The 230,686-nt window shown below is 67.4% G+C and carries 160 protein-coding genes and 5 tRNA genes (2 of these 165 running past the window's edge); 60 read left to right on the forward strand and 105 right to left on the reverse strand.

Features of this window, described 5'->3' with window-relative positions:
* The 3 genes from H4O13_05805 to H4O13_05815 form a co-directional block, all read right to left on the reverse strand.
* A protein-coding gene (locus H4O13_05805; GenBank protein ID MBE5314903.1) for a hypothetical protein crosses the window boundary here: on the reverse strand, window positions 1–118 show its 5' end (the start). 4,748 nt of this gene lie to the left of the window's left edge; the window shows 118 of its 4,866 coding nt (coding positions 1–118); its start codon is at window positions 116–118; its stop codon lies beyond the left edge, outside the window.
* Between the two features lie 300 nt (window positions 119–418).
* Window positions 419–760, reverse strand: a complete 342-nt coding sequence (locus H4O13_05810) for a hypothetical protein (GenBank protein ID MBE5314904.1) — start codon at window positions 758–760, stop codon at window positions 419–421.
* On the reverse strand, window positions 757–2,565 hold the full coding sequence (locus H4O13_05815) for a right-handed parallel beta-helix repeat-containing protein (protein ID MBE5314905.1): 1,809 nt from the start codon (window positions 2,563–2,565) through the stop codon (window positions 757–759). The genes H4O13_05810 and H4O13_05815 overlap by 4 nt, the downstream gene beginning before the upstream one ends.
* Window positions 2,566–2,588: 23 nt before the next feature.
* Between H4O13_05815 and H4O13_05820 the strand changes: the two genes are divergently transcribed.
* Window positions 2,589–3,703 (forward strand): IS3 family transposase gene (locus H4O13_05820; GenBank protein MBE5314906.1). Its coding sequence is split into 2 segments (ribosomal slippage): window positions 2,589–2,841 and window positions 2,841–3,703, totalling 1,116 coding nucleotides; the frame shifts between segments, so codons are not numbered across the junction.
* Here the strand turns inward: H4O13_05820 and H4O13_05825 are convergent.
* Window positions 3,604–4,185: a hypothetical protein gene (locus H4O13_05825; protein MBE5314907.1), complete on the reverse strand. Its 582-nt coding sequence runs from the start codon at window positions 4,183–4,185 to the stop codon at window positions 3,604–3,606. The two genes, H4O13_05820 and H4O13_05825, sit on opposite strands and share 100 nt — an antisense overlap.
* A 448-nt stretch (window positions 4,186–4,633) precedes the next feature.
* Here H4O13_05825 and H4O13_05830 point away from each other — a divergent pair, with 448 nt between their 5' ends.
* From H4O13_05830 to H4O13_05850, 5 genes are all read left to right on the forward strand, one after another.
* Complete coding sequence (locus H4O13_05830; GenBank protein ID MBE5314908.1) at window positions 4,634–5,599, forward strand: threonylcarbamoyl-AMP synthase; 966 nt, start codon at window positions 4,634–4,636, stop codon at window positions 5,597–5,599.
* Between the two features lie 420 nt (window positions 5,600–6,019).
* Window positions 6,020–9,298 carry a glycosyl hydrolase gene (locus tag H4O13_05835; protein ID MBE5314909.1) on the forward strand — a complete coding sequence of 1,093 codons (3,279 nt, stop codon included), beginning with the start codon at window positions 6,020–6,022 and terminating at the stop codon, window positions 9,296–9,298.
* Window positions 9,299–9,832: 534 nt separating this feature from the next.
* Window positions 9,833–12,871 (forward strand): glycosyl hydrolase, encoded by a 3,039-nt coding sequence (locus tag H4O13_05840; protein ID MBE5314910.1) that lies wholly within the window; start codon window positions 9,833–9,835, stop codon window positions 12,869–12,871.
* Between the two features lie 159 nt (window positions 12,872–13,030).
* Window positions 13,031–14,917, forward strand: coding sequence for an ATP-binding protein (locus H4O13_05845; GenBank protein MBE5314911.1), 1,887 nt, complete (start codon window positions 13,031–13,033; stop codon window positions 14,915–14,917).
* 203 nt (window positions 14,918–15,120) lie between these two features.
* Window positions 15,121–17,427 carry a hypothetical protein gene (locus H4O13_05850; GenBank protein ID MBE5314912.1) on the forward strand — a complete coding sequence of 769 codons (2,307 nt, stop codon included), beginning with the start codon at window positions 15,121–15,123 and terminating at the stop codon, window positions 17,425–17,427.
* Window positions 17,428–17,681: 254 nt separating this feature from the next.
* Here the strand turns inward: H4O13_05850 and H4O13_05855 are convergent, their stop codons facing one another.
* From H4O13_05855 to H4O13_05865, 3 genes are all read right to left on the reverse strand, one after another.
* Window positions 17,682–17,894 (reverse strand): hypothetical protein, encoded by a 213-nt coding sequence (locus H4O13_05855; protein ID MBE5314913.1) that lies wholly within the window; start codon window positions 17,892–17,894, stop codon window positions 17,682–17,684.
* A 21-nt stretch (window positions 17,895–17,915) separates the two neighbouring features.
* Window positions 17,916–19,385, reverse strand: coding sequence for a CSLREA domain-containing protein (locus H4O13_05860; protein ID MBE5314914.1), 1,470 nt, complete (start codon window positions 19,383–19,385; stop codon window positions 17,916–17,918).
* 508 nt (window positions 19,386–19,893) lie between these two features.
* Window positions 19,894–20,538: a hypothetical protein gene (locus H4O13_05865; GenBank protein MBE5314915.1), complete on the reverse strand. Its 645-nt coding sequence runs from the start codon at window positions 20,536–20,538 to the stop codon at window positions 19,894–19,896.
* Window positions 20,539–21,003: 465 nt separating this feature from the next.
* Between H4O13_05865 and H4O13_05870 the strand changes: the two genes are divergently transcribed.
* Window positions 21,004–21,375 carry a hypothetical protein gene (locus tag H4O13_05870; GenBank protein ID MBE5314916.1) on the forward strand — a complete coding sequence of 124 codons (372 nt, stop codon included), beginning with the start codon at window positions 21,004–21,006 and terminating at the stop codon, window positions 21,373–21,375.
* A 73-nt stretch (window positions 21,376–21,448) separates the two neighbouring features.
* Here the strand turns inward: H4O13_05870 and H4O13_05875 are convergent, their stop codons facing one another.
* From H4O13_05875 to H4O13_05905, 7 genes are all read right to left on the reverse strand, one after another.
* A complete protein-coding gene (locus tag H4O13_05875) occupies window positions 21,449–21,652 on the reverse strand; it encodes a hypothetical protein (protein MBE5314917.1) in 204 nt (67 codons plus the stop codon).
* A 147-nt stretch (window positions 21,653–21,799) separates the two neighbouring features.
* Window positions 21,800–22,321, reverse strand: coding sequence for a glycine zipper 2TM domain-containing protein (locus H4O13_05880; protein MBE5314918.1), 522 nt, complete (start codon window positions 22,319–22,321; stop codon window positions 21,800–21,802).
* A gap of 150 nt (window positions 22,322–22,471) precedes the next feature.
* On the reverse strand, window positions 22,472–23,167 hold the full coding sequence (locus H4O13_05885; protein MBE5314919.1) for a hypothetical protein: 696 nt from the start codon (window positions 23,165–23,167) through the stop codon (window positions 22,472–22,474).
* Window positions 23,164–23,964 carry a class D sortase gene (locus H4O13_05890; protein MBE5314920.1) on the reverse strand — a complete coding sequence of 267 codons (801 nt, stop codon included), beginning with the start codon at window positions 23,962–23,964 and terminating at the stop codon, window positions 23,164–23,166. The genes H4O13_05885 and H4O13_05890 overlap by 4 nt, the downstream gene beginning before the upstream one ends.
* A gap of 456 nt (window positions 23,965–24,420) precedes the next feature.
* Window positions 24,421–26,616 carry an RCC1 repeat-containing protein gene (locus H4O13_05895; protein MBE5314921.1) on the reverse strand — a complete coding sequence of 732 codons (2,196 nt, stop codon included), beginning with the start codon at window positions 26,614–26,616 and terminating at the stop codon, window positions 24,421–24,423.
* Window positions 26,617–27,033: 417 nt separating this feature from the next.
* Entirely contained in the window at window positions 27,034–29,574 is a 2,541-nt protein-coding gene (locus tag H4O13_05900; protein MBE5314922.1) for a polynucleotide kinase-phosphatase, read from the reverse strand.
* Window positions 29,571–30,962 carry a 3' terminal RNA ribose 2'-O-methyltransferase Hen1 gene (locus tag H4O13_05905; protein ID MBE5314923.1) on the reverse strand — a complete coding sequence of 464 codons (1,392 nt, stop codon included), beginning with the start codon at window positions 30,960–30,962 and terminating at the stop codon, window positions 29,571–29,573. The genes H4O13_05900 and H4O13_05905 overlap by 4 nt, the downstream gene beginning before the upstream one ends.
* 609 nt (window positions 30,963–31,571) lie before the next feature.
* Between H4O13_05905 and H4O13_05910 the strand changes: the two genes are divergently transcribed.
* Window positions 31,572–32,375, forward strand: coding sequence for a trypsin-like serine protease (locus tag H4O13_05910; protein ID MBE5314924.1), 804 nt, complete (start codon window positions 31,572–31,574; stop codon window positions 32,373–32,375).
* A gap of 293 nt (window positions 32,376–32,668) precedes the next feature.
* On the opposite strand, the gene H4O13_05915 is transcribed toward H4O13_05910, so the two are convergent.
* On the reverse strand, window positions 32,669–35,176 hold the full coding sequence (locus tag H4O13_05915; GenBank protein ID MBE5314925.1) for a PQQ-dependent sugar dehydrogenase: 2,508 nt from the start codon (window positions 35,174–35,176) through the stop codon (window positions 32,669–32,671).
* 158 nt (window positions 35,177–35,334) lie between these two features.
* Window positions 35,335–36,066: an SDR family oxidoreductase gene (locus tag H4O13_05920; protein ID MBE5314926.1), complete on the reverse strand. Its 732-nt coding sequence runs from the start codon at window positions 36,064–36,066 to the stop codon at window positions 35,335–35,337.
* A 163-nt stretch (window positions 36,067–36,229) separates the two neighbouring features.
* On the opposite strand from H4O13_05920, the gene H4O13_05925 reads away from it, so the two are divergent.
* On the forward strand, window positions 36,230–37,156 hold the full coding sequence (locus H4O13_05925) for an AraC family transcriptional regulator (protein MBE5314927.1): 927 nt from the start codon (window positions 36,230–36,232) through the stop codon (window positions 37,154–37,156).
* 289 nt (window positions 37,157–37,445) lie between these two features.
* On the opposite strand, the gene map is transcribed toward H4O13_05925, so the two are convergent.
* The 3 genes from map to H4O13_05940 all read right to left on the reverse strand — a co-directional run bounded on the left by map (window position 37,446) and on the right by H4O13_05940 (window position 38,942).
* The gene (map, locus tag H4O13_05930) at window positions 37,446–38,213 is read right to left on the reverse strand and encodes a type I methionyl aminopeptidase (protein MBE5314928.1); all 768 of its coding nucleotides are present in this window, start codon (window positions 38,211–38,213) and stop codon (window positions 37,446–37,448) included.
* Window positions 38,210–38,422, reverse strand: a complete 213-nt coding sequence (locus H4O13_05935; GenBank protein ID MBE5314929.1) for a ParD-like family protein — start codon at window positions 38,420–38,422, stop codon at window positions 38,210–38,212. The genes map and H4O13_05935 overlap by 4 nt, the downstream gene beginning before the upstream one ends.
* Before the next feature lie 124 nt (window positions 38,423–38,546).
* The gene (locus tag H4O13_05940; protein MBE5314930.1) at window positions 38,547–38,942 is read right to left on the reverse strand and encodes a RidA family protein; all 396 of its coding nucleotides are present in this window, start codon (window positions 38,940–38,942) and stop codon (window positions 38,547–38,549) included.
* A 124-nt stretch (window positions 38,943–39,066) separates the two neighbouring features.
* Here H4O13_05940 and H4O13_05945 point away from each other — a divergent pair, with 124 nt between their 5' ends.
* From H4O13_05945 to H4O13_05955, 3 genes are all read left to right on the forward strand, one after another.
* Complete coding sequence (locus H4O13_05945; GenBank protein MBE5314931.1) at window positions 39,067–40,026, forward strand: LysR family transcriptional regulator; 960 nt, start codon at window positions 39,067–39,069, stop codon at window positions 40,024–40,026.
* A 448-nt stretch (window positions 40,027–40,474) separates the two neighbouring features.
* Window positions 40,475–41,206 carry a transporter substrate-binding domain-containing protein gene (locus H4O13_05950; GenBank protein ID MBE5314932.1) on the forward strand — a complete coding sequence of 244 codons (732 nt, stop codon included), beginning with the start codon at window positions 40,475–40,477 and terminating at the stop codon, window positions 41,204–41,206.
* Between the two features lie 566 nt (window positions 41,207–41,772).
* Window positions 41,773–43,944 (forward strand): hypothetical protein, encoded by a 2,172-nt coding sequence (locus tag H4O13_05955; protein MBE5314933.1) that lies wholly within the window; start codon window positions 41,773–41,775, stop codon window positions 43,942–43,944.
* An 81-nt stretch (window positions 43,945–44,025) separates the two neighbouring features.
* On the opposite strand, the gene H4O13_05960 is transcribed toward H4O13_05955, so the two are convergent.
* Window positions 44,026–44,763 carry a putative DNA-binding domain-containing protein gene (locus H4O13_05960; protein MBE5314934.1) on the reverse strand — a complete coding sequence of 246 codons (738 nt, stop codon included), beginning with the start codon at window positions 44,761–44,763 and terminating at the stop codon, window positions 44,026–44,028.
* Window positions 44,760–45,689 carry a DUF692 domain-containing protein gene (locus tag H4O13_05965; protein ID MBE5314935.1) on the reverse strand — a complete coding sequence of 310 codons (930 nt, stop codon included), beginning with the start codon at window positions 45,687–45,689 and terminating at the stop codon, window positions 44,760–44,762. Before H4O13_05965 ends, H4O13_05960 begins: the two co-directional genes overlap by 4 nt.
* Window positions 45,690–45,994: 305 nt before the next feature.
* On the opposite strand from H4O13_05965, the gene H4O13_05970 reads away from it, so the two are divergent.
* The gene (locus H4O13_05970; GenBank protein MBE5314936.1) at window positions 45,995–47,338 is read left to right on the forward strand and encodes a hypothetical protein; all 1,344 of its coding nucleotides are present in this window, start codon (window positions 45,995–45,997) and stop codon (window positions 47,336–47,338) included.
* Window positions 47,339–47,459: 121 nt separating this feature from the next.
* Here the strand turns inward: H4O13_05970 and H4O13_05975 are convergent, their stop codons facing one another.
* The 6 genes from H4O13_05975 to H4O13_06000 all read right to left on the reverse strand — a co-directional run bounded on the left by H4O13_05975 (window position 47,460) and on the right by H4O13_06000 (window position 60,927).
* Window positions 47,460–48,329 carry a class I SAM-dependent methyltransferase gene (locus H4O13_05975; protein ID MBE5314937.1) on the reverse strand — a complete coding sequence of 290 codons (870 nt, stop codon included), beginning with the start codon at window positions 48,327–48,329 and terminating at the stop codon, window positions 47,460–47,462.
* 93 nt (window positions 48,330–48,422) lie between these two features.
* Window positions 48,423–52,853 (reverse strand): glycosyltransferase, encoded by a 4,431-nt coding sequence (locus tag H4O13_05980; protein ID MBE5314938.1) that lies wholly within the window; start codon window positions 52,851–52,853, stop codon window positions 48,423–48,425.
* Window positions 52,850–54,055, reverse strand: a complete 1,206-nt coding sequence (locus H4O13_05985; protein ID MBE5314939.1) for an acyltransferase — start codon at window positions 54,053–54,055, stop codon at window positions 52,850–52,852. Before H4O13_05985 ends, H4O13_05980 begins: the two co-directional genes overlap by 4 nt.
* Window positions 54,056–54,391: 336 nt before the next feature.
* Window positions 54,392–55,423 carry a glucokinase gene (locus H4O13_05990; protein ID MBE5314940.1) on the reverse strand — a complete coding sequence of 344 codons (1,032 nt, stop codon included), beginning with the start codon at window positions 55,421–55,423 and terminating at the stop codon, window positions 54,392–54,394.
* Window positions 55,424–55,427: 4 nt separating this feature from the next.
* The gene (locus tag H4O13_05995) at window positions 55,428–57,848 is read right to left on the reverse strand and encodes a family 20 glycosylhydrolase (GenBank protein MBE5314941.1); all 2,421 of its coding nucleotides are present in this window, start codon (window positions 57,846–57,848) and stop codon (window positions 55,428–55,430) included.
* Window positions 57,849–58,155: 307 nt separating this feature from the next.
* Window positions 58,156–60,927: a TonB-dependent receptor gene (locus H4O13_06000; protein ID MBE5314942.1), complete on the reverse strand. Its 2,772-nt coding sequence runs from the start codon at window positions 60,925–60,927 to the stop codon at window positions 58,156–58,158.
* A 428-nt stretch (window positions 60,928–61,355) separates the two neighbouring features.
* Between H4O13_06000 and H4O13_06005 the strand changes: the two genes are divergently transcribed.
* Window positions 61,356–62,702, forward strand: coding sequence for a sugar MFS transporter (locus H4O13_06005; GenBank protein MBE5314943.1), 1,347 nt, complete (start codon window positions 61,356–61,358; stop codon window positions 62,700–62,702).
* A 429-nt stretch (window positions 62,703–63,131) separates the two neighbouring features.
* On the forward strand, window positions 63,132–64,172 hold the full coding sequence (locus tag H4O13_06010) for a LacI family DNA-binding transcriptional regulator (GenBank protein ID MBE5314944.1): 1,041 nt from the start codon (window positions 63,132–63,134) through the stop codon (window positions 64,170–64,172).
* 92 nt (window positions 64,173–64,264) lie between these two features.
* Here the strand turns inward: H4O13_06010 and H4O13_06015 are convergent, their stop codons facing one another.
* The gene (locus H4O13_06015) at window positions 64,265–65,707 is read right to left on the reverse strand and encodes a lytic polysaccharide monooxygenase (GenBank protein ID MBE5314945.1); all 1,443 of its coding nucleotides are present in this window, start codon (window positions 65,705–65,707) and stop codon (window positions 64,265–64,267) included.
* 123 nt (window positions 65,708–65,830) lie between these two features.
* Window positions 65,831–68,164: a fibronectin type III domain-containing protein gene (locus tag H4O13_06020; GenBank protein MBE5314946.1), complete on the reverse strand. Its 2,334-nt coding sequence runs from the start codon at window positions 68,162–68,164 to the stop codon at window positions 65,831–65,833.
* A 413-nt stretch (window positions 68,165–68,577) separates the two neighbouring features.
* Between H4O13_06020 and H4O13_06025 the strand changes: the two genes are divergently transcribed.
* Together H4O13_06025 and nagA are read left to right on the forward strand one after the other, a co-directional pair.
* On the forward strand, window positions 68,578–69,600 hold the full coding sequence (locus H4O13_06025; GenBank protein ID MBE5314947.1) for an SIS domain-containing protein: 1,023 nt from the start codon (window positions 68,578–68,580) through the stop codon (window positions 69,598–69,600).
* 9 nt (window positions 69,601–69,609) lie between these two features.
* The gene (gene nagA, locus H4O13_06030; GenBank protein ID MBE5314948.1) at window positions 69,610–70,752 is read left to right on the forward strand and encodes an N-acetylglucosamine-6-phosphate deacetylase; all 1,143 of its coding nucleotides are present in this window, start codon (window positions 69,610–69,612) and stop codon (window positions 70,750–70,752) included.
* Between the two features lie 485 nt (window positions 70,753–71,237).
* Here nagA and H4O13_06035 read toward each other — a convergent pair.
* The 4 genes from H4O13_06035 to H4O13_06050 all read right to left on the reverse strand — a co-directional run bounded on the left by H4O13_06035 (window position 71,238) and on the right by H4O13_06050 (window position 72,908).
* Window positions 71,238–71,313: transfer RNA gene (locus H4O13_06035), tRNA-Glu, on the reverse strand.
* Window positions 71,314–71,321: 8 nt separating this feature from the next.
* Window positions 71,322–71,397, reverse strand: a tRNA-Ala gene (locus H4O13_06040).
* A gap of 22 nt (window positions 71,398–71,419) precedes the next feature.
* Complete coding sequence (locus H4O13_06045) at window positions 71,420–71,965, reverse strand: DUF1249 domain-containing protein (protein MBE5314949.1); 546 nt, start codon at window positions 71,963–71,965, stop codon at window positions 71,420–71,422.
* Window positions 71,966–72,086: 121 nt separating this feature from the next.
* Window positions 72,087–72,908, reverse strand: a complete 822-nt coding sequence (locus H4O13_06050) for a kinase/pyrophosphorylase (GenBank protein ID MBE5314950.1) — start codon at window positions 72,906–72,908, stop codon at window positions 72,087–72,089.
* A 149-nt stretch (window positions 72,909–73,057) separates the two neighbouring features.
* Here H4O13_06050 and ppsA point away from each other — a divergent pair, with 149 nt between their 5' ends.
* Complete coding sequence (gene ppsA, locus H4O13_06055) at window positions 73,058–75,430, forward strand: phosphoenolpyruvate synthase (GenBank protein ID MBE5314951.1); 2,373 nt, start codon at window positions 73,058–73,060, stop codon at window positions 75,428–75,430.
* Between the two features lie 240 nt (window positions 75,431–75,670).
* Here ppsA and H4O13_06060 read toward each other — a convergent pair whose 3' ends face one another.
* The 7 genes from H4O13_06060 to H4O13_06090 form a co-directional block, all read right to left on the reverse strand.
* On the reverse strand, window positions 75,671–76,438 hold the full coding sequence (locus tag H4O13_06060) for an FprA family A-type flavoprotein (protein MBE5314952.1): 768 nt from the start codon (window positions 76,436–76,438) through the stop codon (window positions 75,671–75,673).
* Window positions 76,439–76,547: 109 nt separating this feature from the next.
* Window positions 76,548–77,624 (reverse strand): alanine racemase, encoded by a 1,077-nt coding sequence (gene alr, locus H4O13_06065; protein ID MBE5314953.1) that lies wholly within the window; start codon window positions 77,622–77,624, stop codon window positions 76,548–76,550.
* Window positions 77,621–79,033, reverse strand: a complete 1,413-nt coding sequence (locus H4O13_06070) for a replicative DNA helicase (protein ID MBE5314954.1) — start codon at window positions 79,031–79,033, stop codon at window positions 77,621–77,623. Before H4O13_06070 ends, alr begins: the two co-directional genes overlap by 4 nt.
* Window positions 79,034–79,250: 217 nt before the next feature.
* Window positions 79,251–79,700 (reverse strand): 50S ribosomal protein L9, encoded by a 450-nt coding sequence (gene rplI / locus H4O13_06075; GenBank protein MBE5314955.1) that lies wholly within the window; start codon window positions 79,698–79,700, stop codon window positions 79,251–79,253.
* A 105-nt stretch (window positions 79,701–79,805) separates the two neighbouring features.
* Complete coding sequence (gene rpsR / locus H4O13_06080) at window positions 79,806–80,030, reverse strand: 30S ribosomal protein S18 (protein MBE5314956.1); 225 nt, start codon at window positions 80,028–80,030, stop codon at window positions 79,806–79,808.
* A 20-nt stretch (window positions 80,031–80,050) separates the two neighbouring features.
* On the reverse strand, window positions 80,051–80,455 hold the full coding sequence (gene rpsF / locus H4O13_06085) for a 30S ribosomal protein S6 (GenBank protein MBE5314957.1): 405 nt from the start codon (window positions 80,453–80,455) through the stop codon (window positions 80,051–80,053).
* Window positions 80,456–80,621: 166 nt separating this feature from the next.
* Window positions 80,622–80,951, reverse strand: coding sequence for an iron-sulfur cluster assembly accessory protein (locus H4O13_06090; protein ID MBE5314958.1), 330 nt, complete (start codon window positions 80,949–80,951; stop codon window positions 80,622–80,624).
* A gap of 122 nt (window positions 80,952–81,073) precedes the next feature.
* On the opposite strand from H4O13_06090, the gene asnS reads away from it, so the two are divergent.
* From asnS to H4O13_06105, 3 genes are read left to right on the forward strand one after another with little or no spacing between them, the layout of a single operon-like run.
* Complete coding sequence (gene asnS / locus H4O13_06095; GenBank protein ID MBE5314959.1) at window positions 81,074–82,474, forward strand: asparagine--tRNA ligase; 1,401 nt, start codon at window positions 81,074–81,076, stop codon at window positions 82,472–82,474.
* 9 nt (window positions 82,475–82,483) lie between these two features.
* Entirely contained in the window at window positions 82,484–82,771 is a 288-nt protein-coding gene (locus H4O13_06100) for a hypothetical protein (GenBank protein ID MBE5314960.1), read from the forward strand.
* 12 nt (window positions 82,772–82,783) lie between these two features.
* Window positions 82,784–83,098, forward strand: a complete 315-nt coding sequence (locus tag H4O13_06105) for a hypothetical protein (GenBank protein MBE5314961.1) — start codon at window positions 82,784–82,786, stop codon at window positions 83,096–83,098.
* A gap of 316 nt (window positions 83,099–83,414) precedes the next feature.
* On the opposite strand, the gene H4O13_06110 is transcribed toward H4O13_06105, so the two are convergent.
* Complete coding sequence (locus tag H4O13_06110; GenBank protein MBE5314962.1) at window positions 83,415–85,115, reverse strand: SUMF1/EgtB/PvdO family nonheme iron enzyme; 1,701 nt, start codon at window positions 85,113–85,115, stop codon at window positions 83,415–83,417.
* 375 nt (window positions 85,116–85,490) lie between these two features.
* Here H4O13_06110 and rnd point away from each other — a divergent pair, with 375 nt between their 5' ends.
* The 4 genes from rnd (at window position 85,491) to H4O13_06130 (ending at window position 91,748) form a co-directional block, all read left to right on the forward strand.
* Window positions 85,491–86,594, forward strand: coding sequence for a ribonuclease D (gene rnd / locus H4O13_06115; GenBank protein ID MBE5314963.1), 1,104 nt, complete (start codon window positions 85,491–85,493; stop codon window positions 86,592–86,594).
* Between the two features lie 75 nt (window positions 86,595–86,669).
* Window positions 86,670–86,745 (forward strand) — tRNA-Ala (locus H4O13_06120).
* Window positions 86,746–87,517: 772 nt separating this feature from the next.
* A complete protein-coding gene (locus H4O13_06125) occupies window positions 87,518–89,614 on the forward strand; it encodes a hypothetical protein (GenBank protein ID MBE5314964.1) in 2,097 nt (698 codons plus the stop codon).
* 61 nt (window positions 89,615–89,675) lie between these two features.
* A complete protein-coding gene (locus tag H4O13_06130; protein MBE5314965.1) occupies window positions 89,676–91,748 on the forward strand; it encodes a tetratricopeptide repeat protein in 2,073 nt (690 codons plus the stop codon).
* A gap of 43 nt (window positions 91,749–91,791) precedes the next feature.
* On the opposite strand, the gene H4O13_06135 is transcribed toward H4O13_06130, so the two are convergent.
* Window positions 91,792–92,244, reverse strand: coding sequence for a hypothetical protein (locus tag H4O13_06135; GenBank protein MBE5314966.1), 453 nt, complete (start codon window positions 92,242–92,244; stop codon window positions 91,792–91,794).
* 306 nt (window positions 92,245–92,550) lie between these two features.
* On the opposite strand from H4O13_06135, the gene H4O13_06140 reads away from it, so the two are divergent.
* Window positions 92,551–94,605, forward strand: a complete 2,055-nt coding sequence (locus H4O13_06140; protein MBE5314967.1) for a S8 family peptidase — start codon at window positions 92,551–92,553, stop codon at window positions 94,603–94,605.
* A 391-nt stretch (window positions 94,606–94,996) separates the two neighbouring features.
* Here H4O13_06140 and H4O13_06145 read toward each other — a convergent pair.
* Window positions 94,997–95,073, reverse strand: a tRNA-Arg gene (locus tag H4O13_06145).
* A gap of 142 nt (window positions 95,074–95,215) precedes the next feature.
* Between H4O13_06145 and H4O13_06150 the strand changes: the two genes are divergently transcribed.
* From H4O13_06150 to H4O13_06165, 4 genes are all read left to right on the forward strand, one after another.
* Window positions 95,216–96,751, forward strand: coding sequence for an aldehyde dehydrogenase family protein (locus H4O13_06150; protein MBE5314968.1), 1,536 nt, complete (start codon window positions 95,216–95,218; stop codon window positions 96,749–96,751).
* Between the two features lie 338 nt (window positions 96,752–97,089).
* Entirely contained in the window at window positions 97,090–98,136 is a 1,047-nt protein-coding gene (locus H4O13_06155) for a quinone-dependent dihydroorotate dehydrogenase (protein ID MBE5314969.1), read from the forward strand.
* Complete coding sequence (murB, locus tag H4O13_06160; protein ID MBE5314970.1) at window positions 98,133–99,191, forward strand: UDP-N-acetylmuramate dehydrogenase; 1,059 nt, start codon at window positions 98,133–98,135, stop codon at window positions 99,189–99,191. The genes H4O13_06155 and murB overlap by 4 nt, the downstream gene beginning before the upstream one ends.
* A complete protein-coding gene (locus H4O13_06165) occupies window positions 99,188–100,108 on the forward strand; it encodes a DMT family transporter (GenBank protein MBE5314971.1) in 921 nt (306 codons plus the stop codon). The genes murB and H4O13_06165 overlap by 4 nt, the downstream gene beginning before the upstream one ends.
* Before the next feature lie 190 nt (window positions 100,109–100,298).
* On the opposite strand, the gene H4O13_06170 is transcribed toward H4O13_06165, so the two are convergent.
* Window positions 100,299–101,144: a hypothetical protein gene (locus H4O13_06170; GenBank protein ID MBE5314972.1), complete on the reverse strand. Its 846-nt coding sequence runs from the start codon at window positions 101,142–101,144 to the stop codon at window positions 100,299–100,301.
* A gap of 194 nt (window positions 101,145–101,338) precedes the next feature.
* Here H4O13_06170 and H4O13_06175 point away from each other — a divergent pair, with 194 nt between their 5' ends.
* Window positions 101,339–101,623: a polyhydroxyalkanoic acid system family protein gene (locus tag H4O13_06175; GenBank protein ID MBE5314973.1), complete on the forward strand. Its 285-nt coding sequence runs from the start codon at window positions 101,339–101,341 to the stop codon at window positions 101,621–101,623.
* 284 nt (window positions 101,624–101,907) lie between these two features.
* Here the strand turns inward: H4O13_06175 and H4O13_06180 are convergent, their stop codons facing one another.
* Window positions 101,908–102,495 (reverse strand): hypothetical protein, encoded by a 588-nt coding sequence (locus H4O13_06180; GenBank protein ID MBE5314974.1) that lies wholly within the window; start codon window positions 102,493–102,495, stop codon window positions 101,908–101,910.
* Window positions 102,496–102,726: 231 nt separating this feature from the next.
* Between H4O13_06180 and H4O13_06185 the strand changes: the two genes are divergently transcribed.
* The gene (locus H4O13_06185) at window positions 102,727–103,830 is read left to right on the forward strand and encodes a Glu/Leu/Phe/Val dehydrogenase (GenBank protein MBE5314975.1); all 1,104 of its coding nucleotides are present in this window, start codon (window positions 102,727–102,729) and stop codon (window positions 103,828–103,830) included.
* A 133-nt stretch (window positions 103,831–103,963) separates the two neighbouring features.
* A complete protein-coding gene (locus H4O13_06190; protein ID MBE5314976.1) occupies window positions 103,964–105,121 on the forward strand; it encodes an isovaleryl-CoA dehydrogenase in 1,158 nt (385 codons plus the stop codon).
* A gap of 214 nt (window positions 105,122–105,335) precedes the next feature.
* On the opposite strand, the gene H4O13_06195 is transcribed toward H4O13_06190, so the two are convergent.
* The 3 genes from H4O13_06195 to H4O13_06205 form a co-directional block, all read right to left on the reverse strand.
* Window positions 105,336–105,983, reverse strand: a complete 648-nt coding sequence (locus H4O13_06195; protein MBE5314977.1) for an outer membrane lipoprotein carrier protein LolA — start codon at window positions 105,981–105,983, stop codon at window positions 105,336–105,338.
* Between the two features lie 74 nt (window positions 105,984–106,057).
* Window positions 106,058–106,354 carry a hypothetical protein gene (locus tag H4O13_06200; GenBank protein ID MBE5314978.1) on the reverse strand — a complete coding sequence of 99 codons (297 nt, stop codon included), beginning with the start codon at window positions 106,352–106,354 and terminating at the stop codon, window positions 106,058–106,060.
* A gap of 301 nt (window positions 106,355–106,655) precedes the next feature.
* A complete protein-coding gene (locus tag H4O13_06205) occupies window positions 106,656–109,187 on the reverse strand; it encodes a DNA translocase FtsK 4TM domain-containing protein (GenBank protein ID MBE5314979.1) in 2,532 nt (843 codons plus the stop codon).
* On the opposite strand from H4O13_06205, the gene trxB reads away from it, so the two are divergent.
* The 4 genes from trxB to infA all read left to right on the forward strand — a co-directional run bounded on the left by trxB (window position 109,186) and on the right by infA (window position 112,460).
* Window positions 109,186–110,151 (forward strand): thioredoxin-disulfide reductase, encoded by a 966-nt coding sequence (gene trxB / locus H4O13_06210; GenBank protein ID MBE5314980.1) that lies wholly within the window; start codon window positions 109,186–109,188, stop codon window positions 110,149–110,151. The genes H4O13_06205 and trxB overlap by 2 nt on opposite strands.
* 113 nt (window positions 110,152–110,264) lie before the next feature.
* Complete coding sequence (locus H4O13_06215; GenBank protein MBE5314981.1) at window positions 110,265–111,401, forward strand: N-acetyltransferase; 1,137 nt, start codon at window positions 110,265–110,267, stop codon at window positions 111,399–111,401.
* Window positions 111,398–112,132 carry a leucyl/phenylalanyl-tRNA--protein transferase gene (locus H4O13_06220; protein ID MBE5314982.1) on the forward strand — a complete coding sequence of 245 codons (735 nt, stop codon included), beginning with the start codon at window positions 111,398–111,400 and terminating at the stop codon, window positions 112,130–112,132. Before H4O13_06215 ends, H4O13_06220 begins: the two co-directional genes overlap by 4 nt.
* Window positions 112,133–112,241: 109 nt before the next feature.
* Window positions 112,242–112,460, forward strand: a complete 219-nt coding sequence (gene infA, locus H4O13_06225; protein ID MBE5314983.1) for a translation initiation factor IF-1 — start codon at window positions 112,242–112,244, stop codon at window positions 112,458–112,460.
* Window positions 112,461–112,597: 137 nt separating this feature from the next.
* Here infA and H4O13_06230 read toward each other — a convergent pair whose 3' ends face one another.
* From H4O13_06230 to clpS, 4 genes are all read right to left on the reverse strand, one after another.
* Window positions 112,598–114,640 carry a hypothetical protein gene (locus H4O13_06230; protein MBE5314984.1) on the reverse strand — a complete coding sequence of 681 codons (2,043 nt, stop codon included), beginning with the start codon at window positions 114,638–114,640 and terminating at the stop codon, window positions 112,598–112,600.
* Window positions 114,641–114,758: 118 nt separating this feature from the next.
* Window positions 114,759–116,612 carry a hypothetical protein gene (locus tag H4O13_06235; protein MBE5314985.1) on the reverse strand — a complete coding sequence of 618 codons (1,854 nt, stop codon included), beginning with the start codon at window positions 116,610–116,612 and terminating at the stop codon, window positions 114,759–114,761.
* A 163-nt stretch (window positions 116,613–116,775) separates the two neighbouring features.
* Window positions 116,776–119,049 (reverse strand): ATP-dependent Clp protease ATP-binding subunit ClpA, encoded by a 2,274-nt coding sequence (gene clpA, locus H4O13_06240; GenBank protein MBE5314986.1) that lies wholly within the window; start codon window positions 119,047–119,049, stop codon window positions 116,776–116,778.
* A gap of 79 nt (window positions 119,050–119,128) precedes the next feature.
* Window positions 119,129–119,461, reverse strand: coding sequence for an ATP-dependent Clp protease adapter ClpS (gene clpS / locus H4O13_06245; protein ID MBE5314987.1), 333 nt, complete (start codon window positions 119,459–119,461; stop codon window positions 119,129–119,131).
* A gap of 214 nt (window positions 119,462–119,675) precedes the next feature.
* On the opposite strand from clpS, the gene H4O13_06250 reads away from it, so the two are divergent.
* The 3 genes from H4O13_06250 to hflD are packed head-to-tail and all read left to right on the forward strand — an operon-like array spanning window position 119,676 to window position 121,864.
* Entirely contained in the window at window positions 119,676–120,137 is a 462-nt protein-coding gene (locus H4O13_06250) for an NUDIX hydrolase (protein MBE5314988.1), read from the forward strand.
* 6 nt (window positions 120,138–120,143) lie between these two features.
* A complete protein-coding gene (mnmA, locus tag H4O13_06255) occupies window positions 120,144–121,262 on the forward strand; it encodes a tRNA 2-thiouridine(34) synthase MnmA (protein ID MBE5314989.1) in 1,119 nt (372 codons plus the stop codon).
* Entirely contained in the window at window positions 121,259–121,864 is a 606-nt protein-coding gene (gene hflD / locus H4O13_06260; GenBank protein ID MBE5314990.1) for a high frequency lysogenization protein HflD, read from the forward strand. Before mnmA ends, hflD begins: the two co-directional genes overlap by 4 nt.
* Window positions 121,865–122,016: 152 nt before the next feature.
* Here the strand turns inward: hflD and H4O13_06265 are convergent, their stop codons facing one another.
* The 5 genes from H4O13_06265 to mrcB all read right to left on the reverse strand — a co-directional run bounded on the left by H4O13_06265 (window position 122,017) and on the right by mrcB (window position 128,309).
* Window positions 122,017–122,451 carry a DUF1801 domain-containing protein gene (locus tag H4O13_06265; GenBank protein MBE5314991.1) on the reverse strand — a complete coding sequence of 145 codons (435 nt, stop codon included), beginning with the start codon at window positions 122,449–122,451 and terminating at the stop codon, window positions 122,017–122,019.
* A gap of 137 nt (window positions 122,452–122,588) precedes the next feature.
* Window positions 122,589–123,287, reverse strand: coding sequence for a tRNA (adenosine(37)-N6)-threonylcarbamoyltransferase complex dimerization subunit type 1 TsaB (gene tsaB, locus H4O13_06270; protein ID MBE5314992.1), 699 nt, complete (start codon window positions 123,285–123,287; stop codon window positions 122,589–122,591).
* 101 nt (window positions 123,288–123,388) lie between these two features.
* Entirely contained in the window at window positions 123,389–125,398 is a 2,010-nt protein-coding gene (locus H4O13_06275; protein MBE5314993.1) for an ATP-dependent DNA helicase, read from the reverse strand.
* Window positions 125,399–125,469: 71 nt separating this feature from the next.
* Window positions 125,470–125,985, reverse strand: a complete 516-nt coding sequence (locus tag H4O13_06280) for a hypothetical protein (protein MBE5314994.1) — start codon at window positions 125,983–125,985, stop codon at window positions 125,470–125,472.
* Window positions 125,982–128,309 (reverse strand): penicillin-binding protein 1B, encoded by a 2,328-nt coding sequence (mrcB, locus tag H4O13_06285; protein MBE5314995.1) that lies wholly within the window; start codon window positions 128,307–128,309, stop codon window positions 125,982–125,984. The genes H4O13_06280 and mrcB overlap by 4 nt, the downstream gene beginning before the upstream one ends.
* A gap of 247 nt (window positions 128,310–128,556) precedes the next feature.
* Here mrcB and H4O13_06290 point away from each other — a divergent pair, with 247 nt between their 5' ends.
* Complete coding sequence (locus H4O13_06290; protein ID MBE5314996.1) at window positions 128,557–133,038, forward strand: glycosyltransferase; 4,482 nt, start codon at window positions 128,557–128,559, stop codon at window positions 133,036–133,038.
* A gap of 276 nt (window positions 133,039–133,314) precedes the next feature.
* Here H4O13_06290 and H4O13_06295 read toward each other — a convergent pair whose 3' ends face one another.
* From H4O13_06295 to ssb, 7 genes are all read right to left on the reverse strand, one after another.
* Window positions 133,315–137,175, reverse strand: a complete 3,861-nt coding sequence (locus tag H4O13_06295) for a TIGR02099 family protein (protein ID MBE5314997.1) — start codon at window positions 137,173–137,175, stop codon at window positions 133,315–133,317.
* Entirely contained in the window at window positions 137,172–138,659 is a 1,488-nt protein-coding gene (rng, locus tag H4O13_06300; protein MBE5314998.1) for a ribonuclease G, read from the reverse strand. Before rng ends, H4O13_06295 begins: the two co-directional genes overlap by 4 nt.
* A 140-nt stretch (window positions 138,660–138,799) precedes the next feature.
* A complete protein-coding gene (locus tag H4O13_06305; protein ID MBE5314999.1) occupies window positions 138,800–140,005 on the reverse strand; it encodes a response regulator in 1,206 nt (401 codons plus the stop codon).
* An 11-nt stretch (window positions 140,006–140,016) separates the two neighbouring features.
* Window positions 140,017–141,150 carry an HDOD domain-containing protein gene (locus H4O13_06310; protein ID MBE5315000.1) on the reverse strand — a complete coding sequence of 378 codons (1,134 nt, stop codon included), beginning with the start codon at window positions 141,148–141,150 and terminating at the stop codon, window positions 140,017–140,019.
* Window positions 141,150–142,415, reverse strand: coding sequence for a PAS domain-containing protein (locus tag H4O13_06315; protein ID MBE5315001.1), 1,266 nt, complete (start codon window positions 142,413–142,415; stop codon window positions 141,150–141,152). Before H4O13_06315 ends, H4O13_06310 begins: the two co-directional genes overlap by 1 nt.
* Window positions 142,416–142,720: 305 nt before the next feature.
* Complete coding sequence (locus H4O13_06320) at window positions 142,721–143,752, reverse strand: DUF475 domain-containing protein (GenBank protein MBE5315002.1); 1,032 nt, start codon at window positions 143,750–143,752, stop codon at window positions 142,721–142,723.
* Between the two features lie 286 nt (window positions 143,753–144,038).
* A complete protein-coding gene (gene ssb, locus H4O13_06325) occupies window positions 144,039–144,545 on the reverse strand; it encodes a single-stranded DNA-binding protein (protein ID MBE5315003.1) in 507 nt (168 codons plus the stop codon).
* Window positions 144,546–144,748: 203 nt separating this feature from the next.
* Between ssb and H4O13_06330 the strand changes: the two genes are divergently transcribed.
* Entirely contained in the window at window positions 144,749–145,756 is a 1,008-nt protein-coding gene (locus H4O13_06330) for a polyprenyl synthetase family protein (protein MBE5315004.1), read from the forward strand.
* 194 nt (window positions 145,757–145,950) lie between these two features.
* On the opposite strand, the gene H4O13_06335 is transcribed toward H4O13_06330, so the two are convergent.
* Window positions 145,951–146,721, reverse strand: a complete 771-nt coding sequence (locus H4O13_06335; GenBank protein MBE5315005.1) for a dienelactone hydrolase family protein — start codon at window positions 146,719–146,721, stop codon at window positions 145,951–145,953.
* Window positions 146,722–146,951: 230 nt separating this feature from the next.
* On the opposite strand from H4O13_06335, the gene H4O13_06340 reads away from it, so the two are divergent.
* Entirely contained in the window at window positions 146,952–147,458 is a 507-nt protein-coding gene (locus H4O13_06340) for a GNAT family N-acetyltransferase (GenBank protein MBE5315006.1), read from the forward strand.
* A 48-nt stretch (window positions 147,459–147,506) separates the two neighbouring features.
* On the opposite strand, the gene H4O13_06345 is transcribed toward H4O13_06340, so the two are convergent.
* Window positions 147,507–148,673 carry an alpha/beta fold hydrolase gene (locus tag H4O13_06345; protein ID MBE5315007.1) on the reverse strand — a complete coding sequence of 389 codons (1,167 nt, stop codon included), beginning with the start codon at window positions 148,671–148,673 and terminating at the stop codon, window positions 147,507–147,509.
* 344 nt (window positions 148,674–149,017) lie between these two features.
* On the opposite strand from H4O13_06345, the gene H4O13_06350 reads away from it, so the two are divergent.
* Window positions 149,018–152,230, forward strand: a complete 3,213-nt coding sequence (locus H4O13_06350) for a DUF2135 domain-containing protein (protein MBE5315008.1) — start codon at window positions 149,018–149,020, stop codon at window positions 152,228–152,230.
* Between the two features lie 45 nt (window positions 152,231–152,275).
* On the opposite strand, the gene H4O13_06355 is transcribed toward H4O13_06350, so the two are convergent.
* Window positions 152,276–152,656 carry a glutaredoxin gene (locus H4O13_06355; protein ID MBE5315009.1) on the reverse strand — a complete coding sequence of 127 codons (381 nt, stop codon included), beginning with the start codon at window positions 152,654–152,656 and terminating at the stop codon, window positions 152,276–152,278.
* Window positions 152,657–152,796: 140 nt separating this feature from the next.
* Here H4O13_06355 and greB point away from each other — a divergent pair, with 140 nt between their 5' ends.
* Window positions 152,797–153,306 carry a transcription elongation factor GreB gene (greB, locus tag H4O13_06360; protein ID MBE5315010.1) on the forward strand — a complete coding sequence of 170 codons (510 nt, stop codon included), beginning with the start codon at window positions 152,797–152,799 and terminating at the stop codon, window positions 153,304–153,306.
* Window positions 153,307–153,406: 100 nt separating this feature from the next.
* Here the strand turns inward: greB and H4O13_06365 are convergent, their stop codons facing one another.
* Window positions 153,407–157,990 carry a putative Ig domain-containing protein gene (locus H4O13_06365; protein MBE5315011.1) on the reverse strand — a complete coding sequence of 1,528 codons (4,584 nt, stop codon included), beginning with the start codon at window positions 157,988–157,990 and terminating at the stop codon, window positions 153,407–153,409.
* A 463-nt stretch (window positions 157,991–158,453) separates the two neighbouring features.
* Between H4O13_06365 and H4O13_06370 the strand changes: the two genes are divergently transcribed.
* The 4 genes from H4O13_06370 to H4O13_06385 all read left to right on the forward strand — a co-directional run bounded on the left by H4O13_06370 (window position 158,454) and on the right by H4O13_06385 (window position 160,752).
* A complete protein-coding gene (locus tag H4O13_06370) occupies window positions 158,454–159,002 on the forward strand; it encodes a phage tail protein (protein MBE5315012.1) in 549 nt (182 codons plus the stop codon).
* A 69-nt stretch (window positions 159,003–159,071) separates the two neighbouring features.
* Window positions 159,072–159,608, forward strand: a complete 537-nt coding sequence (locus H4O13_06375) for a phage tail protein (GenBank protein ID MBE5315013.1) — start codon at window positions 159,072–159,074, stop codon at window positions 159,606–159,608.
* A 76-nt stretch (window positions 159,609–159,684) separates the two neighbouring features.
* Window positions 159,685–160,212, forward strand: a complete 528-nt coding sequence (locus tag H4O13_06380) for a phage tail protein (protein ID MBE5315014.1) — start codon at window positions 159,685–159,687, stop codon at window positions 160,210–160,212.
* Between the two features lie 9 nt (window positions 160,213–160,221).
* The gene (locus tag H4O13_06385) at window positions 160,222–160,752 is read left to right on the forward strand and encodes a GNAT family N-acetyltransferase (protein MBE5315015.1); all 531 of its coding nucleotides are present in this window, start codon (window positions 160,222–160,224) and stop codon (window positions 160,750–160,752) included.
* 226 nt (window positions 160,753–160,978) lie between these two features.
* Here the strand turns inward: H4O13_06385 and H4O13_06390 are convergent, their stop codons facing one another.
* The 21 genes from H4O13_06390 to serC form a co-directional block, all read right to left on the reverse strand.
* Window positions 160,979–161,269 carry a hypothetical protein gene (locus H4O13_06390; protein ID MBE5315016.1) on the reverse strand — a complete coding sequence of 97 codons (291 nt, stop codon included), beginning with the start codon at window positions 161,267–161,269 and terminating at the stop codon, window positions 160,979–160,981.
* 17 nt (window positions 161,270–161,286) lie between these two features.
* Window positions 161,287–161,703, reverse strand: coding sequence for a hypothetical protein (locus tag H4O13_06395; GenBank protein ID MBE5315017.1), 417 nt, complete (start codon window positions 161,701–161,703; stop codon window positions 161,287–161,289).
* Between the two features lie 324 nt (window positions 161,704–162,027).
* Entirely contained in the window at window positions 162,028–164,316 is a 2,289-nt protein-coding gene (locus tag H4O13_06400; GenBank protein MBE5315018.1) for a hypothetical protein, read from the reverse strand.
* A gap of 55 nt (window positions 164,317–164,371) precedes the next feature.
* Complete coding sequence (locus tag H4O13_06405; GenBank protein ID MBE5315019.1) at window positions 164,372–166,591, reverse strand: hypothetical protein; 2,220 nt, start codon at window positions 166,589–166,591, stop codon at window positions 164,372–164,374.
* 227 nt (window positions 166,592–166,818) lie between these two features.
* Window positions 166,819–167,139: a phosphotyrosine protein phosphatase gene (locus tag H4O13_06410; protein ID MBE5315020.1), complete on the reverse strand. Its 321-nt coding sequence runs from the start codon at window positions 167,137–167,139 to the stop codon at window positions 166,819–166,821.
* Complete coding sequence (locus H4O13_06415) at window positions 167,136–167,600, reverse strand: hypothetical protein (GenBank protein MBE5315021.1); 465 nt, start codon at window positions 167,598–167,600, stop codon at window positions 167,136–167,138. Before H4O13_06415 ends, H4O13_06410 begins: the two co-directional genes overlap by 4 nt.
* 112 nt (window positions 167,601–167,712) lie before the next feature.
* On the reverse strand, window positions 167,713–168,555 hold the full coding sequence (locus tag H4O13_06420) for a DUF3025 domain-containing protein (GenBank protein ID MBE5315022.1): 843 nt from the start codon (window positions 168,553–168,555) through the stop codon (window positions 167,713–167,715).
* 4 nt (window positions 168,556–168,559) lie between these two features.
* On the reverse strand, window positions 168,560–169,906 hold the full coding sequence (gene rimO, locus H4O13_06425) for a 30S ribosomal protein S12 methylthiotransferase RimO (GenBank protein MBE5315023.1): 1,347 nt from the start codon (window positions 169,904–169,906) through the stop codon (window positions 168,560–168,562).
* Window positions 169,907–170,186: 280 nt separating this feature from the next.
* Window positions 170,187–172,577, reverse strand: coding sequence for a hypothetical protein (locus tag H4O13_06430; protein ID MBE5315024.1), 2,391 nt, complete (start codon window positions 172,575–172,577; stop codon window positions 170,187–170,189).
* Window positions 172,578–172,766: 189 nt separating this feature from the next.
* Window positions 172,767–173,675, reverse strand: a complete 909-nt coding sequence (gene galU, locus H4O13_06435) for a UTP--glucose-1-phosphate uridylyltransferase GalU (protein ID MBE5315025.1) — start codon at window positions 173,673–173,675, stop codon at window positions 172,767–172,769.
* 24 nt (window positions 173,676–173,699) lie between these two features.
* On the reverse strand, window positions 173,700–175,586 hold the full coding sequence (locus H4O13_06440; protein MBE5315026.1) for a polysaccharide biosynthesis protein: 1,887 nt from the start codon (window positions 175,584–175,586) through the stop codon (window positions 173,700–173,702).
* Window positions 175,580–176,563 (reverse strand): lipopolysaccharide biosynthesis protein, encoded by a 984-nt coding sequence (locus H4O13_06445; GenBank protein MBE5315027.1) that lies wholly within the window; start codon window positions 176,561–176,563, stop codon window positions 175,580–175,582. The genes H4O13_06440 and H4O13_06445 overlap by 7 nt, the downstream gene beginning before the upstream one ends.
* Window positions 176,564–176,598: 35 nt before the next feature.
* Window positions 176,599–177,771: a lipopolysaccharide assembly protein LapB gene (gene lapB / locus H4O13_06450; GenBank protein MBE5315028.1), complete on the reverse strand. Its 1,173-nt coding sequence runs from the start codon at window positions 177,769–177,771 to the stop codon at window positions 176,599–176,601.
* Entirely contained in the window at window positions 177,768–178,043 is a 276-nt protein-coding gene (locus tag H4O13_06455; GenBank protein MBE5315029.1) for a DUF1049 domain-containing protein, read from the reverse strand. Before H4O13_06455 ends, lapB begins: the two co-directional genes overlap by 4 nt.
* A 277-nt stretch (window positions 178,044–178,320) precedes the next feature.
* Complete coding sequence (locus H4O13_06460) at window positions 178,321–178,614, reverse strand: integration host factor subunit beta (protein MBE5315030.1); 294 nt, start codon at window positions 178,612–178,614, stop codon at window positions 178,321–178,323.
* Window positions 178,615–178,811: 197 nt separating this feature from the next.
* Complete coding sequence (gene rpsA, locus H4O13_06465) at window positions 178,812–180,485, reverse strand: 30S ribosomal protein S1 (protein MBE5315031.1); 1,674 nt, start codon at window positions 180,483–180,485, stop codon at window positions 178,812–178,814.
* 212 nt (window positions 180,486–180,697) lie between these two features.
* Window positions 180,698–181,378, reverse strand: a complete 681-nt coding sequence (locus tag H4O13_06470; protein MBE5315032.1) for a (d)CMP kinase — start codon at window positions 181,376–181,378, stop codon at window positions 180,698–180,700.
* 42 nt (window positions 181,379–181,420) lie between these two features.
* Window positions 181,421–182,725, reverse strand: coding sequence for a 3-phosphoshikimate 1-carboxyvinyltransferase (gene aroA, locus H4O13_06475; GenBank protein MBE5315033.1), 1,305 nt, complete (start codon window positions 182,723–182,725; stop codon window positions 181,421–181,423).
* Between the two features lie 14 nt (window positions 182,726–182,739).
* Entirely contained in the window at window positions 182,740–183,942 is a 1,203-nt protein-coding gene (gene pheA / locus H4O13_06480) for a prephenate dehydratase (protein ID MBE5315034.1), read from the reverse strand.
* On the reverse strand, window positions 183,942–185,102 hold the full coding sequence (locus H4O13_06485; protein ID MBE5315035.1) for a phosphoglycerate dehydrogenase: 1,161 nt from the start codon (window positions 185,100–185,102) through the stop codon (window positions 183,942–183,944). Before H4O13_06485 ends, pheA begins: the two co-directional genes overlap by 1 nt.
* 179 nt (window positions 185,103–185,281) lie before the next feature.
* Window positions 185,282–186,367 (reverse strand): 3-phosphoserine/phosphohydroxythreonine transaminase, encoded by a 1,086-nt coding sequence (gene serC, locus H4O13_06490; GenBank protein MBE5315036.1) that lies wholly within the window; start codon window positions 186,365–186,367, stop codon window positions 185,282–185,284.
* Window positions 186,368–186,607: 240 nt separating this feature from the next.
* Here serC and H4O13_06495 point away from each other — a divergent pair, with 240 nt between their 5' ends.
* Window positions 186,608–187,504, forward strand: a complete 897-nt coding sequence (locus H4O13_06495; GenBank protein ID MBE5315037.1) for a GGDEF domain-containing protein — start codon at window positions 186,608–186,610, stop codon at window positions 187,502–187,504.
* Between the two features lie 151 nt (window positions 187,505–187,655).
* On the opposite strand, the gene ispG is transcribed toward H4O13_06495, so the two are convergent.
* Entirely contained in the window at window positions 187,656–188,879 is a 1,224-nt protein-coding gene (gene ispG, locus H4O13_06500) for a flavodoxin-dependent (E)-4-hydroxy-3-methylbut-2-enyl-diphosphate synthase (protein ID MBE5315038.1), read from the reverse strand.
* The gene (locus tag H4O13_06505; GenBank protein MBE5315039.1) at window positions 188,880–190,565 is read right to left on the reverse strand and encodes a hypothetical protein; all 1,686 of its coding nucleotides are present in this window, start codon (window positions 190,563–190,565) and stop codon (window positions 188,880–188,882) included.
* Between H4O13_06505 and H4O13_06510 the strand changes: the two genes are divergently transcribed.
* The 4 genes from H4O13_06510 to H4O13_06525 are packed head-to-tail and all read left to right on the forward strand — an operon-like array spanning window position 190,564 to window position 194,435.
* Window positions 190,564–192,276, forward strand: coding sequence for an exodeoxyribonuclease VII large subunit (locus tag H4O13_06510; GenBank protein MBE5315040.1), 1,713 nt, complete (start codon window positions 190,564–190,566; stop codon window positions 192,274–192,276). The genes H4O13_06505 and H4O13_06510 overlap by 2 nt on opposite strands.
* A gap of 1 nt (window position 192,277) precedes the next feature.
* Window positions 192,278–192,889: an RNA polymerase sigma factor gene (locus H4O13_06515; protein ID MBE5315041.1), complete on the forward strand. Its 612-nt coding sequence runs from the start codon at window positions 192,278–192,280 to the stop codon at window positions 192,887–192,889.
* Entirely contained in the window at window positions 192,886–193,827 is a 942-nt protein-coding gene (locus H4O13_06520) for a hypothetical protein (protein MBE5315042.1), read from the forward strand. The genes H4O13_06515 and H4O13_06520 overlap by 4 nt, the downstream gene beginning before the upstream one ends.
* 11 nt (window positions 193,828–193,838) lie before the next feature.
* Window positions 193,839–194,435 (forward strand): YigZ family protein, encoded by a 597-nt coding sequence (locus tag H4O13_06525; protein ID MBE5315043.1) that lies wholly within the window; start codon window positions 193,839–193,841, stop codon window positions 194,433–194,435.
* A 58-nt stretch (window positions 194,436–194,493) separates the two neighbouring features.
* On the opposite strand, the gene truB is transcribed toward H4O13_06525, so the two are convergent.
* The 6 genes from truB to H4O13_06555 form a co-directional block, all read right to left on the reverse strand.
* Window positions 194,494–195,414, reverse strand: coding sequence for a tRNA pseudouridine(55) synthase TruB (truB, locus tag H4O13_06530; protein ID MBE5315044.1), 921 nt, complete (start codon window positions 195,412–195,414; stop codon window positions 194,494–194,496).
* A gap of 6 nt (window positions 195,415–195,420) precedes the next feature.
* Window positions 195,421–195,762: a 30S ribosome-binding factor RbfA gene (rbfA, locus tag H4O13_06535; GenBank protein ID MBE5315045.1), complete on the reverse strand. Its 342-nt coding sequence runs from the start codon at window positions 195,760–195,762 to the stop codon at window positions 195,421–195,423.
* A 154-nt stretch (window positions 195,763–195,916) separates the two neighbouring features.
* Entirely contained in the window at window positions 195,917–198,715 is a 2,799-nt protein-coding gene (infB, locus tag H4O13_06540) for a translation initiation factor IF-2 (protein MBE5315046.1), read from the reverse strand.
* Between the two features lie 110 nt (window positions 198,716–198,825).
* Window positions 198,826–200,313 (reverse strand): transcription termination/antitermination protein NusA, encoded by a 1,488-nt coding sequence (gene nusA, locus H4O13_06545; protein ID MBE5315047.1) that lies wholly within the window; start codon window positions 200,311–200,313, stop codon window positions 198,826–198,828.
* A 72-nt stretch (window positions 200,314–200,385) separates the two neighbouring features.
* Entirely contained in the window at window positions 200,386–200,955 is a 570-nt protein-coding gene (gene rimP, locus H4O13_06550; GenBank protein ID MBE5315048.1) for a ribosome maturation factor RimP, read from the reverse strand.
* 187 nt (window positions 200,956–201,142) lie between these two features.
* Window positions 201,143–201,219: transfer RNA gene (locus tag H4O13_06555), tRNA-Met, on the reverse strand.
* A gap of 471 nt (window positions 201,220–201,690) precedes the next feature.
* Between H4O13_06555 and H4O13_06560 the strand changes: the two genes are divergently transcribed.
* Together H4O13_06560 and H4O13_06565 are read left to right on the forward strand one after the other, a co-directional pair.
* Complete coding sequence (locus H4O13_06560) at window positions 201,691–202,308, forward strand: sigma-70 family RNA polymerase sigma factor (protein ID MBE5315049.1); 618 nt, start codon at window positions 201,691–201,693, stop codon at window positions 202,306–202,308.
* The gene (locus tag H4O13_06565) at window positions 202,298–205,036 is read left to right on the forward strand and encodes a serine/threonine protein kinase (protein MBE5315050.1); all 2,739 of its coding nucleotides are present in this window, start codon (window positions 202,298–202,300) and stop codon (window positions 205,034–205,036) included. Before H4O13_06560 ends, H4O13_06565 begins: the two co-directional genes overlap by 11 nt.
* 76 nt (window positions 205,037–205,112) lie before the next feature.
* On the opposite strand, the gene H4O13_06570 is transcribed toward H4O13_06565, so the two are convergent.
* The 4 genes from H4O13_06570 to H4O13_06585 form a co-directional block, all read right to left on the reverse strand.
* The gene (locus H4O13_06570; GenBank protein ID MBE5315051.1) at window positions 205,113–213,212 is read right to left on the reverse strand and encodes a PD40 domain-containing protein; all 8,100 of its coding nucleotides are present in this window, start codon (window positions 213,210–213,212) and stop codon (window positions 205,113–205,115) included.
* On the reverse strand, window positions 213,209–213,829 hold the full coding sequence (locus H4O13_06575) for a hypothetical protein (protein ID MBE5315052.1): 621 nt from the start codon (window positions 213,827–213,829) through the stop codon (window positions 213,209–213,211). The genes H4O13_06570 and H4O13_06575 overlap by 4 nt, the downstream gene beginning before the upstream one ends.
* A gap of 165 nt (window positions 213,830–213,994) precedes the next feature.
* Complete coding sequence (locus tag H4O13_06580; protein MBE5315053.1) at window positions 213,995–214,405, reverse strand: DUF2784 domain-containing protein; 411 nt, start codon at window positions 214,403–214,405, stop codon at window positions 213,995–213,997.
* A 5-nt stretch (window positions 214,406–214,410) separates the two neighbouring features.
* On the reverse strand, window positions 214,411–215,796 hold the full coding sequence (locus H4O13_06585) for a formimidoylglutamate deiminase (protein ID MBE5315054.1): 1,386 nt from the start codon (window positions 215,794–215,796) through the stop codon (window positions 214,411–214,413).
* A gap of 140 nt (window positions 215,797–215,936) precedes the next feature.
* Here H4O13_06585 and H4O13_06590 point away from each other — a divergent pair, with 140 nt between their 5' ends.
* From H4O13_06590 to H4O13_06605, 4 genes are all read left to right on the forward strand, one after another.
* Window positions 215,937–217,673, forward strand: coding sequence for a VWA domain-containing protein (locus H4O13_06590; protein ID MBE5315055.1), 1,737 nt, complete (start codon window positions 215,937–215,939; stop codon window positions 217,671–217,673).
* 196 nt (window positions 217,674–217,869) lie between these two features.
* A complete protein-coding gene (locus H4O13_06595) occupies window positions 217,870–218,679 on the forward strand; it encodes a hypothetical protein (GenBank protein ID MBE5315056.1) in 810 nt (269 codons plus the stop codon).
* Complete coding sequence (locus H4O13_06600; protein MBE5315057.1) at window positions 218,657–221,821, forward strand: CHAT domain-containing protein; 3,165 nt, start codon at window positions 218,657–218,659, stop codon at window positions 221,819–221,821. The genes H4O13_06595 and H4O13_06600 overlap by 23 nt, the downstream gene beginning before the upstream one ends.
* Before the next feature lie 265 nt (window positions 221,822–222,086).
* A complete protein-coding gene (locus tag H4O13_06605; protein ID MBE5315058.1) occupies window positions 222,087–224,231 on the forward strand; it encodes a hypothetical protein in 2,145 nt (714 codons plus the stop codon).
* Between the two features lie 114 nt (window positions 224,232–224,345).
* Here H4O13_06605 and H4O13_06610 read toward each other — a convergent pair whose 3' ends face one another.
* The 4 genes from H4O13_06610 to H4O13_06625 all read right to left on the reverse strand — a co-directional run.
* Window positions 224,346–225,266, reverse strand: coding sequence for a M14 family metallocarboxypeptidase (locus H4O13_06610; GenBank protein ID MBE5315059.1), 921 nt, complete (start codon window positions 225,264–225,266; stop codon window positions 224,346–224,348).
* 97 nt (window positions 225,267–225,363) lie between these two features.
* The gene (locus H4O13_06615; protein ID MBE5315060.1) at window positions 225,364–226,497 is read right to left on the reverse strand and encodes a phospholipase A; all 1,134 of its coding nucleotides are present in this window, start codon (window positions 226,495–226,497) and stop codon (window positions 225,364–225,366) included.
* Window positions 226,498–226,758: 261 nt separating this feature from the next.
* Window positions 226,759–228,951, reverse strand: a complete 2,193-nt coding sequence (gene katG, locus H4O13_06620; protein ID MBE5315061.1) for a catalase/peroxidase HPI — start codon at window positions 228,949–228,951, stop codon at window positions 226,759–226,761.
* Between the two features lie 347 nt (window positions 228,952–229,298).
* Window positions 229,299–230,686: the 3' portion of a hypothetical protein gene (locus H4O13_06625; protein ID MBE5315062.1), read on the reverse strand. 118 nt of this gene lie beyond the right edge of the window; 1,388 of the gene's 1,506 nt are visible here — the last part of the coding sequence; its start codon lies off the right edge, out of view; its stop codon occupies window positions 229,299–229,301.

Here is a 230,686-nt window from a genome sequence, read left to right on the forward strand (position 1 = left end):
AGAGTGCTCTCAAGCGAACAAGCTTGCTTTCGTCGGCGGCAGCGAGATCGAGCGTGAGACGGGCGACGTCGTCGAGAGCGGCGGATTTTGCTTCGGGCTTTGCGGGGGGTCTGGCCATGATTTCCTCGCGAACGAAGGAGCCGTTGCGGCGCAGGCAATCGCCCACGCCGGGGCGGGAGGCAAGCGGAGGATCGCGGCGAAGCTCGCTTGCCGGCCTGGATCTCGCACCCTGTGCGGTCGGATGGCGCTGGATCCGTGGGAGAACAACTTGGGAATCGTCTGATGCTGCTAAGCGCCACGCACCGCCATCTAGTGCCAGAGCACGCAGCGGTTCCGCGTGTGTCAGCTCCACAGAGCTCGACGCAGGGCGACTGTCTCAGCGAACAAGCTCCGCCTTTGTCAGATTCTTCGCCGCTCGTCAGACATCACATGCGGCGCGCATCGAGCGGCGGAAAGCTTCGCAGCCGAAACGTTGCGAGCGCGGGGTAGGGAAGGGGCGCAACCGACCAAGGTTGATCGCGCGCATCGGCTGCAGGCTGATCGCATCGGCGGCGTAGCGGGTGGTTCGGCCATCGATGGCACTGCGGCGAGTCATCGTGTTCCGGGCGACGTGAGGCCTGACACCCGCGGCCCTACCGCCAGCGGCGAAGTCCGCCGTGTCGCATCCCTTGCGGGCGAAAAGCGGCAGGCGGCTGCGGCCGCACGCCGAACCCAGCGCGTGCTGACAGGCGATCGAGCGCTCGTACCACGACTCGATCACTCGAACCCGTCGGAGAACAGCCGCCCCTCGAACGAAATGCAGCCGGATACTTCGGAGGTGCTGCGCGGTTGGCTGTCGGTGTCGCTGCTGGTCATGCGGGTGGCGGTCGCGGCAATCAGGCGTGGGCTTGCGAAGAAGTCGGGATCACCCGGCGCAGCAATAATGCCGCTGTAACTGGCGTTGCCGTCAAAGCTCGCGGTGCCGTTGCTGATCGTGGCAAACGTGGCACCCAGCCAGGTCTGCGGTGAGCCGCTGCCGAAGATGATCGGCAGCGGACAATCGATCACCGCGTAGAAGTCGATGCGGTAGGTGCCATTGCTGGAGCTCAGGCTGCCGCTGGCGATGCCCACAGCCTGGCTGGCGGCGCCCTGACCGATCGCGCTGGCTACGGTCGGGCGGTTCTGGCGGAGGTTGCCCGAACCCGCCGGCACCGGGCCTGAGTTGTTGGTGTTCTGGCTGGCGCCGTCGTCGGACAGGTCGATCGGCTGCTCACCGTTGTCGGTAATGGTGTTTCGCAGCACCGCGATGCGCACCGCATCGCCGGTGATCACCACGCCATCGTCGCCATTGAAGCGGATCTGGTTTTCGTCGACCACCGCATCGGCGGCAGCGTCGTCGAAGCGGACGCCGTCCTCCGCATTGCCGAAGGTGCTGCCGCAGCTCAGCGGCGTACACAGTGCGTTGATGCCGATGCGATTGTTGCTGATCCCGGTGCCGCGCGCGTTGCTGCCGGCGACAAGGATGCCGTGGCGAGTGTTGTTGCTGATGGTGTTGCCGGTGACCGCGGTGAAGCGGCCGGCGATGACGATGCCATCGCGGTTGGCTTCGGTGCTCGCGCTGCCGCCGGGACCGACGCCGATGTAGTTGTTGACGATGTTGGCATTGCGCGCGCCGCCGCCGACGCGGATCGCAGCGTCGGTGCTGTCGGAGAACACGTTGCGCTCAGCTGGATCGGGCCCGCCGATGTCGACGCCTGCCGCTGCGCTGCCGAGCAGCGAGCCCACCTGCACGCCATTGACGCTGGGCAGCAGCGTGACCAGGTTCGAGGCTGGTCCGATCTGCCCGCCGAACTGCGAGCCCACCAGGCGATGACCATTGCCGCCGGTGAGATTCAATGCGATGAAAGTGAAACCGCCGAAGCCGAGCCCGTCGATGGTGACCGCCACTGTGTCATCGGTGTCGGTGGAGATTCCGTTGAACACGCTGCCTTGGCCGTTCAGACCAATGCAGCGCACCGCGTTGTTCGCGGTGGGAGCGGTGTTGCGTGCCGATCCGGGCTGGGTATAGCCATCGATCACCACTGGGCCGGTGATCGTCGGCAGCGGCGTGGCGAGATTGATGATGCGCGGGCCGCAGGTGCTGCCGATGCCGAAGTGGATGCGATTCAAGTTCGATGACACCTTGGCGTCTGAAATCGCCTGCCGCAATGATCCGGCGCCGCTGTCGTTGGTATTGGTGACGGTGATTGTGGTTGCGGTGGTGCCCACCGAGGATTCGAAGGCGCCTCGATCCGGCAGCGTGCCGAACCAGCGCACGTTGCCAGTGTGATCGCTACCGGTCTGCGCGCTGCCGATGGGCGTGCCGGTGTTGATGGCGGGCGAGGTGTTCTGCAGGCGGTAGTTCTGCGCTGCAGCGTTGACAAACAGCGGATCGGCCGTGCTGTTGCCAACCGGCGCCACGGCCAGCGGATCGCCCTGGATCGTGGTGATCGTGTTGTTGATGAGGGTCAGGTTGACCTCTGGATTGCCGGCGCTGTCGTAAGCTCCCCGGTACTGCGGACACAGGTTTCTAGAACTTTCTGGCAAGGTTTCCCAGCCAGGAGGTTCAGATGCGCAAGTCAAAGTTCAGCGAGACGCAGATCGTCTCGATCCTCAAGCAGGCCGATGCGGGTATGCCGGTCAAGGACGTTTGCCGGCAGGCCGGGATCAGTGTGGCGACGTACTACCAGTGGAAGTCGAAGTTCGGTGGCATGGAAGCCTCGGAGCTCAAGCGCGTGCGCGAGCTCGAGGAGGAAAACAGCCGCCTCAAGCGCCTGTACGCCGACCTCGCGCTGGAGAACTCGGCGATGAAGGACCTGATCGCAAAAAAGTTGTAGCGCCGGCGCAGAAGCGCGAGGCGGTGCGTTTCCTCTCGGAAGCCCATCGCCTGCCGCTGCGTCGGTCCTGCGCCTGCATCGGGCTGTCGCGCTCGGCCTGGTACGCCCCGCCACTGGACTGGACGGTGCGCGATGCCGAACTGATCGCAGCGCTTTCAGAGGCTGTGCGCGAGCGGCCGAGCCGAGGTTTCTGGAAGTGCTCGGACCTGCTGCGGCGCCGGCGTCCCGACTGGAATCCCAAGCGCATCTATCGCGTGTACAAGGCCATGAAGCTCAATCTGCGCCGCCCCGCCAAGCGTCGTCTGCCCAAACGCGAGCGCGTACCGCTGTATGTGCCGCGACTGCCCGACAGCGTGTGGTCGGCGGACTTCATGAGCGACGCGCTCGCCTGCGGCCGACGCTTCCGCACCTTCAACGTGATCGACGACTTCAACCGCGAGGCGCTGCACATCGAGGTCGACACCTCGATCAACGCGCAGCGCCTGATCGGCGTCTTCGAGCGCCTGCAGCGCGAGCGTGGGCTGCCGCAGGTGCTGCGCACCGACAACGGCCCTGAGTTTCTCGGCGAAGCATTCGTGGCTTGGGCGAAGTCCCAAGGTATGGCCATCCAGTACATCCAGCCCGGCAAGCCCAATCAAAACGCCTACATCGAGCGCTTCAACCGGACATTCCGCGAGGAGGTCCTGGACCCGCACCTGTTCTCTCGCTTGGACGACGTCCGCGAGGCGGCGTGGTGGTGGATGCTCGACTACAACGAGGAACGACCCCATGACGCCCTCGACGGGATGACACCCGCCGAGCGCAAAGCCCAAGCAACCGAAGGTTCTAGGAATTCCTTGTCCGCTTGACGGGAGAGCTTACGCTGGATACGGACTTTCCCGATTTGATCGAACCACACGCGGTCGATATCGGCGCTGTAGTTGCCTTCGGTCAGCCCCTCGAGAATCGGCTGCAAGAAGTCCATGTTTCGAAACGTCAGCCGATCGATCGCGATATCCGCCGAGTCTTGTGACGTCATCAGGTCCACTTGACGACCGGGAGCCGTGATCACAGTCAGGGAAGGATCAGCACTGCGCGCCGTGCAGCCGCTGTTGTAGCCACCGCGCAGTCTGATCGTGTTGTTGCGCGTTTCGCACGACGCGATCGGGTTCCGGTCCAGGCACGTCTGCGTCACGTCATAGGTACCCGTGACCAGACGGATCTCGACCTCCTCGTTGGCAGCGATCTGCGCCGCCGCCTCGAGCTGTGCCACGGTGCTGACGCAGCGGACCTGTTGCGCCGTTGCCGCGTGCGCGATGCAAAGCAGGGCGATACCGATGATGGAACGCATGCGAACGCCTTCTGATCAGGTGCTTGCCAACAGGAATGCCGTCGCGCGCCCAAAGCGAACATGCGCGTTGGATTCATGCGGAATTCCATCGAAGGGTCTGCGGCGCCTCGGAACCTGATGGCCTGTCAGAAAATGCGTATAATGTATATTATGTCCAACATGCAGATCAGGGGCATGACCCTCGCCAAGTCATGCGCACACGAAAAGCTCTACCGAACTCGTGGCGCTGATTTCCCCGGTCCTCTTGCATGGCGAGCGATCGCGGCCTTGTCCGGAATCGCCTTGCGCACGGTCTCGGGCTGGCGCCCGACGGACGTTCGGCCGCCGGGGTCGGAAGCCACACTGCACTTGGCGTGTGCACGCCAGCCTCTGCCACGCGAGATTCGGCCGGAACTGCGAGAGCCAGGCGCTACACTCTGCGCCCCCTGAAGCCGCCCCCCAGGATTCGATGAGCCGCACCTTGCCTGCCACCCCCGACGCCATTGCCGAAGCTGCCGCTGTGCTTCGCTCGGGCGGGCTTGTGGCGATGCCGACAGAGACCGTTTACGGCCTCGGCGCGCGCGCGCTCGATTCCGACGCCATCAAACGCATCTACGCCGCCAAGCAACGGCCGGCCACAAGCCCTCTGATCGCGCACGTGGACTCGATTGAGCAGGCGCGCAGCCTGCTGCTTGCGTGGCCGACAAGCGCACAGCGTCTGGCTGAAGCCTTCTGGCCCGGTCCGCTGACCCTGGTCTTGCCCAAGGCTGCGCATGTGCCGGATGCCTTGAGCGGCGGCGGTCCGCGTTTGGGTGTGCGACTGCCGGCACATCCCATGGCATTGGCGCTGATTCGAGCGCTGGGTGAGCCGATCGCGGCGCCCAGCGCCAACCGCTTCATGCAGCTTTCGCCGACGCGTGCCGAGCACGTGGAGCGCGGACTTGGCGATGCGGTCGACTTGATCCTCGACGGTGGTGACTGCGCTTACGGCATCGAGTCCACGGTCGTGCGTCTCGATCCGGATGGCGCCACCCTGCTCCGCCCCGGCGCCATTCCCGCTGCTCTCATCGAGCAAGTTCTGGGCGCTGCCCTGCGACGCGCCGTACCGGCCGATACCGCGCCCGGCATCGCGCAGGACTCGCCCGGTCTGCATCAACGCCACTATGCGCCGCGCACGCCGCTTTTCCTGTGGCAGCCCGGTCAGGCGCTACCGCCTGGACGGGGCGCCCTGCTGGCGCTGTCATCTGTGGATATTGAAGCCGCGCAACGAGTCCAGATGCCCAACGACGCTGCTGCCTACGCCCAGCGTCTGTATGCGGAGCTGCATGCGCTCGACGGTGCACAACTCGACTGGATCGCCGTGCAGGCCCCGCCCTCGGATGCCGCGTGGGCAGCAGTACACGACCGCCTGCAACGCGCCACCCACATCGACTGAATCGGCACCCGGCCTGGCAACCTGTCGACCGACAACCCTGGCGCAGCGCGCGTTCTTCGTAGGTTGGCGCCGAGCGCAGCGAGGCCCAAGGTCGGGCGATCGGGATCGCCGCACGCACGAGCGCATTGCATGCGGTGGTCAACTCGGCGGCCCCCGAACCTCGCTCGCGTCGTCCAGTTCTCGCGGTGGTGGGCCGCGCTTCGCTTGGCCCAACCTACAAGAGCACTGCACGCCTTGGACAGTGCGGCTCTGGATTGGATCGCGGTTGAAGCACCCCCAGCAGATGCCTCCTGGGCCGCCGTGCACGACCGTCTGCTGCGCGCCACCTACGTCGACTTAAGGGCCCTACCTGCCCTTCGACACTTGAGCCCGATCACGCGGCCGGTACGCTCGTGGTTCGCTTCGAACCGGGACCCATGCATGATCCGCCACGCTTTGTGCCTGCTGCTCGTTGTCTGCCCTGCCCTTGCTGCGACTGCCAAGGACACGCCTTCCACGCCGATGTCGGCGCCGACCTTCAAGGGTCTTGCACTGCGCGGCGTCGGCCCCGCGCTGATGTCCGGGCGCATCGCCCACATCGAGTTCGAGCCCGGTGACCCTGCGACCTGGTATGTCGCGGTGGGCTCGGGCGGCGTGTGGAAGACGGTCAACGCCGGCACCACCTGGACGCCGATTTTCGACGCGCAGGCCTCGTACTCCATCGGCACGCTGGCGATCGACCCCTCGAACACCTCGGTGCTCTACGTCGGCACCGGCGAAGACGTCGGCGGCCGCCATGTGGGCTACGGCGACGGCGTGTATCGCAGCCGCGACGGCGGCGCCAACTGGGAGAACATCGGGCTCAAGGGCTCCGAGCACATCGCCCGGATTCTGGTGCATCCGAAAGCGCCGGACACCCTGTTCGTGGCCGCGCAGGGGCCGCTGTGGAATCAGGGCGGCGAACGCGGCTTCTACCGCACCGAGGACGGCGGCAAGACCTGGCAGCGCACGCTGGGCGACGATGCCTGGACCGGCGTGACCGACATCGTCATGGACCCGCGCAACCCAGACCGGATCTACGCCGCCACCTGGCAGCGCCACCGCAGCGTGGCCGCCTACATGGGCGGCGGGCCGAACTCCGGCCTGCACCGCTCGGAAGACGGCGGCAAGACCTGGACGAAACTGGCACAGGGCCTGCCCGACGGCAGCATGGGCAAAATCGGGCTGGCGATCTCGCCGCACGAGCCCGACACCGTCTATGCCGCGATCGAACTCGACCGCCGCACCGGCGGCATCTGGCGCAGCACCGATCGCGGCGCCACCTGGGAGAAGCGCTCCGATACCGTTTCCAGCGGCACCGGCCCGCACTACTACCAGGAGCTCTACGCCAGCCCGCACCACTCGGGCCGCATCTACCTGATGAGCAACACGACCATGATCTCGCACGACGGCGGCGCGACCTTTGTGCCGCTGAACAACGAGCACAAGCACGTCGACGACCACGCCATCGCCTTCCGCCCCGACGACCCCGACTACGTGATGATCGGCTCGGACGGCGGCCTGTACGAATCCTTCGACGACACCAAGACCTGGCGCTACATCGCCAACCTGCCGGTGACGCAGTTCTACAAGGTCGCGGTCGACGACGACCAGCCCTTCTACAACATCTACGGCGGCACCCAGGACAACAACACCCAGGGCGGGCCCTCGCGCACCGACACCATCCACGGCATCCGCAACTCCGACTGGTTCATCACCCTGTTCGGCGATGGCCACCAGCCAGCGACCGAGCCCGGCAACCCCGACATCGTCTATTCGCACTGGCAGCAGGGCAATCTCGCGCGCTACGACCGCAAGGTCGGTGAGCTGGTCTACATCCAGCCGCAGCCCGGCCCGAACGACCCGCCGGAGCGCTTCAACTGGGACGCGCCGATCCTCGTCAGCCCGCACGCGCCGACGCGGCTGTACCACGCCTCGCAGCGCGTCTGGCGTTCGGACAACCGCGGCGACACCTGGACGCCGATCTCCGGCGACCTCACCCGCAACGAAGACCGCCTGCGTCTGCCGCTGATGGGCCGCCAGCAGAGCTGGGACGCCGCCTGGGACATGTACGCCATGTCCTACTTCAACAGCATCACCTCGCTGTCGGAATCGCCGAAGCAGGCCGGCCTGCTGTATGTCGGCACGGACGACGGCCTGATCCAGATCTCCGAGAACGGCGGTGAAAGCTGGCGCGGGATCGAAGTCAGCAAGCTGCCCGGCGTGCCGGCCCGCGCCTTCGTCAACGACATCAAGGCCGACCTGCACGACGCCGACACGGTGTACGTCGCCCTCGACAACCACAAGGAAGGCGACTTCAAGCCCTACCTGCTGAAGAGCAGCGACCGCGGCCGCAGCTGGCGCTCGATCAGCGGCGACCTGCCGGAACGCCATCTGGTGTGGCGCGTGGTGCAGGATCACATCAAGCCCGAGCTGCTGTTCGCTGCCACCGAATTCGGCCTGTTCTTCAGCCCGGATGCCGGCACGCGCTGGATCGAGCTGGAGGGCGGCGTGCCGACGATTTCGTTCCGCGACCTCGCGATCCAGAAGCGCGAGAACGATCTGGTCGGCGCCACCTTCGGCCGCGGCTTCTTCGTACTCGACGACTACTCGCCGCTGCGCCAGGTCGACGACGCCCTGCTGCAGCGCGAAGCCGCCCTGTTCGCCCCGCGCCGGGCCTGGTGGTACATCGAGCGCACCCCGCTGGGCTTCGGTGAAAAGGCCACGCAGGGCCACGCCTTCTACACCGCACCCAACCCTGCTTTCGGCGCCACCTTCACCTATTACCTGCGCGATGGCCTGACCTCCCGCACGAAGAAACGCCAGGAACAGGAGAAGCCGCTGATCGCCAAGGGCGAAGACACGCCCTTCCCCGGCTGGCCCGCGATCGAAGCCGAACAGCAGGAAGCCGACCCCGCCATCCTGCTCACCGTGCGCGACGATCAAGGCCAGGTCGTACGGCGCATCGCCAATGCCCCCACGGCCAAGGGCTTCCACCGCGTCACCTGGGACCTGCGCACCCCGCCCACGCAGGCGATCGGTGCACAGGGTGACTACTTCTCGCCGGATGCGACGGGCCACCTCGTCGCGCCGGGCACCTACACCGCCGAGCTGTCGCAGCGCGTCGATGGCGTGGTGACTCCGCTGGCCGGCCCGGTCGAAGTGCAGGTCGAGCGCATGACCCAAGGCAGCCTGCCCGGCGCGGAGCCGGCCGCGGTGGTCGCCTTCTGGGCGCGCATCGACGGCCTGCAGCGCAAGGCGACCGCGCTGTCGCTCGCCCTGCCCAGCCTGCAGCAACACATGACTCTGCTGGCCCAAGCGCTGGAGCGCACGCGCTCGGCGCCGAGCACGCTGGACGCCGAGTTCGATGCGCTGCGCAAGCAGGTGTACGCAATCAATCGCGCGGTGAACGGTGTGCCCGAAGCCGCAGAAGCGGTGGGCCACCTGCGCGCGCCGGGCCTGAACGAGCGCCTGTTCGTCGCCCAGATGGGCACACAGCTCTCCACCTACGGGCCAACGCCTAGTCACGAGCAGAGCCTGGCTTTGGCGGAGCAGGCGTACGCGGAAATCCGCACCGACTGGGTCGACCTCACCGAACGCCGCCTGCCCGCGTTCGAGCGCGCTTTGGTCGAAGCGGGAGCGCCGTGGGTACCGGGGATGCCGCTGTCGATTCTGGAGTGAGCAGCCCGCTTCTGAGCCCCTCTCGCTCGGAGGGAAGGGATGCGTTCCGGTTTAGCCCCTCTCCCCTTGAGGGAGAGGGGTTGGGGAGAGGGGGAGAAACCTCGCCGCAAGCGTTCCACCCCTCTCCCCCAGCCCCTCTCCCTCAAGGGGAGAGGGGAGCAAACGCTTGGCTCCGGCTCATCGGGCATCAACGGTAGAGGGGAGCAAAGCTCGCCCAGCCCTACGACATCGCCCGCTTGTAAGCCCCTCTCCCCCGGAGGGAGAGGGGTTGGGGAGAGGGGGACAACTCTCGCCGGAAGCCTTCTACCCCTCTCCCCCGACCCCGCCTTCGCTTCGCTCGGGCTCACCGGGCCTCAAGCGCCCACCGGGCGCTTGAAGGCGGCCCGCTTCGCCCCACAAGGGGAGAGGGGAGCGACGCCATGCGTCGTGGTCAGAAGACCAGCACTTGCCACACGCCCCCCCATCTGCGAAACACCACACCACCCTGCCCCGCACCGCCACCCTGCCCTCGCACCGCCGCCCGGAGACCCATCGATGCGCACTGCCCCCTGGATCGGACCCCTGCTGCTGCTCTGCCTCGCCGCACCCACGCACGCAGCACGGCCCACTCCCGGCGCGCCCAGCACGCCCGAGCAGCGCGAAGCCGCGTGGCAGCAACATCAGCAGATGCAGGACGCATCGATCTTCAAAGGCCTGAGCTGGCGCAGCATCGGCCCCACCGGGCAAGGCGGGCGCGTGGTGGATCTGGCTTCGGTGCCCGGCCAGCCCTACACCTTCTACGTGGCCTATGCGACCGGCGGCGTGTGGAAGACCACCAACAACGGCGGCAGCTTCGAGCCCCTCACCGATCAGCTGCCGAACACCGTGATCGGCGCGATCGCAGTCGACCCGTCCAAGCCCGAAACCCTGTGGATCGGCGCCGGCGAGCCCAATGCCGCGCGCTCCAACTACGGCGGCCACGGCGTGTTCGTCAGCCACGACGGCGGCAAGAGCTTCGCGCGCAAGGGCCTCACTGGCACCGACCGCATTGCCGAAATCCTCGTCGACCCGCGCGACAGCCAGCGCGTGATCGTGGCCGCTGCCGGCAAGCTCTACACGCCCGGCGGCCAGCGCGGCATTTTCCTGAGCGAAGACGGCGGCGACAGCTGGACGCAGGTGCTGAAACCGAACGACGACTGGACCGGCGCCAGCGACCTCGTCATCGACCCCACCCGCCCCGACGTGCTCTACGCCGCGCTGTGGACCCGCACGCGCACGCCGTGGCAGTTCACTGAAAGCGGCGATGGCTCGGGCATCTACAAATCCGAAGACGGCGGCCGCAGCTGGCGCGAGCTTGCCGGTGGCCTGCCGCAGGATGTTGGTGTGGGCCGCATTGGCCTCGCCATCGCCGCCAGCCAGCCCGACAACGTCTACGCCAGCATCGACCACTGGGCCGAACTGCCCGAAGCCCTGCGCGACCTAGGCGACCGCCCGCTCTCACCGCAGCGCCTGCGCGCGATGAGCAAAGACGAATTCCTCAAGCAGGACCCCGAAGAAATCGAGCGCTTCATCCGCGGCGCCGACCTGCCGGTCGAGCTCGATGCCGCGTCCCTGCTCGCACAAGTGCGCGACGGCTCCATCACCCTCGAACAACTGCTCAGCCGCCTCGAAGACGGCAACGCCGCCCTGTTCGACAACCCCGCCTGGGGCCACACCGTCTGGCGCAGCGACGACGGCGGCGCGAGCTGGCGCCGCACGCACGACGAACCCATCCGCGAAGTCACCTACACCTACGGCTACTACTTCGGCGAGATCGCGGTTGACCCCAGCGACGCCGAGCGCGTTTACACCATGGGCGTGCCGCTGATCGTCTCCTCTGACGGAGGCAAGACCTGGTCCGGCTACACCAACCACCCCAGCGTGCACGTCGACTACCAGGCGATGTGGATCGACCCCAACTTCCCGCAGCGCATCGTGGTGGGCAACGACGGCGGGCTGGACGTGAGCTATGACGCCGGCATCACCTGGCGCCGCCTCGATGCCCAACCGCTCGGCCAGTTCTACACCATCTACGCCGACATGGCCGAGCCCTACAACGTCTACGGCGGCATGCAGGACAACGGCACCTGGAAAGGCAGCAGCCGCACGCGCTGGGAGCTGGGCGAAGACTGGTCGCCGATCAACGGCGGCGACGGCATGTGGGTGGCGGTGGACGATGAATCCGGCGACACCTACACCGGCTACCAGTTCGGCTACTACACCCGCATCGACAGCGCCGGCAAACGCCACGAGGTGCGCCCGCGCGCAGCGCTCAACGAGCCCCTGCTGCGCTACAACTGGAGCACGCCGGTGATCCTCTCGCCGCACGACGCGCGCACCGTCTACATGGCCAGCAACCGCCTGTACCGCAGCTTCGACCGCGGCCGCAGCTGGGCCGCCATCAGCCCCGACATGACGAGCTCGAAAGAGCGCGGCAACGTGCCCTTCGCCACCATCACCAGCCTGTCCGAATCGCCCCTGCACTTCGGCCGCCTGGGCGTAGGCACCGACGACGGCCACGTGCACGTCAGCACCGACGGCGGCGTGCGCTGGCAGCAGGTGGATGCCGCCCTGCCCGCCGACCGCTGGGTGAGCCGCATCGAACTCTCGCGCCACAGCAGCGAGCGCATCTACCTCAGCTTGAACGGCTACCGGCAAGACGACGACCGCGTCTACCTGTACCGCAGCGACGACTTCGGCGCGAGCTGGCAGTCGATTGCCGAGGGCCTACCCGCCGAGCCCGTCAACGTGATCCGCGAGGACACCGTCAACCAGGATCTGCTCTATGTCGGCACCGACCGCGGCGTGTACGCCAGCCTGGACCGCGGCCGCAGCTGGCAGGCGCTGGACGGCGGCCTGCCCAACGTGCCGGTGCACGACCTGTTCGTACACCCGCGCGACCGCGAACTGATCGCCGGCACCCACGGCCGCAGCGCCTGGATCGTCGACGTGCTGCCGGTGCAGCAGCTCAGCAGTGAGGTGCGCAACAGCGCCGTGCACCTGTTCCACATCGACGACCTCAAGGCCTCACGCGACTGGCGCCGCCGCCCCGACCCCTGGTTCGACCGCCCGGAACACCTGCCCGAACTCACCGGCACCTACTGGGCCAAAGCCGCCGGCCCCGTGCGCTTCCGCCTGCTGGATGAGAAAGACCGCCCGCTCGCCACCTTCGAGCGTGAGGCGCAGGTAGGCCTGAACAGCTTCAGCTGGAACCTGGCCCTGGACGCCGAACTCACCCTCGCCGCCGAAAAGCAGGCCCTGCGAGCCCTGGACGCCGACAAGCGCGATGAGCGGAAGCACCAGCCCTATGCGGAATCCCAGCGCCTGGGGCATCGGCTGTATCCGGTGCCGGGCAAGTACACGCTGGAGATTGCCCATGCCAACACGACCAGCCGCAGTGGGTTCGAGATCAAGCCGCCGAAACCGCAGGACCCGCGCTGGACGCCGGCTTACAAGCTGCGCGGCGACGATGGGGAGGGGCGGCATCAGGATGAAGAGCGGCCGCATCCGCGGGCTTGGGCGCGGGGGCGGGGGTTTGCTATGCCGGGGAAGTAGGGGCTGACTGATTCCTGTTCGCCATAGCGCGTTGCTCGACGATGCGCATTCTTGGAGGCTGTGCGAACGCCCAAGCTTTGCAATACCTCATGCCACGACTGGATTCTCGATACGGCACCTTTTGCTGAGCTCTCGAACTCAAGGCGCGGAGAAATAGAATTGAAACTAAAGTCGGTGACCGTGGAGAACTTTCGGTGCTACAAGGCGCCAACCCAGATAACCTTCGACGAATTCACTACACTCGTCGGGCGGAACGATGCAGGCAAGTCGTCACTACTCGAAGCCTTGGACGTGTTCTTCAATGACAAGTCGCTCGACAAAAACGACGCTGCCAAGGGCGGCGACGCCAAAGCTGTGACCATTACGTGCGTGTTCTCCGAACTTCCCAGCGAAGTAATCCTTGACGAAAGCGCCCCAACAAGCTTGGCTGATGAGCATCTCCTCAATACGGAAGGCGATCTCGAGCTTACAAAGATTTTTAACTGCTCTGTCGATAAACCGAAGCTGACAGCTCTGCGCCTAGCGACCGTACACCCCAGCACACCGAAGGCCAAAGATCTTATGGCACTCAGGATCGATCAGCTTAAGGTCCGGGCGGAAGAAGTGGGAGTTGACATGAAGGCGGTCAACAAGACAGTGAAGCGAGATCTCCGCTCAGCCATTCGCGCAAAACTCGGCGAGCTCGAACTAACCAACTGCGACCTCAACATCAACGGCGACGGATCCGAGGAGAAAACCAACCTTGTTAAGGTATGGGAAGGCTTAAAAGCGGCGCTGCCGCTCTACGCACTATTCAAGAGCGACCGACAGAGCTCGGACCAGGACGCTGAAGCGCAGGACCCGCTGAAGCTTGCAATCAGGGAAGCTCTCACCGAGAAGGCTGCGGAGCTTGAAGCGGTCATGATTTTCATAGAGCAAGAGGTCAAAAAAGTCGCGGATCTCACCCTAAGTAAACTTAATGAAATGGATCCCGCTGTAGCGGCCACCTTGAACCCGAAGTTCGATAAGCCGAACTGGTCAACGCTTATCAAAGCTAGCATCACTGGCGACGACGAAATCCCATTAAACAAGAGGGGAAGTGGCGTACGACGACTAATTCTCATCAACTTCTTTCGGGCGAGAGCTGAGCGGGCAATGCGAGAGAAGTCTGCGTCATCCACTATTTATGCTGTCGAGGAACCGGAGACGAGCCAACACCCTCACAACCAGCGCTTGCTGATGCGGGCGCTTCAGCAACTTGCTGTTGGCGACGACCAAGTAATCATCACCACGCACACCCCTACTCTCGCGCGCGCACTTCCGAGCTCAAGTCTCAGATACCTAAGCAAGTCCAGAGATGGAAGACGGACCATCACTAGAGGCGGATCGGATCAAGTTAATGCCGAAATAGCGGAAAGCCTAGGGGTGTTGGCAGATCACACTGTAAAGGTCTTTATCGTCGTAGAGGGTGTTCATGACGTAACGTTTCTCAAGAGTCTTTGCAGAATGTTCCGCTCACATGGCGAACCTACTATTGACCTCGAGGCACTGGAATTGAGCGGCGAATTCGTGTTTGTGCCCTCTGGCGGTGCGGGAAATCTGGCGCTTTGGTCCTCTCGCTTGCACGCGCTGAACCGGCCGGAGTTCCACTTGTACGATCGCGATGCCCCCTCCGGCGCGCTCGCTAAGCATCAATCCAAAGTAGACGAAGTGAACCTTCGCAGAGGGTGCAAGGCAGTATCAACGTCAAAAAATGAGATGGAGAACTTTGTCCATCATGATGCCATCAATTTGTGTGCGCAAGACCTTGAAATTGATGTCAACCTCACTTCTCCATATGGACCTGACGACGATGTTCCTCAATTGCTCAGTGCGGAGCTCAATGTTCACGCTCCCCCAAATGCAAAGTGGGGGCACAACAAAGTGAAGTCATGGCTTGCGAGCACAGTGGTCTCGACAATGAACCCCAGAATGCTTGCTGAGGTTGATCCCGACGGAGAAATGCGCAGCTGGATCGCTTGCATTGAAAAGATGATCGTTGCCACAACAGCTGAAGGACCCACCTGAAGGGGCGAGGTGTATTGCTATTGTCAGTAGCCTCCTAATCTTGAGGCACTCTCGCGCCAACCGAGTCGCGATGCCTAACAAGCCAGGTGAATGGTTGACTTCGCATTGAGAAATTCAAATGTCTTCCGGTCGATGTCGGTGCTAAAAGATCACACTGACTTCCTTCGGCTTTCAGGTGGTGTCACCCGCAGGATGGCGAGATAATGAATTCAATCAATCCCTGCAGCGATTCTTCGGGCCCTGAAGCTCAGGCACCGCAAGCCTACTTGGCTCTCCATACTCTCGGGTGGAAGGCATTTCAGGATCTTTGCGCTCAAGTTTGTGAAGTCGTTCTTGGTAGAACTGTAGTCATCTACCGCGAGGCGCAGGACGGTGGACAAGACGCCACGTTTACGAGCAATCCGAGATCAATCACTAGCGAGACTGAATCGGCGACTATTCAATGCAAGTTCAGCGGCGACCCTGGACGAAAATTACGCCCGAGTGATATTGCCGGTGAAAGACTGCACATCAAGAGTTTGGTTTCAAGGGGATTAGCCTCATCCTACTACTTTATGACGAACATGAGTGTAGATGCTCCAGTCGCAGCTGACATCCGCAAAGAGCTCTCCCTGCTTGGCGTGAGAGATAGCCAAGTGTTCGGTCGTGAGTGGTTGACCCTAAAGATTCGTGAAAGCGCGAAGCTGCGAGCATTGGTTCCAAGGATCTATGGACTGGGTGACCTCTCGATGATCCTCGATGAGCGGCGTGCGCAACAGACGGGCGCGCTGCTTGGCCATCTGATGCCATCCCTGAGGACATACGTACCCACGACCGCTCACAGACAAGCAGTCCGCATACTCTCTGAAACAGGAATCGTGCTTTTGGTAGGGCCTCCTGCATCAGGCAAGTCGATGATTGCAGCTATTCTGGCTACCACCGCACTCGGTGGCGAGGGCCATCAAACGTTTCAACTAGATGGCCCTGGCGAACTAACCGAGTTCTGGAATCCGAGCGAGTCTGGGCGCTTCTACTGGATTGATGATGCTTTCGGCCCGAATCAGCTGCGAAGTGACTATGTTGATTACTGGATCGCAGCAATGAACAAGGTGAAAACAGCCTTGAACGCAGGCAACCGCTTTGTGTTAACTTCCCGGTTGCACATTTGGCGAGAGGCGAAACTAAAGTTGGGGATTAGAAACCACCAAAAGTTGGCTGACGAAAGTGCAGTTGTCAACGTTGGCGCCCTGAGTCCGGATGAACGAGCGCAGATTCTATACAACCATATCAAGGTCGGAAATCAGCCAAGAGCGCAGAAGTCTCGATTCAAGCCGCATTTGGCAGAGATTGCTAGCTCGTCGGACCTACTTCCCGAAATCGCCCGTCGCTTGGGCGATCCGAGTTACACAAGCGGAGTTCGCGCATTGCCCTCGGATTTGACCAAGTTTGTGTCCGCTCCAAAGGAGTTTCTAAAGGAAACTCTGCGCGAGTTGACCGATGCGCAACGCGCTGCGCTTACTGTGATTTTCCTTTTTCGATCAAAATTGCCAGCACACATCGGTTCGGACAGTCGCATCTCACTGGTCTGTGATAAGTACGGAGTTCGCCATGGCGACGTTAACGAGGCACTTTCCCAACTCGACGGAAGCTTCATTCTTCAAAAGCCCGATGGCAATTTCCGAATTTGGACCTTTGCTCATCCCACAATTGCGGACGCACTTGCGGACATCCTCAGGGATAGGCCTGACCTGCTACAACTCTACATCCAAGGCGCTCGCGTGGAGGTCCTGTTGAGCGAGGCCGTCTGCGATGGCGCGGCTGTCGTTCAGGACGCGATAGTGATTCCCGAATCAAGCAATGACTTGCTAGTTGTGCGGATTGTTGAGATGGCGGATGAGGTCCGTCTAAACAAAGTACTGTTTTCTTTTCTGGCGCTCAGAGCTAGCGACGCTGTTCTACGCCAAGTTTTTTCCGCCAACCCGAGCATCATTCGTCGCAAGTCTGAAAGCGCATGGCGCATCCGTGCCGATGGGCGCGTCAGGACTTTCGCACGACTGCACAAGTTAGGCCTTCTTCCAGAGGATCTGCGCGAAGACGTTTCCCGTCAATTGGAAGATGCGCTTCTACACCATCAGGATGCATCGTTGCTTGATTACGAGGATTTGCTTGCTCTACTGACGCCGTATCAGTTGCTCGGACTTTCCACAAGAATATACGAGGATCTCGTCGACGAGATGCCCGACCGCATCAACAGCATAGAGCACGATGCGGATCTGAACCTTCAGCCAAGCGAGAACTTCGATCAGATCAAGGAATACGTTGAGAGTATTGCCTCCGTTTTCTCAGATTCGAACTTGATCGTTGACGCAATCTCGACTATTCAGGATGACTTAGCTGATGCGATTGGGAGAGTCGCTGAACGACAGGAACGTGAGTTTCAATCAGGAACATGGGTTGGAGACGACATCGCACCTAGGGCAGTCGTCGCACCGGTAGGAGGAAGGTCCATGTTTTCGGATGTGGATTTCTGAATCCTGACGTGAATCCGTGACCCGGCCGTGCAAAAGAAGGGGGTCAGGTTCACTTCCAAAAGAAGGGGGTCAGGTTCACTTCCAGAGGGTGCTGCAAAGGGTGCTGGGTCAGGCCTAGCTTTGTTGCGCCTCGCGCCTGATGCCACGGCTGCGCCGACTCGATAGTGCTTTGCTAGACCCCAAGCGGAAATCCGGGGGCTTGTTTTGCCACATGTCCCTTGCCCCAGATCCCCGCGAACGAAGGATGCCCCGACTCAAGGCATCAGATCCACCGGCTCGCTCTCCAACGCCAGCACGCCGAATACGCACTCGTGCACCCGGCACGGCGGTTCACGCTCGACGAAGCGGTGCAGGGCCTCGTGGGCAAGCATGTGTTCGCACAGGGCCATAGCACGCTTCGGCGCCAGCCCGCGCTGGCGCGGGCGGTCGAGGTTTGCGGGTTCGGTATCGGTGGGCCCGTAGAGGATGCGCTGGGCTCACCCCGCGCATCATCGATGCACAGGGGAGCTGGCCGGAGCCTCAAACCCGTTCCCGAACAAGATCAGAGCGGGCAGCTCGATCGCGCCGATATCGCAGCCATCGACGCGATCGGGCTGGGGCTGTTGGACGGGGCGGCTGGCACCGGCTTGATCGAAGTTCAGCCCGGCGCAATCGCCGCTGTCGATCAGCGGCCCGTCCTCAAGCGGCAGGTAGAAGCGACGGCCGCGTGCGTCGGTTTGTGCGGGGGCGATTCCGCTGGATGCGAGCTGCAGATCGTTGGGATGCGCGAGGCTGCAGCTGTCCCCCTGGAGCAGCGCGTTGCCGCCTCGACTCGCGAGACCGACGGCGGCGGCGAGCACACAGGCCGTGCCGTCCTCGGGAGCGCCTCGCGCCATCAGATTCGACCACAGCGAGACCGAGCAGCGACCACTGATGGTGCATTCGCTGGCGTCCACCACCGCACCGCCCGCACTGCTGTTACCGACGAATGTGGAGCTCTTCACGCTCAGCGCGGTGTCCACGGTGCTGGCCAGCATGAAGACACCGCCTTGATTGGCGCGGTTCTGGGCGAAGCTCGAAGACTCGATGTTCACTTCAGCCCCACTGAGGAACACGACAGCGCCTCTATTCGCGGAATGACCCGTAAAGCTGCTGCGACGCACCGTGAGCGACCCAACGGAGTGCCAGATGGCCCCGCCATCGCCGCTCGAACCCGCGGCATTCGAGACGAACACGCTGTCCTCGATCAGCGCCGACGAGTCTTCCAAAGCCAATGCGCCGCCTTGGGCGATGGACTGCCCGGCGGCGTTGTTGCCAGTGAAGCGGGTTCGACGCACCGTCAGCACGGTGCCCGAGGTGCAGATCGCTGCTCCGTCGCCCGCCCTCGGATTGCCCCCTGGAGCGCCAACAGCGCTCAGGTTGCCGTCGAACTCGGAGTCTTCGATCAACGCACTGCCGAAGAAGTTGAAGGTCAGCAATCCTCCGCCGCACTTGCTGACGTCCGACACCGCGAGGCCGTTGCGAACCAAGCTGACGCGTCGCAAAGCGATCTGCCGGGCGAAGGAACGAATGCCGCCACCACCAAAGGTATCGGCCGCGGGCGCCACCCCCAGGAACAGCTGCAGATCCTCAATGCTCACGGTGACGCCTTGAACGTTCACGTCGAAGATCCGATCCGTGGCGTTCGAAGTGATCTGGGTCGCACGGATCCCGGCGCCGCGGATGTTCAGGGAGCTGCGGATGTCCAGATCTCCGGTCAGATTGCTTTCCTCCTGCGCCCCCGTTCGGCTTAGCAGGTAAAGGCCTGAGGGCACCAGGATCAGATCCACGCCGCTACCGGAGCCACATTCACCGGCCAGCACAAAGGGTGAAGCGTCGTTGTTCGCACTGGTGATGGCCTCGCGCAGCGAGCACAGCCCATCTGCGGCGTAGGCATCGGCCGTGGTGGAGACGTTGATGGTCGCTGCGTGTGCCGACATCCCCAACATAGACGCCAGCGCCGCAATCCATAGGGCGGCGACGGCACCACCGGCGCGTGTTGGACCTGTTACCTGACTGCACATACGCAAGCCTCCGAAGAATGTCACCTCTCCTCAATCGCAAAAAGCAGCGAATCTCACGCATGCCCGACAGCAATCAGCGACAAAGGGGGCCCGGGCAATCCGAGGGCAAATCTTGCGCTGCCACGTGCGCCCTGCCCGACGGACACACTGTGCGCCTCCTCAACGCCGCGGATCCACAGGCTCGCTCGCCAGCGCGTCGGACACGCATCGTGCACCCGGTACAGCGGTTCGCGCTCGACGAAGCGCTGCAGGGCCTCGTGCCCGGAAAAGCCACGCCCCGCAGCGGTACCGTGAGCACTCCCCGGTTCTGCTCCCGCTCTTCGTGGTTCGATCACGCGCAGCCGGAATCGCCTTCGCCGACAGTGCGCCCACGCGGAGCACCGGGGCTGCCATCGAAAACGGACGGCACCGACTGCTGCGATACCTACTCCGCGGAAGTCACCGGCTTACCGTGAACGAACCGCGGTGTCGGTACACCCGTGCCGCTCATGTCGCCCGGGTCAAAGACATAGCGGCCGTCGGCGTAGGTCAGAAAGACGTGGTAGCTGGCGAGGTTCGATTCGTAGCGACACATGACACGGCACGGATGCCGCATCGTCGGGTCGCCGTTGCGCTGGTCGGTCAGCATGCCTTCGCCGTCGTCGATCTCACCGGTGATATCCAGCCCGTCGATGCCGGTGATCGCGCGTAGCGCTGATTCGGCTTCCTTGATCGGCGCACACGCGGGGGCGGCGCCGCCGAGGTCGACCACCTTCCAGTCGCTGCCGTCGACCTGCACCAGTGCGTCGGCATGGAAGCCCGCACTCGTGGTGGCACCGAGGCAGATCCAGTGGTCGCGCCAGACACCGCCGCGATCTGCGTCGAATGCCGGCATGCAGCCGAGCGCTTCCGTGATTTTCCACGCGGGGCTTGCGGCGCTTCCCCCTGCGGCAGCCGCACGCGCCTGCCAGAACGCGTCAATCGCGGCCTGGAGTTGCGCAGCATCCGGATTGGGTGCGGCGGCCATGGCAGGCCCGGCACAGACGGCCAGGAGCAGAAGCAACGCGCGCTTGCGAGGCTTGAAGTTCATGTCGGAAAGGGATGCATGCGAGAGGTCGGCAGTAAAGCGTGCCGCCTGCCGAATGGCAAACGCGTGGGGCGAGCGGGCGGCAATCTGGGGTCAGCGGGAATCCCGTGTCAGGTGTCGTCTTGCCACATGCGCCCTGCCCGACCGTGAGCTCACCGAACGGCCCCCTTCGCGTCGAAGAGCCACCGACTCGCGCTTCAGGGCCAGCCCCCCAAACATGCGGAGGTTTGCAGGCTAGGTGTGTTTCGGCGCACTGAGGAAACGCAGGCGGGATGCTGAGCAGAGGGCGCGGTTGAGCGTGCGCGCTCGGGCACTTCAAGCCCACCGAAGACTCGCGCTGGCCCAGCCAAGCAGCGACGATGGCGCAACGTTCGCAGCCATCACCCACTGCTGCCGCCAGCGGACAGCTTCGAACCTGGATCTCCGGCATTCTTCCTTGCTGCAGCTCTCACCCAAGACTCGACTTGCATGAACCCTCACTGGGCATCGCCTGTTCTCATCGCGCTGTCCTTCATTGCCTTTGGCGTGCTGGAGGGGCTTACCTGGGGCGATCGCGCCGCCGAGTTTGTGCTTCCCTTTGCCCACGGCGTGCTGCTCGCGTTTCTGCTCTTCTGGTGGGCTTCGGCGGACGCGACCCAGCATGGCGCCCGGCTGTCGACCGGCACGATCGTCTGCATCGTGGTGTTCGGCCTGCTGTGGGTTCCGTTCTACCTCGCGAACACGCGCCCGGCCCGCGCCTGGTTTCGTTGGCTATCCAAAGGCCTTCTTCTTCTGGCGCTGTGTTTCGGCAGCTATCTCGGGGTGCTGTCACTCTTCGACGGCGTAGGCGCTTACAGCTGAAGCGCCAGAGGGCGATTCGCTCATGGCGATCGGGCCGCGCGCATGGTTTCGTCCTCGCAACGACAACCTCTCCTCATGGCCGCGGAGCTACCGACTCGCTGTCCAGCGCCAGCACGCCGAACACGCACTTGTGCACCCGGTAGAGCGGCTTGCGCGCGGTGAATCGGTGCAGGGCCTCGCGGACCAGCATGAATTCGGAAAAGCCCGGCGCAGGTCCAGCAAAGTAGCGAAAGCCCGGGCTCAGCCACCTGCTGTCAGCCAGTGTGGGCACCTTCATCAGCCACGAGGCGCCAAGTCAGCTTTGCAGCGCAATCGGCGGAAACAAATGAGCTGGACCGCACCATCTGCCGCTGCGTGGGTGATGCCTGTAACGACGGCCGGCCTGCACAAAGAACGGCCGTCGGCGGGGTGACTGCCCGATTGTTCAGTCAATGGCATAGAGCTGCTGCTGGCGAAGGTCCACGCGGTCGCCTACGCGCAAACCACGGAGCTCACGCTGGGTGACCTGAGCCCACTGCCCGGTATCCATCCGCACTTCGAAGCGGTAGACGCGGCGCTCATCGCCACGCCGGAGCTCGACTTGATGGCCGGCGACACCGCCAATCACGGCGCCAGCCACGGTCGCAGCTTGGCGGCCACTGCCGGAACCGACCTGGTTGCCGACCACGCCGCCCAGGATGGCGCCGAGTACAGCACCGCCGCCGCTGGGGCGATCCTGCTCCCAGTCCTCATGGATGGATTCCACGGTGCCGCAGCTATCGCAGCGGCGCGCGCCATAGCGGTCGTCGTGACGACGTCCGTCATCGTTGCGCGCGTAGTCGCGTTGCTCTCCGGCATAGCCCCGTTGTGAGCCATAACCACTGCCTTGGCGCTCATAGCCGACACAGGCGGACAGCAGCAAGGCGATGCCTGCGAGCAGCAGGGTTCTGCGAAGAAGGTCGTACATGCGTGTGTACTCCAGACTGCAGCGTGGTGGGGAACGCGGCCGCCGAGCCCGCCCAGCGGTCGACCCGCGGCAGCGCCTGTGCCCGCGCGCCAGCACGGGCACAGGCCAACCGCTTGCAGCGCGGGATCAGGCGTGCGCGCGAGCGCGGGATCAGCCCTTTCGCGCGCGCAGTCGACGACGCAGCGCCAGCGCCGAGCCGCCGAACAGCGACAGCACCGAACCCAGTGCGAACAGCGGCAGCGGGCCTGCGGTATCGGGCAGGCGCGTCATGGATGGGCTGGCGGGGTCCACCTGGGCCAGACGAGGTTCCGGTTCAGCGGGTGGCGCGGGCTCCATCTCCTGCGCGGGCTCGTAGCGGACCAGGCTGGCATAGCGGTCCACCGGCTCGCTGGTGTCCATGGCGAAGCCGGTCGCGCCTTCGGGCACATACAGGTTCAGCCGCTGGTCGGCGCGCAGGTCGCGGAACTCGGTCTTGCGCCCGGACAGGGTGACCTGCTGGCCGGGCTTGGGCATCAGCGTGACGTTGCCCAGCGAGCGGTCGCGCAGATCCGTGAACTCGGTGGTGAACGAGCCATCCTCGTTATTGCGCACGAAATCGCCTTCGAAGCGCGCCCATTTCTTGCCATCGACCATCACCACCTCGCGACAGCCGCTGGCGATGCGCGGATAGGTCGAAACCAGTTGGGTGTGCCAGATCACCTGCGAGCAATCGCTGGTGTCGGTGCTGGGGGTGGGCAGCTTGCTGGTGTCCATTTGAGGTGCTGCCAGCGCGCCGCCGGTGAGCAGGAGCCCACTGACAGCGAACGCGGGCAGGCCGAGGCGTGGCTTGAGATTGGCGGTGTTCATGGTGTGGTGCTCCTGGCGTGGATCTGCAACAAAGCCCCGTCCGCACGTGTGTCGATGACGACACTCGGGTCCGGGGGAATCCGCTCGGCGCGCACGATGAAGCGCTGCGGTGCGCTGCCGACAAAAAAGAAGGGGTAGCAGGTGATGAGGGTCAACGCAGCCGTGTCGATCGCAGCCAGGGGGCTGATATCCGTGGGCTCGACGATCGATAGCGCACTGACCCGATAGCGCTCGCTGCCGCGAGCCAGATCAAGCTCCACCAGATCGCCTAGGGCGACCGTCTGCAGCACGCGGAAATAGCCGTCGCGATGCGCCGCAATGGCACTATTGCCGACAGCGCCGGGCGCCACGGTGCCGGCCACATGCGCGGCGCCGCGATTGAGATTGCGTTCGTTGAGTTCGGCATAGACCGGCACTTCCAGACCCAGCCGCGCGATCCTCAGCAGGGCCAGAGGCTGCGGTGGCGGAATTCGCTCGGCGGCCAGGCCGGTGCCAACAGCTTCCGCGATGGCCTGATCTGCGAGCACAGTCGCGGCGGTCTCGGTCTCAGCGGCATGCAGGGCGATCCTGCCCTCTGACCACAGCGACTGATCCGGCACGGAAGGCGGCAGCGCAAGGCGGGGCGCGGCGGTGGCGGATGAGGGCTCAGGCGATGCCGCAGGCGCGAAGCGATGAAACTCGGCCACCGCCTGCGTGCGTTCCCACTCGCCCAAGCCACGCGGGCCGAGATAGGCCAGACCCAGCGCCAAGCCGGCCGACCAGCAACCGATCTCCAGCGCATGCGGCAGCCGGTTCACGGGCAGCCCATGCCGGCTGCCGACACGGTCGGTACGGGTTCTGACGTATCTGGGATTGAAGCGCACATGGCCAGCACCCGCTGCGGCGCGACCTTCACGCCTGTTGCGGAGCAGCTTGGTCGCGACAGCCCCGTCCGTCGGTGCGCTATCGCACCTCCGTCATCCGCGCACGACTCACGGGGTCATGCGCGCGAGCGGACGCTCCCAGGCCTTGGGCTGCCCACGGCAACGGCGCCGGTGGTGGCGGTTGGCGGTGCGGGCGAGTTCCGCAGCGGGCCTTCTCCAGCGTCGCCGCGCCCTGGTAGGCCAGCACGTCGCAGGGCGCGAGTCGCAGGTCGGCGATTCTGTTCACTGGCCAGCAGAGGGGATCTGGCCGGTGGCGCGCAGTCTTGTTGTCGCCTCCACTTTTCGCCCTAGCGCGGCAATCCCGTCGGCGTAACGGTGATTCGATCGTGCTCACGGCTCGTTTTCAAACCCGTTGAAGAACACGAAGTCGGACATCAGCACATCGCCAGGCAGCCCGTAGTTGCGGCCGCCGATGCCCAGCTGGCCGTTCTGATGAGATCCCCAGCACTTGACTCCGCCGCCACTGGTGAGGGCACAGGTGTGGTCGCTGCCTGAGGCGATGGCGTTGACGCCGCTGCTGAGTGCGCTGACGTCCACTGCAGTCAAGCGATCTATGGTGGTGCCGTCACCGAGCTGGCCGTTGCGGTTGTAGCCCCAACACTTCACCCCGCCGCCGGTGGTGAGGGCACAAGTGTGGTCACTGCCCGCGGCGACGGCACTGACGCCGCTGCTCAGTCCGCTGACGTCCACTGCGGTCAAGCGATCAGTGGTGGTGCCGTCACCCAGCCGGCCGCTGAAGTTGTGGCCCCAGCACTTGACCCCGCCGCCCGTGGTGAGGGCGCAGCTGTGGATGCCGCCCGCGGCGATGGCGATGACCCCGCTGCCCAGCCCGCTGACGTCCACCGCAGTCAAGCCGTTGGTGGTGCTGCCGTCCCCGAGCTGGCCGTAGAAGTTGCTGCCCCAGCACTTGACCCCGCCGCCCGTGGTGAGGGCGCAGCTGTGGATGCCGCCCGCGGCGATGGCGCTGACCCCGTTGCCCAGCCCGCTGACGTCCACCGCTGTCAAGCGATTCGTGACGGTGCCGTCCCCGAGCTGTCCAGTGACGTTATCGCCCCAGCACTTGACCCCGCCGCCGGTGGTTAGGGCGCAGGTGTGCCTGTCTCCCGCGGCGATGGCGCTGACCCCGCTGCCAAGTCCGCTGACGTCCACCGCGGTCCAGTGATCTGTGGATGTGCCGTCGCCGAGCCGACCGAAAAGGTTACTGCCCCAGCACTTGACCCCGCCGCCCGTGGTGAGGGCGCAGGTGTGGATGCCGCCCACGGCGATGGCTATGACCCCGCTGCCGAGGCCGTTGACGTCTACCGCAGCCCGTCGAGCGGTGTCGGTGCCGTCACCGAGCTGACCGTAGTTGTTGCTGCCCCAGCACTTGACCCCGCCGCCGGTGGTGAGAGCGCAGGAGTGCCTGTCTCCCGCGGCGGTGGAGTTGACCCCGCTACCCAGCCCGCTGGCATCCACCGCAGTCGAGCGAACAGCGGTGGTGTCGTCACCGAGCTGACCGTAGAAGTTGTCGCCCCAGCACTTGACTCCGCCGCTCGTGGTGAGAGCGCAGGTGTGGAACTGGCCTGCGGCGATGGCGTTGACACCGCTGCTCAGCCCACTGACGTCCACCGCAGTCAAGCGATCCGAGGTAGTGCCGTCACCGAGCTGGCCGCGGAAGTTTGAGCCCCAGCACTTGACCCCGCCGCCCGTGATGAGGACACAGGTGTGGGATCGGCCCGCGGCGATGGCGCTGACCCCACTTTCCAACCCGCTGACGTCCACCGGAGTGAGGCTCTGGACGGCGAAGCCGTTTCGGCCCCAGCACTTGACCGCGCCGCCGGTGGTGAGGGCGCAGGTGTGGGTTTCGCCCGCGGCGATGGCGCTGACCCCGCTGCTCAGTCCGCTGACGTCCACCGCAGTCGAACGACTAGTGGTGGTGCCGTCACCGAGCCGACCATCCATATTCAAGCCCCAGCACTTGACCCCGCCACCCGTGGTGAGGGCGCAGGTGTGGAATTGTCCCGCGGCGATGGCGATGACCCCACTGCCCAGTCCAATCACGTCCACTGCAGTCAAACGACTGGTAGTGATGGAGCCGTCACCGATCTGACCGAACACGTTGTTGCCCCAGCACTTCACCCCACCGTCGGTGGTGAGGGCGCAGGTGTGGGAGCTGCCCGCGGCAATGGCGCTGACACCGCTGCTCAGCCCACTCACGTCCACCGCAGTCAAGCGATCCGAGGTAGTGCCGTCACCGAGCTGGCCGCGGAAGTTTGAGCCCCAGCACTTGACCCCGCCGCCAGTGGTGAGGCCGCAGCTATAGCCGAAGCCCGCGGTGATCGCACTGACCCCACTGCTCAGACCGCTGACGTCCACTGCAGTCAGGCGATCCACGATGGTGCCGTCGCCAAGCTGACCGCCGAAGTTTGCGCCCCAGCACTTCACTCCGCCGCCAGTGGTGAGACCACAGTTGTGGCCACCGCCCGCGGCGATCTTGAGGATGTCGTTCAGCGGTGTCTGGGCTTGCGCCGAAGGGAAGCAAGCCATCAACCCCAGGAGAAGAAGCAGCGCGAGCACGCCTCGCCCGCTGCTGTGATGCTGCAATCTGCCTAAAGGCCCGCACAGCGATGACGTTGCCAAGACATAAATGTTCAAGACGACTCCAAAGTCATTGTTTCGGGAGCGTTGCCGGTGAGGGCCGTCGCGCCGGGGAAGAATTCTTGAATGATGCCGAATGAAGGGAATGGTCTATCGGCGCATCCAACTACATGCGCCCCGCATTCCAAATGCAATGAGGCAATTCGAAACCCTCGGCCACCATTGCACCAAGCGCGCCTACGGGGACAACCCTAAAGTTCTCGCGCGCCTCCCCAAAAGAGAGTCTTGAGTTCTGAAGTCCAGGGTCGGGTGGGGTTTCGCCAGACCTACCCTGCCCCACCCGCCGCCGACGCCACTCGCCTCTCCTCAAAGCCGCGGGTCCACAGGCTCGCTCTCCAGCGCCAGCACGCCGAACACGCATTCGTGCACCCGGTACAGCGGTTCGCGCTCCACGAAGCGGTGCAGGGCCTCGTGGCCCAGCATGAACTCGCGCAGGGCCAGCGCACGCTTGGGCGTCAGCCCGCGCTGGCGCAGGCGGTCGAGGTTGGCGGGTTCCGTGTAGGTCGGCCCGTAGATGATGCGCAGGTACTCGCGGCCGCGGCATTTGATGGCCGGCTGCAGCAGACCCTTCTTGCCCTGGACCAGGCCGTCGAGCGGTTTGATGACCATGCCCTCGCTTTGCGCTGAGGTGATCTCGTGCCACCAGGCGATGGCGGCCGCCTCGCTCTCGGGCTGGCTCAGGTCGACGAAGCGGCGCTGGGTGACGCGGAAGAGACCGGCATCGGCGGCGCACAGGCGGTCGATCAGGTCGAGGTGCCAGCGGTGGCCCTGCTCAAGCGTCGCCGCGCCCTCGTAGGCCAGCACGTGGAAGGGCGCGAGACGCAGGTCGGCGATGCTGTTCACTGGCCAGCAGTAGCGGCGGTATTCGGCCACGTAGCGACCCACGGCGTCGCTGCGCTGGGCCAGCGTCGCGGGCAGTGCGCCGAGGTCGATGCCTCGCGCGGCGGCTTGATCCGCCCACGCGGAGGATGCGCGCAGCGCCTGCGTGGCGGCGGTGCCGGTGGGCGCGTATTGCTGGCGCAGCAGATCGCCAGCCTTCGCTGACCAGGGCAGCAGCTCGGCATCGAGCGCGATCCAGTCGGTGGCGAGTCCGTCCCACAGGCCGCTGGCCTGCATGGCGCGATCGAGCTTGTCGAGCAGCGCCTCTTCCATGCCGCCGTCGGCAAAGAATCGGCGGCCGGTGCGCGTGTAGATCACGCCACGGCCATCGCCGCGGATGCCGAAGCGGCGTGCGGCGACGTCTTCGTCGCGGCACAGCACGACGACGGCGCGTGAGCCCATGTGCTTTTCCTGGCAGACCAGCTGGCTGACGCCCTCGCTGCGGTAGTAGTCGAAGGCTTCGCGCGGGCGCTCCAGCAGCTCGCCTTCGGCGGCTGCGGCCGGCGGCGACATCGTGGGCGGCAGGTAGACCAGCCAGCGCGGGTCTACGGCGAAGCGGCTCATCACTTCGAGCGCGGCGCGTGCGTTCTCCTCACGGATGGTCACGCTGCGGCCGAGGCGCGGCTTGAGGATGCGCTTGCCCAGCACGTCCTCGACGTCGAGTACGCTGGCGTCGCGCGTCGGGGCCGCGGGCGGGGCCAGTGGTTTGATCGGTTCGTAGTAGGTGCGCGCGGCCGGCACGCTGACCAGCTCGCGCTCCGGGTAGCGCAGCGCGGTGAGCTTGCCGCCGAACACGCAGCCGGTATCGACGCAGATCGTGCGGTTCACCCATTCGGCCTCGGGCACCGGCGTGTGGCCGTAGACGACCATGGCCTGGCCGCGGTATTCGCTGGCCCAGTCGAAGCGCACCGGCAGACCGTACTCGTCGGTCTCGCCGGTGGTCTCGCCGTACAGCGCGAAGTCGCGCACGGCGCCGGAGGCGCGGCCCTGCAGCTTCTCTTTCATGCCCGCATGGGCGACGACCAACTTGCCGTCATCCAGCACCAGATGGCTGACCAGCGAGTAGATCCAATCGCCGGCAGCCTTGCGGAACTCGTCGGGCTCGGATTCGAGCTGCTGCAGCGTTTCGGCAAGGCCGTGGGTGATCTTGACGTCGCGGCCGCGCAGCTTCTTCATCAGCTTGACGTCGTGGTTGCCGGGCACGCACAGGGCGCTGCCGTTGGCGACCATGGCCATCACCAGACGCAGCACGCCGGGTGAGTCCGGCCCGCGGTCGACCAGATCACCGACGAAGATCGCGCGGCGCCCCTGGGGCGGAGTGACTTCGGGGGCTTCGCGGGGGCCAGCCACGCTGTAGCCCAGGGCGCGCAGCAGCTGCACGCATTCGTCCAGGCAGCCGTGCACGTCGCCGATGATGTCGAAAGGGCCGTGCTGGTCGCGCTTGTCGTTCCAGGCCTTCTCGCGGGTGATCTGCACCTCGGCGACGGCCTCGACGCTGCGCAGCACCGCGGCGACCTTGAAGCCTTCCTTCTCCAGGCCGCGCAGGGAGCGATGCAAGCTCTGCGTCTGCGAGCGCACCACGTGCGGGCCGAAGTCGCGATCGGGGCGGGCCTCGTTGCGCTCGTGCAGCAGGCGCTCGGGCAGGTCGAACACGATGGCCGAGGCCAGCACATGGTGCTCGCGCGCCAAGGCCACCAGGCGCTTGCGGTCTTCCGGCCGCACATTGGTGGCGTCGACTACGGTGAGCTTGCCGGCGGCCAGCCGCTTGCCCGCGATGTAGTAGAGAACGTCGAACGCGTCCTGGGTGGCGGCCTGGTCGTTCTCGTCGTCGGACACGAGCGCGCGGCAGTAGTCCGAGGAGATCACCTCCGTCGGCTTGAAGTGGGTGCGCGCAAAGGTCGACTTGCCGGAGCCGGAGGCACCGATCAGCGCGACCAGGGCGAGTTCGGGAATGCGGACAGTGCTCATCGGCTGAACACTCCCATCTGGGTCGGCGGCCCAAACTCAGGGTCGACATCGCCGATCGGCAGGAATTCGACGGTGTAGCCGTGGCGCTCGCAGACGCCGTGTGCCCAGTGCTGGAACTCGGCGCGCGTCCATTCGAAGCGGTGGTCGCGGTGGCGCATCGCGCCCGCAGGCAGATTGGCAAAACGCACGTTGTACTCGACGTTCGGGGTGGTGACGATCACCAGGCCCGGAGCGGCGTACTCGAACAGGGTGCGCTCGAAAGCCGTGAGGCGATTGGCGTCGATGTGTTCGATCACTTCGATGGCACAGGCGGCATCGAAGCCGGCCATGCGCGCATCGCGGTAGGTCAGGCTGCCCTGCAGCAGCTCGATGCGGGCGCGCTGCAAGGGCGCCAGCCGATCGAACTTGAGGCGCTCGGCCGCGCGTTCGAGGCAGAGCGCGGACACATCCATGCCGAGAATCCTGCGGAACTGGCGCTGCGCCAGCAGCCGCGCCAGCAGGCGGCCTTCGCCGCAGCCGACATCCAGCACGGTGGCCGCGCCGCTGCGCAGCAGCACGTCCTCCACCGCGGCCATGCGGCGATCGTTGAGACTGAGCGCACGCTCCAGCTGCTGCTCGCCGGCCTCTTTCTCGCGCTCGCCGGATTCGACGTCTTCCTCCGGCGCAGTGAGCAGCTGGCCCAGGGCCTCGCGCACCAGCGAGCGCTGGCGCTTGAGATAGTTCGACAGAATCCAGTCGCGCTCGGGATGCGAAGCCAGCCAGTCGCCGCCCTTCGCCAGCAGCTTCTGCACCTCGTCACTGCCCACGAAGTAGTGCTTGTCGCCATCCAGCGCGGGCAGCAGCACGTAGAGGTGCTGCAGCAGCTCGGACAGACGCAGCTGCCCGCTGAGTTTCAAGCGGAAATAGCGGCTTTCGCCCCAGTCGGCGAAGCGCTCATCGAGTGGCAGCGCTTCAATGTCGACTTGGTAGCCCAGTGGCTCGAAGCAGGCGCGCAGCTTGGCCGCACCTGCACGGCAGCGCAGCACAGGAACCTCGGCCTCCAGCGGAATCGCAGTCGCCGCAAGCTCCGCACGCGCCTTGCTGCTGCCCGCCATGCCGCTGGAAAACACCTGCGCGATCGCGACCGCCAGAAACGACGAGGCGGAATACGGGCGGTCGTTGACGTACTGGGTCAGCGGCCCGTCGCCCTCGCCGCGCCCACGCACCAGCCCCACCGGGTCGACATCGACCACCAGCGCGACCGAGCAGCGCTCCGGCGAGGCCTCGGGATAGAAGACATGGGCGGTGCCGAAGGACAGCGCGAACGTCTGATGACGCTCGGGGTTCTTCGAGAGCAGATAGCCGAGATCGGTGGCCGGCGGATGGGTGGTGCTTATGAGCAATTGCATCGAAGGAGGCCAGAGAAGCGAGGGAACGCGGGAACGCGGGAACGCGGGAACGCGGGAACGCGGGAACGCGGGAACGAATAATGCTGCAGGGCCCGGGGAACTGCCATGGGCGCCACGGGCGTTGGATGCGTTACCCGGAAGAGCGCCGTTTGCGGCGAAGGCAAAGGCTGCGGTCGCCTGCGAGCAGGCTCCTACAACAACGCGCTTCGGTGCCTCCTGCGGGGAGTCATCCGAGGCTTCGCTCCGCTGCGGTGTTGGGCCGCGCTGCGCTTGGAGCCAACCCGCGTGAGGCTGCCGAGGGTGCGTGGTGCGCGATGATGCGCGGTGGTCACGATGTAGCCGTTGGGCTCGTGAACAGCGTGCGGATGCCAAGCGCAGCAAACAGCCCATCCTGATCCCCCAGCGCGGCCAGCCCAGCGCCTGCCTTGCGCCCACCTTGTGATCGCGGAAACCTGCAAGCGGATGCAGCAGCGCATGCGCGTGCAGAAAGGCATAGCGCGCGGCGAGCAGGCAGTGGCGGACGGAAGGGTGGCCATCCATGCCCAGGCGAAGTCGCGACTGGCACGCTTGCTACTCTCACGACCTTGACTCTGCCGGTGTCACACCTCCATGCGCCCGATTGCCCTGCTGCTGCTTCTCGCAACGACCTCCGCCCACGCCATCGTCATCCGCGACGACGTGCGCGATCAGCAGTACCGAATCGCAGCCTCCGACTTCCCTGCCCTTGTCGACCTGCCGATGGAAGCCCACGGCGTGCTGATCGCGCCGCAGTGGGTGGTGACCGTGGCGCACGCGGTGAGCCCCGCGCTGGACTGCGTGGAGATCGGCGGCGAGCAGCGTGCGGTGCGGCGCGTGGTGATCCATCCCGGCTACCGGCGGCCGCCGCAAGCGATGGTTGACGCGGCGCTGGCGTCCGGCGACTGGGCTGCATTCTTCGAGTTCATGGCAGGCACCGACGACATCGCGCTGATCGAGCTCGCCGAGCCGGTGCAGGACATCGCACCGGTCGCGCTCTACAGCGACCCGGCGCTGGGCGCGACGGTGCGAATCCTGGGCCGCGGTGCCACCGGGACGGGCGCGCAGGGCCATGACCTGCAGGCGTCACGGCGCACTGAACTGCGTCAGGGCTACAACGTGATAGACCTGGACCAAGGCCGCTGGCTCGCCTACACCTTCGACGCTCCGCCTGCGGCACTGCCTCTGGAAGCCAGCATGGGCAGCGGCGACAGCGGTGGGCCGCTGCTGATTGCCGTCGGCGATGCTTGGCAGCTGGCGGGCCTTGCGGCCTGGAAACGCGCCGTGGTCGAGGGCACCGAGATTCGGCAGGGCAAGTACGGCGAGTCCAGCATCGGCGTGCGGCTGCAGCACTATGCGGCGTGGATTCAGCAGACGATGACGGACGGTGTGGAGTAGTTCGTACTGCGGAGCCGGAGGTGGGGCACGCGTGCGCGCGACGTGGGTCCGTGGGCGGTGCTTGAAGCGAACCAGTTCGCGATGCGGGCCCTGATGCAGCGCGAAGGCTGCGGTCGCGTGCGAGCAGGCTCCTACAACCGCATACATCGAGGGTCACTGAGCGGTGCGCCTTGATGCTTACGCAGCAACGTGCCCCAACGGCCCCAGCTGTGCTTCGACGGCAGCTTCGGTCCGCAGTCGCACGATCAACCGCGTCTCGCCGCTGCGCTGCAGGCCGACTGCGCTCCAGCCTGCTAGCCCTCGAAGCCGTTGCCGAAGATCCGATCCGGATTGCTCAAGCGCAGTATCCAGTCGCGGAACAGGGCCTGCTGGGCGGCCGGCATCGGGTCGCCGGGGCGCATGCCGGTGCCGCTCTGCGGGTCGATGCAGTTGATCTTCTCGAACAGGAAGCTGCGCCAGGGCTCGCCGCGCTGCACGCGCAGCACGCCGGGCGCACGATCGCTCAGCGCGTCGACCAGGGCGTTGAAGCTGTTGGCGGCCGTGAGGTCGAGGCCGCCGCTGTTGGTGGCGCCCGGCGCGTGGCAGCCGATGCAGGCGGCGTCGAAGATCGGCTGGATCTGGCTTGCGTAGTTCACCTGCGGCGCGCTCGGAATGCCGCTCAGGTTCAGGCACTCGCGCCCGCCGTTCCACTGGCCGACAGTGAGATCCAGGTTCAACAGCGCACCGGCAGCCACCGTGCGGTCGAAGCGCGGGTTGGCGTAGGCGCCAACGCCGGTATCAGCGGCGGCATCCAGCTGCAGGCTGCCGCTGCCATCGCTGCGCAAGGGCAAGTGGTACCAGCCCAGCGCATCGCTGACCACCCGATGTGCCACGCCGGTCGCGGCCTGGCCGGAGGCCGGCAGGTAGTCACGGCCGTTGGGCAGCGCATAGGGCACGCCGGAACGACGTAGGCCGACATCCACTGCCAGGGGCGCGCCGCGCGTATCGCGCACGCGCCCGGCGACGGCGGTGTTGGACAGCCAGGCGTCCATGGTGATGGTCTGCGTGCCAGCGCCGGCCGGCAGCACGAATCCGCGTCGAATCGGCTGCACGCCGTCACCGGTCGGCTCGCCGGCGCTGATGACCAGGGCATTGCCGCTGAGATCCAGCTGCAGCTGCGCGGACACTACGCCGCCCGCTGCCACCGTCACCACATTGCTGCCACCCGAGTGCGGCGCCGGTGTAATGCCGTCGTCCTGATACAGCCGCAGCTCGCTGGCGACCGCCAAGGGTGCTGCGGACAGGGTGCGGGCGTCGCGCAGGGTGCCGCTGATCTGCAGATTGACGCGGCGGTTGACCACCACCGCGCGCTCCGCACTGGCCTGCTGGCCAGCCGCATTGCTCACGCTGAGCCGCGCGGTGTAGCGCCCGGGCGCGGCATAAACGTAGCTCGGCGAGGCCGCCGTCGAGCTGCCGCCGTCGCCGAAGGACCAGGTGCGCTGGGTAATGCTGCTGCCCGGCGCGCTCGATTGATCGGTGAACTGCAGGCTGAGCGGCGCAAGGCCCGCTGGTGGGCTCGGCGTGGTGGCGAAGGCTGCGGTCGGCGGTGTGCTGGCGTTGAAGCGCAAGCGCCGCAGCGGATCGTTGCCGCCGGTTGAGGGACCCTGCCCGCTCGATGCGTAGTACAGGTGCCCGTCGGGGCCGAAGCGCAGGGTCACCGCCGAGCCGTTGAAGAAGGCGCCGTCGTTGTCCAGGGTCTGCAGGGTGTCGAGATTGGCGCCGGTCAGTTGGCCCCGGCGAATGGCGGCGCCATAGCGCGCGAAGTAGAGGACATCGGTGCCGAAGGGGCCGCCGTCGGCGATCTCAATGCCGACCAGCGAGGGATTGATCGTCAGCATCACCTTGTGGTTCGGGTCCTTCGGCGCGATGAAGGGTCCACCGTCGTTGACATCGCCCGGCCCGTTGCAGGCTCCGGCGTCGCCGCAGGGCCCCCAGCCGCCGTTCGAGCCCCGCCGCACGCGCGAGATGCGATCGACGCCATCGCCGTTCTCGGAGACATACAGCACGTCGGCATCGGGCCGCCCGCGGTGGAAGGTGAAGCGGAAGGGATTGCGGAAGCCCACGGCCCAGACGCGCGAGGCGACGCTGTTGGGATTGCCGTCGAAGTAGGGGTTGCTCGGCAGTCCGCGCCCGTTGCCGGCATCGACCTTGAGCAGCTTGCCTTCGTAGCGATCCGGACACTGCGTGACCGGCACCTGTGTCAAGCCTCCCCGGCTCAGGCAAGTCATGCGATCCGAGCGCACGCCGTCGTCGCCCAGGGCGATGTAAATCGCGGTCGGGTCGGCGGGCGAGAAGTGGATGTCACCGCCCTTGTGGATGTTGCTGGCGCGCGGCAGGCCCGACAGCAGCACGGTCGCCGACCCGGCCTCAACGGCCGAGAACGCAGCGTTCGCTCGCAGACGCACCAGCCGCTGATCGCTGGCCGTGGTGTAGAACACGTACAGATAGCGCGTGTTGGCGTAGTCCGGATCGATGGTAATGCCGAGCAGCCCGGCCTCCTGAGCGGTCGACACCTCGCTGACAAAATCCGCGAACACGACGGGCGACGCAAAGCCGCCGCTGCCGTTTGCGGCGGCGCGAACGATGCGGCCCTGTTTCTCGATGAGGTAGCTCGCGCCGAGATGATCGAAGGCGATGCCGGTCTTGCCGTTGAGAGGGCTGTGCAGGGTTTCGCTGATGAAGGCTGCGGGCGGCTGCTGGGCCGCGGCGGTGGCGCTGCACAAGGAAAGCGCAAATGCCGCCGACAATCGAAAATGATGCATGGCCTTCTCCAGAGCATGAACGCGCCATTCTCTTCCCCAACAGGGGCGCCCACCAAGTGGCGGTGGTCGAGGCTGCATCAGCCGCACATGCCCTGCTCCCGGCTGCGTCCTTGGGTCGTGCTGCGCCTACACGTCGCTCCGAACACAGACGGCCCACCTCAGAACGCATGCCCCGCGCTGCGCACCGTGCGGATCAGCAGCTCGTTGACGTCGACATCCTCGGGCTGCGAGATCGCGTAAAGCACGGCATTGGCGATGGCGCGATTGTCGAGCGCAATGCCGCGCAACTGCTTCACCGCGCTTGCCGTGCTGTCGACGCTGATGTCGTGGCCCAGCTCGGACTCGGTGACACCGGGCGAGATCAAGGTCACGCGGATCCGGTCCATCTCCTGGCGAAGACCTTCGGTGATCGCGCGCACCGCGTACTTGCTGGCGCAGTACACGCCGAACTGCGCGCCGACGGCATGCGCGCCGGTGGATGCTGTATTGATGATATGCCCGCTGCCCTGCGCCTCCATGATCGGCAGCACCGCGGCGATTCCGTTCAGTACGCCGCGGATGTTGACGTCGATGATGCGGTCCCATTCGTCGGTCTTCAGCGCATTCATCGGCGACACCGGCATGACGCCGGCATTGTTGAAGATCACGTCGACGCGGCCGAAGCGCTCCTGCGCAAACGCCACGAACGCTTTGACGTCCTCGCGCTGGGTCACGTCCAGCGCGCGGTACTCGGCGATGTCGCCCGCCCAGCGGATCTCGGCGGCGATCTGCGCGAGGCGCTCGGTGCGCCGCGCGCCCAGCACCACGCGATGGCCCTGCCTTGCTAGCACGCGGGCGGTGGCTTCGCCGATGCCGCTGCTGGCGCCCGTGATGAGGATGACCTTGGACATGTCGCTTTCTCCGTGTGTTCGGCGGCTGCCGGGGTGGGAAAAAGTCTGCTGGCCGAGCACATCGGGCTCGATACCCGAAGGTCCGCGACGATTGCCTGATCGTCCAGATTCCTTCATCACAGCGTTGAGGCGGCGCTTGCTGCGGGCGTATCGTGCCCAGCCCATGGACATTCCCTTCGACGCTTTGGCCGAAGCCCGGCAGCGCGAGATCGGCGAGCTGGTTCTCCGCTTCTCCAGCGGCGAGGGCATGCACGCCTCGGCCGTCGCCGGCCTGCACTGCATCCGCCTGTCCGCCCCATACGCGCCGCTGCCGACGGTCTATCGGCCTTCGTTCTGTGTGATCGTGCAGGGCGCGAAGCAGGTGCTGCTGGAGGAGGAGGTCTACCGCTACGCGCCCTCGCAGTTTCTGGCGGTGTCGGTCGACCTGCCCCTGGTGGGACAGGTGCTGGAGGCCAGTGCGGATGCGCCCTATCTGTGCGTGGCGATCGACATCGATGCTCGCCAGATCGCGGAGCTGGTCGAACAGGGCGGACCGATCGGGCCGGCGCCACGCGACACGCCGCGTGGACTCTTCGTCGGCGAGCTGGATGAGGCCACGCAGGACACCGTGCTAAGGCTAGCGCGCCTGCTCGCCACGCCGCGCGAGATTCCAGTGCTGGCGCCGCTGCTGATGCGCGAGTTTCATTTTCGAGTGCTGAGTGGCCCCTTCGGTGCATCCATCGCGCAGATGGCCATGGCCGGCAGCCATACGCACAGAATCGCGCAGGTCATCCAGCACATCCGCAGCCAGCTCGCAGCGCCGCTCCGCATCGAGGAACTCGCCTCACTGGCGCACATGAGCCGCTCGGCCTTCCATCAGCAGTTCAAGGCCGTCACCGCGATGAGCCCGCTGCAGTACCAGAAGCGCCTGCGCCTGACCGAAGCCCGCCAGATCCTGCTGGCAGAACAGACCGACGCCGCCAGCGCGGCCTATCGGGTGGGCTACCAGAGCGCGTCGCAGTTCAGCCGCGAGTACGCACGCATGTTCGGCGCCCCGCCGATCCGCGACGTGGCCTGCCTGCGTGACTCGGAGGCTGCCATCACAAGGTAGAGCCTCTCGAGAAGCAGAACACGTGCGACCCCTCTGATCGTCGCCCCCGCGAAGGCGGGAGCCCAGTGTCGCTTGCCGCAGTCGCACGAGTCCTGGATCCCCGCATTCGCGGGGATGACGAATCAAGGTTTCTTCAAGATCACCGGGGCCGCCGCGCGGGGCTGAGAAGCTCTCGAGAGACAGACCGTCTCCCCGCACACAGCTGACACCGGCAGCGGCCGTCTGGAGCTGATGTGCACGGCTGTAGGCGAATCCCCAATCCCGAATCCCCAATCCCGGCTCTTCGATCTCAATGCGGCGCCGTCTCGCCCGGACGCAGGGTCAGCACGCGCACGCCGCGATCGGTCACCGCCACGGTGTGCTCGAACTGCGCGGACAGCAGCCCATCACGCGTGACGACGGTCCAGCCGTCTGCTTCGGTTTCCACGGCGCGCCGGCCCTGATTGAGCATGGGCTCGATGGTGAACACCATGCCCTCGCGCAGGACCAGGCCGGTGCGCGGCTTTCCCCAGTGCAGCACTTGCGGCTGCTCGTGCATCTCACGACCGATGCCGTGGCCGCAGTAGTCGCGGACGATCGAATAGCCATGTCTGCGGGCGTGTCGCTCGATGGCGTGACCCACGTCGCCGAGCCGGGCGCCAGGGCGTACCGCCTGGATGCCCTTCCACATCGCCTCGTAGGTGGCCTGCACGAGACGCAGCGCCGGCTGTGAGGGCGCGCCCAGCACATAGGTCTTGCTGGAGTCGGCGATGTAGCCGTTTTTCTCCAGAGTGATGTCGAAGTTGACGATATCGCCGTCCTGCAACACATCGTTCGCCGACGGCACGCCATGGCAGACCACATGGTTGCGCGAGGCGTTGAGCGCATAGGCATAGCCGTGCTGGCCCTTGCTGGCCGGCCGCGCCTTGAGCACGTGGACGATGAAGTCATCGACGCGATCATTGACCTGCAGAGTCGACATTCCGATCAGGTCTAGGCCATCAAGAAACTCGAACACCTGCGCCAGCAGCCGCCCCGACTCCGCGAGCAGGGCGATTTCTTCGGGCCGCTTGGTCACGCGCGCGCCATTCGCATCGGCTGTGACTTGACCCCGGCGGACCTCAGTTCTGCCGCGACGATCGCGTTGAAGCTCTGGGTCGGATTGAGTTCGCAGAGCATGCCGATGCGGATCCAGAATGCCGCCTGCGCGTTGATGGAGCGGCACGAAACCGCGCTGGCCTTGCGCAGCTGGTCGTGCAGCTCGTCGTCGATGTTCACGATGCCCATGGGACTGCCATATACGAAACGTATACGACGTATATCCTCAGAACCTGGCGTGACTCGAGCCGCACCACGATGCGAACAGAGCAACCGGCCACACCCGCGCGTGAGCATCGCCGCTTGGGCAGCCTCAGCTCGGAATGCGGGCAATCACCTTGATCTCGAAGTCGAAGCCGGCCAGCCAGGTGACGCCGATGGCGGTCCAGTTCGGATAGGGCGCCTGCGGAAACACCTCGCTCTTCACCGCGAGCACGGTCGCCAACTGCCGGTCGGGATCGGTGTGGAAGCTGGTGACGTCGACGATGTCGTCCAGCGCGCAGCCGCCGGCATTGAGGGTGGCCTCAAGGTTGGCGAAGGCGAGCCTCACCTGCGCCTCGAAGTCGGGTTCGACGCTGCCGTCGCTGCGGCTGCCAACCTGGCCCGAGACGAACAGCAGGTCGCCGGAGCGGATCGCGGCGGAATAGCCGTGCGCGGCATACAGCGCATGGCGGTTCTCAGGAAACACGGCGTTGCGAACGGCGTTCATTGACGGAACTCACAGGCGGAAGACGCGGCCACTCTAGGTGAGGTAGAGCGCGTCGATAAGCGCATCGCCAGCGACTTCAGTGTTTGTAGAATCCAAACAAACCCGCCAGCATCTGGAACCTCGCATGGACCGTTTCGAGGCGCTGCAGGCCTTCGTGCGTGTGGTCGAGACGCGCAGCTTCACGCGGGCCGCGCAGACCTTGCAGACCAGCAAGGCGCGCATCACCCAGCTCGTTCAGCAGCTTGAGTCGCACCTGCGGGTGAAGCTGCTCCATCGCAGCACGCGAAGGGTCAGCGCCACCGAAGACGGTGCGGCGTTCTACCTGCGCGCGCAGCGACTGCTGGCCGAACTTGAGGATGCCGAAACCAGTCTGTCCGCCGCCTCAGTCGCGCCGCGAGGGCGCCTGCGCGTGGACGTGCCCGCGCCGCTGGCGAGTCTGGTGCTGCTGCCGGCGCTGGCCGAGTTCCAGGCTCGCCATCCCGAGGTCCAGCTCGATCTCGGCGTCAGTGACCGCAAGGTTGATCTGGTCGACGAGAACGTCGACTGCGTGATCCGCGGCGGCACGCCGGCCGAGCCCGCACTGCGTGTGCGCGCTCTGGCGAATCTCGCTATGGGCCTGTACGCCGCACCGGCCTACCTGGCGCGTACTGGCCTTCCCCGCACCCCGGCGGCACTGCGCGATGAGGCGCATGACCTTATCGGCTACCGCGGCTCGCGGGTGGGCCCGGCGCTCGTACACGCACTGCGTCGCGGCGAGACCTGTCACGAGATTCGGGGCCGCCAGCGGGTCGTGGTCGACGACGGTAATGCCCTGCTGGCGGCGGGCATCGCCGGCTTGGGCGTGCTGTGCCTGCCTACGTACATGGCAAGCATGCCGCTGGCACGCGGTGAGCTTGTCCGATGTCTCGAGGACTGGCAGATCGAGCCGATGCCCCTCTACCTCGCCTATCCGGACAGCCGCCACGTCAGCCGCAAGCTGCGCGTGTTCATCGACTGGGTGGTCGAGCTGATCGCGCGACAGCCGGCCGGATTCCTTCCTCCCGGCGTTCGACCGCGGCACGAGCAGGCCACACGCATCGTCTGAGACCCCAGCGCGCCTGTGGCTGCTCCAGATGCAAGCGCGCTGCGCCCGACACGCCCAACTCGTCGTGCGCCACCCGATGCAGCGACACGCGCTCCAGCCCGACACGCAGCGCGCCCTTGCAGATGAAGCGCTGGCCGAAGCCCGGACGAAACCGGCCCTGGAACGTCGGCCGCGATTCTTGTCCGGAGCGCACGGCGCGAGCCGGGATTCGCATAGAGCTATGACCGCGCGCCCGCCCCGTGTGGCGAACGCGCCGGTCGAGGCCGCGACCGCTGAGGGCACGCGCTGGCCGCGGAATTCTGGCCCCACCGACGCATCGCAGGCAGCCGCCTCTGATACGCTCGATTCGATCATGACCCGCCCTTCCCTGCGAACGCCTCGGAGCCCTTCTGGCACGCGCCACCTCCCGGCTTGTGCGGTCCTGGCTCTGCTGTGCCTGGGGGCTGCCGTGGCTGCCAACGCCCAGCCGCCGCCCCTGCGGCTGGCCGCCGCGAGCAGCAGCAGCAGCGACGAAACCGAGCAGCTGCCCTGCAACAAGGTCTATCTGCAGCTGGCCCAAGAAGCCCTGCGGCGCGCGCGCGTCGATTTCACCTGCGAGGCGCTGCCGTGGCGGCGCGCACAGATGATGGTGCGCTTGGGCGAACAGGACGCGATGGTCACCTTGGCCACCCCTGAGCGCGCCGAGTACAGCGTTGCGATCGAAGACACCCTGTACCACCTGCCCCTGCACGCGTTCACCAGCGCCACGCACCCGCAACGCGAGGCGCTTGCCCGGCTTCGTCGGATCAGCGAGCTTAAGTCCTGGCAGGTGCTCAGCTATCTCGGCGACGGCTGGACGCAGTCGCACCTGGAGCCCGCGGGCGTATCGGTGGCGTGGTCGCGCGATCTCGCCACCGTGCTGAATCAACTGGCCGTGCAGCGGGGGGATCTCACGATCGCCGCCGAGGTCGAGGCCATGCCAGTGATCAACGCGCTTGGGCTGGCCGATCAGCTGGTGCTGCTGCCCAACGTGTTCGACACCCTGGAATTCAAGTTCCTGATGAGCAAGCAGTCGCCCCACTTGGACAAGCTGCCGGCGATCGCGGCTGCCATCCGCAGCATGCGCGAGGACGGCACGATCGATCGGCTCAGTCGGCAAGCGGACACTAAGGCGCAGGCGCCGCAGCCCGCGGTCGAGTGAGCGCAGGTCGGACCGACGGTCCTGCGCTGAGACCCGAGCAGATCGAAGTCGCCCCGCTCGGCGCGCCGCGCAGGCCGCCATGGCCCAGTCGCGTCACAGGCAGAGCGTGGCACGCAGCCGGCAATCCGACCACACCAGGCGCGCATCCCTTCGCGCTCCCCGCTTCTCGCCCCTCGTTCCTAATCTCTCCGTTCCTCTTTTCTCGCTCCGCGCGCTGCGCTCCACAGGAGTTTGGGAACAATGCGGGAAGGATTCGTTCGCCCGGCATTGTGTGATCTTCATCACGACGCATAGCCTCCCAACAGGCGGGATCAAGGGCGACGCAGCCGCCTCGACCCCGTCTCCAACGACGCTGAAGACAGGCAATTTCGCCACACACAGCGAGGACCTCTGCGCCCGATCGCTGGGCTTCGCAGCGGCTCAAGGCCCAACGCGCTGCTGAGCAAGGCCGGTGGGTTGAGAGTTCGGCGGGGCGCGGCACGCGAGGGGGCGGGTGCCAAGGCCGGATTCGCGAAGACGAAGCCCAGGCCCCCTACCCCACCCTTGAACGGAACCCGAGATCGCCCATGAGCACGCCAACCCCCGCCGCCACGCCCTGCAATCTCGACGACCTGCAGCAGGTCCTGTCCTGTTTGCACGCCCACCTCAATGCCATCTGCGCGGTCGAGTTCTACACGATTCCTCTGTACCTCACCGCCACCTACTCGTTCTCGGTGGCGGCCGGAAACTCCAGCTATCAGTTCACGCCCAGCGACAACTGCGACGGCTCCAGCAACCCGCAGACGCTGTTCTGGTGGATGCAGCAGAAGTCGCTGTCGGTTGCAGTGCAGGAGATGTACCACCTGCAGTGCGCATCGAACATCGCCAACGCCGCAGGCTTTCACCCGAGCCTCGATCCGTCGGCCTTTGACTGGAACGGGCCCATCCCTCACCTGTCGAGCGTCAAGGGCGTCGGGCTCAACAGCCTGCCCGAGGTGCTCGATGTGCTGATCGGCATCGAGACGCCGAACGGCGGCACCTTTCCGCCGCCGAACATCGAAGTCGAGTACGACTCGATCTCGGCGCTGTATCACGCGACCCTGACCCTGCTCGACATCGTGGTTGCAGCCGAGTCGCTGCTGCCGCTGCAGCCCGGACCGGTGCTGGGCGGCGGATCGCCGCAGGCACCGCTGGTTGCACCGGACCAGATGAGCTATCTGACCTTCCAGAGCCGCTACAGGTACACCGTCGTCAAGTGCGCCGACGACATCGCGCACCTGGCCAATGCCGTGAGCTTCCAGGGCGAAGGTTCCGGCGTGGTGGCTGACTTCGCTGCCAGCTTCCCCAACCTGGCCAAGATGCTGCAGGCCGGCGACGACGGCAGCAACGGCCAGGTGCCAACGCAGTACCAACCGTCCAAGGGCAGCCGCTTCGCGCGCTGGGATTGCGTGAGCCACTACGACCGCTTTGTCGCGCTCAAGGCGATGATCGCGAGCAACCGCGACTATGCGAACGCGGCCGGCCAGCTGCCGGCGGGGCGCAGCGTGTTCAACGCCATCGGCACGCCCGATCCCGATCGCCCGGCCTGGGTCGCAAGTGCCGCCGCGCTTCAGAACTGCATAAATCTCGCGTACTCGCGCACCTTGGACGTCATCAACCAAGGCATGGTGGCCGGCGGTGGCCTGGATCCGTCGAATCCGGGCAGCCGCTACACGTTCACGCAGGTCATGACCTCGTTCAAGTACCTGATCCCGCAGCTGTGGCAATGGGGTCAGGTGCCGACGTTCAGCTACGTGGCCGGCGTCACCGACGCGCAGCTGCAGGCGGCCTTCGACACTGCGGATCCACTCTGTCTGTATCACTGGGACGCGGTGACCCAGCAGATTCGCGAGCAGCAGCCCGACGATGTCAACGTGTGCCAGGGCCTCAACAGTTGCCAGGGCCTGGGCTGGGGTGGTTTGGGCACACAGGCCGGCGACGGCGCCTGCGCCTCTGCCGACATCCACACCTGCAGCGGCGGCAATAGCTGCAAGCACAAGGGCGCCTGCGGCTTCGTCGCCACCGACAGCAGCGGCAAGCCGTATCCCTGCGATGACCTGTGGGTGCCTGGCTGGAACGCCTGCAAGGGCCAGGGCGGTTGCCAAGTGCCGATCTCCACGCAGCAGAAGTTCAGCGGCAGCTTGCCGCCCAGCTGCACGGGGCGCGCGGTCAAGGCGGGCGACAGCGTCTGGGACGAGGCGCGCAAGCTGCTGCAGAAGAACGGCGTCGACGTGACCCGCAGCGTGCAGGCCACCCAGGCCTGGCAAGGCACGGGTGTCCACGTCACCCAGGGCCAGCCACTCAGCGTGTCCTTCCGCAGCGGGCTGTGGTCAGCCGATCCGAAGACCAACGGCGGACGGCCGTACGACGCCAAGGGCTGCCCGGGCCTGCTCGTGCCTGCGGATCAGACCGGCTATCCGATCGTTGGCGTCGCGATGGGCGCCCTGGTCGGCCGCATCGGCGGGGGCGCACCCTTCCTGATCGGCGATGGCATCCGCTTGGCTTCCGCGCCCGCGGATGGCCTGCTGGAGCTGTGCATCAACGACGACATCCACCACCTCTACGGCGCGGGTCTGGCGGACAACAGCGGCAGCGTGTCGGTGGAGATCACCACCTCGATCACCCAGCCGCTGCCGCAGCCGCAGTCGAAGCAGGTGCCCGGTGGCGTCAACTACGACGGCCTCGCGCGCCGCGAGGCACTGACGCCGACCTCGACCTGAGCGCCTGCGGGCGCTGCGCACGCGGTCCCGGCGACGGGCCCGCGTGCGCACAGGTCCATGGGTCTGCGACGCCGATGCAGATCAGCGCTCGCCGCCGACCAGCAAGCCGCGCCGTCGCTGTCGCTGCAGCCACAGCGCGAGACCGTCGACGCCGACCCCGGCGCGAACCTCGGCAAGGCCGGCGGCAAGCCCGTCGTCGCGGATGCGCACGAACACCGCATGTTCGGCCGCGTTCAGCGGCTCCACGACCACGCGATACGCCACCCGCGTCAGCGCCAGATGCGTCGTGCGGGCCGCCATCGGCACGACGGCCGTGCCGGCCTGATGTTGACGCAGGCAGTCGTGCACGGGATGGCTCAAGGTCAGCAGCCGCAGGCCGCGCGCCATCGCGAGTTCGGCGCTTTCGCGCCCTTCATCGCCGGGGCCGTCGTACACCTCGCAGAGCGCGCGCTCGAACGCGGCCAGCGCGACCAGGAAGTCAGCCCAGTCGTCGACATCGCTTTCGCTGCGGGCCGGCCGGGTGGCGGCGAGGTGCGCGGCGAAGCCTGCGCCGAACGCCTGCAGCGTGTGGCTGCGAGAGGGATGCGCGGTGATGTACTCGATTGCGAAGCCGTCGAACAGCCGCTCGCCCAGAACCGCCCGCACCAGCGGGAACGAGGCGCGCATGCATTCCAGCAGCCGCATCCGGTACCCGCCGGCGTAGATCGCCATGCGCGCCTGCGGCGAGAGTGCGCCGCCCTGCACGGTCGCATCCGCATCCTGCGCGCCACCGGCCAGAATGGCCTGCCACAGCCAGGCCTGGTGCTGGGCCAGGCTCATGCCGAGCTAGCCTCGTAGCCGACCAGGAAGCCCACCGGATTGGACACGCCAGCCTCGCCGGCATGTGCCGCGCAGGGCTCAGGCAGCACATCGCGTTCGATCACCGCCCGCGCGCGTTCGGCTTCCTCCTGCAGCACCGGAAACGGTGGAATGTCCTCGTCCCACTCCACCAGCGTGGGCACCGCGCCGTAGCGCCGGATCGCCTCTCGAAACAGCTGCCACACCGACGTGGGAGTCGGGCCGATGTGGGTGTCGATGCAGTGCGTACCGTGGTCGGTGTGACCCGCGACATGGATCTGGCCGATGCGCGTGGCCGGCAAGGCGTCGAGATAGGCCAGCGGATCCCAGCCGTGGTTGCGGCTGCACACGTGGACATTGTTCACATCAAGCAGGATTCCGCAGTCCGCGCGCTCGGCCAGCTCAGCCAGAAACGCCCACTCCGGCAGGGTCGACGCGCGAAAGCTCAGGTAACTGCTTGGGTTCTCCAGCAGCAGGCGCCGGCCCAGCGCATCCTGGACCTGCTTCGCACGATCGACCACATGCGCCAGCGTCTGCGGTGTGTAGGGCAAAGGCAGCAGGTCGTGGCTGTTGTGGCCGCCGACGCTGGTCCAGCACAGATGATCGGACACCCAGGGCGCGCGCAGGCCGTCGGCGAGCTGTCGCAGGCGCAGCAGATAGCGCTCATCGAGCGGTTCGCTGGAGCCGATCGACAGCGACACGCCGTGCGGCACGATCGGGTAGTGCCGGGCGATCTGGCGCAAAGCCTCGGCGGGCCAGCCCTGGCTGTCCATGAAGTTCTCGGAAATCACTTCGAACCAGTCAATGGCCGGGCGCTGTTCGATGACATGGCGAAAATGGCGAGCACGCAAGCCCACGCCACACCCGAGGGACGGCGTGAGCGCGTCCGGTCTGCGATCTCCACTCATGGCATCCCCCCACTTCATGCGCGAGCTGCGGCAGATCTCGCCTTCGCTGCAGGGCCGCCTGGCTGGATCCTGCCGTGTCCGCCGCAGTCGCAGTCTGCGCGGCAGCCGAGGTCGTCACAAGCCTCGCTGCGGCCTGGTTTTTCGTTGCAATTCGATCGCATCACCGTCAGCATGTCGCGCGCTTTTGGCATTGGGCACGGCCTTTCTGCCTGCCTTGCGCTTGGCGCGTTATGGCACTCAGCACCCGGGCGCATTCATCGCCCCGGACGCTGCGTCACTCTGAGATTGTTCGAGGAACTTGAACCATGGATTTTTCTACTGGACAGAAGATTTTTTCGGTCGTTGTGCTCGGGCTTCATGCTTCTTCGCTGGTGCCTCGTCTGGCCAACGATGTCGCGGCTCCCGGAGATGCGTTCAGCTCGGTCAGCTTCGACAGCTTCATGGCGGGGGGCGCGGAGGGCTCGGACGCTCCAGCGGCTTTGGCGGCTGTTCCCAAGTCGACCGCAGGCCGGGATCCAACCGGTGGCGGCGGCGACCCCTCGGGCTGCGGTGGCGATCCTTCGGGAGGCGGTTGTCTACCGCCCTCCATTGGCGTGGCCGCGCAATTGGTTGTGTGGGAAGACGCTCAAGCCGAGCTGCCGATCGTCGTCAGCGATCCGGACACGCCCTCGAATCAGCTGTTGGTTTCGGCCACGACCTTGGATGAGGCCACCATCAGCCAGCAAAGTCTGATCAATGGGCTCAGCGGCCAGGGCAGTCAGCGCGTGCTGCGCGTTCGCCCCCAGGCCAACGTGTTCGGTGGAACACCGATTGCGGTACGGGCATCCGACGGCCGCAACTTGACTTCGCGATTCGTCTGGGTCGAGGTGCTGCCCGTCAACGATCCGCCCAGCGCTGAGTACCAGACGCATCCATGGCATCCGCGAGGGACTGTCGGCCCGATCGAACGCAGCGCGTACGCCTACAACCTGAGTGCGGGTCCGACGAATGAAGCCTTTCAGTTCGTTGAGTTCGAGATTCTTGATGTGCGCGACCCGCGTGGCGTTCTCAGCCAGTCGCCGCAGCTGCTCTTCTCGGGCGCCCTTCGATACGGCCTGAGCGGAAACGCGGGCTCTGCACAGGTGAGGCTGCGGCCCCGAGACTCGGGAGGCAACGAGCGTGGCGGTCAACCGTTCGGGCGCACCCACACGCTGCGGATTCTGGCCGGTCGCGGCACCGACGTTTCGGTTTCGATCGAGCGCCTCGCGCCCCTCGGTCCCCTGCTTTCGCGCGTGCCCGGTGAACCGATCCAGGCCAGCTATCGGGTCAACTTGACCAACCACGGGCCCGATGTGGCCAAGCAAGTCGAGCTGGCCGTGCCGGTGCCGGCAGGCTTCAGCCAGATCAACTGGAACTGCCAGGCCGGGGTGAATGCCGCTTGCACGCCCAGCAGCGGTGCCGGCGCTATTCAGGTGCAGAGCAGCCTGGCGGTTGGGGCCAGCATCAGCGTGGAGATGCAAGGGCTCATCGATCCCGGGCTGCAGTTCCTGGAGCTGCGCGCCGCGGCCGCTGCCACCGATGGCTCGGAGCCGATGAACACCAGCGACGACAGCGGAACGCTGATCGATCCAGTCGGCCCGGACTCTTTGCATCGCAGCGGCTTCGAGTAGAACCTACGAAGACCCATCGGGGGCCTTGCGCCCCCGATGCGGCTTGCTCTTGAACGGCGGTGCAGCAGCCTCGGGCCGCCGCCGTTCGCGTCGACGCTCGGGTGGGCCGGATCGCTGCCTGTCAGGGCTTGCGGAAGTACACCGCTTCGGCGTCGATCTCGCTCAGTTCAACCCGGATGCCGTGCTCAGCGAGGTAGTCGTCCACCGCGGCGCGACACGGTGGCAGGATCAGGTAGTCGTCGATGATCACGAATCCGCCGGGGCTGAGCTTCGGATACAAGGCCCGCAGTGCGTCGCGGGTGGAGACGTAGAGATCCGCATCCAGCCTCAGCACCGCCAGCGGACCTAGCGGAGCACGCGGCAGGCTTTCGCTGAAGAAGCCTTCGATGAAGCCGACCTGCTCGTCCAGCAGACCGTAGCGTTCGAACAGCTCGGCGACCTCGTTACGCGACACTGCGAGGAAAGGCAGCACGCTGGCATCCATCTGGAACCCGCCATCCGCCGGATGCTCGGAGTTGGGCAGGCCTGCGAACGAATCCGCGACCCACACCCGGCGGTCGTCCACTGCATGCGCGGCGAGCACACCGCGCATCAGGATGCAGGCTCCGCCTCGCCATACCCCGGCCTCCAGCAGATCACCGGGAATCCCTTCGCGCAGCACGGTTTCGATGGCGGCCTGCAGCTGATCCAAGCGCGCCCGCCCCACCAGGGTGTGCGCGAACTCACTGTGGTTTCGCAGGCTGGGATCGGGGCCGATGCTGCCGTCTCGGCGGCGGCCCTCCAGCTGCACCGTGGTGCCCACCGCGCGCGCGCCGCGCAAAGCGCCCAACCAGCTGGTGTTGCGTCGTACCGCGGTGAACTCGCTGAGCGGCATGACGCGATCGTGCGCCGCGCAGCTGACCGCGTACATCAGCTGAGCCTCGGATTCGAGGTTGAGCGTGTTCAGAAGCGAGGATTTCAGAAGTTCGAGATAGCGATCAGCAAGAGTCATGTCGAGTGGAGATCTGAGGTTTCGGGGCCGCTGCCTGGAAGAGTGTGCTGCAGGCCTGGTGCAGAGCGCACGGCGTCGCGAGCCCAGTGCGAGTCAAGTCAGGCCAAGCGCTCTGCGCCAGGGGTCGAGGGTGACCTGCGGAGACGCGCGTCGGGAGTAGGCAGCCAGGGCGTGCGCCAAGTCGCGGCGACGCGCGGGCTCCGCCGCAAGCAGACGCAGCGCCGCCAGCCAGGCCTCGGCGCTGTGTGAGTCCACCTGCAGCGACGGGGTGTCGATGTAGGGCCCAACGCGACTGGCGATCACCGGGACGTCGAGCCATCCGTACTCGATCAGCTTGAGCGGGCTCTTGCAGCGGTTGAACGGGTGGTCGACCAGCGGTGCCAGGGCGATGTCCAGCTGCAGTGCGTGCAGCGCGGCGGGGTAGCGGTCGAAGTCGACCATGGGCAGCGCCGCTGCGCCTTTGGGCGCGATCCCCATGAACACCCACTCGAACTCATCGCCGGTGGCCTCCATGATTTCACCAAGCACGGCCAGATCCGCAGCATGCTGCGGCCCGCCGGCCCAGCCCACGCGCAGGCGACGCTTGGACGAGGTCGGGACGCTGCGCTGCGCAGTCGGCGCCCAGCGTTCGGGCTCCAGCGCGTGGCCAATGCAGAAGTGCTCCGCCGCCGGCAGTGGCAGCGCCTGCGCCAAGGCTTCAGTGGTGTAGACGACGGCGTCGCAGGCACGCGCAATACGCTGCAGACGCTGCTCAAGATCGCCTGGAAGCTGACTTCGCAGCGGATTGTCCTGCGGAAGATCGGTCCACAGATCGTCGATGATCAGCACCCGCCGTGCGCGCAGCTGCTGCGCACACGCCTCAAGCCAGCAGACCTGGGGCTCGTCCAGATAGGGCGGCAGCAGCATGAGATCGGGATCGATCGCCGCAAGCGCTTCCAGCTCGGGCAAGCCGTGGGACTGCACTTCATGCAGCCACGGCCGCTGCACATGACCGGCTCGCTGCAGCGCGCGGAGTGGCGCTTCGATCCGCAGCTTCGACACCGCCCACTGGTTGCGCATCAGGCCCAGAGCGCGCGGCGTAGCACTTTCGCCATAGGCCCAGGCGCGCGCCTGCGCAGGCACTTCGCCGGTCACCGCATTGAGGGTCGCACCGATCTGACGCAATCGTCGGCTGCGATCTTTGCGCGGCTTCGGTGCCACCCCCATGCGAGTGGCCGGCAGGCGCGCCATGACACCGGGCAGGACGCGCCGATCAAGCGCCGCATGTACCGCGATCGCGTCCGCAGCGTCATCCGAGTGCGCCAGCTCGCTGGCAAGCCCCGACCGGCTCAGCAGTACATCGGCGAACAGCGCTTCAACGGGCAGCAGCCAGGGCACCGCGGCCGTGGGGGCGAACGAACATCCCGCGGAGGACCCTGCCAGCGGCTGCCAGCTGCCGCCGCCGGCCTCGACGAAACCGAGCGGCAGGCTGCGTCCTTCAGCATCAAGGAGTGCCGGGGCGACCACATCGGCACCGCTGTGCTCAAGCCAGAACAGCAGGGTGTGGATGAGATCCTGCGCCAGCTCGAAGCCGGCCGGCAGCCACAGCGCAGGCGAAGCCGCGTGGGAGTCGCATTCGCCGCCCTGCCCTCGCTTCCATTGTCCGTCGGTGCAGACCAGTCGGCCGGCTGGCCTGCCATCGCGGATCACTTCGATGACACGCCCCTGCGAGGTCGGCCTGGCGAGCTCAGCCTCGAGAGCCGCCCAGGGGCCGTTCAGCAGGCTTCGCGACTGCGCCACCAGGTTCGCGTCCCAACGCTGGAACAAGGCCAGCGGCTTCTGCAGCCAGCGAAAGCGCGCGGGAATCCGCTGCATCAGCTCGGGCAGAGTGCGCGCGGGCAGCGCCTCCCAACGCAACAGGGCTGCTGCGCTGAAGACACAGGCAGCACCGAGTTCGCCGCTGCGCGCAAGCACGCCAGGATCCACCAGTGTTCGGCGCAGTCGCGCATAGCCGCGGCCGTGCTCATCGCTGATCAGCGCATCGAAGAGCACCACGTCGGCACAGTCTGGCCGCAGTTCCTGCAGCAGGCGCAGAAGCGCCGGATGAAAGCGGTCGCCATCGGCCAGGACAACCAGCCAGTGCAGGGTCGACAGGATCTGGGTCGAGATCGCCGATGCCGGCTCGATCACATCCACGCCATGCGCGGCAAGGCTCTCGAAGAAGCCCGCATCCACACGCGCTGCGGACGCGGCGGCGGGCAGTCGCAGTACGCCGATCCTGCCCGCTGCCGTTGCGCTGGTCGTGGCGTGCGGAAACGGCGGAATCTCGAATCCGACAGCTTCGGCAAACGCAGGCTCGGCAAGCGGCTGCGGCATGGCGCGGCCGCCCGGTCGCTGGCGCGATGGGCCCAGTTCGAGCAACCCGCGGTACAGCGCGCGATAGTCCTCGACGCAGCTCTGAAGCGCCGGCACTCGTGCAGGCGACAGTGCATGCTGGCGCGCTTCGACCAGCAGCTGTGGACACGCATGCAGCTGGCGGAGACGGCGTTCCCAGGCATCGACATCGCCGCGTGGTTCAAGCCAGCCTGACTGGCTTCCACGAATCCGCTGCGCCAAGGCTCCCGCATCACTGGCCAGCACCGGAACGCCTCGCTGCCAGGCCTCCGAAAGGGTCAGCGAGAAGGTTTCGTCGTAGCGGCTGGGAATCAGGCAAAGATCGATCTGGGAATAGATCGCGTCCAGCTGGGAGTGCTCGTACGTGCCGCAGAGTCGGACACGATCTGCCAGGGGATGCTCCTGCAGTCGACGCTGTGCACCGTACACGCGGAACTCGATGCGGAGATCCTTCAAGCGCTCGCCCAATTCCAGAACGAGGCCAGCGCCCTTGACGAAGTCGTCGCCGCCGAAGTAACCGACCACCTGTAGCGGGCGTACGGTGCCGAGACGTTGCTCGTCGGGAACCGCAGAGGCGGGCGGGCTACCGTGGGGAATCACCTTGACTGGCTCGGCACGTGCGCCGTAAGCATCGATCAGTCGTTGCTTGAGGTATTCCGACGGAACGATCACGGCGTCCGCTGTCGACAGCGTGTGCGCCAGCAAGGCTCCGCGCGCTGACGCATAACCGTGCGCCAAGGGGCGCCCGTGACGACTTCGATGCGACCCTTGCCGACACGCTCCGCAGCGCGAATCGTCAACGCTGATCGGCCGGCCACAGGGATCGCTCCCACCGTGTTCGACCTGGCTGTAGTTTGCGCACAGCGCGTAGAGATCGTGCCAGCTCAGCACGCAGCGTACCCCGAAGCGCCCGATCAGCTCGGGCAGCAGCAGTGAGCCGAAGTCGAGCAGATGGTGAACGTGCACCAGCGCCGGCTGCAGACTCTGCAGCAAGCGCGCGAGCAGGCCTTCCACGCGCGGGTTGCCCAGGTCTGCCGGATGCGAGATCAGGAAATGCTCGGCCTCGATCACCGCGCGGTTGATGACAATGCAGAACAGGCGACCGCGCCAATGCCAGCTGATCTCAGCGCCGCCCGCATCGGCCTCACCGGGCGCCAAGAGCACGTGCTGGAACTCGTCGTGGCTGGCTTCAATCAAGGCGTGCGTGAAGCGCTCGGTGCCACCGATGCCATCGAGTCGGTGCATCAGGTGCAGTACGCGTGGACGCGCGTCGGGCTGCAACAGGCCGCCCGGCTTACCCACCAGCGGATTGGCCCGCCAATATCGACGCACCTCCTGGTTGTAGCCGCGCCAGCGTTGCTCAAGCAGCTGTGTATGCAGCTCACGACGCAGCTGCGCTGCGCGCGGACCGAAGCTGGCACCGCCGTCATGCCAGACGTACGCGTCGTCAGCAGCGATGATCTGAAACCCCGCGGCACGGGCGCGCAGCGAGTAGTCGTTCTCCTCGCCATAGCCGGGTGAGTAGGCGGGGTCGAAGCCGCCGATGCGGTCGATCAGCGCGCGCGCAATCAGCATCGCCGAGCCCACTGCGGTGGGCGGGAACGGGCGATGCCAGCTGCGGGCTGCGAAATCGGCGCGTGCGTCGTCGGGAGGCTCGGCGGCGCAGGGCAGACTGAGCAAGGTGGCGTGATCGGACAGCGGACAGGCGATCCCCACCTTGGGAACGCCCAAGGCAGCCTGCAGTGCTGCCAGCGCACCGGGTACGACCCGGGTATCGCTGTTCAGCACGAGCACATCACGCGAGGTGAGTTCGAACGCGCGGTTGAGCGTCAACACCAGGCCAAGATTGTGCGGGTTGTGCAGCAGGCGGATGCGTGGATCGCCCTCCGCCAGCGCATTGAGCGCCGGTGCCACATCGGCGTCAGGGCTCGCGTCGTTGATCAGCCAGAGCAGGTCGCCATCGATCAGTTCGGGCAGCAGGCTCTGCACGCAGGCCAGGCTGGCCTGCAGGGCGTTGTAGATGGGCACCACGACATCGATCGCATGGCTGCGCTGCCGTCGTGCAGGCGGCGCGTAGGCGGGCAGCAGATCCAGCTGCTGGTTCCACCAGCGTCGCAGAAACTCGGAGAGCTCGGTCTCGCCTGCATTCATCGCCCATCGCGTCCTGCAGCCTCTTGCGGGTAAACCTGCAGGGCGGACGGGTCGAGTCGAGACCGTCCCTTCGCGCGCATCAGCGTGCGCGCGGCAGCGTAAAGCGGCTGGTCGATCCAATGCGCGTAGAGGACGCTCAAGCCGATGATCCCGAGGCTGACGAGCAGGTAGCCGCTGATCACCATCCGCTGCTCGACCAGCCATGCGTGCAGACCTGAAGTCACCACCCAGAGCAGGCCCAGGGTGTGCAGCAGATAGATCGCGAAGGTCGCTTCCCCGAGGGGGCGGGCCAGCACCGGAAAGGCGCAGCGCCCGCGCTGATCCAAGCTCAGCGCGCAGAGCAGCAGCGCGATGATGGCCGGCAAGGCAAGCACCACGCGCTGCGGTGTCCACACGCCCGAGATCAGCTCGCCCTGAAAATGCACAAGATTCGCCCAGCCGAATACAAGCAGCCCGCCTCCTGCGAGAGCGGCAAAGAGCCAAGGCGAGGCCAGACGCCGGCCGCGCAGCGATCGGGCCAGCCACGCGCCGATCAGGAACTGCAGGAGGTACGGCGTCAGGTACAGCGTTGCGGCAACGGGTCGCTGCAGCAAGCCAGGCAGCGCGAATGCATCGCTCGCCCATGCCCACACGGTAGCGAGCAGGCTGAGCCAGATGCCCAGTGGCAAGACCCACCGTCGATGCCAAAGGCCCAGTGCCGCGAGCAGGGTGAGCAGCAGGTAGAAGTAGATCTCGTAGATCAGGGTCCAGGCCACCGGCAGCATCAAAGTGTCCGGTAGCAGCGCGGTGGTATCGGCCCAGGGCGCAGGCAGCAGACTGAAGCTCAGCACGAGGTTCTTGTCTTCGACCCGCTCGGGGAAGTAGACGAAGTAAAGAAGCAGCGCCAAGCCAACGAACGGCCAGTAGCCGGAATACACGCGCGCAATCCGTCGGCGCAGAAACTCCCAGGCGGGTGCCGCCCCGCGCAACTCAGCGCTGAGCTGCCACATCAGAAAACCGCTGATCAAGAAGAACACATCAACCCCGAGGATGGCGACGCTGCGCAGGGCTTCGAAGCCTGCATCGAGGCGACCGCCGGAGCTGCTCAAGCCCATGGCGATGTGCGGCATCAAGTGCTCATAGAACACGGCGCAGGCCGCGGCAAAGCGCAGCAGATGCAGGTTGAGGAGCTGCGGATCGGCCTGGAGATGCCTGGGGTCCATGGGACCTAGACCCTGCTCGACTGCCATGCGCCCTCCCGAGCAATCAGGGCAAGTCCGGCTTGAGCGATGTGGTGGGTCATAAGGTCACGCGGAAATGTAGGGGCAGGTCAAAGCAAAGTTTCGAATCGATACCGGCAGCTCAGCTCGGCCTCACCAGTATGCAACGAAACACGCCTTCAACCCCTGCCGCGCAGCCTGGGGGCAAGCAAAGGCGTCCGCTCGAACCCGGCAGGAGGTCCGTGCTGCCGATGCCGGGGCCGAGGGAAATCCTGGCGGCTGCATCGGGCCCCGCTGCCTGCGCGAGAAAGCCTTCGCGATGCCTGCGCCGGCCGCTGCTCAGCCCGAGGCCGGCTGCTCCAGATACCACCGTGCGGCGCCCAGCACGCCGAGCTCGCCGTGCTCTACGAGGTGCACGGGAACGCGCTCCAGCTGGGCGCGCATTGCGCCTTTGTCAAGGAAGTGCTCGCGAAAGCCCTGACGCAGCAGCCCCGGACGCAGATGCGGCAGCACGCCGCCGGCGAGACGGACGCCGCCCAGAGCGCCGGTGCTCAGAACGAGGTTGGCGCAGACGCTGCCAAGCTCGGCGCAGAACAGCTCGACGGCATCCTGCGCGCGTGGGTGCTCAGCGCTCGCGGCGCTGACCGCGGCGGGCGTATCGAGCGAGGCTGCTTCGCCGTGCAGAGCGCACAGACCGCGGTAGATGCGCAGCAGGCCGGGGCCGGACAGGAAGTGCTCGATGTTGACCTGATGCTGTTCACGCCGAAAGCGGCTGAACAACTCCAGGCCCAGGGCGCTGCTGGGGGCGAAGCCCGCCTGCCCGGCTTCGGTGGCCAGAACACGCAGGCGGCTGGCCGTGGGTACGCACAGGGCCGCGCCAAAGCCGGTGCCAGCGCCGAGTACCAGCAGCGGAGCCTCGCCGGCGGTTGGGCCATGCGCGGCCAGCACGGCCTCCATGGCCGCGGGCTGCAAGCGCGCAACGGCGATGGCGACGGCCTCGAAGTCGTTGACGAAACGGACTTCGCGCAGGCCCGTGTCGGACTCGATCTGATCGAGATCGACCGACCACGGCAGGTTGGCGTGCACCAGCCGACGGTCCAGCACGTAGCCGGCGCAGGCGATGGTCGCCTGCTGGGGCGGCTCGCTGCCGCGCAGGTTGGCCGGCAGTTCGTGCAGGAACTGGCCGAGCAAGGCGCCGAGGTCGGAGTGCTCGGCGCAGGTGAAGCGGCGGAAGCCATGCAGGCGAGGTGCTGCGCCTTCAACGGTTTCCACGAGGGCGACGCGCGCATGGGTGCCGCCGACGTCGGCAGCGATGAAGTGCGTCGCCAAGGCGCCGGCGCATGCGGCGCGGGCCAGGGGGTGATCCAGCATGGGCTCAATTCTCCTTGTCAGGTGCTGCGGCGGACAGCAGCTCCGCCTGCTGCAGCACCCACATCTGCGGTCGCGTGTCGCCGGTAAAGCGCAAACACAGCGCATCGACCGTGTCAGTCGCCGCCGCGCTGGCCGGCGCTGCGTCGATCGTGAGTTCCAGTTCGATGAAGCCTGCGGCTTCGGTATCGGCCGGCAGCGGCGCTTCGGCCAGCAGCTTGCCATCGCAGCCATTCTCCACGCGCAGCTCGCCGTGCGCTGTGCGCGCCGGCAGAAAGCGGCGCAAGGCTTCCTCTTTATGCAGCTGGAAGTTGTAGGGAATGCGGCCGGCGCGAACGCGCAGACGCGGGCTCTCGGCAAGCGGCGGCTGCACCCAGATCCAGCGCGGATTGAAGATCTCGACGTCGAAGCGCGCGCGCGCTTCGCCGCCGTCGGGATCGGGCGTGTCGTCCTCCAGACGCAGCACCAGCCCACCCGTGGTCGGGGCCAGCTGGCGGCTGGTGCGGACGCGCGCGTCACGGGCAACGAGATCACGCCGCGTGACGGGGCCGACGGGCGTGCTACCGACCCACGGCTGCGCGGCCAGCTGTGTGGGCAGCTGCACGGGAATGGGCCCGGCGTAGGCCGGCGAGTCCGCGCGCGGGGCGCTGCCATCCAAGGTGTAGTGCAGACGCACACCCTCCAGCGCGCTGGACAGGGTCAGCTCGAACAGCTCCGGGCCCTGCCCTGCGACGGGGCGCGGCGCGCGCAGCTCCACCAGTACTTCAAACGGCGTCCGCGCGGCCTGGATGTCGAGGGCGGCATAGGCGTGTTCCAGGGCGCGCAGGCGCAGCAGGAAGTCGGCGAAGTCGCGCGTGCCGGCGCTGCTCCAGCCGCGCTCGGCCAGGGCCGCGACGCGCGGAAACGCCGCGTGCTGAACGCGCGCATAGAGCCGCAGGTGCTCGGTCCAGACGTTCGCCTGCAGACCCAGGATGTGCGCATGGTGCTCGGCCTCAAGGCCGGCAGGAATCGGTTCGTAGGCGTAGACCCGAGCGAGCGGAATGGCGCTGGGCCGGCCCGGCACTTCGTTCTCGGAGGTCGACTGCAGGAAGTCGAAGTAGAGATCGGTGCTCGGACTCATCACCGCATCGTGGCCGCGCCGCGCCGCCGCGAGGCCGCCGTCGACCCCGCGCCAGGACATCACGATCGTGTCTTCAGGCAGCTCGCCGTCCAGGATTTCGTCCCAACCGATCAGACGACGCTGACGCTCGCTCAGGAACGCGCGCATGCGTGCGATCAGCCAGGCCTGCAGGGCGGTTTCGCTTTCCACGCCGAGTTCGCGCATGCGCGCCTGCACGGTCGCCGACTGCTGCCACTGATCCTTGACGGCCTCGTCGCCGCCGATGTGGACGTAGCCACCGGGGAAAAGTTCGACCACCTCTTCGAGCACATCCTCCAGCACGCGCAGGGTGGGCTCTTCGACATTGAACAGCACGCGGTGCACGCCCCAGTCGGAGGACACCGGCGGCGCGGGATCCATCAGACCCAATTCGGGATAGGCGGCCACCGCGGCCTGCGCGTGCCCGGGCATGTCGATCTCCGGCATGATTTCGATGTGCCGCGCCTGCGCATAGGCCACCAGTTCGCGGATCTGTTCCTGGCTGTAGTAGGCGCAGTAGGGCTTGGGCGCGCCGTCGGGCCCCTGCCCGGCTTGACCTGCAGGCACACGGCAGCCGCCCACTTCAGCCAGACGCGGGTGACGCTTGATTTCGATGCGCCAGCCCTGGTCGTCGGTGAGATGCCAATGCAGCACATTGAGCTTGTGCAGGGCCATGGCATCGATCAGATGCTTGATCTCTTCCACCGACTGCGCGTGCCGCGCCGAGTCGAGCATCAAGCCCCGCCAGCCAAAGCGGGGCGCATCGTCAATGCGCAGCTGCGGCAGCTGCAGCGCGCCGTCGGCATCGATCTGCAGCAGCAGCGCGAGTGAGGTGGCGCCATGGAACAGGCCCGAGGCCGTACTGGCCACCAGCTCCGCACGCTGCGCATCGATATCCAGCCGATAGGCCTCGGCGGGCAGATCGGCCGCTTGATCGAAGCGGACCACCAGCACGGCCTCATCGAGGCGTTCGGTGCGCGCAGGCGTAAAGCCATGCAGGCGCTCGGCGAGTTGCTCGATGCGCTCGGCGGCGGCCTCGGCCGCGCTGCCGCCGTCGACATGCAGTCGCGCGCCTGCCGGCAGCTGCAAGCTCCCACTGCGCGCTTGCCACTGCGCCGGCGCTGGAATCAGCGCGGGCGCTTGAATGGGTGTCGTCGCTGTGGTCGGCGTCGGTGGGGACGTCGGCGGCTCAGCGCTGCTGCAGGCAACGAGCAGAGGGAGCACGGTGGCGCCCAACACGAGATGGGCGAAGGCGCAGAAGCGGGTCGGAGATCGGTAGGTCGGGTGCATGGGCGAATCTCTCGGCACCCTCAGCCCTCGGGCCGAACGCGGTGCGTTGCGAAAAATGGCCCGGGCGAACCCGGGCCCAAGACCCCGAGGGGATCGGGGCGCTGCAGCAGGTGGAGCGCTGGAGGGAGGCCGGCTGCAGAACAGGGCGCACTGCGCCGCCGAGCGAGTAATCGGGCGATGCGGACCCAGGCTCCGCGGTTCGTCGCCGATGAAGGCCGACGCCTCGCGGGCCAGTCCAATCCGCAGCGCGGAGTCGGCAGGCTGCCCTGCGGCAGCCTGCCTTCGCCCACGCAGGCGCGGATCGCGCTCAGAAGCTGAGCCGCAGGTTGAGATAGTACTGTCGACCGTTCTTCAGGAAGGCGCGCGGCTGATCCGGCGACGCGGCGTAGTACTTCAGCGTCGGGTCGTTCAGATTGAGGCCGTCCAGGCTCAGGCTCAGCGTGTCGTTGATCGTGTAGCCGAACGAGGCCGACACGTTGCCCACGGCATCCTGGCTGAAGGCGCTGGCGCGATCGAGGCCGCTGTAGAACTCCGAGCGGTAGTTGTAGTTCAGGCGAACGTTGAAGCGCTCGTTCTCGAAGTAGCCGCCGACGTTGTAGGTGTTCTTCGAGGTGCCCACCAGCTCACCGCCGCCCTTCTCCTCGCCGTCCGCATAGGTGAAGTTGGCGAAGATGCCGAAGCTCTCAGCGATGGGCTGCTGCCAGGCCAGCTCCAGTCCCTTGACGGTGCCGCTGCTGTTGACCGGAATGGTCAAGTCGTAAGGCACGAGAATGCCGCTGGGATTCTGCTGATTGAAACTCAGGAACGACTGCCGCACGCGTCCCTGGGTGATGTAGCTGGTCAGGTCCATGTAGTACACGGCCGCACTCAGCATGGCGCGCGGCGCGAAGTACCACTCGTAGGCGAGGTCAAGATTGTTGGAACGCACTGGATCCAGGAAGGGATTGCTTCCGCTGCCGCCGCCCACGGCATTCGGAGCATTGAGATTGGCCGGCGGGCTCAGGTTGATCGGGCCGGCCAGCGCCGAATAGTCCGGCCGTGCCATCGTGCGCGAGGCCGCCAGGCGCAGCACGCTGTCCTCGCCGATATCGAAGCGCAGGTTGGCGCTGGGCAGCAGGTCGTTGTAGCGCTTGGTGTACAGGGTCGGCAGATAGGGGCCGAAGGCCGAGGTGGTGATGGCGCCCGGCGTCTGCGCGCTCACGCCGACATTGACCAGCGATTCGCTGGTGGTTCGCACGTAGCGCAGGCCGACGTCGCCGCTCCAGCTGGCGCCACCAAAGTCGATCTGTACGTAGGCGGCCTTGCTGTCTTCCTTGAGCCCGTAGTCGCCCTGCCAGAAGGCGCGGCTGACCGAATTGCGCGTTGTGAAGCGTCGATTGAACTCCGCCAGCTGCTCGGGCGAGTACTGCCAGATCGCGCGCGGAAAGTTGCCACCGATGCCGTTCGCGTAGTCCCGCGGATACAGCGTGAACCCCTGCGGAAAATTGGCCGGGTTGAAGGGTGAAGTCGAGGGGTCCGGGCAATTGAAAGTTGCCGGATTCCAGTTGAAGGCGTCGCCGTTCGAGCAGGCCGGGCCTTGACCGATCGCGCCAAACGCGCTGCGCTCGGAGTCGTTCCAGCGCAGGCCGAACTGCAGCTGACGCAGGGTATCGCTGGCGAACACGAAGTCGCCGTCAACCTGCGCCCAGGTCGACTCATCGCGCACGTTGACGTTCTGCGCGCCGAAGATCCAGTCGAGCGGCGTGTTTCGTGGCGAACTGATGTCCCAGTTGCGCAGCGACCAGTCGGCGGCGCCGTTGAGGCCATTCAAACGATAGCTGGCGCCGCTGCCGATGCCCATGTCCCACTCGGCGACGTCCTGCGTTGGAGTCTTGCCGCGTCCTTTCGATTGACCCAGCTTGCCCTCCAGACTCAGCGCGTCGCTGGCACGGAAGGCCGCGTTCAGATTGAGGAAGCGACTGGACGAGCCCGAACCCGGTCGCGAGATCTGATCGTAGACGCCATAGATGTTGCCCGGAACCGGATCGAAGTCCGCCTGCACGAGGGTGCCATTGCGAACGACATAGCCCGCTCTCGGCGCCTGACCGGTTCCTCGCGCCAGCGTGCGGGTGTTCCAGAGCAGCAGATTGCGGTTGTAGTTGTCCGCATCCAGCTTCGAGGTGAAGGCCGTTAGATCGAAGGAGAGATCCTCATTGGGCCGCAGGTCCAAGGTCACCAGGCCGCCTGTGCGCTTTCGCTCCTGCTCGAACAGCGCCGAGCCGATCAGCGCGGGATACCAGACGCCGGAAAGATCCGGGTTGCTCTGCGCGATGGCGCTGCCCGGTGCGATCTGCTCATAGCCCAGCATCTCCTGCCCATCACGCCGCAGCTGCCGCTCTTCCGAGAACCCCTGGACCATCACACCGAAGCTGCCCTGCGGGTTCTTCCAGTTGAGCAGGGCCGACAGCTGCGGCGAGGTCTTGCCGGGCAGGTCGGCGTAGACGCCGCCCAGTGAAGCGTCGAAGCTCAGGTCCTTGCTGAAGTCCAGCGGCCTGCGCGTGCGGATGTCGATCTGGCCCACCACGCCGCCTTCCAGCTGGCTGGCCTGAGCGGTCTTGTAGACCACGATCTCGCCAACCAGCTCGGAGGGCAGCAGGGAGTAGCTCACGCTGCGGCCGACGCTGCCGGTCTGGTTCAGCACGAACCAGTCGCCGGATGACACCAGGTGTCCGTTGATCAGGGTCTGGGTCAGGCTGGGGCTGGTGCCGCGCATGCTGACGCGGTCGTTCTCGTCGAAGCCGCCCTCGGTCGCGCTGGCCGAGCTGATGTTGACGCCCGGCACGCGCTGCAGGCTGTCGGCGATGTTCTTGTCGGGCATCTTGCCGATGTCCTCGGCGCTGACGACCTCAACCAGCGACTCGGCCTGGCGCTTGCTGTCCAGCGAGCGCTGCAGGCTGCCGCGGATGCCGGTCACTTCGATCGCATCGAGCTCGGTGGCGTCGTCGCGCGCGTCGCCACTGGATTCCTGGGCGTTTACGGCCGTGGACATGACCAGCGCGCTGGCGATGCTCAACGCGAGGATGGTTCTGCGTGTGCTCATTGATCTGCTCCCACTCGTGGGTGTCGCGCGTACCGGGTAGCGCCGACCTGCGGTCGCCCCTGCGCCTTGGATGAATGACGGTTGTGCCGTCGACACTCTTGGACGCCTCGCGCAAGCGACCGTGGCTGCATGCCAGCGGCCATGCCCTACGGGCAGCCCTCCCCTCGCCTGGTCATGCCCCGTTCCCCCGGTTGCTGCCAGACGCCGGGCGAGTCTGGAGAACGGATGACGACGTTGTCAACACCCTGTCCACAATCCCCACGCCTCCCAGCGAAAGGGAAGATGCCGAGCCCCCATTGGGCCGGGAGAAGGCGCCCTATGCCCTTGCTGCTGGCGGCTTGTGCCCCGCCTTGATCGGCGCTGCACACAGGCATCGACAACGGTGACATCGTTAGGCATGATCGCCCCGCCGACCCTTGGGGCGCCGCATGGCGGAAGGGGCCGGCGTCGCCAGATACGGGAGGGTTCACGGCGTGAATACGGGACAGACGGGCGCGAGCTACGGCAGCGCCATGGTGATCATCGGCACCTTGTTTTTCATTTTCGGTTTTGTCACCTGGTTGAACGGACCGCTGATCGAGTTCGTCAAGCTGGCTTTCGACCTGGACGCCGACTGGAAGGCTTTCATGGTCACCTTCGCCTTCTACATCGCCTACTTCGTGCTCGCGCTGCCGGCCAGCTCGATCCTGAAGCGCACCGGCATGAAGCGCGGCATGGCGCTGGGGCTGCTTGTGATGGCAATCGGCAGCGTCGTCTTCGGGCATTTCGCCACCGCCCGCGACTATCCGGCCGCGCTGGCCGGCCTGTTCACCATCGGCTCGGGTCTGGCCCTGCTGCAGACCGCGGTCAACCCCTACATCAGCATCATCGGCCCGCTGGAAAGCGCGGCCAGCCGCATCAGCATCATGGGCATCTGCAACAAGCTGGCGGGGGTGCTGGCGCCGATCGTGCTGGGCGCCGTGGCCCTGCAGGGCCTGGGCGAGGTGCAAGCGCAGCTCGCGGCCGGCCCCTCGCCGGCAGATCGCGATGCCCTGCTGAACGCGTTCGCCGCGCAGATCTACTGGCCCTACATGGCGATGGCCGCCCTGCTCGGCCTGCTCTCGCTCGGGATTCTGTATTCCCCCCTGCCCGATCTGCAGGCAGCGACAGCCAATGCCGCGGACGGCGGCAGCCAGCGCGGGTTAAGCGGCTATCCGCACCTGTGGCTCGGTGCGCTGTGTCTGTTCCTGTATGTCGGTGTGGAGGTGCTGGCCGGCGACGCGATCGGCACCTATGGCCGCGCCCACGGCATTCCCGCTGACCAGGCCAAGTACTTCACCTCTCTGACTCTCGGCGCCATGCTGTTCGGCTATGTGATCGGCGTGTTCGCGATTCCGCGGCTGATCAGCCAGGAGCGCGCGCTTGCCGTATCCGCGGTGCTCGGCGTGCTTTTCAGCGTGGCTGCGCTGCTGACGGAGGGCTATGCGTCGGTGCTCTGTGTTGCCCTGCTCGGCCTCGCCAACGCGCTCATGTGGCCGGCGATCTTCCCGCTGGCGATCCGCGGACTGGGCGCCTTGACCGAACGCGGCTCAGCCATCCTGATCATGGGCATCGCCGGCGGCGCGCTGATCCCCAGCGCCTATGCCTATCTCAAGGACAGCTACGACTTCCAGTGGGTGTTCGTGGCCATCACCGTGCCCTGCTACCTCTACATCCTGTTCTACGCGCTGGCGGGCTGTCGCGTCGGACTGGCGCGCGTGCCGCCGGGGGCAGTGACCCTGGGCAAGGCGACGTGACTTGAAATCCGAAGGCGAAGCGGACGACGTATCGCCAGCAGGACTGCAGAGGTCGCAGCGCCTGCCGTGTCGACTGGCGGCACGTGGCCGCTCGCGAGGCAGAGCTTCGATGTGATTCGGCGGCCGCGCTGGCACATCCCGCCGCCGGCCGCGCATACCCTCTGCTAGCATCGCGGGGCACAGAGCAACGCTGCAGCATCCGGCGCTGCCGCGCGCCATGGAGGGCGCGCTCGTAGATCAAGCACGCGATGCTTGATCGCGCCTGACCGAGCGCAGCGGCGCCCTCGCCTCGCTGCCGCCGGCCGAGCCCAGACAGGTGCCGGACTCGTGACCGCTGATCAAGTCAGGATGCGCTTGGTCGGCATTGCCCTGAATCTCGCCTCGCCCCGCGGCCCCATCGCGCGAGGCGTATCGCATGGAAGGACCGGATTGCGCATCGCCACCATCAAGGACGTCGCCGCCAAGGCGGGCGTCTCCGTCAAGACCGTCTCCCGCGTCATCAACCGCGAGGCCTCGGTGCAGCCGAGCACGCGTCAGCGCGTGGAAGCCGCCATCGAAGCCCTGCGCTACCGCCCCGATGTGTCGGCACGCAGCCTGCGCGGCATGCGCTCCTACGCGATGGGCGTGGTCTACGACAACCCCAATCCCTACTACGTCATCGCGATCCAGAACGGGCTGCTCGCGGTCTGCCGCGAGTTCGGCTACGCCCTGCAGATTCATCCCTGCGATTCGTCGTCCCCCACGCTCGCCGAAGAGCTTCTGCAGATCGTCCGCCAGAACCGCTTGGCCGGCCTGGTGCTGGCGCCGCCGATGTCCGAGCGCGAACCGCTGATCCGCTTTCTGGCGGAGTCGAAGGTGCCGTTCGTGAGGCTGATCTCGGGAAGCAGCGATCCCCTGGACGGCTACCTCAGCGTCTACGTTGACGACCGCAGCGCCGCCCGCGAGATCACCACCCACCTGATCCAGCTGGGTCATCAGCGCATCGGCTTCATCTGGGGCGGACAGCAGCACCGCTCCAGCCCCGAGCGCTACCAGGGCTACGAAGAAGCCCTGCACGATTACGGCGTGGCGCTCGATCCCGAACTGGTCGTGCAGGGCGACTACAGCTTCGACGAAGGCTTTCGGGCCGCGCGCCGGCTGCTGGCGCTGCCGAATCCGCCAACGGCTATTTTCGGTTCGAACGATGAGATCGCCGCCGGTGTGCTGGCGGCCGCGCGATCGATCGGGGTCAACGTCCCCTTCGACCTGTCCATCGCCGGTTTCGAGGACAGCCCGTTCTCCAAGCAGTCGTGGCCGGCGCTGACCACCGCGCGGCAGGACACCCAGGACATCGCGCGAACGGCCGGTCGCATGTTGATTGAAGAGGTCGACCGGGAGGAAGGCTCGCCGCCGCCTCGCAACTGCGGCTTCGTGCCCCGCCTCGTCGCGCGCGGCTCGACCACGCCGGTGCGGCCGGGTCGCGAGAGCTGAACCGCCTGCGCGTGCCAGGCACGCGTTGCTCGTCGCGACGAAAGCAGGCGGACGGGGCATACGCCCCGCCCCCTGCGCGCTACATCGACCCGCTATTGGCGCGTCCAGGCGTCCTGCCAGGCCCAGCCTGTCCCTGGCGCGTAGGCCGTGCCGGCCACATTGCACCAGCCGCCGTTCGGAAAGGGCCTGCAGCGATAGCGCAAGCCGTCCGACCCCAGCACCACGGTCTGGCCCGGCCGATAGCTGCCGATCCCCTGCGGGTACACGTAGTCGTAGCCGCTGCCGCCGGCAGGCGCGTGGCTGATCGCCAGCGTGGTCTCGGCGCTGGCAACTCCGTTGGAGGCTCTCAATTGCACCCGCAGCGTCTGTGCCGCCGCTGGATTGGCCAGCTCCAGCGTGGTGCTGACGCCCGCGCTGCTCGAAAGCCGGCCGGTGCCCTCCAACAGGCGCCACTCGAAGCTCAGCGGTCGGCCGCCCGGATCGCTGGAGTCCGCTGCCGAAAGCTGGACGGTGCTGGCGCCCACCACCTGTGTAGCGCTGGCGCTGATTCGCGGCAGCGGCGGCAGCACGCCCGTGTCGGGCAAGCGAATATCGATCTGGTGGCTGAGAGTGAGCGCACGCCTCGCGTAGACGCGGTTGGCGCTGGCGCCGCGCTGCGGCAGCACCTCGCCATCGGCTTGCAGCAGACCAATGCGCGCATCGCTGGAGCGGGCGTTGACGGTCTGGGCGAAGTGGAACGGCCAGTCTTCAGCCGCACCCTGCCCTGCAGCCACGGTGTGTTCGATCCTGCCCGCATCACCGCCGCTGCTGTTGAACAGCCGCAGGCTGACCACGCTGCGCTCGGGTAGTGCGTTCTGCGCGACCACGGCCCCCAGTTCGGCCCAGGTGGTGTTGATGCCGCCGGTGAACTGCACGTCGACGCAGGTGTAGAAGGCCTCTGGACTGTCGGCGCGCTGCCACACGTTGAAGATGACATGCCGTCCATTGCGCTGCGGCAGCGGGCAGTCGAGCCGATAGACGTTGCCGGCCGAGAGCGGCACGTTGCCGAGCCGGCAGAACTCCTCGAGATCGTCCCAGCGCAGCGGGCGCGCACCGTCCCAGCCGTTGCGGGTGATGTAGAAGATCCAGTCGCGGGTCGAGTGAGCAGCGGGCGCGCGGAACTCGAAGCGGAAGCGCCCGCTGGCATCTGGCGCGATCGGATGAGCTCGCCAGTCACGCACCACGTCGAGCCCCTGGAACATCGCGTTGTTGCCGCTGCAAAGCGTGCCGTCCGGCACCACCGCCCGGTGGTTGCCCGCGGCATTGGCCTGGTTGACGCCGTTCCAGTTGTACAGGGCCTGCGTGCCGAACTGCTGCACGTGTGCGCGGCAGGCCGGATCGCTGGGGCTCTCGATGTTGCCTTGGGCGCAGTGGTACACGCGACTGGGCGGTACCGACATCGAGCCGTGCGCCTGCGCCGGGTCCGAGCTTGACGCAAGCGCGCCGAACCCGATCAGCGCCATCGCTCGCGCGGAAGTCGAACAGAGTCTGGTCATGGGGAACTCCTGGCGCGGCCGGGCCGCGCCGGTCGTGCGAGGCGTGCTGCAGGAAGCCTTGCACGCTCCCGCGAAAAGAAACCCCTGCCGCGCCGCGCGCGGCAGGGGTGAGGGTGGAAACGACTACGGGCGCAGGCCTTCGTGCATGGCGCGCGCCAGGCTGCCCTCGGCGTCGTCGCCGGACAGCTCCCAGAAGAAGGCGCCGCCCAGACCCATCTGACGGGCGTAGCCCATCTTGTCGCGGATCAGCTGCGGGTCGTCGAAGCTCCAGAAGGTGCTGCCGTTGAAGATCCAGTGGGCGCCGGCCTGGCTGTCGCGGAAGCTCGGCCAGTTGAGGGTCTTCAGCACCTTGTAGTCTTCAATGCCGGCTTCGTATGTCCCCGTCGCTGCGCGACCGTTCTGGTACAGCCCGTTGTTGACGTTGGGAACCCCTGTCCAGCCGCGACCGTAGAAGCCGATGCCGATGTGCAGCTTGCTGGCCGGCACGCCGCGCTGGATGAAGGCGTTCAGTGCATCGTCGGTGTTGTAGAGCAACCGGTCGCCGGTGTTGGGCTCGTTGGTCGGGCGGAACAGCGCGGAGTGGTGATTGGTGCGCGGTTCCCAGGCGCCGTTGAAGTCGTAGGTCATCACCAGGATGGCGTCCAGGTACTGGTGATACTGACCCGGGTCGGTCACGCGGATCTTGTCGATGCCGGCGCCGACAGCCACGGTCAGCTCCAAGCCCGGGCGCACGGCATCCAGCTGGCGACGGAACTCGGCGAGCAGCGCGGTGAAGTTCTCGCGGTCTTCCGGCCGTCCGCAGGCCAGCCCGCACGCCACGGGATACTCCCAGTCGATGTCGATGCCGTCGAACACGCCGGCCGCCGCGCCAACGCCACCCGCACCATCCACCACCGGCAGGTTGCCGCGGATGTAGGCATCGATGCACGAGCGCACGAAGGCAACGCGGTTCTCCGGCCGTGCGGCGTCGGAGAAGCCGCGCGACCAGGTCCAACCGCCGAGCGAGATCAGCACCTTGATGTTGGGGTAGCGCTGCTTCAGCTCACGCAGCTGGTTCCAGTTGCCGCGCAGCGGCTGGTCCCAGGTGTCGCCAACGCCATCGACGCTCTGCGCGGCGGTGAACGATCGGCCGTAGTCCGCCCAGGCATCCCCGCCCGCGCCGGTGTTGCCGTCCGCGGGCTGATTCACCCCGACTTCGCAGCGGTTGTTGCGCACGTTGCCGAAGGCGTAGTTGATGTGGGTGATGCGATCGGCCGTGCCGCTGGTGACGATGTTGCGCACGAGGTAATTGCGTGCATAGATCCCCCACTGCGCGAAGTAGGCGGTGACGCGCTGGCCGCCGGCGACTGCGGGCCGCGTACGGACACTCAAGGCGGCGCTCTGGGCCGATGCACCCGCGGAAGTGAAGGCGGCCACCGTGAAGCTGTACGCGGTATCCGGACTCAGCCCACCCACGGTGTGCGTACTTCCGGAAACGGTCGCCACCAGACTGCCGCCGCGATAGACGCGGTACTGCACGCTGCAGTTTGCAGGCGGGCTGACCGCGTTCCAGCTCAGACTGATGCTGTTGCTGGTCTGCACTGGCGAAGCAAGGCCCGCCGGCACGCCCGGCGCGGCGGCGCACTGCGCACCAGCCTGCGTGCGCACGCTCAGGCTGCTGGACAAGGCCGAGAGGTTGCCTGCAGCGTCGCGCGCGCGGACCTGATAGCTGTACGCGGTGTCGGCGCTGAGGCCGGTGTCGCTGTAGCTGGTGGCCGTGGGCTGCCCCACTCGGCTGCCGTTTCGCCAGACCTCATAGCCAGCGACTCCGCTGCCGCCGGCGTTGTCGGTGGACGCGCTCCAGGTCAGCGCGATGCTGCTGGCGGTCTGACTGGGCGAGCTGAGCCCGGCGGGCACCGAGGGGGCGATGGTGTCGCCGGCGGCAGTGACGGTGATGGCGACCGCGGCAGAGGTGCTGCGTGCACCGCGGTCATCCTGCGCGACGGCGGACAGGCTGTAGCTGCCCGTCGCCGCATTGCTCCAGGTCGCGCTGTAGGGCGCAGTGCTGTCCACGCCCAGCGACACACTGCCGCGGAAGAACTCGACCGAGGCGATCTGTCCGTCCACATCGCTGGCGTTGGCCGACACCGTGATCGAAGCGCCTGCGCTGAAGCTGGCGCCACTGGCAGGGCTGGTGAGGCTGACCGTCGGCGGCTGATTGCCACCACCGGTGGAACACGTGCCGAGGTCGCGGTACCAGCCGCAACTTGGGCAGTGCGTGGGTGGAGCGTTCCAGATGGCGATGGCCGCCTCATAGAGGCGGCCTTCATAGACCAGCTTCTGGCCGGGCTGATAGATGGTGCTTGCCTGCCAGGCGGCTACGCCTTCGCAGCTCACCGTTTGGGCCTGTGCCAGCGAAATGCTGGACAGCAGGAGGGCGGACCCGGCAATGGCCAGGCCTTGCAGCTTCGCGCGCATGTGTGTGTCTCCCCGAATGGATTGCGATTGCCGCTGGCTCCCGAAGGATGGGAGCGCAGGCGGTGTCATGAACCCTCTAGGGCGCCTTGATGTGGAGTGCGGTCCCTGCCTCGACGGCAGCACCCCGGCGCCCGCCGCAACCCCCTTCGTTGCGGCATGACAACGATATCTTCAAAGGACATATCTATCGTGATCTGCATCACAATGCGTGACTTTGGTTGCGACGCAGCACGATCGCCACGCTGCGCAAGCGAACGCCCCTCGCAGATGGTCGAGAACGGATCCTGAGGCGAACCCATCGCGCAAAGAAGACCACGTTAGAGACCTTTTCCTGACTATGTAGAGACCAATGTCCACTCTGGTATTGCCGTGCTAGGCTTGCCCGCGCCCAGTCACCGCGGAGTGCAAGCGCAATGAGTGCCCAGACCCTGATGCACCAAGAAGCGGCCGAGTCCGCTTTCGCCGTTGCCCGGATGTTCGAGCGCAACGAACCGGATGTCTTACGATGGTCATCTGACCTTCGAGACCGCCCGCCGTCGGTCGTGCTGACCGCTGCGCGCGGCAGTTCCGATCACGCCGCCACCTACGCGCGCCACTTGTTCGAAACGCGCACCAGAACCCTGACCAGCTCGGCCTCGCCCTCGGTCAATTCGGTGTACGCGGCAGAAGTGCGCTTGCGCGACGCGCTGATGCTGGCCATCAGCCAGTCAGGTCGCAGCCCCGACCTTCTCGCGCAAGTGGAAGCCGCGCGCCGCGGCGGTGCCGAGGTTGCTGCGCTGGTGAACGATGTCCAATCCCCCTTGGCTGCGCTGGCAGATCGCGTTCTGCCGCTGCATGCCGGGCCCGAACGAAGCGTGGCGGCCACGAAGAGCTTCATCTGCGCGATGGCCTCGGCCCTGCAGCTCACAGCGCACTGGAGCGCCGATCGCGCTCTGCTCGATGGCTTGAGGCGCCTGCCCGAGCAGCTCGAGATCTCCTTTGGGCTGGACTGGTCAGCCCTGGTCGAGGCCCTGGCAGAGTCGAACAACCTGTTCGTGCTGGGTCGCGGACCGGGTCTCGCCGTGGCCCAGGAGGCCGCGCTGAAGCTCAAGGAGACCTGCGCCCTGCATGCCGAGGCCTACAGCGCCGCAGAAGTGCGTCACGGCCCCATGACCCTGGTGGGGCCCGGGTTTCCCGTTCTGGTGTTTACCCAGGACGACGCCAGCCGATCCGCTACGCTTGCGCTGGCGCAGGAATTCGCCGAGCGCGGCGCGCGCGTGTTCTGCACCGATCCGCTGGGGCCCGGCGCCCTGCCGGTGCTGTCCGGAGCGCATGCGCTTAGCGCGCCGATCCTGCAGATCTGCAGCTTCTACCGCGCAGCCAACGCCTTGGCTCTGGCGCGTGGACGCGATCCGGATCGCCCGCCCCACCTCAGGAAAGTCACCGAGACCGTGTAGGAAGCCGTCATGGATCAATGCATTCGCGCTGCCCGCGTGCTGACCAGCACAGGCTGGCAGGACGACGCCGCCGTGCTTGTCGAAAGCGGGCGCATCTGCTGGATCGGCCCCGCCGCGCAGGCCCCCGCCGCCGCGGAAGAGATCGAACTGACCGACGGCGTGCTGGCGCCGGGCTTCATCGATCTGCAGGTCAACGGCGGCGGCGGAGTGCTGCTCAACGATGACTGCAGCGCTGCGGCCATGCGTCGCATCGCCGCAGCGCATCGTCGCTTCGGCACGACGGCGCTCCTGCCGACGCTCATCAGCGACACGCCGCAGGCGATGCATGCGGCGCTGGCGGCGGCGCGCGAAGCCATCGCTGAGCGCGTCCCCGGCGTGCTCGGACTCCACCTGGAGGGCCCCTTCCTGTCGCCCGAAAGACGCGGCGTGCATCGCGCTGAGCACTTCCGGCCGATCGGCACGCAGGAGCGCGCCGCTCTGCTTTCGCATGGCCTACCGAACCTGCTGCTGACGCTCGCGCCCGAAGCGGTCGAGCCGCAGCTATTGGGCGAACTGCGCGCAGCGGGAGTTCACCTGTCGGCCGGCCATAGCGCTGCCAGCTACGAGCAGGCGCGAATCGCGTTCGAGGCCGGCGTTGAAGGAGTCACCCACCTGTTCAACGCGATGTCGCCGCTGTCGGCGCGCGCGCCCGGCCTGCTGGGCGCGGCGCTGTTGGATGCCAACGTATGGGCAGGCCTGATTGTCGACGGCCACCATCTGCATGCGGCCAGCCTTCGGCTTGCGCTGCACTGCAAGCCGGGGCGCTGCTTTCTGGTCAGCGATGCGATGTCGCCGCTGGGCACGTCGATGCAGGAATTCGTGCTCGACGGCCGCCGCGTACAGGTGCGCAACGGCCGTCTGGAAACCGAAGACGGCACCTTGGCGGGCGCATGTATCGATCTGGGCACCGCCGTGCGTGTCTGCCTCGCGCAGACCGGCGCTGCACTCGAAGAGGTGCTGCGGATGGCCTCCACCTACCCCGCCGATTTCCTGGGCCTGCGCGAGCGCGGTCGCATTGAGGTGGGCGCATGGGCTGACTTTGTTCACCTCTCGCCCGATCTTTCCGCAAGATCGACGTGGGTTGAAGGACAGCGGGAGACATGCGCGATCTGAGGCAGCGCTCAAGAACTCTGCGCTGCCGCGCGCGAGAGAGCATGCGCTCGCGGGCCAAGCCTTGGATGGCATTGATCCATGCTGCCCCACGACGAAGCGCAGCGAGCAGCTTCGGGCTGCAGCGTCGGGCTGCGTACCTCGTTGCGACAGCGGCCCATGCCAGGCGCGCAAGGCGCTCGCCACTCGGACGCGAGACGCCGCGCTGCATAGCGAAGCGAGCTGCGCGGGCGCCGCGCCTTGAAACCAAGGCGTAGACGCAAGCTACGGCGCCAGTGGACCACCCAGATCGCGGACTCAGGCGAAGGCTCACGCGGCGACTTCCGAGCCCTGCCGCTCACTCAGCGAGCACCGCCTCGACACAGGACGACGCAAGGCATTCCATCAACATCGCAGGGCAGTTTGGCAACAGCGATTGGACTCGCCGCCCCGTGAAGCGCGCAAACGAAAAGGGCCGCATCTTTCGATGCGGCCCTTCGCGTGCCTTATGGCGTCCCCACGGGGATTCGAACCCCGGTCGCCTCCGTGAAAGGGAGGTGTCCTAGGCCTCTAGACGATGGGGACTAGGAAGGTGGTGGAGCCAGCCGGGATCGAACCGGCGACCTCTACAATGCCATTGTAGCGCTCTCCCAGCTGAGCTATGGCCCCACGTGCTGGAAAGACGCGCATCTTAGGGAGCGAAACCGATATCGTCAAGCGGTTCGCGCGAACTTTTTTGCGTAGCCTCGCCTTCATTCGCTCCATTTGCGATGGAGCCCATCACCGCACGAAGGGTGAAGCGCGAGTGGCCCCGTTCTTCGAGGTACTCCAACCAGCGCCCCAGGAAACTGTTCATGCGCATACGCGCATCGACCAGCTCGCGCGCCACGCTGCGCAGACCGAGCAGATCCTCCCAGCGCTGGCTCACTTCGCAGTGGGTCACTTCAGCCAAACGGGCGTCGGTGTAGATGCGGACCATGGCCGACGGATCGCGGTGGCTGCTGATCGGATCCACAAGCCCATAGGTGAGACGGAGCTCGAGCGTGTAGCTGTGGCGCTCGATGACTTCGAGGTGCAGTTCAATGCCGTCACTGGCGAGAGAGCGGTACTGGCCAGGCGCAAGATCGAGCAAAGGAAACAGCCGCACCAGCCGCCAGTAGTTGTCGGCGTAGCGATCCATCAGCTGGCCCAGGCGATTGGGCAGCGCGGTGACGGGAAGAACGGAGAGTCTGGACATGCGCGCGAGCCTAACACGCAGCCTGAGACGCACTGCGTGACTGCAACAGCTGGCGTGGACCGGCTGCCGCCACGGACGTCCAGAGGCAGCCGCAGTAGGCGGATGGTTTTTTCACATGCTCTCAGTACAGCTGGCGCTCGATACCGAGCGTCGACATCAGCTTGCTGGCGATCTCTTCAATCGAGGTGTGGGTGGTGCTGAGCACCGGCAGATTCTCCTGCCGGAACAGCGCCTCGGCCTGGGCGACTTCGCTGCGGCAGGTGTCGATCTTCGCGTAGCGGCTGCCGGGTCGACGCGCCTCGCGCACCTGTCGCAGGCGTTCGGGGTCGATGGTCAGCGCGAACAGTTTCTTGCGATAGAGCCGAAGGCGTTTGGGCAGCTCCCTGCCCTCCAGGTCTTCTTCAGTCAGCGGGTAGTTCGCCGCCTTCACTCCGAAGTGCAGGGCCAGATAGAGACAGGTCGGCGTCTTGCCCGAGCGCGAAACGCCCACCAGGATCACGTCCGCATCGTCGTAGTGCACGTCGATGCCGTCATCGTGAGTCAGCGCGTAGTTGGTGGCGTTGATGCGCGCCTCGTAGGCGTTGTAGTCGACCACCGCATGCGCCTTGTTGACGCGCGGCTGACGGGGCTGTGCCAGTTCGGTTTCCAGGGGGCTGATGAAAGGCCGGAACACGTCGAGGATCAGCGCGCCGCTCTCGGCGATGATGTCGGTCAGCGTGCCATCGACCACGGTGTTGACCACGATCGGCCGTTGACCGCACTGCTGACCACGCTGGCGGATCCGCTCAGCGGCCTGCTGGGCCTTGTCGTACGTATCAACGAAAGGGATGCGCTGGGTGTCGAAGCTGACGCCTTCAAACTGGGTGAGCAGCGCGTGGCCGATGGTCTCGGCGGTGATGCCGGTGCCGTCCGAGATGAAGAACACCGGGCGCTGCGAGCTCATCTGCTATCTCCTTGGTTTCTAATGTTTTTGCCGGACTGGACTGGAATTGGCCTTGTGCCTTCCCGGTGCGCCCAGCATCATACGCGGCCTCGGCTGCCGCACTGCAGCAATCGAAGCAGTTCACACTTTCCCTCGAAGGAGCCTTTCCCTTGAACGCGCACGTGCTGTGGCTGCATGAGCTTCGCCTCTCCGACCTCGCCCAGGTGGGCGGCAAGAACGCCTCGCTCGGCGAGATGATCGGCCACCTGAGCGGCTTGGGGGTCTCGGTTCCGGGGGGCTTCGCCACGACTGCATCGGCCTTCCAGGAATTCATCCACGATAACCAGCTGGCCGAGCGCATCCAGGCCAAGCTGGCCTCGTTCGATGTCGAAGATGTTGATGCGCTCGCGGCAGCCGGCCACGAGATTCGCGGCTGGGTGATCGACGCGCCGCTGCCGAAGGCGCTGGATGCGGAAATCCGCACGGCCTACGCGCGTCTGTGCGACGAGGCTGGCGCCAGGGACGTTTCGGTGGCCGTGCGCTCATCCGCGACCGCTGAAGACCTGCCCGATGCGAGTTTCGCGGGGCAGCAGGAAACTTTCCTCAACGTGGTTGGCGTCGATGCCGTCGTGCACCGGGTCAAGGAGGTCTTCGCCAGCCTCTACAACGACCGCGCCATTGCCTATCGCGTGCACCACGGCTTCAAGCATGAGGACGTGTTTCTGTCCGCCGGCGTGCAGCTCATGGTGCGTTCGGACATCGGCGCCTCGGGCGTGCTGTTCACCCTGGACACCGAGAGCGGCTTCCGCGACGCGGTGTTTGTCACCTCCAGCTATGGCCTCGGCGAGATGGTGGTGCAGGGCGCGGTGAACCCCGACGAGTTCTACGTCTACAAGCCCACCCTGCGCGCCGGCAAACCGGCCGTGCTGCGTCGTCAGATCGGCGCCAAGCAGCAGCGCATGGTGTACTCGGACCAGCCCGGCGAGCGCGTGCGCATCGAGGCCACGCCCGATGCGCTGCGCCGCAGCTTCTCGATCACCGATGCCGACGTCGAAGAGCTGTCGCGGCAGGCGCTCACCATCGAGCAGCACTACGGCCGTCCGATGGACATCGAGTGGGCCAAGGACGGCAACACCGGCAAGCTCTACATCGTGCAGGCGCGCCCCGAAACGGTGAAGTCGCGCGCGCGCGCCACCCAGATCGAACGGTTCCATCTGTCGGGCAAGGCCGACGTGTTGGCACAGGGCCGCGCCATCGGCCACAAGATCGGCAGCGGCGTGGCCAAAGTGATCCGCTCGCTCAAGGACATGAACCGCGTCGAGCCGGGTGACGTGCTCGTCGCCGACATGACCGACCCCGACTGGGAGCCGGTGATGAAGCGCGCGTCGGCGATCGTGACCAACCGCGGGGGCCGCACCTGCCACGCCGCGATCATTGCGCGCGAGCTGGGCGTGCCGGCGGTGGTCGGCTGTGGCGACGCGCTGGACCGCATCCCCGATGGCGCGCGCGTCACCGTCAGCTGCGCCGAGGGCGACACCGGCCTGATCTACGCGGGCGAGCTGGCCTTCGAGCGCATCGTCACCGATCTGGAGAACATGCCCCCTGCCCCGCTCAAGATCATGATGAACGTGGGCAACCCCGAGCGCGCTTTCGATTTCGCCCAGCTGCCGCATCAGGGCATTGGTCTCGCGCGTCTTGAATTCGTCATCGCCCGCCAGATCGGCGTGCATCCGAAAGCGCTGCTGGAATACGCCAAGCAGCCGGCCGACATCAAGGCCAAGATCGACGAACTGTCGGCCGGCTACGCCGACCCGGTGAGCTTCTACGTCGAGCGCCTGGCCGAAGGCATCGCCACGCTGACCGCAGCGTTCGCGCCGCACGCAGTCATCGTGCGCCTGTCGGACTTCAAGTCGAACGAGTACGCGAACCTGATCGGCGGCGCGCAGTACGAACCGCACGAGGAGAACCCGATGATCGGCTTCCGCGGCGCCAGCCGCTATGTCGATCCGAGCTTCCGCGATTGCTTCGCTCTTGAGTGCCGGGCGATGAAGAAAGTCCGCGACGAAATGGGCCTGACCAATGCCTGGGTCATGATTCCCTTCGTGCGTACGCTGGAAGAGGGCCGCAAGGTGATCGAGGTGCTGGCCGAGAACGGCCTCAAGCGCGGCGAAAATGGGCTCAAAATCATCATGATGTGCGAGCTGCCCTCGAACGCCCTGATGGCGGAGGAGTTCCTGGAGCTGTTCGACGGCTTCTCGATCGGTTCCAACGACCTGACCCAGTTGACCCTGGGCCTGGACCGCGACTCCGGCATCGTCGCCCACCTGTTCGACGAGCGCGATCCGGCGGTGAAGAAGCTGCTGTCGATGGCCATCCGCACGGCGCGCGCCAAGGGCAAGTACATCGGCATCTGCGGCCAGGGCCCCTCGGATCACCCGGATCTCGCCGAGTGGCTGCTGGATGAGGGCATCGAGTCGGTGTCGCTGAATCCGGACACCGTGGTCGACACCTGGCTGCGGTTGGCGAAGCATAAGGGCGCCTGAAGGCGCCCTTGGGATTGGTTGGAAGCCGGGATTGGGGATTGGGGATTCGAAGCAGCGCGCCGCTTCGTCCCATCCCCGCCACATCTGATCGATCCGGCCTCGGAGGGTCTGCGCATGCAGGCGCTCCGGGGTTGGGGATTTGCCCGCGCCATTGCTTGAGAAAGCCAGGGCTCGCATCGATCAGGCTCGCCGCAGCCTGCTCTTTCGAATCCCGAATCCCGAATCCCCCAATCCCGGCCGTCAAACCCGATAATTCGTCGGCCCCAGCAGATCGATGCCGCACTCGAGCTGTTCCAACCAGCTCAGGAAGTCGCCAATCGCCTGCCCCTTCATGGGCAGGCCGTGCTGCGGCACGATCATGGCGGGTTCGAGCTTGCGCACCATGCCGGCCCACAGCCGGCAGACACGGTTGCCTGCCATGTAGCGACGATGGAAGCCCTCCATTCGGCCGACCATGGCGTTGAAGTCCTCGTAGGCGGCGTAGGCCGTGCCGGACGACACCATCGAAGACCCGACGTCACCCGAGAACAGGATCCGGCTCACCGGATCCCAGAAGCTCAGGTTGCCCACCGAATGCAGGAAGTGCGCGGGCAGCGCGCGCAAGTGGGCACTGCCCATCGGGATGTCCATGCCTTCGTCCGGCACGAGCAGATAGCGGTCGCCACCCGCGCCCTTCTGGTAATGCGGAACGCTGTGCGGGATGAAGCGGCCCCACAGCTTCGAACAGACGATGGTGCAGTCGCTGTACATCAGCCAGCGGTCGACCGAGCCGATGATGTCCGGATCCTGATGGCTGGCGAGGATGTAGGTCAGATCGCGGGTCTGCACATAGCGCGACATCGCGAGGTTGAGCGGGGTGTAGAGCAAGGCGCCGCCCGGATCGATCAGCGCCGAGTGGCCGCCGTGCACAACCAGGAACTGATTGGCCTGCACGCCGTCATCGCCGCGCACCAGATCCGCAAAAACGATGCACTTGTGCTCGGGCGTGCTGAACAGTTCAACGGCCATGGCGGAGACTCCCAAGTCGAATGCACGGGAGTCTAGGTGGGCGGAACCGAAGCGACTTGATTCCGCGCAAGCCGGCGCGGCTCAGTGGCCGGGTCAGCGCGATCTGGCGCTATTCCTCGAGAAAGCGCACGCGCCGGGTGATACCGCAGGCCAGCTCATAGCCCAGTGTGCCGGCGCTGCTCGCCACGGTCTCGATGGCGAGCCCCCTGCCCCAGGCCTCGACGGGCGAGCCGACCTTGGCCTGCGGCAACGCCGTAATGTCGACGGCGATCAGGTCCATCGAAACGCGTCCGACGGTGGGCACCTGCACGCCTTCGACCAGCACCGGGCTGCCGGAGCCGGCGTGGCGCGGATAGCCATCGCCGTAGCCTATCGCTGCGATCCCGATCCGCATGGGGTTTGCAGCGACGAAGGTGCCGCCGTAGCCCACCGCGGCGCCCGCCTCAATCTGCTTGACCGAGATGAGGCGCGTCGACAGCGTCATCGCGGGTCGTAGCCCGAGATCCGCGCCCGACTGACCCTCCACCGCGGAGAGCCCGTAGAGCGCGCCGCCGGGACGCACCCAATGCCGGTGCGCCTCGGGCCAGCCCAGAACGCCCGCGGAGTTGGCCAGAGAGTGCTCGCCAGGCAGGCCCGCGGTTGCGGCGTCGAAGCGGTCGATCTGCTCGCGCGTCGCCGGGCAATCGAACTCGTCAGAGCGCGCGAAGTGGGTCATCAGCACGAGCTCAGGATCGACGCAGGGCAGCGCGCGCAGGGCGGCGTGGATGTGCTTCGCATCCTCGGCAGGAAAGCCGAGGCGATGCATGCCCGTGTCGAGCTTCAGCCAGACCCGCAGCGGTGCGCCGCCCGCATCGCTGCGGAGCAGCTCAAGCTGGCTGCTGTGATGGATAACGGCGTCGACCTGCAGCCGGCGCAGCAGCGCCAGATCATCCGGTTCGTCCGGGCCCGACAGCAGCACGATGCGCTGCGAGAGGCCCGCAGCACGAAGGCGCTCGGCGTCAGAGAGTGCCGCCACGCCGAAAGCGTCCGCGCCCTGCAGAGCGCGCGCGACGCGCTCCAGCCCGTGGCCATAGCCATCGGCCTTGACCACAGCCATCACCTTGCTGTCCGGCGCCCGGCGCCGGATCAGCTGCAGGTTGTGGCGCAGGGCGTCGGTGTGGATGGTGGCCGAGGTGGCCCGGCTCACTCGAAGCTCCCCGCAAAGCCTCCGGAGGCCAGATTGTCGAAGCGGGTGTACTTGCCGTGGAAGGCCAGCTTGACCGTGCCGGTGGGGCCGTGGCGGTGCTTGCCGATGATGATCTCGGCCACCCCCTTTTCGCCGGACTCGGGGTGGTAGTACTCGTCGCGGTAGATGAAGACGATCATGTCGGCGTCCTGCTCGATGGCGCCCGACTCGCGCAGGTCGGCCATCACGGGGCGCTTGTCGGTGCGGCTTTCCAGCGAGCGGTTCAACTGCGAGAGCGCGATCACGGGCACGTTCAGCTCCTTGGCGAGAGCTTTCAGGCTGCGCGAGATTTCTGAAATTTCGGTGGCGCGGTTCTCGCGATTGCCCGGCACCTGCATCAGCTGCAGGTAGTCGATGACGATGAGCCCGAGGCCGTGCTCGCGCGCCAGTCGGCGGCAGCGCGCGCGAAGCTCGGTCGGCGACAGCGCAGGCGTGTCGTCGATGAAGATCTTGGCTTCGGACAGCATGGTGATCGCGTGCGTCACCCGGCTCCAGTCCTCGTCTTCGAGCTGGCCGGTACGCAGCGATTGCTGATTGACCCGGCCGAGCGACGAGATCAGACGGAAGGCCAGCTGCGAGGCCGACATTTCCATCGAAAACACCGCGGCCGGCTTCTTGGTCTTCAGCGCGGCGTACTCGGCGACGTTGAGCGCGAACGAGGTTTTTCCCATCGCTGGACGTGCCGCCAGGATGATCAGGTCGGACGGCTGCAGACCGGCGGTGTGCTCGTCGAAATCGATGAAGCCGCTGGGCAGACCGGTGATTTTGCCCTGGTTCTGGTAGCGCTCCTGCAGCAGGCGGAAGGCGTCCTTGACCGCCGAGCGCATGCTCTGGAAGCCCTGACGCCCGCGGCTGCCGGCCTCGGCGATACGGAACACCTGTTGTTCCGCCACCTCCAGAAGCTCGCGTGCGGGGCGGCCAGCGGGCTGATAGCCGTCATTGGCGATGTTGGTGCCGATGTCGATCAGCTGCCGCAGCACGGACTTCTCGCGCACGATCTCGGCATAGGCCGCGATGTTCGCGGCGCTGGGTGTGGTGCTCGCGAGTTCGACGATGTAGGCGCCGCCGCCGATCAGCTCGCTCTCGCCCTGACTGTCGAACCACTCGCCCAGGGTGACTGCGTCGCAGGGCTGGCCTTGCTCGGCCAGCTGGCCGATCGCGCGGAAGATCAGCTGGTGGTCGCGGCGGTAGAAGTCTTCTTCGGTGAGTTTGTCGGCCACCTTGTCCCAGGCCTCACCGGACAGCATCAGGCCGCCCAGGACAGCTTGCTCGGCCTCGATCGAATGCGGCGGCACGCGCAAGCCATCGGCACGCTCGTCATGCGACTGAAAACTGCGTTCGGGCTTGCGCCCTGGAAAAACTGCGGCCATGGGCTGTGGATTCTCTGCGGCGCGCGGAGCTCATTGGCCCAGCGCGCGGAGCCGGGATCATACGGGGGGCATTGCCTGCGCCGTTGCGCATAAGCCTGTGGATAAGCTGGGCACATCTCAGAGTCTGAGACTGGGCAGCGGCCGGTTTCGGCGTATCGCAACGAAAACGGGCGCCTCCCGGCGCCCGTTTTCGGTCACGCGATGGCTTGGCGCCTGATCAGGCTTCCGGCACCACGATGACCTTGACCGTGGCTTCGACGTCAGCGTGCAGATGCACGACCAGGTCGAACTCGCCAACGCGACGGATCGGGCCTTCGCCCATCACCACTTCGCTCTTCTCCAGCGGCAGGCCAGCGGCGGTGAAAGCCTCGGCGATGTCGCGCGGACCCACCGAACCGTACAGCTTGCCTTCGGTGGAGGCGTTGGCAGCGATGGTGACGCTGGCGCCTTCCAGGCGCTCGCGGCGGGCTTCAGCGCCTGCCGACAGTTCCCGGGCGCGGGCTTCGTACTCGGCGCGACGGGCTTCGAACTCGGCCACGTTGGCGGCGGTGGCCGGAACCGCCTTGCCCTGCGGGACAAGGAAGTTGCGGCCGTAGCCCGGCTTCACGTTGACCTGGTCGCCCAGGTTGCCGAGGTTGGTGACTTTCTGCAGCAGAACAAGCTTCATGGAGTGCTCCTGATCGTTAGCGCCGGCATGCTCGCCGACGCAGCCCTGCGGGCTGTCCGATGGATGGGGAGAAGCGCGCGACGGTCACCGCCGCGCACCGCTCGGTCAGTGGTTGTCGCAGTACGGCAGCAGTGCCAGGAAGCGGGCGCGCTTGATGGCCGCGGCCAGCTGACGCTGGTACTTGGCCTTGGTGCCGGTGATGCGCGAGGGCACGATCTTGCCCGTCTCGGTGATGTACTGGCGCAGGGTGTTGAGATCCATGTAGTCGATCTCGGTGATGCCCTCGGCAGTGAACTTGCAGAACTTGCGGCGGCGGAAGAACTTGGACATTTCGATAGGCTCCGGGAGGCTTAGACGGCTTCTTCGCTGGCGCGCTCGGCGCCGACGGACTCACCTTCAGAATCGTCGTCGCGACGACGACGCTCCGGCTTCTCGTCCTTGCTCTTCAGGATCAGCGAGGCTTCGGTCACAGGGCCTTCGCGGCTGATCACCAGGTGACGCAGCACGGCGTCGTTGAAGCGGAAGCCCGCGACCAGCTCGTCGAGCACGGCGTGCGAGACTTCGATGTTCATCAGCACGTAGTGCGCTTTGACCAGATTCTCGATCGGGTAGGCCAGCTGGCGACGGCCCCAGTCTTCGAGGCGGTGGATCTTGCCGCCGTCGTTCTCGATCAGCGACTTGTAGCGCTCGACCATCGCCGGGACCTGTTCACTCTGGTCCGGGTGGACCATGAACACGATTTCGTAGTGACGCATGGATGACTCCTTGTGGATGACGCTCCGACGGCTGCCGGTGCGAAAGCCTCCCGCCAGCGGCGATGAGGCAAGGTTGCCTACGCAGTGCGCAGGCAAGCCGCGCACGATAGCCCAACGCAGCCGGGCTGGCAAGACGATAGGGCTTGGGGTCGCTGGCGGAACTGACTCAGCCGGCTGTCGTAAAGCTTTCGCCGCAGCCGCAGGCGGCAGCGGCCTGCGGGTTGCGGAAGGCGAACTGCTGGTTCAAGCCCTGGCGGACGAAATCGATCTCGGTGCCCTGCACCAGCGGCAGGCTCTGTCCATCGACCAGAACTTTGACGCCGTCCTGCTCGACCACGGTGTCACCGTCCTTGACCTCGCGAGCCACGTCGACGACGTAGCCCCAGCCCGAACAGCCGGTGCGCTTGACGCCGAAGCGCAAGCCAAGACTGCCAGGCTCGCGTTCGACGAACTGCCGGACGCGCTCTACGGCGGCGGGGGTCAGGTGGATACCCATGGTCTGATTCCTTTCTCAAGCTGCGGTCGGTGGCGGCGCTTCGGGCGCAGAGGCTTCCGCTATGATTGCGGGCTGTCTGCAAACCTGCAAATCCTTTCCCTAGCGGTGGTCAAGAGGAAGTCATGACGGTGCTCAGCGTGGTGGACGCCCTGCAGGGCGATGAATATGTCGGCCAAGTCGTCAGCGTGCGCGGTTGGGTTCGCACCCGGCGCGATTCCAAGGCCGGTCTGAGCTTCGTCAACGTCTCGGATGGCAGCTGCTTCGACCCTATCCAGGTGGTGGCGCCGGCAGAGCTTTCCAACTACGAGTCGGAGGTAAAGCACCTCACCGCCGGATGCGCCGTCATCGCCACCGGCGAGTTGGTGCCCTCCAGCGGCCAAGGCCAACGCTTCGAGTTGAAGGCCGAGCGCGTTGAGGTGGTGGGCTGGGTGGACGACCCCGAGACCTACCCGATCCAACCCAAACCGCATTCGCTGGAGTTCTTGCGCGAAGTCGCGCACCTGCGCCCTCGCACCAACCTGTTCGGCGCGGTCACACGCATCCGTCACTGCCTAGCGCAAGCGGTGCACCGCTTTTTCCATGAGAACGGCTTCTACTGGATCAACACGCCCATCGTCACGACGTCCGACGCCGAGGGCGCGGGTCAGATGTTCCGCGTCTCCACGCTGGACCTCGCCAACCTGCCGCGCACCGACAAGGGCGCGATCGACTTCAGCCGCGACTTCTTCGGCAAGGAAACCTTCCTGACGGTGTCGGGACAGTTGAACGTCGAGGCCTACTGTCTCGCGCTCAGCAAGGTCTACACCTTTGGCCCGACCTTCCGCGCCGAGAACTCGAACACCACCCGCCATCTCGCCGAGTTCTGGATGATCGAGCCGGAGATCGCGTTTGCCGATCTGAACGACGATGCCAACCTTGCCGAGGCCTTTCTCAAGTACCTGTTCCGCACCGTGCTGGAAGAACGCGGTGACGACATGGCGTTCATCGCCGAACGCATCGAGAAGACCGCGATCAGCCGCCTGCAGAGCTTCATCGACTCGCCCTTCGAGCGCATCGACTACAGCGAGGCCATCACGCTGCTGCAGAAGTCCGGCCGCAAGTTCGACTTCCCGGTCGAATGGGGCCTCGACCTGCAGACCGAGCACGAGCGCTGGCTGACCGAGGAACACGTCGGCCGCCCGGTAGTGGTGATGAACTACCCCGAGCACATCAAGGCGTTCTACATGCGCCTGAACGACGATGGCCGCACCGTCGCGGCCATGGACGTGCTGGCGCCGGGCATTGGCGAGATCATCGGCGGCAGCCAGCGCGAGGAGCGCCTCGACCTGCTCGACAAGCGCATGGCGCAGTTCGGCCTCGATCCTGCCCACTATCAGTGGTACCGCGATTTCCGCCGCTATGGCACGGTGCCGCATGCGGGCTTTGGCCTTGGATTCGAGCGACTGGTCGTCTACACCTGCGGCCTGTCGAACATCCGCGATGCCATCCCCTACCCGCGTGCGCCGGGTCAGGCTGAGTACTGAGGCCTGCGTATGGACATCCTCAGCATGTTCTCGCTGCTGCTGGTGACCGGTATCGGGCTGTCCGGCGCCACCGGGTATCTGATCTTCGGGCCGCTGGCCTACCGGCATCTGCAGGACCGCAAAGCAGCGGTAGGCGGGCATGCATTCTCGCCGGCCTACCTCGCGTTTCTGCTGCAGGGCCGTTTCCGCGCGCTGCAGGATCGCAACCTGAATGGTCTGGCCACGCCGGCCCAGCTGCTGCTGTGTTGCGCGATCTTCGGTGCCGTCGGCGCCGTCCTTCTCTTGCTCGTCCTTTGAGGGAGGATCGACATGAGCGATGAGCAGAGCGTCGTCACGAGGCAGTGGTGGGTGGCCAGCTTGGGCAAAACCCTGATCTGGGCCCGCCTTGACCTGCTCGCTGAAGGCACCGCGCGGGTTCTCGACTGCGATGGGCGGTACGTGGCGTACGACAGCGAGGACGCGGCCCGCGCCGCACTACTCGATGCGGAGTTCAGAGCCTATGACGGCCTCGACGCCGAAGATGCGGAAGCGCTTGGTTTCTCGCTGCTCGCCATCGAACCGCCGCAGGCCGGGTCTGACCAGGCCCTTCGCGAGCTGATGGTGCAGCAGCTCGGCAAGCATTGAACAGAAGCCCGAAGCTGGTCGATCACGCCCGCTGAAGGCAAAGCTGAAGCGTGCAGCGTTGCAGCGCGCCAGGGAGGGCACCCTTACGGACCATAGACGCCTGGACTTGGTCCAGCGCAAGCAAGTCCGGCAACGCCGGACTCGCGATCACGCACCACCTTCAGCCTGGACTTGATACGTGGAGCCTTCATCAAGCCCGCCAACACAAAGGGCCGCCCGCGGGCGGCCCTTTGTGTTGGATGCAGGTCTCGACTGTCGAAGCGCGTGTAAAGAGGTTCAGAACCCGAGAGCGGGGATACCCGAATCTCTCGTGGCTTCAGAGTTCGCGGGCAACGCGGAAGCCCAGACGCGCATTGGTCGTCGTCGGCGAAGCGGTGAGGCGGAATGCAGAGCGGGCCTGGTCGGGCGAGCTGGCCCACGAGCCGCCGCGAATCACGCGCCGGTTGCAGCCGGGGTTGACCCAGGCCGAACCGTCCGTCGGAGCACGCTGATAGTTGTCGTGCCAGCAGTCCTCGACCCACTCCGAAACATTGCCGTTGATGTCGTGAATACCGAAGCGGTTCGCCTCGTAGCTGCGCACGGGCGCCGGACCCCAGTAGCCGTCCTGGTAGTCAGGGAAGGAATTCACCCAGTTGCGGCGGGTGTCGCTGCGATCGCCGTCGCCAGTCAGGTTGCCGACAAGCCGGGTGGGGTTGCCCTCGCCCCACGGGAAGCGGGTCTGTGTGCCCGCGCGCAGCACGTACTCGAACTCCGCCTCCGAGGGTAGCCGGTAGCGCTTGCCGGTCTGCTGCGAGAGCCAGTCCGAGTAGGCCTTGGCGTCGACCCAGGACACGTGGATGACAGGCGAATCCGCGGCGGCGGGACGGCCGTTGTGGTCGCTCTCCCAGGTAACCCCGCTGCGTGCGGTCATGCTGCCGCTGCGCTCGTCGTAGATGGTCGAACTGCCGTTCTGGCTGGAGCTCGGGGTGTAGCCGGTCGCCTCGATGAAGGCGCGGAACTGTCCGACCGTGGTCTCGGAGCGAGACAGCGCGAAACCCCGCTGGATGCGGACCGCGAACCGCGGGCCTTCGTTACCCTTGCGATCGGGCTCGTTGTCGGGCGAGCCCATCTGGAAGCTGCCCAACGGGACAACCACCAGTTCGGGACCGTTGCCGCCGGCACCCAGCGGGTCGGTCAAGCTCTGGCCAGGGCGCAGAGAAGCGTAGCTGCGAGCGTTCTCGATCGCTGTCTTCAGCTGATCGATGCCATCGGCGTTGGCCGATTCGCCTTCAAGCTGGGCCACCAAGCCCTGCGCTTCTTCAAGATTGCCGGCCTCGAGCGCCGCATTGCCCTGCTCAAGCAGCGTCTGAACGCGCTCTTCGCGAAGCTCATTGACGCGGGCGCTGGCGTCTTGCACCGCTTCCGAACCCGGAGCCACCTTCCCGGCATCCGCGAGAATGCGCTCGGAGTCGCTGAAGTTGCCGGATTCGGCGGCACTGGCGGCGCGCTCCACAAGCAGGCGCTCGACGCGCGCCAAGCCGTCCCGTGCGCCCGCATTGTTGGAATCGCCGCTCAGGATCTGGCGGTAGATCTCAGAGGCGTTTTCGCCCGCGGGCTCAACCAGCTGGCCGGCTCGCTCCAGGCGCAGCGCCTCAGCCAGAAGTCCAGCGACCTCACGGTCCGAGTCGAGTTTGGCGCGCAGTGAGGCCAACGCAGGACTGTCGGGGCGCAGCGGGCTGACGACCCCGACGATACGCGTAGCCTCATTGAAACGGGCCTCAGCGAAGGCTTCTTCGCCGCGCTCCAGTAGCGCCGTGACCGTGCGATCGATCCCAGCGCGCGCATCGGCGTTCTCCGGCTCGTTCTGCAGCACCGCGGTGTAGAGCGAAAGCGCGCTGTCCTCATCGCCATCCAGGCGCCCCGCCGTCAGGGCGCGCTCAGCCTCGGCGAGCGTCTCTTCGACGTTGAAGTTCGGCAGCGGGGCGTACTCCGGGGTCCACTCCTGACCGACCGTTGCATCCATCAGCCGCCGGCGCATGCCGCTGCCTTCCGGCGCCTCGCTGGATCCACTCGCGCCTGCCTCGGTGGCCGCAGCCGGAGGCGCGGATTCTGCAGTGGTAGATTCGGGCGCCGCGGGCTCCGACCCGCCGCATCCGGACAACAAAACAAGAAGCGCAGCCAGCCCGCCGCCCGCGCCGATGAAACGCTTTGACACCCTGCCTCCTCCCCGCCCCTGTGCGGGATGATTGGACCCTCGGAGCGCGGCTCACGGCGCGCAAACTCCGGTTTCACGCCGCTGTGATGCGGCCGACCTGCGATCTTGAGGGGGCGGCAGGCGGCTGAGCGTGATCCAGTTCAAAGGATCAAGGCAAAACCGCTATCGTGGGCACCTCTTCAACGCAGGAACCGCCGCATGCAGTGGATTGACACGCCCGCCGACGCGTCTCGCCTTTCAGCATGGTCAGGGGAGCCAGGCCCTATCGCCATGGACACCGAGTTCATGCGCGAAAAGACCTTCTACCCCGAACTCGCACTGGTCCAGCTGGGGCGTCCGGGCGATGTGCTGCTGCTCGATGCTCCGCGGCTCGGCCGCTTTCCGGAGATGCAGCAGCTGCTGCAGTCGCCCGCGCTCAAGGTCATGCATAGCGCCGGCGAAGACCTCCAGGCCCTGCACTACGCGTACGGATGCCTGCCCGTGCCCTTGTTCGACACGCAAACCGCCGCAGGCCTGGTTGGGCTTGATCCATCCTTGAGCTACCAGAAGCTGGTGGCCGAGCTGTGCGGCGTCGCACTGGAGAAAGGCGAAACTCGCAGTGACTGGCTGCGAAGGCCGCTCAGCGAGTCCCAGCTGCATTACGCCGCCGATGATGTGCGCTACCTGCTGCAGCCGTTCGAGACGCTGTCGGGCCAACTCGATGCGCTGGGGCGCCGCGACTGGCTGCGTGAGGACTGCGAGCGCGCTCTGCAGCAGGCCATCGAGGCCGATGACCCGCAGCCGCATCTTGCCGTGCGTCCTGCCCAAGGTCTGCCGCGCGCAGCACAGGCCCGACTGCGACGCCTGCTGCTGTGGCGTGACCTGCAGGCACGAAGCAGCAACCGCCCGCGCAGCTGGATGCTCGACACGGGCCTTGCTGTCGAGATCGCCCAGTGCGCGCCGATGTCGCGCAACGCCTTCGAGCAGCTGCTGGACCGCAATCCCAAAGCGCCGCGGCGGCGTCGCGACGAGCTGTTCGAACTCGCGAACACGGAGCCCAATGCGGGCGACCTCGATATCCCCCTGGCCGAACTTCCCGACCCGAACGAGCGCGATTTTTTGCGCAAGCTGCAACAGGTGGTCGCTTCGGCGGCCTCGGAACTGAAGATCGCTGAGGCCGTGCTGGCATCGCGCCGCCACCTTGAGACGCTGCTGCGCGAGGGGCGCTGGTCCAAGCATTTGTCGGGATGGCGCAGAGGCGTGCTCGAAGCTCGGCTGGTTCCTCTGCTTCCAAGCGAGCAAGCGCGCAAGGCCAGCAATTGAGGCCTCGCAGGGCGGGCCGCGCTCCGTCTTGCCTATTGGCAGCGCGTCCCCCGCTGGCTATCATGCGCCACCGTTGGGGCGGTAGCTCAGCTGGGAGAGCGCTGCGTTCGCAATGCAGAGGTCGGGAGTTCGATCCTCCTCCGCTCCACCACGATTCAAGGAAAAGGCCACCGCATGCGGTGGCTTTTTCGTTTTCATGAGTCCGCAGAGAACGGGCGCCACGTGAGACGGCTTCGGCGTTGTCTGGCCTCAACGGCCGCTGGCGCCCCCCGCCGTCGCAAAGGGCCATCAGGCCCCGGCGCGCGGCAGTTTCGGCCGACAGAGCAACCCGGCTCCGCGGACTGATCAGCGGCGGGGCCCCGCTCGGGGCATAAAGATCTGCACCGCCCGCGAGCCGCCGCGCTCAGGACGCAGTCGAGCAAGGGAAGCTCTGATCGATCGGAGATTCCGGCGCGCCACGAACGGCGCGCGCCTCGATCGAGTAGCTCAGCGCTTGATCAGGGGGTAATGATGGCCTTGAGCCCAGCTCCCACGTGCAGGCCGCTGTCCGTGCGTGATGACAGATCCTCGTGACGGCGGAACCGACCGCGTGCGCCACCGGCAGCGGTCCGTTGCCTCCGATGGCGGCGGCGGTCGAACATCGCTTGGGCGCAGGGAGTCGGCCCGCCAGCGATTAGCAGGCTGCTGAAAAACAGCCTGCCGTCCGGCCAGGGATGGCCGGGACGACGAAGCAAGCGCGTAAGCCATTGATTCGTCGCGAGGCGGTACGGACCTGCGCCGGACCGCCGACTTGAAAGACTCCCCGGAAGGGAGTTCTTCAACACGCGGTTAGGGTCGACGACTGGCTCGGGACTGGCAAAGGTTCTGCACGGATCGGCCGCACTTTTGCGCATGCAGGGTCAGCCCTTCAACCGGAGCCCGTCATGATCAATCGCCCCCTGTTTGCCGCCGCCCTGCTGCTGGCGGCCCCGCTGGCGTCCGCCGCGACCTTGACCTGGCCGGCGCTGTCCGGCGGTGGTCCCTGCGCGGGCACGCTGCAGGCCTGTGTTGACGCCGCCGCGCCTGGCGATACCGTGCTGATCGGCGCCAACGAGTCCCTGCTGCCGGATGCATACACCGCGATCAACGAACCCGTCGTGATCTCCAAGTCGCTCACCCTGGCGGCCGCACCGGGCATCGACGCCGTGTTCGCGCCCGGCTTCAACGTCGGCTTCCAGCCCAACGTGCCGGGCCCGCACCAGGTGACGATCTCGGGCCTGGTGCTGCGCCAGGGCTCGGTCAGCATCCGCGACGAGGGCACCGTCGCCGGCAGCGTGTTCCGCGTCGAGCGCATGCGCATCGTCGAGCCCTCCGCGCCGAACGCGGTGCCCTGTGCGATCAACTTCGACCTGCAGAGTCCCTCGCCGCAGGTGATCGCGGGCGACAACGTGATCGGCGGAGGCGACACCGCGGGCGAACTGCGCAGCGGCATCTGCGCGTTCGCCGGCGGCGCCGGCACCACCATGAATGCCAGCATGTTCCGCAACCGGGTCACCACCGGCGCGGCCGGCCTGCGCAGCGGCATGAGCGTGGTGGTACCGGCCGCCGGCGGCAGCGTCGCGGTGTCCGGCAACACCGTCATCGGACCGCGCCTCGAACTGGGCATCTCGGTACAGCGCGCGCAGGGCAGCGCCCCCGCGACCGTGCGGGTCGACAACAACGTGGTCAGCGGGCAATCCGATCCGGCCGGCTGGGGCGTGCGCGTACTGGCCGGCAACAGCACGGCCACCGTGGTCAACAACACCCTCGTGTATGGCGCGCGCGGCCTGCTCGTCAGCGGTTTCGATGTGCTGCCGGTCAGCGGACGCGTAGCCAACAACCTGGTCGCCTTCCATTCGTCCACCGGCGTGTCGATCCCCGACGGCGGCGCGAGCAACAGCCACAACCTGGTGTTCGGCAACGCCTTCAATGCCTACACCGCGGGGCCGTTCACGGTGACTGCCGACCCGCGCATCCTGCGCCCGACCCATCCGCGGCCGACCAACAACTCGCCGGCGATCAACGGCGGCAACAACACCGACGTGCCGTCGCTGGCGCTGTTCGATGCCGACGGCGAGCGCCGCCGGACGCTGGCCGCGGTCGACATCGGCGCCTACGAGGCAAGCGGCGACGCTGCCGAACGCATCACCGTCACCGAGAACACGCGCTTCTTCAACGAGGCCTACATCGCGCCGTTCCCGGTTTCCTTCACGCCGACCGAGGCCCTGGTCGGGGTCGCGGGCTTTGGGACCTGGCCGATGGGCGCCTCCGCGCACAACCTCGGTGTGTATCCGAACCCTGCCGGCCCCACCGGCTGGTCGGTGTTCCTGCAGCCGATCGCGCTGCAGATGCCGGTCGGCGCCACCTTCCACATCCTCTCGCCCTTCGGCAGCAAGACCGGCATCCGCCACGCGACGGCCGCAGGCAACGTCAGCGGCGCCCTGACCTCCCTCGACGACGCCGAGCTCAACGGCGCCCTCAACCGCGCGCGCATCGCCGTGCCGTTCCATCGCTGGGATGGCCTCTACCACGACTACCCGATCGGCATGCGCTGGGTGTCCACCGGCGGCGGGCGCTGGCAGATCCGCAACGAGGACGGCACCGCGATGCCGTCGAACCAGAACTTCAACGTGGTGGTCGCGCCCTCGCTCAGCCCGAACGCGTTCCGCACCACGCTTGACGCGGTCGCCCGCCGGACGTGGCGGCTGGAGCATCCGCTGCTCGACGGTAATCCCTGCGCGGCCCCGATCGTCGGCCGCGTCGACGATCCGGACGTCGCCGGCGACACCCCCAACCCGACGCCGTTCGGCGTGGCCTACGAATCGCCGAGCGGCCCCGGCGCCCCGGGCCGCTGGGTGGTGGTCGCCGACGCCCCCTCCGGCACGCCCACCTTTGCCGCCGGCGCAGCCTTCAACGTGATCATCGACGGCGACCAGGCCAACCGCTGCCGCGCGCCGCTGCAGAACACGGTGTTCGCCAACGGCTTCGAGAACGGGGGCTAGCGGCCTTCCGGTACACTGCGGGCCGATGATTCGACCCCTGGCGATCGCAGTCCTTCCGTGCATGGCGATCGCGCTTCCGGCGGCCACGATCTCCGCCTCGCCCTCCGATTGCGCGGGCGCCGGGTTCGCTGCCGCCGCGCCCGCGCGCTGCGAGGATTTCGCCGGTTTGGATTCCGCCGCGCTGCTGGCGCGGGTCGATGCGCTGCGCGGCGACGACGATCTGTCTGGCGCCGAGCGCGCGCTGGCCTGCGCCGCACCGCGCGTACTGGCGCTGGACGATTTGCGCGCGCGCTACGAACTGGTGCGCCGCGCCGGCATTCTCGATTACGGCCGCGACCGGCCCAACGAGGCGCTGGCCGCGTTCGAATGCGCACTGCATCTGGCCGATGCCCTGGGCGACCGTGACGCGGCCGCGAGGCAGTTGAAGAACATCGGCAGCAGCCTGCGTCGGATCGGCGATTACGCCGGTGCCATGCGCGCGCTCTCGCGCAGTCTGCGGATGCAGCGCGAGCACGCCGACACCGCGGTCGGACCGGTGCTCAACAACATCGCGGACGTCTACCGCGACATGGAGCAGGACGAGGACGCCGAGCGCTACTACCGCGACGCCCTGCGCGCGTTCCGCGCTTCCGGCAATACCGTCCAGGCCGCGCACGTCTACGACAGCCTCAGCGAGATCGCGTTCGAGCGCGGCGATGCGGCCACCGCGATCGCCCTGCTCGACGACGCCCTGCGCGCGCTGCGCGAGCAAGGCGAGGACCACGACACAGGGCCTCACAGCGGCACGCGCCGCTATCGGCTGATGCTGCTCGCCGGCCGCGCGCGCGCGGCGATCGCCGGAGATGATCTCGCGCAGGCGCGAGCGAGCGTGGAGGAAGGCCTCGCCCTGGCGGCGTCGCATGCGCTACCGGTGCCGGTCGAACTGCAGCTGGAGGCGGCGCGGGTCGAGCGCCTCTCCGGCCATCGCGAAGCGGCACTCACGCGTCTGCGCAGCGTGCTGGCGGACGGACCGGAAGCGCCGGGCAGCCGCGCGGCGCTGCTGCGCGAAACCGCGGAAACCCTTGAAGCCCTGGGTCGTGGCGCCGAAGCGCTGGCCGCGCTGCGCGAGGCGCATGCGCGCGAGGTCGAGGATCTGCGCGCTCAGCGCGATCGCGGGCTGGCGTGGTCGAACGCGCGCTTCAATCTCAACGAATCGCGCCAGCGGATCGCCGAGGTCGAAGCCGAAAACCGCCGGCGCACGCTGATGCTGTGGCTGACCGTGGTGTCGGCCATCGCCGCGCTGTCGCTTGTGAGTCTTTACTTCCTGCGTCACCGGCAGCGCGCGCGTATGGCCGAGGCCGCGCGGCGCGCGCGCTACGAAGAGGCGCTGGCGCACTATCGCCGCGAAGCCGACGCGCTCGCCGAAGACCGTCGCCTGCTGCAGGCGCTGCTCGACAGCCGCGGCGATGCGCTGGCACTGCTGGATGCGGAAGGCCAGCTGCTGGCGGTCAATCGCGCCGCCTGCGCGCTGCTGGGCGAAGACCGCGAGGCGCTGTCAGGGCGGCCGCTGTCGAAGCGCTTGCCCGCCGGCGAGGCAGACGCCTTCGCCCGCGCGTTGGAACAGATGGAGGATGCGCAGCGCCAGATCCTGCCGATGGCGCTGGGGCCGGACGGCGCCGTGATCGGCGTCGAACTGCGGCCCTGGGAACACGGCGACGGCCTGATCGTGATCGCGCTGTATCCGGACGCGCGCGAGGCGGGGGCCGCGACGACCGGGGCCGAACCGGTTGCGTCTGCACCGCAGTCGTCGCGCAGCGGCGACGACGAGACCGCGCGCTTCCGGCGCGATCTCGTCGAACTGATGCTGGCGGTGATCGAGGCCTGGGAAAGCAGCACCGGCCTGCACCGGATCGAGCTGGCCGAACGCAGCCGCATCTGGTCCGTGGGCATCGACGACGGCCGCCTGCGAGCGCGTGCGATGGAGCGCTATCTCAGCCTGTCGAAACTGCCGCGCAACCCGCGCTGGCGCGATGTGCTGCGTTCGGCGTACTTCGTGCTCGGTCACTGTGAGAGGCTGGCCCCCGAGGCGCGCGAGGCGCTGCAGCGGCGGGTCGACGGCATCCTGGCGATGACCCGCCGGGATGCGCTGGCCTGAGGCTTCGACCGGATCGCCATCAGGCCGGCGACCGGCTCCGACTTCACGGCCCCAGCAGCGGGCTGCCCGGCACGGCGCAGATCACGCAGGCCCCTTCGAGCCCATGGCTGTAGTCGTACAGCGAATGGTGCGCGCTGTCGTTGTAGCTGGCGGGTCCGGTGATGTGGATCATCGCGTTCGGATGCCCGCTGAGCGAGGAACAGTGAGTGCGCGCGATGTAGGTCGCCATGTTCCAGCGGTCGACGATGCCGCAGCGGCCGTCCGACAGCCGCGGTGCCAGGCCTTCGGCAATGAGGCCTTCCGAGCCCAGGAGTTCCGCGGTCTCGTCCGCGATGGACTGCAGCTGGGTGGGGGCATAGCTGAAGGTCGAAACGATCACCGGCGTCTCGTTGGGCCCGGTGCACCAGTTGGCCGGCATGGTGTCGTGGGGACGCCCGATCGTGGGCAGGAACACGCCGGCGAGCAGCGCGGCCAGCAGGAGGGAAGTCGAGCGCATAGGCAGGTCGGATCTGGCTGGGACGAGCGGCCAGATTAGGGGTCGCCCCTGTTCCGGTCCATCGAAGCCGCGGGTACAAGCCGGGGAACATTCTCCGCAAGCCATTGATTTTCAATGTCGATCGGTGGGAGCGCAGCCGCGGTTGCGCTGGCCCGGCTTCTCCCTGCCGCGGCCCGGTTCGACACTCCTGGTCGATGGTCTTTCGTCGATAGGGTGTCGTCCGCCGCCCGGCCCTCGGCCCGGCGGTCACGACTGCGGCGGTTCCACCCCGTCCGCCGCGCCCGCCGTCATCGAACGAGGCTCCTCATGCGCCCCAAACACTGCCCTGCATCGCCCCTGTCCCTCTCGCTCTGTCTCGCGCTGTCCGCCCTGGCCGCTGCGGCATCCGCCGGCGAACTCCGCACCGTTGGCACACCCGTGCCCGGGAGTTACATCGTCGCCCTCAAGCCCAGCGCCGCACGCGTCGGCGAACAATCCGGTTCGCTGCCAACGACCGCCGCGGTGGCGCGCGAACTGGCGAGCCTGCATCGCGCCACTCTGCTGCACAGCTACGACCGCGCCCTGCGCGGCTTCTCCGTGCGCGCCGACGAGGCCGCGCTCGCCCGCCTGCTTGCCGACCCGCGCGTGGCCTGGGTGCAGCAGGACAGCGTGGTGGAGGCCAGCACGCCGCCCCCGGGCGTGGCCGCCAGCTGGGGTCAGGACCGCATCGACCAGCGCGCGCTGCCGCTGGACAACCTGTACGGCCCGCCGTCCTATGGCGCCGGCGTGCATGCCTACGTGATCGACAGCGGCGTCCGCGGCAGCCACATCGAATTCGCCGGTCGCATGGGCCAGGGTCACGCGGTGATCGTGGACGGCTACGGTACCGGCGATTGCATCGGCCACGGCACCCACGTCGCGGGCACGCTCGCCGGCAGCGCCGTCGGCGTCGCGCCGCAGGCGACCGTGCATCCGGTGCGGGTGTTCGGATGCACGCCGTACACCGCCACATCGACCATCATCGCCGGCATCGACTGGGTGATCGCGAATCGCGAACTGCCGGCGGTCGCCAATCTTAGTCTCGGCGGTCTGGCCAACGGTGCGATGGACACGGCGATCGCCAATCTCGTCGCTTCGGGCGTGACCACGGTGGTGGCTGCCGGCAACAGCAATGCCGATGCCTGCCTGTACTCGCCGGCCCGCGCGCCGCAGGCGATCACCGTGGCCTCAAGCACCCCGGACGACGTGCGCTCCTGGTTTTCCAACCACGGCAGCTGCGTCGACCTGTACGCGCCGGGCAGCGGGATCACCTCCGCCTGGCATACCGGCGACACCGAGTACATGCCGCTCAACGGTACATCGATGGCCGCCCCGCACGTCGCCGGCGTCGCTGCGCTGAAGCTCGAGCGCCGCCCGAATGCCACGCCCGCCGAAGTCTCCGAGATGATCCGCGAGTCGGCGACGCCTGCGATCAACGACGCCGGTTTCACCAACCTGCCGCAGCCGCTGCTGTACGCCAACGGCGACGATCAGGTGCAACTGGTGCACCAGCAGAGCGACGCCAGCGGCAAGATCACCATCGGCCTGTTCCAGCGCCAGGTCGAGATCGCGCGCGGCCAGCATCTGGAGGTGGCGATCGAAGTGCCCGACGGCTGGGTCGTGATCGGCGGCGGGGCCGAAGGCGAACTCCTGCCGACCGGCCATCTGCTGACCGCGTCCTATCCGGAAGCCGGTTACGGTGCCTGGCGCATTTCGACCTCCGAACATCTGTCGCCGCACCCGGCGCAGATCCGCGGCTGGGCGATCGCGATGAAGATCGAAGGCTGGTCGCGCAGTTCGCTGATGCGGCAGTTGACCGTGGTGCCGGCCACCAGCGATACCGCATCGCAGCCCGACGCGGTTGCCTATCTCCCGGTGGGTTACACCCTGCTCGGCGGCGGTTTCCGGATCCAGACCGAAGGCGTCGGAAGCTTCGCTACGCTGTCCGCACCGGTGCCCAATCCGCTGTCGGCAAACATCCGCAGCCTGCCGGGCTGGCAAGCGCGGGCGAAGGATCATCTGCAGTCGTCGCCGGCGACCGTGACCGCCTACGCCATCGGCATCCGCAGCACCATCAACGGCGTCGGCAATGTACACAGCACGATCGATCAGGCGACCGCGCCGGCAACCGCTCATCCACAGGCCGCGGTGGATGTGCCGACCGGCTACGCCCGCAGCGGCTGCGGCGCGTTTGTGGATTGGAGCGGCGCCGGCAGCCTGCTGTGGCGGATCCAGCCGACGTTCGGCGAGCAGGGTGCCGGCTGCACGCTTTCGGCGAAGGATCATCTGACGCCGAGTCCGGCCGGCCTGCTCGGCTACGCCATCGGCGTGCGCGTGTTCTGATCGCGCACGGCGACCGCGATCCGTCGCGATGACGGGTCGCGGCGGACGCTCCAGGGTCAAGGGCGCTGCTCGACCCGAAGGCCTCGACTCTCGAAGGGTTTCGCGACGCTCGTCAGGAGAATTCCCCGATGCGTCTCAATGCGCGCGTGTGCACAGCGCGAGCGCGGCTCGCGCGCCACTTCGCTTGCGCGGCCACATGGGCAGGGACTCTGCGCTGACGCCGATGCACGCCCCGCGCGCGCGGCCTGCGCGACCGTCCGACCGCGATGCAGCACAACCGGTTGAGCTCAGCGAAAGGCCACCGCACGCGGTGGCCTTCTCGCTTTTTCGAGTTCCCAGACCGTGCACCGCGCAGGCAAGCGCCTTAGCATTGCCTCGCCTCCACGACCGATGGCGCCCCCGGCGCGATTTGAACGCACGACCTTCCCCTTAGGAGGGGGACGCTCTATCCAGCTGAGCTACGGGGGCTGCGGGCGCGGATTCTGCCACGCCTCGGGCTTTGGCGGTGAGCGGCGCAACGGCCGTCAGCAGGGCCTGTAGTAAACTGCGAAGTCAGTCGCGCCCGCTCGGGTCGCAGACGCCCCCTTCGCTTCCTTCGCAGGTACTTCGCATGAGCTCCCCGCTGCTGCAGGCCCTCGGCCTGTCCGCCGTCAATTCCGGCACCTACCTCGGTCAAGGCGAATGGTCGACCACCACCGATGCGGGTGTGCTGCAGTCGATCAACCCGACCACCAACGCACTGATTGCCGAAGTGCACGCCAGCAGCGAAGCCGACTACGCCACCGTGATCGCGCGCGCCCAGGCCGCCTTCAAGGTCTGGCGCACCACCCCTGCCCCGCGCCGCGGCGAAGCCGTGCGTCTGTGCGGCGAAGCACTGCGCAGGCACAAGGATGCTCTGGGCTCCCTGGTCGCACTGGAGATGGGCAAGAGCAAGCCCGAGGGCGACGGCGAGGTCCAGGAGATGATCGACATCGCCGACTTCGCCGTGGGCCAGAGCCGCATGCTCTATGGCTACACCATGCACTCCGAGCGGCCAGGCCACCGCATGTACGAGCAATACCACCCGCTCGGCTTGGTCGGCATCATCAGCGCCTTCAACTTTCCGGTCGCGGTGTGGGCGTGGAACTCCTTCCTTGCGGCGATCTGCGGCGACATCTGCATCTGGAAGCCGTCCAACAAGACGCCGCTGACTGCGATCGCCTCGATGAAGATCTGCAATGAGGCCCTGCGCTCCGGCGGCTTTCCGGACATCTTCTTCCTGATCAATGACGCCGGCATCGAGCTGGCTCAGCGCTTTGTGGACGACCGCCGCATTCCGCTGATCAGCTTCACCGGCTCCACTGAAGTGGGCCGCACCGTGGCCGAGCGCGTTGCGCGGCGCATGGGCCGCAGCCTGCTGGAGCTTGGCGGCAACAACGCGATCATCCTCGACGAGTCCGCCGATCTGAAGCTGGCGATTCCCGGCATCGTCTTCGGTGCGGTCGGTACCGCCGGCCAGCGCTGCACCACGACCCGCCGCCTGCTGGTGCACGAATCGATCTACGACACCGTGCTGGCCACGCTGGTCAAGGCCTACAAGCAGGTCGAGGGCAAGATAGGGGACCCCACCGACCCGGCCAACCTGGTGGGCCCGCTCAACAGCCGCGGCGCCGTTCAGCAGTTCCTGTCTGCGATCGAGAAAGCCAAGGCCAGCGGCGGCACGGTGGAAGCTGGCGGTGCGGCCATTGATCGCCCCGGCAATTTCGTCCTGCCGACGATCATCACCGGCCTGAAGAACAGCGATGAAGTGGTTCAGCACGAGACCTTTGCGCCGATCCTCTATGTCATGAAGTTCAAGACGCTGGAGGAAGCCATCGAGATGCAGAACGGCGTGCCGCAGGGCCTGTCGTCCTCGATCTTCACGCAGAATCTCAAGGCGGCCGAGCAATTCCTGTCGGCGGCCGGATCGGACTGCGGCATCGCCAACGTCAACATCGGCACCTCAGGCGCTGAGATCGGCGGCGCCTTTGGCGGCGAGAAGGACACCGGCGGCGGCCGCGAGTCGGGCTCGGACGCTTGGAAGGTCTACATGCGCCGGCAGACCAACACGATCAACTACTCCGATGCCCTACCTCTGGCACAGGGCATCCGTTTCGACATCGATTGAGCTACGGCGCAGGAGCGGGACGCTTGCCGTCCCGCCCCGATGCCGCGCGAGGCGCTCGTGGGGGAGCGAGCGCGTGTGAGGGGGCGCGGCTTCTTTTCTCGCTAGCAGGCTATTGAAAAACAGCCTGCTGGCCCGGCCAGGGATGGCCGGGACGACGAAGCAAGCGCGTAAGCGATTGATGTGTCGTGAGGCGGTACGGATCTGCGCCGGACCGCCGACTTGAAAAACTCCCCGGAAGGGAGTTTTTCAACACGCTGCTAGCGGCTCCATGTCTCGACCGACGGGACGGACGGCCGGTTGCGGCCTCCCTGCCCGGCTCCACGCTTGGAAACCTCTCCATGTACACGTTTGCCCGCCCGCTGCTCATGATGATGGACGCCGAGCGCGCCCATGACCTCGGGCTCGCGGGGCTTTCCTCGCTGTATCGGCTGGGCCTGAACCCCCTAGTGGCGCAGCGCTCCAAGCCGCTACCTGTGAAGCTCTGGGATCTCGAGTTCCCGAATCCGGTGGGTCTTGCGGCCGGACTGGACAAGAACGGCAGCCACATCGATGCGCTGGGTGCGCTCGGCTTTGGCTGTATCGAGATTGGTACCACCACGCCGCGCCCACAGGAAGGCAACCCCAAGCCGCGCATGTTCCGTCTGCGCTCGCACGCAGCGGTCATCAACCGGATGGGCTTCAACAACGAGGGCGTCAACACGCTGTTGGCCAACGTTGAGCGCAGCCGCTACCGCGGCGTGCTCGGCATCAACATCGGCAAGAACAAAGACACGCCGAACGAGCGCGCCTTCGAGGATTACCTCTACTGCCTCGAACGGGTGTTCCCGGTGGCGAGCTATGTCACGGTCAACATCTCCTCGCCCAACACAGCCGGCCTGCGCGACCTTCAGGGGGCTGACGAGCTGCATCGCCTGCTGAGCCAGCTGCGCGAGGCACAGGAGCGCCTTGCCGCCAAGCATCGCCGGCGCACCCCGATCCTGATCAAGGTGGCGCCCGACTTGAGCGACGAGCAGATTGAGCGCATGGGGCTGATCCTCGCTGCGGCTCGGGTCGACGGCGTGATTGCCACCAACACCACCGTTGATCGCCTGCCGGTCGAGGGGCACCCGCTGGCGAAGGAGACTGGCGGCCTTTCGGGCCGTCCGCTTTACGGCCGCTCCACCTGGGTGCTCCGCCATCTGCGCTCGCACTTGCCGGCCTCGATTCCGCTGATCGGCGTGGGTGGCATCCACACCGGGGCCGACGCAGTCGGCAAGATCACGGCGGGTGCCAGCCTGGTGCAGCTCTACACGGGCTTCGTGTACCGCGGACCGATTCTGATCCGTCAGTGCGTGGAAGCCATCCGCCGTCGTCGCGAGCACCCCGTGCGCGGCCTGTCGCGATGAGTGCAGCGGTGGCCTGGCGATGCGATGTCGATCTCGCCGCCCTCAACACCTTCCATGTGCAGGCACGGGCAAGGCGCTTCTGCCGGGTGGACAGCGTCGAAGCCTTGCAGGCGGCGGCAGCAGACTGCCGCGCCCGCAATGCACAGCCCTTTGTGCTCGGAGGCGGCAGCAACCTGCTGATCGTCGGTGATCTCGACATGCCGGTGATCCAACCGGCTCTGGCCGGACTGTCGGTCGCGTCGATGAATGACGGCTGCGTCGAGCTGCAGGCGGCGGCAGGCGAGCCCTGGGATGCGGTGGTGTCGTTCGCCTGCCGCGAGGAACTGTGGGGCGTTGAGAACCTCGCGCTGATTCCGGGGACGGCGGGAGCAGCTCCGGTGCAGAACATCGGCGCCTATGGCGTCGAGCTGGGCGACTGCCTGGCCTGGGTCGAGGCGCTGGACCTCGTCGATCTCAGCCTTCGGCAGCTGTCCAGAGACGAGCTCGCATTGGGCTATCGCGACAGCCGCTTCAAAGCCGAGCCTGGCCGTTGGATCATCACCCGCATCGCCCTTCACCTGCAGCGCAGCCCGCAGCCGAAGCTGGGTTACGCCGGCTTGCGCGAGGCGTTCGGAGACAGGAGTCCGACCCAGCCTGGCGAAGTGGCGGATGCGGTGCGCGCGATCCGTCGGCGCAAGCTGCCTGACCCGCATCAGATCGGCAACGCCGGAAGCTTCTTCAAGAATCCGGAAGTGACAGACGCGATGGCCACCAGGCTCGTGGCTGAGCACCCAGGCCTTCCCGCGTTCCCCGGCAGTCGGGCCGGCCTCTGCAAACTGTCCGCCGCCTGGCTGATTGAGCGCGCCGGCTGCAAGGGTCTGCGGCGTGGCGATGCAGGCGTCTCGGACCAGCATGCCCTCGTGCTGGTCAACCACGGTGCGGCGAACGGCCGGGAACTGCTCGACCTTGCCTGGGAAGTGCGCGATCGCGTGCACGGGCGTTTCGGAGTTGAGCTCGAACCGGAGCCGATCGTCCTCGGCGAGACCCGCCCGGCGCGAGAGCAGCCGCGCGCATGAACGCTGGCGCGCTCGCTTCGGCCCAGGTGTGGCGTGCGGTGCTGCTGATGCTCGCCAGCGCCTGCCTGTTCGGCTGCATGGCGGTGGTCATCAGGCTGGCCTCAGCGCAGCTGCATCCGTTCGAGATCGCCTTCTTTCGCAACCTGTTCGGCTTGGTGTTCGCCCTGCCCCTTCTGCTTCGCCACGGGCCGGGCCTGCTCAGGACGTCGAAGCTTCCTCTCTATTTCTTCCGCTCGGCGATCGGCATCGTGTCGATGCTGTGCGGCTTCTGGGCCATCGTGAACCTGCCCTTGGCGCAGGCGGTTTCGCTGTCGTACTCGACGCCGCTGTTCGTGACCATCGGTGCCGTGCTGGTGTTGGGGGAAGTGGTGCGCGCGCGGCGCTGGACTGCCGTGGCACTGGGCTTCGTGGGCGTGATCTTCATCCTCCGGCCAGGCTCGGAGTTCAGCCCCGGCGTGCTGGTGGCCCTGCTGGCCGCGGCGCTGAGTGCAGCGGTGGCGATCAGCATCAAGTTCCTGTCGCGCACCGAAAAGCCTGACGCGATCGTGCTCTACACCACTCTGCTGTGGGTGCCGCTGTCGCTGCTGCCCGCGCTGTGGGTCTGGGAAAACCCGCAGGGCATCACTTGGCTGTGGATCGTGCTGGCGGGCTTCTTCGGCACCGCCGGGCACATGTGCTGGGCGCGCGCACTGCAGCTCGGCGATGCCTCGATGCTCACGCCGATCAGCTTTCTGCAGGTGCCGATCGTCGCCACGGCGGGCTATCTGCTCTTCGAGGAGCATCTCGATGCCTGGATCGTGGTCGGAGCCGGCATCATCTTCCTGGCCAACGCCTACATCGCACACCGCGAGGCGCAGCTGGCGCGTCGAGCGGTGACCGATCCGGAGATCGCGAACGAACCGCCTGCCGCGCGCTGAAGGCACCGTAAACTCAGCGGGGGCGAGAAAAGCCCGCAGGCCGTAGCGAAGGCCGCGGCCGGCGCTCCTGGCAAAGCGCGGCGCATGCAGTCCAGCCGATCATGCGAATGCGACCGCTGCAGACCTCACCCTGCTCGCTGTCGACGCGAAGCCAGCGGGGAGAGCGGCGGGCGAAAGGCGCTGGCGGAGCTCAGTGTGGGGCGTACAGGAACAGCGCGATCAGTGCGCCGGCGATGGCAGCGGCGGCCGCGATCAACCAAACAAAGTTGAAGCTGCGCGAGGCTTCATCCGCCGCCGCTGCCGCAGGAGCGGGCGTCGCCATGGCGGCCGCCTGGGCGAGTTCAGCCGCGCGCATCGGCTTGACAGGCGTATGCGGGTCGTCGCGTCGTCCAGGGCGCAGCCCTGGGGCTTCGAGCACGAATCGGGCGCTGCCTACGCGGAGCTGGTCTCCGGGCAGCATCCAGCTAGCCGTCAAGGGATGGCCGTTGAGCTCGAAAGCAGCGCCCTGCTGCGGTGATTCCGCCTGCACCAGGCAGCGGTCGCCATACCAATGCAGGCGCAGCTGGATCGGAGCCAAGCCCTCTTCGTCGACACAGAGGTCAGCGCGCTCGCTGCGACCGATGCTGAGACTGGGAGCGAAGCTGAAGCTCCGCCCGAAGTAGGGACCGGAGACGCCACGCAGCACCACGCGCGGTCCACCGGCGCGGGCGCCCTGAGCGGCTTCCTCGGCCGGTGGCAGCGGGGCGTTCGAGACCGGGCCCTGCACTTGCAGGCGCACCCGGTTGAGCGTCAGCACATCACCGGAGCGCAGCAGGGCCAAGCTGCGCACGGGACGCGCATTGAGGTAGGCCAAGGCGCCCGGCGCCAGACGCAGCGCACAGATGCGACGCTCTGGCTGCAGCTCGATGCGCGCGTGACCCGGCTTCAGCCCTGCGGCTGGCAGGCACACGGTATCTGCCGCCTCGGAACCGATACTGAGGCTGCCGCGTGTCAATTCGAGGCCGGCGTGCTCGCCGTTGGGGAATGTGAAGCGCATGCGGCATCCTAACGCGAGCCTTGCCCGCCATCTAGCGACCCAAGGCAAGGCAGCGGGCAAGCGTCACCACCAGGGTGTCGACTTTGCCTGCTGACCGCACCGCGCATACTCTGCGCCCCTGGCAAGCGCCTGCACCGGCGCACACCGTGCTGCACCGCTCAACCGTCTGCCACCGATCGACGAGCCCCCTCACCATGCCGAGCATTCAAATCTCCCGCCGCCACACGCGCTCAATGAAAGACGCGCGGGTGGCCATCGAGCACGTCGCCGAAAAGCTGGCCGAGAAGTTCGCCGTCGAGTACGCATGGGAAGGCAACACCCTGCATTTCGAGCGCATGGGGGTGAATGGAAACATCGCTCTGGGGCGGGGTAAGGTCGACGTGATCGTCAAGCTCGGCTTTCTGCTTTCGGCGCTGCGCGGTCCGATCGAGGCCGAGATCCATCGCTACATCGATCGCGAACTCGGCCCCGAGGAGTAGAGGCAACGCGGATCAGGCACCGAGATGCTTCGCCCGCGATGGCGCGCGGCCATGCGGGAGGCGTCAGCCCTGCCCAAGGCAACACGGATCAAGTCCCTCCAGGCCTTGATCCGTGGCCGCGAGTCCGGCACAGGTCCGGACTCGTTCGGCCGCTATGCAGCGACGCCTTCGCTTAGCTCGGTCACGCTGGATCAAGCACGTGCGTGCCCGATCCGCGGGCGCGCCCTCCATGGCGCGCGGCAACGCTGAATGCTTCAGCGTTGCCCTAAACACGCAGGCCTCGATCAGCCCGGCGGGCGAATGTCGATCGTGGCCTCGAAGTCATAGACGATGCGCACGGTGTCCTTACGACGCTTGCCGCTGGTCGAGGTCAACAGTCGCGGCAGGCCGCTGTCCTTGCACACAGCCATCTCGGTGGTGCTGTCGCTCTCCATGCCCATGAACTTGCCCTGGGTGGTGTAGCGATAGCGGATCGCATCGCAGCCCTCGACGACGCCCTCGCCGATGCGTTCGACCTCGACCAGACCGCGCTTGCCCTCTTCGATGGCGTTCGCGCTGTAAGCCTCGACCATGCGCGACATGTTCATCGGCATCTGCATCCAGTTGCCGTCCACCCGCATCCACGTGCCCTGTGGCAGCAGGATCATCTCGCTCTCCGGCGAGCGCATGTGAAAGCTCGCCGGCAGCTGCACGTCCATCTCCTGGGTGGTGGTGCGGCCGCGACTTTCGATCGCCATGTGCATGCGGTAGCTGCCGTGCGCGAGCGTTTCTTCCCAGGCCGCCACGACTTCGTCGCGCGGATCGGCGTGTGCGGTATCCGCGCCAAGAGCGGCGATGGCGATGCAACACAGCAGGTGCAGTGATCGACTCATGGGGGTCTCCGGTGGGTTGAAGAATCACTGCGTGGACAGGCTCTCCGCCGCAGCTGTAGTCGTCAGTACGTACATCGCTGCAGAAAACCGACATCCGGCGCACGCAAGTTTGCGCTGCAGCGCAGGGTGTCGCCGGCGAATGTCCGGGCTAGAATGCGCGGCTTCCCGGATCCGATTGCGCATCCGGGCGTTTCCACGCAACGGGCTGCCCCCGCCCCACCGGAGTCTGCAATGATCTTCGAAACCCTGTCGCGCACCGGCCATGAGCAGGTCGTGTTCTGCCACAACGCCGATGCCGGCCTGAAGGCCATCATCGCCATCCACAACACCGTGCTGGGCCCGGCGCTGGGTGGCACACGCATGTGGAACTACGCGAGCGACGAGGAAGCGCTGAATGACGTGCTGCGCCTGTCGCGCGGCATGACCTACAAGGCCGCGGTGTCGGGCCTGAATCTGGGCGGCGGCAAGGCCGTGATCTGGGGCGACCCGAACAAGGACAAGTCCGAGGCGCTGTTCCGCGCCTTCGGCCGCTTCGTGAACTCCTTGAACGGTCGCTACATCACCGCCGAAGACGTCGGCATCGACGTCAACGATATGGAATACGTGCTGAAGGAGACCGAGTTCGTCACCGGCGTGCACCAGGTCCACGGCGGCTCGGGCGACCCCTCACCATTCACCGCCTACGGCACCCTGCAGGGCCTGATGGCAGCGATGAACGTCAAGCTGGGCCACGAAGAAGTCGGCAAGCTGAGCTATGCCGTGCAGGGCGTGGGCCATGTGGGCATGGAGTTCGTCAAGCTGCTGCGCGAGCGCGGCGCCAAGGTGTATGTCACCGACATCAACCAGAAGGCGGTGGCCCGCGCGGTCGAGGAGTTCGGCTGCGAAGCCGTGGGCCTCGATGAGATCTACGACGTGCCGGCCGATGTGTTCTCGCCGACCGCGCTGGGCGGCACTCTCAATGAGAAGAGCATCGATCGCATCAAGGCCGGCATCATCTGCGGCGCGGCGAACAACCAGCTGGCCACCGATGCGATCGGCGACGAGCTGCATCGCCGCGGCGTGCTGTACGCGCCGGACTACGCGGTCAACGCCGGCGGCCTGATGAACGTCTCGCTGGAGATCGACGGTTACAACCGCGAGCGCGCCATGCGCATGATGCGGACGATCTACTACAACCTCGGCCGCATCTTCGAAATCAGCGCACGCGACAACATTCCGACCTACAAGGCCGCGGATCGCATGGCCGAAGAGCGCATCGTCGCTATCGGCAAGGTCAAGCTGCCGCACATGGGCAATGCAGCGCCGCGCTTCCTGGGGCGCATGCGCAACGGCTGAGCTGCCCTCACGCGATGACGCGATGCGCATGTCCACTGCGGCATGCTCATCGCGTCAGTGCCCTGCCCGCCCTTCGTCCATCCCGTGCCGCGCGCCCGCCGGCGCCCGCACGCAACATCACCGGAGCCAGCCCATGCGAGCCTTTGAACTCGGCGAAGACATCGACAGCCTGCGCGAAGCCGTCGCCCGTTTCGCCGCCGCCGAGATCGCCCCGCGCGCCGAGGCCATCGACCGCGACAACGCGTTTCCGATGGACCTGTGGCGCAAGCTGGGCGAGATGGGCCTGCTCGGCATCACCCTGCCGGGCGAGTACGGCGGCTCGGAGATGGGCTACCTCGCGCATCTGGTGGCGATGGAGGAAATCTCTCGCGCCTCCGGCTCGGTGGGTCTCTCTTACGGCGCGCACAGCAACCTCTGCGTGCAGAACCTCTACAACCACGGCACGCCCGAGCAGCGCGAGCGCTTCCTGCCCAAGCTCTGCAGCGGCGAGTTCGTGGGCGCGCTGGCGATGAGCGAGCCGGGTGCCGGCTCCGACGTGGTCGGTTCGATGGCCTGCCGCGCGGAACTGCACGGCGACACCTGGATCGCCAACGGCAGCAAGATGTGGATCACCAACGGCCCTGACGCCGACGTGCTGATCGTCTACATGCGCACAGCCGACAAGTCGGAAGGCTCGCGCTGCATGACCGCCTTCCTGGTCGAAAAAGGCATGAAGGGCTTCAGCACCGCGCAGAAGCTCGACAAGCTCGGCATGCGCGGCAGCAACACCTGCGAGCTGGTGTTCAAGGACTGCGAGATCCCCGCCGCCAACCTGCTGGGGGAAGTGCATCTGGGCGTGCGCGTGCTGATGTCGGGCCTGAACAGCGAGCGCCTGGTGCTCTCCGGCGGGCCGATCGGGCTGATGCAGGCGGCCATGGATATCGTGCTGCCCTATGTGCGCGAGCGCCGCCAGTTCGATTCGCCGATCGGCCGCTTCGGCATCATGCAGGCCAAGATCGCCGACATGTACACCGCCCTGCAGTCTTCGCGCGCCTTCGCCTACTCGGTGGCCCGCGAGTACGACCGCGGCGTGCGCTCGCGCGTCGATGCCGCGAGCTGCCTGCTGCATTCGTCGGAGTCAGCGGTGAAGGTGACGCTGGAAGCCATCCAGACCCTGGGCGGCAACGGCTACATCAACGACTACCCCACCGGCCGCCTGCTGCGCGACGCCAAGCTCTACGAGATCGGCGCCGGCACCAACGAGATCCGCCGCATGCTGATCGGCCGCGAGCTGTTCGAAGGGCGGTTCTGAAAGAGCTGGGATTGGGGATTCGGGATTCGGGATTCGTCGGCTTGACAGTGAGGCCTGATCGCTGATCCCGCGTTGCCGCTTCGCAAACTCGCAAAGCATTCGCTGTCTCAGCCTGGCGACTGCATAGGGTGGGCCCCGGCCCACCGCACCTGAACGCTGGCCCCATTCACCGCTCGAAGCGCGGCGAGGAACGGCCGCGCCTCATTGCCTCAACTCACTCCCCCAACGGCAGCACTTCCGCCGACGGCGTGTAGTCGCCGACCACGTCCGCGTTCGCCGGCACCTGGAAGCGGAAGAAGCCGGCCTCGAAGCGCGGATTGCGCAGCCACTCGCTGAACTGGATCCGCGTGCGCTGGCCCAGCGAATCGGTGAACTCCATGCGCGACAGCGTCTGTCCATCGATGCCCAAGAGTGCGGTGCGAATGTGCGCATCCTCGAGCTTCGATTCGAGTTCGATCCACTCCAGCCCATCGCGCAGGCCCGCGCTCTTCAGCGTGAACTGGCGCGCGCGCTCCTCGGGGTCGATCAGCGCCAGCAGCGGGCTCTGCTGCTCGTCCTCGATCTGCCGGCGCACGGTCACCTGCTCCAGGTCCGGGTCGTAGATGAAGAGGTGTTCGCCGTCGGCGACGATCAGCTGCGGAAACGGCGTCTCGTACTCCCAGCGCAGCTGGCGCGGCACCGCCAGCGCGATGCTGCCGCTGGTCTGCTCCTTTAGTGTCCCGTTCTGGTCCAGCACCTGCTGTTCGAAGCGGCCCTGAAGCCCGCTCAGGCCGCTCGTGAAGCCCCCGATGACGGACTCCGCGTCCGCTGCGAATGCCGAAAGAGAAGCGAGACTCAAGATGCAGACAGCGATCAAGCGCATGTGGGTTCTTCTGATTCGGGGCAGAGGGGATTCGATTGTGGGCAGTGATTGCTTAATCGACTCGCTCTGCAGGCTCAATCGATCCTTGCGAACCGCGCCGGAACATTGATCTTGACCCAGCGCACCGGTAGCTCAGGGTGTTCGGCGAGCACCGTCTCGATGGCGGCGTCGATTGACCGGCATACCCGGCAATCATCGCCAACCAATTGCACGAACAACAGCCCATCCTCCGGCGCACGAAAGCCCAGCGGCACCCCGACCATGGCGTCGATCGAGCACGGGTCAAGCCAGGGCACGTGGTAGATATGGCCGTCGACAAGTTCCGACCAAAAGGCCGTCTCTTCGGCGCGCCTGAAGGCAGGGTCTGCCAATCGTGGATCCGGGCGATGGAGCCCGCTTACGAACTCCCCCTGCGGCCCGAATACGTACAGTCCAGGCAAACGGGACATCAGGTCGACGCGGCGTTTCGCTTCCAGGATTACAGCCCGCCCTGGCGCCCCAGGGCCATGAGTCGCCGCGCCCCCGGCAAGCGCAGGGTGCGGATGCGACGGGTCCCCTGGCACGCCGGAGCAGACTGGTGACATCGCCAGTGGCGGAGGGCTCGCGGCGCAGGCTGACAGCAGCACAAGCGCAGACACGAGCAGGAATGCATGGTTCGGCTGTCGCCTCAAATCAATCACCCCGCGGCGGCACCAGCACGGTGCGGTCGCCATTGTGCTCGGGCGGGCTGACGATGCCGGCGGCTTCCATGGCCTCGATCAGGCGCGCGGCGCGGTTGTAGCCGATCTTCAGCCGGCGCTGCACGCCGGAGATCGAGGCACGGCGGGTTTCCATCACCACCTGGACAGCCTGGTCATACAGCGCATCGGCTTCGGGATCGCCGGACTTGAACTCCTCCGGCAGGCCGTTCGCGCCGACCACGACCCCATCGCCCAGGGTCTGCACCTCGTCGAGCACGCCCTCCAGGTAGTCGGGGCCGCCGCTGATCTGGCGCAGGTGCTCGACCACACGATGCACTTCCTCGTCGCTGACGAAGGCACCGTGCACGCGGTCCGGCATGGCGGTGCCAGGAGGCAGATACAGCATGTCGCCGTGGCCCAGCAGGGTCTCGGCGCCGGACTGGTCAAGGATGGTGCGCGAGTCGATCTTGGAGCTGACCTGGAAGGCGATGCGGGTCGGGATATTGGCCTTGATCAGGCCGGTGATGACATCGACCGAAGGCCGCTGGGTGGCGAGGATCAGGTGGATGCCGGCAGCGCGGGCTTTCTGCGCCAGACGCGCGATGAGTTCCTCCACCTTCTTGCCGACGATCATCATCATGTCGGCGAACTCGTCGATGATCACGACGAGGTAGGGCAAGGTTTCCAGCGCGCGCGGTGCCTCGCCCAACTCGGGATTGGGCTTGAACAGCGGGTCCATCAGCGGCTGGCCAGCGTCGATGGCGTCGCGCACCTTCTTGTTGAATCCGGCCAGATTTCGTACGCCGACAGCAGCCATGAGCTTGTAGCGGCGCTCCATCTCGGCCACGCACCAGCGCAGGCCGTTGGCGGCCTCCTTCATGTCGGTGACCACCGGTGCGAGCAGGTGCGGAATGCCCTCGTAGACCGAGAGTTCCAGCATCTTCGGGTCGATCATCAGCATGCGCACGTCGTTGGCGGTGGCCTTGTACAGCAGGCTCAGCACCATCGCGTTCAAGGCCACCGACTTGCCCGAACCGGTGGTGCCGGCCACCAGCAGATGCGGCATGCGGGCGAGATCGACCACGGTGGGGCGGCCGCCGATGTCCTTGCCCAGGGCGAGTGCCAGCGGCGAGGTGATCTTGTCGTACTCCTTGGAGCGCAGGATCTCCGACAGGTAGATGATTTCGCGGTTGGCGTTGGGGATCTCCAAGCCAATCACCGACTTGCCCGGGATCACGTCGACCACGCGCACCGACTTCACCGACAGGCCGCGGGCGATGTCCTTGTCCAGCGAAGAGATCTGGCTGCCCTTGATGCCGGGGGCGGGCTCCATCTCGAAGCGGGTGATGACCGGCCCCGGATAGACGCCCACCACCTGCACTTCGATACGGAAGTCCTTGAGCTTGAATTCGATCTGCCGCGACAGCGTGGCCAGGGCTTCGTCGGAGTAGCCCTTGGGCTGCGGCTTGGGATCGTCCAGCAGCGACAGCGGCGGCAGCGCACCGTTCTCACCCAGCGAGACCGTGAACAGCGGGATCTGCTGCTCGCGATGGGCGCGCTCGCTGCGCTCGGGGGCAGGCGGCTGCGGCTCGATGCGCACCGGCTCGCGCTTGGCGCGCTTGACCTTCTCCTCGCGACGCACTTCCTCGCGTTCGGCAATCGCCGCGCGGGCGACGCGATACTCGCTGGCCGCGTGCACCTGCTTGCGCCCGCGCTCGGCCAGCCACAGCACGCCGCGGCCGAGGCGATCCATGAGGCCCAGCCAGGACAGGCCGGTGGCCAGGGTGATCGACAGCAGCAGCAGGGCCAGCAGGAACAGGCTGGCACCGGCAAAACCGATGCCGCGGGTCAGCGCCGAGCCCACCAGGCTGCCCAACAGGCCGCCGGCCTGCATCGGCAGTTCGCTGCCCCAGTCGGTGTAATGCAGAGCCGCCATCGCGGCGCTCGCGACCAGAAATCCAACCACGCCGATGAGGCGCAGAGCGGGCGTCAGCGGGGTCTCTTCATCGGCCGCGCGCGGGCGCAGGGCGACCGCGGCGATGATTCCGGCCAGCACCGGCACGAAATAGGCGGTCAGCCCGAAGAACGAAAACAGCAGGTCGGAGAAAGTGGCGCCCGCCAGGCCGCCCAAGTTGCGGATGTCGCCGGTGATCTCGCCCGAGCGCGACCAGCCCGGGTCCTGCGGGCTCCAGGTCCACAGGCAGGCCAGCACGTAGAGCAGCACCGGCGCCAGCAGCAGGATCAGCGCCTCGCGCCAGAGGCCACGACGGTTCTCGGCAATCACCGGCTTGCGGGAGTCTTCCTTCGGTCGTGACACAGGCGCGCGGATCCTTGGGCTTGCTGCAGCGGCGGCGCTCGATTCTACACCTGCCCTTCGAAGCGCTCGCACTTCAGGGACGACCGGCGAACGGCCGCTTGATCGTCCCAGAAGCAAACCCCATCCTTGCGGGCTGGCCGGGTTGCGCCGATCGCGCTGCCCCTTCCCCTTCTTTCGACCATGCCGCGGCCGCGGCGGAGACTCCATGAGCGCACCCCAACTGCCCGTCCGTCACTGTCCGCTGCTGATCCTGGGCTCCGGCCCGGCCGGCTGGACCGCCGCCGTCTACGCCGCCCGCGCCAACCTGAAGCCTGTCGTCATCACCGGCCTGCAGCAGGGCGGCCAGCTGATGACCACCACCGAGGTAGACAACTGGCCGGGCGACGCTCATGGCCTGCTGGGTCCGGACCTGATGGCGCGCATGCAGGCGCACGCCGAGCGTTTCGAGACCGAAGTGGTGTTCGACCATATCCACACGGCCGATCTGTCCAAGCGCCCCTTCACCCTGACCGGCGACTCGGGCGTCTACACCTGCGATGCCCTGATCATCGCCACCGGCGCCACCGCCAAGTACCTCGGGCTGCCCTCGGAAGACGCTTTCAAGGGCCGCGGCGTTTCGGCCTGCGCCACCTGCGACGGCTTCTTCTTCCGCGATCAGGATGTCGCCGTGATCGGCGGTGGCAATACCGCGGTCGAAGAAGCCCTGTACCTGTCGAACATCTGCCGCAAGGTCACCGTGGTGCATCGTCGCGACAAATTCCGCGCCGAGAAGATCCTGCAGGACAAGCTGTTCGCCAAGGAGAAGGCCGGCAAGGTCGAGATCGTCTGGAACCACGAGGTGGACGAATTCCTCGGCGACAACAGCGGCATCACTGGCCTGCGCATCAAGAGCCGTGAGAACGGCAGCCCCCGCGAACTGGCGCTGACCGGCGTATTCGTCGCCATCGGGCATGCACCCAACACCTCGCTGTTCGAAGGCCAGCTGGAGATGAAGAACGGCTACCTGAAAATCCGCAGCGGCATCGAAGGCGGGGCCACCGCCACATCCGTGCCGGGCGTGTTCGCTGCCGGCGACGTTGCCGATCAGGTCTACCGCCAGGCGATCACCTCGGCCGGCTTCGGCTGCATGGCCGCGCTGGACGCCGAGAAGTTCCTCGACGGCGAGCACTGATCCGTCTTGCGGGTGGCGGTGTCGAGCCCGCACCGTCACCCTCCAACGACGCTCACCGCCCTTGCACGGCGCAGTGGCCAGCGTGAGGCCACCTCATCGGACGTCTGAATCGCATGTCGCTGCGCCATCGCTTCATTCCGCGTCTCGCCGAGGTGGACGCCGCGCGCTGGGACGCCCTGCGCGGCAGCGATGACCCCTTCACCTCACATGCCTTCCTGTCGGGTCTGGAGGAGACCGGCTGTCTGCGTCCGCGCTGGGGATGGACGCCGCATCACCTGATCATCGAGGACGAAGCCGACGGGCTGCTGGCTGCCGCCCCCTGCTACCTCAAGACCAACTCGCACGGCGAGTTCGTGTTCGACCACGCCTGGGCCGAGGCCTACTACCGCGCCGGCCTCGACTACTTCCCCAAGCTGCTGGTCGCGGTGCCCTATTCGCCCGTCACCGGCCCCCGACTGCTGTGCGGTGGCGATGCGCAGCTTCGCGCCGAACTGCTGCGCGCGCTGGAGGGCTTCGCCAGCGAGCACCAGCTGTCCGGCGCGCACATCAACTTCCATCCGGCCGAAGCATCGCCCGGGGGCGCATGGCTGGCGCGCTCGGATCTCCAGTTCCACTGGCATAACGCCGGCTACGCGAGCTTCGAGGCGTTCCTCGCGGCGCTGTCGTCGAAGAAGCGCAAGAACCTCCGCCAGGAGCGCGCCCAGGTGGCGCGCGCGGGCATTCGCCTTCGCCGGGTGCCTGGGCATCTCGCGACGCGAGAGGAAATCGCAACCGCGCATCAGCTCTACTGCCGCACCTTCGATGACAAGGGCAACCACGCCGCGCTGACCCTGGACTTCTTCGAACATCTGGCGCGGCAGCTGGGTCAGCGTTTTGTGCTCGTGCTGGCCGAGCGCGACGCCGGGATCCTCGCCATGGCGCTGTGTCTGCGCTCGTCCGACACCCTGTACGGCCGCTACTGGGGGTGCTTCGAAGAGGTGCCCGGGCTGCACTTCGAATGCTGCTATCACCAGGGCATCGAATACTGCATCGAGCAGGGTCTGCAGCGCTTCGAGCCCGGCGCGCAGGGGGAGCACAAACTGGCGCGGGGCTTCCTGCCGGAGCTGACCCACTCCAGCCACTACCTGCCGATGCCGGCCTTTCGCGAGGCCGTGGCGCGATCGCTTGAGGACGAGCGCCGCGGGCTTGCGCAGTATCGGAAAGATCTGTTGGCGCACAGCCCGTACCGCGCCGAGGGCGCTTCTGGATGAGCTTCCGGCTGCCCGAGCTTGGCACCAGCCCACATGCGCCGTTTCCGCCGGTGCAGCAGGCCTTGCGTGATCCTAATGGGCTGCTGGCCTGGGGCGGCGGACTGGAACCCGAGCGCCTGCTGCGCGCGTATGCGCAGGGCATCTTTCCGTGGTTCTCGCCGGGCGAGCCGCCGCTGTGGTGGAGCCCCGACCCACGCATGGTGATCGCCACCGACGCGCTGCATCTCACCCGCCGCTTGCGCCGCGAGCTTCGCGCGCAGGCGTGGACGGTCACCGCCGACCGCGACTTCGAGGCGGTGATCAGTCTCTGCGCCAAGCTGCCGCGCCGCGGCCAGCGCGGCACCTGGATCGTACCCGCCATGCGTCGCGCCTACACCGCGCTGCACCGGCTTGGGTATGCGCATTCGATCGAAGCCTGGGACGGTGAGCGGCTGATCGGCGGTCTCTACGGCCTCAGCATCGGCCGCGCCTTCTTCGGCGAGTCGATGTTCAGCCTCGAATCGGGCGCTTCCAAATGCGTCATTGCGGCCCTGTGTCGACGGCTCGCCGATTGGGAGATGCCCCTCCTGGATGGCCAAGTCGAGTCTGAGCATCTCGCGCGTCTCGGATTCCGTACCGTGCCGCGCGAACGCTTCCTGGCCGAGCTGGCCGAACTCGCTTCGGCACCGTCGCGGGTTGGCAACTGGGGCGCTGCGTTCGGAAGCCTCAGCGCTCGCGACGTGGCGGACTGACGCCTTCCGCCAACTCCGGTTGAGGCCTCGCGCTTCTCCCCTGCCGTCTGGCGTGGCAGAATGCGCCACTTGTCCGCGGCCCGCAGGCCGCCTCCTGACCCAAGACCGAATGTCCAAAGACGATTCCATCGAGATGGAGGGCACCGTGTTGGAGACCCTTCCCAACACCGTGTTCCGCGTGAAGCTCGAAAACGGCCACGTGGTGACTGCCCACATCTCCGGTCGCATGCGCAAGAACTACATCCGCATCCTGACCGGCGACAAGGTGAAGGTCGAAATGACCCCGTACGACCTGACCAAGGGTCGTATCACCTACCGCATGAAGTGATTGAACGACGAAGCCCCGGCCTGCGCGAGCAGGCCGGGGCTTTCGTATGCGTGCGATTCAAGTGCCTTGTCAGGCTGAGTTGGGTCGCGCAGTCGCGCCCGTCCACGGCAGATGGGCCGAAGACGGGCGCGCCGGCCTTACTGGACCTCGAAACCGTTGGCAAAGACCGCGTCGGGAATCACCGCCGAGGCCCCTGGCGCCAGAGTCTCGACTCGCACCGTGCTCGAGGTTCCGGGCTCTGCGATCCCGAGGAAGCCGCTTCCTGCCACCGGGCTCGCTGTGGTGGTGACCGAGAACCGGAACATCACACCCCAATTGAGCGGATTGACCGGCGCCGTTGCCGTGCCGCCGGCTTGCCAGACCAGATTGGCGCCCTCTCGCGTCGCCACCCAGTTGTTGGCGGTGTTCAGATCGCCATCGGCGAACTCGGTGGAAACCAGCAGCGCGCTCGGCGCGAAAGGCAGCTCGAACCGGTTGAACCCGTTGTTCCGGAGCACCCGAAGGTTGGGTTCGGCGCCCTGGGTCACCGCGCGTGCGAAGTCGAGGTTCATCACCGCGTAGTCGTAGCGGTACTGACCATTGCCCAGATCATTGACCCGCAGAGCGACCCGCAGATGCCCTTCGCTGGTCTTGATGTCAACGCTGCGCTCATTGGCTGCGGTGGTGTTGGGAGCGACCCAGCGCCCCAGGGCCGGCCCCAAGCGCAGGGGCGTGCCGTTCGCGCTGTTCCATGCGCTGCCGGTCCAGCTGAAGGTGATGGGGCGCGACTGCATCGTGTTGAGGACATTGACGTCGTCGCGAACGATGTACCAGGACTCGGCGAAGTAGGTCGCACCCGGGTTCTGCGAGCTGTCGATGAACTGCTCGATCACCGGCATCCGGAAGGCGTAGCTGTTGCAGTCGGCGCCGCCAACATTGGAGCAAGGTGCACTGGCATCCGGGCTGGCATTGCAGTCGGTGTCGTACACCGAGCCGCAGCGCCCCCACTGACCCGAGTTCGGAATGATCTCGTTGCGTGGGCCAAGGTCGCCAATGGCGTCGTTGTTGCCGGTGCCGTAGGTATCGCCGCAGCCGCGCCCGAGAATGTGGCCATTGCCCGGGTTGACGTCGCAGCCGGAGTTGATGGTCAGCCAGGCGTGCTTCACGCCTGAGCGCCCGACCTGCTCGATGCGTCCGCTGGCGTCGATGCGGTAGAGGTTCCAGATGAGAAACGGGTGCTGATCGTTGTTGTAGGGCGCAAAGTTGCCGGTGAATTTGGTGTGCCAGGGAACGTCGGCGGCGTAGCGGACCGAGCTGGTGCCCAGCGGGTCACCTGGCACCGTCGCCAGCAAAGGGTTGGCGAGGTTCGATTCGTCGGCCGTGCCCGTGCCCCGGTTGTTCCTCAGGGTCGAGCTGGGCGTGAACACCACCAGACCGGCGTTTTGCCCCCCCGGGCCATCGGCGGCTGACTGTTTGCGGGTGTACTGCAGCGTGAAGAAATCCATAAAGACATCGGACTCGTACACCCCACCGTTTGGCGCAGGGCTGCCGTGCCAGCGCGAGCTGCCCTTGGGTGCCGCGACCACCGCGCCCGGCGTCGCGACGCGTGCGTACATCTCAAGCCCCGCAACCACCCACCCGGCGTAGGTCTCGTTGCCTAGAACAGCAGCTAGCCGGGGTGCGATACGGAGATCCATCGCCCGCACGCTCATGAGCGGATCTTCGCCGCCCTCCAGCTTGTACATCAGGCGATCGATGTAGAACCAGGCTTGCCCGTCCGCACTGATCACGTCGAGCTGGAATGGGTTCTTCTCACTAGGGCGCAGCACAAGGTTGCTCAGATCGATATCGAGATCCTTTCCTGCGACCCGAAAGCCGCCGCGGGACTGCAGTCGACCGCCGGCGAAACCCTCGAAGTCGGAGGATTTCTCGACGCGGATCTCAAGCCCAGCGGCTTCGCGCAGCGCGATGCGCTCGATGTGCGGCTCATCGCCCACCTCCAGCCGGTCCTTGGCGGCGCTCACGGTGAACCCGAGATCCCCCATCAGGTCGCGGTTCCAATTGAAGCGCAGCTCGCCGCCCCAGACGGTCCACTGCTGGGCGGGCTGGACCGCGTCCACGTCGCCACTGGCGGCGACTGCCGTCGTCATTGGCGCGAGGGCCAGCGCAGCCAGAAGTGCCGCAGGAAGATGCTTGAACATCGTTACCCCCAAAACCGTAGGTTTGAACGCGCACCCTGTCCCTGTGCTGCGTTCGGGTGTGTGAAACCTCTCACGCCTCTGAACCGTGCCGCCGCGGATCCCGCGGCGACTCCGGAGATCAGGGCACCTGCGCCGAAGCGCTTCTCATCAAGACCGGCGGCGACCTGCCGTACGCCGGGTTGGACCACAGTCCGTACAGGTAGGCACCGCGACTCAGGTTCTGCGGACCCACGTCAAACGGCCGCCCCGGCCCACCCGCACACATCTGGTTCTCGCCCTGGAAGCCGCGTTCGACGGCCTGATTGCGAAGGAACTCGATGTACTCCTTGCTGGAAATCTGGAAGTGCAGCCGCGCCTGCACCGTCAGCGGACCGCTGACGCCCGCGATCGGCACGCTGTAGCGGGCCACATCGACGTTCCGCAAGCGGTTGGAACCGGGGCGCTCGGGCGGATAGACCGCGCCGACGGGGGCGATCTCAAGGTCGTCACCGCCAGTGAAGCCGAGCGGCGGAATGCGATTGTCCTTGGCCACGCAGTTGTTCAGCACGAAGTGGAAGCTCGCCCTGCCCTGTCCGTCGGCGATGCGACAGCTGCCGGCAGCGGCGTCCCAGATACCCTGCTTGATCTCGTAGACGCGAGTCTGCGCATCGCGCTGCAGCTCGCCGGTCGCCGGATCCCAGCTGCCGTTGCGGTAGACGGTGGCGCCCTGGGCATTGCGCACTTCCAGTTCGATCCACATGCGCCGGCCTTCCGAGTAGCCCGTGGGCAGCTTGTGGCCTGACAGGTTGGTGACTTCGACTTCCACGTCCAGCGTCTGCCCGCCGGGTGAGCGCTGGCCGCGCGCCGACAGCAGCGCGGTGCGCTGAGTGAGGAGTTGCGTCGACCACAGGATGGCCTGATCAAAGGCCTCGTCGTAACCCAAGCCCGGGAATTCGCCCTTGAGGATCTTCGGCACCCAGGTGTTGGCGCCCGAGAAGTTGTGCACGGACAGCTTGCCGTTGCGGTTGGGGCCAAAGAAGCAGCCCAGAAACTGCTCCTCTGGATTGTCGCTGCGCGCGGTTTCCATGTGGCAGTCCTGGCAGGTCTGCTGTTGCTTGACCGAGATGCCGGGCTGATTGCGGATGGGCGCGGCTTCGACACCGTCGGCGAACAATGCGGTGCCGTAGTCACTCTTGCGCCATTCGCTGTAGGTGCGCTCGATCGGGAAGGCGATGCCCGTGTCCACACCCGCCGAGCTGATCAGCGTGCGCAAGGGCACGCCGTTGTTGAGCGGCGAGGTGACGTCGTGGCAGCTGCCGCACATCTCGCTGCTGGATAGATGGGCCGACTGCTTCCAGGGATGGGGCGGCGGCGAGGTGCCCTCGCGCAGGTAGTCGTAAGGGCCGGCGCGACAGGGCCCGCTGCCGCCATTGGCGCAGGCCACGTCGTCCAGCCAGACGTCGCCGCTTTCGAGGTAGTTGGGCTCGCCGTTGGGCCCATTCGGCTCAGCGCGGTGGCAGTAGTGGCAGCCGACACCGGCGTAATCATTGCCGAAGCCCGGAACGTCATCGTGCTTGCCCTGGAGAAGGCAGCCGTTGGTGCCATTGACGCGCGTACCGGCGGCGGTCTTGCTGACGCGGCCGGCAAACCAGCCCTCCGGGACGTGGCAGCGAAGGCACCAGTCGCCCACGCCGGGCACGCCGATGCTCTCTCCATCCGCATTGGCGACGTCCAGCGCTGCCCAGAACACCGGGTCGCGGCCGGCGTTGGCCATCATCGAGCCCTTCCAGCTGGTGGCCGGGTAGTGGAACTCGATGGTGCCGCCGGCATGGCAGCCCATGCAGTTGCCCGAGGTTTCGATGGGATGCACCAGCCCCGGCTGCGAGCCCCGCGCCGTCAGGTCAGGCAGCAGCCCTCCCGCATAGACCGCGAGCCCGGACGCCAACCCCACCAGCAGCGCCAGTGCGCCGCCCCATCGCTTGCTTGCCCGCACGCCTTCCCCCACGGAAGGACGGCGCCCTGCGGGGCGCCGTCTGTCAAGAATCCGTCGAGGTTATGCGCGAAAACCGGACAGAGCAACAAGCCAGTCGCTAGTCCAGCCGACTCGCGGGCGTCGAAGAGAGCCCGCGCGCGGCATTTGCGAACCCAGTCGCGGTTTACTCCACGGTGCTGAGCTCGCTCTGGAGCTCTTCGGCCGACTCCACCGCCAGCTTGCCCTCGCGCACCACCACGGTGACCCGCCCGCCATTGACCAGCTTGCCGAACAGCAGCTCGTCGGCCAGCGGGCGCTTGACCTGATCCTGGATGACGCGGGCCATCGGGCGTGCGCCCATCTGCGGATCGAAGCCGTTCTGGGCCAGCCAGCGCCGGGCCTCCGGCTCGACGTTGAGGGCCACGTGTTTCTCCTGCAGCTGGGTTTCGAGTTCGATGATGAACTTGTCGACCACGCGCAGGATGTGGTCGAAGTCCAGCCCGCCGAACTGCACCACGGCATCGAGGCGGTTGCGGAACTCCGGCGAGAAGCTCTTGCGGATGACTTCCATCGCGTCCGTCGCGTGGTTCTGTTCGACGAAACCGATGCTGCGGCGCGCCGCCTGGGCGGCACCGGCATTGGTGGTCATCACCAGGATCACGTTGCGGAAGTTGGCTTCGCGGCCATTGGTGTCGGTGAGCGTGCCGCGGTCCATCACCTGCAGAAGGATGTTGAAGACGTCCGGGTGGGCCTTTTCGATCTCATCCAGCAGCAGCACGCAGTGCGGCGTCTTGACGATCTTCTCGGTGAGCAGCCCGCCCTGGTCAAAGCCCACATAGCCCGGAGGTGCGCCGATCAGGCGGCTGACCGAATGGGCTTCCATGTACTCCGACATGTCGAAGCGCACCAGCTCGATACCGAGCTGCATCGCCAGCTGACGGGTGACTTCGGTCTTGCCGACGCCGGTAGGGCCCGCGAACAGGAAGCTGCCGATCGGCTTGTCGGGGTTGGCGAGGCCCGAGCGCGCCATCTTGATGGCAGAGGCCAGGGTATCGATGGCCTCGTCCTGGCCGAACACCACCATCTTCAGGTTGCGATCGAGGTTGCGCAGCACATCGCGATCGGACGCCGAGACCTGCTTGGCGGGGATGCGTGCCATGCGAGCGACGATGTACTCGATCTCGGCGACGTCGATGATCGCCTTGCGCTTGTCCTCGGGCAGCAGGCGCTGACGCGCGCCGGCCTCGTCAATGACGTCGATGGCCTTGTCAGGCAGCAGACGGTCGCCGATGTGCTTGACCGAGAGATCGACAGCGGCCTGCAGGGCTTCGCCGAGGTATTCGACCCGGTGATGCTCCTCGAACTTGGTCTTGAGGCCGTTCAGGATGGCAACGGCGTCCGCCACCGACGGCTCGACGATGTCGATCTTCTGGAAGCGCCGCGCCAGCGCGCGGTCCTTCTCGAACACGCCACGGTATTCCTGGAACGTGGTCGAGCCAATGCAGCGCAGCTCGCCTGAGGCCAGCACCGGCTTGATCAGATTCGAAGCATCCATAGTGCCGCCGGAGGCCGACCCGGCGCCGATGATGGTGTGGATCTCGTCGATGAACAGCACGGCGCCCGGCTCTTTCTTGAGCTGTGCCAGCACGGCTTTCAGGCGCTTCTCGAAGTCGCCGCGGTACTTGGTGCCCGCCACCAGCGCGCCGAGATCCAGCGCGTAGATGGTCGCGTCCGCCAACACCTCGGGCACTTCGCCGTCGACGATGCGCTTGGCCAAGCCTTCCGCCAGGGCCGTTTTGCCGACGCCGGCCTCGCCGACCAGCAGCGGGTTGTTCTTGCGGCGGCGGCAGAGCACCTGGATCACGCGCTCGATCTCCTCGGCGCGTCCGATCAGCGGGTCGATCTTGCCCGCCTTGGCCTGCTCGTTCAGGTTGCTGGCGTACTCCGACAGCGGATTGGCCTTGCCCTCCTCGCCCTCGCCTTCCTTCTGCGCCTCGGGCTCGGCCGGCTTGACCTGTTCGCTGCTGAGCTTGGCCACGCCGTGGCTGATGTAGTTGACGACATCCAGACGGCTGATTTCCTGCTGACCAAGGAAATAGACGGCGTGGCTGTCCTTCTCGCCGAAGATGGCGACCAGTACGTTGGCGCCAGTGACTTCTTTCCGGCCCGACGACTGGACGTGATACACCGCGCGCTGCAGCACGCGCTGGAATCCGAGCGTCGGCTGGGTATCGCGGGTATCGTCCGCGGCCAACACCGGCACGGTCTCGCTGATGATGTTGCGCAGTTCCTGACCCAGCCGGGTGAGGTCGGCGCCGCAGGCGCGCAGCACGGCCACGGCGGACGGATTTTCGAGCAGCGACAGCAGCAGGTGCTCGACCGTCATGAACTCATGACGCGCCTCGCGGGCCTGCTTGTAGCACTGGCCGATGCTGAACTCGAGATCTTTGCTGAACATGCCGGGCTCCTTGCGCCTGACGGATATCGCGACTGCCGCTGCCTGCCGGTGCCATCACCGGCGGGCGTGGATTGCACTCTTACGCCTTTTCCATACTGCACAGCAGCGGATGCTGATGTGAGCGCGCGAATTCATTCACCTGTTGCACCTTGGTTTCCGCCACTTCGCGTGTATACACCCCGCAGACGCCCTTGCCGCGGGTATGCACGTGGAGCATGACTTGGGTGGCACGCTCGATGTTGAGGCCGAAGAACACCTGCAAGACTTCGACCACGAAATCCATTGGCGTGTAGTCGTCGTTCAGCAGGACCACTTGGTACAGCGGCGGGCGAATGACTTCCGGCCGCGCCTCCTCCACCGCCAGGCCGCGCTGCTGGGCGTCTTCCGGGGCGCCGTCCGGGTCGCCGGCCATCCGCGGAGACTGAGCCACAAAGGGCGTTGGGAGACTGTGTCGGAAGTCAGGCAGTTCGGTCATGGCGTGCTATGTGGTTGCGCTGCGGCCAGTTGCAAGAGCCGCGCTAGGCCGCAGTCTGGATGGCGATGCGTCGAACAGGCCAAGACCTGTTGCGAGGCGCGCGCTGCGGCCTGTTGTAAAGTTCCGCCTCTTTGCCAGCCGGCGTGGTCTTGTGCCCAAGAGCGACACCCAGTTCAACCCGGACATCACCGTGGCCTGCGTCATCGTACGCGAGGGGCGCTTCCTGCTGGTGGAGGAAGACGTCCGCGGCCGGCTCGTGCTGAACCAGCCCGCCGGCCATCTGGAGCCGGGCGAAGGCCTGATCGAGGCCGCAGCCCGCGAGGCGCTGGAGGAAACCGGCTGGCAGGTGCGCGCGCAGTGCTTCATCGGCAGTTATCTGTGGCGGGCCGATACGGGCAAGACCTACATCCGCTTCGCCTTCGGCGCCGAGGCCCTGAGCCACGACCCCGCGCAACCGCTGGATCGCGGCATCACCCGCTGCCTGTGGCTCACCCCCGCCGAGATCGACGCGGAGGCCGAACGTCTGCGCAGCCCGCTGGTGCGGTCGGTGGTTGGCGACTACCTGGCCGGGCAGCGGGCGCCGCTGCACCACGTGCGTCACGTCGTCGACTGAAGCCGCATGGGGACGGGCAGCGTCATCGTCGGCATGTCCGGGGGCGTCGACTCTTCGGTCGCGGCCCTGCTGCTGCAGCGGGCGGGCACGCCGATCGAAGGCCTGTTCATGCAGAACTGGGAGGAAGATGCGCGCGAAGACGGCTGTCGTGCGGAAGAAGACCGCAAAGACGCCATCGCGGTCTGCGGGCGGCTGGGCATCCGCTGCCATACGCGCAACTTCGCCGCCGAATACTGGGATGGCGTGTTCGCTCACTTCGTCGCCGAATACCGCGCCGGGCGCACGCCCAATCCGGACGTGCTCTGCAACCGCGAGATCAAGTTCCGCACCTTCCTCGACCACGCCCGCGCGCTGGGCGCGGAACGCATCGCGACCGGTCATTACGCCCGTGTGCGCCGCGAGGGCAGCCGCTGGCAGCTGCTGCGCGGGCTCGACGCCGGCAAAGACCAGAGCTACTTCCTCTACACCCTGGGCCAGGACGCGCTGGCGGCCACCCTGTTTCCGGTCGGCGAACTGCCGAAGTCGGAAGTGCGCCGCCTCGCCGCCGAAGCTGCCCTGCCCACCCATGCCAAGAAGGACTCGACCGGGATCTGCTTCATCGGCGAGCGCGACTTCCGCGAATTTCTGGGCCGCTACCTGCCCGCTCGCGAGGGCGAGATCGTCGATCCCGAGGGGGTCGTACTCGGCCGCCACAGCGGCGCCTTCTTCTACACGCTGGGACAGCGCGAAGGCCTGAATCTGGGCGGCGTGCGCGGCCGGCCGCAGGCGCCCTGGTTCGTCGTCGGCAAGGACATCGCCCGCAATCGCCTGATCGTCGATCAGGGCCATGACAGCCCCTATCTGATGAGCCAGCGCCTGCGCACCGCCCTGCCCGACTTCGTCGCTGGCACGGCACCCGCCACACGTTTCGACTGCACCGCGAAGACCCGCTATCGCCAGGCCGATGAGGCCTGCAGCGTCGAGGTGCGCGAGAACGGCAGCCTCCGGGTCGCGTTCTCGCGCCCGCAGCGCGCCGTCACTCCCGGCCAATCCATCGTTTTCTATGCTGGCGAGGTTTGCCTGGGCGGGGCCGTCATCGAAGCCACCGACGCCCCGCTTGAAGCCCACGCCATGGAGGTTGAATGAAAGACCGCGTGCTCGCGCTCGCCGGCCTGCTGCAGGCGCTCAGCGCCGTGCGACAGATCGCTCACGAAGGCCGTGCCGACGCCGAACTGGTGCAGCCCTGCCTGGACAGCGTGTTCCGGCTGGACGCCGAAAACGTCGAAGCCGTGTACGGCAGCGCCCAGCTGCTGAAACCCGGGCTCGAATGCCTGCTGCGCCAGATCCACGGCCCGGGTCGCGACGTCGCGATCTCGCGCATGGCCGCCACCGTGCTCCACCTGGAGCGCCAGCTGATCAAGCAGCCGAAGATGCTGGACGCCCTGCGCCAGGGCATCGACTCGATCGAACGCCAGCGCGAGCATTTCGGCAGCGAGCACAGCAGCGTCAGCCAGCGCCTCGCCGATCTCTACGCTGACACCTTGAGCCAGCTGAAACCGCGCGTGATGGTCCAGGGCAACCCGCTGCAGCTGGCCCAATCCGGCGTGGTTGCGCAGATCCGCGCCGCCCTGCTCGCGGCCGTACGCTCGGCGGTGCTGTGGCGCCAGCTGGGCGGCAGCTACTGGGACCTCGCCCTGCGGCGCGGGGCGATGACGCGCACGGCACGCGATCTACTGCAGGAGCGCTAGGGAAGCTCTGATCTATCAGAGCTTCCCGTGCGCCATGGATGGCGCGCTCGCGAATCAAGCATGCAAGTGCTTGATTCAGCGCGAGTGAGTCCGGACCTGCGCCGGACTCACGACGTCTGAAGAACTGCAGGATGGAGTTCTTCAGACCTTCCCTAGACGACTCCGTCAGAGGCGCCGTAGCGTCGCTCCAACTCCGCCAGCGAATCGCTCAGGATCTGCTCAAGCACGGCCAGATCGAGATCGGCCAGTTTCTTGAAGTAAAGGCAGGATTTGCCCATGCGGTGCTTGCCCAGGGTCGGCAGCAGTGCGTGGCTGGGCTCTTCGCTGCCCATCACGTAAAGCACCAGCTCGCGACCGCGGATGGCGAAGCCGACGCGCATCGATTCGCCGGAGTGGCCGCTGGCGTAGGTGTAGCGGTAGCGACCGAAGCCGACGATGCTCGGCCCCCACATTTCAGGTGGCTGGCTGGTCAGGCGCTGCAGCAGGTCAAGCAGATGGCGGCAGTCTTCCGCCTGCGCGGGCGTCGCGCGTTCGGCGATGTGCGCGGCGACGCTGGCGCCTGAGGAGAGGGTCTTCTGTTCGGCCATCGGGGCACTCTCCAGCTCGGACGCGTGAGGGCATGCTCGCGCTGAATTCCGGGGCTGGCAACAGGCGATCGCGCACCCCGGGCGTCTGGACGGCCCTGCAGATCTTGCGCAACGCCACCGATGGGCGACGCTTCGCCTCAGCGCCCTTCGCGTTCGGCAATTGTCTGAGCGACCTTGTCGCGGAGATACAGCGGCTGCACGTCCTCGGGGCGCTCCGGATAGACGCCCAGGGCATAGGCGCGCGCGGCGAGACGGGCGAGATCCCCGGCGGCAGGCAGGGCGCCCAGTTCCAGCCGCCAGCCCTTTGCCTGCAGGCGCTGCCCGACTTCGCCCTGGCCGGCGGCAAGCCCAGTGCCACGGGCCCAGCCGTAGCTGTCGGCGGGCAGGCGGACAATGTCGGGGCTTCCCAGCTGCGGGACATCGATGGCTTCGGGCAGGCCGTCACGATGGATGCGGAAGGCCGCGGCGTAGACCTCGCCCATGCGCGCATCGATGCAGGCGAACACGCCGTCACCCGGCTGCGCACCGCGCGCGCCGGCGGCGAGGATCTGCAGGCTGCTGATGCCGATCAGCGGGCGCTCCAGCGCCAAGGCCAGGCCCTGTCCCATCGCCACCGCCAGCCGGACGCCGGTGAAGGCGCCGGGACCGATGCCCACGGCGACGGCATCGATCTGACTGCGCACGATGCCGGCTTCCGCAAGCAGCTCATCCGCCCAAGGCAAGACCAGCTCGGCATGGCGACGCGGCGCGATCTCGAAGCGCTCCAGCACGGTGTCGCCGCAGCGCAGGGCGACGCTGCAGGCTTCGGTGGCGGTCTCGATGGCGAGCAGGTTCATCGCGGGGCCGGACAACGGGAAACCGTCGAGTGTACGTGCAGGGAGCGCCCTGTCCAGCCGCGGGATCGGGGGAGATCCACCTTGCTTGGCCGCGCTGAGCCTCAGACCGGATCTGGCTCGTCGATGTCGAAGCTGCGGATCAGGCCGGTGTTGGCCCGCTTGCCTTCAGCTTCGACCGACAGTGGAACGGCGGCGAAGAACGTACGCACGTCGTCGATCGCCTCGGTGCGCGGCAGCGGCGGCAGGCTGTTGAGGAAGCTTCGCCCGTAACCCTTGCGGGTCAGGCGCGGGTCGCAGAGCACCAGCACGCCGCGGTCGCTTTCGCTGCGGATCAGCCGGCCCACGCCCTGCTTGAAGGCGATCACCGCAGTCGGCAGCTGCCAGTCGCGGAAGGGGTTGCCGCCGTTGCGGCGGATATGCTCGAGCCGCGCTTCCAGCACCGGATCATCGGGCGCCGCAAAGGGCAGCTTGTCGATCAGCACGAGCGAAAGCGCTTCGCCCGCCACGTCGACGCCCTCCCAGAAGCTGGCCGCACCCAGCAGCAGGCCGTTGCCCGATTCGCGGAACGCCTGCAGCAGGCGGTGCCGCGGCTGGCTGCCCTGCACGAACAGGGGAAAGCCGGGCGCGTTCGCGGACAACCACTCGGCCGCTTCGCGCAACGCACGGTGGCTGGTGAACAGCAGGAAGGCGCGCCCCTGCGAGGCCTCCAGCGCCGGCAGGCAGGCGCGCAGCACGGCCGCGGTGTAGCCGCGTTCGATCGGATCCGGCAAGGCCGGCGGCAGCCAGGCCAGCGACTGCTTCGCGTAGTCGAAGGGGCTGGGCTGCAGCAGGGTGCGCGGCTCGATCAGGCCCAGCTGATCGGCGAAGTGGCTGAAGCTGCCGCTCACGGCAAGAGTGGCCGAAGTGAAAATCCAGGCCGCATGCGCCTTGGCGCGGAACTCGGTCAGCGGGCCGGCGACATCCAGCGGCGTCACATGCAGGCTGAAGCCGCGCGCGACCAGCTCGTACCAGCGCACCTGTGGCACGGCGTCATCGCCGCGCGGATGCAGAGCCTGCATGCGCTGCTGCAGCGCCTGGGCGCGGGCGAGACAGGCTTCGAGGCCGGGGCTGCGCTCGGCTTGGCCTTCGATGGCCTGGAGCAGCCCGTCCAGCACGTGCTCCAGCACCTCCAGGCTGTCGGCGCAAGGATCGTGGCGCAGGGCCTGCTCGATCGGGCCGCGCGCGGGCAGCGGGTCCCAGGCCAGACGGAACTCGCGCAGGGCCTTGTCGAGCGCTTCCACTGCTGGCTGCAGGGCGCCGACAGCGCCCGAGGCCTGCTGCGCTTCGGCGAGCGCATCGCGGCCCAGCTCCTGCAGCTGACGCGCAGACAGGCTGCTGCCGAAAAAGCGCGTGGCGAGCTCGGGCAGCTGGTGCGCCTCGTCAATCACGAAGGCGTGCGCGCCGGGCAGGATTTCGCCGAAGCCCTCGCGCTTCAGCGCGAGGTCGGCGAACAGCAGATGGTGGTTGACCACCACCAGATCGGCCGCCTGCGCGCGGGCACGCGCCTTGGCGACGAAGCACTCGCCGTAGAAGGGACACTCGCTGCCCAGGCAGTTGTCCGGCGTCGAGGTGATCTGCGGCCACAGCGCCGAATCCTCGGCGACGAAGTCGATGCCGGCGATGTCGCCGTCCTCGCTGGCGCCGGCAAAGCTCCAGACCCGCGCGAGCTGCGCGGCCTGCTCGCGCGAGCCGAACAGGCGATCGCTGCGCGCGCGGTCCATGCGGTACCAGCACAGGTAGTTGCTGCGGCCCTTCAGCAGCGCAGTCTTGAGGCCCACGCCGAGCGCCTCGCGCAGGCGCGGGAGATCGCGGTGATAGAGCTGGTCCTGCAGGGCGCGCGTACCGGTGGAGACGATCACCCGCAGGCCGGACAGCAGGGCGGGCACGAGGTAGGCGTAGGTCTTGCCGGTGCCCGTGCCGGCTTCGGCGACCAGTTCGCCGCGCTCACTGAACGCGGTGGCGACAGCTTCGGCCAGCCGCTGCTGTGCCTCACGCGCACGGAACTCCGGCCAGGCCCGCGCCAGCGGGCCCTGCGCAGACAGCGCAGTGGCCGTGGCGTCGAGCAGTTCCATGGGTCTGGATCTTAGCGGCTGCGCGCGCGAGTCACGGTCGTGGAGACGTCTGCAGAGCGTGTGGCAGCCGCCTACATGCGGATCACCGGCTCCGCCGTGCAGCGCTGCGACTGCTCACGCGCGGTTTCGGCTTCGGCGATGTTCCCGCGGACTTCGCGGGCCAGCTGGATCGCGGCCCAGTTGCGGCGGCACAGCGGCCCCAGGCGCGGTCCGTTCTCGAAGGAGGCGATGGCGTACTGCTCGGCCTCGTCCAGCAGCTGCTGACCCAGGGCGACCTCCGCCCGCATCTGCAGCAGGTCGGGCCGGCCCGGACGGATCTCCAGCGCCTGCGCCAGGCTGCGAGCGGCACGTTCGAGATCACGCAGAGCCAGCGCTTCATGCGCTGCCGCGCGCAGGTCCTCGATCTCCGCATCCGGCAGCGGCTCGACCACGATGGCGTCGTCGGCCTCGACCATCGCGTACAGCTCGGCGATCAGATCGCGGGCCGGCGCTGCGGGTTCGGGCGCCTGCACGGTTTCGGCCGGCTGGAACATCGCGCAACCGGAGAGCAGCAGGCCAGCGCACGCAAGCAGGGTCAGACGCTTCATTGTTCGGGTTCTCCGCCGCCGAACCACTCGCGCACGCGCGCCATCGGGCAGCCGTCATAGGTTTCTGGGGTGTAGCCGCGAATGAAGGCGAAGCGGCGTGCGCCGGGGCAGCCTTCGTCGGTGAGGGCGAAATTGTCGGCGGACAGCCACGCGAACTCCAGCCCCTCGTCGCCCACGTTCAGCGGCGCGCTGGGCAGGCGCTTGAACAGACTGGTCCAAACCCGCATCGCACCCGAGGCGCCATACAGCCCGGTCGGCGCATTGCCGTCGTTGCCCACCCAGACGACAGCGAGGTGGGAGCCGGTGTAGCCGGCAAACCAGCTGTCGCGGCTGTCGTTGCTGGTGCCGGTCTTGCCGGCCGGCTGCAGGTGACCGAGGCCGTCGGCGTACAGGCGACGCCCTGTGCCGCTGCGCGCGGCCTCCTGCAGGGCGATGCCGATCAGCCGCGCGGCGAGGGCGTCGCCAGGCTGGGGTGGCTCCGAGGCCTTCTCGTAGCGGGTCAAGGTCTGCCCCTGTGCGTCCAGCACGCCGCGCACAGCGCGCAGCGGCTGCAGACGCCCCCCGGAGGCGACGAACTGATACAGCTGAGCCATCTGATAGGGGCTCATGTCGACCGCGCCGAGCAGCAGCGAAGGGTGGGCGGGCGGATGCGTGCCGGACAGCGCCTCGATCAACCGGCTGACGCGATCGACGCCCAGCTCCATGCCCAGCCGCACCGTCGCCTGGTTGTAGGACTGCGCCAGCGCCTGCAGCAGGGTGACGGTGCCGTGGCTGATGTCATCCGAGTTGGCCGGCGCCCAGGTCTGGCCGTTGGGCAGACGCAGCTCGATCGGCTGGTCCTCGACCGGCGTGGCCAGCGCGTAGCGCCCCGGCTGGGCCAGCGCCAGCAGATACACGAAAGGCTTGATCAGCGAGCCGACGGGGCGCTGGGCGTCGAGCGCGCGGTTGAAGCCGCTGCCCTCGCCTTCGCGATCACCCACCAGGGCCAGCACTTCGCCACGCTCGCTGTCGGTGAGCACGACCGCCGCCTGCAGCTCGGGGCGGCCTTGCGTCTGCAGCTCCGCCAGCTGCTCGCGCGCGGCGCGCTCGGCCAGCGACTGCGCCAGCGGCGACAGCGTGGTGTGGATGGTGAGCCCTGCGCCACGCAGGTCCTCGGCCTTGTAGTCGCGCTCCAGCTGGGTGCGCACCAGGGCCAGGAAGGACGGCGCACGGTTGCCGGCCAGTCCGACCTGGCGCTTGATGCCGAGTGGCAGTGCGGCCTCGCGCTCGGCGGTCGCGGCATCGATCAGGCCGGTCTCGGCCATCTGGTTCAGCACGCGGTTGCGTCGCGTCAGGGCGCGCTCTGCGTGGCGGCGCGGGTCGTAGTAGGACGGCCCGCGGATCATGCCGATGATCAGGGCGATCTCATGCGGCTTGAGCTGGCCCAGCTCGCGGCCGAACCAGAAATCCGCGGCTGCGGCCACGCCGTGGATGGCCTGGTTGCCCTGCTGGCCGAGGAAGATCTCGTTGAGGTAGGCCTCCAGGATCTGTGCCTTGGAGAAGCGGCGCTCCATCGCCAGCGCGTGCAGGGCCTCTTTCACCTTGCGCCACAGGGCCTGCTCGCGCGTCAGGTAGAGGTTGCGGGCGAGCTGCTGGGTGAGCGTGCTGGCGCCCTGTCGCACCTCGCCCTCGCGCAGGTTGACCCAGGCGGCACGGACGATGCCGCTGAAATCGACGCCGATGTGGTGCTTGAAATCGCGGTCCTCGACCGCCTGCAGACTCATCACGAACAGCGGCGGCACATCCTCCAGCCGCACCAGCCGGCGCTCCTCGCGCTTCTCTCCGTACAGGGTGGCTATGCGCGCGGGGTCCACGCGCAGCTCGCGCACCGCAGCACCCGCGGCATCGGTCAGCGAGCGCACCCGCCCCTGCGCGAGCTGCACGCGCACGCTGCGCGAGGGCTGGGGGCCGTCGACGTCGACAAAGGCGCGCGTCGTCAGCTGCACCGTGCTGCCGTTGACGCCGTAACTACCGGCTTCGCGGCCCTGGCCGTCCTCGCGATAGCCAGCGGCGTCGAGTTCAGCGCGCAGGCCGGCGACGCTCATCGGCAGGCCCACATCAAGGCGCAGCGGCCTCGCCATCACCCGCGTCGGCACCTGCCAGGTCAGCGCGGCGAAGTCTGCCGCAACGCGCTGGTCGATGACGTAGAAGTAGGGCGCGAGAAACCCCGCTGACAGGCCGAAGCCGAGCAGCAGGACCGGCTTCAGCAGCCTCCAGAGCTGTCCAGGCCAGCGGCGCTCGGCCGGCGCGACGGGTGTCTGACGCGTGGTGTTCTGTCGACTCAAGGGGGAGGTCCGATCCGGCGGCGGCGGGCTGGCCGCCGGCGCAGTGTAGCCATCCGGGGGCGGCCGCATTCCGTCGTGGCAAAGACGGGTTCGGGCAGGATTCGGGCAGGCCCACCTGCCGCGCGCCAAAGGCGCCGCGCTGGCCTCGCCTGCAAGCGGTTGCGATAATCCGGGGCTTTACCGCGCCCGCCAATCTCGAATCGCGTCCGCGACGGCTCGCCCGCCGCATCAAGCCATCGGAATCTCCTTGAACTTCAGCGCCCTGTCAGACGGCACCCACCCCGCCGTGCTCTGCCTCTACGCCAAGCATCTCGCGCCGGGTCAAACCCGCCTGGATGCGCTGCCGCACCAAGCCTGCCTCGCGGGTCTGGCCGGCGACCTCATCGTGCTGCAGGCCGGCGATGCCGCCAGCGCACTGCAGAGCGCGCTGCTCGCGCAGCCCGGCTGCCCGGTGCTGCTGCTCGATCTCGACGCCGGGCTGCCGCCCTTCGCCGCACTGAGAGTGCTGCGTCTGCCGCGCAGCGAGCGCGTGCTGAGTGCGCTGGACGCGCAGTGCCTCGGTTCGCTGGACGTGGACGCGGGCGCGCTGGATCGCCTGTGCTGGCTGAGCGCGCCCGCGCAGCCACTGCCCAGCCCTGACTTCGATCTGCGCTGCTGTCGCATTCCAGCCGCGCGGGTCGCGCAGTTCGCTGAGCTGCTCGCCGTGGCGCAGGCACCGGCGCTGCCGGCGGATTGCGAAGCCGAGGTCTACGCGCGGGTCTGCCTCCCGGCCAGCGGGCAGTCGCCGCACGTGGCCAGCCCGCTCGGCGAAGGACTGTCCGCGCGACTGCGGCCGCTGACACGCGAGGCAGTACCGGCAGGCTATCCGGGTCTCGACGGCAAGCCGGTGCTGCTGCACGCGCTGCACGGATGGGGCGGCGGCAGCGAGCGCTTCGTCAAGGACCTGATCGAAGCGGACTCCAGCGCCCATCACCTGCTGCTGCAAGCGGTCAGCGATCCCGATCGCCGGCTGACAGGCGTGTCGCTGGCGCTGCGGCTCGCGCCCGGGCGCGGGGCTCTGCGCGAGCATCCGCTGGCCTCGCCGATCCTGACCACGGCAGTGCAGTCCAGCGAGTGTGCGGAGTTTCTGGACGCCCTGTGTGCCGACTTCGGCGTCGGTGGGGTCCTGGTTTCTTCGCTGATCGGGCTCAGCTTGGACGTGCTGCGCACGGGGCTGCCGACGGCCGTGGTCTGCCACGACTACCACCCGCTCTGGCCCAGCCTGCACGCGGACTTCGGTGCCGATGACTTCGATGCCTCGGAGTCCGCCCTGCGCTCGCACTTGGCCCAGTTGGAGGGCGCCTCAAGCTTCGCGGAAGTCCGCACCGACGCGTGGATTGCACTGCGCGAGGCCTACGTTCAGGCACTGCTGCAGGCGAACGCGCAGCTCATCGCCCCGACCGTCAAGGTGCTGGACAACCTGCTGCGGATGGCGCCAGCGCTGCGTCCGCTGCGCACACACTGCATTCCCCACGGTATCGCTCCGTGGGCAGAACCCTTGCCCCAGGCAGCGGCGCGAGAGAGCGCGGCGCGCCTGCGCGTGCTGGTGCCTGGACGGATCAACGGCGGCAAAGGCGAGCAGCTGCTGGAACGCCTGATCCCGCAGCTGCCTGCCGAGGTCGAACTGGTCCTGCTGGGCTGCGGTGCGGCCGGCATGCGCTTCTTTGGGGCCGACCGCGTGCACGTGCTGCTCGACTATCGCCGGGACGACCTGCCCCGACTCGTGGCTGAACTCGCTCCGGACATCGCCCTGCTGCCAGCAAGCGTCGCCGAAACCTTCAGCTACACGCTGAGCGAGCTGCGCCTGCTGGGCTTGCCGGTGTTGGCCACTCGGCTGGGCAGCTACATCGAGCGCATCCAGCATGGACGCGACGGTCTGCTGGTCGATCCGGACGCCAGCGCCATCGCCCGCGCCCTCAAGTTCATCGCTGCGAATCCCGCCGCGCTGGTGCGCCTGCGCGCGCAGCCCGTGCCGGTGCAGAGCCTGGCAGCGATGGCGCAGGCCTACTCCGAAGTGCTTGGCGTGCAGCGTCGTTCGGCGCTGGCGCAGGCGTCAGGCCGGCAGGGACTGTTCCTCGTGGAGGCGCTCAGCCTCGCGGCCCGGCTCAAGGACTCGACGGACGCTGAGCGCGCCTGGCGCGACAGCAGCCGCGCCTGGGAGGCCGAGGCGGGTCAGCGAGCGGCTTGGGCGCGCGAGCAGGAACGTCTGGCGCAGGAACGCACCGTGTGGGCGGAACGCCTCAACCTGCAGATCGAGTCGCAGAGCCTGCAGATCGAAGTGCAGCAGGGCCTGGCCGATGCATTGAGGCAGCAACTCGCGCGCGCGCAGGAGGCGTTGGCCGAACTGCGGGAGCGACTGCTTGCCACACTGCGCGCGGCGGGCGAAGCCGAGTCGCGGCTCGGCGAGGAGCCGGATGCATCGCAGCTGATCGACGTCGCCAAGGCGCGCTTCGAAGCCCTGGACCACGAAGTGCGTCGTCTGCGCGAATGGGTGAGCGCTGTCGAACAGCAGCGCAACGCGTTCGAAGCCGAGCGCAACCGTATCCTGCAGAGCAGCTCCTGGAAGCTCACCCGCCCGCTGCGCGGCGTGCGCAAGCTGATCGAGCGCGGTCTCGCCAGCTTCGGCTTCCGGCGCCAGCGCGCGGGTTCGCTGCTGAACCGCGGCCTGCGCAGCCTGCGCACGCGCGGTGTCGCAGGAACCTTGAAGCGCATTCGCGCCGAGGTGCGCCCTGAGCTGCCGCCGACCGTGCTCGACGTGCCGGCCAGCGCACCGTTCGCACCGTTCGCCCTGCCCTGCCCCGAAACGCCGCGGGTCAGCGTGGTGATTCCGGTCTACAACCATCTCGACCACAGCCTCACCTGCCTGCGCTCGATCGCAGCGCACCCCTCGCGGATCGCGGCCGAGATCCTGGTTGTCGACGATTGCTCCTCGGACGACACCGAAGCCACGCTGCCGCAGATCGAGGGTCTGCGCTACCAGCGCAACCCCGAGAACCTCGGATTCATCGGCGCCTGCAACGCCGGCGCCGCTGCGGCGCGCGGCGAGTACCTGGTCTTTCTCAACAACGACACCGCCGTGCAGCCGGGCTGGCTGGATGCGTTGATCGAGACCTTCGAAACCGAAGACCGCGTGGGCCTGGTCGGCGCGAAACTCATCTACCCCGACGGCCGCCTGCAGGAAGCCGGCGGCATCGTCTTCAACGACGCCTCAGGCTGGAACTACGGGCGCTTCGGCGACCCTGCCGCGCCCGAGTACAACTACCTGCGCGAGGTCGACTACTGCTCGGGCGCGGCAATCGCGATCCGTGCCGATCTGTTCGCCGAATTCGGCGGCTTCGACCGCCACTACGCGCCGGCCTACTACGAGGACACCGACCTCGCGATGAAGGTCTGGGCCCACGGGCTGCGCGTGCTCTATCAGCCGAAGTCGGCGGTGGTGCATTTCGAGGGCGTGAGCTCTGGCACCGACACCTCGACTGGCATCAAGGCCTACCAGGTCGTGAACCAGCAGAAGTTCCTGGAGCGCTGGAGCGAGCGGCTCAAGGCGCACCCCGCACCGGGCACGCCGATCGAAGCCGCACGCCAGCATCGCGACAGCCGCCGCGTGCTGATCATCGACGCCACCACGCCCACGCCCGATCAGGATTCCGGCTCGCTGCGCATGGTCAACCTGATGCGCGTGCTGCGCGCCGAAGGCGTGGCGGTGAGCTTCTTCGCTGACAACCGCGCCTTCGTGGAGCGCTACACCGAAGAGCTGCAGCAGCTCGGTGTGGAGGTGCTGTGGCACCCGTTCCTGGCCGACGTGCCGGGCTGGTTCGCCGAGCACGGACGACGCTTCGACCTGGTCGTGCTGAGCCGGCACTACATCGCCATCCAGTATGTCGACCTGGTGCGCCTGCACGCGCCACAGGCGCGGCTGGTGTTCGACACCGTCGACCTGCACTACCTGCGCGAACAGCGCGAAGCGGAACTCGCCGACCGCGACGATCTGCGCCGCCAGGCAGCACAGACCCGCGACAGGGAACTCGACCTGATCCACCGCAGCGACATCACCCTGGTCGTCAGCCCGGTCGAGCAGGCCCTGCTGGCCAGCGAGGCACCGGGCGCGCGCGTCGACATCCTCTCGAACGTGCACGAGGTGTTCGGCTGCCGCAGGGCTTTCGATGCGCGTCAGGACATCGTCTTCATGGGCGGCTACCAGCACACGCCGAATGTCGATGCGGTGCTGTGGTTCGCCAATGAGGTGCTGCCGCTGATCCGCGCCGAGGCGCCCGAGATCACTTTCCACGTGGTCGGCAGCAAGGCGCCTGACGAAGTGCGTGCGCTGGGCGAACGGCCGGGCGTCATGTTCCAGGGTTTCGTGCCCGACGTGGCGCCCTTCATGGACAACTGTCGTCTGGCGGTTGCACCGCTGCGCTACGGCGCCGGCGTCAAGGGCAAGGTCAACATGAGCATGAGCTACGGCCAGCCGGTGGTGGCCACGCCGATCGCGATCGAGGGCATGCACGCTGAGCCGGGCACCGATGTGCTGGTCGCGGAGAGCGCCGAGGACTTCGCTGCAGCGGTGCTGCGCGCCTATCGCGATGGCGAGCTCTGGCAGCAGCTTTCAGCCGGCGGCCTGGCCAACGTCGAGCGGCATTTCGGCTTTGAAAGCGCACGCCAGGCGGTGCGGGGGCTGTTCGCGGACTGAGCCTTGTAGCTTTGGCGCCGCCGGCCTGCTGCCCGGCAGTGCCGGCAACACTGAAGAATCCAGCGTCGCCGCGCGTCATGTCGGGCGCGCTCGCGGATCGAGCACGCGAGGCTGGATCCGCCGAAACCGGGTCCGGCGTCGCCGGGCTCGCCACCACAGAACACGCCTCGGATGGGTTGGGTCCGTGTTGCCTGCGGTCGGCGACGCGCGCGGCTCTGTCCGAACGCGCGGATCAGCCGGGCGTCTTCGGGCGCATCGCTCCGTGCGCGATTCGGCTCAGGGTTCGTCGACCGGTTCGGGCCCGGTCGCGGCGTCTTCCGACCGCTGCGGTCCGCGATCGATCACCTCGATCTTCGGTGCGTCCCAGCCGCCTTCGACGCTGTAGAGCGTGCGGTTGATCTGCTTCATCGGCGCCTGCAGCACCGCTTGCGCCACTGCGCCCACTGCCGCACCGGCCGGCCCGGCGGTGATCGCACCCAGCGCTGGCAGCACGCTGCCGGTGCGCGGCAACACCTCGACCTGCAGGGCGTAATCGCGTGCGGCCAGCCCGGTGCGGCCGCGCAGCTTGATCTCGGCAGCCGGGCCATCGATCCGCAGATCTTCGGTGACGGCGTTGCCGCCGAGCAGCTGGAAGCTGCCTTCGATGCTGTTGAAGGCCAGTCCGGAGCGGAAAAAGTCGCTGAAATCGAGGGCGAGGCGACGCGGGATCTCGGCCAGACTGAGCAGGCCGATGAAGCGTCCAGCGCCCGGCTCAAGCTCCGGCACGCGGCCTTTGCCCACGGTCAGGCGCAGCTGACCGTCAGCCACCGAGAACGCGAAGTTGGCCGGCCCGCCCTGCCAGCGCAGGTCCATGTCGGCGCGGGTCTTGCCGCCCTGCACCAGCGGCGTGATGCCGAGCGCGCCCAGCATGCGGCCGAGATCGTCACCGCTGAAGCCCAGGGTGAAGCGGCTTTCGCTGCCCTGCAGGGTGCGACTCCAGTCGCCGCGGATGTCCACCGCGAGGTCGGGCGAGCGCGTCTGCAATCGTTCGACCAGCTGGCCATCCGGACCGCGACGCGTGATCAGCTCCAGGCGGCCAAGCTTTATCTTGCCGAAGCCGGCGTCTTCGACCTGCAGGTCGATCGGCGGCAAGGCGGTCGGATCGGGCTCCTGCACGCGCCGCGGCGGTGCGTTCGGGTCCTCATCGGGACCCGGTGGCCAGTACAGACGCTCGAAGCGGGCCAGCACAGGCTGCTTCGCATCCAACGGCCACTCGATGCGGCCCTGCGCGGCCTCGCCGTCGAGCAGAACCTCGCGGACCTTGTCATCACGCATTCGGTAGCGCAGGCGCTGGTCGCCCAGCCCGCGCTCACCGATGCGCAGCTGGCCGGCGAGCAAGTCGATGCTGTCCAGCGCCACGCCCTGCCCGCCGCCCGCTCCGGCGACGGCGATCCAGGCGGGCGCATCCAGCACCGAGGCGCTGCCGCGCACGGCCAGGCCACGCTCGGGCAGATCGAAGGGCGGCTCACCGCCGAACGCGGCCAGGCCGCGGAACTCGGCGGCACTCGCGCCCGGACGCCCCAGCAGCCGCAGCAGCTGGCCCAGGCGCAGATCGATCGAGCCGGCCGCCAGTGGCATATCGATCCGCAGGTCCAGCGGCAGGGCGTCGTCGGCCGCCTTGCGCAGCGGCGCGGGCAGGCGCAGCTCGGTGCCAGCAAGATCGGAGCGCACGCGCAGCTGCGGGCCGGGCCCGTCGGAGCGCGGGCGGGCGGGTTCGGCGCCTGCCGCCGGCGCATCGGTCGTCTGCGGCGTTGGCACGTGGAAGTCGAGCGACCAGCTCGATCGACCGGCGAGATAGGGCTCCAGCCAGTGCAGCTCGGGGCGCAGCGCCAGCAGCGAGTCGGGGCTGAAGCTGCCGCTCAGGCTGGCCTCGAACACATGCGCCGGCTCAGCGCAGAAGCGGCCAGCGGTCAGACTGAGGCTGGCCGGCTGGCCGTCGAAGCGCACGCCGAGCGCGTCCGCACTGAAGCCCTCGCGAGTGAAGCGCAGCCGGCCGGCGGCCTCGCCAAAGCGCAGGCCCCACTGCGTGTCGACCAGGTCGGCCTCGGCCAGATCGACTTGCCCCTCGATCACCAGCTCGCCCAGATCACGGCGCAGCGGCGCCTCGATGCGCACCTTCGCCTCGCCGCGACCGCCAATGCTCAGGCCGCGCAGGTGCTGTCCGAAGCGCTGCCATAGCGGGGTCTCGCGCAGCAGGGCGAGCAGGCGGCCGCCGTCGGCGCCGCCCTCAAGGTCCAGCTTCAACACGGGCGCGGCGAAGTCGGCGACGCCGCCCGTCGCGCGACGCACCGGTACGCCCAGCACGCGGGCGCTGATCTCGCCATCCAGGCTGTTGTTGAGAAAGCGCGCCCAGCCTTCGATGCGGGTGCCGATCGGCCAGCCCGGCAGGTAGTTCATGACGACGTCACGCACCTCGGCGCGCGCATCGAACACGCCCTCGAAGTTGCGGAAGGGCCAGTCATCGAGATCACCGCGGATCAGCGCCACGCCCGAGACCAGCTCGCCCTCCACCAGGGCGCGCTCCAGCCATTCCACGGTCCGCGGCGGCATGCGGTTGCGCACCCAGAACCGGTGCGACGCGCTGATCGAGCCGGGATCGACCAGCGCGCGCAGATCGAGGCTGGGCCGACGGCCGCGGCCGTCCAGCCACACCGTGCCTTCGATCGTGGCACCGAAGTCGGGGCCCGCGATGCGCAGCGGGCTCAGCTCGATGCGCGGGCCGTCCGCCTCGCGCCAGGCGCTGATCTGGCCGGACAGCGCCGCCGGCAGCGGCGCGCGCAGACTGTCCGGCGCCTCCAGCGTGAATGCGGGCGCATCCAGCTCGACCGACAGCAGTCCGCCCTGCCCCTGCAGCCGGCCGCTCAGACCCGAAAAGCCCGGCCGAGCGCCCACCGCAGACAGGCCGAGATCGGACAGGCGCGCCGACAGCGAGATTTGGCCCGCACCGTCCACGCCCAGTTCGAGCGCTTCCAGCCGACCACGCGGTTGGGCGGCATGCAGCCACGCGAGCAGCTCGGGCTCGATCGGCATCAGCGCCGGCAGCAGTTCGGCGAAGGCGGCGAACTCCAACGCATCCAGGCGCAGCGCGAAGCGATCGTCCTGCCAGCGCAGGTCCAGCCCGCTGAGCGAACGCGCATCGTCCGAGCTCAGATCAAAGCGCGGCAGGCTGAGCCGCCAAGTTTCACCCTCGCGCTTCAGCCACAGCTGCAAGGCCAGCGACTTCAGCTCGGCCGCGGGTGCTTCGGGGCCGGACCGCGCCGCGCGCAGCCGCACCTCGCTGAGCCTGGCGACGCTGTCGACCTCGGCCAGTCGACCGGCTTCCAGGCGCAGCCAGAGATCGATGTCGGAGCGCCCGGATTCGAGGCCCAGCCCAGCGAGTCGACTGCCCTGCAGCCAGGCCGGCAGATCGAGATCGCGGGCTCCGAGATGCAGCTGCCCCTCCTGCAGGCGCGTATCCAGCCGGCCGGTGAGCCGCAGGGGCGGGCTGTCTTCGGCGTGCACGCGCAGCGCGAAGTGGAAGCGTCCCCCGGCCGTGCGCAGGCGCGCATCGATGCGATCCAGCTGCACATCGAAATCGGCGTAGCGGTCTTCAATCACCAGCGCGCCGTCGAACAGCTCGACCTCGCCAATGCGCTCCAGCTGGCTCAGCGCCTGCTCGATGTCCAGGCCAGCGCCGCCGTCGAAGCCGCGCGCCTGCCATTGGCCTTCCAGCGTGCGCGCCAGCTCGAGGCGCAGGCCTTCGACGCGCAGGCTGAGCAGCGGCAGCCCCGGCAGCAGGCCGGTGTAGACGTTGACCCGAACCCGTGCGGAGCCGATGTCCAGACCCGAGCCTGGACTGCCGTCGCCGCCGATGCGCAGGTCTCTCAGGTCGAGCAGCGGGCCGCGCCGGCTCCAGCGCGCGCTGACGCCACTGATGCTGACCGGCTGACCGATGCGCGCCTCCAGCCACTGCGCGACCTCCGCCGGGTGCCGTTCGAGCACGGGCAGCAGCTGGTGCGCCAGCGCCACCAGCACGGCCGCGCAGATCAGCAGCAGCGCCGCCGACAGCCCCAGCCACCGGCGCAGCCGCCGCCCCAGCCGGCGCAGCGGCTGGGTCACAGCAGGACCACGTCGTACTGTTCCTGGGCGTAGTTCTCGTCCGGCTGGAAGCGGATGGTCTTGCCGATGAACTCCTCCAGTTCAGCGACCGCGCTCGATTCCTCTTCGAGGATGCGCGCCACCACCTTGGGCGAGGCCAGCACCAGCAGCTTCTGCGCGTCGAACTGACGCACCGCGCGGGTGATCTCGCGGAAGATCTCGTAGGTCACCGTCTCGGCCGTCTTGACCGTGCCGCGGCCGCCGCAGGCATTGCAGGGCTCACAGAGCTGGCGCTCCAGGCTGTCGATGGTGCGCTTGCGGGTCATTTCGACCAGGCCCAGCGGCGAGAACTCGTAGACCGTGGTCTTGGCATGATCGCGGGTCAGCGACTTCTCGAGCTGGCGCAGCACCTGCCGGCGGTGCTCGGCGTCAGTCATATCGATGAAGTCGATGATGATGATGCCGCCCAGATTGCGCAGGCGCAGCTGGCGCGCCACCGCCTGCGCCGCTTCGAGGTTGGTCCGGTAGACGGTCTCTTCGAGATTGCGGCTACCCAGAAAAGCCCCGGTGTTGACGTCGACCGTGGTCATCGCCTCGGTCTGGTCGATCACCAGATAGCCGCCGGACTTCAGCGGCACTTCCTTCTGCATGGCGCGCTGGATCTCGTCTTCGACGCCGTAGAGGTCGAAGATCGGCCGCTCGCCGGGGTAATGCTCGATGCGCGGCGCGAGCTCGGGCATGAACTGGCTGGCGAAGCGCTGGGTGCGTTCGAAGGTCTCGCGCGAGTCGACGCGCACCTTCTCCACTTCGTCGTGCAGCAGATCGCGCAAGGCGCGCAGCGGCAGCGAGAGGTCCTCATAAATGCAGCTGCCGAGCTTGCTCTGCTGCGAGCCCGTCTGGATGGCGTCCCACAGCTTGCCGAGATAGGCGAGATCATCGGCGAGCGCCTCCGCCGGCTGGCCGTCGGCATTGGTGCGCACGATGTAGCCCAGGTTCGAACCCTGCGAGAGTTCGGCGATCGCCGACTTCAGGCGCGCGCGTTCGGCTTCGTCTTCGATGCGGGCCGAGACGCCGAGCACGCGGCTGTAGGGCAGCAGGACGAGATAGCGCGAGGGAATGCTGAGCTGGGTGGTCAGGCGCGCGCCCTTGCTGCCGATCGGGTCCTTGACCACCTGCACGACAACCTCCTGGCCCTCGCGCACCAGCTCCGAGATCGGCGGCGTGGGCGCCGGCGGGGCGGTCTCTTCGCCGTCGGGCGGCAGCGGCAGCGCCGTCGGCAGCCGCAGAATGTCGGACGCATGAAGAAACGCCGCGCGCTGCAGACCGATCTCGACGAAGGCCGCCTGCATGCCGGGCATGACCCGGATCACCTTGCCCTTGTAGATGTTGCCGACGTAGCCGCGCCGCGAGGCCCGTTCGATATGGACCTCCTGCAGCATGCCGTTCTCGACCACCGCGACGCGCGTCTCGCGGGGAGTGACGTTGATCAGGATCTCTTCGGACAAGGGAAGGTCACGCACAGGAGTCGGAAACCCGGCACTTATAGCCGAGGACGACTGAACCGGCCAGAGCGGCCTGTGGATTGGTTCGCGGTTCCGCCTCGGTGCATCGGCCTCCTGGCCCCGCCGCCCGAGCATCTACCCGCTCACGGGGCCCCGTGCCCTTCCCTGCCGGCAGCCGACGCCGGCACGTCCACCGCCTCGCGCTGGGCAGCATCGGGCCGCGGCACGATCACCGCGAACCGGGCCGAGCGCATTTCCGGCCGCAGCTCAGCGAGGCGTCGGGCAAAGCCCGGGCGGATCTCGTAGCCCGCAGGCGCAAGCAGCTGACCGCTCTCGGTGTACACCGGCTTGGCCAGCACCATGCCTGCCTCGAGTGCGGCCAACCCCACCTCACGCAGTTCGCCCGCTTCATCGCCGCAGCCGACCAGGGCCGAGAGCGCCTCGGTCAGCGCCGGTTCCAGGCCGGCCCGCAGCTTGGCGATGGCGGCATCCGCGGGGAAGCCATTGGCTTCAAGCCGTACGAAGCTGCGCGCCGTGCGCAGAATGGCCGACCAGCGACGGATCGCCTCGCGCTGCTCCGGCTGCCATTCGAGATTGCCGCCTGCCAGCGGTTCGGCGAGGCGGATCACGTCGCGCACCGGCCCCAGACGGGGAACCTGCTGCAGGCTCTCAAGCGCGTGGCTGAAGGCCTGCGCGAGCAGTTGCTTCTGTCGGGGATCAGGCTCGTCGCCCTGCAGCAGGCGCTTCTGGATGTCCTCGGGCAAGCCCACCAGGCCCAGATGCAGCAGCATCGCCGCGATCTCCAGCACCCAGTCGCTGCGCCCGTGGAGCCGCACGGCGAGCGCGGAGCACAGGCTGCGCACGCGCTGCGCCTGGCCGAACACCGCCGGGCTGGCGATGGCCAGAGCGTCGGTCATGGCGTCAATGGCCCCCTTGAGCGTGTGCTCCAGCAGCTCGCGCTCGGCGCAGATCAACTCATGCTGGCGCAGGGCGTCGCGCACCGACGTGTGGAGCACCTCGCGTTCGCAGGGTTTGGTGAGAAAGCGAAAGATGCGTCCGTGATTGACCGCGGCGATCGCGTCCGCGATGTCCGTATACCCGGTCAGCAGAACCCGGGTCGCCTCAGGGTGCGCCGTGTGGAAATCCTGCAGCACGCGCGCACCGTCGCGCCCCGGCATGCGCATATCGCAGATGACCAGCGCCAGCCGCGGCAGCGTGGGTGCGACCGCCAGAGCCGTCACTCCGGACTCCGCAGTGTGTACCTCACCCAGCCCGTGCAGGCTGAGCTCAAGCCCCTCGAGCACGGCCGGCTCGTCGTCGATGCACAGGATCTGAGGCCGTGTTGGCATCGCGCGCTCCCTCAGCACCGCCCGAGGCTCGCGGCCAGCTCGGCGGACGCCAGTCGCGCCTCATCAATGCGACCCGAGGCCAGCAGCGCCGCGTCGAGACCACAGGCGTCCGTCCATGCCAGCGGCGGCGTGGAAGCCAGCCGGCGCGTCAGCGCGAGGCCGATGTGCAGACTCACGGCGGGATGGTCGCCGTCGCAGCCGAGCAGCGAGGGACGATCGGCGAAGGCCACCGTCTGCACCAGACCAAAGGGCAGTCCCCACAGCGACAGCAGATAGCCCGCCAATTCGCCATCGGCGACCTGCGCATGGGTCAGCTCGGGCAGCGACAGCCGCTGCAGACGGCCGACGCCGTACAGCACCGCAGCGGTGAACAGGCGTCTGCGGTCCTGGAAGGGCAGCGCGATCGCCGAAACGATATGCGCGCAGCGCAGCGTCTCCCGCTGGCACTCGGCCACGCTGCCGTGCAGCGCGCTGCCCCGCTCGATCCGCGAGTACAGCTCCTCGCTCAGCACCAAACCGCGGATCAGTTCGAATCCCAGCCGAGTGATCGCCACGCGCAGATCGGTGACCTCGCCCGCGCCGCGAAAGAAGGGCGAGTTCGCAACATGCAGGATGCGCGAGACGATGGCCGGATCCTCCTCAAGCAGCTCGGCGACGTCCTGGGCGAAGGTGCCTTCATCCAGCAGGGCGATCTCCAGCCTGCCGCAGATCTCCGGCAGGCTGGGCAGCACCATCAGGTCGTGGACGGCGCTGACCACCACCTCGTTGTGCAGGCGCGCCTGCAGCTGCAGGGTCTCTCCGATCAATCGCTGCAGGGCCACCAGATCGCAGGGCTTGGCCAGCACCTGATGGGCGACCGCCGCCGCGCGCAGAAAGCCCCGCGACCCGGTCTCGCCGGAAAGAATGATGCGCACGGTGGCCGGAAAGCGAAGCTTGACGACCTCAAGCAGCTCCGCACCGTCCATCCCGGGCATGCGCATGTCCGACACCACCACATCAGCGGGCCGCCGGTTCAGCAGCTTCAGCGCTTCAACGCCCGAGGCGGCGAACCGGCAGCGCCAGTCCGAGCGAATGCCGTACAGCCGGTTCTCGATGCCCTCGAGCACGTCCGGCTCGTCGTCAACAAAGATCACCTCGACGGCCATCAGGCGCCCTCCTTTGCCGGGCCGGTGATCGGAAGTCGAATCCGGAAGCGCGTGCCGTGCGGGCTCACCTCTTCGAACGCGAGTTCCCCGCGCAGCTTGTCCACCACGATTGCGCGCGAGATGGACAGGCCCTGCCCCGTGCCGGTGCCCACCGGCTTGGTGGTGAAGAAGGGATCGAACACCCGATGAGCGATGGCCTCGGGTATGCCGCAGCCATTGTCCTCAACCGCGATCTCGACCTGCCCCTGCGGCTCCAGATGGCGCGTCGCGATCCGCAGCAGGCCGCGCTCGCCGCGGTCGCCGAACCTGGCCTCCATCGCATGGGCGGCATTGGTGATGAGGTTGAGCAGCACCTGGCCAAGATCGCCGCGTACGGCCGGTACGGCCGGCACCTCGGACAACTGCAGATCAAGGTCAGCGATGTACTTGAAGGCGTTCGCCGAAACCGTCACTGCGTTCTCGATCAAGGCATTGACGTCGACGTACTCCAAGGTGACGCCGGGGTGCGCGAACAAGCGCATGGCGCCGACGATGCGGCTGACCCGGTGGACGCCATCGTGGGCGCGTTCGATGGCCCGCGGCAGACGTCGACGCACGAAGTCGAGATCCAGCTCATCGCGTGGGCGCGCGCCATCGGCGAGTGCGAGCAAGTCGCTGGCGCATTGCTCGATGAAATGCAGGTTGTCGCTGATGAACTGCATCGGCGTGTTTATTTCGTGGGCGACGCCGGCCGCCAGCTGGCCGATGGACTCAAGCTTCTGCGCATGCCGCAGCTCCAGCTCAAGCCGCTTGCGCTCGCGCAGATCGATGCCTACGAGCAGCACGCTCTGCAGCTGTCCTTCATCGTCGTACTGCGCCGCACTGGACAGCAGCACGGGCAGGTCGCTGCCGTCAGCGCATCTGAATGCGAACTCGCCGCGACGCGAGGCGCGCTCGGTGCCATCCAGAAGGGGCTGGATCACTTCGCCCGCGGCAGGAAGCAAGCGATCGAGCAAGCTGCCCTTCAAGGCCGCATCGCTATAGCCCAGGAGGCGGCTGGCTTCGGAGTTCGCGCGGGTGACCCGCAGCCCGCCGTCGAGCACCAGCAGAATGCCGGGGATCAGATCGTAGAGCCCCGCGAGGTAGGCGAACACCCGCGACATCTGGCTTTCGGTGACCTGCAGCTCCAGCAGTTTGGCCTGCAGCTCACGCTGCAGCGCATCGTTCTCGGCGCGCAGGGCCTGTGGATCCTGCTGCGGTGCGGCGCTGTCCGGGCTGACAGGCATGACGGCCTTCCCCCACGGTATCTGCGCTCTGCCTGCAAGCTCTGTTCCGAACCGTGCAAGGGTCTGGCGTCGGATCGGATGTCGGTGCTTTACCTACCTGCGCGCCGCTGCCGCGCGGTCAAGGCAAAAACGACCAAGTCCATCGTGGACCTGATCCGGCTCGCGAGACCGGCGACGGCGGCCTCACTTCCGATGGATGAAGCATCGCGTGCCCGCTGCGCGCGCTCCACGGCGCTCGACACGGCTGGATTCATCAGCGTTGCTTCATGCGCCTCAGCCGCAGAAAAGCTGGCATGGCATCGACCTCACGTCGAGGCCGCCTCGCGCCGACGATGCAGCACCGAGGACCAGATCGACAGTGCGATCAGCACGACACCGGCCAGGCCGGTGATGACTTCGGGAACGTGGTGAAAGGTGCTGACGAGCATCAGCACGGCCAGAATCCCGATGGCGTAGTGCGCGCCGTGTTCCAGATAGATGAACTTGTCCAGCGTGCCGCGGTTGACCAGATGCACGGTCATCGAGCGCACGAACATCGCACCAATGGCGAGCCCCAGCATGATGATGACCACATCCTGGGTGATCGCGAACGCACCGATCACGCCATCGAAGGAGAACGAAGCGTCAAGCACTTCCAGATAGATGAAGCCGGCCGCACCCGAGCGCCGCACTGTCTGTACCGCCGCCTGGCCGTCCTCGGGGTTCTCGAAGAACACGTCGAGGCTGCCGACCGCCACGTAAAGAAGAATGCCCCAGGCGCCGGCGATCAGCGCATCCATCCGCGCTTCCGGCGGCAGAAAGGCCTGCAGAGCCAACAGCGCGAGAATGGCGAGACCGACGTTGACCGAATCGGCTCGACCGACCGCAGAAAGCCGGCGCTCCAAGGGTCCGAACCAGTGGGTGTCCTTGTCGGCATCAATGAGGAAGTTGAGAAACACCAGCAGCAGGAACATGCCGCCGAACGCCGCGATCGGCACGTGGCTCTCCATCAGATGACGCGAGTACTCCTTGGGTGATTCGAGTGCCATGTCGATCACTTCCAGCGAGCCCAAGCCCGTGGCCACGGCAACGATGACGATCGGAAACACGAGGCGCATACCGAACACCGCGATCAGAATGCCGACCGTCAGGAACATCTGCCGCCACCATTCATCCATGTCGCGCAGCACGCGCGCGTTGACGACGGCATTGTCGAAGGAAAGGCTGACCTCGAGGATGCCCAAGATCACTGTGATCAGCAGTGCGGACCACAGCCCGCCGGCCGAATGGGCGCCCCACCAAGCGGCGAGCGCGAGGCAGATGGCGGTGACCAGAAACGAGTAGCGGAAGTCTTTCACGCGTGCGGCCTGAGACGAGCGGGGCGACGCGCATTCTACGCGGGCCTGCGACTGCCGGAGACCGGCGAACCTGCGCCGACTGCGGGATCGCAGAGCCGCCGCAGCTGGCGACAGCCAGACCGGCGCGAGACGCAGGCGAGCAGCCGTGACGCCGCAATCGCCCGTCTGTGCCCACAGGTTTCCCCACCGCCGGGCGCCCGCCCGAAACGCGCAAGGCCCCGCATTGCGGGGCCTTGCCGGGATCACGCACTAGCGGGCTTCGGACCCGCGGCGATCGAACCGCTCGCTAGAACGGAATATCGTCTTCCTCGAAGTTGTCCTGCGGCGGCGCTTGCCGCGACGGAGCCGGCGCGCCCCCGCGAGGCGCTGCCGCGCGCTCGCCGCCGCGCGCATAGCCGCCGCCCTGCTCGCGCATGCCGCCCGACTCACCGCCACGCATGCCGCCGCCTTCACCACCCGCGCCGCCCAGCATCTGCATGTCGTTGGCGATGATATCGGTGCTGTAGCGTTCGACGCCGTCCTTGTCGGTGTACTTGTCGGTGCGCAGGCTGCCTTCGACGTAGACCTGCTTGCCCTTCTTCAGGTACTCCGCGGCGATCTCGGCCAGACGGCCGAACATCTTCACCCGGTGCCACTCGGTGCGCTCCTGCTTCTGGCCAGTCTGCTTGTCGGTCCAGCTCTCGTTGGTCGCCAGGCGCATGCTGGTGATGGCCGAACCGGAGGCGGTGTAGCGGGTTTCGGGGTCGGCGCCGAGCGTGCCGACGATGATGACCTTGTTGATGCCACGGGCCATGGGCGCAGTGTCCTTGTGTCTTGCGGCCGACATCGCGGCCAGGTTGCGAGGAGCCCAAGCGGAGCTCCGAGGTGCGGCGAAGTATAGCCGGCGGGCATCGGCGACGGGCCTCGGGGGACGTCAGCACAGCGCCCCATCAGAGGGTAGGAAAAGCGCCCGAAATCGCATCGGCCGAGCGCACCCCCTCGCTATAATCGACCCCCATGAACGTTGCCATCCTGCCCGAGAACTCCCGCCCCGCCCTGCGTCTCCCTGAGATCCAACCGCTGGTCGCGGCCGATATGGAGGCGGTCAACCGTCTGATCCGGGCGCGCCTGTCCTCCGATGTGGTGCTGATCAACCAGATCTCCGAACACATCATCGCCGCCGGCGGCAAGCGCCTGCGCCCGATGCTGGTGCTGCTGGCAGCGCGCGCGCTCGGCTACACCGGCTCGGATCACCTGCAAATGGCGGCGATCATCGAGTTCATCCACACCTCGACCTTGCTGCACGACGATGTCGTCGACGAGTCCGACCTGCGGCGCGGCCGCAAGACCGCCAACGCGCTCTGGGGCAATGCCGCCAGCGTGCTGGTCGGCGATTTTCTGTACTCGCGCAGCTTCCAGCTGATGGTCGAACTCGATCGCATGCCGGTGATGCGCATCCTCGCCAACACCACCAACGCCATCGCCGAAGGGGAAGTGCTGCAGCTGCTCCATGTCCACAACCCGGACACGGACGAGGCCGCCTACCTGCGGGTCATCGAACGCAAAACCGCCGTGCTGTTCGCCGCCGCCACCCGACTGGGCGCGCTGCTGGCGGGTGGGTCCGAAGCCCAGCAGGAGGCGATGGAGCGCTTCGGTCTCGCGCTGGGCTATGCCTTCCAGATCGCGGACGACGTGCTCGACTACACCGCTGACGCCGCCACGCTGGGCAAGAATCTCGGCGACGATCTGGCCGAAGGCAAGGCCACCCTGCCCTTGATCCACGCGCTGACCCGCGTCGATATCGACACCCGCGAACGCATGGCCCGGGCTATCGAAGAGGGCGATACCGGGGCGTTACCAGAGATCGTTCAGGCGATCCGCGCAAGCGGCAGTCTCGACTACAGCCAGCAGGTCGCCCGTCGCTACGCGGACGAAGCGATCCGGGCGCTCGAAAGCCTGCCCGAGAGCCCGCAGCTCGCAGCTTTGCGGGGATTGGCGGTGTACTCGGTGGAGCGGGAGTACTGAGCGGCGGGGATTGGGGATTCGGAGCCAGCAGAAGCGCGAGGAGCGTCGAAAGCTTTGCTGCGTGGCCCGAACAGCCGATCTTCGATGCCGCACGCCGGGTCTTCCGCCGTGCGGGTCATGTCCTCGACGCGCAAGCTCGCGCTCTGCGCGGGCCTTCGGTCGAACCTCGAATCTCGAATCCCGAATCCGCGCCCTCAAAAGACCTCGGCGAAGAAGTCGTCCATCATCCGGTAGGCGCGCTTGGCGCTGCGCTCGTGGTACTGGCAGCCGGGTGAATTGGCGTCGGCTTCGGCGAAGCAGTGCACGGCGTCGGCGAAGTTGACGAACTGCCAGTCGGCGCCGGCGTCGGTCATTTCCTTTTGCAGGCCGGCGATTTCCTCGGCGCTGACGTAGGTGTCGGCAGCCCCATTCAGCACCAGAACGCTGGCCTCGACCTCGCCCGCCTTGGCGGGCAACGAAGTGCCGAGACTGCCGTGGAAGCTGACCACGCCGGCGATGTCATCGCGACCACTGCGTGCCAGCTCTAGCACGGTGGCGCCGCCGAAGCAGAAGCCGATGGCGCCGATCTTGCCGTCGGTAAAGCCGCTGGCTTCGGGCTGCGCCTTGAGTTGATCCAAGGCTGCGCCTGCGCGGGCACGCAGCAGCGGGCGGTTGTCGTACATCGATCGCGCGGCTTGGCCCGCCTCCTGTGCGTTGGCGGGGCGCAGGTCCGCGCCGTAGACATCCGCCAGCAGCACCGCGTAGCCGCGGCCAGCGATCGCCTTCGCCTTCTCAAGCGCGGAGTCGGTGACGCCCATCCAGTTCGGCACCATGACCAGACCGCCGCGCGCAGCCGTTGCGTCGTCGTGCACGAAATAGCCTTGCATGGCGACCCCATCGACCTCCCAGGTGAGCTCGCGGGAGACGACCTCAGCCTGCGCGGGCAAGGCAAAGGCAAGCACAGTCGCAGCAAGCAGCAGACGCATGGTGCACTCCGATTTGATCAAGGTCCGCGAGTGTAGGCGCCAGAGGCGTCACAGCGGCGTGCGCAGACTCTCGGTGCAAGGCTGTGAGCTGCCGCGCGCTGTGGCGGGCGCGCTCGCGGATCGAGCACGGCAGCGCCTGATCCAACGGAACCCGGTCCGGCGACGCCGCGCTCGTGGCCACGGATCAGGTGCAGGATGCGCTTACTCTGTGCCGCCCAAGGAGACCCCGCATGGCCTGCCCCACCAGCCCACGGCTGCGCTTCGACGAGCTTGGCGCCGAGGATGCGGATTTCATTCTGCGTCTCACCAACAGCGAGGGCTGGCTGCGCTACATCGGCGACCGCGGCGTGCGCGGCCACGACGACGCGCTTCGCTACATCGACGAGGGCCCAGCCAGGCTCTACCGCGAGTATGGCTACGGCCTCTGGCGCATCAGCCGGATCGAGAATCCGACGCCGATGGGGCTGTGCGGCCTGGTGCGCCGCGACAGCCTGCCGGGACCCGATCTGGGCTTCGCCTTTCTCCCCGAGTTCTGGGGTCAGGGCTACGCTCGCGAAGCGGCCGAGGCAACGCTGGCTTTTGCCCGCGACACGCTGCGGCTGCCCGCCCTGCTCGCGATATGCCAGCCGGACAACGCGGCCTCGCTGGCGCTGCTCGCGCACCTCGGCTTCCGACACATGCAGGCCTCGGAACACGGCGATGGCAGCCGACTTTGCACGCTTGAGCGCGCGTTCTGAGAACGCACGGCGCCCGCCAGGCACAGCACGCTTTCGAGCACCCCTTGCCTAACCCGCGCCAAGCCAGACGAGCAGCTGCTGGCGGACCGCCTGCGAACGCAACAGCTGCAGATGGCCTGTGGCTGGCACGATGAATTCCGCCTCGACCGAGCTGCCCAGTGCGCGTCGTCCGAGCGCGCTGTCGACCGGCACCAGCCCGTCGCCGCGCACGCGCGCATCGAAGCCCAGCGGCGAGCGCGCCAGCACCGCAGCCACCGCGAACACGCGCAGGTCTCTCGGCAGCGCTCCCGTGCTCTGCAGACCCTCGCGCAGGTCGAGGATGCCGCGGCTGCGCAGTGCACCGATGCGGGTGAACGGATGCGCGAAGGGCAGTCGCCCCAGCACACGCTCAAAGGCGTGCCCCAGCCGCTCCAGAGGTGCGCCCTCATTCGGTGCACCGAGCAGCACGACTTCGCGCAGCACCTCGCGCCAGCGCATCGAGGCCTCGCGCGCGTGGCGTTCGGCGCTGCGCGCCACCAGACCGCCCATGCTGTGGCCGATCAGGCTGACGCGCGCGGGTGGCCGCGGCAGGGCGGCCAGCGCGGACTCGAGCGATTTGGCGAGCAGCGCGCCGCTGTGCTCGATCGCACGCCCGCTGTTGTAGCGGAAGTACACCGGCACCGCGCCGAGACCCAGGCCGAGCGCACCACCGTGGCCGGCGTCGGACGGACCACGCCACTGCTGCTCGTTCATGCACAGACCATGCACCAGCACCAGCAAGTGCCCCGAGGACGATGCCGCCAGCGCATCCGCCAGCGATCCCTCGTGCGCCACCAGCGCAGGCCGAATCGCCAGTGCGTTGCCGGTGGCATGCAGGTGATCCCCACAGACGCCGTTCAGCGCTGCCAGCCAGGCCAGACGGCGACCGTCGACCGGGGCTTCGTCCGGTGTGTCGCCCGGCTCGCCCACGCGCAGGCCTTCGAGACTGCGCAGCGCCGCCTGCGCGCCTGTCCCGACCAGCGCGTGGCCGCCGCGTACCAGTCGGTAGACGTGACCGGCTAGACCGCCACATCGGTCTTCAGAGGTGCCGGGCGCCAGCCCCAGGGTCCGTCTCACCGACTGATGCACCCCTTCGGTGATGTCGATAACGCCTTCGCCAGCGCGCAGCGCCAAGGCCAGCGCGGCCCGTGCATCACCCGGATGCCAGCGCTGGGTCCGCTCTCGCTTCGTGCTCATTCGCGTTCTCCGACCGTGGGTCACTGGACTCGCCAACGCCGCGCATGGGCAGGCGCGGGCAGCGTCGATGAAGCCTGCGCGCTCGGGCTGGAGCGATTGCTCCGCTCGCAGCATACGCAGGAACCCTGCGCGGATGGCCGACCCCGTGCGTCGGGTTCTGGCCACAGTGCGGCGCGGTGTGGGGGCACCGCCCACCCTGGCCTACAGATCTCGCGCGTGGCCGCCCACACAGGACGGCCGCTCGCAGTTGGGCTTGAGTTCGCGCCCAGGCGCGCGCCAAGGCCACCGGGCGAGTCGTGCTGCTACCCTGCCCTCGCCCCCGGCTTGACCTCGAGCGCGCCGACATGTCACTGCTCCGATTGCTGATTCCGCTGTCGCTTTGTCTTTCTGCCGTGCCCACGTACGCGTTGTCGCCGGTCACGCAGACACCACCGATCCCGCCGCCGCGCGTCTGGATTCCGCCAGACGGCGATCTTGAGCCGGTGCGGCTGCAGTCGGTCACGATCCGGATCGAGAGCCAGGGTCCGTTGGCGCGCACCAGGATCGAGCTCGAGTTCCACAACCCCAACGCACGCGTGATCGAGGGCGAGTTCGTGTTCCCGCTCGGCCCCGGGCAGAGCGTCTCCGGCTACGCGCTCGACGTGGAAGGCCGGATGCGCGAGGGCGTGGTTGTGCCCAAGCAGACCGCACGGGTTGCCTTCGAGGACATCAGCCGAGAGCAGATCGATCCGGGCCTGGCTGAGCTCACCCGCGGCAACGTTTTCCGCACGCGCCTGTATCCGATCCCGGCGCGCGGCAGCAAGCGTGTGGCTCTGGCGTTCGAACAGCTGATGCCGCAGCGCGAAGGCCACTACCGCTACGTGCTGCCGCTCAGCTTTGACAGCACGGTCGAGCGCTTCGAAGTGCAGGCGTTTGCACAGGTCGGCGAGTCGCAGTCCGCACCGGCATCGCCGGATGCAGAGCTGCGCTTCGATCGCGCCGGGCACGCCTGGAGTGCCGGCTTCGTGCGTCGCAACCTGCGGCCGCAGCGCGAACTGGCCTTCGCGATTCCGGCGACGACAGCCCCGGCCGCCCAAGTGGAGGCTCAAGACCCGCTGGAGCCTTCGTGGCGCAGTCTGGTGGCGGATGTGCCGCTTGCACCCCAGCCAAGCGCATCGATATCGGTCACGCCGCGCGTCGCGCTGTTCTTCGACGCCTCGGCCAGCGCCCGTCGACGTGACCTCGCTCGTGAGCGCCGAGTGCTTCAGGCCTGGCTGGAAGCCGCAGGCGTCCGCGAGCTTTGGCTGGTGCCGTTCCGCGACGTTGCCGAGTCGCCGCGCCGATTCGAGCTTGCCTCAGGCGACACCGGCGCTCTGCTCGCGGCGCTCGAAGCGCTGCCGCTGGACGGCGCCAGCAGCTACGGCAGCGTCGACCTCAGCGAACTGCCCGACGTCGATCGCGTGCTGGTGCTCGGCGAAGGTCTGCAGAACTTCGGTGCGGCCTCGCCGCGCCTGCAGACGCGCTCCCGTGGCCGTCCCAGAGTCTCGGTGCTCGTGGCCGCGCAGACTTCCGACCCCGTCCGGCTGCAGCGGATCGCCAACGCGCATGGCGGCGAGGTGATCGACCTGCTGCAGGTCGAGGCCGAGGCCGCGGTGAAGGCCCTGCTGGCCCCGGCGCGCCGCGTGCTGGCAGCGGAAGTGACGCGCGGACGCTGCGAACAGGTGTTGCCGCTGCCGGGCGAAGCAATTGGATCGCGGTTACTGGTAAGCGCGCGCTGTCAGGGGGATTCGAGGATCCGCCTGCGCTGGGGCAGCGAGAGCGGCAGCGAGACGATGGAAATCGATGTCGGTCAGCAGGCACCGGCTGTGGGCGTGGTGGCCGACGCGGTGCACAGGCTGCAGGCCCAGCAACATCTGCAGCGCATGGCCACAGCGGAGTCGCCCGACAAGCCGGCCATGCTGGCCCTGGCCACGCGCTACGGGGTGGTCACCGAGCAGACCTCTCTGCTCGTGCTCGACCGCATTGAAGACTACGTGCGCTACCGCATCGCCCCAAAAGAGCCCGATCTGCGGGCCGACTACGAGCAGGCCCTGGCCCAGGCACCCAAGCAAGCATCCGGGCCCGCCGAGCGCGAGCGGATCCAGGGCCTGATGGCCGAATGGGCCGAGTTCAGCCGTTGGCATCGCGAGCGCCATCCATGGCTCGAAACTCTGCTCCCGCAGGCCGCGGCGGCCGAGCTGGCGCTGTGGCGATCGCGCGCGCAGCGCGACCGCAGCGTTCGCGCCGAGTTTCGTCGGGTGCGGGCGCTGGAGAAGAGCATCCGCGAACTGCAGCGCCGATGGCCGCGCGATGGCGTGGAAAGAGAGTCCCGTCGAGCGTGGGAGCGCGAAGCCAGCGAGCGGCTCGCGCAGCTGCTGGCGCTGCGCGGCCGACGCGAAGCCTTACCCCCGCTGCCCGCGGATGGCGGTGAAACCGGAAGGCAGCGACCTGAGGATTTCGATCGCGCGCCGCAGGGGGCGCCGGTCCCCGCGCCGTCGCCCTCAGCGGCGCCGGGCGTTGCCAGCGAGGCACCACTCGAACAAAGTGCAGTGACTGGAGCCCTGGGCGGCGAGCTTGAAAGCGACGGTACCGCCACCGACCCGTCTGCACGCAGCACCATCCAGCTCAGCCCCTGGACTGCGGACACGCCCTACATGAAGGCGATCCAGGCGAGCACGGATGCCTACGCCGAGTATCTGCGCCAGCGCGAGACCTATGGCGACATCCCTGGCTTCTATCTCGACGTCGCCGACCATCTGCGCGATGTGCAAGGCGATGCCGTGCTCGCCCAGCGTGTGCTGTCCAACCTCGCCGAGCTTTCCACCGAGGACACCGCGCTCGTGCGCGTGCTCGCGCACCGTCTCTCGCAGTGGGGCTCGTGGGCGCAGGCAGTGCAGCAGTTCGAGACCGCGCTGGAGCAGCGCCCCGAGGAGCCACAGAGCTATCGCGATCTGGCGCTCGCGCTGGCGCGACTTCCGCAGCCGGACTTTCCGCGCGCGACCCAGCTGCTCTGGAAGGTCGCGCTCGGCGACTGGAGCGATCGCTTCCCGGGCATCCAGCTGATCGCAGCCCATGAGATCAACGATCTGGTCGCCCGGGCCGGGCCCACGCTGGTCGATACGCTCGATGCCCTGGGAGTTCCGCAGGCCCTGCGCGAGCCCTTGCCGATCGGCCTGAGGGTGACGCTCGGTTGGGACGCCGACAACACGGACATCGATCTGTGGGTCATCGACCCCTTGGGCGAAGCCGTCTACTACGCGAGCAGTCGATCCGCCAGCGGAGGACGCGTCAGTCGCGATCTGATCCAAGGCTATGGGCCCGAGGTCTTCACCCTGACCCGGCCGCTGCCCGGCGTCTATCGCGTGCAAGCGGCCTACTTCAGCGACCGACGACAAAGCCTGACCGGCCCGGTCACGGTGCAGCTGGAGTTTCAAACCGGATTCGGCACGTCCGACGCCGCGCGACAAGCCACGACGCGTCGCCTGCAGGACGTGAGCGGCCGGATCGATGTGGGCGAGTTCAGGGTGGAGCTGGAGTGACCACGCCCCGGGCCGCAGGCCTGCACAGTGCGCGGCAGCCCTCGCCTACTCCGCTCCCGGCGCGGCCAGCAGGGTGGCGAGCTCACCGCTCGCAATCAAGGCCTCGAGATCGGTAGCGCCGCCGATCAGTCGACCGCGCACGAAGACCATCGGGAACGTCGGCCAGCCCGACCACATCTTCAGCGCCAGACGACGACGCCACTGCGACAGGTAGCTGCCGTAGCCGAGGTAGCGATACTCGATACCGGCACGCTGCAGAGCGCGTCGGGCGCGTCTCACGAAGGGGTTGCCCGCCATGCCGATCACCAGCACCGGCGACTTCGCCAGAGCGCTCAGAACATCCTTGAGCAGGGCAGCATGCGAGCCCGAAACGCTGTCCCGAATGGCGGGATGGATCTGTGCTTCGTCGAGGACAGTTCGCGGCATCACGCTCACCTTGTGGATGTCAGGGCCGAAAGTCTGCAGGAGTTTTCGGCTCGCGGCAGCTTGAGCGCAGACGAACGCGACGCTGACAGCACGCGTGCGCATCGCGAGAATGGCGGTCTTCCTTCACCCACTTGAAGACCATGTCACGCTGGCGTCCACATGCCCCCGGCTCTACGCCCCTCATCACGCGCGAGGGCTTCGAGACCCTGCGCACGGAACTCAATCACCTGTGGCGCGAGAAGCGGCCTGAGGTCGTCAAGGCGCTGGCTGCCGCCGCAGCGGAGGGAGACCGCAGCGAGAACGCCGAGTACACCTACCGCAAGAAGCAGCTGGGCGAGATCGACCGACGCGTGCGCTATCTCAGCAAGCGTCTGCAGGCCCTCAAGGTCGCCGAAGGCCCACCCGCCGACCCTGCAGCGGTGTTTTTTGGGGCGTGGATCGAACTTGAACGCGTGGACAGCGGTGAGATCCTCCGCTATCGCATCGTTGGACCTGACGAAACGGACGCCGCCCGTTCGTGGATCAGCATCGACTCGCCGCTTGCCAGGGCAGCCCTGAAGAAACGCGCGGACGACGAATTCGACGCCGAGCTGCCCGGCGGCCGCGTGCGCTTCGCTGTGCTTGACGTGCGCTACAGCTCACCCGACTGAGGTTTGCTTCAAGCAGCCGAGCCGCTGTCTGGCAACGCTGGCAGCCCCGGTGCCTGAAGCGCAGAGGAGCGCCGGCCTCGTGGCCGGCGCTCCCCGATCATCACTCGCTGCGACCCAGCCCGCGCAGGGCCAGAGCTCCGACGCCGAGCATCAGCAGGATCAAGCCAAGCAAGCCACCCAGGCTGTTCGTCGGCACCATCACCGGCGGCGGGAACACACCGGCACTAATCTGACGCGTGCCGCTGAACCCGTTGGCGTCGGTGACCGTCACCACGAAGGTGTAGCTGCCGGTGGTATTCGGAGTCCCTGAGAGCAGGCCCGTGGGGCTGAGCGTGATGCCCGGCGGCAAGGTGCCCGAAGCGAGGGCGAAGCTGTACGGACCCGCACCACCACCGCCCTGCAGCTGCAGGCTGAACGGTCGGTTGAAGAACCAGCTCGGCGGCACGGCCGTCGGGATGGTGATGGTCGGCGCCACCACTTCGATGGTGTAGGCGCGGGTCGCGGTGCCAGCGGTGCCGGCGGTGCTGTCCGTCACCTGCGCCGTGAAGTTGAAGCTACCCGCAGCGGTGGGAATGCCCGAGAGCGCGCCGTCTGCCGCAAGCGTCACGCCGGGCGGCAGTGCGCCCGCTGACACCGTGAAGGCGTACGGGGCATTACCGCCGCTGGCCGTCAGCTGCGCACTGTAGGGCGCGCTGCCGGTGCCGGAGGGCAGCGTGGCGGGTTGCAGCGTCAGCGTCGGCGCGCCCACGACCAGGGTGTAGGCACGGCTGCCGGTCTGGCTGTTGGCATCGCTGGCGGTCACAGTGAAGTTGAAGCTGCCCGATGCGGTCGGGGTGCCCGAGAGCACGCCGGCGCTGGACAGGTTCAGACCTGCTGGCAGCGCACCCGCCGACACGGCGAAGGTGTACGGGGCCACCGCGCCGCTGGCCGACAGGGTTTCGTTGTAGCTGCTGGCCGCGGCCGCCGCCGGCAGCGTGGCCGGATCGACCGCGATCGTCGGCGCAGCCACCGCCAGCGTGTAGGCACGATTGACAGTGAACGGGCTGCCAGTGCCGGTGGAGCCGGTGTCCGTCGCGGTGATGGTGAACGTGAAGCTGCCCGATGCCGTCGGCGTGCCGGAGACCGTCGCTCCGGTCAGGCCCAGGCCGGCCGGCAGCGCACCCGCTGTCACCGCGTAGGTGTAGGGGCCCACGCCACCCGCAGCAGCGAACGCCTGCGAGAACGCGGTGTTGTACGTGCCGCTGAGGTTTGCGCCAGCCGGATCCAGCGTCAGCGTCGGGCCGCCCACGGTGAGCGCAAACGCCTGGCCCACCGAGAACGGACCGTTGCCCGTGCTGCTGTCGGTCGCGGACACGTTGAGGTTGAAGCTGCCTGCCTGTGTCGGCGTGCCCGAGACGGTGACGGTGTTGGCCGTTGACCCCGTGATCGAAAGGCCCGTCGGCAGGTTGGTGACCTGATAGCCGCTCCAGGGCTGCGCGCCACCGTTGAAGGTGAAGGTCTGGGTGTAGGGCGCGGACACCGTCGCGCTGAAGCCGCCAGCTGGGGTGATCGTCACCACCGGGTCCTGCACGGTGATGCTGACCGTGGCGATCGCCGAGGTGCCACCCGAGTTGGACGCGGTGTAGGTGAAGCTGTCCGAACCCGCGAAGCCCGCGTTCGGCTGATAGGTGATGGCCGTACCGGTGACGACCGCGGTACCACGAGTCGGTGCCGTGCCGAGCAGCACGGAGGTGGGCGCACCACCACTCAAGGCCAGAGGCACATTGGTCGCCGCCGCGTTGTAGGCCACCGTCAGCGTCGAGTTGGTCGCAACCGGCGGGACATCGATCACCGTGATCGAGTACGCCCGCGTCACGGTGTACGGGCCGGTGCCGGTGCTGCTGTCGGTCGCCGTGATGCTGAAGTTGAAAGTGCCGAGGGCGCTGGGCGTTCCCGTGATGGCACCGGTCCCCGCGTTCAAGGTCAGGCCGTTCGGCAGATCGCCAGCTGTGAGTGCGTACACGTAGGGCGCCGTACCACCCGAAGCCGGGCTGATCGCGGCCGAATAGGCGGCGCCGAGGGTGGCCCCCGCCAGCGAAGTCGCGGGCAGGGTGAGGGTCGGCGGCGCAATGACAAGAGTGTAGGCCTGAGTACCCGCGAACGGCCCCGGCGCGCCGCTGCTGTCGGTCGCGCTGACGGTGAAGTTGAAGCTGCCGCCCGCCGTCGGCGTGCCGCTTAGGATGCCGCCCGCGCTCAGGGTCAGACCGGCCGGCAACGCGCCCGCAGAAACCGCAAAGCTGTAGGGCGCGGCGCCGCCGCTGGCCGTGATGGTCTCGCTGTAGGCCGCAGCCACCGTTCCGCCAGGCAGCGTGCCAGGGCTGACCGTCACCGGCACGTCGTCATTGGTGATGGTGCCCAAGCCCTGGTTGTCGCTGATCGTCGAATTGGTGGCACCGCTCAGGTTGACGAAGAAGGTCTCGTTCGCCTCAGGGATGGTCTCGCCGATCACCGGCACGGTGATTGTGCGGGTGGTCTGGCCAGGGGTGAAGGTCAGCGTGCCGCTGGTATTGGTGTAATCCGCTGGCTGGGTCGCAGTGCCGTCGGCCGTGGCGAAGTTGACCTGCACGGTCTGCCCGCTGGCTGCGCTCAGGGTCACGGTGAACACCGCGTTGACGGTGCCGGCATTGCCTTCGACCACAGTCACGTCATTGATCGACAGGCTTGGCAGCGGATCGTCGTTGACGATCGTGCCCACACCCTGCCCGTCCACCACCACGGCATTCACCACGTTGGTCACGTTGACGAAGAAGGTCTCGCTGGGCTCATTCAGCAGGTCGCCATTGACCAGCACGGTGAAGGTGTAGGTGCTGCTACCCGCCGGGATGGTCTGGTTGGTCAGGCTGCTGGCCACGTAGTCCACGCCGGCGGTGGCGCTGCCGTTTGCGGTGCCGATGTCGAAGGTCACTCCGCCCGGGCCGGCCGGTGCGCTGAGGCTGACCGTGAACGTGAAGTTGGTGATGCCGGCATTGCCCTCATTCGCCGTGACGTCGTTGATGACCAGATTCGGCAGGTCGTCGTTGAGGATCGTGCCAGTGGCGCTGTTGGGCACGCCGACGGTGTAGCCCGCGCCTGCATTCAGAGTCAGCACCACCGTCTCGTTGGTTTCGATGGTGGCGTCAGCCGTCGGGTTGACCGTGATCGTGCCGGTAGTGTTGCCGGCTGGGATCACGAGCGGCGAGGCGATCGTCGCGTAGTCGGTGCCGTTGGTGGCCGTGCCGCCGATGGTGTAGCCGACCGAGAGGGCCGAGAACGAGGCCTGGTTCAGGGTGACCGTGTAGACGAGGTTGGGCGCGCCGTCTTCCGCGACGTTCGCCGGCGAGACGCTGATGGTCGCGCTCGGCACGTCATCGTTGAGGATGGTGCCAGTGGCGCTGGCGGGCACGCCGACGGTGTAGCCGGTGCCGGCCGCAACTGTGAAGGTCACGGTTTCATCCGCTTCGACGGTGCCGTCGACAGACGGATCGATGGGGAAGGTGGCCGTGGTCGCGCCGGCGGGGATCGTGATGTTCGCGGGCGCGCCGGTGTAGTCGCCGCCGGAGGTCGCGGTGCCGGAAAGGGTCAGATTCACCAACGTCGGCGAAGAGAGGTTCAGGCTGCGGGTGACCGTGTAGGTGAAGTTGGTCGCGCCGTCTTCGCTGATCGAGGCCGGCGTCACCGCGATGCTGACGCTCGGCGGCGGGCTGACGGTGAGGGTGAAGCTCTCGACTTCGAAGTAGGTGCCGGGGCCGGTGCTGGCATCCGTGACGCGGATGGTGACCGGGAAGTTGCCCGGGGCGGCCGCGGTGGTGCCGCTGATGACGCAGGCGGAGGAGATGGTGATTCCAGCCGGGAACGCACCCGTCTCAAGCTGGCAGGTGTGCGGCGCGACGCCGCCGGCGATCGCGAGCGTCTGCGAGAACGGTGCGCTCTGGATGGCGGTTCCAGTCGCCGGACTGATCGCAAGCGACGGGTTCTGCACCGAGCCGGTGTAGCCGCGATCAACGAATTGCGCGGTCGGCGAAGTCGAATCGGTGGAACGCACGCTGAAGCTGTAGGCGCCGCGCTGGGTGGGCGTACCGCTCAAGACACCCGCGCTCGAAAGCGTCACGCCGGCCGGGAGCACGCCGCTCTGCAAGGCATAGGTGTAGGGAGCAAGTCCGCCGGCCGAGGTCAGGGTCTGCGAGAACGCAGTGCCGGCCGTGAGCGTCGGCAGCGCAGCTGGCGATACCGTGATCGGCGAGGCCGAGGGATTGATGGTGATGGTGACTCGGACGTCGCCGGTGCCCGCTGCGGTGGCTTCGGTGATCTCGAAGACGTCGGTCGAGCCGATACCCGTGGTGCCGTTATGGCTGTAGTCGAGGAACCACTGACTGCCTGGACCGGGAGTGATGCGGGTGGTGGCCGCGCCGTGATCCTCGAAGTCACCGGCGCCGGAGCTGCCGCCATCGATATCGCCGATACCGGCAAACGCGACGTTGGACGCGCAGTCGGTAATGTTGATCGACACTGTGCCACCGCTGGAAACCGTCGCGGTCTGCGGCGGACACTCGGACGAGGTGTGCTGCGCGCGCGCAGGCCCTGATGGCATCAGCGTGGCGGCTGCCAAAAGCAGCGCCGCGAACGAAGTACGCGCAGGGCGCGCGGCGAAACCGAGAACGAGTGACATGCGTCTGATTCCCCTGAAAGGTCGACTCGGATGGACAACTGCAAGTTGGCGACTCGCCGCACGCCGTGCAACCGACGTTTGCAGCAGGCCCGGGCAGAAATATCAGTCCCCGCCCCCGACGATGCGGACTGACTGGGTCGCCATTTGAACAGATGCGCGTGGCTTGCGAAAGCCCGAACAGGCATTGCTTGGAGAGCCAAGACAACGCGCGCAACCTTTCGTCACCGGAGTGCAAGATCCATGCTCGAAAGCGCAAAGCCCTATCTGACCGCGCCGCATGCCATGCGCTGCGCTGGGCGCCTTCGAGCCGTTTCGCGGTGAAGTGCCGATGGATGAACGGACAGCGTGTCCGCGGCACCGGCGCAGATCGCGTTTGGGGCTTGTCGGACATCACGATGCGGTTCAGAGTACGCCGGCGCGACGGAATGGACGTCTGCGCTCACCATCCAACGGGAGGAGAGCGATGAGCGAGTTTTTCATCGGCCAGATCATGATGGCCGGCTTCAATTTCGCGCCAAAGTTCTGGGCGCTGGCCAACGGGCAGCTGCTGCCGATCAACCAGAACCAGGCCCTGTTCTCGCTGCTGGGAACCCAGTACGGCGGCAACGGCACCACCAACTTCGCCCTGCCGGATCTGCGCAGCCGCACACCGATCGGATACGCCTCGTCGGTAGACCCAAGCTGGCAGCCACCCTCCGTGCAGATCGGTCAGGCCTCGGGCGTCGAGAACGTGACCCTGCTGTCGACCAACCTGCCGTCGCACACGCATTCGGTCAATGCGTCGACGAGCAACGGCGACAACCGCGGCGCCTCGGGTCGCTTGTTCGCGACCAGCACGAACGCAGGCTCACCACCTCCGAATCTTTATTCCGCGAGTTCGGGCGCCGTGGTGCCGCTGAACCAGCAGACCGTTTCGCCATCTGGCGGCAACCAGCCGCACCCAAACCTCCAGCCCTACAGCGTGATCAATTTTTGTATTGCGCTGAGCGGGATCTTCCCCTCGCGCAACTGAGCGCGCACATCCTTTCTGTGGCCTGAGCGCAGCGCTCAGCGCAGCCCGTACGACCCTGGAGCACGCCCCATGAGCACGCCCTATATCGGCGAGATCCGCATGTTTGCTTTTGGCACCCGTGGTGCCCCGAACAACTGGCAGGCCTGCGACGGCAGTCTGCTGCCCATTTCAGAGTACGACGCTCTGTTCGCCCTGATTGGCACCACCTACGGCGGTGACGGCCAGACCACGTTTGCGGTGCCTGATCTGCGGGGTCGTTTGCCGATGCACCAGGGCCAGGGCCCTGGTCTCAGCAACTACGTCATCGGGCAGCGCGCAGGCACCGAGACGGTCACAGTGTTGCCCACCCAGATGCCTGCACACACGCACACGATCGTGGCATCCGGCACCGCCGCAACCTCGCTGACACCGGGCACTACGCTGCTTCCTGCAGTAGTCAGCGGCGACAACTTCTACGTTTCCGATGTCAGCACGGCGACGCCGGTGGCCATGGCGGCGAACTCGACCAGCCTCGCGGGCGGCAGCCAGCCGCACGAGAACTGCATGCCGACGCTGACGGTGCAGTACTGCATCGCCACTTTCGGCATTTTCCCAAGCCAAGCTTGATGCCGGTCTGCCACAGGACGCGCCGCACCGGCGCGGCTGCAGCCATCACACCAGAGATCATTCGGAGCACTCCGTCATGACCCAACCCTACATCGGCGAGATCCAGTTGTTCGGCTTCAACTTCAACCCGCGTGGGTGGGCGTTCGCGAACGGCGCCACACTGCCGATCTCGCAGAACACCGCGCTGTTCTCATTGATCGGCACCATCTATGGTGGCAACGGCCAGACCACCTTCCAGCTGCCGAACTTCGCCGGTCGAGCGGGCTGTCAGCAGGGCAACGGCCCCGGGCTCTCACCACGGACGCTGGGGCAGACGTTTGGCGCCAACACCGTGACCCTCACCAGCAACCAGATCCCGCAGCACAACCATGGCGTGAATGCCTACGTGCCCTCGACTGCCAGCGCGCCGGTCACCAACGGTGGATTCTCCCAGCCCGGCATCTCCGCGAACCGGCCCTTCTTGGCAGCCGCGCCCAATACGACCTTTGCCCCGACGATGCTCCAGCCGAGCCAGGGGGGAGGCCAGCCGCATCAGAATCAGCAGCCCTACCTTGGCGTGAACTTCTGCATCGCGCTGCAGGGGATCTACCCCTCTTTCCCCTGAGGTCGCTGCGTGCTGGCACCTCTCTCGCAGAGCAGCGGATCCCAGCAAGGCTTCACGCTTCGACCGCTGGCACCGACGGACGAGGCGTGGCTGCGCGAGCTCTACGCCTCGACCCGCAGCACGGAAATGGCGGCTGTCCCGTGGCCGGACGCCGCCAAGCGCAGCTTTCTGGACCAGCAGTTCGCGCTGCAACGCAAGCACTTCGAGCAGCACTACAGCGAAGCGAGTTTCCTCGCGATTCTCGCTCCAGAGACCCACAGCCCGATCGGTCGCTACTACGTTCTGGAAAGCGGTCCCGAACACCTAGTCGTCGACATCGCGCTGTTCCCGCGCTGGCAGAATCAGGGCATCGGCAGCACGCTGATCCGGCAAAGCCAAACTCGCGCGGCCGACAGCGGCGCCGCGATGGGTTTGCATGTGCTGAAACACAACCCGTCGGCGCTACGGCTTTACCAGCGCCTTGGCTTCGTAGTTGTCTCTGACGAAGGCATGCACTGGCGAATGCGCTGGCGACCAAGCACGGCCTCGCAAGCCGGCTAAGTGTCCGCAGGGAAGCGCACATCGAGGCGGAAGCGTGAAGCGCGCGGCCGCCTCTCAGGTGTTTGGCCGGCCTGTCGTGATGCTTACGGGTCAGTAACCGGCAAGCACGCATACCGCGCGGCGCGTTTGCAGCCCGCTTGCTTCTTCCGCTCAGGCGCCGCTACCGCCAGTGCTGTTTGCGCGCGCGACTGAGCGGCCCGGAGTCGCGCGCCACCCATACCGCTCATCAGTTGAAGATCGCCTGATAGACGAAACCGTCGCGATTCTGGGCGATGGGCGTGACGAAGATGCCCAGCTCGCCCAGCCGGGGGTGATGCATCTGGTAAATCTGCTGCGGAAACAGCACCGCAGACGTGTTGAGGAACAGCAGCGAGAAGGGCTCCCGCGATGCGCCCGCGCGCCGCTGCGGCAGTGGAGACGCCTCAACCAGAACAAAGTCCAGCGATCCGTCGCCAAAGCTGGCCTTGAACGTTTCGTTGAGGCAGCCGGCAAAGTGCTGCAGGCTCAGCAGATCCATAGCCTTCTCCGAGCGCTTCAGGCCGGAGACTCGACGCGAAAGGCAAGAACATCGACACCGACCGCCGCGCTCAGCGGACGCGAGGGGTCGCCGCTATGGGTCCAGCCGCGTGTATTGGCCAAGGCCCCATCCGCACGCGGCCCCACCAGCAGATAGTGCCCCGGGCTGAGCAGCCCGGACTGGCCGCCCACCAGGGCGAGCGCCTCGGTGCGATCAACGCCATCCAACTGGTACTCAAGCTCAAGGCGCCGGAGGCTTGCGCGGCCGGCAATGAAGCGCGTGCCCGCCGACTCCGTGCGCAGCAGACCGCTGCCTCCCACTTGCCAGGCGGTAAAGCGCGCGCTCGTGCCGTCCTGAAGGTCAAAGATCGCATGCAGGCCAAAATCGCGGACCACGCCACCGCCAGCCGCAGGATGCAGCGCGTCCAGGGTCACTACGAGCGACTCGTCGGCGCACTGCGCTCCACACATCCGCTCCAGCGGTCGCCATGGCTGCCCTTCGGCGGGCTCGGACAGCCATAGCAGCTGCCAGCGCGCGGAAGAACCCGCGGCGATGCTCGACGCCGCGATCGGAAGGCAGGAAGCGCCCGCCAAAAAAGTGGCAGACCGAAGAAAGCGGCGACGCTCCATACTTGACCCCTGTAGTGAGTGCGCGACCCGCACCGTTGCCGATCGCGCGTCCGGGGCTGTGCCCGGAGCGCGCAGAGCATAACGTGAGAACAGTGCACGCGGGCAGTCAGGAGATTCGATATTCGGCCCTCAGAATCCCCATCGCAGCTTGGCGAGGATCTGATTCGCGGTGACGTTGGCTCGGCTGCGATCGAACAGGCGCCCCAGCCCTTCGGCGTCCTCGTCCTCACCGAAGTAATCACCGCCGCGGCTCAGCACCACGTAGAGCTCGCGCTGCGGCGCGAACTCGTAGCGATAGCGAATCTGCGCGGCAAGCGTGCCGAGGCTGAAGTCCGCGGGCGACTCCGCCGCGATCAGCGCGCCGGACTGCACAGCGAAGCCTCCGAGCGCCTGCGCGCGCAGCCCTACGTACTGTGCCCGCAGTCGAAGCTCGTGGCCGGCGGCCGGAAACCACTCCAGCGTCCATTCGAATTCGGCCTGCCGGCGAGCGTATCGTCCGAGTCGATTGGCGGTGTCCCAGATCAGCCAGTCGCTGCTATCGCTCAGATAGACGCCGAGCGCGGTGCTGAAGCGCTCGCTGAGGAACCAGGTAGGCGTGACTTCGAGCCACTGCGCCCAGCCCGACAGCCCCTCCTGGAACACGCCCAGCTCGGCCTCGAAGCGCCATTCACCCAGCCGCGGGCTGACGTAGAACAGGCCGGCCTCGTGCTGTGCGGGAAGACGCACATCGCCATTGCCGCGCAGCACCCGATCGTCCGTGTAGGGCGTGCGCACAACCGCGAAAGCGGTCAGCTCGGAGGCATCGCGCAGCGCCCAGAAATGCGAAAGCTCCCAGCCGCCGTAGATGCGCTCGCCCGCGCTGTTGCGCTGCCAGAGCAGCTCGGTTTCCCAGGCCGAGTCACGCACTCGGGACTGATCGCCCCAGGCGCGCCGGTACCAGGTGTACTCGGCGCGCAGCAGGCTCATGTCGGCGCGCTGCAGAAAGCCCAGGTCGTTGACCTGAAGCGCGCGCCCGTAGCGACCGAGCTCGTACTCCTGACGAAAGGTCGAACTCACCGCGTGGTCCATTCGCAGCCACAGCAAGCGCCCGTCTGGATCGCCCTGCCCCGCATCGTCGATTCGGCTTTCGCCCAGGGCGCCGCGCAGCTGGAGCCCTTCGAGCGGGCGCCACAGCGCATCGACGACGCCCACACGCGCCTCGCGATCCAGCGTCGGCCTCAGGGTCTCGGTGAGGGTGGCGCCGTACTCGCCGCTGGCGGTACGCCAGCGCCCTCGCAGCACGCGGAAGTCGCGACCGCGCGCGTCGCTTGAATCCGCCTCGGTGGCCAGCAAGGCCCCGACATCGAAAGCGCCCAAGGCGCCGGTGTACTTGATGGCACCGTCGACGTCGCTGATGCCCGCTTGCCCGGCATCGGGACGCCCGCCGATCCGTCGCGTGTTGATCAGCAGGGCCTCGTCTCCCAGGGGGACATCGAACAGCGCCTGGTTCTCAGTGAAGAAGGGACGCTTCTCGCTGAAAAACACCTCGAGCGCGCTGAAGTCGACCACAAGCGCATCGCTCTCGACTTGGCCGAAATCCGGCGCGAGCGCTGCGTTGAGGCGATGGCCGCCGTGCGCGAGGTAAAGATCGCCACCAAAGCGCGTATCGGTGGTGCGCAGCAGACGATCGTTGGCCACTGCAACATAGGGCACCAGATCCAGACGCAGATCGCTGCGCGCGTCGATCTCGAACTTCGCCATGTCGGCGACGAAGGTCGGATTCTCGAAATCGTAGTGCGGGTGCGAGAAACGCAGCCCGCGCTGCTCGATCACGCGCGAGACGTACACGCCGATCGTGGAGCGGCCGTCCTCGATCCGGCCCAGCGGAGCGATGCCCCAGGGCAGGCGCACTTCGAGGCTCCAGCCGTCGGCATCCTCGGCAACGGCCTGCTCCCAGACGCCGTCCCAGTCGTAGTTGTAGCCGTTCTGGCCGGTGATGATGGCGTCCTGGATGCCGCCGCTGAGGCTGACGGTGAACTCGTAGGCGGTGCTGCCCTCGCCTTCGAAGTCGATCATCAGGTTGACGCGATCCGCGCGCGCCTGCGCATCTCTGCGGGTCGGATGGCGCGTGCGCGGAAACTCGGCAGGCTGCTCGGCGTGGATACCGAAGTACAGGCCGTCCTCGCGCGACAGCACGCGCACCTCGGTGCGCACCGGCGGCTGCTCGCGGGTCAAGGGCTGCACCGTGCGAAAGTCATCGATGCGCAGCGCCTGTGACCACTCGGGCTCATCGAGACGGCCGTCCAGCATCAGCCCCGGCCCAGCTTGCGCGAGCTCGGCGCAGAGCGCCAGACTTGGCACGGCAGCGAGGCGCAGAGCGAACAGCAGCGCGGGCGAATACGGTCGCATGGCGTCGGCGTCTTCAGGGCGCGCAAGCATAGGTGAAGACCTTCGGCGCGCCGACCCGCCGAAGGTCACCCGACCCAGCGACGATTCAGGGTTCGAAGCCGTCGGCGAACAGCTCGCCCTCGCGGCCGCTGACCGACACGCTGATCGAGCGCGTCGCGCTCAGCGCGCCGCCCGATCCGGTGTTGCCGCCATCATTGATGCCCAGGTTGACGGTCACCGAGGCAGGCCCGGTGGCAGATGCGGTGAAGCGCACCGGGGTTGACGCGACGAAGCTGTTGATCGCCGACAGGGTGCCCGCAAGGCTGAGGCTGGCCGTGCCCGCGCCGCTGACCGTGACGCCGCCGGCGCTGCTGGCGCTGAAGCTGCCCGAGCTGGCGACGTAACTCGCGACCACGCTGATGCCGCCGCCGGGGGCATCCACGTCGGCGTAGCTCACCCCACTGAGCGCGGAGGCCGTGCCCGCCTGCACGGACAGCGTGGCCGGCGCATTGAGCGTCGGCGCGTCGTTGACGGCCGCCATGGCCAGGGTGACGGATCTCGTCGCCGGTGCGGCCGTACCGTCGCTCACCGACAGGCCAAGCGTCAGATTGCCGTTCGCATTGGCGACCGGGGTGTAGCTGAGGCGGCCATCCGCGAGAAACGCGTTGAGGGCGGAGGGGCTGCCGGTAAGCGTGCGGGCCGTGTTGCTGCCGCCCACGCTCACGCCGTTGGCTGCGCTGGCGCCCAGCGCCCCGGACGGCACGGTGAAGCTCGCGACAAGGCTGCTGCTGTCAGGATCCGCGACGCTGATCGCGGCAAGCGCCAGCGGGGTGTCTTCGCTGCCGGCGATGCTCGCGGGTGCAGTGAGGGTCGGCGCTTGATTGCTGCCGATCGACGTGACGCAGCTGGAAGGCTGGCTGGCCAGTCGCGCATTGAGCTGGGTGACGTGGGTGGGATGCAGCTCCGTCGAAACGCCACAGTTGAGGCTGTTCAGATGGCAATACGACATCAGTGTGCCCTGCGGCGCCAGCGGCGACTCACCGCCGACCGGGCAGGCCTCGGGGCCGGCGTAGCAGCCCAGCCCCGCTTCGCCGCTGAAGCAGCGATCGATGGTGCCGGTGGCCGCTTGCGCGCCCGTCGTCGCATTGGCGCAGTGGGTGTGGCGCGCGCCGAGATTGTGTCCAAGCTCGTGGGCAACGACGTAGGCATCGTCCGCGGCGTCAAAGCTCGGCTCCCAGAACACGCGAGTCACGCTGTAGTGCCCACCGGAGCCCGCAGTCGCCGCGCAGTAGGACCCGCCGGTCAATAGCCATGCAATGCCGGAGGAGCTGAAGCCGCTGCTGGCCTTGCCTGAAAGCTTGAGCGCAAACGCCCGCGACACGCTCGACTGATTGCTCTGCCACCAGTTGCCGAACTCGCTCAGCGCTGCCGGGGTCGCGAAGTCATCCCCGTTGGCGTAGGGATCCGGCGTTGTCGACGGCCGCAGGATCAGGGTGCCCTGCAGCAGTCGCAGCTGCAGGCCGTACTGGGCGGGGTCGTCCTCGTAGATCGCATTCATGGCGGCCACGAGCGCGGCGACATAGGCGGTCGCGTTGGTAGTGTTGTTGCTGAACTTCTTCTGCAGGAGTTCGTTGTCGGTGTCGATGGCCAACGTCACCTGGCGGGTCGCCACCTTCGGCGCAAAGGACGTGCGCGCAAGGCTGCGCAAGGCCGCCGAACCCGTGGCCGCGCCGAACAGCGATGCAGCCTCGCGCGCGCTCAGCGGCTGCGCGGTCGGCGCAACGCTCTTGGTGACGGGATCGCTGGCCGCACTCAGGTCCCCCATGCACGCGGCCTCGCGCAGCGAGCCGTCGGCCAAGGGCTGCTCCATGTCGCTGGCCTGCAGGGCCAGGCCGTCCTCGCGGCGCGTGCCTTGGAGCGCATACATGCGCCCGTCCAGCAACAGCAGGCCCTCGGCCTCGGCGCTCTTCGGGTCAACGCTCAGCGACATGCGCCGACCGGCGCTGGGCTCCGCGATGAAGTGGAGGCGCGCATCGCGCGGAAGCTCGCGGTAGCCGTCGGCGGTGGCTTCCAGTACGCGAGCGTCCGGCGCGTACACCTCGATACGGCGCAGGCGCAGCTCCACGTCCTTGCTGGCAGACGCCGCGCGCTCCGTCGCTGGGGCGCGCCAGGCCGACAGTACCCGCTGCTCATCGCCTGGACGCGCGGCCAACAGCGCATCGAGCTGGGCCTCGGGAATCTGCAGCGCGGCGGTCTCGGCCACGGCCAAGCTGGGCGCCAGAGCGGCGAGAAGAATCGTGCGAAAGACAAGGGAACGCGAAGCCATGGCGACTGCGGAGTGAGAGCAGCGCGCGGGCTGCGGGGGGCCTTGAGTCTAGCCAGATCGCTACGCATCGTCCGTGACCCGGGTCCGTCGCCGGTGTGGGGTCTTCTCCCACCCGCTGGCAAGCACCCTGACAGCCCCGGACTCGCTTCCGCTGAGTCAGGCATCGCGCGCTCGATCTGCAAGCGAGCCCGACAGAGTGCGCCCGGGCTTGATTCTTCGGCCTTGGCCTAGGGCAGAAAGGGAGACACCTTGCGCTTCAGCAGTTCCACCAGTTCCGGCTGCATGAAGTCGAAGTTGTCGGGAATGCCGAGACAGACGATGCGCGCGCGCTTCAGATGCGGCTTGAAGCGCTGGGCCAGCCGCACCCTGTGCACAGGCTCCATGACGAACACGATGTCCGCCCATTCGAGCAGCTCGGGCGAGATAGGCACGGCAGCCTCCTTGCCGAGTCCCGCCGACGCGGCCTCGACGCCGGGCCAGTCCGCGAACACCTGCTCCGCCGTGGGGCTGCGCAAGCGGTTCTGGGTGCAGACGAAGAGCAGGTTCACCTGTGGGCATCGGTGCGAGGCGGCAGAAATGCGGGATCCACGCGAAGGCCCGGCCGTTCGTCATCCCAGAGCATGTTGGCTACACGCCAGCGCTGGCCGTCGTTGTACAGCTGGATGCTGTTGATGCCGCGCTTGATGAAGTCGGTGTGCGCGGCGTCACGCCAAGCCTCGTAGGTGCTGAACACCTGGGCGATGTTGCCGAAGCGCTGGACCACGCGGTGGATCTCCACTTCGTAGAAGGGCGCATCGCCAATCTTCTGCTCGAAGTTGGCGGGGTAGTCGGCCACGTCCATGACCAAGGCCCAGGGCGCGCCAGCCGCATCGACGCCGGTACGCACCATGCGCGCAAACGGCATGAACAGCTCGGCCTGCTGCGACCAGTCGCGGCGATGTCCGGCCGGCCCCGAGACCTGCGCGTACAGGGCCTGCATCAGTGCGCCAATAGCGGCGTCGTGGTCCATGCTCGAATCTCCGCAAAGCTGGCGAGACCGCAGTATGGCCTTGCGATCAAGGCCGTCCGCATGCGTCGAAGGTACGGGGCGTCGCGCCCTTGAATCTCCAGCGGGATCAGGCTCAAGCCTCGGCATCCAGGGGCACGGCAGAGGGATACACCCTGCCCTCGCGCAGCGGCCGGAAGCACTCCCCCGAGCGCAGGAACTCGGCTTCACCGCTGCGCGGGTGCCAGCCGGGCAAGAGCGCTGTGGGCAGCGGGCGCAGCTCCTGCGGGTCGCTCAGCAGCTCGCCTGCGGCAATGCCCTGGGCGACGCGGCGCACGAGCGTGCTGGTGGAGAGCTCGGGCGGCGCCAGCACGGCGATGGCCTTGCCGACCAACAGCGGCTGCGGGTACAGCGCGTGCTCCAGCAGCGCATGGCCGAACACCTGGACCTCTAGCGCTTCAGGATCCAGCTGGACGCGGGCGCCGAGCGCGCCCCAGTCGTGCGCGTCCCACAGCGCCAGCGTGTGCGCATCGGACACCCGCACCAGCACGCCGGCTTCATCGAAATGGGTCAGCGCGCACTGGCCGCGGGTGCGCTCGCTGGCACCGACCGCTGCCACGTCGGCGGCCTGGCGGGCGTTGAGCGCGGACTTCAGCTCAGGAAAGCGCATCCACACCAGCGCGTTCAGCAGGTCGTGCCAGTTGTCGGCGCGGGTGGGGATCTCGCCGCGCTCGAAGATGCGAGTCTCGTAGTGCAGGCCTTCACTCAGCAGTTCAGCGGACTGCTCCACAAAGCGCAGGCTGCGGCCGCTCGATGCGTGCTTCAAGCCGCAGGCGCGGGCGTTCAGCGTCCCGGTATCGGGCCAGTGCTCAACCGTCAGAAGATCCAGCTCGAAGCGATACGGCGCGAACGCCGGATGCTCGAACACCTCCCGATCGACGGCCTCGCGCGCGGGTGCTTCGAAGCGACGCTTGGCCATGGCGTCAGTCGTCGAACTCGTCCTCGCCCGGGCCGATCAGACCAAACAGATCATGCTCGTCGCTGCCGAGGATGCGCACGTTGACGATGTCGCCGGGCTTCACGCCCATGGCCTCGCCGTCCTGGATCTGCACCAGGCCGTCGATCTCGGGCGCATCGAAGCGCGAGCGGCCGATCGCAAGCTCGCCTTCGAGGTGGTCGATGATCACCGGCTGCACCGTACCGACTTTGGCCGCCAGCCTGGCCTCGCTGATCTCGGCCTGCAGCTCCATGAACCGCTGCAGGCGCTCCTGCTTCACTTCCTCCGGCACCGCGCCCGGCAGCGCATTGGCCGCCGCACCCTCGACCGGCGAATAGGCGAACGCGCCGACGCGGTCGAGCTGGGCTTCTTCGAGGAAATCCAGCAGCTCTTCGAAATCGTCTTCGGTTTCGCCAGGGAAGCCGACGATGAAGGTGCTGCGGATCGCCAGCTCAGGGCAGGTCTCGCGCCAGCGCTGGATGCGCTCAAGCGTCTTGTCGACCGCGCCCGGACGGCGCATGGCTTTCAGGATCTTCGGGCTCGCGTGCTGGAAGGGAATATCCAGATACGGCAGCAGCTTGCCGTCCGCCATCAGCGGGATGACGTCGTCGACGTGCGGGTACGGATACACGTAGTGCAGACGCGTCCAGATGCCGAGCTCGGACAGGCCCTCGCACAGGGCCTTCATGCGGGTCTGATAGGTCTTGCCGCGCCACTCGCGCTCGGCGTACTTGAGGTCGACACCGTAGGCCGAGGTATCCTGCGAGATCACCAGCAGCTCGCGGACGCCGCCGCGAGCGAGCTTCTCGGCCTCGCGCAGCACGTCGTCGACGGGGCGACTGACCAGATCGCCGCGCATGCTGGGGATGATGCAGAAGCTGCAGCGGTGGTTGCAGCCTTCAGAAATCTTGAGGTACGCGAAGTGCTTCGGCGTGAGCTTCAGCCCGTAGTCCGGAAGCAGGTCGATGTAGGGGTTGTGCTGCGGCGCCACCACCTCGTGCACGGCGTTCATCACGCTGGCGTAGTCCTGAGGGCCGCTGATCGCCAGCACCTCCGGGTGCGCCTCGCGAATGGTCTCGGGCCGCTTGCCCAGGCAGCCGGTGACGATCACCCGGCCGTTCTGGCTGATCGCTTCGCCGATCGCATCCAGCGATTCATCCACCGCCGAGTCGATGAAGCCACAGGTGTTGACCACCACCACGTCGGCCTCGTCATACGTCGGCACGATCTCGTAGCCCTCGACCTTCAGCTGGGTGAGGATGCGCTCGGAGTCGACCAGCGCCTTGGGGCAGCCGAGGCTGACGAAACCGACTTTGGGGGCGGAGCTGGACATGGCGGCAGCGGGTCTGGCGAGCGAGGGGCGCGGATTATACGCCCCGGCTCGGACCAGACCCCAAGGACGGCCCGCTGCGCGCACCCGCTGTTCGATCGGCGGCATCCGCGCGGCGACGCCTTCTTCTTGGGGCAACACGGATCAAGCCCATCGTGGATGTGATCCGTTGTCGCGAGTCCGGTGCGGCCCGGACTCGCTGTCGCTGCATCAAGCAGCGCGTGCTCGACCCGCGAGCGCGCCCGCCATGGCGCGCGGCAACGCTGGAATGCTGAGCGTTGCCTCAGAGCTCGAACCCGCTGGCGAACAGCGCGTCGCCAACGTTGAGCGAGAAGTCCCAGATCCCCCGCCCATAGGTCGAGAAGCGTGCGACGCGCAGCTCGTCCACGAAGTCGACATGCCAATAGATCTGGTTGGGCGCACCCGCGGTCACGATGTCGATCCAGCGCTGCTGCGCGCGGTCGTAGTAGAACGCGCCGGTCTCGGCCGCTGCGAACAGGTGCTCACCGTCGGCGGAGATGGCGAGCCCAAGCACCAGGGTCGGCGGCAGACCCGTCGACATCGGCGCAAAGCTCAGGCCGTCGTTGGTGGAGAGATACACCGCGTTGCCGTTGCCAGCGCCGTAGCCGGAGCCGGCCACATAGACATGCCCCGGACGCGCCGGGTCCGGCAGAATCCGCGCACCGTAGAAGAACTGGCCGTTGGGCAGCTGGCTGACGGTCTGCGTCCAGGTGCCGCCGCTGCGCCGATAGAAGCGCGCGCCGGGGTTCGCGGCGTTGGACGGGGTGGCCAGCACGTAGCGGGTTGCCCCCGCGTGCGGCGAGACCGCGACAGCGGTGATCGGGTCCACGAAGTTGAAGGGATCGGCCACGCCGCTGATGCTGGTGCCCGACAAGCTCAGCTCGATCAGCGTGTGAGCACTGCCGGCTCCGATGCGACCGCCCGCCAGCAAGACCTTGTTGGGCTCGCCCGGCAGCGCTGCCAATGGCGGCAGAAACAGCGTTCCCGACAGCTGGGCGGTGCCGAACTGGTAGTAGCGCAGGCCGCTCTGATTGCCGGCGCTCGCCGAGGTGTCCGCCATGGCGAAGGTGGGATAGACGCTCCAGGTGGTTGCGCCGCCGTTGGCCGAGACGAGATGCGCGTAGTCGCCGGAGATGGTCTGCACGAAGGGCTGCGGGCCAGTTCCCGGGTTCAAGGCCTTCTGGTAACCCTGATCCTGGGAACCGGCGAAGATCTGGTAGGGCGGCTGGCGGCGTGTGTAGCTGCCGTAGTACTGCGAGACGTTCAGGCCATTGAGTGAGAGGTTCTGCACCGTCAGAAGCTGGTCGGTGGACTCGTACAGCCCGCCGTCCGTGCTGACGAACACGCGCTCGGTGTTGGCGTTGTCGACGTACACATCGATGCCGCAAATGTCCGCGTGCAGCTTGGTGGCGGGCGAGGCGTAGTACTCGCCCCACGGGTTCACGAGCGTCCAGCTGCCGCCGCCATCGGCGCTCCGATACAGATCAACGCCGCCGACGAACACGCGATTGGGATCGCGCGTCGAACTGGCCGCACTGTTGAGGCTGAACATCGAGGTCGGCGCCGGAGTGCGTGCGGTCCAGGTGGCGCCGGCGTTGGCGGAGTAGTACACGCGGGTCACGCCGGCCGAACCGCTCGAATAGAAGGCGTACAGGAAAGTCTGCCCAGCAGCGGTGACGCCGCCCGACAGCGCCACGCTGTCCTCGCCAGCCAGCGTGTGCGGCACGGTGGAAACAGGCACGCGCGCGTGGGTTCCGGGGGTAATGGTGAAAAGCTGCGTGCCCGACAGCAGGAACACCCGCGTATCGCCGTAGCGCGGCGAGAACAGTGCCGCCTGGTTGCGCTCCCCGACGAAGGCGACGGGCGTGAAGCTCGCACCGCGATCGACGGAAGCAAACAGATGCGTTCGCCAGGCGGCCGGGGCGGTGAAGTCGTAATGCACGCGGGCGTAGTAGACCTCACTCGCGGTCTCGTCGCGCGCCACCAGGCCCGTCGCATACCAGGGGTTCGCAAGGCTGCTGCCACCCGGGGTCGAGAAGGTCGCTCCGCCGTTGTCGCTGAAGCGGACCTGCGCGGGCCGATCGCCCAGCACCAGCAGGCGCTCGCCCTGCGGGCCGGCAAGCCTCAGCAGGAAGCCCTGCGCGCCGTTGGGCACGAATGCGGCAGCGTCGTTGCTGCTGCTCCAGTTCAAGCTGCCACGATTGGCTCGCCAGACGTTGCCGCCGTGCGAGAGCACGGTCAGGCGCTGCTGGGCACTGTCGAACGCGGTCGAGAGCACGCGCCCCGACTGGTTGCTTGAGCCGCGCTCACTCCAGGTCCCTGCAATCGACGCGGCGCTGAACTTCAGGAGATCCAGCGGTTTGCCAGCAGCGGAGAGCGCCACTTCGCGCTGCGCCTGGAAGCGCAGATCGCGGGCGTTGCGATAGGCGCCATCCAGGGCCGCGGCATCGACGCCCGGAGCGGCCATCCGCATCGATGCCATCCAGGCCCGCCGCTGCCGGGAGAACTCCGAGGTGCCACCCTCGCCAGGGATCAGCTCGGTGGGCTTGGGCAGGTAGGGGAGCTCAGGCGGTGGCTCCAAATCCGGCCGCACCGCAAGGCCAAGCAGAACCAGCGCGGCCAGGCCCGCACTCCACACAGCACCGCGCTTCAATGCACCCATCCCACGCCCCCGCCTCGTTCATAGACGGGCGCAAAATGCGCGAACGGGCGCTCACAGGCAAGCGTTCCGTACCCATGGCTCCGCCGCCCTCGAGTCCACCCGCACAGCGCAGAAGGTTCGCCGGCGGGTGCCGCGCGCCCTGTCCGTAAGGCGGCCTCCCAGTCGACGCCAAGGCGTCGCTCAGTCGAGCGGCGACTGGCTGTGCGAGAGCTCTTCCAAGGTCTGCCGCATGAAGCTCTGCGCGGCCGAGCTCAGCTTTTCGTGGTCCAGCGCAAAGCGGATCGTCGCTTGGATCAAGCCGATGTGGCTGCCGCAGTCGAAGCGCGTGCCCTCAAAGTGATAGGCCAGGGTGCGGTGCCCGGCAAGCCGCGCGGCGATCGCATCGGTCAATTGGATCTCGCCGCCAGCGCCCGGCGTGGTGGCGCGTAGCGCATCAAAGATTCCCGGCCCCAGGATATAGCGACCGACCACGCCCAGCGTGCTCGGCGCGACTTCGGGTTTGGGCTTCTCGACCATGGCGTGGATGCGCCCCGATCGGCCCTCGAAGCCGTCGGTAGCGACAATGCCGTAGCTCGAGGTCTGCGCGCGCGGCACGTCCTGCACGGCGATCACGCTGGCCTGCTCGCGCTCGGCGAGGTCAGCCATCTGCTTCAGTGCGCCTGGGCCGCTGGCGTTCCAGATCAGGTCATCGGGCAGCAGCACGGCAAACGGTTCATTGCCAATGACCGGCTCGGCGCACAGCACCGCGTGGCCGAGGCCCAGCGCTTCCGCCTGGGTCACGAAGATCGCCCGCACATGCGGCGGCAGCACGCCGCGCACCACGTCCAGCAGCTCCTGCTTGCCCGCGCGCTCGAGCTTCTGCTCCAGCTCGTAAGCCTTGTCGAAGTAGTCGGCCACCGCATGCTTGTAGCGGTTGGTGATGAACACCAGGGTGTCGCAGCCGGCCTCGATCGCCTCGTCCACCGCGTACTGGATCAGCGGCTTGTCGACGATCGGCAGCATCTCCTTCGGCACGGTCTTGGTCGCGGGCAGGAAACGAGTGCCGAGCCCAGCAACGGGAAACACGGCCTTGCGAATGCGTTGGGTCATGGAAGTGGATGTGTTCTTGAAGTCTCAGGAAACGCGATGCAGCGATACCACGGAGGACGTGTCATCGCTGCGGCGGAACTCAGGCACGAGCTGCTGCAGGATCTCCAGCATCTGCGCCGAGTCGTACTGCTGACTGGCCTGGCGCAGTCGCAGCAGCTGCTGCTGGATCGACTGCGCCGCCAGCTCGCGCGGCTGCGCCAGCATGATCTTGGGATGCCGCGTGGGCTGGTAGTCCTCCTGCGGGTGGAAGAGCTCTTCGAAGAGCTTCTCGCCGGGTCGCAGGCCGGTGAATTCGACGCGGATGTCTTCACCCGGACGCTTGCCGGCAAGCCGGATCATCTGTTCGGCGAGGTACTGGATCTTGACCGGCTGTCCCATGTCGAGCGCGAAGATCTCGCCGCCCTCGCCCAGCGTGGCGGCCTGCAGGATCAGCTGGCAGGCCTCGGGAATGGTCATGAAATAGCGCGTGATCTCCGGATGCGTGACCGTGACCGGCCCGCCGCGACGGATCTGCTCGCGGAACAGCGGCACCACGCTGCCAGCGGAATCGAGGACATTGCCAAAGCGCACCGTGACAAAGCGCGTGCCACCCTGGCCTTGCAGGGTTTGACACAGCAGCTCGGCCAGCCGCTTGCTGGCGCCCATCACGTTGGCCGGATTGACGGCCTTGTCCGAACTGATCAACACGAAGCTGCCGACGCCATGTCTGAGCGCGGCCTGCGCCAGCACCTGGGTCGACAGCACGTTGTTGCGTACGGCCTCGCGCACCATGCCTTCCAGCAGGGGCACGTGCTTGTAGGCAGCGGCATGAAAGACCAGCGCGGGACGGAACTCGGCCAAGGCGTATTCGGCGACGGCCGGATCGCCGCAGTCGCCCAGCACGGGCACGACAAGCAGCTCCGGAAACTCTCCGCGAAGCTCTTGCTCGATGCGGTACAGGTTGAACTCGGATTGCTCCAGCACGATCAGCGAGGACACGCCTAGCCGTGCCACCTGACGGCACAGCTCCGAGCCAATCGATCCGCCGCCACCGCTCACCAGCACGCGCTTGCCCGATAGGCCGGTGCGGATGGCGGTCCAGTCCAGCGCGACCGGATCGCGGCCGAGCAGGTCTTCGATCGCCACTTCCTTGAGCTGGTTGAAGCTGGAACGCCCTTCGATGACGTCCTGCAGGCGCGGCACCGTGCGGAAGGGCAAGCCGCTGTCCTCGCAGCTTTCCACCGCGCGCTGCATCTGCTGGTTGCTGGCAGAGGGCATAGCGATCAGCAGCATCTCAGCGGCGACTTCGCGAGCGATCTCGGCGAGCTGTGCGATCTCGCCCAGCACCGGCACACCGTGCACCTTGGCTCCGCGCAGCGCGCGGTTGTCGTCGATCAAGCCAACGGGCCGGAAACGCCCCTCGCGGCGCAGATCGCGCACCAAGGCTTCGCCAGCGCTGCCGGCACCGATGACCAGAACGCGCAGCGGCTGCAGACGCGGTGCGCCGCCGTAGCGGCTGTCCTTCCAGAAGCGGTAGAGCCAACGCGGTGCGCCAAGGCAGACCAGCAATGTCAGCGGATACAGCGCGAGCACCGTGCGCGGCACATTCTCCAGGCGCGTCAGCAGAAACAACGCGCTGAATACCGCCAGCGCGCCGAACAGACAGGCGCGCGCGATGTTCCAAAGGTCGGGCAGACTGGCGAAACGCCATAGACCTCGGTACAGGCCTGTCCACCACAACACAACGCCCTGCGCCAACAGGACGACCGGCAGTTCGGGCGGAAACAGCGTGAACGGCGGTGCGTTCGGCGCGAGACTGAAGCGCAGCGCGTTCGAGATCAGCCACGCCGCCCAGACCATCAGAAGGTCGTGCAGCACCACTGCAAGCCGGGGATGCACCCGCCCGATCAAGCCCGCTACCCGACTCACCATCCGCGCGTTCTCCGGCGCAGACGCGCCCTGCCCCACAGCCAGCACGCCACCGCGAGGGCATACGCTCCGAGTGTGATCGGCAGGCGCAGCGCAGGCTGTTCAAGGGCGAGGATCATGGAAGGCAGGATGACCACAAGGCTGAAGGCGGCGTAGGCCAGGCTGACGCGCACGTGGCTGGCACCGCGTCGGACCCACCACTGGTACAGATGTTCCCGGTGGGCAGCATACCAGCGGCGCCCGAGCAGCATCCGCTTGACCAAGGTCAACCCGGCGTCCGCCAGCACTGGCGTTACCGGCAGCAGCAGCAGCCAGGGCTCACGCACGCTGGGCAGCAGCAGCAGGGCGAAGGCACCGAGTGCGAAGCCCAGGGCTCCGCTGCCGACATCGCCCATGAACAGGCGCGCGCGCGGCAGGTTGAAGGGCAAGAAGCCCAGCAGCGCCGCGCACAGCGCGAGCATCAGCAGGGCCGGACCGGGCAGCCCCGCCGCCTGTGCCAGCCCCGCGTACAGGCCAGCAGCAATCAGCGCCTGCAGCGAGGCCAGGCCGTTAATGCCGTCAATGAAGTTCCAGAAGTTCACCAGCATGACCAGCCAGAACAGGCTGAGCGCGAACTGCAGCAGGCCCGCAACGTCCGCCGGTTGCCCCTGCAGCACCCACAGGAACTGCGCGGAAGCCAGCACATGAACCAGCAGGCGGAGTCGCGCCGACAGCGGGCGATGGTCGTCCCACCAGCCGATCGCCCCGATCGCCAGCAGGCCGACGCTGAAGTGCAGCGCCAGCCCAGGATCGGGCAGCAGCAGCGGCGCCAGCAGCGCGGTGACCACCACGAAGCTGATGCCACCGCCGCGCGGAGTGACCTGCTGATGCGAGCGCCTGCGGCCCGGCGCATCCAGCAGACCGCGCCGCTGCGCGTAGGCCAGCGCAAGGCGGCAAAGCGCAGCCGAAGACACCGCCACCGCGAGCAGCAAAGCGGCCATCGCAGGCGATCCGACCGGGACGAACTGCACCAGCATCAGTCGCCCGCAGGGCCGTGGATCGGACGCACGCTGCTCCAGCTCTTGCAGCTCGGGCACTGCCAGTGATGCTGGCGCGCGCCGAAACCGCAGCGGTTGCAGCGGTAGGTCAGCACACTCGACGCGAGATGGCCGGTGGTCTGCTCCAGCACGCGCAGGATCGGCATCGCCTCTTCGGGCGGACGCGCGGTGCCCAGTTCGATCAGGGCCACTTGGCCCTTCACCGAAGGCCGCTGGCGCAGCGTTTCGCTCAGGTACTCGACGGCCGCGCAGTCGCCCTCGTCTTCGCGGATGAGGCGCGCCAGAGCGAGCACCGGGGCCACGCCGGCATAGCGCTCCGTCATCTCGGACAAGAACGCGCGCGCCCGTGCGCGCTCGCCCTGCCGCTCGTAGACGGTAAGCAGCGGTTTCAACACTTCGGGCAGGATCTCTGGTTCGTGCCGCGCAACGCGCTCAAAGGCGCGCACTGCCAGCGCGTCCCTGCCCTCGGCCAGCTCGATCTGCCCCTCGATCAGGCCCGCGCGCACGCAGTTGGCCTCGGCCGCATAGGCCTCGGCCAGATGGACGCGAGCATCGGCAACGCGCCCCTGCCGGCGGGCGCGATCAGCGAGTTCGCACTGAAAGTGCGCAACCAGGCGTCCGGTGGGTTCGCCGGTGGCCGCTTCCAGACGCTGCGCGTGCTCGATGGCTTTCTCCCAGTCGCGCTCGGCCTGGTAGATCACCAGCAGATGGCGCAAGGCCTGCGGCGCCTGTTCGCCGAGGCGGACAAGGTCGGCAAACAGCGTCTCTGCACGATCAAGCAGACCGGCGCGCATGTAGTCCTCACCCAACTCCAACACCGCCTGCACGCGCTGCTCGTCGGTCAGGGTGGTGCGCTCGATCAGGTTCTGGTGGATGCGGATTGCACGATCCACTTCGCCGCGTCGACGGAACAGATTGCCCAGAGCGAAATGGGTTTCGACCGTGTCGCTGTCGATCTCGGCGATCTGCAGGAACACTTCGATGGCCTTGTCGGGCTGCTCGTTGAGCAGGTAATTGAGGCCGCGGAAGTAGCGCGTCGACAGACGGCTGACGCGATGTCCACCGGCGCGCTCGGCGGCGCGGCGACCCGCAAACCAGCCCCAGGCCATGGCGACCGGAAGAAGCAGGAACAGCAGCAGAAACTCAGTCACGCTGCTGCAGCCCGCGCACTGGCCTCTGCGGCGATGCGCGCTTCGCTCTCGGCGCGCTTCAAGCGCCGCCTCAACGGCAAAATCACGAGCAGGGTCAGCACGCTGCCGGCCGCAAAGGCGCCAGCGAAGGCCGCAAGCAACAGTGCCGATCCCAGACGCAGCGAGATCGATAGCCCGAACAGGTCGATCGCCACTTCCGCCGGGTTGAGCGCGCCGAACGCAAAGCCGAAGCCAAGCAGGCCAAGTGCGAGCAGGATGAGCAGGATGCGCATGCGGACTCCGAAGGGGACGCTTCACGCAGGCATCGGCGCCGCGTAGGCCGGGATTGTAGACGAGGCCGGCGGATCCCCCGCACCTGCCAATCGAGCCCTCGCAGGCCCCGCACAGCGCGCATCAAGATCGACTCGGCCGCCTCAGCCAAGCGCGCTGGCCCTGTGCGAACACGGGCGCGTTCGTTGAACCCGATGCGAGCTTGGTCGGCGCACAGCGCTGACGCCGTCCGCGGTCAAGGGCCTCACCAGCCCTAGGTGGATTCGCCGCTGTGGCGCTTCAGAGCTTGGCGTTGCCGTCGTTGACGCGCTCGCGAAGTTCCTTGCCCGGCTTGAAGTGCGGGACGTACTTTCCCGGCAGGGACACGGAGTCGCCGGTCTTGGGGTTGCGGCCCACGCGCGGCGGGCGGAAATGCAGACTGAAGCTGCCGAAGCCGCGAATCTCGATGCGCTCGCCTGTGGCGAGCGCGGTGCTCATCTGTTCCAACAGCGTCTTCACCGCCAGGTCGACGTCGTCGGCCTTCAGATGCGACTGCTTGCTTGCCAGGGCTTCGATGAGTTCGGACTTGGTCATGGAACCGCTCAGGTCGGGAAGGCCGCGGCAATCGCGGCGCTCCGTGGATGGACGCTGCGCCATCCGGACAGGCTCGGAAAGCCGCAGGAAGCGGCTGCCCGCGCAGAAATCGAAAGGCAGGGACCGTCGAAACAGAAGCGCCATTCGACAGTGCGCCCCGGCCACGCGCACGCGCAGCCGGGGCGCACGCTCAGGCGTCAATCGCCCTTGTTGCCCAGCTGCTCGCGCAGCAGCGCGCCCAGCTTGGTGGTGCCGCCGGCGGCGTTCTGGTACTCGTCCAGGACGTCCTGCAAGTCGGCCTCTTCCTTGGCGCGGATCGACAGCTGCAGAGTGCGGCCCTTGCGGTCCATGCCAATGAACTTGGCTTCGACCTTGTCGCCGAGGCGCAGGTGCTGGGTCGCGTCGTCGATACGCTCCTTGGCGATATCGGAAGCGCGCAGATAGCCCTCGATGCCGTCGGCCAGCTCGATGGTCGCGCCGCGCGCGTCCACTTCCTTGACCGTGCCGGTCAGGATGCTGCCCTTCGGATTCGCGGCCATGAACTGGCCGAACGGATCCTGCTCCAGCTGCTTGATGCCCAGCGAGATGCGCTCACGCTCGGGGTCGACTGCCAGCACCACGGCTTCGACGTTCTCGCCCTTCTTGAAGTTGCGGACGATGTCTTCGCCGGTGGCGTTCCAGCTGATGTCTGACAGGTGCACCAGACCGTCGATGCCGCCGTCGAGACCGATGAAGATGCCGAAGTCGGTGATCGACTTGATCTGGCCCTCGACCTTGTCGCCCTTCTTGTGCATGGCGGCAAAGGCTTCCCAGGGGTTCGAGGTGCACTGCTTGATGCCGAGCGAAATGCGGCGACGCTCTTCATCGACGTCCAGCACCATAACCTCGGTCTCGTCACCGACCTGCACCACCTTGGACGGATTGACGTTCTTGTTGGTCCAGTCCATCTCGGAGACGTGCACCAGGCCTTCCACGCCCGGTTCGATCTCGACGAAGCAGCCGTAGTCGGTCACGTTGCTGACCTTGCCGAAGATGCGCGAGCCGTTCGGGTAACGGCGGGCGATGTTCTCCCACGGATCCTCGCCCAGCTGCTTCAGACCCAGGCTGACGCGGTTGCGCTCGCGATCGAACTTCAGCACGCGAACGTCCAGCTCGTCGCCGACGTTGACGACTTCGGACGGATGACGCACGCGCTTCCACGCCATGTCGGTGATGTGCAGCAGGCCGTCGATGCCGCCGAGGTCCACGAAGGCGCCGTAGTCGGTGAGGTTCTTCACCACACCCTTGACCACCGCGTTCTCCTGCAGGCGCTCCAGCAGCTGCTCGCGCTCGGCGCTGTACTCGCTCTCGACCACCGCACGGCGGGAGACGACCACGTTGTTGCGCTTGCGGTCGAGCTTGATGATCTTGAACTCGATGTCCTTGCCTTCGAGGTAGACCGGATCGCGCACAGGGCGCACGTCCACCAGCGAGCCCGGCAGGAAGGCGCGCACATCCTTGATGTCGACGGTGAAACCGCCCTTGACCTTGCCGCTGATGCGACCGGTGATGGTGGCGTTGGCTTCGAGGGCTTCCTCGAGCTCGTCCCACACCAGGGAGCGCTTGGCCTTTTCGCGGGACAGGACAGTCTCGCCAAAGCCGTTCTCGAGCGAGTCGAGTGCGACCTTGACCTCGTCGCCGACAGCGACTTCGATCTCACCCTGTTCGTTCTTGAACTGCTCGATCGGGACGATGCCTTCGGACTTCAGGCCTGCGTTGACGACGACCACGTCGGAGCGGATCTCGACGATGGTGCCGACAACGATGGCGCCCGGCTTGAGCTTGGAGAGCTTTTCGCTCTGCTCGAACAGTTCAGCAAAACTTTCGGTCATGGGGTTGGTTTCCAGGTTGGACACACGGCCTGACGCGCCAAAACTTGCGCCGGCCACCGGCTGTGCGACGCCCTTCGAGCCTCCTGACGCATCAGGCTGGCTATCGGACATCTGTGGTTGATCCCGTGCCTTCATGGCTCGGGGCTTGGGGTTTCTGCTGCAGGGAAGGTCGGGCGGCCCGGCGCGAACCAAGCCCGCGCAGCTACGCCCAATCAGCGCAGCACGGCGAGCACGCGTTCGATCACGGTGTCGACGGGAACGCCGGTGGAATCGATGAGGACCGCATCGGCTGCGGGCTTCAGGGGGGCCACGGTGCGTTCGGCATCACGCGCATCGCGCGCGACAATCTCCTCCAGCAGACCGGCGAGTGTAACCGCGAGGCCCTTATCCTTCAACTGCTTATAGCGACGATCGGCGCGCTCGGCCGCGCTGGCGGTGAGGAAGACCTTATGGGGGGCGTCGGGAAAGATCACCGTCCCCATGTCACGCCCATCCGCCACCAGCCCCGGCGCACGGCGAAACGCGCGCTGCTTGTCGAACAGCGCGGCACGGACGGGCGGCAGCGCCGCGATCGCGGAAGCGGCGGCGCCAGCGGTCTCGGTGCGCAGCTCATCGGTCGCATCAACGCCATCGACGAACACACGGGGCTCGCTGCCGTCACGCTCCTCGAAGCGCACCGCGGTCTCGCGGGCAAGTCGCTCAAGCGCGGCCGCGTCGCTGAGATCGAGGTCATGCCAACCGGCCGCGAGGCCGACCGCGCGGTACAGCGCGCCCGAATCCAGAAAATGCCAGCCCAGCTGCCGGGCCACCGCCCTCGCCACCGTCCCCTTGCCGGAGCCCGAAGGGCCATCGATGGTCAGGACGGGCGGAGGGGTCGGAGCATTCGTGGTCATTCGCACAGTTTAGCGGCTGGGGCGATGCCGGCCTAGCCGCGATCAGCCCGGTGTTTCGACGATCTCGAAGCCACAACCCTGCGCGAGCTGCACGAAACCGGGGAACGAAGTCGCCACGTTGGCGCAGTCCTCGATGCGCACCTCGCCCGTGCCGAGCTGGCCGGCGATCGCGAAGCTCATGGCGATGCGATGGTCGCCGCGGGCGTGGACCGTGCCACCCCGAAGGGCACCGCCTTCGATGATCGCGCCGTCCGGCCGCTCTTCGATGCGAGCGCCCAAGCTCTGCAGTCCTTCGGCCATGCTCTTGATGCGGTCGGACTCCTTGACCCGCAGTTCGGCGGCGCCGCTGACCGTGGTGACACCTTCCGCGCAGGCAGCCGCCACGAACAGCGCCGGGAACTCGTCGATCATGTCGGGCACGACGTGCTCGGGGATCACCGCTCCGCGAAGTCGCGCGTGGCGCACGCGCAGATCCGCCACCGGCTCACCGCCGTGCTCGCTGGGGTTCTCCAAGGTGAGGTCTGCGCCCATCAGCCGCAGCGCTTCCAGCAGACCGGTGCGACGCGGGTTGATGCCGACCTGTTCGATCAGCAGGTCCGAGCCAGGGATCAGGCTGGCGGCGACGACGAAAAAAGCGGCTGAGGAGAAATCGGCCGGCACCTGCACTTCGGTCGCACGCAGCGTCTGGCCGCCGCGCAGGCGAGCACGACCGGGCTCGAAGTCGATGTCGACGCCGAAGGCCGTGAGCATACGCTCGGTGTAGTCGCGGGTCGGGTGCGGCTCGATCGTCTCGGTTTCGCCCTGCGCATAGAGACCGGCCAGCAGCAGAGCCGACTTCACCTGCGCGCTGGCGACCGGCAGCTCATAGCGGATGCCCTGCAGTGCCGAGCCGCCGCGGATGCGCAGCGGCGGTCGCCCCTCGGGGGCGGTGTCGATCGCCGCGCCCATCTGCCGCAAGGGCAGCACAACACGATTCATCGGTCGACGGCTCAAGGATTCATCGCCGACGAGTTCGCTGTCGAAGCCCTGCCCCGCCAGCAGGCCGGCGAGCAAACGCATGCCGGTGCCCGCATTGCCGCAGTCGATGGCCGCGGCCGGTGCCGTCAGCCCGTGCAGGCCAACGCCGTGGACGATACGCACGCTCGCCTCGGGGGCGTCCATGCGGACGCCCATTTGCGCGAACGCACGGGCGGTGGCGCGGGTGTCCTCACCTTCCAGAAACCCGCTGATGTGACTGGCACCTTCGGCAAGCGACGCGAGCATCACCGCGCGGTGGCTGACCGACTTGTCGCCGGGCACGCGAATGCGGCCCTGCAGACCGCGCGCCGCACGTGAGGCGCGGTACACACCGCCCGCCCCGCTCACAGCACCGCCACCGGATAGCTGCCGAGGATCCGCACCTGCGACGCGAACTCGCCCAGCTCGGAGAGCGCCGCGCGCACCGGCACGTCATCGACATGACCGGCGATGTCGATGAAGAAGGCGTACTGCCACTTGCCCTCGTGCGAAGGCCGCGACTCGATGCGGTTCATGCTGACGCCGTGCTCGGCCAGCGGACGCAGCACGTTGTAGAGCGCGCCTGGCTGGTCGCGCACGAACACGAGCAGCGAGGTGCGGTCGTGGCCGGAAGGCGGAAACAGCTCACGGCCGATGACCAGGAAACGTGTGGTGTTGTCGGGGCGGTCTTCGATCGGACCGGCGACGACCTTCAGTCCGTACACATGCGCCGCCGACTCACCGGCGATCGCTGCGGCATCATCGGCCGTGCGAGCGCGTCGCGCGGCTTCGGCATTGCTGACCACCGGCAGCTTCTCGACCTTCGGCAGATACTGGCGAAGCCAGGTCTTGCACTGCCCCAGCGACTGCGGGTGCGAGTAGATCCGCTCGATGTCCTCAAGGCGCCCAGAGCGGTTCAACAGATACTGATGCACACGCAGTTCGACTTCGCCGCAGATCTTGAGCTTCGAGGTCAGGAACATGTCGAGCGTCGACTGGATGGTGCCCTGGCCGGAGTTCTCGACCGGCACCACGCCGAAATCGGCATTGCCGGCCTCGACCTCCTGGAACACTTCCTCGATGCTCGACAGCGGCATGCCGTGGGCCGAATGCCCGAAGTGCTTGTGTACCGCCTGCTGGCTGAAGGTGCCCTCGGGGCCAAGGAAGCCGATGCGCAGCGGCTCCTGTTGCGCGAGGCAGGCCGACATGATCTCGCGGAACAGGCGCACCAGGGTTTCGTCGTGCAGCGGGCCGTCGTTGCGGTCAACCACCTTGCGCAGCACCTGCGCTTCGCGCTCGGGGCGGTAGTAGTCCACCGCGGCCTTGAGCGGGCCTTTGGCGCGACCGACCTGCTGCGCCCACTTGGCGCGTTCGGCGATCAGGTTCTGGATGTTCTGGTCGATGCTGTCGATGCGTTCGCGCGCCTGCGCCAGCGCAGGCGGCAGAGCAGTCGACTCGGGCAACTCGACCTTGGCCGCGCGCTTGCCAGTCGGCTTCGCCGCAGCCTTGGCGTTCTTCGGCGCGGCAGGCGGCTTGCCTCCCTGCCCCGCCTGCCTGCGCGTGGCCATCAGACCACCCGCACCGACAGGATGCCGTCGACCCGGGCGATCTTCGCCACCACCGAGGCATCGACCGGCGAATCGACGTCGAGCAGGGTGTAGGCCAGCTCGCCGCGCGAAGCGTTGTGCATCTGCGCGATGTTGAAGCCGGCCTCGCCCAGCAGATGCGAGAGCTGGCCGATCATGTTCGGCCGATTGCGATTGGCGATGCACAGCCGAGCCTTGCCCTCGCGCGCCATGCGCGTGTTGGGGAAGTTCACCGAGTTCTGCACGTTGCCGTTCTCGAGGTAGTCGCGGATCTGGTCAGCGACCATCACCGCGCAGTTCTCTTCGGCCTCGGCAGTGGAAGCCCCCAGATGCGGCAGCGCGATCACGCGCGCATGGCCGACCAGATCAACGCTCGGGAAATCGCTGACGTAGTGGCCGATCACGCCGCTCTCCAGCCCCTTGCGCAGGGCCTGCGGATCGACGATGCCCTCGCGGGCGAAGTTCAGCAGCACCACGCCGCGGCGGGCGGCCTCCAGCGCCGAGGCGCCGAAGATGCCGCGGGTGGCGTCGTTCAGCGGCACGTGGAAGCTGATGAAGTCGGACGCCGCGAACAGCTCGTTCAAGCTGCCGGCTTTCACCACATCGGAGGACAGCTGCCAAGCGCCGTCAATCGTCATGTGCGGGTCGAAACCGACCACGCGCATGCCGAGTGCGCGCGCGGCGTTCGCCACCTTGACGCCGATCGCGCCCAGACCGATCACGCCCAGGGTCTTGCCGGCCAGCTCGAAGCCGGCGAAGCGCTTCTTTTCGGCCTCGATGGCGTGGTGCGGGTCGGCGTGTTCGCGCAGCTTGGCGACAAAGCCCAGGGCCTCGCTGATATTGCGCGCGGCCAGCAGCATGCCGGCGATGACCAGCTCCTTCACCGCATTGGCATTGGCGCCGGGCGCGTTGAACACCGGCACGCCGCGCTCGCTCATCGCCGCGACCGGAATGTTGTTGGTGCCGGCACCAGCGCGGCCGATGGCCTTGATCGAAGCAGGGATGTCGAGCTTGTGCATGTCCGCCGAACGCACCAGCACCGCGTCGGGCTGGGCCATCTCGGTGGCGACTTCATAGCGGTCGGCCGGCAGGCGGTCGAGGCCGATGCGGCTGATGTTGTTGAGGGTCTGGATCTTGAACATGGGCGAGGACGGCCTGGCAGGAGAAAGACGGTGAGTCTCGACCCGCGCAGCGTTGTCCACGCTGCGCGCGGTCGGCAAAGGAGAATTCGGAACGAGGAGCCGCGCGGCACGCGGTTGAGGATCAGCGCGCCGCCTTGCCGTTCCCGCGCGCGCGGTCAGCAACCGCGCGCGCTACGACCTCAGCCGTGGCGCTTGGCGAAGTCGGCCATGAAATCGACCAAGGCCTGCACGCCCTCGATCGGCATGGCGTTGTAGATCGAGGCGCGCATGCCTCCGACCGCCCTATGCCCCTTCAGGGCCAGCAGGCCAGCGGCCTCGGACTCCTTCAGAAAGGGCTTGTCGAGCGCGTCGTCGTGCAGGGTGAACGGCACGTTCATCCACGAGCGCGCGGAGACTTCGACGGGGTTGCGGTAGTAGCCGTTGGAACCGTCGATGGCGCCATAGATGAGCTCGGCCTTGGCGCGGTTGCGCTCGGCCATGGCGGAGAGGCCGCCCTGCTGCTTCAGCCACTTGAAAACGAGGCCCGCGAGATACCAGGAAAAGGTCGGCGGGGTGTTGAGCATGCTGCCATCCTTGGCCTGGGCGGCGTAGCTCAGCACCTTGGCGATATTCGCCGGCGGTGCCGGGATCAGATCCTCGCGGACGATCAGCACGACCAGGCCCGAGGGGCCGATGTTCTTCTGGGCGCCGGCGTAGACGATGCCGTGGCGGGCGATGTCGATCGGCCGCGAGAGGATCGTCGAGCTGAAATCACCCACCAGCGGCACGCCGCCGGTGTCCGGCGTCTGGTGGAACTCGACGCCGTGGATGGTTTCGTTCGGGGTGTAGTGCACGTAGGCCGCATCGTCGCCAAGCTGCCACTCGCTGCGCGCGGGAATCGCAGTGAAGTTGCCTGCTTCCGAACTGGCGGCCACGCGGGTCTTGACGTAGGGCTTGCCCTCGGAGACGGCCTTCTGACCCCAGGCGCCGGTGACGATGTAATCCGCACTGCGCTCGGGCGAAGCGATGTTCATCGGAATCTGCGCGAAGTGCTGGGTGGCACCGCCCTGCAGGAACAGCACTTTGTAGTTCGCCGGCACCGCGAGCAGCTCGCGCAGGTCGCGTTCGGCTTCTTCCGCTGCGGCCACGAAGGCCGCGCCGCGGTGGCTGACCTCCATCACCGAGGCGCGCTCGCCGCCCCACTCAAGGAGTTCTTCCTGCGCTTGGCGCAGCACGGGTTCGGGCAGCGCGGCGGGGCCGGCGCTGAAGTTGTAGGTACGCGACATGCTCGGGGGCTCCACAGGATGGGAAGAAACCGTGAATCCGCCGGAGGCTAGCATGCTGCCCTGCAGCACGAAAGGGCGATGGCGGGCATGTGCAAAGTCGTCGCCCAGCGCCTCCATGGCGGCCCGTCCAGCCCGCACGGCGCAGTGCGGAACACCCCCCGGCTCTCGCCCCGCAAAGGTTCTCGGCAGCGGCATCGCGGTGCTACCCTGCGACCGATTTCCGCCCACTTCGCTGACTCCATGGCTCCGTCCTTCGACAATCCCACCACCCAGCGGACGGTGCTGAGCCCGGGGCCCGCGGCTCCCACCCAGCAGCGCGCCGCCTGTCTGGTGGTCATTCACGGCGAGGGATTGGGCAAGCGAGTCGACGTCGAGTTGGACCCGGTGCTCGTCGGGCGCGCGCCTGAGGCGAAGCTGCATATCCCGCATCCGAGCGTTTCGCGCCGCCACTGCGAGGTCTGGCGCGAGGGAGACAACTACCGCCTGCGCGATCTGGGTGCGACCAATCAGACGCGAGTCAACGACCAGCCCTGCGCCGAAGCGCTGCTGACTGACGGTGACCACATCACCGTCGGCGAGATCCTGCTGAAGTTCATCAGCCACGCCAGCCTGGAAGCGCGATATCACGAAGAGGTCTACCAGCTCGCCACCCACGACCCGCTGACCGACCTCTACAACCGGCGCCACTTCGCCGAGCAGGTCGACATTGAGATCGCGCGCGCGTTGCGGCACGGCCGCCCCTTGAGTCTCTGCATCGTCGATGTCGATCTGTTCAAGCCCGTCAACGATCGCTACGGACACATCGCGGGCGATAGCGTGCTGAAGCAGATGGCCTCGATCCTGCGGGGCCAGGTTCGCCGCGAGGACCTGGCGGCGCGCATCGGCGGCGAAGAGTTCGCGGTGCTGCTGCCGGAAACCGCCGTGGCTGGCGCCGAAGAGTTTGCGGAGCAGTTCCGCGGCGCTGTGGCGGGCACGCTGTTCCACCCGGGCGGTGAAGCCCAGCACATCACGGTCAGCGTCGGCATCGCCGAACTGCGGCCCGATCGCGGCGACCGTTCACGCCTGATGCGCGCAGCCGATGCGGCGCTCTATCGGGCCAAGGACGAAGGGCGAAACCGGGTGTGTGTGGAAGCCTGAGGAGCCGGGATTGGGGATTTGGGATTGGGGATTCGAAAGAGCGCATTCGGTGGGCTGACGGCCGCGCTTTGTCTACGGCTTGATGATGATCGAGCTGTCGCTGAGCTAAGCCTCGCCCGCTCTGACGAATCCCCAATCCCCAATCCCCGCCTCACCGATACCGCCGATCCACATACTCCTCGATGATGCCGATGAACTCGGCGACGATGCTGTCACCTCTGAGCGTCGTCGCCTTCTCGCCGTCGATGAAAACCGGGGCCACCGGGGCTTCGCCGGTGCCGGGCAGAGAGATACCGATATTGGCGTGCTTGCTCTCGCCGGGGCCATTGACCACGCAACCCATCACCGCCAGCGTTAGATTCTCGACGCCGGGATGCTTGAGTTTCCATTCCGGCATGCGCCCGCGCACATGCTCCTGCACTTCTTTCGCCAGCTCCTGGAAGAACTCACTGGTGGTGCGGCCGCAGCCCGGGCAGGCGGTGACCAGCGGGGTAAAGGCGCGCAGGCCGAGTGTCTGCAGCATTTCCTGCGCGACCACTACTTCCGTGGTGCGCGACTGCCCCGGCTCCGGCGTCAGCGACACACGAATCGTGTCACCGATGCCTTCCTGCATCAGGATCGCCAGGGCCGCTGTCGACGCCACGATGCCCTTCGAGCCCATGCCAGCCTCGGTCAGGCCGAGATGCAGCGGGAACTGAGAGCGTCGGGCGAGATCGCGATACACCGCGATCAGATCCTGCACGCCAGAGACCTTGCAGGACAGGATGATGTTCTCGGACGAAAGGCCGATCTCGACGGCGCGCTCAGCCGAGTCCAGCGCCGAGCGGATCAGGGCCTCGCGCAGCACGCGGGCGGCGTCCCAGGGCTCGGCACGCTCGGCGTTCTCATCCATCAATCGCGCCGCCAGGTCCTGGTCGAGCGAACCCCAGTTGGCGCCAATGCGCACCGGCTTGCCGAAGCGGATCGCGAATTCGATCAACTGGGCGAACTGGGTATCGCGCTTGCGGCCGAAGCCCACGTTGCCCGGATTGATGCGGTACTTGGCCAGCGCCTCGGCGCACGCGGGCTCGTCCGCCAACAGCTTGTGACCGTTGTAGTGGAAATCGCCGATCAGGGGCACCTCGATGCCCATCATCGCCAGCCTGTCGCGTATGCGGGGGATGGCGGCAGCGGCTTCCGGCGTATTCACCGTGATGCGCACCAGCTCGGAGCCGGCACGCCACAGCTCGCCGACCTGCTTGGCCGTCGCCGCGACGTCGGCAGTGTCCGTATTGGTCATCGACTGCACCACGATGGGCGCACCGCCGCCCACGTCAACGCCGCCCACGCGGGCGCGGAGCGTGCGCCGACGCTCGATCACTTGCACTTCGGACATTCAGATCACCGGGCTTTCAGGGGCGGGAGAGCGGTCGGCGCGAAGCAGGACGTAGTCACCCGCCTGTTCCACCGCCGCAAGCCCGCGAAAGGATACCGTCTCGATGCCCGGCGTTGATTCGAGCCCATCCTGATCGAGAGGAAGGCCGACGACTTCGATGCGACCTGCGTTGACGTCGATCAGAGCGGGCGCCAGCAAATGCTGGGACGGGCTCTCCGGCTCGCGCAGCCAGCGCAAGGCGATGCCGCGCTGCGGTGGCTTGGGCGTGCCAAGCAGATCCAGCGTTCGCAATCCCACCGCAGCCGCGCGACGCGCGAGCAGCTCGATCCCTGCGTCCACCGAGCCATCACCGTGATAGCGCATCCAGCGCACCACGCCGACCATCCAAAGCGGGTCGTCCTCCTCGTGCGCGATGGTCAAGCCCAGCACCTCGCCCACGCGGATGCGAATGCCGGTCTCGCGCGGCCACAGCAGACGGTAGCCGCCCAAGCTCTGGTCCAGCACCTGACCGCGCACGCGGCTCGCCTTCACCGTCTCCTGGGTGGCCTGGGCCCAGCTGGCGTGTGGAGCAGCACCCACGCGATGGCCGGTGACCTGGTGCATGAAGGCATCGAAGTCCTGCTCGCCGGACAGAAAGTAGTGCAAGCCCGATAGCCCGATGACCGTATCCAGCGAATGCGTGGCGCCAAGACGTCTGGCCCTGCGTGCGGCGGCAGTTCCCCAGCCCGCTCGCAGACGCCGCAGAAGCTCGGCGGGAGCGTCCATCGATTTGCGCTGACGCTTGAGCCTGAGGTGGAGCTGTTCAACTCCCACACTCTGCAGGGGGCCTTCAAGCTGGCTGCGCAACGGCGTCAGATCCAGCCACAGCACCTGCGCGGCAGCGGCCTCGCGCTCCTCGGGGATGTACCCCGGGCCCCGGTCGGTAGACACCGGCAAGGCGAAATCTTCCTTGCCGGTTTGAGCCTCCTTCAGCTCAAGCTCGCCCACCAGATGGCGGCAGATCGGCCACAGGTCGCTCTGTTCTCTCTGACTGAAGCGGAAAGGATTGGACAGTGCGAGCAGCACCGACTGCAGGTACACCTGTTCGACGCTGCTGGCCCCAGCCTCGGACGGCTCGGCCACGGTCTTGCTGGCGAGCCCTGCGGAGCGTGCGAAGCGGTACACCGAGTGCAGGCCAAACCAGGTGCCGGGAAGCGGCATGCGATACAGGAAGTAACACAGCGACAGCAGGCGCGCATGGTGCAGTGCCGCGCGCAGCAGCAGCTGCGAGACTGAACCACGGCGCAGGAAGGACACCGCCCCGGCCGGCGCCAAGGTCTCCTGGGAGGCCGCACGGTATCCGTTGGCGAGTTCGCGATGCAGGTTCAGGCAGGCCTCGGCCGCCTGCGACGCCTGCACGGAGAGCGGGAAAGAACTGGTCTGCAGCTGTCGATCAAGGAATTGCAGAGCCTCCAGCACCGCCGGCCGAATCAGATCCAGAATCACTGCGCGCTGGTTGCCCTGCAGGGCGCGCTGGCGCAGCTGGACGAAAGCATCCGCGAGGCGCGCCAGGGTGACCTGCGGGTTTGCTCGAGGAAGCTCCTCCACCCAACGCGCTACGGCCTTGGCGTCCGAAGGAAAGCTGCCAACGGCGGCGCTGGAACGCTCGGGAAGCTGCTCTCCCAACTGCTGATACGGCTCTGACATGCGTGCACTGATCCTCGTAGGCCGATCGGGTGTCCACGGACGCGGGTTCGGGTTGGGCCTGCCCGCCTGCCCGCGCGCCGGCCGGCAGTCTAGCAGCGGGGTGACTGGCTTCCGTCGGCACGGCCCGCGGCGACCCGCCCGACGGCGGCACGGGCCGACTGCAAGGTCTCCGCAACCGGCGGGGCCTGCAGGCGATGCGCGCGGAACACTCACCCAAGGGCAATGCAAGGTCGTTGCCGCCCGGCGGGAGAATGCGCGTCGAAACATCGACACCGCGCCAAGACAGCGCGCTCGATGCGCATGCGGAGGGCGCGCACTGCGGTTAGCATGCGGGGCCCCGTATCTGCGCACGCGACGTTTGAATCCGAACCCGCCCCACTCCGCTACGCCGCCCTGCCTGACGCCGAGCAGCCTCAACGCGCTTGCCCGCGATCTGCTGGAGGGCGCTTTTCCGCTGGTGTGGGTGGAGGGCGAGCTGTCCGGCGTCTCGCGACCGGCCTCGGGGCATCTGTATTTCAGCCTCAAGGACGCCCGCGCCCAGGTGCGCGGCGCGCTGTTCAAGCAGCGCAGCCTGCGGCTGGCTTTCACGCCCCAGGACGGTCAGCAGGTCTTGGTGCGTGGTCGACTCTCGCTGTACGAGCCGCGTGGCGACTATCAGCTGATCGCCGAACACATGGAGCCCGCCGGCGAGGGCGCTCTGCGCCGCGCGTTCGAGGCGCTGCGTGCGCGCATGGAAGCCGAGGGCCTGTTCGCGGACGCACGCAAGCGCCGCGTACCGGTGCCCCCGCGAAGGCTTGGCGTTCTGACTTCGCCCACGGGAGCCGCGGTGCGCGATGTGCTGAGCGTGCTGGCGCGACGATTTCCGCTCATCGAGGTCGAGGTGCTGCCGGTGCCGGTACAGGGCAAGGACGCGCCGGCGCAGATTCGGGCAATGCTTGAGCGCGCGGACGCCAGTCAACGCTACGACGCACTGCTGCTGACCCGCGGTGGCGGCTCTCTCGAGGATCTGTTCGCCTTCAACGACGAATCCTTGGCGCGCTGTATCGCCGCACTGCGCACGCCGCTGGTCTCCGCGGTCGGTCACGAAATCGATTTCAGCATCAGCGATTTCGTGGCCGATCTGCGCGCGCCCACGCCCTCGGCCGCTGCCGAACTGCTGGTGCCAGACCAAGCCGAGCTGCGCACCCGCCTGGCCCAGCTGCGCAGCCGGGCGCAGCTCAGCCAGACGCAGCGCGCTCAGCGCGTCGGCCAACGTCTTGACCAGCTTGAACTCCGCCTGCGGGCGCAAGCACCGGCGCTGCGTCTGCGGCGTCTGCGCGAACGCTTGCTGGCGGCCGCTGCACGCTTGCCGGAATCCGAAGCGCGAGCCCGTGCACGGCTCGCCCAGCGCAGCCTGCGCCTCGGCCAGCGACTCGATCAGCAGAATCCCGCGCTGCGCCTGCGCCGTGAACGCGAGCGTACAAGGGCGCTGCTCTCACGCCTGCAGAGCGCGCTGGAGCGACGGATGCACGCTCAGCGGCTGCGCGCGAATCTGCTCGCACGCACGCTCTCCGCGGTCAGCCCACTGGCGACCCTGGGTCGCGGCTACGCGATCCTGCTGGACGCCGACAGCGGCCAGGTGCTTGCGCGTCGCGCGGACGCCCTGCCCGGCCAGCGTCTCACCGCGCGCCTCGCGGACGGTGAGCTCAGCCTGCGCTGCGACTCGGCCTGACATGCGCTTTCTCGATCCGGAATCCACCGGCGCCGGCCCCGCGCACGGACTGGCCGCCGAACCCGAGGACGGCGTACTGATGCAGCGCTTCGCGAACGGCGACATCGGCGCATTCGAGCAGCTTTATGCCCGCCATCGCGGCGGCCTGATGCGCTTCCTGCAGCGCGGACTCGGGCGCCGCGAGACAGCGGAAGAGTGCTTTCAGGAGGTCTGGAGCCGGGTGATCTCGGCGCGTGAGCGCTACCAGCCGGAGGCTCGCTTCGCGACCTGGCTGTACCAGATCGCCCACAACCTGCTGATCGACCAGTACCGCCGCCAACGCCCCGAGCTCAGCGTCGAGATCGTGCCGGACGCCGCCGAGACCGGCGATAACCCCTTCGCAGGCTCCGACACGTTGACGCCCGAGGAGCAGCTCAGCGCCTTCGAGCAGGCGCGCCGCCTGCAGGTCGCGCTGGGAGAACTTCCCGACGAGCAGCGCATCGCCGTGCAGCTGCGCCTCGAACAGGAACTCAGCCTCGAGGAGATCGGCGTCATCACCGGCGCCGGCCGCGAAACCGTCAAGTCCCGGCTGCGCTACGCGCTGGACAAACTGAAGGATCGGCTGCGCCGATGAGCACACCACTTCCGCCGCCCGGGCAGGTTCCCACCCCCAGCGCTTCCGCCGCCGCGAAGAGCGTTGCGCCCGCACGGCGCGCGCTGGATGCGGAAGAGTCGGCAGTAGCCACAGCACTGCAGGCCCTGCCGGTGAGCGAGCCCTCGCCAGAGCTCGACGCGCGGGTGCTCGCCATGGCGCGGTCCGCGCTCGCCGCAGACGCGGGGCATCGACAGCGCCCAGCGGCTGCGGCGCGCACCCGGCGCAGCCCGCGCGCGCTTTGGTGGCTGGGCAGCGCGGCGGGCGCGGTGATGGCCGCGGGCATCGGCTGGCAGCTCGGCGGCGACTCGCATCAGGCCGAGCGCGCGCGAGCGGAGTCCGCAGCGGGCGACGCGGGTCATTCCGCTGCAGCCCCAGCCTCGGACGACAGCGCAGAGTTCGAGGTGCTGATCATTCCTCGCGCCAGCACGACGGCCGAGGACAGCCAGACGGAGAAGGCAGCAGGCGCGCGCGAAAGCAGTCCACCGCCCGCGACCGAGATGGCGCGAATGGCGGCCCCCGCGCCGCCGCCGCCGTCGCTTCAGGAGACTGCGCCCCCCATGAGCACGGCGCCCGCACCCGCGGCCCCCGCGCCCAGCGAACCGCAGCCGGGCGCAGCGCCATCGCAGGCCGCCGGATCGAGGTCGAACCTCGCCGAGCGCGTGCAGTCGTCGCCGGCGCCTGGGGAGCCATCGCTGGACCAGGTCGTTGTCACCGGTGCGCGCCTCTCGCCCGCGGACTTCCCGCCGGTCGCACAGGATTTCCGCCTGAAGCCGGAGGACTGGCTGCAGCGCATTCGCGAGCGGCGCGACAGCGGCGATACCGACTCCGCACGGCGCAGCCTGCTGGATTTCATGCGTGCTCATCCCCAGCGCGTTGTGCCGCGCGATCTGCGCACCCTGCTGAACGAAGCACCGTGACGCGCTGGACTCTGGCCGCAGCCAACTCGCTGGAGCTGGTAATCAAGCGCAGCCGCTTCCGCTGCCACGCCGCGCCCGTACGCAGCGGCGATGAGGCCCTCGCGTTCCTGCGCGAGGTGTCCGACCCCGGAGCGACCCACAACTGCTGGGCCCTGCGCTGCGGCGATCTGTATCGATCCTCGGACGACGGCGAGCCGGCGGGCACAGCCGGGCGCCCGATCCTTGCGGCCATCGATGGCCAGGGTCTCGACGGCGTCATCGCCGTGGTGACGCGTTGGTACGGCGGCATCAAGCTGGGTGCGGGCGGATTAGTGCGCGCCTATGGCGGCTGTGCTACGGAGTGTCTGCGCACTGCAACGAAAGCGGCGGTCATCACGAAGCAGAACGTGAAGCTGAGCTGCAGCTTCACGGATCTGGGGGAGGTCCACGGTCTGCTGGGTCCACATGGGGTGGAAAAACTCGACGAGCACTACGATGCGGACGGCGTGCTGCTGAGCCTGCGCGTGCCGAGCGACCGCATCGAGGCACTGACCTATGCGCTGCGCGAAGCCAGTCGAGGACGGCTGCAGCTGAGCGCTGCCAGCAGTTCACCCGAGTCGAACGCTTGAGTGCTGCGCACTTCGGCTAGCCAGCGCGGCTCGTGCCCCGGTCCAGCGAAGTTTCGCCTCAGCGATTCTCACGCGGCAGGAACACCCTCAGCGAAGCCAGCAGGCCGCCGTCAATACGCTCCACAAGAGCGACCGGCTGTCCATCCGGCCCGATAGCGGCGTGCGCACCGGCGGCGAGCGCGTCGAAGCCTGCCGGTCGCTGACCTCGTCGCACCTGGGCGGCTTGGTCGGCGTCGAGCTCGACCCGCTGAAAATCCACCAGGCCGGCTTCCAGCGGCAGCAACCACTCGGGTGCAGGCTGCGTGGCCTCGGCCTCGATCTGATCGAGACCCACCATTCTGGGACTGCGGAAGGGGTCGACCCAGAGCCGGCGTAGTGCCAGCACGTGAGCTCCGCAGCCCAGGGCTTCGCCGAGATCGCGCACCAGCGAACGCACGTAGGTGCCGGAGCCGCATTCGACGCGCAGGCGCAGGTGCTGTCCTTCGACGGCCGTCAGATCAAAGCGATCCACCTGTACAGGTCGTGGTTCAAGCTGCAGCGACTCTCCGCGACGCGCGCGCACATACAGGGGCTCACCGCCGCGCTTCAGCGCCGAGTAGATGGGTGGCACCTGCAGGATCGCACCACGCAGCGATACCAGTGCCGCCTCGATCTGCGCGGCATCAAGCGCAGGCACGTCGCGTTCGCGAAGCGGCTGACCGTCGGCGTCATCGGTGTCGGTAGTGACTCCCAAGCACGCCACGGTTTCGTAGGCCTTGCGCGCGCCCAGCAGATGTCCGGCGATCTTGGTGGCCTCGCCGAAGCACAGCGGCAGCAGCCCGGTCGCGAGCGGGTCCAATGCGCCGGTATGGCCTCCCTTGTCGGCGCGAAGCAGGTGTCGTGCGCGCTGCAGCGCTTGGTTGGAGGACAAGCCTGCAGGCTTGTCGAGCAGGACGATCCCGTCCAGCCGACGCCAGACGGTGCGCGCCTGACGCGACATGGGGCGTTACTCCGACCCGCGCAGCAGGGCGTCGATACGCTCGCCGCGGTCGACCGAATCGTCGTAGTGGAAGTGCAGCTCGGGCACTGAACGCATGCGCACCCGCTTGCCCAGCTCCATGCGCATTTCCTTGGCGAGTTCCTTCAGCGCCTTGAGCGCTTCTTTGGCGCGCTCCGGCTGCAGGGCCGTAAAGAAGATCTTGGCATGTGCCATGTCGCGGGTGACTTCCACATCGGACACGCTGACAGAAGGCAAGCCGTGCTCACGCACAGCTTCATGCACCAGCTGGCCGACCTCACGGCGGAGTTGTGCGGAGACGCGGTCGGTGCGGGTGAAGCTGCGTTTCATTGAGAGCCGGGATTGGGGATTCGGGATTGGGGATTCGGAGAAGCGGGTCGCTGTACACACCTGGCTGGACTACGGGCGTGAAGCCGGAGAGGATCAGGCGCATTCGCGATCGGGGCCGGAACGAATCCCGAATCCCCAATCCCGAATCCCGGCTTCAAAGCGTGCGCTGGACTTCGATACGCTCGTAGCACTCGATCTGGTCGCCCGGCTTGACGTCGTTGTACTGCTTGACCGCGATGCCGCACTCGGTGCCCATGCGAACTTCTTCGACGATGTCCTTGAAGCGGCGCAGCGATTCCAGCTCGCCCTGGAAGATGACGGTCTGGTTGCGCAGCACGCGGATCGGCTTGTTCCGGCGAACGACACCCTCGATGACGATCGAGCCGGCGACCGCGCCGAACTTCGAGCTGCGGAAGACTTCGCGGACCTCGGCGACACCGATGATCTCTTCGCGCACTTCCTTGCCCAGAAGGCCCGAGGCCACCTGCTTCACCTGGTCGATCACGTCGTAGATGATCGAAAAATAGCGCAGGTCGAGGCCGTTGGCTTCGATCACGCGCCGCGCCGCAGCGTCCGCACGGACATTGAAGCCGATCACCACCGCCTTCGACGCTGCCGCAAGAGTCGCGTCGGACTCGTTGATGCCGCCGACGCCGGAGGCGATCACGTTGATGCGGATCAGCTCGTTCGACAGGCCGGTGAGCGAATCGCGCAGCGCCTCGACCGAGCCCTGGACATCCGCCTTGACGACCAGGTTCAAGGTCTGCTGGCCTTCGCCCTGGCCCATCTGGGCCATGATGTCTTCCATGCGGTTGCCGGCTTGCTTGACCAGGCGCGACTCGCGCTTCTTGGCCTCGCGCTGCTGCGCCACGTCCTTGGCGAGTCGCTCGTCCTCGACCACGACGAAATCGTCGCCGGCATCCGGCACGCCCGACAGACCCAGCATGACGACCGGGATCGAGGGCGTGGCCGACTCCACCTGACGACCGGCTTCATCGAACAGCGCGCGCACGCGGCCGTACTGCGTACCGCACACCACGAAATCGCCCTTCTTGAGCGTGCCGGTCTGCACCAGCACGGTCGCGACCGGGCCACGTCCCTTGTCCAGCGCGGATTCAATGACTGCGCCGGTCGCGCGACCATCGATCACGGCACGCAGCTCCATCACTTCCGCCTGGATCGAGATGGCGTCCAGCAGCGTATCGATGCCCGTACCGGCTTTGGCCGAGACCGGAACGAACTGGGTGTCACCACCCCACTCTTCCGGGATGACCTCGTGATTTGCCAAACCCTGCTTGACGTTGTCGGGGTTGGCGTCCGACTTGTCCATCTTGTTGATCGCGACGATCAGCGGAACGCCCGCGGCTTTCGCATGCTTGATCGCTTCCACCGTCTGCGGCATCACGCCGTCGTCGGCGGCGACCACTAGCACGACGATGTCGGTCAACTTCGCGCCACGGGCACGCATCTGCGTGAATGCAGCATGGCCCGGCGTGTCGAGGAAGCTGATCACGCCCTTCGGCGTTTCGACGTGGTAGGCGCCGATGTGCTGGGTGATGCCACCGGCCTCGCCAGAAGCGACGCGGGTGCGGCGGATGTGGTCAAGCAGAGAGGTCTTGCCGTGGTCGACGTGACCCATGATGGTCACCACCGGCGGACGCAGCTCTCCTTCGCCGCTGTGTTCGGCGTGGGCGATCAGGGCGTCTTCGACGTCGTTTTCGTTGGCGCGCACCGCGGTATGGCCGAGCTCTTCCACGACCAGTACCGCCGTGTCGTGGTCGATGGTCTGGTTGATGGTCGCCATGACGCCCATCTTGAACAGCGCTTTGACCACCTCAGCGCCCTTCAGCGCGAGTTTCTGGGCCAAGTCGGCGACCACGATGCTGTCGCCGATCGCGACTTCGCGCGTCATCGGCGCCAGCGGGCGCGAGAAACCATGCGTGCCGCCACCCGAGCGCGACGCTTCCTGGCGACGCTGGCCCGGCTTCTTGCGCGCACCGCGCCGAGCTACGCCGGCGTCCGAAAGATGCAGCTCGCCGCGGCCGAAGCGCGACCCGGCATCGTCATCACCACCGGGCCGGGCGGGCGCGCCACGCGCGGGACGGGCGCGACGGTCATCGCGACGCGCTGCGCCCGGGGGCGGGGGCGGCGGCGCCGAACCGGGGCCCGGCGGACGCATGCCCGGGCGCGGAGGAGCCCCCGAGGGGCGCGGTGCGCCTGAGCCCGAGGGCGCTCCCGAACGCATCGGAGGGCGCGAAGACGGCGTATCGCTGCGCGATGGCGGGCGCGAGGAGGGCGCGCTGGGGGCAGAGCTGCGCACCGGCTGCGACGGCGCGGCAGGCGCTGCCGTCACCGGTGCTGGGCTTGCTGGGGCTGCAGGGACCGCCGGAGCCGAAGAAGGCGCTGCCGCCTGGGTCGGTGCGGGTGAAGGGGCCGGCTCGGGCGCGGTCGCTTCGACCTTGGCAGGCGCTTCCTGCGCGCGTCGATGGGCCTCCGCTTCCTCGCGCAGGCGTGCTTCTTCCGCCGCCTTTCGCTGTTCAGTTTCGCGACGAGCAGTTTCCTCGGCCTCCTGACGAGCCTGCGACTCGGCCAGCAGACGCTGGGCCTCCTCGCGACCGGGATCGTCTGTGGCCGAGATTTCGCTGCGCTTGACGTAGGTGCGCTTCTGACGCACCTCGACGTTGACCGTCGTCTTCTGTTTGCCGGCTGCGACCGTGATCTCTTCGACCTTGCGGCGCTTCAGCGTGATCTGGCGGGGAGCCGCCGTCTCCTCAGGCGCATCGGTCTTGCCGTGCGTGCGGCGCAGGAAGCCAAGCAGCTTCATCTTCTCCGCGCTGGTCACCACCTGGTCGGGCCCGCTGAAGTTCATGCCGGCCTCGGCGAGCTGCTCCAGGAGCTTCTCAACCGGGGTGCCCGTCAACTTGGCGAGGGTGCGTACCGTAACTTCCGACATGTGGCTTCCTAAGGATTCATGGGCCCGGCCGCGCCGCGCACGGGCGTCAAGCCGTAAATTCTACCGCGACGAGGGCGTCCGCGCCCGAAGCGCGAACGCGCGCTGCGCGCTCATTCGAACCAGTGCTTGCGTGCTTCCATGATCAGCTTGGCCGCACGCTCAGCGTCCAGCCCTTCGATGTCGCTGATCTCGTCGACCGCCATCTCGGCGAGATCGTCGCGGGTCGAGATTCCGCGCGCCGCCAAGGCGTAGGCGATCGCGTCGTCGATACCTTCTAGCGACAGCAGATCTTCCGCCGGCTTGTGCTCTTCGAGCTGCTCTTCTGCCACCAGGGCTTCCGTCAGCAGAGCGTCGCGGGCGCGGGCTCGGAGCTCTTCGACGATGTCCTCATCGAAGCCCTCCACCGCAAGCAGCTCACCGGCGGGCACGTAGGCAATCTCCTCGAGCGTGCTGAAGCCCTCGCTGACCAGGATGCCAGCGATCTCCTCGTCGACCTCCATGCGGTCCATGAACAGCCGGCGGGCGCTTGCCTGCTCGGCTTCGCTCTTGGCAGCCACTTGGTCCTGGGTCATCACGTTGAGCTGCCAACCGGTCAGCTTGGACGCAAGCCGCACGTTCTGGCCGCCTTTGCCGATCGCCTGGGCCAGCTTGTCCTCGGCCACCGCAATATCCATCGAATGGCGCTCTTCGTCGACGATGATTGACTGCACCTCGGCCGGGGCCATCGCGTTGATGACGAACTGGGCCGGGTTCTCGCTCCATAGCACGATGTCGATCCGCTCGCCGTTCAGCTCGTTGCTGACGGCCTGCACGCGCGAGCCGCGCATGCCGATACACGCACCGATCGGGTCGGTACGAGTGTCGTGCGCGATCACCGCGATCTTGGCGCGATCGCCCGGGTCGCGTGCAGCACCCTTGATTTCGACCAGCCCCTGGCCCACCTCGGGCACTTCCAGCTTGAACAGCGCCATCATGAATTCAGGCGCCGCGCGGCTCACGAAAAGCTGCGGACCGCGCGCTTCCGAGCGCACATCGTAGAGATAGCCACGCACGCGATCTCCCGGACGCAGGGTGTCGCGCGGAATCGACTTGTCCTTCGGGATGAAGGCTTCGGCGTTGCCACCGAGATCAACATAAACATTGCCGCGCTCGACGCGCTTGACGATGCCGGTGATCAGCTCGCCCATGCGGTGCTTGAACGCATCGACCACCTGGGCGCGTTCGGCTTCGCGCACGCGCTGGACGATGACCTGCTTGGCGGCCTGCGCCGAGATGCGTCCGAAGTCGACGTTCTCGACCTGCTCCTCGATGAAGTTCCCCACCTGCGCATCGGCCTTGATGTCGACTGCATCCATCAGGCGGATCTGATGGTGCGGCGACTCCATCACCACGTCATCGGCCACCACTTCCCAGACGCGGAAGGTCTCGTAGCTGCCGTTGGCCCGGTTGATGGAGACGCGCATCTGCACGTCCTCCTCCGGGTACTGCTTTTTGGCGGCAGAGGCCAACGCAGCTTCGAGCGCATCGAAGATCACGCCGCGCTCGACGCCTTTCTCGTTGGCAACGGCTTCGGCAACCAGCAGCAGTTCTTTGCTCATCGTCGTGTCTCCGGCAGGCGCACCAGCGCCTGGGGGTCAGGAAAGCTTTGGGTTCGGTAAACGTACAGCGATTCAGCGCCCACGGCCGGGGCGGCGCGGCGCCGGCTTGGCATCAGGATCATCGTAGATGGAGGCCTCGACCTGATCGGCATCCACTTCGACGCCCTCGCCCTGACCAATCACGGAATAGTCGGGCACGAGGCGCGCTTTGGCGATGTTGTCGTGACTCAGGCGGAAGATTTTGCCGTCCTGCTCGACCAGCACCTCCGCACCCTCCACCCCGCGGATCGCGGCACTGAAGCGGCGGCGGCCCTCTTGGGGAAGATGCAGCGCGATCTTCGCCTGCTGGCCGATGAAGCGTTCGAAGTGGGCAGGCTTGAAGAGCGGGCGATCGAAGCCGGGCGATGAGACTTCAAGAACGTAGTTGCCCTGGATCGGATCGTTGACGTCAAGCAGGGCGCTGACCTCGCGACTGACTGCGGTGCAGTCGTCCAGAGTGACGTGGCGGCCCTCGGCGTCGATGTAGATGCGCAGCACGCTGCGATGGCTGCTGGGCGCGTACTCGATGCCGAGCAGCTCCAAACCGAGGTCAACGACCGCCGGCGAGCACAAGGCTTCGAGCTCTTGGATTTTCTGCGACATGGACCGACCTCCGGATCTCGCGCGCTCGCAGCCAGGCGGAGCGCAGTCAGGGCACAGGGCCCTGTCCAAGACACCGGAGCCTCGTCGGACGACCTCACCGACGCTGCGGGCCCGAAAATGAAAGAGCCTCACGGGGAGGCTCTTTGCAATGCCGCCGAAAGATCAACTCTCTCGCGGCCTTCACTGATGGTAGCGGGGGCAGGATTTGAACCTGCGACCTTCGGGTTATGAGCCCGACGAGCTGCCAGACTGCTCCACCCCGCATCAGTCAGACGCGCAGTATATGGAGCGTTTGCGTGCAGCGCAACAGTCAATGCGCCATGCACTGAATGGCGCACTGGATGCTCCGGCTTCAACACGCCGATTCCGCGGTCGCCGAGCCACCCGACCGGTTTGCTGCGCGGCACCTCGACACCGACGAACACCATCCGCTCCGGCGCGCTCGGCGCTTCGGCGCTGGCGCCGAAGCCCAGGCGCTTGAAGCGCAGGACCCAATCGGCGCGCGCTCGATGTCGAAACACGCGCAAGCGCAAGCGCCAGCGCCATGCATGCGAACGCCTGCATCCGCCGAGCACATGCATGCGAACGCCTGCATCCGCCGAGCATGCGTCGAGGGCCCGTCGGACAATCGCCAGAGACCCGCTCAGCGGAGCGCGCGCTGTGGACAAGCCGCAGCGTTCTTCGAGCCATGCGGCCCGTCGCTATACTCGAAGGCCCGAACGAGGCGGCTCGCCAATGCGTCCGAACGAGTGCCCTGCACCGCCCGCGCCCGCGGACGATCTGACCACCCTGCTGCACGCGTGGCATCAGGGTGACAGCGGTGCATTCTCGGCGGCGGTCGATCGGGTCTATCTCGACCTCAAGCGGATGGCCGCGCAGCGGCTGGGGCGCGGTGGCGCTGCGACGTTCTCGCCGACCGAGCTGGTCCACGAGGCCGTGCTCGACATGCTGCCGGCGCGGATGGACTTCGCCAGTCGCACGCATTTCCTCGCCACGATGTCGCTGGCGATGCGCGCCATCCTGGTCGATCACGCGCGTGCGCGCAGCGCTGAGAAACGCGGCGGCGATCGCGTGCAGGTGAGCGTCAGCCGCATCGATGAGGAGAACCCGCACAGCGCGGCACCGATCGACCTGCTTGCGCTGGAGCAGGCGCTGCAGGGCCTGGAGGCGCTGGACCCGCGCTGCGGTCGCGCCATGCACCTGACCTATTTCGGCGGGCTGTCGCAGGAGGAGGTCGCGAGCCTGCTCGGCGTGTCGGTGCCAACCGTCAAGCGCGACCTGCGTTTCGCCCGCGCCTGGCTGCTGAAGGCCATCAGCGATGATCCGGCCCGGGATGCCGCCGATGCAGGCTGAGCGCTTCGCCAAGATCCGCGCGCTGTACGACGACGTGATCGACTGCCCGCCCGAGCAGCGTGCGGCCCTGCTTTCGCGACAGAACGCGCCCGCCGACATCGCGGCCGAGGTGCTGGCGCTGTGCAGGGCCAGCGACGACAGCGATACCGCCGCCTTGATCCGCCCGCGCGACGCGCTGCTCGGAGAAGCTACAGCCGCGCAACCGGCCATAGGCGATGTGTTCGGCGCCTGGCGCGTGGTGGCCGAGATCGGCCACGGCGGCATGGGCCGGGTGTTCCGGGTTGAACGCAATGACGGCCACTACGCGCAAACGGCGGCGCTGAAGTTCATCAAGGGCGTGGCCGCCGAAGCCGCGATCACCCTGTTCGCGCGCGAGCGACAGCTGCTGGCGAGGCTGCAGCACCCGCGGATTGCCCGGCTGATCGACGGGGGCGCCACACTGGAGGGCCGGCCCTATCTGGTGATGGACTACATCGACGGCCAGCCGATCGACGCCTGGTGCCGCGAGCATCAGCCCAGCCGGGATGCCCTGCTCGATGTGTTCGTCGCGGCCTGCGGCGCGGTCAGCCATGCGCATCGCGAGCTGGTCGTGCACTGCGATCTCAAGCCTTCGAACATCCTTGTGACTGCCGCCGGCGAACCGGTGCTGCTCGACTTCGGCATCGCGCAACTCAACGAGCGCATCAGCGATGCGCCTGCGCCCGATGATGCGGGCGCAGCGTCCCCCGGCTACACGCCGCGCTATGCCAGCCCGGAGCAGCGGCGCGGCGAGCGGGTGAGCACGGCCAGCGACGTCTACAGCCTAGGCGTGGTGCTCGGCGAAATGATTGAGCGCGCCGGGCTCGCCGCCGACCGCGAGCTCGCCGCGCTGATCGCGCGGGCCTCGCAGGCACAGGCGAGCTCGCGCTACGCCTCGGTGGATGCGCTGTGCGAGGACATCGCACGACTGCGCGCGCAACGTCCACTGCAGGCATTGCCTGCCACGGCAGGCTATCGATTGAGCAAGTTCATGCGCCGCCGCTGGGGCGCGGTGCTGGTCGCGGCGGGCGTAGTCGCACTGTGCCTAGGCTTCACCCTGCAGTTGATCAACGAGCGCCAGCGCGCGCTGGCGGCCGAACAGATCGCACTGGCCGAGCGCGATCGCGCTCGGCAGTCGGAGATGGAGGCGCGCGCCTCGGAGGCGACCGCGCGCGAGACCAACGGGTTCCTGATTTCGGTGTTTCGCGGCGGCCACGCGGACGCGGGCAGCGGCCTCGTCTCGCTCTCGAACCTGCTCGACGAAGCAATGCTGCGCGTCGAAACCGATCTTGCGGGCACACCGGCCACGCAGTCGCAAATGATGGCCACCCTCGCCCGCGTGCTGTTCGTGATCGGCCAGCCCGACCGCGGCCAGCAGCTCTACGCGCGTGCCATCGAACTCGAGCGCAGACAGCAGCGCCCGCTGGTGCTGGCCGAGATGCTAATCAGCAATGCGCACGAGCTGCGTCGCGAACGCGCTGCGCAGATCGACTATGCAAGCGTGCTGGAAGCCCTGCGGCTGGTGGACGCGCACGCCGTTGCCGGTTCGCCGCTGCACTTCGAACTGCGCTTGAATGCGGCGAGCATTCTGGGCCAGGGTCGGCGACCGGAGGCCGAAGCGGTGTACGCGGCCGCACTGCAGGAAGCGCGCGAGCACCACCCGGACAGCGTCGCGCTGTCCAATGCGCTCGCCGCCTATGGATGGCATCTGCGCCGACTGAACGATTTCCCCCGCGCCATCGAGCTGATGCGCGAGTCAATCGACCTGCGCCGGCTGCTGCTCGGCGACGTGCACGTCGAGTACGTGACCGCGCTGGAAGTGCTGGCCGGCACGCTGCAGCTGGCACGAAGGTTCGCCGAGGCCGAACCGCTGTTCGTCGAGGCGCTGAACCTGCACCGTCGCGATGGCCGACTCGCCAGCCGACAGGGCGCTTGGTCGCTGGTGCAGTACGCGACGCTGCTCGCTGCTGCCGGGCGCGCCGAGGAGGCGATTCCGCTGTTCGATGAAGCATTCGAGATCGGCCAGCAGAAGTTTCCCGATGACAGCCCCTCCTTTGCGATCTGGAAGCACAACCTCGCCGACGCCGTCGCGGCAACTGGCGATGTGGCGCGTGCGACGGCCATCGTCGAAGACGCCATTGCCACGATGGAGACAGAGGGACCGGTCGCTCACCGCCGGCTCGCCCGCTCGCTGATCCTGCAGGCACGCATCCTGCGCCAGAACGGTTGCGACGCAGCGGCCGGCTCGGCAGTGGACAAAGCGCTGGAGATTCTGACAAGCGATCCCGCGCTCGATGGGTTCGATATCGCTGACGCACGACTGGTGCGCGCGCAGTGGCTGCAGGACTGCGGCCGCCATGGCGAAGCACGCGCCCTGCTCGAGGCCCTGCAGGCAGCGCCTGCGCAGCTTCGCCCCGGCACGGCGCCGTACCTTGACCATGCCGTGGCAAGAGCCAACCTGTGGCGAGACGGCGACGCGCTGACGCTGTCGAAGCTGATCGAAGCCGAGCACGCGCTGGCCGCGATCCACGCCCCCGGCGACCCGCGCCTGGCCTTGGCTCGACTGCCGCGCGCGGAATGGCTGCATGCGCAGGATCGACGCGCCGAGTCTTCCGCACTGGCGACGGCGATCGAAACCGAGATCGGCGATCGACTGGTGGCCGACGCACCGCTTCGCCGACACATCGAGGAGCTGCGCGACGCGCGTTGATCCAAGCTCCCGCTCAGCGACCCGAGAACGTTCATGCGCAGCATCCGCGCATGAACTTCCTTGCAATTCGCCCCCATCAGGGGCTGTAGGAGTCCTCCACCGCTGGAACAACCGGCCGCGCTTCGAACCCATCGCGGAACATCCGGCGGGCGTCCGGCCCGTCCATCGCCGCGTTGTTGGTCAGCTGGGGATCGTTGATGCCGACCGGCGGAGTGATCGTGGCGATGTTGCTGATCGACGTCGAGCCGCCGACGACCGCCGGGGTGGCATTGAAGCGGATCCGCACCGACGTCTGCGCTGGCAGATCGACGCGGATGTCCAAGGCGCCGCTGCCCGAAGGCGGGCACCAGGCCGCAGCGTCGGCCTCACACTGCCACTGCGCACTGACGAAATCCGGCGCCAGGGCGTCTTCCACCCTCGCTCCGAGCACCGCGCTCGGGCCGTCGTTACGCACGGTAATCAGGTAGGGCACCGGCTCGGCATCGTTGATGTAGTCGCTGTTGTTGGTCTTGCTGATGACGAGGTCGGCACTGGTGCCCGGCTGCCCGGGGATCACGCTGCCCTCAGCCGAGAACGCCCCCAGCCCCATCGCGTTGCGTGCGCGCACCCGGCAGCGGTAGGTCTGCTGCGGAGTCAGCCCGAGCAGGTCGATCGGCGAACCCGCACCCACCGCGGTGATCGGACCGGGCAGGCAGGAAAGCTCGTAGTCGAGCAGTGCGCTGCCGCCGTTGTTGCCGGGCGCACTGAAGACCACCCGCACGCCATTGGCCAAGGCGATCAGCGAGCCGAGCAGCGGAGCCGCCGGCACGGTTGCGGGCGTGGTGCTCAGCGCATTCGATGCGGGGCTGCTGCCGATCGCATTGCGCGCAGTCACGCTGCAACTGACCTGCACGCCGTTGCTCAGACCACTGACCAGCAGCGGGGACGCCGCACCGGTCGTCGACTGCGTGCCGCAGGTGGCGGTGTAGTCGAGGATCGGGCTGCCGCCGTTGTTGCTGGGCGCGGTGAAGTCCAGGCTGGCGCTGCCATCACCGCGCACCGCGCTGATGAGGGTGGGCGCCTGCGGTGCACCGACCGGCGTCACCGACAGCGCATTCGAGGCCGCACTGCTGCCGACCTCGTTGCGCGCGACCACGCTGCAGTTCGCCTGCACGCCATTGGCGAGCCCAACGACGATCAGCGGCGAGGCTGCGCCGGTAGTCGACTGCGCACCGCAGGTAGCGGTGTAGTCGAGCACCGCGCTGCCGCCGGTGTCGCTCGGCGCGTTGAACGTGAGCATGGCGCTGCCGTTGCCGGGCTGCGCGCTGATCAGGGTGGGTGGCTGCGGTGCGGCGACCGGCGTCACGCGCAGCGTGTTCGAGGCTTCACTGCTGCCGACCGCGTTGCGAGCGAGCACGCTGCAGCTGACCTGCACGCCGTTGCTGAGCCCGCCGACCAGCAGCGGGGACGCAGCACCGGTCGTCGACTGGGAGCCGCAGGTGGCCGTGTAGTCAAGGATCGCGCTGCCGCCGGTGTCGCTCGGCGCGGTGAACGTCAGCGTGGCGCTGCCGTCGCCGGGCTGGGCGCTGATCAGCGCGGGTGGCTGCGGCTCGCCCAGCGGTGTCACCGAAAGACGGTTCGAAGCCGCACTTGCGCCCGCGACATTGCGTGCGCTGACGCTGCAGTCAATCGCCATACCAACACTCAACCCGCTGACCAACAGCGGCGAAGCCAGGCCAGTGACACTCTGCGCGCCGCAGGTAGCGGTGTAGTCGATCACCGCGCTGCCGCCGTCGTTGACCGGCGCGCTGAACACAAGACTGGCGCTGCGGTTGCCCGCCTGCACGGCAGCGAGCACAGGTGCGTCCGGCGCGCGGCGCGGTCGCACCGGCAGCACGTTCGAGGCATTGCCGGTGCCGGTCGCATTGCGTGCGGTCACGCTGCAGTCGACCTCTACACCGTTTGCCAGTCCGGGCACCTGCAATGGCGAGCCGGTGCCGGTGACGGTTCGCGCGCCGCAGCTCGCGGTGTAGTCGAGGATCGCGCTGGCTTCCGCGTTGGTCGGCGGGTCGAACACGAGGGTCGCGGCGCCGTCACCAGGCTGCGCCGAAGTGAGTACGGGCGCGCCGGGCAGTGCGCGCGGTGTCACTGCGATCCTGTTGGAGAACACACTGAAGCCGGCCGCGTTGAACGCGCGCACCGAGCAGTCCACGGTGGTGCCATTGATCAGCCCGGTCACGACCGCAGGCGATGCGTCAACAAACACCCCCTGCGTTCCGCAGGTCGCGCGATAGCGCAACACCGGACTGCCACCATCGTTGCTCGGTGCGGAGAAAAGCAGGGTCGCTGATGCATCGCCTGGCGTCGCCCCAGTGAGCGTCGGCGCCCCGGGCACTGTGCGCGGCGTCGCGAGGATCACATTCGATGCGGCGCTGCTGCCCAGCGCATTGCGTGCGCTGACGCTGCAGGACACTTCGGTGCCGTTAGCGAGGCCCGTCAGGGTGATCGGCGACGCCGCGGCCGTAACCGAGCTGGCGCCGCAAGTCGCGGTGTAGTCCAGCACGGGCACGCCACCGTTGTCGCCCGGCGCAGTGAACGTCAGCGTCACCACCCCATTGCCGGGCGCTGCAGCGCTCAATACCGGTGCGCCCGGGAGATCGGCCGCCACGTACGCAGCATTCGCAGTCGACGCCCGATTCGCGGCATCGCCGGTGTAGCTCGCCACCAGCGTCTTGTTGCCACGCGTCGTCGAGGTCAGTGCACAGCTGCCCACTGAAGGGGCGCCGGGCGTCAGCAGCGCCGAACAGCTGCTCGTTCCATCGGACACCTGCACTTCGCCACCGGGCGAGGGCGTGCCTTCACTGCTCACGGCGACCGTCACCGGATAGGCGACGCCCACCCGCGCCGGGTTTGGCGGCTGCGCGGTGATACTGATGGCGGTGTTCGCGATCGGCGTGGCCGACACCGGATCGGAGGGCGGGCCCATGCCGAGATCGTTACGGGCGGTCAGCGTGCAGCTCGCGCTGACGCCGTTGGGCAGGGGCTGCACGACGATCGGCCCGCTCGTGGCGACCACGGAGACGCCACCACAGCGCGCGGTGTAATCGCGATGCGGTGTCCCCACACCGTTGAATCCGAAGAAGACCGTCAGTCGACCGTTGCCGGGCGTGATCTGGGTGATCGTGTGCTTGCCGGGAAGGACCTGGTCGGGCACCTCGACCGCGAACAGACCGGAGGCCGATGTGCGGTTTGCCGAGTCGCCGCCGTAGAAGGCTCGAAGCGTGAAGGCACCGGTGCTGTTGGTGGTCAGGCTGCAGCTGGCAGTCGAAGGCGTACCGGGCGTCAGCGTCGCCACGCAGCTGCTCCGCGCGCCGATGACACTGACCTGTCCACTGGCCGGGGTCGAGCCAGAACTGCTGACCTCGATATTGACGGCATAGGCCACGCCTGGCCTCGGAACCGCGGGTGCCGTCGAGCGGATCACCGTGGTGCTGGCGGCCTGTGCAGAGGCATGTGAGTTCAGGTAGACATTTGAGATCTGCAGGCTGTCGAGCCCGGTCAGGCTGCTCGAGTTCGTCTCGAACACCGCAAGACCGGCGTCCGACAGCGCCCGCGCGCCGGCTCGGCTGTCCGCATCGCCCGCCACACCGGCCGCGGATTCGGATCGGCGCGCTATCGCACCGGTGACGCGATCCTTGACGTAGAACTGGGCTAGCGCGGCGCTGGCGCCGGCAACCAGACCGTTCTGCGAACAGACGAAGCTGACGTAGCGCGCGCCTGCGGCGATCGAGGCTGAGCTGCACGCACCGCCCGTGCCCGCGGCGCCTGAACTGCTGGTGTTGACGCGTTCGATCGCGCCGGTCTGCAGGTCCTTGACGAACACATCGCGCACGCCATTGGTGTCGCCGGGCACGAGATTGCTCGCGTCGGAAACGAAGGCGACATAGCGGCCGTCAGGGCTCAGGGCCGGCTGCTCGCTGTGGCCATTGCCCGGGGCGCCGCTGGCGTCGCTGCTGGCGAGGAATCGCAGGCCCGCTGGCGTCGGCGCGAACGCATACACGAACACGTCGCGCACCGCGCTGCCGCCGTCGAGCTGGAAGTTGGTCGCATCCGACGCGAACGCGATGCGCTGACCATCGTCCGAGATGCTGGCCTGCACGCTATCCCCATTCCCCAGACCGGCCGCGACGCGACTGAGGATGAGCGGGCTGCTGCTTTGTCCGTCGCGCAGGATCAGAACGATGTCAACGAAGCCGTTGCGGTCGCCCGTACTGCCCAGGTACTCGCTACGGTCAGCCGAAGTGAACACCACCCGGAGGCCGTCGCGGCTGACCGCGATCGGCCCCAGCGCGTCCACCGGCGACTGTGAGCCAAACGCGGTACTGATGCGTCGGACGCTGCCATCGCTGAGCCGCTTGGCAAACAGATCGACCCTGCCATTGGTGTCGTTCGCGATCAGGTTGGTGGCGGACGACAGGAAGAACACCTCGCCGCTGGCCTCGGCATAGGCCGGGGCGAAGCTGTCGCCATTGGCCTGAACGCCATCGGCCGCGATGCTGACCCGCTGCACGGCTCCGCTGGTGCTGTTGCGCAGGAAGACGTCGGAGCGGCCATTGGTATCGCCGGCGATCAGCGCGCGGCTGTTCGAGGCGAATACAACAGTCTCACCGTCGCGGCTGATCGCCGCCGCGCTGCTGTCGCCGGTGTTTCGCACGCCCGCGTAGGCCGCACTGGCACGCGCCGTCACCTGGGCGCTGCGGTCACGCACAAAGACGTCGGCGGCGGCATTCAGATCCGGCTCCACCAGCTGCGCATTGACGGACTGGAAGGAGACGAAGCGACCGTCCGCGCTGATCGCCGGGCGCATGCGCGGCTCCCAGGTCACGTCTTCGCCGCCGGCATCGCCGCCGGCGAGCGTGAGGTGCTGATTGGTGAGGGTCTGAGTCTGGCGGTCGCGCACGTACACGCCGGTGCCCACGCCAGGGCGCCCCTGCTGGAAGACGACGTAGCGACCGTCGCCACTGATCGCCGGCACCAGTGCGTTGGAGTAGGACGGGTGCGACACCAGCTCGATCGCGCCGCTCAACATGTCCTTGACGAAAATCCGATCGCCATTCCAACCCCCGTTCGCGGGCAGATTCGGCGAATTGCATTGGAAGGCGACGAAGCGACCATCGGCACTCAGCGACGGAGAGCCGGCGCAGGAGCTCGTGGCGGCTTCGCCGGAGGCGGTCGCGCTGACCAGACGCGAGCTGCGGGTCAGACGGTCCTTGATGAAGACCTTGTTCTGCAATGAGTTCGCGGTGAAGTTGGGCACCAGATTGCCGGCCGTGGACAGATAGGCGACGTGGCGGCCGTCCGCGCTGATCGCCGGCATGTGGCTGTTGTTGTCGCCCACAGCATCCGCACTGGTGCTGCTGACGAGATCGAGCGCGGCGGTCTGCATGTCCTTGACGTAGACGTCGATGAGTCCGTTGCTGTCGCCCGCAGCCAGCGGACGCGAGGAGGCGAACACCACATAGCGGCCGTCCGCGCTCAAGGCGGAGAGCATGGTCGTGAACGACAGTTCGGCCTGGGGCGGCAGGCTGCCGTTGGGCAGCGATGACGCGCGCGCCACCGAGCCGCTGTAGAGATCCTTCACGTAGACATGCCTGCCGCTGTCACTCCCCGGCATCAGCGTGCTGGCCTGCGAGAAGAACGACACGTAGCGCCCGTTCGCGCTGATCGACGGCAGCTGGCTGGCGCTGTTGCCCTGCGTGCCATCGGCGGCCACGCTGACCCGGCGCACCGCGCCGCTCAGCTGATCGCGAACGAAGACGTCCTCAACCCCATTGGTGTCACCTGCAACCAGGTTGCTTGCGCTGGAGGAAAACACCACGAAGCGCCCGTCCGCACTGAGCGCCGTGCCGGACGCCACCGAAGCACCGTTGCTTTCGGGGAAGCTAGCGAGCGACTGCGACAGCTGGCGCGGATAGGCCGGCGCCGCGGGCAGCACCGTCTGCGTCACCGCGGCGGTGGTGCCACCCGCATAGGCGCCGCCGCCGCTCCAGGTGGCCGTCAACGCACGCGTGCCGACGGTGCTGCCGCGCCACAGACACTCGCTGGCCGGCAGCACGATGGTGCATTCGTCAACGCCATCGCTGACCACGATCGTGCCCGTGGGCGCCGGCTGCGCCAGGAAGGGCCGCATGTCGAGCAGCACCACCACGCTCACCGCCTCGCCGACGCGGCTGGCAGCGGGCAGATGGCTGACGATGCGGAAGTCGCGAACGCTGTGGACATCCTGCGCACTGCTTGCGGCCCACACACTCTGCGCCGCGAAATCGGCGCTCAGTTCGCGTGTTCCCGCTCGCGCGCTGCGCAGCACACAGCTGGCCGTTTCACCGGGCGTACCCGCCAGGCTGGCTTGGCAGGTCGAGGTCAGCGGATCGCCTTCCGGGCCATCGCTAACCACGACCACGCCCTGCGGATGGCCGCCCTGGCTGGGGTTCTCGCGCACCTGCAGCTGCACGGTGTAGGGCTCGAAAGGCGCGGTGGCCGCAGGCGTGCGCGACAGCAGTTGGGTGACCGTGGTGCGGCCCGCATCCACCGCATGAGAGACAGTGGCGGTGGTCGCTGCGATCGCGTCTTGGCCGCTGTAGCAGAGCTGCATCGTGCGCGTGCCGGGGCTGCTGAAGCGGATCGTGCAACTGTTCGCCGGCAGGGTCGCGCTGCACTGGTGCGCGGGCGTGATCGGAGGCGAGGCGCAGTCGGCGGCTTCCTTCACGATCACCTGCCCCGTCTGCGCCAGCGGCAGGCCGCTGGTCTGCGCGACGAGACGCCAGGCGAACACGACCTCGCTGTTCACCACCGAGGGCGCGGGCGTGCGGGTGATGTCGGTGAACCCGACGATGTCGACCACATCGTGCGTCGTCGTCGCGCTGCTGCCGTCCCAACCGCCCCAGCCCAGGTAGTCGGCCGTCAGGGTGCGGCGCCCGAGCGCGCGCGGCACGATCTGGCAGCTGCCGCTGCCCGCATTCAGGGTGATCCTGCAGCTTGCGGTCAGCGCGTCGCCGCGCGGCCCGTCGCGCACTTCGACTTCGCCCCTGGGCGTGCCGCTCATGCCGTTGTATGCAGCCTTGGCGACGTTCACCTGCACGCTGTACGGGCTGGTGCCGGCGCTCGAATCAGGCGCATCGACGATCTGCACTTCGGTGTTGGCGCCGGGTGTGAAGTACCAGTTCACCTCCGGGTTGAAGCGGATGCGGGTGGGGAAGATCAGACGCTGATGGCCATCAGCAATCGGCGTGGTGCCGATGAAGGTAGCGGCGAAGGATGTCTCAGGAACAAAGCGGACGACGATCCTGCACTCACCGCCCTGCGGATTGTTCATCCGGCCGACATAGCGGGCCTGGTGGAAATAGTCGTCGGCCGTACCGGCGGTCCCGTCGATGCCCGCGCGCGCCAGCCGCAGGGTGGCGACGTCCTCGCTGTGCAGGTGCCGCTGCACCTGGCCCATTTCATAGCCCTGATGAGCCGCCGATTCGCTGTTGGCATAGCCGAGCGCGGCCATCACCGCCGCATTGCCGTTGGCGACGAAGTTGTGCCCCGCCGGCAGACCGGACAGCTCACGGGTCATCGTTGTTCTGTCGACCACCGCCGGCACCACGCCGGGATCGTTCTCCCCGCTGACATACCAGTTCAGGCTGCGATCATCGCCGCGCTGGTCATCGGCCGAACCGGGAATGCCATCGGCGTCGCCGAGGTGATCGAGCAGATTGCTGGCGCCATCGGTGCTGCGCGTGGCGTCAAACACGCTGGTGCCTGCTCCGCTCGGGTCATTCGCATGCTGCGGATGGTGGAGCCCGTGGGCATGCATGAACTCATGCAGCAGCACCGTTTCGAAATCCGGCAGGGTGGGATCCGCGCTGCTGTCGGGCCAGAACGCGAAGCTGTGCTCAGCCAGGCCCTGGAAGCGGTTATAGGTGGCGATCACGTTGTGGATCGCCGGCTCGGCGGCGATCGCGAGCGCCGGATTTGCCGAGATATCGACGCAGACCGTAACGTCGCTTTGTTGGCCACCCACGCCCGTGTAGTTCTGATGCAGGATGGTGTTCGGTGAATCCTCGGTGGCGGCGATAAAAGCACCCGCACCCGCAGGCTGCGGAAGCAGGCCGATCAGGCTGGCGACCAGCACGCTCAGACGCAGGCGGCTCATCGCACGCTCCCGCTGTCGACGCGCTTGCCGTCGCGCTGCAGCAGCGGCTGCAATGCTCGAACGGTACTCGCCAGCGCGTTGATGCCCGCCGATTTCGGCTGCCGCTCGGCCTGATCGAGGACGTCCGCCCACACCAGCTCGCGCGACTTGCCGTCCTCGCGCCACTGCAGCGCGAACACATCGGCATCCAGCGCGTGGAACTCGATCTCCGGCTCACCCTGCTCGCGTTTGGCCTGCGCCTCAGCCGCCTTGGCCTCCTGCCGCAGGCTGTCGGCGCTGACGCCGCGCAGTGCGTCGAGCGCAATCTCGGCGCGCAGGGCTTCCCACTCGGCCGCATCCAGGCGGATCTCGTACTGCCCGGACTGGCGCAGATACCAGGGCCGCTGCACGGCCACGCAGCCGTCGTCGTGCACGCTAATGCGCAAGCGCTCGTGATCCGCCCCACGCAGGGCCGCCGAGACGATGCTGAGGCTCAGCGTCGGCCGCGCCGAGCCCTCGCAGGCCGTGGCGGCCGAGGCCAGCGCAGGGAACAGACAGGCGCAGACGACGGCGAACGCCGACATCGCGAGTGCAGCGTGAGCGCGGCGCAGCAGCCGCCCCGGCAGCAGACAGACCATGAAGAAACCCCTGATGGCCGAACCATGACGGCCTTTGGGGAGGCTTGTCGTATTTCGATGCGGCGAGGGATCACGGCGGATGCTGTGAGATCGCGCAGGCTGCTCAGCCCCCCGGAAGCGGGCTCGGGGACCCAGCTGCAGCGCGCCGGAGCCGCCAACGCCCGCTCAGCGCGAGCGACGGTCCGCTGGCGCGTGGCGCCGCGGTGGCCAACGCCACCAGGCGGCGAGGACACCCGAACCGAACGCGGTATAGGCCAGAACGAAGACCCAGGCCGGCGCCTCGATGTACAGCAGCCGACTGAGCCAGTACTCGATGAAGCCGCCCGCATAGGTGACCTCGCCCGCCTGGTCGCGCAGCCACAGTTCAAGCGTGGTGAGGGGACACACCATGCCCAGCCAACTCTGGGCCACCACGATGCCGATGGTCGCGAGGTGGGCGAGGCGGAACCACCACGCATTGGCAAAGCGCCAGCCGCGCAGATTGCCGAGCACGATCAGGACGAGCCCGAGCACCACGAACAGCACGACGCACACGTGCAGAAACAGCACAGCGTCGGCGGCCACGGTCCAGAGCATCGGGATCAGCCCTCCAGCAGCGCTTCGAGCGTCGCGCCGAAGCGTGTCTGTATCGATTCGCGCAGGCGATGGCGACCGTCCGCCACCTGCTGCACGCCGCCCACCCAGACGCCGTCGATCGCCGGCCGATTGCTGGCGAACACCCAGCGATCCACCAGATCCGCCGCCGTCGTCGCATAGAACGCTGGATGCGCGCTCTGCAGGGTGATCAAGTCAGCATCGGCGCCAGGCGCGAACACGCCCTCGCGCACCGCGCTGCCCTGCCCCGCCGATTCGGCGCCAGCACGTACGACGGCGGACAGCAGGGTCTCGCCGACCGAGGACGTGGTCGAGTCCGCAGCGAGGGTGCGATGGCGATGCAGAAGACGCTGGCCGTACTCCAGCCAGCGCAGCTCATCGACCAGGCTGACCGTCGCCTGCGAGTCGCTGCCCACCCCGAAGGCTCCGCCTTCCGCGATGTAGTCAAGCAGTGGGAAGAAGCCGTCGCCGAGGTTGGCCTCGGTGGTGGTGCAGATGGCCACCGTCGCACGGCTGCGCGCGATCCGCGCGGTTTCCTCTCTCGTGAGATGGGTGGCGTGCACCAGCGTCCAGCGCGCATCGACCTCGGCATGCTCATACAGCCACTCGACCGGCCGCGCCCCGCGCAGAGCGAGGCACTCATCGACTTCCCCGGTCTGTTCCGCAATGTGGATGTGGATGCGACTTTCGGCGGGCAGTGCGGCAAGCACTTCGCGCATCGCCGGCAGCGGCACCGCACGCAGGCTATGCAGCGCGCAACCGATCTGCAGGCGCTCGTTCTGCTGCGCTCGCAGCGTGTCGAGCAGGTGCAGGTAGGCGTCAACCGTGTGCCCGAAGCGGCGCTGTCGTTCGTTCAATGCGCGGCCGTCGAAGCCACCGCTCATGTAGAGCACGGGCAGCAGGGTGAGCCCGATGCCGGTTTCCCGCGCAGCCTCGATCAGTGCCAGCGACATCGCCGCGAGATCGGCATAGGGGCGGCCATCCGCCGCGTGATGCAGGTAGTGAAACTCGCAGACCCGGGTGTAGCCCGCTTCAAGCATCTCGACGTACAGCTGGGCGGCGACATCGCGGAGGCTGTCGGGGTCGAAGCGCGCGGCCAGCTGGTACATGGTTTCGCGCCAGGTCCAGAAACTGTCCTGCGGATTCAAGCGGCGCTCGGCGAGGCCTGCCATCGCGCGCTGGAAGGCGTGCGAATGCAGGTTGGCCACGCCGGGCAAGGCCCAGGGCAGCTCCGCCCCGCCGCTGGCAGGCTGCATGCCGACCACGCGCCCGCGGGCATCGGACTGGATCGACACGTTGGAGACGTGAGCGCCGGCCGCGTTTGGCAGCCACAGACGGCAGGCGGGAAGTGAGGCAGCGAGTGACGTGGGCATGCGCGGATTGTGGCCGAAGCCGTGCGCTCCGCGCAGGCCGGGTCTGAACGGATGCGCACCCGCGATCCGACGATCAACCCCGTTCGCCGCGTCCGTGCGTACAGACGCGCACACCCCAGCCGAGGACACCCGCCATGCCCATGTATGCCCACGCCACCGACCGCACCCGCCTTCGTCGCCGCGCAAGCGCGCTCGCGCTCGCACTGGGCGTCGGTTTGCTGGCCGCCTGCCAGGGGCCCGCCTCGAAAGCACCGCCATCGCGCAGTGAGCCGGCCGCCGAGGCAGCGTCGATCAGCTCACCGCCGGGGGCCGCGAGCACGGACCCGCAGGACGCCTCGCGCCTTGAACAGGTCATGGTCACAGGCTCACGCGTCACAGCCCAGGAAGCCGCCCGGATGGCGCCGATGATGGCAGCGCCGCCCCCCCCATCGCCCATGTCGGTGCCGCACGTGAATCGCGAGAACTACGCCGATTTCGAGCGCAACGGTATCCAGCGCGTCGCCGAACAGCCGGTGTCGACCTTCTCCATTGATGTCGACACCGGCGCCTACAGCAACCTCCGCCGCCTGCTGCACGCAGGCCAGCGTCCGCCATCGGACGCGGTGCGCATCGAAGAGTTGATCAACTACTTCCGCTACGACTACCCGCGGCCGCGCGCCGGGGAGGCGCCCTTCGCCTTCGCGACCGAACTTGCGCCCTCGCCCTTCCACCGCGGACGACTGCTGCTGCAGGTGGCACTGCAGACCGAGGCGATGGACACCCGGGATCTGCCGCCGGCCAATCTCGTGTTCCTGATCGACACCTCGGGCTCGATGCAGGACGCCGACAAGCTGCCGCTGCTGAAGCGCGGCTTCGCCCTGCTGGTGAACCAGCTGCGCCCGCAGGATTCGGTCGCCATCGTCGCTTACGCGGGCAGCGCAGGCCTGGTGCTGGCGCCGACGAAAGGCTCGAAGCGCGGTGAGATCCTGGCTGCGCTGGAGCGGCTGGAGGCCGGCGGCTCGACCAACGGCGGAGCGGGCATCGACTTGGCGTATGCCGTGGCGCGACAGGCGCGGATCCCCAACGGCATCAACCGGGTCATCCTCGCCAGCGACGGCGACTTCAACGTCGGCACGGTCGACCATACGGCCCTGGAAACCCTCGTCGCCAACCAGCGCCAGTCGGGCGTGGCGCTGAGCGTGCTGGGATTCGGCACCGGCAACTACAACGAGCAGACCGCCGAACGCCTGGCCGACATCGGCAACGGCAACTACGCCTACATCGACAGCCTGCTGGAGGCGCGCAAGGTGCTCGTCGCGCAGATGGGCGGCACCCTGCACACCCTGGCGAGTGACGTGAAAATCCAGATCGAGTTCAACCCCGCCGTGGTGGCCGAGTACCGCCTGCTCGGCTACGAGAACCGCCTGTTGGCGCGCGAGGACTTCGACAACGATCGCGTCGATGCCGGCGAAATCGGCGCCGGCCACAGCGTTACCGCCCTGTACGAAATCGCCCTGATCGGCTCCGGCGGCGAAGCCAACGCACCGCTGCGCTACGCGGCGCCGCCCTCGGCGGGGACGCAGCGCAGCGACGAGATCGCTCTGCTGCGCCTGCGCTACAAGCGCCCCGGCGCGGAGGCCAGCCAGCTGATCGAGCAGCCGATCGCGCGCGCGATGCTTCGCGAACAGGCCAGCCCCGAGCTGGGCTTCGCCGCGGCAGTGGCCGGCTATGGCGAACTGCTGCGCGGCGGTGAGCACGCGGGCGAGATGAACTGGGATCGCGTCGAACAGCTGGCTGTGGCCGGGCGCGGTGAGGACCGCGACGGCCTGCGCGGCGAGTTCCTGCAGCTGGTCGGGCTGGCGCGCAGCGTGAGCGGGGCCGACATCAGCGCACGCTGATCCGCCGCACTCGATTCCGCCGTGGCTTGAGTCAACAGGGATCCGGCCCACTCTGGGCTGGATCCCTGCCGACGGGTGCGTCGCCCACGCTCGCGCTGGCGAACTCTGAGACATCTGACGCCTCGGCCACCCCTCGCATGCGAGCCACGACCTGCCGTCGCTGGCGTCCACGCGCGAACTTCGGGGACACAGGCCAATGCAAAGCGCCGCCATGCTGATCCGCGCCGCCCTCGGCGCCACACTCCTTGTCACCTCCGGCTGCACAACCTCTGAAGCGCCCTCCCCGCCCGCGGCGCAGGCGCCCGCGACCGAGGCGCAGGCACCGACACCGCAGGCCCAGGCGCAAGACTTCGTCACCCAGGAGAAAGCCTGCGCGGACGACGGCACCGTTCCGATGCCCGCCGATGCGGTGGGTGGATTCAACGCACTGTTCCGCAAGGACGAGGGCGTGGTGCTGCCGATCGTGTCCATCCGCACCGACTCGCTGGCCTGGCAGACGGAGTGCTCCGTGCCGCTCGAGCTTGCGCAGCCGCAGACGACGGAGCTGTGCACGGGTCAGCAGGTGCTGCCGCGGCCCGCCCTGCTGAGTGTCACGCACATCCCTCGCAGCGGCGACTACGAGTTGACCATCGCGCCCCCGGCCGGTAAGCCAGGCAAGACACTGACCCGAACGCTGCGCGCGATTAGAGCGCCCGCCGAAGGGCGCGAGCACGTGACTTGGCTGCAAGGTACGGCCGACGCGGCGCTCGCAGCAGACATCTACGTCTACCTCCGCGATACTCGCGACGCCGCCGGCAAGCCCACCCACAAGCAGTATCTGGTCGAGGTGTTCGCGCACGGCGAAAAGAACTGCGACGCGCATCGCCCGCATCTCTCCACCTGCAAATCCGAGGACTTCCCGGACCGCCCCGAATGCGCGCCCAGCCTTGCCAAGCTCACGGGCAACCAGGTCAGCATCAAGCAGACGGACACTGGCACGGGCAATGAGCCACCTCGCAGACCTTGAGCAGCGCGCTTCGATGGCGGCCACTCCCAGCGCCTGCCCTGCCCGCGCGCTCGCGCTGGCGGGCGTACTGAGCCTGCTGTCGGTTCTCGCTCCGGCAGCACGCGCCTCGGCCGCTTCGCTGGGCTGCGACAGCCCCGCCCCCTTGGACCTGGCCTTGCCGCAGTCCGGACGTCTGCAGGTGGGCTTCACCGCCGAGCAGGGCGCGTGGCTGTGGATCGAGGAACGCGGACACGATCTGCAGATCGACGGCGCCGAACAGCTCCAGGCCCTGTCGGTGCAGACGCCGCCACGGCATGGGCTGAGCCTGCTGAGGGTCGATGCGTCCGACACGATCGCGATCACCCGTCAGCTGTCCGGCCGGTCTGCAGCGCGGGTGATGCTCAGCCTTGACTGCAACGCGATCGATACCGAGCTGCAGCGCTGGCTGCAGGACGCCGCAGCGGTGGCTCAGCACCTGGGCGGCGGCATCGGCAGCTTGAGCGGGCAGTCGCCGCCAGGTGCGCTGACGACGCTGCCGGCGCGTGCGCCGGCGCCGCGCTGGCGCGCCCTGGGCTTGCACCTGCAGGCGCAGTGGCTGCTGCTGGAGGGGCGCAGCATCGACGCCGCGGCGGCGTTCGTGGACGCTGCGCAAGCCTGGGACAGCATCGGCGCCACCCCGCAGGCGGCGGCCGCGCGGGTGGCGGCGGCCGAGAACTTCCGCTTGGCCGGGCGCGGTGGCGAGGCGCTCGCACTGAGCCGCGCCGTGGCCGGCGCGCCGGATCGCCGGCACTATTTCGGCGTACGCCTGGAGGCCGCCCGCTGCGGAGCGCTGTTCGAACGCGGCGATCTCGCAGAGTCGAGCGCCTGCTATGCCTGGGTGCAGGGCGCCTACGCGAGTCTGCAGGAGCCGCTCGAAAGCGCCAACGCTGCGGTCAATCACGCGGATCTGCTGCGCCGGACGGGTCAGCCTGAGGAGGCGCGTTCGCGCGTGCTCGCCGCACTCGACGCGCTGCAGGGGCCGCAGTCTTCTGCGGCGCGCGGCCGCGCCCAGCTGTCCTTGGCCGAGACGGCAGCACAGCAGGGCGATGTGTCCGAGCTGCTGCAGCGTCTGCATGCCGCGCAAGGCGAGTTCGAGCGCGCCGGCGAGACGCGCTGGCGTGCGCATGTGCTGCGTCGACTGGCGGCAACGCTGCTGGAGCTGGGGGCCGAAGCCGACGCCCAGAGCGCGCTGCAGGCAGCGCAGGCGCTGCTTGATCCGCGGCAAGCACCAGCGCCTTACGCCGCGGGCCAGCTGCTGCAGGCCCGGCTGCTGCGCGGCCGCGCGGGCTACTCGGATCGCCTCGATCTGATCCATGCGGCACAGTCGGTTGCCGACGGCATCCAGCAGCGCGAGCTGTTCAACCTGGCCGCGCTGGCGCGCGCCGAGCTGGAGTGGGAGTTCGGGCATCAGGCCGCGGCGCTCGCGGCGCTTGCCGCCCTGCGTGAGCCGAGCCCACGCGAACAGGCACGCGCAGCGCATCTGCGAGGCTTGATCGAACCCGGCAAACTCGAGGCGGGACCTGTTCTGGCCGCACGGCCCAGATCTTCGGCACCGGCCAGCGGAGCGGCCGCCTGGGTCGCGCTCGACCTGTCCGAACGCGTGGCGCTGCAGCGCGAAGTCGCGCGCCGCCGAGCGGACGAAGGCGCCGCTGAGCAGGCGCAAGTGGCGCTGCTGCAGGCGGCACGAGACCTGGAAGCGCTGCGCCTGCAGACACACAACCCGCTGCTCGATCAAGCGCTGATCGGACAGATGCTGCGCTTGCGGGCAACCGCCGTCGAACTGCGGCTGCGCACCCTGGCCGGCCAAACCCAGCTGGATCCCAGCGCTGAGCGCTGGCTTCTCGATTGGCTGAGCCTCGGCCTGCCGATGGGGCCTACCGCGAGCTCTCCCCACCCTGCCCGGCTCGATGCGGAACTCGGACGTTTGCTTTTGGGTGAGGCCTCCGACGCGCGCCCGCGAACCCTGCTGGCCGCGCTGTCGTCCCGCGGCACGCCGCGCGAACGCCAGCCGGTTTCCGTCGACGCGCTTCGCGCAGGCCTCAATGCGCGAGCGCCTCTTCAGATCCTGCTGAACGGCGAGCAGCAGACCCTGCACGTCGAGTGGTCCGCGCAGCAACGCAGCTTTCGGATCCTGGACGATCTGTCCGGTCTGCACGCCGCCCTGCAGCGCCTGTCGACGGCTGCCCAGCAGCTCGGCACGCCCGTGCAGCAGCTGCACGAGGCCGGTGCAGAGGTCGCCGCACGGCTTCGACTGCCCAACGACCTGCTTGCACAGGAGACCGTCGATGTACTGGCGGACGATCTTGGCCTGCAGGTCGAATGGAGCCTGCTGCCCGGCCCCGACGGTAGAGCGCTGGGCGAAACCCATCGCCTGCGGCTGCTGCAGCCGTCGACGCGCCCGGGCGCGGCGCCGGTGCTCGGCGCACTGCAGCTGCTGCAGGCGGCGCAGCGCCAGAATGCGTCGGCGCCGGCCGGCCTGCGCGCCGCTCCCGCGCTTGCCGCCCTGCGCGCCGCCGATGCCGAAGCGAACCTCCTGCTGGGCGCGCTGCCGGGTCGGGAGATCGATCGCCAGGTCTTGAGCGAACGCGAGCAGCTGCTCGCCGCGCTGCAGCGGAGCGACCGCTGGCTGCACGTGTCCGCTCACGGACAACTGCAGCCGCAGCTGCTGGCGGGGAGCGGACTCTGGATGGACCCCTCCGAGCCTGACGGCGACCCGCAGTTCATCAGTGCGCTGGATGTACAGGTGCGCGGCGCGCGCAGCCCCCACGTGGTGCTCAACGCCTGCCAGCTTGCGCAGGGCGCCGATCGCGGTGCGACTCACTCCGGCCAGTCGAGCTTTGCGCTAGCGCTTGTGCGCGCCGGCGCAGGCCATGTCATCGCTGCACGCTGGCTGGTCAGCGACAGCGCCAGCCAGCTCTGGGTCCCGGCCTACTACGGTGACCTGCAGCGGCAGGCCCGCAGCGGCCTGCCGCTCGATCCCGCGGCGGCGCTGCGCGCGGCACGCCAGAGCCTGCAGCGCTCGCGTGCCTTCCGGCACCCCTACCATTGGGCGGCATGGGTGCACTTCGAGGCCCTGCCCCTGCGACCGCCAACCGCCGCTGCTGATGACGCGACTTCGCCATGAACACGACGCCCGCAACCCAACCCGTCAGCGCCGTGCCGAGAGATCGGCGCGCTGCAGCCGTTCCGCGGCGCCGCGGACACAGCCCGTGCCGTTCGGCGGCAGCGCCCAGCGCGCGTCGCAGGCGGCTGCGCCCGACAGCGAAGCCCACAGCGCAGCAGAGCGCTGGCGGCTCGCCGCGCGCCCTGCCGCCAACCGGGCCCGGCGACGACCGCCAAGAACGCAGCGTGCCGGGGCGCGTCCACCACCGTTCTGACTGGAGATCGCGATGATCAGGATCCTGCGCCACATCTGGGAACGCATGCTGCAGCTCGCCGGCCTGCTGATGCTGATCCGGGTTCCGCTGCTGATGGTGCTGGCCGGGGTCGCGCTGTCCAGCTACGTCGCGCAGATCCGCGAGCTGTTCGACATCAGCATCGAAGCCCCCGTCTGGGCACTCGCGGCGTGGGTCTTCAGCGCCGGGTTCGGCCTGCTGGTGTGGTACTCCGCACGCACCCTGTACGCATTCCAATGGCCGCGGTGGCAGACCTCGGAGTCGCTGCAGACGTGGCTGGGTCAGCGCCTGCCTCGACTGCTCGCCACCGCCGCGCCGCTCACCCTTGCCGGCGCTTACTGGCAGGCGCATCCCGCCGAGGACAAGCCGGCCCCCTGGCTGTGGAGTGCGGCGTATCTGCTGCTGGCCATCGGCCTTTGGATGTTCACCACCTACAGGCGCGTGCTGCTGCGCACCCTAATGCAGGGGCAGGAGCGCCCGCTGGGCGTGGAACACCAGCCGCTCGTGGCGCGCTACCAGCATTGGCACGAGCTGCCCCGGTTTACCCGCATCGTGCACGCCGCCGGCCTGATCGCACTCCCGCTGTCCTGGCTGGCGGGGCTCTACCTTCCCGACACCCTGGATGGGTTGGGCCCCTTGGCGCTCATTCTTGGGGCCGCCAGCTTCAGCGTCTGGGCCAGCACCTGGCCGATCTACCTGGCGGCGCGGCTGCGCTTCCCTGTGCTCACCGCGATGCTGACCTGGGCGAGCCTGATGACGGCCATCGGTCTCAACGACAACCACGCCGTACGCCTCACCGCTGAACAGCAGTCCGACCAGGATCCGCCCATCGGCCTGGACTACCGCACCGGGGGGCGTCCCAGCCTGCAGGCGCACATCCATGACTGGCGACGCGACCGCAGCGACCCGTGCAAGGACGAGGTGTGGCTGATTTCCAGCGAAGGCGGCGGCATCCGCGCCGCGATGTGGACCGTGCTGGTGCTCTCCGAATTGCATGAAGCCACCGGCGGCAAACTCTGGCGCTGCACCTTCGCGGTGAGCGGCGTTTCCGGGGGAAGCCTCGGGCTTGCAGTCTTCGCCAGCGCCTACCGCGATCTCGACCGCACGCTCAACGCAGCCGATCTCGAACGGCTGCGCAACCTGCTGCAGGCCGATTTCCTCGCCCCGGTGCTGGGCTCGATGTTCGGGCTCGACGCCGCACAGCGCTTTCTGCCCGTGCGGATGTTCAGCGACCGCGGCCAAGCCCTGGAGAACGCCTGGCGCGCGGCCTACCGCCGCGAGGTGCTGCAGGCCGAAGGTGCAGCGGACGATGCTTACGCGGACGCGTTTACATCGGCGCTTGCAGACACGCTGTACGCGCGCGAGGGCGAGGATCGCCTCCTGCCCGCCTTGATGCTCAACACCACCGTCGTAGATTCCGGGCTGCGCCTGGTCCAGCATCCCTTCAGCACGCTGACCGAACGCGCCCACGATGTTCCGTTCCCCGGCGTGGTCGACGGCGCGGACTGGCTGCCTCGGGAGCTGCCGACCTTCAGCGCAGTGCACAACAGCGCGCGTTTCACCTTGGTCAGCCCCGCCGGCAGCGTGCTGAGGCGCGAAGACGAAGGCGCCGATGGCCGCGTTGTTCGGATCGGTCAGGTCGTGGACGGCGGCTACTTCGAGAACAGCGGAACCACAACCCTGAGCGCCCTGATCGATCGCCTTCAGGGCGGCGCCCATGCAGCGCAGCCGGCGACCACCGCAGGCGCGGACGCGGCTTCACCCCCGGGCCGCCCGCGCGTCCGGGTCATCCACATCAGCAACGATCCTCGCGTTCCCAGCTTTGCCGGCAACGGTCTGGACCGTTGCCAGACGTCCGAAACGGCAGCCCTGCCCTCGAACGCACCGCTGTATGGGGAAGCACGGGCACCGCTGGTCGCCATCCTTGCGACGCGCGATGCCCGCGGCGAGTTCGCGCGTCAGGCGCTGATGGACCAGGTGCAGGCGGTCCGCGGCGAGCTCTGGCACTACCGGCTCTGCCCCGGCAAACGCGTGCTTCCGCTCGGCTGGACGCTGAGCCCCGAGAGCACGCGCGAAATGCGCGAACAGCTGCGGGGAAATCCCAACACGGCGTCCATCGTTCAGTCGTTCGGACGCTGAAGCCTGAACCCGGGCACCGTGCACACTCGCGTCCGCTCGATCAGGCGCTCACGCGGCTAATCAGTGATCGCGCCCGCCAAGGCGCCCGGCACTCCGCAACGCGTCCGCGTGACCTCAAGCGTTCGCGAGAGCGAAGTCGATCGCCGCGCAAACAGCGGTGGCTTGCGCGGCGTCACACTGCTCCGGCGTTGCGCGCGGGCTGTCAGGGTAGACCTCGGTCGTGGTGGTGAAGCGCGCCGACGTCATGCCCGGGCACAGACCCAGCGCCTTGAAGGGGTACAGGATCACCCCCGGCGCCACCACCGCGGACCCGATGATCTGACCTGCCGCATCGGCCGGCGCGATGTGGGTGACCTGCGCCACCGCCGCGATCACGGCGCTCTGGAAGGCCAGCTGCGGATTCTCGCTGTCGCCCACCAGATAGAAGCCATCGGGAATCGCACCCGCTTCGAAGGTTTTGCCATCGCGCGCCGCCAGCGCCGGGCGGAACTCGCTCTCGTCGGTGTCGGTGGTTTCGTGCAGATCGATGTGCAGTAGGATCTCGCCCTCGAGCGCCTGCACCAGACGCATCAGTGCGGCGGACTCCTCGGCCGGGCTGTCGGCACGGAAGCTGCGGTTGGGATCGATCGCCTGCGCATTCCAGCGATGGATGCGCTCATAGGCCCAGGGGCTGATGCAGGGCGCCACCAGCAGATTCGCTTGGCCGGCGTAGCGCTGCGCGTCCTCTCGCAGGAATCGCAGGGCACCTCGCACCCCGCTGGTCTCGTAGCCGTGCACGCCACCCGTCACCAGTACGACGGGCAGGGCCGCGTTCCACGCGCGGCTGCGCAGAGCGTAGAGGGGGAAGTGCTCACTGCCGTAGTCGAGCGCGCCGTACTCGACGACATCGAAGCGCTCGCGCAGCGCGTCGACCACGCTGACGACATCTTCGCGGTAGCTGCGTTGACGGCTCTGTCGGCCCAGCCACTCGGCGCGCTCGGCCTCGCCCCAGGGCTGCCCCGGCGTTCCGATCGGATAGAAGGCGTCGCTGCGCATCGGGAGAATCTCGCTGTGTTGGAAGGCGCCGAATGCTAGCAATCCTCGTCCGCGCCGGGCTGTGCCAGCCGCCATACCCGACGCTCAGCGAAGGCCTTCAGAACCACTCGAACAGCGAGATGCCCACACCGATCTGGGTGCTGCGCACGTTGTAGTCGATGAGGCTCTCGCCGTAGCCCTCGAACACCTGCACATGGCCACGCAGGCTGCGCGAGAGTGGAAAGCTCCAGTCGAGCTGCAGGGCGCCGCGCGACTCCGCGCCCGACTTGAAGGTGTGCCGCGCCAGCAGCGCGAACTCATGCGCGCCGCGACGGTGCACCAGGCTGATGTCGCCGCGCCCAAGGTAGTCGACGATGTCGGGATTGTCGTCCGTCTCGGCGTCCTCGCCGATTCGCCACCATGGTCGCAGGCTCAGCAGCCAGTCCTCGCGTTCGAAGCCGAACGCAGCCACCACGCGGTTCCAGCTGCGCGACAGCGGCAGGCTGCGGCCGTTGGATTGATGGTTGATGCCGATGCTGGCCATGCGCAGGTCCCAGCCGAACACCTCGGCCTTCGGCCCGAACACCAGCAGGGCCTCGGGCTCGTACACGGTCTCGCGGAAGGGGCGCGAGGTCCGGCTGTTGTAGAGCTGCCAGCGCGAGCTTTGGGTGTAGCCGAACCACAGATCCCCCTCGCCGAACAGCAGGCCCTGCGCCACCTTGGTCTTGAGACTCAGCTGGAAGCGCGCCTCGGTCGGCTGCAGGTCGAAGGGGTCCTGCAGGCGGTTCTCCGGGTTGGGGCTCTGCGGCAATCGGTTGGGGCGGCTGCTCCAGGCCAGCGGCAGCAGATACACAGGCTTGTAGGCGCGCAGGTTGAAGCTGCCCAGCTTGGACTCGGGGCTGAGCTCCCAGCGCCGATCGAGCGCGGACAGCTCACGCGAGGCGACCCGCGCGGCGATGCGTTCTTCCGCCTGATTGCGCACGCCGTCGGGATGCAGACGCGCATCCAGCGCGTCGTACGCGGCCGCGAGCTCCGCGTTCTCGCGCTCCGCCTTGGCCGCTTGGTGGGCGTCGCGGCCCACCGCACGGTCGTAGCACAGCAGCCGTGCCGGGTCGGAATCGATGGCGGCGCAGGCCTCCACCGTCGCTGGCGTTACGCCCTTGTTCTCCTGCGCCAGCGCGCTGTCTGCCACCAGCAGGGCACAGAGCGCGCCCAGGCCGGCACGCTGCAGTCGAGGGGGCGCAATCTTCATGGGCATGGCGAACTCGTCGGGTACGAAACGAAGTCGCTAGCTTAGGGGAACACGGATCAATTCCTCGCTCGGCTTGATTGGTGTTGCCCTAGAGCAAGACGCCGGGCCTGCCTGCGTCACCGGCCCCCTGCGAGCGCCACCGATGCAGGCCCGCCCTCACCATGGCAGAAAAAGAAAAGCCCCGCAGCGCCGGTTGCATGGCGCTGCGGGGCCGGGTTGCACGGCTCCGTCATCACGACCGAGCCGCTCAGCCTTGGCGCATCACTTCAAGTCGAAGCGGTCGGCCTCCATGACATGCGTCCAGGCCGCCACGAAGTCGTGTACGAACTTCTCCGAGACGTCGTCTTCGGCATAGACCTCGGCCTGGGCGCGCAGCTGCGAGTTCGAGCCAAACACCAGATCCGTCAGAGTGCCCGTCCACTTCAGCGCACCGCTCTTGCGGCAGCGGCCCTCCAGCACGTTGGCATCGGCCTGCGAGCGGGTCCACTTCGTCGACATGTCCAGCAGGTTGACGAAGAAGTCGTTGCTGAGCACGCCGGGCCGGTCGGTGAACACGCCGTGCTTGGCGTCGCCGTGGTTGCCGCCGAGAGCGCGCAGGCCACCGACCAGCACCGTCATCTGCGGCACGCTCAGCTCAAGCAGGGCCGCCTTGTCGACCAGCAGGGTGGCCTGCTTGTCCTCGAAGCCCTTGGCCACGTAGTTGCGGAAGCCGTCGGCGCGCGGCTCCAGCACCGCGAAGCTGTCGACGTCGGTGTGCTCTGCCGTCGCATCCGTGCGGCCCGGATTGAAGGGCACGGCGACGTGGACGCCGCCTTTCTTCGCTGCATCTTCAACCGCCGAGTTGCCGGCGATCACGATGAGGTCCGCCAGCGAGACTTTCTTGCCGCCCGACGCCGAGGCGTTGAAGTCCTTCTGGATGCCTTCCAGCACGCCCAGCACCTTGGCCAACTGCGCCGGCTCGTTGACCGCCCAGTCCTTTTGCGGCGCCAGCCGGATGCGCGCGCCGTTGACGCCGCCGCGCTTGTCGGTGCCGCGGTAGGTCGCGGCCGCCGACCAGGCGGTGTAGACGAGTTCGCGGGTCGACAGACCCGAGCCCAGCACCTTGGCCTTCAGCGCCGCCACGTCGCTGGCGTCCACCAGCGGGTGATCCACGGCAGGCACCGGGTCCTGCCAGATCAGCACTTCGCTCGGGACCAGCTTGCCGAGGTAGCGGGCACGCGGGCCCATGTCGCGATGGGTCAGCTTGAACCAGGCGCGGGCGAAGGCGTCGGCGAACTCCTTCGGGTTGGCGTGGAAGCGCCGCGAGATCTTCTCGTAGGCCGGGTCCATGCGCATGGCCATGTCGGCCGTGGTCATCATCACCGTGACCTTCTTCGACGGGTCATGGGCGGACGGAGCATGGTGCTCGGGCTTCAGGTCTCTCGGGTGCCACTGCCAGGCGCCGGCAGGGCTCTTCACCAGCTCCCACTCGTAGCCGAACAGCACGTCGAAGTAGCCGTTGTCCCACTGGATGGGGTTCGGCGTCCACGAGCCTTCGATGCCGCTGGTGATGGTGTCGTTGCCCTTGCCGCTGCCGTGGCTGCTGATCCAGCCGAAACCCTGCTCGGCGATGTCGGCCGCTTCGGGTTCCGGACCCACCTTGGCGGCATCGCCAGCGCCATGCGCCTTGCCGAAAGTGTGGCCGCCGGCGGTGAGCGCGACCGTCTCTTCATCGTTCATCGCCATGCGCGCGAAGGTTTCGCGGATGTCGCGCGCCGAGGCCAGCGGATCCGGCTTGCCGTTCGGGCCTTCGGGGTTGACGTAGATCAGGCCCATCTGGACCGCGCCCAGCGGGTTCGCGAGCTCGCGATCACCGCTGTAGCGCTTGTCGCCCAGCCACTCGGTCTCGGGGCCCCAGTCGACGACCGGCGGCTCCCAGATGTCGGGGCGACCGCCGCCGAAGCCGAAGGTCTTGAAGCCCATCGACTCCATCGCCGCATTGCCGGCCAGGATCAGCAGGTCTGCCCACGAAAGCTTCTTGCCGTACTTCTTCTTGATCGGCCACAGCAAGCGGCGGGCTTTGTCAAGGTTGCCGTTGTCGGGCCAGCTGTTGAGCGGTGCGAAACGCTGATCGCCCGTGCCGCCACCGCCGCGACCGTCGTAGATGCGGTAGGTGCCGGCGGCATGCCAGGTCATGCGCACGAACAGGCCGCCGTAGTTGCCGTAGTCCGCCGGCCACCACTCCTGCGAGTCGGTCATCAGCGCCTTGAGGTCGGCCATGACCGCATCAAGGTCGAGCTTCTGGAACTCCTTGCGATAGTCGAAGCCCTTGCCGAGCGGGTCGAGCTTTTCGGAATGCGCGGTCAGGGGGCTGAGATCGAGCGCGTCAGGCCACCAGTCGCGGTTGCGCGGGCCTTTGCCCATACCGATATGGCTGGCGCCGCCATGCACGGGGCATTTCGCTTCGTTGGACATGTGTCTCTCCTCCGGTGGTGGGGTCGTACAGGGCTGCAAGCTTGGCTCAGGCCATTCAATAGATGAAATCGCTTGTGCCGATCACATGCATAGCCCGAGGGAATGGCGCAATGCAGCAGCTCTGAGCCGACACCCGCGCGGATCGCAGCGCCCGACGCGCTCTGCGCGGGGCTTCCGCGCGATGCGGCATCGCAGCAAGCCGAAATGTTCAGACAGCGCCACTCTTGAACGCCCACGCGACGATGCCCAAGCGCGCCTTCACAAAGCGTGAGGAGCGCCCGGACCAATGCCAGCTGCCGCTGGGTCCGAACAGACTGTGACCCTACGCCGATCGATCTCAGCTCGGGTCAAGGCTCGAAGCCGTTGGCGAACAGCACCGTCGTCACTTCAGCCCGCTCAAGCGCGCCAAGATCGGGCAAGCCAGCGCGAGTCCTGCCGAGAAGATCGTTCGCCGGCATCTGGGTTGGATCGGCCTGATCGACGCCCACCCCACCGGCACCGGGCTGTCCGTAGGTCGCGGCGTAGAACTGGAAGACATCCGCAATCCGCGCGAAGCCACCGTTGAACTGGGACTGCGACTGCAGCCAGTGCGGGGTGGTGATTCCCGTCTGCGCGGGGAGGCGCGGGTCACCGATGCGTTGTTCCGCGTCGTTAGTGAAGTTCACCGCATCGCCCGCGTCCTGCGGGATCGCAGCACCGCCGTTGAAGTAGCCGTTGCGGCGCAGCACGATGCCGCTGACGTCGGCCGCCAGCACATCGCTGAAGTCGGCCATGCTGCCGCTGGGATCGGACCAGAGGTTGTTGAAGAAGCGGATGTTCTGCACCGTCGGGTTGCTGCCCTCGCGATTGAGGCGCATGGCGAAGGCATTGCCCGGTAAATTGCCCACCACCGTGTTGGCGCGGAACACGATATCGCGTGAACCTTTGACCCCGAAGGCCGCACGGATCGGATTGCTGGCGTTGCCAAGGAAGAGGTTGTTCTCGGCCACGCAGTCGAAGGCCTCGTGGTAGGCCTGGCCGTCCTCACCGAACAGCAGGAAGTTCGAGCCGGGCGAGCCCTGCCAGTTGAGAAAGATGTTCCTGCGGACGACCACGTTGCGCGCGCCGACGTATTCGTCGTCGCTGCCATTGCTGTCCTTGACCACGATGTACGCCGCCGTGTCGTTCGGGTTGCTGCGGCCGGAGGCGGCGAAATCGTTGAAGAACACATTGCCCTCGACCACGACATCGTCGACCGAGTTGATGTCGATGTGCTCGTCCGAGCCCTGCTGGTTGTAGAACACGTTGCCGATGACGCGAATCTCGCTGGCGCCGTTGTTGATCTTCAGCAGATCGTTGTTCCAGCTGTCGTGGAAGATGTTGTCGCGCAGGGTGATGCGCCGGGTCTCTCGATTGAAGCCGTCCTGGATTTGCACGACCAGCGCCGCGGAGCCGGCACCGGTGTGGGCGATGTCGAAGCCCTCGATCGTGATGCCGCTGATATCGGCCGCGTCGTTGTAGACGGTCAGCACCGCTTCACTGGCCCGCAGCCGTGCCTGATAAGGCAGCCGGGATCTCAGGGTGACGCCCTGGGCGAAATTGCCGCGGATGCGGATGCGCCCGGTGTAGGTGCCGGGTTCGACAAGAATGAGGCTGCCGTCCGGCACGCGATCCAATGCATAGGTGATCGTGGCCCAAGGCTGCGCCTGACTGCCGCCCGCTGCTTGATCCGTGCCGGTCGTCGCGACGTAGAACG

This window comes from Lysobacterales bacterium, from assembly GCA_014946745.1.
Lineage (GTDB): Bacteria > Pseudomonadota > Gammaproteobacteria > Xanthomonadales > Xanthomonadaceae > Aquimonas.

Bases quoted from the DNA above. Each gene is read 5' to 3' on its own strand.
- H4O13_05825 (MBE5314907.1), bottom strand. From the start codon at position 4,185: ATGCGTTCCATCATCGGTATCGCCCTGCTTTGCATCGCGCACGCGGCA.
- H4O13_05830 (MBE5314908.1), top strand. From the start codon at position 4,634: ATGAGCCGCACCTTGCCTGCCACCCCCGACGCCATTGCCGAAGCTGCC.
- H4O13_05835 (MBE5314909.1), top strand. From the start codon at position 6,020: ATGATCCGCCACGCTTTGTGCCTGCTGCTCGTTGTCTGCCCTGCCCTT.
- H4O13_05840 (MBE5314910.1), top strand. From the start codon at position 9,833: ATGCGCACTGCCCCCTGGATCGGACCCCTGCTGCTGCTCTGCCTCGCC.
- H4O13_05850 (MBE5314912.1), top strand. From the start codon at position 15,121: ATGAATTCAATCAATCCCTGCAGCGATTCTTCGGGCCCTGAAGCTCAG.
- H4O13_05860 (MBE5314914.1), bottom strand. From the start codon at position 19,385: ATGTCGGCACACGCAGCGACCATCAACGTCTCCACCACGGCCGATGCC.
- H4O13_05865 (MBE5314915.1), bottom strand. From the start codon at position 20,538: ATGAACTTCAAGCCTCGCAAGCGCGCGTTGCTTCTGCTCCTGGCCGTC.
- H4O13_05870 (MBE5314916.1), top strand. From the start codon at position 21,004: ATGAACCCTCACTGGGCATCGCCTGTTCTCATCGCGCTGTCCTTCATT.
- H4O13_05875 (MBE5314917.1), bottom strand. From the start codon at position 21,652: ATGAAGGTGCCCACACTGGCTGACAGCAGGTGGCTGAGCCCGGGCTTT.
- H4O13_05880 (MBE5314918.1), bottom strand. From the start codon at position 22,321: ATGTACGACCTTCTTCGCAGAACCCTGCTGCTCGCAGGCATCGCCTTG.
- H4O13_05885 (MBE5314919.1), bottom strand. From the start codon at position 23,167: ATGAACACCGCCAATCTCAAGCCACGCCTCGGCCTGCCCGCGTTCGCT.
- H4O13_05895 (MBE5314921.1), bottom strand. From the start codon at position 26,616: ATGGCTTGCTTCCCTTCGGCGCAAGCCCAGACACCGCTGAACGACATC.
- H4O13_05900 (MBE5314922.1), bottom strand. From the start codon at position 29,574: ATGAGCACTGTCCGCATTCCCGAACTCGCCCTGGTCGCGCTGATCGGT.
- H4O13_05905 (MBE5314923.1), bottom strand. From the start codon at position 30,962: ATGCAATTGCTCATAAGCACCACCCATCCGCCGGCCACCGATCTCGGC.
- H4O13_05910 (MBE5314924.1), top strand. From the start codon at position 31,572: ATGCGCCCGATTGCCCTGCTGCTGCTTCTCGCAACGACCTCCGCCCAC.
- H4O13_05915 (MBE5314925.1), bottom strand. From the start codon at position 35,176: ATGCATCATTTTCGATTGTCGGCGGCATTTGCGCTTTCCTTGTGCAGC.
- H4O13_05920 (MBE5314926.1), bottom strand. From the start codon at position 36,066: ATGTCCAAGGTCATCCTCATCACGGGCGCCAGCAGCGGCATCGGCGAA.
- H4O13_05925 (MBE5314927.1), top strand. From the start codon at position 36,230: ATGGACATTCCCTTCGACGCTTTGGCCGAAGCCCGGCAGCGCGAGATC.
- H4O13_05935 (MBE5314929.1), bottom strand. From the start codon at position 38,422: ATGGGCATCGTGAACATCGACGACGAGCTGCACGACCAGCTGCGCAAG.
- H4O13_05940 (MBE5314930.1), bottom strand. From the start codon at position 38,942: ATGAACGCCGTTCGCAACGCCGTGTTTCCTGAGAACCGCCATGCGCTG.
- H4O13_05945 (MBE5314931.1), top strand. From the start codon at position 39,067: ATGGACCGTTTCGAGGCGCTGCAGGCCTTCGTGCGTGTGGTCGAGACG.
- H4O13_05955 (MBE5314933.1), top strand. From the start codon at position 41,773: ATGAGCACGCCAACCCCCGCCGCCACGCCCTGCAATCTCGACGACCTG.
- H4O13_05960 (MBE5314934.1), bottom strand. From the start codon at position 44,763: ATGAGCCTGGCCCAGCACCAGGCCTGGCTGTGGCAGGCCATTCTGGCC.
- H4O13_05965 (MBE5314935.1), bottom strand. From the start codon at position 45,689: ATGAGTGGAGATCGCAGACCGGACGCGCTCACGCCGTCCCTCGGGTGT.
- H4O13_05970 (MBE5314936.1), top strand. From the start codon at position 45,995: ATGGATTTTTCTACTGGACAGAAGATTTTTTCGGTCGTTGTGCTCGGG.
- H4O13_05975 (MBE5314937.1), bottom strand. From the start codon at position 48,329: ATGACTCTTGCTGATCGCTATCTCGAACTTCTGAAATCCTCGCTTCTG.
- H4O13_05980 (MBE5314938.1), bottom strand. From the start codon at position 52,853: ATGAATGCAGGCGAGACCGAGCTCTCCGAGTTTCTGCGACGCTGGTGG.
- H4O13_05985 (MBE5314939.1), bottom strand. From the start codon at position 54,055: ATGGACCCCAGGCATCTCCAGGCCGATCCGCAGCTCCTCAACCTGCAT.
- H4O13_05990 (MBE5314940.1), bottom strand. From the start codon at position 55,423: ATGCTGGATCACCCCCTGGCCCGCGCCGCATGCGCCGGCGCCTTGGCG.
- H4O13_05995 (MBE5314941.1), bottom strand. From the start codon at position 57,848: ATGCACCCGACCTACCGATCTCCGACCCGCTTCTGCGCCTTCGCCCAT.
- H4O13_06000 (MBE5314942.1), bottom strand. From the start codon at position 60,927: ATGAGCACACGCAGAACCATCCTCGCGTTGAGCATCGCCAGCGCGCTG.
- H4O13_06005 (MBE5314943.1), top strand. From the start codon at position 61,356: ATGGCGGAAGGGGCCGGCGTCGCCAGATACGGGAGGGTTCACGGCGTG.
- H4O13_06015 (MBE5314945.1), bottom strand. From the start codon at position 65,707: ATGACCAGACTCTGTTCGACTTCCGCGCGAGCGATGGCGCTGATCGGG.
- H4O13_06020 (MBE5314946.1), bottom strand. From the start codon at position 68,164: ATGCGCGCGAAGCTGCAAGGCCTGGCCATTGCCGGGTCCGCCCTCCTG.
- H4O13_06025 (MBE5314947.1), top strand. From the start codon at position 68,578: ATGAGTGCCCAGACCCTGATGCACCAAGAAGCGGCCGAGTCCGCTTTC.
- nagA (MBE5314948.1), top strand. From the start codon at position 69,610: ATGGATCAATGCATTCGCGCTGCCCGCGTGCTGACCAGCACAGGCTGG.
- H4O13_06045 (MBE5314949.1), bottom strand. From the start codon at position 71,965: ATGTCCAGACTCTCCGTTCTTCCCGTCACCGCGCTGCCCAATCGCCTG.
- H4O13_06050 (MBE5314950.1), bottom strand. From the start codon at position 72,908: ATGAGCTCGCAGCGCCCGGTGTTCTTCATCTCGGACGGCACCGGCATC.
- H4O13_06060 (MBE5314952.1), bottom strand. From the start codon at position 76,438: ATGGCCGTTGAACTGTTCAGCACGCCCGAGCACAAGTGCATCGTTTTT.
- H4O13_06070 (MBE5314954.1), bottom strand. From the start codon at position 79,033: ATGGCCGCAGTTTTTCCAGGGCGCAAGCCCGAACGCAGTTTTCAGTCG.
- rplI (MBE5314955.1), bottom strand. From the start codon at position 79,700: ATGAAGCTTGTTCTGCTGCAGAAAGTCACCAACCTCGGCAACCTGGGC.
- rpsR (MBE5314956.1), bottom strand. From the start codon at position 80,030: ATGTCCAAGTTCTTCCGCCGCCGCAAGTTCTGCAAGTTCACTGCCGAG.
- rpsF (MBE5314957.1), bottom strand. From the start codon at position 80,455: ATGCGTCACTACGAAATCGTGTTCATGGTCCACCCGGACCAGAGTGAA.
- H4O13_06090 (MBE5314958.1), bottom strand. From the start codon at position 80,951: ATGGGTATCCACCTGACCCCCGCCGCCGTAGAGCGCGTCCGGCAGTTC.
- asnS (MBE5314959.1), top strand. From the start codon at position 81,074: ATGACGGTGCTCAGCGTGGTGGACGCCCTGCAGGGCGATGAATATGTC.
- H4O13_06100 (MBE5314960.1), top strand. From the start codon at position 82,484: ATGGACATCCTCAGCATGTTCTCGCTGCTGCTGGTGACCGGTATCGGG.
- H4O13_06105 (MBE5314961.1), top strand. From the start codon at position 82,784: ATGAGCGATGAGCAGAGCGTCGTCACGAGGCAGTGGTGGGTGGCCAGC.
- H4O13_06110 (MBE5314962.1), bottom strand. From the start codon at position 85,115: ATGCGCCGGCGGCTGATGGATGCAACGGTCGGTCAGGAGTGGACCCCG.
- rnd (MBE5314963.1), top strand. From the start codon at position 85,491: ATGCAGTGGATTGACACGCCCGCCGACGCGTCTCGCCTTTCAGCATGG.
- H4O13_06125 (MBE5314964.1), top strand. From the start codon at position 87,518: ATGATCAATCGCCCCCTGTTTGCCGCCGCCCTGCTGCTGGCGGCCCCG.
- H4O13_06130 (MBE5314965.1), top strand. From the start codon at position 89,676: ATGGCGATCGCGCTTCCGGCGGCCACGATCTCCGCCTCGCCCTCCGAT.
- H4O13_06135 (MBE5314966.1), bottom strand. From the start codon at position 92,244: ATGCGCTCGACTTCCCTCCTGCTGGCCGCGCTGCTCGCCGGCGTGTTC.
- H4O13_06140 (MBE5314967.1), top strand. From the start codon at position 92,551: ATGCGCCCCAAACACTGCCCTGCATCGCCCCTGTCCCTCTCGCTCTGT.
- H4O13_06150 (MBE5314968.1), top strand. From the start codon at position 95,216: ATGAGCTCCCCGCTGCTGCAGGCCCTCGGCCTGTCCGCCGTCAATTCC.
- H4O13_06155 (MBE5314969.1), top strand. From the start codon at position 97,090: ATGTACACGTTTGCCCGCCCGCTGCTCATGATGATGGACGCCGAGCGC.
- murB (MBE5314970.1), top strand. From the start codon at position 98,133: ATGAGTGCAGCGGTGGCCTGGCGATGCGATGTCGATCTCGCCGCCCTC.
- H4O13_06165 (MBE5314971.1), top strand. From the start codon at position 99,188: ATGAACGCTGGCGCGCTCGCTTCGGCCCAGGTGTGGCGTGCGGTGCTG.
- H4O13_06170 (MBE5314972.1), bottom strand. From the start codon at position 101,144: ATGCGCTTCACATTCCCCAACGGCGAGCACGCCGGCCTCGAATTGACA.
- H4O13_06175 (MBE5314973.1), top strand. From the start codon at position 101,339: ATGCCGAGCATTCAAATCTCCCGCCGCCACACGCGCTCAATGAAAGAC.
- H4O13_06180 (MBE5314974.1), bottom strand. From the start codon at position 102,495: ATGAGTCGATCACTGCACCTGCTGTGTTGCATCGCCATCGCCGCTCTT.
- H4O13_06185 (MBE5314975.1), top strand. From the start codon at position 102,727: ATGATCTTCGAAACCCTGTCGCGCACCGGCCATGAGCAGGTCGTGTTC.
- H4O13_06190 (MBE5314976.1), top strand. From the start codon at position 103,964: ATGCGAGCCTTTGAACTCGGCGAAGACATCGACAGCCTGCGCGAAGCC.
- H4O13_06195 (MBE5314977.1), bottom strand. From the start codon at position 105,983: ATGCGCTTGATCGCTGTCTGCATCTTGAGTCTCGCTTCTCTTTCGGCA.
- trxB (MBE5314980.1), top strand. From the start codon at position 109,186: ATGAGCGCACCCCAACTGCCCGTCCGTCACTGTCCGCTGCTGATCCTG.
- H4O13_06205 (MBE5314979.1), bottom strand. From the start codon at position 109,187: ATGGAGTCTCCGCCGCGGCCGCGGCATGGTCGAAAGAAGGGGAAGGGG.
- H4O13_06215 (MBE5314981.1), top strand. From the start codon at position 110,265: ATGTCGCTGCGCCATCGCTTCATTCCGCGTCTCGCCGAGGTGGACGCC.
- H4O13_06220 (MBE5314982.1), top strand. From the start codon at position 111,398: ATGAGCTTCCGGCTGCCCGAGCTTGGCACCAGCCCACATGCGCCGTTT.
- infA (MBE5314983.1), top strand. From the start codon at position 112,242: ATGTCCAAAGACGATTCCATCGAGATGGAGGGCACCGTGTTGGAGACC.
- H4O13_06230 (MBE5314984.1), bottom strand. From the start codon at position 114,640: ATGTTCAAGCATCTTCCTGCGGCACTTCTGGCTGCGCTGGCCCTCGCG.
- clpA (MBE5314986.1), bottom strand. From the start codon at position 119,049: ATGTTCAGCAAAGATCTCGAGTTCAGCATCGGCCAGTGCTACAAGCAG.
- clpS (MBE5314987.1), bottom strand. From the start codon at position 119,461: ATGGCCGGCGACCCGGACGGCGCCCCGGAAGACGCCCAGCAGCGCGGC.
- mnmA (MBE5314989.1), top strand. From the start codon at position 120,144: ATGGGGACGGGCAGCGTCATCGTCGGCATGTCCGGGGGCGTCGACTCT.
- hflD (MBE5314990.1), top strand. From the start codon at position 121,259: ATGAAAGACCGCGTGCTCGCGCTCGCCGGCCTGCTGCAGGCGCTCAGC.
- H4O13_06265 (MBE5314991.1), bottom strand. From the start codon at position 122,451: ATGGCCGAACAGAAGACCCTCTCCTCAGGCGCCAGCGTCGCCGCGCAC.
- tsaB (MBE5314992.1), bottom strand. From the start codon at position 123,287: ATGAACCTGCTCGCCATCGAGACCGCCACCGAAGCCTGCAGCGTCGCC.
- H4O13_06275 (MBE5314993.1), bottom strand. From the start codon at position 125,398: ATGGAACTGCTCGACGCCACGGCCACTGCGCTGTCTGCGCAGGGCCCG.
- H4O13_06280 (MBE5314994.1), bottom strand. From the start codon at position 125,985: ATGAAGCGTCTGACCCTGCTTGCGTGCGCTGGCCTGCTGCTCTCCGGT.
- H4O13_06305 (MBE5314999.1), bottom strand. From the start codon at position 140,005: ATGCCAACACGGCCTCAGATCCTGTGCATCGACGACGAGCCGGCCGTG.
- H4O13_06310 (MBE5315000.1), bottom strand. From the start codon at position 141,150: ATGGCCGTCGAGGTGATCTTTGTTGACGACGAGCCGGACGTGCTCGAG.
- H4O13_06315 (MBE5315001.1), bottom strand. From the start codon at position 142,415: ATGCCTGTCAGCCCGGACAGCGCCGCACCGCAGCAGGATCCACAGGCC.
- ssb (MBE5315003.1), bottom strand. From the start codon at position 144,545: ATGGCCCGTGGCATCAACAAGGTCATCATCGTCGGCACGCTCGGCGCC.
- H4O13_06330 (MBE5315004.1), top strand. From the start codon at position 144,749: ATGAACGTTGCCATCCTGCCCGAGAACTCCCGCCCCGCCCTGCGTCTC.
- H4O13_06335 (MBE5315005.1), bottom strand. From the start codon at position 146,721: ATGCGTCTGCTGCTTGCTGCGACTGTGCTTGCCTTTGCCTTGCCCGCG.
- H4O13_06340 (MBE5315006.1), top strand. From the start codon at position 146,952: ATGGCCTGCCCCACCAGCCCACGGCTGCGCTTCGACGAGCTTGGCGCC.
- H4O13_06345 (MBE5315007.1), bottom strand. From the start codon at position 148,673: ATGAGCACGAAGCGAGAGCGGACCCAGCGCTGGCATCCGGGTGATGCA.
- H4O13_06350 (MBE5315008.1), top strand. From the start codon at position 149,018: ATGTCACTGCTCCGATTGCTGATTCCGCTGTCGCTTTGTCTTTCTGCC.
- H4O13_06355 (MBE5315009.1), bottom strand. From the start codon at position 152,656: ATGCCGCGAACTGTCCTCGACGAAGCACAGATCCATCCCGCCATTCGG.
- greB (MBE5315010.1), top strand. From the start codon at position 152,797: ATGTCACGCTGGCGTCCACATGCCCCCGGCTCTACGCCCCTCATCACG.
- H4O13_06365 (MBE5315011.1), bottom strand. From the start codon at position 157,990: ATGTCACTCGTTCTCGGTTTCGCCGCGCGCCCTGCGCGTACTTCGTTC.
- H4O13_06370 (MBE5315012.1), top strand. From the start codon at position 158,454: ATGAGCGAGTTTTTCATCGGCCAGATCATGATGGCCGGCTTCAATTTC.
- H4O13_06375 (MBE5315013.1), top strand. From the start codon at position 159,072: ATGAGCACGCCCTATATCGGCGAGATCCGCATGTTTGCTTTTGGCACC.
- H4O13_06380 (MBE5315014.1), top strand. From the start codon at position 159,685: ATGACCCAACCCTACATCGGCGAGATCCAGTTGTTCGGCTTCAACTTC.
- H4O13_06390 (MBE5315016.1), bottom strand. From the start codon at position 161,269: ATGGATCTGCTGAGCCTGCAGCACTTTGCCGGCTGCCTCAACGAAACG.
- H4O13_06400 (MBE5315018.1), bottom strand. From the start codon at position 164,316: ATGCTTGCGCGCCCTGAAGACGCCGACGCCATGCGACCGTATTCGCCC.
- H4O13_06405 (MBE5315019.1), bottom strand. From the start codon at position 166,591: ATGGCTTCGCGTTCCCTTGTCTTTCGCACGATTCTTCTCGCCGCTCTG.
- H4O13_06415 (MBE5315021.1), bottom strand. From the start codon at position 167,600: ATGGACCACGACGCCGCTATTGGCGCACTGATGCAGGCCCTGTACGCG.
- H4O13_06420 (MBE5315022.1), bottom strand. From the start codon at position 168,555: ATGGCCAAGCGTCGCTTCGAAGCACCCGCGCGCGAGGCCGTCGATCGG.
- rimO (MBE5315023.1), bottom strand. From the start codon at position 169,906: ATGTCCAGCTCCGCCCCCAAAGTCGGTTTCGTCAGCCTCGGCTGCCCC.
- galU (MBE5315025.1), bottom strand. From the start codon at position 173,675: ATGACCCAACGCATTCGCAAGGCCGTGTTTCCCGTTGCTGGGCTCGGC.
- H4O13_06440 (MBE5315026.1), bottom strand. From the start codon at position 175,586: ATGGTGAGTCGGGTAGCGGGCTTGATCGGGCGGGTGCATCCCCGGCTT.
- H4O13_06445 (MBE5315027.1), bottom strand. From the start codon at position 176,563: ATGGCCGCTTTGCTGCTCGCGGTGGCGGTGTCTTCGGCTGCGCTTTGC.
- H4O13_06455 (MBE5315029.1), bottom strand. From the start codon at position 178,043: ATGCGCATCCTGCTCATCCTGCTCGCACTTGGCCTGCTTGGCTTCGGC.
- H4O13_06460 (MBE5315030.1), bottom strand. From the start codon at position 178,614: ATGACCAAGTCCGAACTCATCGAAGCCCTGGCAAGCAAGCAGTCGCAT.
- rpsA (MBE5315031.1), bottom strand. From the start codon at position 180,485: ATGACCGAAAGTTTTGCTGAACTGTTCGAGCAGAGCGAAAAGCTCTCC.
- H4O13_06470 (MBE5315032.1), bottom strand. From the start codon at position 181,378: ATGACCACGAATGCTCCGACCCCTCCGCCCGTCCTGACCATCGATGGC.
- pheA (MBE5315034.1), bottom strand. From the start codon at position 183,942: ATGGCCACGCGCAGGCAGGCGGGGCAGGGAGGCAAGCCGCCTGCCGCG.
- H4O13_06485 (MBE5315035.1), bottom strand. From the start codon at position 185,102: ATGTTCAAGATCCAGACCCTCAACAACATCAGCCGCATCGGCCTCGAC.
- serC (MBE5315036.1), bottom strand. From the start codon at position 186,367: ATGTCGCGTACCTACAACTTCAGCGCCGGCCCCGCCGCGCTGCCCGAA.
- H4O13_06495 (MBE5315037.1), top strand. From the start codon at position 186,608: ATGGCTCCGTCCTTCGACAATCCCACCACCCAGCGGACGGTGCTGAGC.
- ispG (MBE5315038.1), bottom strand. From the start codon at position 188,879: ATGTCCGAAGTGCAAGTGATCGAGCGTCGGCGCACGCTCCGCGCCCGC.
- H4O13_06510 (MBE5315040.1), top strand. From the start codon at position 190,564: ATGCGTGCACTGATCCTCGTAGGCCGATCGGGTGTCCACGGACGCGGG.
- H4O13_06505 (MBE5315039.1), bottom strand. From the start codon at position 190,565: ATGTCAGAGCCGTATCAGCAGTTGGGAGAGCAGCTTCCCGAGCGTTCC.
- H4O13_06515 (MBE5315041.1), top strand. From the start codon at position 192,278: ATGCGCTTTCTCGATCCGGAATCCACCGGCGCCGGCCCCGCGCACGGA.
- H4O13_06520 (MBE5315042.1), top strand. From the start codon at position 192,886: ATGAGCACACCACTTCCGCCGCCCGGGCAGGTTCCCACCCCCAGCGCT.
- truB (MBE5315044.1), bottom strand. From the start codon at position 195,414: ATGTCGCGTCAGGCGCGCACCGTCTGGCGTCGGCTGGACGGGATCGTC.
- rbfA (MBE5315045.1), bottom strand. From the start codon at position 195,762: ATGAAACGCAGCTTCACCCGCACCGACCGCGTCTCCGCACAACTCCGC.
- infB (MBE5315046.1), bottom strand. From the start codon at position 198,715: ATGTCGGAAGTTACGGTACGCACCCTCGCCAAGTTGACGGGCACCCCG.
- nusA (MBE5315047.1), bottom strand. From the start codon at position 200,313: ATGAGCAAAGAACTGCTGCTGGTTGCCGAAGCCGTTGCCAACGAGAAA.
- rimP (MBE5315048.1), bottom strand. From the start codon at position 200,955: ATGTCGCAGAAAATCCAAGAGCTCGAAGCCTTGTGCTCGCCGGCGGTC.
- H4O13_06560 (MBE5315049.1), top strand. From the start codon at position 201,691: ATGCGTCCGAACGAGTGCCCTGCACCGCCCGCGCCCGCGGACGATCTG.
- H4O13_06565 (MBE5315050.1), top strand. From the start codon at position 202,298: ATGCAGGCTGAGCGCTTCGCCAAGATCCGCGCGCTGTACGACGACGTG.
- H4O13_06570 (MBE5315051.1), bottom strand. From the start codon at position 213,212: ATGAGCCGCCTGCGTCTGAGCGTGCTGGTCGCCAGCCTGATCGGCCTG.
- H4O13_06575 (MBE5315052.1), bottom strand. From the start codon at position 213,829: ATGGTCTGTCTGCTGCCGGGGCGGCTGCTGCGCCGCGCTCACGCTGCA.
- H4O13_06580 (MBE5315053.1), bottom strand. From the start codon at position 214,405: ATGCTCTGGACCGTGGCCGCCGACGCTGTGCTGTTTCTGCACGTGTGC.
- H4O13_06585 (MBE5315054.1), bottom strand. From the start codon at position 215,796: ATGCCCACGTCACTCGCTGCCTCACTTCCCGCCTGCCGTCTGTGGCTG.
- H4O13_06590 (MBE5315055.1), top strand. From the start codon at position 215,937: ATGTATGCCCACGCCACCGACCGCACCCGCCTTCGTCGCCGCGCAAGC.
- H4O13_06595 (MBE5315056.1), top strand. From the start codon at position 217,870: ATGCAAAGCGCCGCCATGCTGATCCGCGCCGCCCTCGGCGCCACACTC.
- H4O13_06600 (MBE5315057.1), top strand. From the start codon at position 218,657: ATGAGCCACCTCGCAGACCTTGAGCAGCGCGCTTCGATGGCGGCCACT.
- H4O13_06605 (MBE5315058.1), top strand. From the start codon at position 222,087: ATGATCAGGATCCTGCGCCACATCTGGGAACGCATGCTGCAGCTCGCC.
- H4O13_06610 (MBE5315059.1), bottom strand. From the start codon at position 225,266: ATGCGCAGCGACGCCTTCTATCCGATCGGAACGCCGGGGCAGCCCTGG.
- H4O13_06615 (MBE5315060.1), bottom strand. From the start codon at position 226,497: ATGAAGATTGCGCCCCCTCGACTGCAGCGTGCCGGCCTGGGCGCGCTC.
- katG (MBE5315061.1), bottom strand. From the start codon at position 228,951: ATGTCCAACGAAGCGAAATGCCCCGTGCATGGCGGCGCCAGCCATATC.